The organism is Roseateles chitinivorans (assembly GCF_050632145.1).
GTDB lineage: Bacteria > Pseudomonadota > Gammaproteobacteria > Burkholderiales > Burkholderiaceae_C > Roseateles > Roseateles chitinivorans_B.
Window position 1 is genome coordinate 564,664 of sequence record NZ_CP192577.1, and the last position, 229,234, is coordinate 793,897.

General features: G+C 69.4%; 190 protein-coding genes and 5 pseudogenes (1 of these 195 cut by a window edge). 99 read left to right on the forward strand and 96 right to left on the reverse strand.

What is annotated here, in order from left to right; all coding sequences use genetic code 11:
• The 3 genes from ACQ86G_RS02620 to ACQ86G_RS02630 form a co-directional block, all read right to left on the reverse strand.
• Positions 1-938, reverse strand: partial view of a S41 family peptidase gene (locus tag ACQ86G_RS02620; RefSeq protein ID WP_431259184.1) — the 5' portion only. 727 nt of this gene lie to the left of the window's left edge; the window shows 938 of its 1,665 coding nt (coding positions 1-938); its start codon is at positions 936-938; the stop codon falls past the left edge of the window.
• A 138-nt stretch (positions 939-1,076) separates the two neighbouring features.
• On the reverse strand, positions 1,077-2,327 hold the full coding sequence (locus tag ACQ86G_RS02625; protein WP_431259185.1) for a prolyl oligopeptidase family serine peptidase: 1,251 nt from the start codon (positions 2,325-2,327) through the stop codon (positions 1,077-1,079).
• Complete coding sequence (locus ACQ86G_RS02630) at positions 2,327-3,757, reverse strand: hypothetical protein (protein ID WP_431259186.1); 1,431 nt, start codon at positions 3,755-3,757, stop codon at positions 2,327-2,329. The genes ACQ86G_RS02625 and ACQ86G_RS02630 overlap by 1 nt, the downstream gene beginning before the upstream one ends.
• 212 nt (positions 3,758-3,969) lie before the next feature.
• Between ACQ86G_RS02630 and ACQ86G_RS02635 the strand changes: the two genes are divergently transcribed.
• A complete protein-coding gene (locus ACQ86G_RS02635) occupies positions 3,970-4,599 on the forward strand; it encodes a hypothetical protein (RefSeq protein ID WP_431259187.1) in 630 nt (209 codons plus the stop codon).
• Between the two features lie 73 nt (positions 4,600-4,672).
• Positions 4,673-4,966: a hypothetical protein gene (locus ACQ86G_RS02640; protein ID WP_067277723.1), complete on the forward strand. Its 294-nt coding sequence runs from the start codon at positions 4,673-4,675 to the stop codon at positions 4,964-4,966.
• A 93-nt stretch (positions 4,967-5,059) separates the two neighbouring features.
• Here ACQ86G_RS02640 and uvrA read toward each other — a convergent pair whose 3' ends face one another.
• A complete protein-coding gene (gene uvrA, locus ACQ86G_RS02645; RefSeq protein WP_431259188.1) occupies positions 5,060-10,696 on the reverse strand; it encodes an excinuclease ABC subunit UvrA in 5,637 nt (1,878 codons plus the stop codon).
• A gap of 471 nt (positions 10,697-11,167) precedes the next feature.
• Here uvrA and ACQ86G_RS02650 point away from each other — a divergent pair, with 471 nt between their 5' ends.
• From ACQ86G_RS02650 to ACQ86G_RS02660, 3 genes are all read left to right on the forward strand, one after another.
• On the forward strand, positions 11,168-11,584 hold the full coding sequence (locus ACQ86G_RS02650) for a response regulator (RefSeq protein ID WP_431259189.1): 417 nt from the start codon (positions 11,168-11,170) through the stop codon (positions 11,582-11,584).
• A 186-nt stretch (positions 11,585-11,770) separates the two neighbouring features.
• Positions 11,771-11,983 carry a hypothetical protein gene (locus tag ACQ86G_RS02655; RefSeq protein WP_431259190.1) on the forward strand — a complete coding sequence of 71 codons (213 nt, stop codon included), beginning with the start codon at positions 11,771-11,773 and terminating at the stop codon, positions 11,981-11,983.
• The gene (locus tag ACQ86G_RS02660) at positions 11,973-12,233 is read left to right on the forward strand and encodes a hypothetical protein (protein ID WP_431259191.1); all 261 of its coding nucleotides are present in this window, start codon (positions 11,973-11,975) and stop codon (positions 12,231-12,233) included. Before ACQ86G_RS02655 ends, ACQ86G_RS02660 begins: the two co-directional genes overlap by 11 nt.
• Positions 12,234-12,252: 19 nt before the next feature.
• Here the strand turns inward: ACQ86G_RS02660 and ACQ86G_RS02665 are convergent, their stop codons facing one another.
• The 9 genes from ACQ86G_RS02665 to ACQ86G_RS02705 all read right to left on the reverse strand — a co-directional run bounded on the left by ACQ86G_RS02665 (position 12,253) and on the right by ACQ86G_RS02705 (position 22,798).
• A complete protein-coding gene (locus tag ACQ86G_RS02665; RefSeq protein ID WP_431259192.1) occupies positions 12,253-13,098 on the reverse strand; it encodes an alpha/beta fold hydrolase in 846 nt (281 codons plus the stop codon).
• Entirely contained in the window at positions 13,095-14,162 is a 1,068-nt protein-coding gene (locus ACQ86G_RS02670) for a branched-chain amino acid ABC transporter permease (protein WP_431261318.1), read from the reverse strand. The genes ACQ86G_RS02665 and ACQ86G_RS02670 overlap by 4 nt, the downstream gene beginning before the upstream one ends.
• A gap of 34 nt (positions 14,163-14,196) precedes the next feature.
• Complete coding sequence (locus tag ACQ86G_RS02675) at positions 14,197-15,207, reverse strand: branched-chain amino acid ABC transporter permease (RefSeq protein WP_431259193.1); 1,011 nt, start codon at positions 15,205-15,207, stop codon at positions 14,197-14,199.
• Positions 15,204-15,965 (reverse strand): ABC transporter ATP-binding protein, encoded by a 762-nt coding sequence (locus ACQ86G_RS02680; RefSeq protein WP_431259194.1) that lies wholly within the window; start codon positions 15,963-15,965, stop codon positions 15,204-15,206. The genes ACQ86G_RS02675 and ACQ86G_RS02680 overlap by 4 nt, the downstream gene beginning before the upstream one ends.
• Positions 15,962-16,717: an ABC transporter ATP-binding protein gene (locus ACQ86G_RS02685; protein ID WP_431259195.1), complete on the reverse strand. Its 756-nt coding sequence runs from the start codon at positions 16,715-16,717 to the stop codon at positions 15,962-15,964. Before ACQ86G_RS02685 ends, ACQ86G_RS02680 begins: the two co-directional genes overlap by 4 nt.
• Positions 16,717-17,988, reverse strand: coding sequence for an extracellular catalytic domain type 2 short-chain-length polyhydroxyalkanoate depolymerase (locus ACQ86G_RS02690; protein WP_431259196.1), 1,272 nt, complete (start codon positions 17,986-17,988; stop codon positions 16,717-16,719). The genes ACQ86G_RS02685 and ACQ86G_RS02690 overlap by 1 nt, the downstream gene beginning before the upstream one ends.
• A 70-nt stretch (positions 17,989-18,058) precedes the next feature.
• Entirely contained in the window at positions 18,059-19,261 is a 1,203-nt protein-coding gene (locus ACQ86G_RS02695; RefSeq protein WP_431259197.1) for a substrate-binding domain-containing protein, read from the reverse strand.
• Between the two features lie 187 nt (positions 19,262-19,448).
• Positions 19,449-20,960, reverse strand: a complete 1,512-nt coding sequence (locus tag ACQ86G_RS02700) for a methyl-accepting chemotaxis protein (protein ID WP_431259198.1) — start codon at positions 20,958-20,960, stop codon at positions 19,449-19,451.
• A gap of 296 nt (positions 20,961-21,256) precedes the next feature.
• Entirely contained in the window at positions 21,257-22,798 is a 1,542-nt protein-coding gene (locus tag ACQ86G_RS02705; RefSeq protein WP_431259199.1) for a sigma-54 interaction domain-containing protein, read from the reverse strand.
• A gap of 214 nt (positions 22,799-23,012) precedes the next feature.
• Here ACQ86G_RS02705 and ACQ86G_RS02710 point away from each other — a divergent pair, with 214 nt between their 5' ends.
• The 5 genes from ACQ86G_RS02710 (at position 23,013) to ACQ86G_RS02730 (ending at position 29,744) form a co-directional block, all read left to right on the forward strand.
• Positions 23,013-24,320 (forward strand): malonyl-CoA decarboxylase domain-containing protein, encoded by a 1,308-nt coding sequence (locus ACQ86G_RS02710; RefSeq protein ID WP_431259200.1) that lies wholly within the window; start codon positions 23,013-23,015, stop codon positions 24,318-24,320.
• 70 nt (positions 24,321-24,390) lie between these two features.
• Entirely contained in the window at positions 24,391-25,395 is a 1,005-nt protein-coding gene (locus ACQ86G_RS02715) for a Bug family tripartite tricarboxylate transporter substrate binding protein (protein ID WP_431259201.1), read from the forward strand.
• A 40-nt stretch (positions 25,396-25,435) separates the two neighbouring features.
• The gene (locus tag ACQ86G_RS02720) at positions 25,436-27,004 is read left to right on the forward strand and encodes a malonate--CoA ligase (protein WP_431259202.1); all 1,569 of its coding nucleotides are present in this window, start codon (positions 25,436-25,438) and stop codon (positions 27,002-27,004) included.
• 21 nt (positions 27,005-27,025) lie between these two features.
• On the forward strand, positions 27,026-27,310 hold the full coding sequence (locus ACQ86G_RS02725) for a cysteine-rich CWC family protein (protein ID WP_431259203.1): 285 nt from the start codon (positions 27,026-27,028) through the stop codon (positions 27,308-27,310).
• A gap of 31 nt (positions 27,311-27,341) precedes the next feature.
• Positions 27,342-29,744, forward strand: a complete 2,403-nt coding sequence (locus ACQ86G_RS02730; protein ID WP_431259204.1) for a diguanylate cyclase domain-containing protein — start codon at positions 27,342-27,344, stop codon at positions 29,742-29,744.
• 80 nt (positions 29,745-29,824) lie between these two features.
• Here the strand turns inward: ACQ86G_RS02730 and ACQ86G_RS02735 are convergent, their stop codons facing one another.
• The 4 genes from ACQ86G_RS02735 to ACQ86G_RS02750 all read right to left on the reverse strand — a co-directional run bounded on the left by ACQ86G_RS02735 (position 29,825) and on the right by ACQ86G_RS02750 (position 34,291).
• Entirely contained in the window at positions 29,825-30,403 is a 579-nt protein-coding gene (locus tag ACQ86G_RS02735) for a 3'-5' exonuclease (protein WP_431259205.1), read from the reverse strand.
• A 52-nt stretch (positions 30,404-30,455) separates the two neighbouring features.
• Entirely contained in the window at positions 30,456-31,499 is a 1,044-nt protein-coding gene (locus tag ACQ86G_RS02740; RefSeq protein WP_431259206.1) for a VTT domain-containing protein, read from the reverse strand.
• Positions 31,500-31,572: 73 nt separating this feature from the next.
• Complete coding sequence (locus ACQ86G_RS02745) at positions 31,573-32,259, reverse strand: class I SAM-dependent methyltransferase (protein ID WP_431259207.1); 687 nt, start codon at positions 32,257-32,259, stop codon at positions 31,573-31,575.
• Positions 32,260-32,386: 127 nt separating this feature from the next.
• Positions 32,387-34,291, reverse strand: coding sequence for a methyl-accepting chemotaxis protein (locus tag ACQ86G_RS02750; protein WP_431261319.1), 1,905 nt, complete (start codon positions 34,289-34,291; stop codon positions 32,387-32,389).
• A gap of 389 nt (positions 34,292-34,680) precedes the next feature.
• On the opposite strand from ACQ86G_RS02750, the gene ACQ86G_RS02755 reads away from it, so the two are divergent.
• Together ACQ86G_RS02755 and ACQ86G_RS02760 are read left to right on the forward strand one after the other, a co-directional pair.
• Positions 34,681-35,226 carry a hypothetical protein gene (locus ACQ86G_RS02755; protein ID WP_431259208.1) on the forward strand — a complete coding sequence of 182 codons (546 nt, stop codon included), beginning with the start codon at positions 34,681-34,683 and terminating at the stop codon, positions 35,224-35,226.
• The gene (locus ACQ86G_RS02760) at positions 35,163-36,734 is read left to right on the forward strand and encodes a PEP-CTERM sorting domain-containing protein (protein WP_431259209.1); all 1,572 of its coding nucleotides are present in this window, start codon (positions 35,163-35,165) and stop codon (positions 36,732-36,734) included. The genes ACQ86G_RS02755 and ACQ86G_RS02760 overlap by 64 nt, the downstream gene beginning before the upstream one ends.
• A 132-nt stretch (positions 36,735-36,866) precedes the next feature.
• Here the strand turns inward: ACQ86G_RS02760 and ACQ86G_RS02765 are convergent, their stop codons facing one another.
• Complete coding sequence (locus tag ACQ86G_RS02765) at positions 36,867-37,457, reverse strand: DUF3455 domain-containing protein (RefSeq protein ID WP_431259210.1); 591 nt, start codon at positions 37,455-37,457, stop codon at positions 36,867-36,869.
• Between the two features lie 529 nt (positions 37,458-37,986).
• Between ACQ86G_RS02765 and ACQ86G_RS02770 the strand changes: the two genes are divergently transcribed.
• Positions 37,987-38,175 (forward strand): hypothetical protein, encoded by a 189-nt coding sequence (locus ACQ86G_RS02770; protein WP_431261320.1) that lies wholly within the window; start codon positions 37,987-37,989, stop codon positions 38,173-38,175.
• 75 nt (positions 38,176-38,250) lie between these two features.
• On the opposite strand, the gene ACQ86G_RS02775 is transcribed toward ACQ86G_RS02770, so the two are convergent.
• Together ACQ86G_RS02775 and ACQ86G_RS02780 are read right to left on the reverse strand one after the other, a co-directional pair.
• A complete protein-coding gene (locus ACQ86G_RS02775) occupies positions 38,251-38,475 on the reverse strand; it encodes a hypothetical protein (RefSeq protein WP_431259211.1) in 225 nt (74 codons plus the stop codon).
• Positions 38,433-42,359, reverse strand: a complete 3,927-nt coding sequence (locus ACQ86G_RS02780) for an LAGLIDADG family homing endonuclease (protein ID WP_431259212.1) — start codon at positions 42,357-42,359, stop codon at positions 38,433-38,435. The genes ACQ86G_RS02775 and ACQ86G_RS02780 overlap by 43 nt, the downstream gene beginning before the upstream one ends.
• 294 nt (positions 42,360-42,653) lie before the next feature.
• On the opposite strand from ACQ86G_RS02780, the gene ACQ86G_RS02785 reads away from it, so the two are divergent.
• Positions 42,654-43,322 (forward strand): GGDEF domain-containing protein, encoded by a 669-nt coding sequence (locus ACQ86G_RS02785; protein ID WP_431259213.1) that lies wholly within the window; start codon positions 42,654-42,656, stop codon positions 43,320-43,322.
• Between the two features lie 72 nt (positions 43,323-43,394).
• On the opposite strand, the gene ACQ86G_RS02790 is transcribed toward ACQ86G_RS02785, so the two are convergent.
• Positions 43,395-44,045, reverse strand: coding sequence for a DUF1134 domain-containing protein (locus ACQ86G_RS02790; RefSeq protein WP_431259214.1), 651 nt, complete (start codon positions 44,043-44,045; stop codon positions 43,395-43,397).
• Between the two features lie 253 nt (positions 44,046-44,298).
• Here ACQ86G_RS02790 and ACQ86G_RS02795 point away from each other — a divergent pair, with 253 nt between their 5' ends.
• Both ACQ86G_RS02795 and ACQ86G_RS02800 read left to right on the forward strand, forming a co-directional pair.
• Positions 44,299-44,724: a hypothetical protein gene (locus tag ACQ86G_RS02795; protein ID WP_431259215.1), complete on the forward strand. Its 426-nt coding sequence runs from the start codon at positions 44,299-44,301 to the stop codon at positions 44,722-44,724.
• A gap of 25 nt (positions 44,725-44,749) precedes the next feature.
• A complete protein-coding gene (locus ACQ86G_RS02800; RefSeq protein ID WP_431259216.1) occupies positions 44,750-45,112 on the forward strand; it encodes a PilZ domain-containing protein in 363 nt (120 codons plus the stop codon).
• Between the two features lie 96 nt (positions 45,113-45,208).
• Here the strand turns inward: ACQ86G_RS02800 and ACQ86G_RS02805 are convergent, their stop codons facing one another.
• Positions 45,209-46,057, reverse strand: coding sequence for an alpha/beta fold hydrolase (locus tag ACQ86G_RS02805; RefSeq protein ID WP_431259217.1), 849 nt, complete (start codon positions 46,055-46,057; stop codon positions 45,209-45,211).
• Between the two features lie 133 nt (positions 46,058-46,190).
• On the opposite strand from ACQ86G_RS02805, the gene ACQ86G_RS02810 reads away from it, so the two are divergent.
• The 5 genes from ACQ86G_RS02810 (at position 46,191) to ACQ86G_RS02830 (ending at position 51,659) form a co-directional block, all read left to right on the forward strand.
• On the forward strand, positions 46,191-47,219 hold the full coding sequence (locus ACQ86G_RS02810; RefSeq protein WP_431259218.1) for a sensor histidine kinase: 1,029 nt from the start codon (positions 46,191-46,193) through the stop codon (positions 47,217-47,219).
• A gap of 171 nt (positions 47,220-47,390) precedes the next feature.
• Positions 47,391-48,500 carry a histidine kinase gene (locus tag ACQ86G_RS02815; protein WP_431259219.1) on the forward strand — a complete coding sequence of 370 codons (1,110 nt, stop codon included), beginning with the start codon at positions 47,391-47,393 and terminating at the stop codon, positions 48,498-48,500.
• Entirely contained in the window at positions 48,497-49,258 is a 762-nt protein-coding gene (locus ACQ86G_RS02820; protein ID WP_431259220.1) for a LytR/AlgR family response regulator transcription factor, read from the forward strand. Before ACQ86G_RS02815 ends, ACQ86G_RS02820 begins: the two co-directional genes overlap by 4 nt.
• A gap of 101 nt (positions 49,259-49,359) precedes the next feature.
• Complete coding sequence (locus ACQ86G_RS02825) at positions 49,360-49,836, forward strand: hypothetical protein (RefSeq protein ID WP_431259221.1); 477 nt, start codon at positions 49,360-49,362, stop codon at positions 49,834-49,836.
• Positions 49,809-51,659 carry a molybdopterin dinucleotide binding domain-containing protein gene (locus tag ACQ86G_RS02830; RefSeq protein ID WP_431259222.1) on the forward strand — a complete coding sequence of 617 codons (1,851 nt, stop codon included), beginning with the start codon at positions 49,809-49,811 and terminating at the stop codon, positions 51,657-51,659. The genes ACQ86G_RS02825 and ACQ86G_RS02830 overlap by 28 nt, the downstream gene beginning before the upstream one ends.
• A 111-nt stretch (positions 51,660-51,770) precedes the next feature.
• Here ACQ86G_RS02830 and ACQ86G_RS02835 read toward each other — a convergent pair.
• The 4 genes and pseudogenes from ACQ86G_RS02835 to ACQ86G_RS02850 form a co-directional block, all read right to left on the reverse strand.
• Positions 51,771-52,685: pseudogene (locus tag ACQ86G_RS02835) on the reverse strand (sce7725 family protein); the annotation flags it as partial.
• A 267-nt stretch (positions 52,686-52,952) separates the two neighbouring features.
• Entirely contained in the window at positions 52,953-53,600 is a 648-nt protein-coding gene (locus ACQ86G_RS02840) for a BON domain-containing protein (RefSeq protein ID WP_431259223.1), read from the reverse strand.
• Positions 53,601-53,724: 124 nt separating this feature from the next.
• Positions 53,725-54,294: an SIS domain-containing protein gene (locus ACQ86G_RS02845; RefSeq protein ID WP_431259224.1), complete on the reverse strand. Its 570-nt coding sequence runs from the start codon at positions 54,292-54,294 to the stop codon at positions 53,725-53,727.
• Positions 54,295-54,327: 33 nt separating this feature from the next.
• Positions 54,328-54,798: a YraN family protein gene (locus ACQ86G_RS02850; RefSeq protein WP_431259225.1), complete on the reverse strand. Its 471-nt coding sequence runs from the start codon at positions 54,796-54,798 to the stop codon at positions 54,328-54,330.
• Here ACQ86G_RS02850 and rsmI point away from each other — a divergent pair.
• On the forward strand, positions 54,797-55,756 hold the full coding sequence (rsmI, locus tag ACQ86G_RS02855) for a 16S rRNA (cytidine(1402)-2'-O)-methyltransferase (protein ID WP_431259226.1): 960 nt from the start codon (positions 54,797-54,799) through the stop codon (positions 55,754-55,756). The genes ACQ86G_RS02850 and rsmI overlap by 2 nt on opposite strands.
• A 93-nt stretch (positions 55,757-55,849) precedes the next feature.
• Here the strand turns inward: rsmI and ACQ86G_RS02860 are convergent, their stop codons facing one another.
• The gene (locus tag ACQ86G_RS02860; protein ID WP_431259227.1) at positions 55,850-56,191 is read right to left on the reverse strand and encodes a hypothetical protein; all 342 of its coding nucleotides are present in this window, start codon (positions 56,189-56,191) and stop codon (positions 55,850-55,852) included.
• Between the two features lie 227 nt (positions 56,192-56,418).
• Here ACQ86G_RS02860 and tldD point away from each other — a divergent pair, with 227 nt between their 5' ends.
• Positions 56,419-57,882, forward strand: coding sequence for a metalloprotease TldD (gene tldD, locus ACQ86G_RS02865; RefSeq protein ID WP_431259228.1), 1,464 nt, complete (start codon positions 56,419-56,421; stop codon positions 57,880-57,882).
• A gap of 383 nt (positions 57,883-58,265) precedes the next feature.
• Positions 58,266-59,417 carry a 3-deoxy-7-phosphoheptulonate synthase gene (locus ACQ86G_RS02870; RefSeq protein ID WP_431259229.1) on the forward strand — a complete coding sequence of 384 codons (1,152 nt, stop codon included), beginning with the start codon at positions 58,266-58,268 and terminating at the stop codon, positions 59,415-59,417.
• A 14-nt stretch (positions 59,418-59,431) separates the two neighbouring features.
• On the opposite strand, the gene ACQ86G_RS02875 is transcribed toward ACQ86G_RS02870, so the two are convergent.
• Positions 59,432-60,238: a lectin gene (locus ACQ86G_RS02875; protein ID WP_431259230.1), complete on the reverse strand. Its 807-nt coding sequence runs from the start codon at positions 60,236-60,238 to the stop codon at positions 59,432-59,434.
• Positions 60,239-60,363: 125 nt separating this feature from the next.
• Complete coding sequence (locus ACQ86G_RS02880; RefSeq protein WP_431259231.1) at positions 60,364-60,750, reverse strand: hypothetical protein; 387 nt, start codon at positions 60,748-60,750, stop codon at positions 60,364-60,366.
• Between the two features lie 335 nt (positions 60,751-61,085).
• Between ACQ86G_RS02880 and ACQ86G_RS02885 the strand changes: the two genes are divergently transcribed.
• Positions 61,086-61,904 (forward strand): zinc-dependent peptidase, encoded by an 819-nt coding sequence (locus ACQ86G_RS02885; protein WP_431259232.1) that lies wholly within the window; start codon positions 61,086-61,088, stop codon positions 61,902-61,904.
• A gap of 55 nt (positions 61,905-61,959) precedes the next feature.
• Here ACQ86G_RS02885 and ACQ86G_RS02890 read toward each other — a convergent pair whose 3' ends face one another.
• Positions 61,960-62,511 (reverse strand): protein phosphatase CheZ, encoded by a 552-nt coding sequence (locus ACQ86G_RS02890; RefSeq protein WP_431259233.1) that lies wholly within the window; start codon positions 62,509-62,511, stop codon positions 61,960-61,962.
• A gap of 285 nt (positions 62,512-62,796) precedes the next feature.
• Between ACQ86G_RS02890 and ACQ86G_RS02895 the strand changes: the two genes are divergently transcribed.
• Positions 62,797-63,249, forward strand: a complete 453-nt coding sequence (locus ACQ86G_RS02895; RefSeq protein WP_431259234.1) for a hypothetical protein — start codon at positions 62,797-62,799, stop codon at positions 63,247-63,249.
• Positions 63,250-63,276: 27 nt separating this feature from the next.
• On the opposite strand, the gene ACQ86G_RS02900 is transcribed toward ACQ86G_RS02895, so the two are convergent.
• Together ACQ86G_RS02900 and ACQ86G_RS02905 are read right to left on the reverse strand one after the other, a co-directional pair.
• Entirely contained in the window at positions 63,277-63,975 is a 699-nt protein-coding gene (locus ACQ86G_RS02900; protein WP_431050192.1) for a CBS domain-containing protein, read from the reverse strand.
• 60 nt (positions 63,976-64,035) lie between these two features.
• Entirely contained in the window at positions 64,036-64,506 is a 471-nt protein-coding gene (locus tag ACQ86G_RS02905) for an Lrp/AsnC family transcriptional regulator (RefSeq protein ID WP_088404959.1), read from the reverse strand.
• A gap of 162 nt (positions 64,507-64,668) precedes the next feature.
• Between ACQ86G_RS02905 and ACQ86G_RS02910 the strand changes: the two genes are divergently transcribed.
• From ACQ86G_RS02910 to ACQ86G_RS02945, 8 genes are all read left to right on the forward strand, one after another.
• Positions 64,669-68,256 carry an indolepyruvate ferredoxin oxidoreductase family protein gene (locus ACQ86G_RS02910; protein ID WP_431259235.1) on the forward strand — a complete coding sequence of 1,196 codons (3,588 nt, stop codon included), beginning with the start codon at positions 64,669-64,671 and terminating at the stop codon, positions 68,254-68,256.
• 99 nt (positions 68,257-68,355) lie between these two features.
• Positions 68,356-69,900, forward strand: a complete 1,545-nt coding sequence (locus ACQ86G_RS02915) for a DUF1800 domain-containing protein (protein ID WP_431259236.1) — start codon at positions 68,356-68,358, stop codon at positions 69,898-69,900.
• Between the two features lie 15 nt (positions 69,901-69,915).
• On the forward strand, positions 69,916-71,124 hold the full coding sequence (locus ACQ86G_RS02920) for a DUF1501 domain-containing protein (RefSeq protein ID WP_431259237.1): 1,209 nt from the start codon (positions 69,916-69,918) through the stop codon (positions 71,122-71,124).
• Between the two features lie 324 nt (positions 71,125-71,448).
• Positions 71,449-71,916 carry a hypothetical protein gene (locus ACQ86G_RS02925; protein WP_431259238.1) on the forward strand — a complete coding sequence of 156 codons (468 nt, stop codon included), beginning with the start codon at positions 71,449-71,451 and terminating at the stop codon, positions 71,914-71,916.
• Between the two features lie 19 nt (positions 71,917-71,935).
• Positions 71,936-73,345, forward strand: a complete 1,410-nt coding sequence (locus tag ACQ86G_RS02930) for a class II fumarate hydratase (RefSeq protein ID WP_431259239.1) — start codon at positions 71,936-71,938, stop codon at positions 73,343-73,345.
• Positions 73,332-74,258: a ZIP family metal transporter gene (locus tag ACQ86G_RS02935; RefSeq protein ID WP_431259240.1), complete on the forward strand. Its 927-nt coding sequence runs from the start codon at positions 73,332-73,334 to the stop codon at positions 74,256-74,258. Before ACQ86G_RS02930 ends, ACQ86G_RS02935 begins: the two co-directional genes overlap by 14 nt.
• Before the next feature lie 155 nt (positions 74,259-74,413).
• Entirely contained in the window at positions 74,414-75,118 is a 705-nt protein-coding gene (locus ACQ86G_RS02940; protein WP_431259241.1) for a hypothetical protein, read from the forward strand.
• A gap of 306 nt (positions 75,119-75,424) precedes the next feature.
• Positions 75,425-76,174 (forward strand): carbonic anhydrase, encoded by a 750-nt coding sequence (locus tag ACQ86G_RS02945; protein WP_431259242.1) that lies wholly within the window; start codon positions 75,425-75,427, stop codon positions 76,172-76,174.
• Between the two features lie 67 nt (positions 76,175-76,241).
• Here the strand turns inward: ACQ86G_RS02945 and ACQ86G_RS02950 are convergent, their stop codons facing one another.
• The 9 genes and pseudogenes from ACQ86G_RS02950 to ACQ86G_RS02990 all read right to left on the reverse strand — a co-directional run bounded on the left by ACQ86G_RS02950 (position 76,242) and on the right by ACQ86G_RS02990 (position 87,467).
• Complete coding sequence (locus tag ACQ86G_RS02950; protein WP_431259243.1) at positions 76,242-77,372, reverse strand: acyl-CoA dehydrogenase family protein; 1,131 nt, start codon at positions 77,370-77,372, stop codon at positions 76,242-76,244.
• Positions 77,373-77,630: 258 nt separating this feature from the next.
• Positions 77,631-78,794 (reverse strand): hypothetical protein, encoded by a 1,164-nt coding sequence (locus ACQ86G_RS02955; RefSeq protein ID WP_431259244.1) that lies wholly within the window; start codon positions 78,792-78,794, stop codon positions 77,631-77,633.
• A complete protein-coding gene (locus ACQ86G_RS02960; protein ID WP_431259245.1) occupies positions 78,794-79,462 on the reverse strand; it encodes an SDR family oxidoreductase in 669 nt (222 codons plus the stop codon). Before ACQ86G_RS02960 ends, ACQ86G_RS02955 begins: the two co-directional genes overlap by 1 nt.
• A gap of 11 nt (positions 79,463-79,473) precedes the next feature.
• On the reverse strand, positions 79,474-80,652 hold the full coding sequence (locus ACQ86G_RS02965; protein ID WP_431259246.1) for an acetyl-CoA C-acyltransferase: 1,179 nt from the start codon (positions 80,650-80,652) through the stop codon (positions 79,474-79,476).
• Positions 80,653-80,719: 67 nt separating this feature from the next.
• Positions 80,720-82,555: a bifunctional isocitrate dehydrogenase kinase/phosphatase gene (gene aceK / locus ACQ86G_RS02970; protein WP_431259247.1), complete on the reverse strand. Its 1,836-nt coding sequence runs from the start codon at positions 82,553-82,555 to the stop codon at positions 80,720-80,722.
• A gap of 58 nt (positions 82,556-82,613) precedes the next feature.
• Entirely contained in the window at positions 82,614-83,288 is a 675-nt protein-coding gene (can, locus tag ACQ86G_RS02975) for a carbonate dehydratase (RefSeq protein ID WP_088404943.1), read from the reverse strand.
• A gap of 56 nt (positions 83,289-83,344) precedes the next feature.
• Positions 83,345-84,522: pseudogene (locus tag ACQ86G_RS02980) on the reverse strand (isovaleryl-CoA dehydrogenase).
• A 152-nt stretch (positions 84,523-84,674) separates the two neighbouring features.
• Complete coding sequence (locus ACQ86G_RS02985; RefSeq protein ID WP_431259248.1) at positions 84,675-85,142, reverse strand: DUF1854 domain-containing protein; 468 nt, start codon at positions 85,140-85,142, stop codon at positions 84,675-84,677.
• An 18-nt stretch (positions 85,143-85,160) separates the two neighbouring features.
• Complete coding sequence (locus tag ACQ86G_RS02990; protein WP_431259249.1) at positions 85,161-87,467, reverse strand: ABC transporter ATP-binding protein; 2,307 nt, start codon at positions 87,465-87,467, stop codon at positions 85,161-85,163.
• A 193-nt stretch (positions 87,468-87,660) separates the two neighbouring features.
• Here ACQ86G_RS02990 and cphA (ACQ86G_RS02995) point away from each other — a divergent pair, with 193 nt between their 5' ends.
• From cphA (ACQ86G_RS02995) to ACQ86G_RS03005, 3 genes are all read left to right on the forward strand, one after another.
• Positions 87,661-89,838, forward strand: coding sequence for a cyanophycin synthetase (gene cphA / locus ACQ86G_RS02995; RefSeq protein WP_431259250.1), 2,178 nt, complete (start codon positions 87,661-87,663; stop codon positions 89,836-89,838).
• An 80-nt stretch (positions 89,839-89,918) separates the two neighbouring features.
• The gene (gene cphA, locus ACQ86G_RS03000) at positions 89,919-92,504 is read left to right on the forward strand and encodes a cyanophycin synthetase (protein WP_431259251.1); all 2,586 of its coding nucleotides are present in this window, start codon (positions 89,919-89,921) and stop codon (positions 92,502-92,504) included.
• Entirely contained in the window at positions 92,504-94,624 is a 2,121-nt protein-coding gene (locus ACQ86G_RS03005) for an FUSC family protein (protein ID WP_431259252.1), read from the forward strand. The genes cphA (ACQ86G_RS03000) and ACQ86G_RS03005 overlap by 1 nt, the downstream gene beginning before the upstream one ends.
• A 3-nt stretch (positions 94,625-94,627) precedes the next feature.
• On the opposite strand, the gene ACQ86G_RS03010 is transcribed toward ACQ86G_RS03005, so the two are convergent.
• The 5 genes from ACQ86G_RS03010 to ACQ86G_RS03030 form a co-directional block, all read right to left on the reverse strand.
• Positions 94,628-95,053 (reverse strand): Hsp20/alpha crystallin family protein, encoded by a 426-nt coding sequence (locus tag ACQ86G_RS03010; protein ID WP_431259253.1) that lies wholly within the window; start codon positions 95,051-95,053, stop codon positions 94,628-94,630.
• Between the two features lie 61 nt (positions 95,054-95,114).
• The gene (locus ACQ86G_RS03015; RefSeq protein ID WP_431259254.1) at positions 95,115-95,615 is read right to left on the reverse strand and encodes an Hsp20/alpha crystallin family protein; all 501 of its coding nucleotides are present in this window, start codon (positions 95,613-95,615) and stop codon (positions 95,115-95,117) included.
• Positions 95,616-95,807: 192 nt separating this feature from the next.
• On the reverse strand, positions 95,808-97,778 hold the full coding sequence (locus ACQ86G_RS03020; protein WP_431259255.1) for a c-type cytochrome: 1,971 nt from the start codon (positions 97,776-97,778) through the stop codon (positions 95,808-95,810).
• 35 nt (positions 97,779-97,813) lie between these two features.
• Positions 97,814-97,978, reverse strand: a complete 165-nt coding sequence (locus tag ACQ86G_RS03025; RefSeq protein WP_431259256.1) for a hypothetical protein — start codon at positions 97,976-97,978, stop codon at positions 97,814-97,816.
• A gap of 73 nt (positions 97,979-98,051) precedes the next feature.
• Positions 98,052-99,968: a diguanylate cyclase domain-containing protein gene (locus ACQ86G_RS03030; RefSeq protein WP_431259257.1), complete on the reverse strand. Its 1,917-nt coding sequence runs from the start codon at positions 99,966-99,968 to the stop codon at positions 98,052-98,054.
• Positions 99,969-100,193: 225 nt separating this feature from the next.
• On the opposite strand from ACQ86G_RS03030, the gene ACQ86G_RS03035 reads away from it, so the two are divergent.
• The 3 genes from ACQ86G_RS03035 (at position 100,194) to ACQ86G_RS03045 (ending at position 102,601) form a co-directional block, all read left to right on the forward strand.
• A complete protein-coding gene (locus tag ACQ86G_RS03035) occupies positions 100,194-101,414 on the forward strand; it encodes a low temperature requirement protein A (RefSeq protein WP_431259258.1) in 1,221 nt (406 codons plus the stop codon).
• The gene (locus ACQ86G_RS03040; RefSeq protein ID WP_431259259.1) at positions 101,411-102,388 is read left to right on the forward strand and encodes an alpha/beta fold hydrolase; all 978 of its coding nucleotides are present in this window, start codon (positions 101,411-101,413) and stop codon (positions 102,386-102,388) included. The genes ACQ86G_RS03035 and ACQ86G_RS03040 overlap by 4 nt, the downstream gene beginning before the upstream one ends.
• Before the next feature lie 66 nt (positions 102,389-102,454).
• Entirely contained in the window at positions 102,455-102,601 is a 147-nt protein-coding gene (locus ACQ86G_RS03045; protein WP_431259260.1) for a hypothetical protein, read from the forward strand.
• Positions 102,602-102,694: 93 nt separating this feature from the next.
• On the opposite strand, the gene ACQ86G_RS03050 is transcribed toward ACQ86G_RS03045, so the two are convergent.
• The 9 genes and pseudogenes from ACQ86G_RS03050 to ACQ86G_RS03090 form a co-directional block, all read right to left on the reverse strand.
• Positions 102,695-102,826: a hypothetical protein gene (locus ACQ86G_RS03050; protein WP_431259261.1), complete on the reverse strand. Its 132-nt coding sequence runs from the start codon at positions 102,824-102,826 to the stop codon at positions 102,695-102,697.
• Positions 102,826-103,617, reverse strand: coding sequence for a nucleotidyl transferase AbiEii/AbiGii toxin family protein (locus ACQ86G_RS03055; RefSeq protein WP_431259262.1), 792 nt, complete (start codon positions 103,615-103,617; stop codon positions 102,826-102,828). Before ACQ86G_RS03055 ends, ACQ86G_RS03050 begins: the two co-directional genes overlap by 1 nt.
• Entirely contained in the window at positions 103,614-104,351 is a 738-nt protein-coding gene (locus tag ACQ86G_RS03060; RefSeq protein WP_431259263.1) for a type IV toxin-antitoxin system AbiEi family antitoxin domain-containing protein, read from the reverse strand. The genes ACQ86G_RS03055 and ACQ86G_RS03060 overlap by 4 nt, the downstream gene beginning before the upstream one ends.
• A 250-nt stretch (positions 104,352-104,601) precedes the next feature.
• Positions 104,602-105,135: an NYN domain-containing protein gene (locus ACQ86G_RS03065; protein WP_431259264.1), complete on the reverse strand. Its 534-nt coding sequence runs from the start codon at positions 105,133-105,135 to the stop codon at positions 104,602-104,604.
• A 57-nt stretch (positions 105,136-105,192) separates the two neighbouring features.
• Positions 105,193-106,089, reverse strand: a complete 897-nt coding sequence (locus ACQ86G_RS03070; protein ID WP_431259265.1) for a hypothetical protein — start codon at positions 106,087-106,089, stop codon at positions 105,193-105,195.
• Between the two features lie 412 nt (positions 106,090-106,501).
• A complete protein-coding gene (locus ACQ86G_RS03075) occupies positions 106,502-107,917 on the reverse strand; it encodes an efflux transporter outer membrane subunit (RefSeq protein WP_431259266.1) in 1,416 nt (471 codons plus the stop codon).
• A 12-nt stretch (positions 107,918-107,929) separates the two neighbouring features.
• Positions 107,930-111,192, reverse strand: a pseudogene (locus ACQ86G_RS03080) (efflux RND transporter permease subunit).
• 122 nt (positions 111,193-111,314) lie between these two features.
• Positions 111,315-112,529, reverse strand: a complete 1,215-nt coding sequence (locus tag ACQ86G_RS03085; protein WP_431259267.1) for an efflux RND transporter periplasmic adaptor subunit — start codon at positions 112,527-112,529, stop codon at positions 111,315-111,317.
• A 57-nt stretch (positions 112,530-112,586) separates the two neighbouring features.
• Entirely contained in the window at positions 112,587-113,435 is an 849-nt protein-coding gene (locus ACQ86G_RS03090; protein ID WP_431259268.1) for an alpha/beta hydrolase fold domain-containing protein, read from the reverse strand.
• A 225-nt stretch (positions 113,436-113,660) separates the two neighbouring features.
• On the opposite strand from ACQ86G_RS03090, the gene ACQ86G_RS03095 reads away from it, so the two are divergent.
• From ACQ86G_RS03095 to ACQ86G_RS03110, 4 genes are all read left to right on the forward strand, one after another.
• A complete protein-coding gene (locus tag ACQ86G_RS03095) occupies positions 113,661-114,674 on the forward strand; it encodes a LysR family transcriptional regulator (protein ID WP_431259269.1) in 1,014 nt (337 codons plus the stop codon).
• A gap of 278 nt (positions 114,675-114,952) precedes the next feature.
• The gene (locus ACQ86G_RS03100; RefSeq protein WP_431259270.1) at positions 114,953-116,338 is read left to right on the forward strand and encodes a reverse transcriptase family protein; all 1,386 of its coding nucleotides are present in this window, start codon (positions 114,953-114,955) and stop codon (positions 116,336-116,338) included.
• A gap of 119 nt (positions 116,339-116,457) precedes the next feature.
• Positions 116,458-117,051, forward strand: a complete 594-nt coding sequence (locus ACQ86G_RS03105; protein WP_431259271.1) for a Panacea domain-containing protein — start codon at positions 116,458-116,460, stop codon at positions 117,049-117,051.
• A 110-nt stretch (positions 117,052-117,161) separates the two neighbouring features.
• Complete coding sequence (locus ACQ86G_RS03110; protein WP_431259272.1) at positions 117,162-117,518, forward strand: hypothetical protein; 357 nt, start codon at positions 117,162-117,164, stop codon at positions 117,516-117,518.
• Positions 117,519-117,634: 116 nt separating this feature from the next.
• Here ACQ86G_RS03110 and ACQ86G_RS03115 read toward each other — a convergent pair whose 3' ends face one another.
• The gene (locus ACQ86G_RS03115; protein ID WP_431259273.1) at positions 117,635-119,032 is read right to left on the reverse strand and encodes a sensor histidine kinase; all 1,398 of its coding nucleotides are present in this window, start codon (positions 119,030-119,032) and stop codon (positions 117,635-117,637) included.
• 7 nt (positions 119,033-119,039) lie between these two features.
• The gene (locus ACQ86G_RS03120) at positions 119,040-119,729 is read right to left on the reverse strand and encodes a response regulator (RefSeq protein WP_431259274.1); all 690 of its coding nucleotides are present in this window, start codon (positions 119,727-119,729) and stop codon (positions 119,040-119,042) included.
• A gap of 135 nt (positions 119,730-119,864) precedes the next feature.
• On the opposite strand from ACQ86G_RS03120, the gene ACQ86G_RS03125 reads away from it, so the two are divergent.
• The 3 genes from ACQ86G_RS03125 to ACQ86G_RS03135 are packed head-to-tail and all read left to right on the forward strand — an operon-like array spanning position 119,865 to position 122,279.
• Positions 119,865-120,779, forward strand: coding sequence for an alpha/beta hydrolase (locus ACQ86G_RS03125; RefSeq protein WP_431259275.1), 915 nt, complete (start codon positions 119,865-119,867; stop codon positions 120,777-120,779).
• A complete protein-coding gene (locus ACQ86G_RS03130) occupies positions 120,763-121,038 on the forward strand; it encodes an acyl carrier protein (RefSeq protein ID WP_431259276.1) in 276 nt (91 codons plus the stop codon). The genes ACQ86G_RS03125 and ACQ86G_RS03130 overlap by 17 nt, the downstream gene beginning before the upstream one ends.
• Positions 121,039-121,052: 14 nt before the next feature.
• Positions 121,053-122,279, forward strand: a complete 1,227-nt coding sequence (locus ACQ86G_RS03135; protein ID WP_431259277.1) for a beta-ketoacyl-[acyl-carrier-protein] synthase family protein — start codon at positions 121,053-121,055, stop codon at positions 122,277-122,279.
• A gap of 190 nt (positions 122,280-122,469) precedes the next feature.
• On the opposite strand, the gene ACQ86G_RS03140 is transcribed toward ACQ86G_RS03135, so the two are convergent.
• Together ACQ86G_RS03140 and ACQ86G_RS03145 are read right to left on the reverse strand one after the other, a co-directional pair.
• Positions 122,470-123,099, reverse strand: coding sequence for a response regulator transcription factor (locus ACQ86G_RS03140; RefSeq protein ID WP_431259278.1), 630 nt, complete (start codon positions 123,097-123,099; stop codon positions 122,470-122,472).
• Complete coding sequence (locus ACQ86G_RS03145; protein ID WP_431259279.1) at positions 123,096-125,105, reverse strand: sensor histidine kinase; 2,010 nt, start codon at positions 125,103-125,105, stop codon at positions 123,096-123,098. The genes ACQ86G_RS03140 and ACQ86G_RS03145 overlap by 4 nt, the downstream gene beginning before the upstream one ends.
• Positions 125,106-125,285: 180 nt before the next feature.
• Between ACQ86G_RS03145 and ACQ86G_RS03150 the strand changes: the two genes are divergently transcribed.
• The 6 genes from ACQ86G_RS03150 to ACQ86G_RS03175 all read left to right on the forward strand — a co-directional run bounded on the left by ACQ86G_RS03150 (position 125,286) and on the right by ACQ86G_RS03175 (position 132,816).
• Complete coding sequence (locus ACQ86G_RS03150; protein WP_431259280.1) at positions 125,286-126,308, forward strand: TRAP transporter substrate-binding protein; 1,023 nt, start codon at positions 125,286-125,288, stop codon at positions 126,306-126,308.
• 78 nt (positions 126,309-126,386) lie between these two features.
• Positions 126,387-127,028, forward strand: a complete 642-nt coding sequence (locus ACQ86G_RS03155) for a TRAP transporter small permease (protein ID WP_431261321.1) — start codon at positions 126,387-126,389, stop codon at positions 127,026-127,028.
• Positions 127,025-128,353, forward strand: a complete 1,329-nt coding sequence (locus ACQ86G_RS03160; RefSeq protein ID WP_431259281.1) for a TRAP transporter large permease — start codon at positions 127,025-127,027, stop codon at positions 128,351-128,353. Before ACQ86G_RS03155 ends, ACQ86G_RS03160 begins: the two co-directional genes overlap by 4 nt.
• 213 nt (positions 128,354-128,566) lie before the next feature.
• Entirely contained in the window at positions 128,567-129,331 is a 765-nt protein-coding gene (locus ACQ86G_RS03165; protein ID WP_431259282.1) for a hypothetical protein, read from the forward strand.
• On the forward strand, positions 129,328-129,477 hold the full coding sequence (locus tag ACQ86G_RS03170; RefSeq protein WP_431259283.1) for a hypothetical protein: 150 nt from the start codon (positions 129,328-129,330) through the stop codon (positions 129,475-129,477). The genes ACQ86G_RS03165 and ACQ86G_RS03170 overlap by 4 nt, the downstream gene beginning before the upstream one ends.
• A gap of 771 nt (positions 129,478-130,248) precedes the next feature.
• Complete coding sequence (locus ACQ86G_RS03175; protein WP_431259284.1) at positions 130,249-132,816, forward strand: hypothetical protein; 2,568 nt, start codon at positions 130,249-130,251, stop codon at positions 132,814-132,816.
• Here ACQ86G_RS03175 and ACQ86G_RS03180 read toward each other — a convergent pair.
• Positions 132,767-133,468, reverse strand: a complete 702-nt coding sequence (locus tag ACQ86G_RS03180; RefSeq protein ID WP_431259285.1) for an SDR family oxidoreductase — start codon at positions 133,466-133,468, stop codon at positions 132,767-132,769. The genes ACQ86G_RS03175 and ACQ86G_RS03180 overlap by 50 nt on opposite strands.
• 240 nt (positions 133,469-133,708) lie before the next feature.
• On the opposite strand from ACQ86G_RS03180, the gene ACQ86G_RS03185 reads away from it, so the two are divergent.
• The 4 genes from ACQ86G_RS03185 (at position 133,709) to ACQ86G_RS03200 (ending at position 137,483) form a co-directional block, all read left to right on the forward strand.
• Complete coding sequence (locus ACQ86G_RS03185; protein ID WP_431259286.1) at positions 133,709-134,761, forward strand: HlyD family secretion protein; 1,053 nt, start codon at positions 133,709-133,711, stop codon at positions 134,759-134,761.
• Positions 134,758-135,699, forward strand: a complete 942-nt coding sequence (locus ACQ86G_RS03190; protein WP_431259287.1) for an ABC transporter ATP-binding protein — start codon at positions 134,758-134,760, stop codon at positions 135,697-135,699. Before ACQ86G_RS03185 ends, ACQ86G_RS03190 begins: the two co-directional genes overlap by 4 nt.
• Positions 135,696-136,850, forward strand: coding sequence for an ABC transporter permease (locus ACQ86G_RS03195; protein ID WP_431259288.1), 1,155 nt, complete (start codon positions 135,696-135,698; stop codon positions 136,848-136,850). Before ACQ86G_RS03190 ends, ACQ86G_RS03195 begins: the two co-directional genes overlap by 4 nt.
• Before the next feature lie 141 nt (positions 136,851-136,991).
• Positions 136,992-137,483, forward strand: coding sequence for a hypothetical protein (locus tag ACQ86G_RS03200; RefSeq protein WP_431259289.1), 492 nt, complete (start codon positions 136,992-136,994; stop codon positions 137,481-137,483).
• Between the two features lie 161 nt (positions 137,484-137,644).
• On the opposite strand, the gene fdhD is transcribed toward ACQ86G_RS03200, so the two are convergent.
• From fdhD to ACQ86G_RS03220, 4 genes are all read right to left on the reverse strand, one after another.
• Positions 137,645-138,529 (reverse strand): formate dehydrogenase accessory sulfurtransferase FdhD, encoded by an 885-nt coding sequence (gene fdhD / locus ACQ86G_RS03205; RefSeq protein ID WP_431259290.1) that lies wholly within the window; start codon positions 138,527-138,529, stop codon positions 137,645-137,647.
• A gap of 20 nt (positions 138,530-138,549) precedes the next feature.
• Positions 138,550-138,906 (reverse strand): hypothetical protein, encoded by a 357-nt coding sequence (locus ACQ86G_RS03210; RefSeq protein ID WP_431259291.1) that lies wholly within the window; start codon positions 138,904-138,906, stop codon positions 138,550-138,552.
• Positions 138,907-138,916: 10 nt separating this feature from the next.
• Positions 138,917-141,274 carry an FdhF/YdeP family oxidoreductase gene (locus ACQ86G_RS03215; protein ID WP_431259292.1) on the reverse strand — a complete coding sequence of 786 codons (2,358 nt, stop codon included), beginning with the start codon at positions 141,272-141,274 and terminating at the stop codon, positions 138,917-138,919.
• A 156-nt stretch (positions 141,275-141,430) separates the two neighbouring features.
• Positions 141,431-143,101, reverse strand: coding sequence for an OFA family MFS transporter (locus ACQ86G_RS03220; RefSeq protein ID WP_431259293.1), 1,671 nt, complete (start codon positions 143,099-143,101; stop codon positions 141,431-141,433).
• Between the two features lie 719 nt (positions 143,102-143,820).
• On the opposite strand from ACQ86G_RS03220, the gene ACQ86G_RS03225 reads away from it, so the two are divergent.
• From ACQ86G_RS03225 to ACQ86G_RS03240, 4 genes are all read left to right on the forward strand, one after another.
• Positions 143,821-144,183, forward strand: coding sequence for a hypothetical protein (locus tag ACQ86G_RS03225; RefSeq protein WP_431259294.1), 363 nt, complete (start codon positions 143,821-143,823; stop codon positions 144,181-144,183).
• A 53-nt stretch (positions 144,184-144,236) separates the two neighbouring features.
• Entirely contained in the window at positions 144,237-145,097 is an 861-nt protein-coding gene (locus tag ACQ86G_RS03230; RefSeq protein ID WP_431259295.1) for a hypothetical protein, read from the forward strand.
• Positions 145,098-145,107: 10 nt separating this feature from the next.
• The gene (locus ACQ86G_RS03235; RefSeq protein ID WP_431259296.1) at positions 145,108-148,122 is read left to right on the forward strand and encodes a TonB-dependent receptor; all 3,015 of its coding nucleotides are present in this window, start codon (positions 145,108-145,110) and stop codon (positions 148,120-148,122) included.
• 143 nt (positions 148,123-148,265) lie between these two features.
• Positions 148,266-148,811 (forward strand): cysteine hydrolase family protein, encoded by a 546-nt coding sequence (locus tag ACQ86G_RS03240; RefSeq protein WP_431259297.1) that lies wholly within the window; start codon positions 148,266-148,268, stop codon positions 148,809-148,811.
• A gap of 15 nt (positions 148,812-148,826) precedes the next feature.
• Here the strand turns inward: ACQ86G_RS03240 and ACQ86G_RS03245 are convergent, their stop codons facing one another.
• From ACQ86G_RS03245 to dmeF, 8 genes are all read right to left on the reverse strand, one after another.
• Positions 148,827-149,597 carry a Crp/Fnr family transcriptional regulator gene (locus ACQ86G_RS03245; protein WP_431259298.1) on the reverse strand — a complete coding sequence of 257 codons (771 nt, stop codon included), beginning with the start codon at positions 149,595-149,597 and terminating at the stop codon, positions 148,827-148,829.
• A 178-nt stretch (positions 149,598-149,775) separates the two neighbouring features.
• On the reverse strand, positions 149,776-150,489 hold the full coding sequence (locus ACQ86G_RS03250; RefSeq protein WP_431259299.1) for a flagellar basal body L-ring protein FlgH: 714 nt from the start codon (positions 150,487-150,489) through the stop codon (positions 149,776-149,778).
• Positions 150,490-150,503: 14 nt separating this feature from the next.
• Positions 150,504-150,986, reverse strand: a complete 483-nt coding sequence (locus tag ACQ86G_RS03255; protein WP_431259300.1) for a cell division protein FtsI — start codon at positions 150,984-150,986, stop codon at positions 150,504-150,506.
• 112 nt (positions 150,987-151,098) lie between these two features.
• Positions 151,099-151,446 (reverse strand): hypothetical protein, encoded by a 348-nt coding sequence (locus ACQ86G_RS03260; RefSeq protein ID WP_431259301.1) that lies wholly within the window; start codon positions 151,444-151,446, stop codon positions 151,099-151,101.
• Between the two features lie 19 nt (positions 151,447-151,465).
• The gene (locus tag ACQ86G_RS03265) at positions 151,466-151,717 is read right to left on the reverse strand and encodes a hypothetical protein (protein ID WP_431259302.1); all 252 of its coding nucleotides are present in this window, start codon (positions 151,715-151,717) and stop codon (positions 151,466-151,468) included.
• 205 nt (positions 151,718-151,922) lie between these two features.
• A complete protein-coding gene (locus ACQ86G_RS03270; protein WP_431259303.1) occupies positions 151,923-152,147 on the reverse strand; it encodes a hypothetical protein in 225 nt (74 codons plus the stop codon).
• A 183-nt stretch (positions 152,148-152,330) separates the two neighbouring features.
• Positions 152,331-152,471 carry a hypothetical protein gene (locus ACQ86G_RS03275; protein ID WP_421037509.1) on the reverse strand — a complete coding sequence of 47 codons (141 nt, stop codon included), beginning with the start codon at positions 152,469-152,471 and terminating at the stop codon, positions 152,331-152,333.
• A gap of 55 nt (positions 152,472-152,526) precedes the next feature.
• Positions 152,527-153,552 carry a CDF family Co(II)/Ni(II) efflux transporter DmeF gene (dmeF, locus tag ACQ86G_RS03280; protein ID WP_431259304.1) on the reverse strand — a complete coding sequence of 342 codons (1,026 nt, stop codon included), beginning with the start codon at positions 153,550-153,552 and terminating at the stop codon, positions 152,527-152,529.
• 165 nt (positions 153,553-153,717) lie between these two features.
• Here dmeF and ACQ86G_RS03285 point away from each other — a divergent pair, with 165 nt between their 5' ends.
• Positions 153,718-157,428, forward strand: coding sequence for a CheR family methyltransferase (locus tag ACQ86G_RS03285; RefSeq protein ID WP_431259305.1), 3,711 nt, complete (start codon positions 153,718-153,720; stop codon positions 157,426-157,428).
• Positions 157,429-157,443: 15 nt separating this feature from the next.
• Here the strand turns inward: ACQ86G_RS03285 and ACQ86G_RS03290 are convergent, their stop codons facing one another.
• Positions 157,444-158,523: a GGDEF domain-containing protein gene (locus tag ACQ86G_RS03290; protein WP_431259306.1), complete on the reverse strand. Its 1,080-nt coding sequence runs from the start codon at positions 158,521-158,523 to the stop codon at positions 157,444-157,446.
• A 192-nt stretch (positions 158,524-158,715) separates the two neighbouring features.
• On the opposite strand from ACQ86G_RS03290, the gene ACQ86G_RS03295 reads away from it, so the two are divergent.
• Positions 158,716-159,084, forward strand: a complete 369-nt coding sequence (locus ACQ86G_RS03295; RefSeq protein ID WP_431259307.1) for a hypothetical protein — start codon at positions 158,716-158,718, stop codon at positions 159,082-159,084.
• A 140-nt stretch (positions 159,085-159,224) separates the two neighbouring features.
• On the opposite strand, the gene ACQ86G_RS03300 is transcribed toward ACQ86G_RS03295, so the two are convergent.
• The 5 genes from ACQ86G_RS03300 to rtcR all read right to left on the reverse strand — a co-directional run bounded on the left by ACQ86G_RS03300 (position 159,225) and on the right by rtcR (position 168,892).
• Complete coding sequence (locus ACQ86G_RS03300; RefSeq protein WP_431259308.1) at positions 159,225-161,891, reverse strand: 2-oxoglutarate dehydrogenase E1 component; 2,667 nt, start codon at positions 161,889-161,891, stop codon at positions 159,225-159,227.
• 64 nt (positions 161,892-161,955) lie between these two features.
• The gene (locus ACQ86G_RS03305) at positions 161,956-163,500 is read right to left on the reverse strand and encodes a methyl-accepting chemotaxis protein (protein WP_431259309.1); all 1,545 of its coding nucleotides are present in this window, start codon (positions 163,498-163,500) and stop codon (positions 161,956-161,958) included.
• Between the two features lie 113 nt (positions 163,501-163,613).
• A complete protein-coding gene (locus tag ACQ86G_RS03310; RefSeq protein WP_431259310.1) occupies positions 163,614-163,850 on the reverse strand; it encodes a hypothetical protein in 237 nt (78 codons plus the stop codon).
• Positions 163,851-163,990: 140 nt separating this feature from the next.
• A complete protein-coding gene (locus ACQ86G_RS03315; RefSeq protein ID WP_431259311.1) occupies positions 163,991-167,059 on the reverse strand; it encodes a two-component regulator propeller domain-containing protein in 3,069 nt (1,022 codons plus the stop codon).
• A 174-nt stretch (positions 167,060-167,233) separates the two neighbouring features.
• Positions 167,234-168,892: an RNA repair transcriptional activator RtcR gene (rtcR, locus tag ACQ86G_RS03320; RefSeq protein WP_431259312.1), complete on the reverse strand. Its 1,659-nt coding sequence runs from the start codon at positions 168,890-168,892 to the stop codon at positions 167,234-167,236.
• A gap of 289 nt (positions 168,893-169,181) precedes the next feature.
• On the opposite strand from rtcR, the gene ACQ86G_RS03325 reads away from it, so the two are divergent.
• The 6 genes and pseudogenes from ACQ86G_RS03325 to ACQ86G_RS03350 all read left to right on the forward strand — a co-directional run bounded on the left by ACQ86G_RS03325 (position 169,182) and on the right by ACQ86G_RS03350 (position 176,044).
• Positions 169,182-170,768 (forward strand): vWA domain-containing protein, encoded by a 1,587-nt coding sequence (locus ACQ86G_RS03325; RefSeq protein WP_431259313.1) that lies wholly within the window; start codon positions 169,182-169,184, stop codon positions 170,766-170,768.
• Between the two features lie 349 nt (positions 170,769-171,117).
• Positions 171,118-172,332 (forward strand): RtcB family protein, encoded by a 1,215-nt coding sequence (locus ACQ86G_RS03330; RefSeq protein WP_431259314.1) that lies wholly within the window; start codon positions 171,118-171,120, stop codon positions 172,330-172,332.
• 88 nt (positions 172,333-172,420) lie between these two features.
• Positions 172,421-173,635: a hypothetical protein gene (locus tag ACQ86G_RS03335; protein ID WP_431259315.1), complete on the forward strand. Its 1,215-nt coding sequence runs from the start codon at positions 172,421-172,423 to the stop codon at positions 173,633-173,635.
• The gene (locus tag ACQ86G_RS03340; RefSeq protein ID WP_431259316.1) at positions 173,632-173,784 is read left to right on the forward strand and encodes a hypothetical protein; all 153 of its coding nucleotides are present in this window, start codon (positions 173,632-173,634) and stop codon (positions 173,782-173,784) included. Before ACQ86G_RS03335 ends, ACQ86G_RS03340 begins: the two co-directional genes overlap by 4 nt.
• Positions 173,785-173,920: 136 nt before the next feature.
• Positions 173,921-174,972 (forward strand): annotated as a pseudogene (rtcA, locus tag ACQ86G_RS03345) (RNA 3'-terminal phosphate cyclase).
• Positions 174,973-175,066: 94 nt separating this feature from the next.
• Entirely contained in the window at positions 175,067-176,044 is a 978-nt protein-coding gene (locus ACQ86G_RS03350; RefSeq protein WP_431259317.1) for an aldo/keto reductase, read from the forward strand.
• Between the two features lie 124 nt (positions 176,045-176,168).
• Here ACQ86G_RS03350 and ACQ86G_RS03355 read toward each other — a convergent pair whose 3' ends face one another.
• Positions 176,169-177,224 (reverse strand): NAD(P)H-dependent flavin oxidoreductase, encoded by a 1,056-nt coding sequence (locus ACQ86G_RS03355; protein ID WP_431259318.1) that lies wholly within the window; start codon positions 177,222-177,224, stop codon positions 176,169-176,171.
• Positions 177,225-177,330: 106 nt separating this feature from the next.
• Positions 177,331-177,546, reverse strand: coding sequence for a hypothetical protein (locus tag ACQ86G_RS03360; protein WP_431259319.1), 216 nt, complete (start codon positions 177,544-177,546; stop codon positions 177,331-177,333).
• Between the two features lie 293 nt (positions 177,547-177,839).
• Here ACQ86G_RS03360 and ACQ86G_RS03365 point away from each other — a divergent pair, with 293 nt between their 5' ends.
• The 6 genes from ACQ86G_RS03365 to ACQ86G_RS03390 all read left to right on the forward strand — a co-directional run bounded on the left by ACQ86G_RS03365 (position 177,840) and on the right by ACQ86G_RS03390 (position 185,289).
• Positions 177,840-178,295: a hypothetical protein gene (locus tag ACQ86G_RS03365; protein ID WP_431259320.1), complete on the forward strand. Its 456-nt coding sequence runs from the start codon at positions 177,840-177,842 to the stop codon at positions 178,293-178,295.
• Positions 178,296-178,453: 158 nt separating this feature from the next.
• A complete protein-coding gene (locus ACQ86G_RS03370; RefSeq protein WP_431259321.1) occupies positions 178,454-181,060 on the forward strand; it encodes an ATP-binding protein in 2,607 nt (868 codons plus the stop codon).
• Between the two features lie 2 nt (positions 181,061-181,062).
• Positions 181,063-181,446 (forward strand): SMU1112c/YaeR family gloxylase I-like metalloprotein, encoded by a 384-nt coding sequence (gloA2, locus tag ACQ86G_RS03375; RefSeq protein ID WP_431259322.1) that lies wholly within the window; start codon positions 181,063-181,065, stop codon positions 181,444-181,446.
• 80 nt (positions 181,447-181,526) lie between these two features.
• Positions 181,527-181,880 (forward strand): DUF805 domain-containing protein, encoded by a 354-nt coding sequence (locus ACQ86G_RS03380; protein WP_431259323.1) that lies wholly within the window; start codon positions 181,527-181,529, stop codon positions 181,878-181,880.
• Positions 181,877-184,186: an FAD-binding protein gene (locus ACQ86G_RS03385; RefSeq protein ID WP_431259324.1), complete on the forward strand. Its 2,310-nt coding sequence runs from the start codon at positions 181,877-181,879 to the stop codon at positions 184,184-184,186. The genes ACQ86G_RS03380 and ACQ86G_RS03385 overlap by 4 nt, the downstream gene beginning before the upstream one ends.
• A 59-nt stretch (positions 184,187-184,245) precedes the next feature.
• Positions 184,246-185,289, forward strand: a complete 1,044-nt coding sequence (locus tag ACQ86G_RS03390) for a hypothetical protein (protein WP_431259325.1) — start codon at positions 184,246-184,248, stop codon at positions 185,287-185,289.
• A 96-nt stretch (positions 185,290-185,385) separates the two neighbouring features.
• Here the strand turns inward: ACQ86G_RS03390 and ACQ86G_RS03395 are convergent, their stop codons facing one another.
• Positions 185,386-186,414 (reverse strand): SphA family protein, encoded by a 1,029-nt coding sequence (locus ACQ86G_RS03395; RefSeq protein ID WP_431259326.1) that lies wholly within the window; start codon positions 186,412-186,414, stop codon positions 185,386-185,388.
• A 298-nt stretch (positions 186,415-186,712) separates the two neighbouring features.
• On the opposite strand from ACQ86G_RS03395, the gene ACQ86G_RS03400 reads away from it, so the two are divergent.
• A complete protein-coding gene (locus tag ACQ86G_RS03400) occupies positions 186,713-187,318 on the forward strand; it encodes a chalcone isomerase family protein (protein ID WP_431259327.1) in 606 nt (201 codons plus the stop codon).
• 76 nt (positions 187,319-187,394) lie between these two features.
• Here the strand turns inward: ACQ86G_RS03400 and ACQ86G_RS03405 are convergent, their stop codons facing one another.
• The 3 genes from ACQ86G_RS03405 to ACQ86G_RS03415 all read right to left on the reverse strand — a co-directional run bounded on the left by ACQ86G_RS03405 (position 187,395) and on the right by ACQ86G_RS03415 (position 189,203).
• Positions 187,395-188,015 carry a class I SAM-dependent methyltransferase gene (locus ACQ86G_RS03405; protein WP_431259328.1) on the reverse strand — a complete coding sequence of 207 codons (621 nt, stop codon included), beginning with the start codon at positions 188,013-188,015 and terminating at the stop codon, positions 187,395-187,397.
• Between the two features lie 62 nt (positions 188,016-188,077).
• Positions 188,078-188,812 (reverse strand): DUF899 family protein, encoded by a 735-nt coding sequence (locus tag ACQ86G_RS03410; protein WP_431259329.1) that lies wholly within the window; start codon positions 188,810-188,812, stop codon positions 188,078-188,080.
• Positions 188,813-188,960: 148 nt separating this feature from the next.
• Positions 188,961-189,203 (reverse strand): glutaredoxin domain-containing protein, encoded by a 243-nt coding sequence (locus ACQ86G_RS03415; protein WP_088404873.1) that lies wholly within the window; start codon positions 189,201-189,203, stop codon positions 188,961-188,963.
• 99 nt (positions 189,204-189,302) lie between these two features.
• Between ACQ86G_RS03415 and ACQ86G_RS03420 the strand changes: the two genes are divergently transcribed.
• Both ACQ86G_RS03420 and ACQ86G_RS03425 read left to right on the forward strand, forming a co-directional pair.
• The gene (locus ACQ86G_RS03420; protein WP_431259330.1) at positions 189,303-190,523 is read left to right on the forward strand and encodes a helix-turn-helix domain-containing protein; all 1,221 of its coding nucleotides are present in this window, start codon (positions 189,303-189,305) and stop codon (positions 190,521-190,523) included.
• Positions 190,524-190,615: 92 nt separating this feature from the next.
• Entirely contained in the window at positions 190,616-191,278 is a 663-nt protein-coding gene (locus ACQ86G_RS03425; protein WP_431261322.1) for a glutaminyl-peptide cyclotransferase, read from the forward strand.
• 112 nt (positions 191,279-191,390) lie between these two features.
• On the opposite strand, the gene ACQ86G_RS03430 is transcribed toward ACQ86G_RS03425, so the two are convergent.
• Together ACQ86G_RS03430 and katG are read right to left on the reverse strand one after the other, a co-directional pair.
• Positions 191,391-191,999 (reverse strand): CAP domain-containing protein, encoded by a 609-nt coding sequence (locus tag ACQ86G_RS03430; protein ID WP_431259331.1) that lies wholly within the window; start codon positions 191,997-191,999, stop codon positions 191,391-191,393.
• Positions 192,000-192,175: 176 nt separating this feature from the next.
• The gene (gene katG, locus ACQ86G_RS03435) at positions 192,176-194,377 is read right to left on the reverse strand and encodes a catalase/peroxidase HPI (RefSeq protein WP_431259332.1); all 2,202 of its coding nucleotides are present in this window, start codon (positions 194,375-194,377) and stop codon (positions 192,176-192,178) included.
• Between the two features lie 781 nt (positions 194,378-195,158).
• Here katG and ACQ86G_RS03440 point away from each other — a divergent pair.
• The 3 genes from ACQ86G_RS03440 (at position 195,159) to ACQ86G_RS03450 (ending at position 197,401) form a co-directional block, all read left to right on the forward strand.
• Positions 195,159-195,830 carry a hypothetical protein gene (locus tag ACQ86G_RS03440; protein ID WP_431259333.1) on the forward strand — a complete coding sequence of 224 codons (672 nt, stop codon included), beginning with the start codon at positions 195,159-195,161 and terminating at the stop codon, positions 195,828-195,830.
• A gap of 219 nt (positions 195,831-196,049) precedes the next feature.
• A complete protein-coding gene (locus tag ACQ86G_RS03445) occupies positions 196,050-196,709 on the forward strand; it encodes a peroxiredoxin (RefSeq protein WP_431259334.1) in 660 nt (219 codons plus the stop codon).
• Between the two features lie 203 nt (positions 196,710-196,912).
• Positions 196,913-197,401, forward strand: coding sequence for a hypothetical protein (locus tag ACQ86G_RS03450; RefSeq protein WP_431259335.1), 489 nt, complete (start codon positions 196,913-196,915; stop codon positions 197,399-197,401).
• Positions 197,402-197,446: 45 nt separating this feature from the next.
• On the opposite strand, the gene ACQ86G_RS03455 is transcribed toward ACQ86G_RS03450, so the two are convergent.
• Entirely contained in the window at positions 197,447-198,346 is a 900-nt protein-coding gene (locus ACQ86G_RS03455; RefSeq protein ID WP_431259336.1) for an SDR family oxidoreductase, read from the reverse strand.
• A 188-nt stretch (positions 198,347-198,534) separates the two neighbouring features.
• On the opposite strand from ACQ86G_RS03455, the gene ACQ86G_RS03460 reads away from it, so the two are divergent.
• Positions 198,535-199,338: a helix-turn-helix transcriptional regulator gene (locus ACQ86G_RS03460; protein ID WP_431261323.1), complete on the forward strand. Its 804-nt coding sequence runs from the start codon at positions 198,535-198,537 to the stop codon at positions 199,336-199,338.
• 116 nt (positions 199,339-199,454) lie between these two features.
• Here the strand turns inward: ACQ86G_RS03460 and ACQ86G_RS03465 are convergent, their stop codons facing one another.
• Positions 199,455-199,997 carry a hypothetical protein gene (locus ACQ86G_RS03465; protein WP_431259337.1) on the reverse strand — a complete coding sequence of 181 codons (543 nt, stop codon included), beginning with the start codon at positions 199,995-199,997 and terminating at the stop codon, positions 199,455-199,457.
• A gap of 166 nt (positions 199,998-200,163) precedes the next feature.
• Between ACQ86G_RS03465 and ACQ86G_RS03470 the strand changes: the two genes are divergently transcribed.
• From ACQ86G_RS03470 to ACQ86G_RS03485, 4 genes are all read left to right on the forward strand, one after another.
• Complete coding sequence (locus ACQ86G_RS03470; protein ID WP_431259338.1) at positions 200,164-203,040, forward strand: hypothetical protein; 2,877 nt, start codon at positions 200,164-200,166, stop codon at positions 203,038-203,040.
• Positions 202,965-203,522, forward strand: a complete 558-nt coding sequence (locus ACQ86G_RS03475; RefSeq protein WP_431259339.1) for a hypothetical protein — start codon at positions 202,965-202,967, stop codon at positions 203,520-203,522. The genes ACQ86G_RS03470 and ACQ86G_RS03475 overlap by 76 nt, the downstream gene beginning before the upstream one ends.
• A gap of 5 nt (positions 203,523-203,527) precedes the next feature.
• Positions 203,528-205,276 carry an SWIM zinc finger family protein gene (locus ACQ86G_RS03480; protein WP_431259340.1) on the forward strand — a complete coding sequence of 583 codons (1,749 nt, stop codon included), beginning with the start codon at positions 203,528-203,530 and terminating at the stop codon, positions 205,274-205,276.
• A gap of 373 nt (positions 205,277-205,649) precedes the next feature.
• Positions 205,650-207,461, forward strand: coding sequence for a reverse transcriptase family protein (locus tag ACQ86G_RS03485; protein WP_431259341.1), 1,812 nt, complete (start codon positions 205,650-205,652; stop codon positions 207,459-207,461).
• A 128-nt stretch (positions 207,462-207,589) separates the two neighbouring features.
• On the opposite strand, the gene ACQ86G_RS03490 is transcribed toward ACQ86G_RS03485, so the two are convergent.
• The 3 genes from ACQ86G_RS03490 to ACQ86G_RS03500 form a co-directional block, all read right to left on the reverse strand.
• On the reverse strand, positions 207,590-208,213 hold the full coding sequence (locus ACQ86G_RS03490; RefSeq protein WP_431261324.1) for a YitT family protein: 624 nt from the start codon (positions 208,211-208,213) through the stop codon (positions 207,590-207,592).
• Between the two features lie 176 nt (positions 208,214-208,389).
• The gene (locus ACQ86G_RS03495) at positions 208,390-209,418 is read right to left on the reverse strand and encodes an amidohydrolase family protein (protein WP_431259342.1); all 1,029 of its coding nucleotides are present in this window, start codon (positions 209,416-209,418) and stop codon (positions 208,390-208,392) included.
• 144 nt (positions 209,419-209,562) lie between these two features.
• Positions 209,563-210,468, reverse strand: coding sequence for a LysR family transcriptional regulator (locus ACQ86G_RS03500; RefSeq protein WP_431259343.1), 906 nt, complete (start codon positions 210,466-210,468; stop codon positions 209,563-209,565).
• A 119-nt stretch (positions 210,469-210,587) separates the two neighbouring features.
• Between ACQ86G_RS03500 and ACQ86G_RS03505 the strand changes: the two genes are divergently transcribed.
• The gene (locus tag ACQ86G_RS03505) at positions 210,588-211,736 is read left to right on the forward strand and encodes a porin (RefSeq protein WP_431259344.1); all 1,149 of its coding nucleotides are present in this window, start codon (positions 210,588-210,590) and stop codon (positions 211,734-211,736) included.
• Positions 211,737-211,745: 9 nt separating this feature from the next.
• Here ACQ86G_RS03505 and ACQ86G_RS03510 read toward each other — a convergent pair whose 3' ends face one another.
• Positions 211,746-213,140, reverse strand: a complete 1,395-nt coding sequence (locus ACQ86G_RS03510; protein WP_431259345.1) for an RtcB family protein — start codon at positions 213,138-213,140, stop codon at positions 211,746-211,748.
• Positions 213,141-213,408: 268 nt separating this feature from the next.
• Here ACQ86G_RS03510 and ACQ86G_RS03515 point away from each other — a divergent pair, with 268 nt between their 5' ends.
• The 4 genes from ACQ86G_RS03515 (at position 213,409) to ACQ86G_RS03530 (ending at position 218,119) form a co-directional block, all read left to right on the forward strand.
• Positions 213,409-214,587, forward strand: a complete 1,179-nt coding sequence (locus ACQ86G_RS03515; protein WP_431259346.1) for an NAD(P)/FAD-dependent oxidoreductase — start codon at positions 213,409-213,411, stop codon at positions 214,585-214,587.
• A 212-nt stretch (positions 214,588-214,799) separates the two neighbouring features.
• On the forward strand, positions 214,800-215,444 hold the full coding sequence (locus ACQ86G_RS03520; protein WP_431259347.1) for a hypothetical protein: 645 nt from the start codon (positions 214,800-214,802) through the stop codon (positions 215,442-215,444).
• A gap of 280 nt (positions 215,445-215,724) precedes the next feature.
• Complete coding sequence (locus ACQ86G_RS03525; RefSeq protein ID WP_431259348.1) at positions 215,725-216,159, forward strand: hypothetical protein; 435 nt, start codon at positions 215,725-215,727, stop codon at positions 216,157-216,159.
• 97 nt (positions 216,160-216,256) lie between these two features.
• A complete protein-coding gene (locus ACQ86G_RS03530; protein WP_431259349.1) occupies positions 216,257-218,119 on the forward strand; it encodes a DUF885 domain-containing protein in 1,863 nt (620 codons plus the stop codon).
• A gap of 4 nt (positions 218,120-218,123) precedes the next feature.
• Here the strand turns inward: ACQ86G_RS03530 and ACQ86G_RS03535 are convergent, their stop codons facing one another.
• Positions 218,124-219,047: a LysR substrate-binding domain-containing protein gene (locus ACQ86G_RS03535; RefSeq protein WP_431259350.1), complete on the reverse strand. Its 924-nt coding sequence runs from the start codon at positions 219,045-219,047 to the stop codon at positions 218,124-218,126.
• Between the two features lie 152 nt (positions 219,048-219,199).
• On the opposite strand from ACQ86G_RS03535, the gene ACQ86G_RS03540 reads away from it, so the two are divergent.
• Positions 219,200-219,607 carry an SRPBCC family protein gene (locus ACQ86G_RS03540; RefSeq protein WP_431259351.1) on the forward strand — a complete coding sequence of 136 codons (408 nt, stop codon included), beginning with the start codon at positions 219,200-219,202 and terminating at the stop codon, positions 219,605-219,607.
• Here ACQ86G_RS03540 and ACQ86G_RS03545 read toward each other — a convergent pair.
• Positions 219,576-220,721, reverse strand: a complete 1,146-nt coding sequence (locus ACQ86G_RS03545) for a type I restriction enzyme HsdR N-terminal domain-containing protein (RefSeq protein ID WP_431259352.1) — start codon at positions 220,719-220,721, stop codon at positions 219,576-219,578. The two genes, ACQ86G_RS03540 and ACQ86G_RS03545, sit on opposite strands and share 32 nt — an antisense overlap.
• A 170-nt stretch (positions 220,722-220,891) precedes the next feature.
• Here ACQ86G_RS03545 and ACQ86G_RS03550 point away from each other — a divergent pair, with 170 nt between their 5' ends.
• The 6 genes from ACQ86G_RS03550 (at position 220,892) to ACQ86G_RS03575 (ending at position 227,355) form a co-directional block, all read left to right on the forward strand.
• Entirely contained in the window at positions 220,892-221,287 is a 396-nt protein-coding gene (locus tag ACQ86G_RS03550) for a GFA family protein (protein ID WP_431259353.1), read from the forward strand.
• Positions 221,288-221,399: 112 nt separating this feature from the next.
• Positions 221,400-222,365: a hypothetical protein gene (locus ACQ86G_RS03555; RefSeq protein WP_431259354.1), complete on the forward strand. Its 966-nt coding sequence runs from the start codon at positions 221,400-221,402 to the stop codon at positions 222,363-222,365.
• 10 nt (positions 222,366-222,375) lie between these two features.
• Complete coding sequence (locus ACQ86G_RS03560) at positions 222,376-223,587, forward strand: chitosanase (protein WP_431259355.1); 1,212 nt, start codon at positions 222,376-222,378, stop codon at positions 223,585-223,587.
• Positions 223,588-223,736: 149 nt separating this feature from the next.
• Positions 223,737-224,648, forward strand: a complete 912-nt coding sequence (locus tag ACQ86G_RS03565; protein WP_431259356.1) for an extracellular catalytic domain type 1 short-chain-length polyhydroxyalkanoate depolymerase — start codon at positions 223,737-223,739, stop codon at positions 224,646-224,648.
• 104 nt (positions 224,649-224,752) lie between these two features.
• Positions 224,753-226,093, forward strand: coding sequence for an ATP-dependent RNA helicase DbpA (gene dbpA, locus ACQ86G_RS03570; RefSeq protein WP_431261325.1), 1,341 nt, complete (start codon positions 224,753-224,755; stop codon positions 226,091-226,093).
• A complete protein-coding gene (locus tag ACQ86G_RS03575) occupies positions 226,090-227,355 on the forward strand; it encodes a DEAD/DEAH box helicase (protein WP_431259357.1) in 1,266 nt (421 codons plus the stop codon). The genes dbpA and ACQ86G_RS03575 overlap by 4 nt, the downstream gene beginning before the upstream one ends.
• Before the next feature lie 24 nt (positions 227,356-227,379).
• On the opposite strand, the pseudogene ACQ86G_RS03580 reads toward ACQ86G_RS03575, so the two are convergent.
• Positions 227,380-227,732: pseudogene (locus ACQ86G_RS03580) on the reverse strand (DUF1428 domain-containing protein).
• A gap of 94 nt (positions 227,733-227,826) precedes the next feature.
• A complete protein-coding gene (locus ACQ86G_RS03585; RefSeq protein ID WP_431259358.1) occupies positions 227,827-228,267 on the reverse strand; it encodes a hypothetical protein in 441 nt (146 codons plus the stop codon).
• Between the two features lie 109 nt (positions 228,268-228,376).
• Between ACQ86G_RS03585 and ACQ86G_RS03590 the strand changes: the two genes are divergently transcribed.
• Positions 228,377-228,694: a toxin-antitoxin system YwqK family antitoxin gene (locus ACQ86G_RS03590; RefSeq protein ID WP_431259359.1), complete on the forward strand. Its 318-nt coding sequence runs from the start codon at positions 228,377-228,379 to the stop codon at positions 228,692-228,694.
• The last annotated feature ends 540 nt before the right edge of the window (positions 228,695-229,234 follow it).

The window sequence follows — 229,234 nt, forward strand, 5'->3', positions numbered from 1 at the left end:
AGCGTCGCCGACTGACCCACCGGTCGGCGGGTCAGAAGATCCAGCGTCAGCAGTTCGCGCGATGCCCACGTCAACGCGCTGACGAACGGGCGTTGTGACGCCATCGCTTCCACGACCGGCACGTCGTCGATCGTCAACACGACGTCGCCGACGCGCGCAGCAGGAGGGGCGTCATCGCCAGTGCCCACGACCTCGGCGACGACGATGCCCGGGCCGGCGCGGCGCAGGCGCACCGGCAGTTCGCCTGTCCCGATGCGGGCACGCATCCATCGTCCCATCAACCGGGCATGTCCGTCGTCGAGGGCCGTCAGCATGCGGCGCAGCACGTCGACGTAGCGATCCTTCGACGTCGCGGCCGGCATCGCGTCGATTGCCTCGTCGAACGCGACATCCCACCGCATCGCGGGGAACGACAACGGACGTGACACCGCCTTCAGCGAGGACCACAACTTGATCGCCGCCATCCACCGCCAGGCGAGCGGCGGCACCTCATCGAAACGAGGAGAGAACGGCTCCGTCACGAAGGGATTCAGCTGCCCCTGGGCACGCGCCTCCATGACGTCGAGCGGCAGCCGACGCAGCCAGACGTCGCCAGTCCCTGGCTGCGCGGCGACTTCCGGGAACGGAGCGAGCAGAACGCGCAAGGCGTCCTCGGCAAGCACCGGATCAGCAACGCAGAGATCATCGAGCGATTCGGCCATCCGGCGTTCCCAATCGATCTCCGGCGGCGTCGCGGTGAGCCCGCGCCAGCGCACCTGGTGCCAGACGTCGGCGAGCGCACGAAGTCGTTGCGGTGTGCAGGCCATCGCCTCGATCTCGGGCTCGCGCCCCGGCTCTGGCGTTGACCCGGCATGGCTGGACATCGGACAGACGGCAAGCCACGACATCAGTCCGGAGGCGGCGAGCGCCGCGGCATGTCGGAAAAGGGAGAAGCGCATCGAGGCCGCGATCAATCTTCGGAGGCGCCGGACTATAGGAGATCGCCAGGCATGAGAAAGGCCCGCTGCCGGGAGGCAAGCGGGCCTGTTCAGTGGCGCGCGGCGACGGCATCGTCGCGCCGGGGTGTCAACCGGCGATCACTTCTGCTGCGCCGGTCCCAGGTTGCGCAGCCAGAACTGCTCGTACTTCCGGTGCCAGCCCACGGCCTTCACCGCGCCGCCGAGCGCGTGTTCGCCGTCCGGGTCCAGGAAGAGCTCGACCAGCCCTTCCTTGCCCGACTCCAGCAGCGCGCGGTACACGTTGACGGTGTCCTGGTAGAGGACGTTGGGATCCTGCATGCCGTGCACCAGCAGCAGCGGCTTCCTGAGGTGCTTCGCCAGCGGCAGCAGCGAATACTTGCGCAGCACGGGCTTGGTCCGGTCGACCTTGCCGATGGTGCGTCCGCTGTACCAGCTGTTGTAGTTCTCCCATTCCGTCGGGCCCGCGCCCGCGATGCCGGCGGCGAACAGGTCGGGCTTGGTGTACATCGTGTACTGGGTCTGGAAGCCGCCGAAGCTCCAGCCGTTCAGGCCGATGCGCGCGCCGTCGACGCCGAGGTTCGCCTTCATGTAGGCGGCCAGGTCCTCGAGGTCCTCGGTCTGCGGCGCGCCCGGCTTCTCCCAGTTGGCGTCGGCGAACTTCTCGCCGTAGTTGGAGTGGCCGCGCGGGTCCACCGTCACCGTGACGTAGCCGTGCTTGGCCGCCATGTACATCGCGAAGACGTAGCCGGTTGGCTGGAAGCTGTCGGTCTCCACCGAGTGGCGGTCGTTGAGCGGTCCGCCGTAGGTATAGACGATGGCCGCGCGCTTGTCGGTCGGCGCCCAGCCCAGCGGCTTGAAGACGTAGGCGGGGATGATGTCGCCGTGGCGGTTCTTGAAGCTGAAGCGCTCCGGACGCAGCACGTCGACCTGCGCCCAGGCGGGATCGTGGCTCTGCGTCAGCAGCTTGCCCGCTTCCGCGCCGGCCGCGGGGGCCTGGCCCTTCAGCAGCTTGAGCTCGGGACGCTCGGCCCAGTTGCCGGCCACCGCCGCGGCCCACTGGCCGTTGCGGGCCACCACCGCGTTGCGGTGGTAGTCCGGCGAGCGGCCCAGCGCCGTCATGCGGCCATCCTTCAGGTCCACGCGCCAGACGTTCATCGCCGCGTAGTCGTCCTTATTGGCAACGACGAACATCGTCTTCGCGTCCGGCGTGAAGCCCAGCACCTGGAAGGCCTCGAACTCGCCCGTCAGCAGCGGCTTCACCGCGCGGTCCGCGCCGGCCGCCAGGCTCATCGCATACGGCTGGCGCCAGCCGTTGTCGGCCAGGATCAGCACCAGCTGCCTGGAGTCCGGCGTGAACGACGGCGTCATCACGTTGACCAGTTCGTGGTGGAGGGCGCGCGGCGCTCCAGCACCATCTCCGGCTTCGCCTCGCCCGGCTTGCCCAGGTAGACGCGGAACTGGTCCTTCTCCCGCTCGAAGGTCGTGAAGGCGTAGACGCTGCCGTCGCGGGCCCACACCACCGGAGAGATCTCAAACCAGCTGTCGCCGCCCGGATGCGTGAACACCGGCTGCGGCTGGCGTTCCGGCGCGGCGCCGGGCGTCGGCACCTTGCGGATGTAGATCGCCATCGACGGCACGCCGCGCTTGTCGTCGGAGACCTCGCGATCGACCTTCTTCGCGGTCGCCCAGCGGTCGTTGAAGTTCATGATCTCGACCTGCCGGCCCGGCTTTGGCAGCGGCTTGCCGTCGGCGCCGACCAGCGGCGCGTTGGCGACCAGCGCCATCCAGCGGCCGTCCTCGCTCACGGCCGTCTGGGCGATCTTGAACTTGCGGTCCTCGTCGTCCGGATTGAACAGCTCGCGGTTGATCACCTCGATGCCGGCCGTGGCCAGGCGCACGCGCAGCACGCGCGTCTCGTCCTGCACGATCAGGAACTGGTCGTCCGGCGCGTAGGCCACCGGCTTGAGCGTGCGGCCGGTGGCGAGCAGCGGCTCGGCGCGCTCGCTGCCCGCCTTCCAGCGCAGCAGCTGGCCGCGATAGGCCAGCACGAGTTCCTCGCCCTTGGACGCCCACACGAACTGCGACACGCCGGGGTACAGGTCCTCGGGCTTGAGCTTCTCGCGTTCGCGCTTCTTCTTCAGCTCGTCGCGCAGCTCCCACAGCGCCATGTCCTTGGGATCCTTGACGGGCTTCTTCGCCTCGGGCGCGGAGGCGCCGGAGGCCGGCGCGGAGGCCGCGACCGCGGCGTCGCCCCACGCGGCCTTCTCGGCGGCCTTGCGGGCGTCGTCACGGGCCTTGCGTTCGGCCAGCTCGACCTTCAGCGCCTCGATGGCCTTGCGCTCCCACTGTTCCAGGTCGACCGCCTCGCCACGCAGGTAGGCGGCCTGCGCCTCCTCCCGGGCCTGGCGCTCGGCCGTCTCGTCGCGCTTCTGCTGCAGCTTCTTCGCGTAGCGCTCCAGGTTCTCCGGCGTCTCGACCGCGGCCATCAGCGTCGGCGACGTCAGGCGCAGCGTCCTGCCCGTCTGCGTGTCATGCACGTAGAGGTCGCTGCCGGGCTCGCCGAACGGGTTCCACAGGTAGGCCACGTAACGTCCGCTCGCGCTGAACCTCGCGTCCTTGGCCGCCTCGCCGCGATAGGGCTCGGCGCGGAACAGCTGTTCCAGCGTCAGCGGCCGGTTGGTCACGGCCACGGGCGCGGCCACGACGGCGGTGCTTGTCTGCGCCAGCGAACCTTCGCTCACGCCCAGTCCCGTTGCCAGGGTCGCCAGCGCCAGGGAAGTCAGGATCCATTGCTTCAATCGTTGCTCCACGCCCCGCAGGGTCGGCGGGGACGCGGGATTCTAGGGACGCGCCCAACAACTGCTTACCGCTCGGATGTCCACCGCATCCGTCAAGCGCGCGTTAACTGTCCATACTTTCCCTAGGCAGGCCCGTTCCGGACGCCTCGCCCATGACCTCCGGCAGGGGAAAGGTCGCGAAGCGAACCGGAAGCACCAGAAAGAGGTATTCGATGAAGCACCTGATTCAACGCATCCTCGGCGCCGTGGCGCTGACGGCCGGCTCCCTGGGCGCGCCGGCGGCCTTCGCGGGCGACGTGGGCGTGTCCATCAGCGTCGGGCAGCCGGGCTTCTATGGCCGGATCGACGTGGGCAACGTCCGCCCGGACGTGATCTACGCCCAGCCGGTGGTGATCGAACGCGCCTATGCGCCGGCGCCGCCGCTGTACCTGCGGGTGCCCCCGGGGCATTACCGGTCCTGGGCCCGCCATTGCGGCTACTACGGGGCCTGCGGCAGACAGGTGTATTTCGTCCGCGAGGACTGGTACTCCCGGGCCTACGCCCCGGCGTACTACGGCCGCCCGCACGTGCATCCGATGCCGGTGTACGCGCCGCCTCCGCCGCGCTGGGATCCGCCGCGCCGCGATTGGGAAGGCCGCCGTGACTGGGATGGCCGCCGCGACTGGCACGACCATCGCGACGACCGTCGCGGCTGGGAAGGCCGTCGCTGGGACGAGCGCCGCGACGACCACCGGGGTGGTGATCGCGGGGGCTGGGATCGCGGCGGCGACCGGGGAGATCGGGGCGACCGCGGTGGCGATCGCGGCGACCACGGTCACGGCCACGGACGGCATCGCGACTGACAGACGGCCCGCGGGGCCTCGCGTATAGTGGTCGGCTTACACACCAGCAAGGTGTGATTCACAGCGCCGACGTATGTTCGCCAAAGTCCTCGCCGCTCTCGGTCTGCTGACCTGCGTGTTCCTCGCGATCGACATGGCCTTGCCGCGCCGGCATCAACTGGCCTGGCGTGGCTGGTTCAAGCGAACCGGGCTCCTCATCAGCGGGTTCAGCCTGCGTGGCCGCTTCAATTCCCGCGACCGCCGCCGTGCAGCGCACGATGCAGCGCGCGACGCGATCGCCCGGGCGAAGAACCGATCCGGCACCTGGGACGGCAACGTCTATCACGGCGACGACTTCGAGCAGCGGCAGCGGCGCAAGCCGCATTGACAGCGCCACCGCGACACCGCTCACGACACCGACGAAAACGGCCTCTGACGAGGCCGTTTTCCATGGTTTTCATGGCGTGGTGCGAACCTCCGGTCAGCGCCGCGCCAGCACGGGCGCCAGCGCCTTCCCGGTATGCGTGCCCTGCTCGACCAGCGTCTCCGGGCGTCCTTGCGCGACCACGAGGCCGCCCGCCGAGCCGCCTTCCGGTCCGAGATCCAGCACCCAGTCCGCTTCCGCGATCACGTCGAGGTCGTGCTCGATGACGACCACGCTGTGCCCGCCGTCCACCAGCCGGTGCAGCACGCGGATCAGCTTCTCGACGTCCGCCATGTGCAGCCCCACCGTCGGCTCGTCCAGCACGTACAGCGTGTGCGGCGCCTTCTGGCCGCGGCGCGTGACGTCGTCGCGCACCTTCACCAGCTCGGACACCAGCTTGATCCGCTGCGCCTCGCCGCCCGACAGCGTCGGGCTCGGCTGCCCCAGCGTCAGGTAGCCCAGCCCCACGTCCTGCAGCAGCTTCAGCGGATGCGAGATCGAGGTCATCGCGGCGAAGAACTCCACCGCCTCGTCGATCTCCATCTGCAGCACCTCGCCGATGCTCTTGCCGCGCCAGCTCACCGCCAGCGTCTCGGGATTGAAGCGCTGTCCGTGGCACTGGTCGCAGAGCACCTTCACGTCGGGCAGGAAGCTCATCGCGATCGTGCGCATGCCCTGGCCCTCGCAGCCCGGGCACCGGCCTTCGCCGGTGTTGAAGCTGAAGCGGGCCGGTGCATAACCCCGGGCCTTCGCTTCCAGCGTCTCGGCGAACAGCTTGCGGATCGCGTCCCAGAAGCCGATGTAGGTCGCCGGGCAGCTGCGCGGCGTCTTGCCGATCGGCGTCTGGTCGACCTCCAGCACGCGGTCCACCTGCGCATGGCCGACGACCGCGTCGCAGCCCACCCACTTCGACGGCGCGCGGCGCAGCGGCACCGCGGCGGCCATGTTGGCCAGCAGCACGTCGCGGGCCAGCGTGGACTTGCCGGACCCGGACACCCCCGTGATCGCCACCAGGCGGTGCAGCGGCACGTCCACCGTCACACCGCGCAGGTTGTGCAGCGAGGCGTTGAGCACCGTCAGCTTCGGCGCGTCCGCCTCCATCACGCGGCGCTCCTTCAGCGGGTGCACCAGCGGTTTCGACAGGAAACGACCCGTGAGCGAATCGGGGTTCTTCGCGATCTCCTCGGCTGTGCCCTCGGCGATCACGCGACCGCCGCGCTTGCCCGCGCTCGGACCGATGTCGATGATGTGGTCGGCGCGACGGATCGTATCCTCGTCGTGCTCGACGACCACCAGCGTGTTGCCCTTGTCGCCCAGCGTCGCCAGGGCCTTCAGCAGGATCTGGTTGTCGCGCGGATGCAGGCCGATGGTGGGCTCATCCAGCACATAGCAGACGCCCTGCAGGTTGCTGCCGAGCTGCGCCGCCAGACGGATGCGCTGCGCCTCGCCGCCCGACAGGGTCGGCGCCGCGCGGTCCAGCGTCAGGTAGCCGAGCCCCACTTCCTCCAGGAACTCCAGCCGGCCCTTGATCTCGACGACCACGTCGCGCGCGATCTCCGCGTCGCGGCCGGTCAGGGTCAGGGCCGCGATCCACTCGCGCGCTTCCTTCACGCTCCAGGACGCGACCGTCCCGATCGTCTCGTGCTCGAAGCTCACCGCGCGCGCCACCGGATTCAGCCGCGCGCCGTGGCAGTCGGGACACGGGGCGTCGCTCAGGTCCTCGATCTCCGCCTCTTCCGCCGGGAAGCTCTGCTCGCGGCCCCGGTTGTCCTTGTCCTGCTGCGTGTCGTCGAGCGCCTTGCGCTGCTCGCGCGTCAACGCCAGGCCCGTGCCGACGCAGGTCGTGCACCAGCCGTGCTTGGAGTTGTAGCTGAACAGCCGCGGATCGAGTTCCGGATAGCTGGTGCCGCATTGCGGGCAGGCGCGCTTCGTGGAGAACACGCGCAGTTCGCCGATGCCGCGCGTCGCCTTGCCGCTGCGCAGCGCCTCGTGCAGGCCGTCCAGCGGCGACAGCACATGCACCACGCCCTTGCCGTGATCCAGCGCCTTGGCGAGCAGTTCGCGCAGCTCCGCCTCGGTTTCCGGCGTGATCGTCATGTCGCCGACCGGGAGCTCGATGCTGTGCTCCTTGAAGCGATCCAGGCGCGGCCATGGGCTGGTCGGCAGGAACTCGCCGTCCACGCGCAGGTGCGTGTGGCCGCGCTGCTTCGCCCACTTCGCGAGGTCGGTGTAGACGCCCTTGCGGTTGACCACCAGCGGCGCCAGCAGCCCGATGTGCCTGCCCTTGTAGTCGCGCAGCAGCTGCGCGGCGATGGCTTCGACGCTCTGCGGCTTGACCGGCGTGCCGTCGTGCGCGCAGTGCTGGACGCCGAGCTTCACGTACAGCAGGCGCAGGAAGTGCCAGACCTCGGTCGTCGTCGCGACCGTGCTCTTGCGGCCGCCGCGCGACAGGCGCTGCTCGATGGCGACGGTGGGCGGAATGCCCCACACCGCGTCGACCTCGGGCCGGCCCGCCGGCTGCACGATCGAGCGCGCATAGGCGTTCAGCGATTCCAGGTAGCGGCGCTGGCCCTCGTTGAAGAGGATGTCGAAGGCGAGCGTGCTCTTGCCCGAACCCGACACCCCGGTCACGACGTTGAACTTGCCGCGCGGGATGCTGACGTCGACCGACTTCAGGTTGTGCTCGCGCGCGTTGACGATGCGGATCACCTCGTCTTCCTGGCGGCGACGGCGCAGCAGCGACTGCAGCGGCTGGCCTTCCGAGACCTTGACCGGCGCGCGGTCCATCTCCAGCGCGTACTCGCGCAGCGCCTTCGCGGTGTGCGAGGTGGGATGGTCCTTGAGGTGCTCCGGCGTGCCTGTCGCGACGACCAGGCCGCCGTCCTCGCCGCCCTCGGGCCCGAGGTCGATGACCCAGTCCGACGCGCGGATCACGTCGAGGTTGTGCTCGATCAGGATCAGCGAATGCCCCGCCGACAGCAGCTTGCGCATCGCGCGCATCAGCTTGGCGATGTCGTCGAAATGCAGGCCCGTCGTCGGCTCGTCGAACAGGAACAGCGTGCCCTTGGTCGCCGTCGCCTGGCGCGGCTTGGAGGCCGCCTCCGCCAGGTAGCCGGCGAGCTTGAGCCGCTGCGCTTCACCGCCCGACAGCGTCGGGACCGGCTGCCCCAGCGTCAGGTAGTCGAGCCCGACGTCCGACAGCGGCTGCAACTTGCTGAGCACCTCGCGGTCGACGCTGAAGACCTGCAGCGCCTCGGCCACCGTGAGCTCCAGCACGTCGGACACGCTGAGCTGCCGGCCGGCGCGCTCGAGCTTGACCTCGAGCAACTCGGCGCGGAAGCGCTTGCCGTCGCAATCGGGGCAGCGCAGGTAGACGTCGGACAGGAACTGCATCTCGACGTGCTCGAAGCCCGAGCCGCCGCAGGTCGGGCAGCGGCCGTCGCCGGCGTTGAAGCTGAACATGCCGGCGCCGTAGCTGCGCTCCTTGGCCATGGGCGTGTCGGCGAAGCGCTTGCGGATCTCGTCGAAGACGCCGACGTAGCTCGCCGGGTTCGAACGCGCCGTCTTGCCGATCGGCGACTGGTCGACGAAGACCGCGTCGGCCAGCCAGTCCGCGCCCAGCAGCCGGTCATGCTGGCCCGGCGTCTCGGTCGCCTGGCCGAACCAGCGCGCCAGCGCCGGATAGAGCACGTCCTGCATCAGCGTGCTCTTGCCCGAGCCGGACACGCCCGTCACCGCCACCATGCGCTGCAACGGGAACTCGACGCTGACGTTCTTGAGGTTGTGCTCGCGCGCGCCTTCGAGGATCAGGCGCGGCGTGTTCTCCTCGACGACGCGCTTGAGGCCCATGCCCACGTGCTTGCGCGCGCCGAGGTAGGAGCCGGTCAAGGTGTCGGCCGAACGGATCTGCGCGGGCGTGCCGTCGAAGACGATCTGTCCGCCCTGCTGGCCCGGTCCCGGGCCCATGTCGATCAGCCGGTCGGCCGCCAGCATCACGGCCGGGTCGTGCTCGACGACGACCAGCGTGTTGCCCGCGTCGCGCAGCCGTTGCATCGCCTCGACGATGCGGTTCATGTCGCGCGGATGCAGGCCGATGCTGGGCTCGTCCAGCACGAACAGCGTGTTGACCAGCGAGGTGCCCAGCGCCGTCGTCAGGTTGATGCGCTGCACCTCGCCGCCGGACAGCGTGCGGCTCTGCCGGTCCAGCGTCAGGTAGCCGATGCCGACGTCGACGAGGTACTTCAGCCGGTTGCGGATCTCGTCGAGCAGCAGCTTGAGCGCTTCATCGAGCAGCGTGCCCGGCAACTGCAGCTCGTCCATGAAGCGTCTCAGCCGGTGGATCGGCAATTGCATCAGGTCGTGCACCGACAGGCCCGGCAACGCTTCCAGCTGCTCGCGCGACCACGTGACGCCCTCGGGCATGAAACGCTTGTCCGCCGGCAAGGCCGCGTCAGCCAGGGCCTTCGAGCCGACGCGCCACAGCAGCGCCTCGGTCTTGAGCCGCGCGCCGCGGCAGGTCGGGCACTCGGTGTAGCTGCGGTATTTCGACAGCAGCACCCGGATGTGCATCTTGTAGGCCTTGCTCTCCAGGTACTCGAAGAAGCGGTTGACGCCGTACCACTGCTTGTTCCAGTTGCCGTTCCAGTTCGGGCTGCCGCCGATGACCCACTCGCGCTGGGCCGGCGTCATCTGGTTCCACGCCGTGTCGCGCGGGATGCCGGCATCGCCGGCGTACTTCAGCATGTCGTCCTGGCTCTCCTTCCAGGCCGGCGTCTGCATCGGCTTGATCGCGCCGCCGCGCAGCGTCTTGCGCTCGTCGGGGATCACCAGACCCAGGTCCACGCCGATCACCCGGCCGAAGCCGCGGCAGGTCTCGCACGCGCCCATCGCCGAGTTGAACGAGAACAGCGCCGGTTGCGGATCGGCGTAGCGGATGTCGCTCTCCGGACAGTGCAGGCCGGTGGAGTAGCGCCACAGCGTCGGCTCGACGCCCTCCTCCGCGCTGAGCACATGGACCATCAGCCGGCCGCTGCCGCGCTTGAGCGCCAGTTCGATCGCCTCCATCACCCGCGCCTGCTCCGCTCCCTGGATGCGGAAACGGTCGGCGACGACGTCCAGGATCTTGCGACCGCCCACGACGCGCTCCGACTGCACCCGGGTGAAGCCCGAGGCGGAGAGCCACTGCTCGACCTCGCCCGCGCTGACCGACTCGGGCAGCTCGACCGGGAAGGTGAGCACCAGGCGCGGATCGTCGGTCTTCGTGCGTTCGAGCAGTTCCGCGTAGATCGTCTGCGGCGTGTCGTGCCGGACGGGCAGCGCGGTCTCGCGATCGAACAGGGCCGCCCCGCGCGCGAACAGCAGCTTCAGGTGGTCGTTGAGCTCCGTCATCGTGCCCACGGTGGAGCGGCTGGTGCGGACGGGGTTGGTCTGGTCGATCGCGATGGCGGGCGGCACGCCCTCCACCTTGTCGACCGCCGGGCGGTCCATGCGGTCCAGGAACTGGCGTGCATAGGCGGAGAAGGTCTCCACGTAGCGGCGCTGGCCCTCGGCATACAGCGTGTCGAAGACGAGGCTGGACTTGCCCGACCCGCTGGGCCCGGTCACCACCGTCAACTCCCCTGTCCTGATGTCCAGGTCGAGGTTCTTGAGGTTGTGCTGGCGGGCGCCCCGGATGCGGATATCGGAATCGGACATGTGGTGTGGGCTCTGGAGCCTCGGGAAAGGCAGTGGGCGATGATTCTAGGGAGCGCCGGTGTCACGGCGTGGCAGCAGGGGCGGCAGGTGGCCCGGGTCGACCCGCATGGCCTCCACACGACATCCTGGGTGACACAGTGGTAAGCAAATGAAAACGGACGACCGCTCAGGAAGCCCTCGGCTACCTCTTGTCAAGGCCTCCGATCGATGACTTCCGCACACTTGCTAGTCTTCCGAGGGTGCGGCAACAATGGACCCCGTCGTCGCGGAGCAACATCGGCTCCCGGTCCAACCGGACGACGGACGACTTATCTAGGGAATACCCGCATCCCGATCGGATCGCGGACGACAAGCGACATGGACAGAAACGACGGTCATTCCACTTCGGAGATTTCCGAGACCCCGCTGGTCTTGATGACCTCGGACGCGTCCGCGAAGTCCACGCCCCCGTCGTCGATCGCTGACGCATCCGTGTCCGGCCAACGTCCGGCGCCCGGCGAGCCCTTCGTGCTGCTGGTCGAGGACAACCCGATCAACCAGGTCGTCGCGCTGGAATTCCTGGCGCTGATGGGCCTGAAGACCCAGCTCGCGCGCAACGGCCAGGAAGCGCTGGACCTGTGCGAGCGCGCGGCACCGAGCCTGGTGCTGATGGACATCCAGATGCCGGGCATGGACGGACTGGAATGCGCGCGTCGGCTGCGTGAGCAGCAGGCGCAGGGCCGGCTCCCGCGTTTCCCGATCCTGGCGCTGACGGCGCATGCGCTGGACAGCGACGTCGCCGACAGCCTGAAGGCCGGCATGGACGAGCACCTGACCAAGCCGCTCGACTTCCTGACACTGCGCCGCCGGCTGGCACGCTGGCTGGATCTGCCGCAGCTCAACGACTGACCCCCGAGGCCATCCCGACGAGGGATGAGGTGCCCCCACAACGGGTGGGCACTCGTTATTTCGAGGGTCATTGATCTCGCGCAAGGCGTCCTGGAATCCCCCATCGCGGAACTGGCGTTGAGCGGCGCGTGCGTGCTCCACTTTCGATCCGTGCCCGATGTCCGGGCACGTCACGAAGGAGTCACGATGACCGTGCGATTTCAACTGGACATGCCTGATGAGCAGCACTACGCGCTGGAGCGCATCTATACCGCCGACAGCCTCAGTTTTCCCGAGTTCCTTGCGCGGGCGGTTTCGCTCTTCTTGATGGCACGCAATGCCGCACGCAACGGCAACGCCGTCGGTTTCGTCAGCGCGGACCAGCGAGCAACTCTGAAGGAAGAGTTCAGTGGCCTCTGACGCACTGCACTCGCCGGGGGTGACCTTCTCCGGCACCTTCAGTTCTCCGGAGCCACCTGCGGACGCGCAAATCCGCCGGTTCAAGGATGTCGGCCTGTTCGTGGTCAGCAGCCTCATCCTGCTGACCCTGGTCGGGTTCAGCCTCTTCATGCTTCTCGCCACCTGCACGGCTGATGACAGCCACCAATGGGCACTCTCGACATTGACCACCGTCTTCGGCGGCGTGCTGGGCTGGCTCATCAAGCGATGAGTCCTCGCATGCGGCACGTTCACCCGCCTTCGAGAAACCGCTGCACGATCGCGAAGTGCGCGGGCACATTGAGCGCCGGCGCATGGCCGCAGCCCGGGATCGTCACCACCTCCGCCTTCGGCCCACGCACGCGCATCGCGTCGACCGTCTCCGGCAGCAGAAGGTCCGAGGCTTCCCCGCGCAGGCAGAGCACCGGCAGACTCAGCGAGTCCCACTCGGTCCAGCGCTTGTAGTCGTCCGGATGGACGAAGAACTGGCGCACCAGCGCCGGGTCGTAATGCGGCGTCACGCGCCCGTCGGGCAGCCGACGCACGGAGCTCTCCGTCAAGCGCCGCCATTGCGTGTCGCTCATCCAGCCGTAGGGTTGGTAGATCTGGCGGAAGTACTGTTCCAGTTCCGACACCGTGTCGAACGCCGACGGCGACCCCGCGTAGCCGCGGATGCGCTGGATCGCCGGCTCCGCGAGTTCCGGGCCGATGTCATTGAGCACCAGCCGCCGGATGCGGCCGCGCAGCGAGGTCGCCGCGGCCAGCAGTCCGATCGCGCCGCCCATCGACGTGCCCACCCAGTGGAATTCCCGCAACCCCAGTTGATCGATCAGCGCCACCGCCAGCTTCACGTAGAACGCGAGGCAGTACTCGTTGTCCGGCTCCGGACTCCACTGTGACAGCCCTCTTCCGAGGGTGTCCGGACACACCACGAAGTAGCGGCCCGTCCCCGCGAGGTGGGTGGCCAGTTCGTCCATGTCGCGCCCTGTGCGCGCCAGCCCATGCCAGGCGATCACCGGCTCGGCGCCCGGGTCGCCCCAGGCCTGGAAATGGATCTCGCGGCCTTCGCAGCGCAGGTAGTTCGACGTCGACTTCACGATCCCCTCCTCGCCTGCCTCAGGCGCCCGACCAACCCGTTCGGGAAGTGGTACACGGCCAGCACGAACAGCACGCCCAACCACAGCAGCCAGCGCTCCGGCGCGATCAGTTGCGAGAGCACCGGCACGCCCTCCACCGCCGCGGCGCCGACGCGCATCAGGTCCTGCAGGTAGCTCTGCGCCAGCACGAACAGGACGCTGCCGATCACCGCGCCGTAGATCGTGCCCATGCCGCCGATCACGACGATCAGCAGGATGTCCAGCATGATCTCGAACGACAGCGAGGTGTCCGGCCCGTTGTAGCGCAGCCAGATCGCGAGCAGCGCGCCGGCCAGCGTCGCGAACACCGCCGCCAGCAGCGTCGACAAGGTCCGGTAGGTCACCAGCCGGTAGCCGATCGCCTCGGCGCGGAAGTCGTTGTCGCGGATGGCCTGCAGCACGCGCCCGAACGGCGAGTTGACGATGCGCAGCAGCGCCAGCACCAGCGCCACGGTCACGACGAACAGCAGGTAGTAGCTCAGCAGCCGGCCATCGATGGAGATGCCGAGCACGGGCTCTTCCAGGAACTCGGTCGAAGGCGACAACAGCGCCGGCAGCCGGAAATTCAGGCCGTCCTCGCCGCCGGTGACATCGGACAGCTGCGAAGCCAGGCCCTGGAACGCCGCCGCGACGGCCAGCGTGATCATCGCGAAGAAGATCGCCTTCACGCGCAGCGAGAACAACCCGATGACGAGCGCCAGCAGCAAGGACAGCACCAGCGCGCCGCCGATGCCGACGGCGAGCGCCGTGAAGCCCGGATTCATCCGCGCACTCGCGATGGCGACGCCGTAGGCCCCGATGCCGAAGAACATCGTGTGCGCGAAGCTGACGATGCCGGTGTAGCCGAGCAGCAGGTCGTAGCTGCCCACGAGCACGATGAACACGAGGATCTTGGCCGCGACATTGAGCGCCTTGGTCCCGGGGAACACGAACGGCGCGAGCGCCAGCCCGACCACGGTGAGCAGCAGCAGCGCCGCCAGCACGCGGCTGCGAGGCAGGTCGTGTGAAAGCAGAGAACGGAGCAGGGATCGGAGGAGTCTCATGGGGAAGTGGCTCCGCTCAACGGTGTCCGACCGGATACAGGCCCTGCGGCCGCCACAGCAGCACGGCGACCATCAGCCCGATGTTGGAGAACAGCGCCACCTTGGGCGCGAGGAAGCCGCAGTAGTTGGCCATCAGGCCGACCAGCAGCGCCCCGACGAAGCAGCCCAGCGTCGAGCCCAGCCCGCCGATGATGATCACGATGAAGATCAGCGTGTTGACCTGCGCGCCGATCTGCGGGATCACGCTCTGCTGGTAGAGCCCCCACAGCACGCCGCCCAGTCCCGCCAGCCCGGAACCGGTGACGAACACCGCCACGAACAGGCGCCGGATGCGGTACCCGAGGCTCTCGACCATCTCGCGGTCCTGCACCCCGGCACGGATCAGCAGGCCGAGCTTGGTGCGGTTGAGCAGCCACAGCAGCCCGATGAACACCGCCAGGCCGACGACGACGGCCAGCAGGCGGAACTTCTCGACCGCCACGTCGCCGACCACGAGCGCGCCGCGCAGCGACTCCGGCGGCTGCAGCGGGATCATCTGCGCGCCCCAGACCAGCTTGATCAATTCCTCGCCGATGATCATCCCGCCCATCGTGATCAGGATCTGCTTCAGGTGCATGCCGTAGACGGGACGCACGAGCAGGCGCTCGAAGACGAGTCCCAGCGCCGCCGCGCTGACGATGCCTGCCAGTGCGGCGACGCCGACCGCGACGAGGTTCTGCGCCAGCGACGGACTGGCGGCCAGGCCGCCGGCCATGCTCATCGCGCCCATCACCGTCGTGGCGACGAAGGCACCCAGCGCGATGAACACGCCGTGCCCGAAGTTCAGCACGTCCATCAGGCCGAAGATCAGCGTCAGGCCCGAGGCGATGACAAAGACGATGAGCCCCATGGCGAGGCCGGCGATCGTCAGCGTCGCCCAACTCGACGGCGAGCCGATCAGCGGCAGCGCCGTCAGCGCCAGCGCGACGACCAGCAGCAGCGGGACCGCGTCGAAACGCGCCTTGGGAATGGGATCGGTCGGGTTCATTGGTGTGCCGCCAGCGAGAGTCCGAGCAGGCGCTGCTGCAACGCCTCGTCGGCGGCCAGATCGGCCATGCGGCCGGCATGCGAGACGCGGCCGTCGTCCATGACGGCGACGCCGTCGCCCAGCGCCCGGGCGACCATGAAGTTCTGCTCGACCAGCAACACCGTCGTGCGCGCGCCGTCGCGGCCGCGCTTGATCTCGCCGAGCGCCTCGATGAGGTTGCGGATGATCGCCGGCGCCAGCCCCTTGGTCGGTTCGTCGATCAACAGCAGCCGGCGCGGCTCGACCATCGCGCGCGCGATCGCCAGCATCTGCTTCTGCCCGCCGCTGAGCTTGCCGGCCGGATGCAGCCAGAACTTGCGCAGCGCGGGGAACAGTCCGAACAGCCAGTCCAGCCGCGCGGTGTCGAGGTCGTCCAGCGAGCGCGCCTTCCGAGCCGCCAGCAGCAGGTTCTCGCGCACCGTCAGATCGCCGAAGATGCCCATGTTCTCGGGCACGTAGGCGATGTCCAGGCGCGCGATCTCCGGTGTCGGGGCGGCCTGGATCTCGCGGCCGTCGAACAGCACGCGGCCCGCGCTCGCGCGCCACAGACCCATCACCGTGCGCAGCGTCGTGGTCTTGCCGGCGCCGTTGCGGCCCAGCAGCATCGTGACCTCGCCCTCGACGACGGCCAGATCGACGCCATGCAGGATGTGATACGCCCCGATGTGCGTGTGCACGCCGTCGAGGCGCAACAAGGTCTTGGGCGTCGATGCGCTCATGCGACCTCCGGCATGGCGAGTCCCAGATACGCGCTCTGCACGACCGGCGAGTCGATCACCGCCTCGGGCTCGCCGTCCGCGACCAACTGTCCGTTGTGCAGCACGACGATGCGATCGGCCAGTTCCCGCACCACATCCATCTTGTGCTCGACCAGCAGGATGGTGTGCGTGCCTTCCGCCTTCAGCGCGCGGATCAGGTCGAGGATCACCGGCACCTCGTCGACGCTCATGCCCGCCGTGGGTTCGTCGAACAGGTAGACCTTGGGCTTCAACGCCATCAGCATCGCGACCTCCAGCTTGCGCTGGTCGCCGTGCGGCAGGCTCGCCGCCGGCACGTCGACACGATGACCCAACCGGACGCGCCCGACGATCTCGCGCGCCTCGTCGAGCAGCTCGCGATGGTCGAGCCACACGGAGAGCATCCGCAGACCCTCCCCGCGCCGCGACTGCACGGCCAGGCGCACGTTCTCCAGCACGCTCAAGGTCGGGAACAGCTGCGTGAGCTGGAAGGCGCGTCCCAGACCGCGCCGCGTGCGCAGCGGCGCGGCCAGTCGCGTCAGGTCCTCGCCGTCGAGCAGCACCCGCCCCGCGCTCGCACCGAGCTGCCCGGAGATCAGGTTGAAGTAGGTCGTCTTGCCGGCCCCGTTGGGGCCGACGATGGCCGTCAGCGTGCCCGGATGGAAGGCGCAGCTGACGCGATCCACCGCCGTGTGGCCGCCGAACCGGATGGTGAGGTCGCGGGTCTCGAGCATCAGGGGCAGGTGCCGATCACGTAATAGTTGGGCGCGGTCTGCTTCAGCGTCGTGGTGACGAAGATGTTCCACAGCCCCATCGCCTGGTTGGAGCCGTTGGCGTAGGTGATGCCGTAGAGCGCGTAGGCCCGGCCGGAGATCGAGTGGGTGTAGTTGGATGCGGTGAAGCAGGTGGCGGGCGAGCCCGGATCGCCGGGATCGCCCGGGTTGCCGGTCGTGCCACCGGCCACCTTGTCCACCATCGCCTTGATCGCGCCGATCTGCGTGCCGGCCTTCTGCGCGAAGTTCGAGCCGTACCAGCCGACCCAGTCCCAGCAGCCGTTCGGATTGGGCAGCAGGCCGCTGGCGGCGGTCGAGCGCGAGATGCTGTCGACCCTGGTCTGCGGGAACAGCACGACGATGTGGTTGGTGTCGGCCCAGCGGGAGAAGCCGGTGTTCCTCACGAACTTGTCGCCGATGGTGGCGTAGTTCTGCTGGCAACCATGCAGCGCGACGTGCAGCTTGCAGACCTCGCCCGCCGCGCAGGTGGCCGGCACATACGCCCAGCCGGTCGCTGCCAGGCCGGGGTTGGTGCTGAACGCGGTCTGGTCGAACTCGATGTAGTTGGCCGCGGCGGGACTGTTGTTGCGCGCGCTCAAGCTGCCATAGAGCTTGGTGAGCACCGCCTTCGCGCCGTCGTAGCCGCAGTTGGCGATGTAGGGCGACGCGCTGCTGCCGCAGCTGTTGTTGCCGGCGGCGTCGAAGTCGGTCGGCAGCACGTGGGCGGTGCCGCTGCGCTGGACGTATTCCAGGTTGGCCGCCGTGACGCCGTTGTTGAGGTACTGCGTCTGCACCGCGTTCATCGGGTTGGGGCCAACGGTCGTGTCGCTGAGGCCGACGAACAGGAAGACCTTCTGCGAGGCGACGTTGCTCTTGGCGTCGATCGCCGTGCCGCTCCAGTTGTTGAGGTCTGCCTGCATCGTGTTCAGCGCGGACGACGGGATCGTCGCGTTGTACATGCAGGCGATGTAGTTGCTGTGGCCGGCGCAGTTGTAGGGGCCGGCGGCGAAGACGCCGATGCCCTTGAACGTCGATGAATGCGCGTAGCCGAGCTGGTTGGCCATGAAGCCGCCCGAGGACAGGCCCGACACGGTGATCTGGGTCCTGTCGATGTTGAGCGAGGGCAGCGGCACGGCGGCGTGGCCCAGACCCGCGGACAACACCGACGCTGCCGCCGCGGTGGCGGCGGCGAAACAACGGATCGCGGCACTTCTGACAACGGATGACTTCATCGGAAACCTCCTGGATGTCGGCGGACCTTCAACGGGTGGCGCGCAACGCCCAGCGCTCAGCGCTCAGCGCTCAGCGTTTGTTGCGGATGGGGATGGCCATTTCTTCCGGCTTGATCTCGCGCACCAGCTCGGGCACACCCCAGGCGAAAGCCGGATCCACCTTGATCTTGAAGTGGTACATCGACTGCATCGCCTGGTGGTCCTCGGGCCGGAAGGTCATGCGGCCCTTGGGCGTCTCGAAGCTCATGCCTTCCATGGCCTTGATGAGCTTGTTGGTGGCCGTGTCGCCGCCGGTCTTCTTGAGCGCCTCGACGACCGCGATCGCCGCGCTCATGCCGCCGGTGGTGAAGAAGTCGGGCGGGGTCTTGAACTGCTTGTAGTGGTTGGCCACCAGCCACTCGTTGACCGGGTTCTTCGGAATGCCGAAGTAGTAGTAGGTCGCGCCCTCCATGCCCGGCAGCGCCTTGTACGCCGCCATCGCCGGCAGGATGTTGCCGCCGGTGGCGATCTCGATGCCGTAGCGCTTGAGATCGAGGTCGGCGATCTTGAACGGGTTGCCCGCACCGGCCCAGATGATGAAGATCACCTTGCGACCGGGCTGGTCCTTGAGCCGGTCGATGAGCCGCTGCGCGCCGGCGGTGAAGTCGGTCGTCGTGGTGGGCAGGTATTCCTCATGGATCACCTTGGCCTTCTTGATCGCGTCCTTGAAGGCCTTCACGCCGTCACGTCCGAAGGCGTAGTCCTGCGCCAGCGTGGCGATCACCGTCCCGGGCTTGTCGAGCGCGACCGCGTTCGAGATCGCATCCTGCGAGCTGTTGCGGCCGGTCCGGAAGATGTACTTGTTCCACTTGTCGCCAGTGATCGAATCGGCGACGGCAGGCTCGACGAGCAGGATCTTCTTGTACTCCTCGGCCACCGGCAGCAACGCGAGCGCGACGCCCGAGGAGGACGGACCGACGGCGATATCCGCCTTGTCGTCCCCGTAAGCGGCGGCCAGCAGGCTCTTGCCGACGTCGGGCTTGCCCTGATCGTCCTTCTCGATGACGACGAGCTTGCGCCCCGCCACCGTCATCGTGCCGCCGGTCGCATAGTCCAGGCCCATCAGGAATCCGGTCTGCGTCTGCTTGCCGTAGGCCTCGAGCGGGCCGGTGCGGCTGTAGACATGGGCGATGCGGATGTCCTTGCCTTGCGCGAGCACCGCGGTGCCGCCGCCGAAAACGGCGGACAACGCCAGGACCGCGCCCGTCGCGGCGCGGATGAAGCCGTGGGTCATGGATCTTGTCTCCTGTGGGCGGACCGGTCGTGCGCCGGTCTCGAGGGTCCCACATCGCAAGGTCCGTGCCGACGTCGGCAGGCCAGAAACGACAACGCCGCTGTCCGGAATCCAGACAGCGGCGTATGGCGAGAAGCGCAAGGGTGTCTGGAATCCAGTCAATGTCCAGACATCGGACAGCGCGTCCTCAGGTGCGGAAGGTCGCGACGTGCTCGTTGAGCAGGCGGGCCTGCTGTTGCAGCGACTCGGCGGCGGCGGCGGTCTCCTCGACCAGCGCCGCATTCTGCTGCGTCATGTCGTCGAGGTGCTTCACGGCCTGGTTGATCTGCGCGAGGCCGTCGGACTGGCCCGCGCTCGATTGGCTGATCTCGGCCACCGTGCCGCTGACCTGCTGCACCGACTGCAGGATCTGACCCATCGCCTCGCCGGCGCGGCCCACCTGCGCGCCACCTGCGTCGACGCGCGTGACCGAGTCGTTGATCAAGGCCTTGATCTCCTTGGCGGCGTTGGCGCTGCGCTGGGCCAGCGCGCGCACCTCGGAGGCGACCACCGCGAACCCGCGTCCCTGCTCACCCGCACGGGCCGCCTCGACGGCCGCGTTCAGCGCCAGGATGTTGGTCTGGAAGGCCACGCCGTCGATGACGGAGATGATGTCGGCGATCTTGCGGCTGGCGCCGGCGATGCCGTCCATCGTCTGCACGACCTCGCCCATGACGTCGGCACCGAGCTTGGCACGATCGGCCGCGCCGATGGCCAGCTGATTGGTCTGGTGCGCGGCCTGCGCGGAATGGGTGACCTGCTGCGTCAGCTCATGCATCGACGCCGCCGTCTGCTGGAGGCTGGACGCCGCCTGTTCGCTGCGCTGCGAGAGATCCTGGCTGCCCATCGCGACCTCGCGCGAGGCATGCTGGATGGAATCGGTGGCGTCTCGGATCGCGCGCACCAGATCGCTGAGGCGCCCCTGCATCGCGCCGACCTGGGTCAGCACCTGGCCGATCTCGTCGCTGCCGGTGCCGTCCCTGCCGACCACCTGCGCGCGCAGGTCGCCGTTGGCGACGGCCTCGACCACCTCGCGCATCTGGTTCAGCCGACGCTTCAGGCCGCGCGCGAACCACTCGACCGCGATCAGCGCGGCGATGCCCACGGCGATCACCAGCACCAGCGCGACCGTCGCGTCGCGGCGGGCGATCCCGGCGACATCGTCGATGTAGACGCCCGAGCCGATCACCCAGCCCCACGGCTTGAAGCCGGTGACGTAGGAGCGCTTGGGCTCCGGATCCTTGGCGCCCGGCTTGGGCCACAGGTAGTCGACGAAGCCGCTGCCCTGCGCCTTGACCGTGTCGACGAAGGCGACGAACAGCTTCAGGCCGTTCGGGTCCTTGTTGCCGGACAGGTCCTTGTCGTTGAGTTCGGGCTTGATCGGGTGCATGACCATCTTGGGGGTCATGTCGTTGATCCAGATGTACTCGTTGCCGGAGTAGCGGATCTTGCCGATCTCGGCGGCAGCCGCCTTCTTCGCGTCGGCCTCGGTGAGGCCGCCGGCGCCGATGCGGTCGAAGTGGCGCTTGGCGATCTGCTCGGCGTTCTTGACCTGCTCGACCGTCGTGATCATCTTGACGTCCAGCAGGCTCATCGCGGAGCGGTGGCTCAGCCACATCACCAGCACGACGAAGCCGACCACCGCGGCCAGCACCGCCACGCGCAGCTTGGTGGCCAGCGTCCAGGCCCGGGGGCCGTCGCCTTCGAGGTCGTCCGGGCGCCGGAAGGCGCGTCGGCATGGAATCCGGTCGCGGTCGTGGTGAGCGTGTTCATGAGGTCTCCTGGGCGGGCCGGTCCATCCGGTCCTCGTCTTCTGCCCTGACCTCGAATATGCGCATGTCGCACACGGGGCGGCAAGCCCCCAGAACCCTCGAAGAAGCCCTTGAACACGGGCCAAACGTGACGATGTAGCGGCGGGCCGTCGCCAGTTCGGCCAGCCGCGCGCTGCCGTACGCGTCAGGCAGAGGCGAGCTCGGGGTATTTCGCCAGCTTCTCGTAGAGCGTCGCCCGTGAAATCGCCAGCAGCCGGGCGGCGGCGACGCGGTTGCCGTTGGTGCTCTTCAGCGCCTGGGCGATGGCGGCGCGTTCCAGCTCGGCCTTGCGGGCAGGCAAGGTCGCCGTCGTCGCACCGAGCCCACGTTGCGTAGGCCGGTGCCCCTCCTCGCTCCCACTCCTGCGCATGCTCGGAAGGTCGCTCGGAGGGGCACCGGCCTCCGCAACGTCCGCATCGCTCGTGGTGATCGCCGTGGTCGCCGTCGTCGCCATCTCGTGCAGCCCGAAATGCCTCGGCAGCAGTTGGTCATCGTCGCTCATCAGGAAGGCCTGCTCCAGCGCATTGCGCAGCTCCCGCACGTTGCCGGGCCAGGTCTTGCCTTCGAGGGCCTCGAGCGCCGCGACGCTCAAGGTCTTCCGGGGCAGGCCGCTGCGCCGCGCGATGTCTTCCAGCAGCACGTCGACCAGGGGCCCGATGTCCTCGCGCCGCTCGCGCAGCGCCGGCAGCCGGATCGGCAGGACGTTGAGGCGGTAGAACAGATCGGCGCGGAAGTCGCCGCGCCGCACCATCGCCGCCAGGTCCCGGCTGGTCGCCGCGATCACGCGGACGTCGACCTTGAGGACCTCGTTGCTGCCGAGCGGCTCGAGTTCCTGCTCCTGCAGGACCCGCAGCAGCTTGGCCTGCAATGCCGGCGGCATGTCGCCGATCTCGTCGAGGAAGAGCGTGCCGCCGTCGGCCAGCTTGAACTTCCCGTCGCGGCCCTTGCGATCGGCGCCGGTGTAGGCACCGGGCGCGACACCGAAGAACTCCGCCTCCAGCAGCGTTTCCGGCACGGCGGCGATGTTGACCGACACCAGCGGCCGGGCCGCGCGCCGGGAGGCCGCGTGGATCGCATGCGCGAGCAGTTCCTTGCCGGTGCCGGTCTCGCCGAGCAGCAGCACCGTCGCCTCGGTCTGCGCGACACGGCGCGCATGGCGCTTGACCTCGACCGCCGCGGGGCTCGATCCGACGAAGTCGACGATCCGGTGCTTGGCGCGACGATTTCGGGACTGCTCGGCGGCGAGCTGTCGTCGCGTGTCGTCGAGTTCCGCCTGCAGGCACGCGAACTTGTTCATCAGCGGCTGCATCGTCGTCTCGGGGTGGTCCAGCAGCACCATGCCCATCGCGCCGATGACGTCACCGCCCGGGCCGCGCAGCGGCAGCCGGCTGACGAGGAAGGTGCCCGCCTTGTTGGTCAGCAGGTCCACGAGGATGGGCTGGCCGGTGTCGATGACCTGGGCCATCAGGGTGTTGGGGACGACCTCCTCGACGCGACGGCCGACGAACTCGGATTCGTCGCGGAAGCCGAGCGCGGGCAGGAAGCGCTTGTAGCCCTCGCTGATCCAGACGACGCGGTGCTCACGGTTCACGACCATGGCGCCCTGCGCGGTGCTGGCCAGCACGTCGAACATCGACTGCGCCGCCAGCCGCAGCACCGCCTCGGCATCCTGGGGAATGTCGTTCATGACTTGTCTCCTGGACGTTCGTCCTGGGCCTCCCGCGGTGCGGCAGGGTGTCCGAGGTCGGCCTGCCGCCACGCGGCGGCGCCCCGGATCTGATGCGGGCCAATGTAGCAGCCGACTCCCGGTGCGAAGACCGTCCCGGGAGACGAACGCCCTGGGGAATCCCCGGGGCAGGCATCGAGCCGCGCGGGAGGCGATGCGGCTATAAACCGCCCTCATGGCCATCGTGGATTCCTGGACTTCGGCGCGTGCGGCACGGCAGGTGCTGTCGCTCGCGCACAAGCTGCTGTCGGAGCGCGGACAGGCGAACAGCCTGGGCCTTGCCCACGATCTGACCGGCCGGATGGGCGCGCTGCCGGCGGACGCCTGGCCGGCCGTGTTCGACAAGCTGGCCGCCGATTTCAATCCGGACCCCGCGGCCGTGCTGCGCGCCGCGCAGGCCTATGCCGAGGCCCCCGGCACCGAGACGCTGCGTCAGTTGACCGAAGTGAGCGAGCCACCGCGGCAGGAGCTGTTCCGCCGCCTGAACCGCGCGCCCGGCGGCACGGGCACGCTGGTGCGGATGCGACGCCGGTTGCTGGAAGGCCTGTCCTCGCACCCGGACTGGCGCATGGTCGACGCCGACCTGCTGCACCTGCTGTCCTCGTGGTTCAACCCCGGCTTCCTGGAGATGCGCCAGGTCGACTGGCACTCGCCCGCGCACCTGCTGGAGCAGATCATCCGGCACGAGGCGGTGCATGCGATCGACGGCTGGGACGACCTGCGGCGCCGGCTGTTGCCGGACCGGCGGCTGTTCGCCTTCTTCCATCCGCAGCTGCCGGACGAGCCGCTGATCTTCGTGGAGATCGCGCTGCTGCCCGACATGCCGGACGCGATCGCGCCGCTGATCGTCAAGCGCAGCGAAGCGATGCCGCCCAACAGCTTCAAGGCCGCCGTGTTCTATTCGATCAGCAACTGCGAGCCGGGCCTGCGCGGAGTATCGCTGGGCAACTTCCTGATCAAGCGCGTGGCCGAACATCTGCGGCAGGAGCTGCCGCGGCTGAAGCTCTTCTGCACGCTGTCGCCGATCCCCGGCTTCGCCGCGTGGCTGCAGGCGATGCGGGCGGCGGACGGCGCCGCCCCGGAACGCCCGGGCCTCTCGGATCTGCCCGGCCTGAAGCCGGCGCAGCGCACGCGCGCCGCCGAGGCGCTCGAGCGACTGGGACACCACACGCCGGCCGAGCTCGCCAGCCCCGGCGCGCTCGACGACGAGGCGCTGCAGGCCGACCTGCGCCGCCTGGCCGCCGTCTACCTGATCGGCCAGACGCCGCTCCCGGGCGGAGATCCGGTCGCGCGGTTCCATCTCGACAACGGCGCCCGGCTGGAGCGCCTCAATCCCGGCGGCGACCGCTCGGCCAAAGGAATGAAACAGTCGCACGGGATGATGGTCAATTACCTCTACGACCTCGACCGCATCGAGCAGCACCACGAAGCCTTCACCCAGGGGGAGATCGCGACGGCGCGCGCCGTCGGCGGTCTGCTCTGACTTCTTCGACCCTTCTCTGCAACCCTTGCCCACCGACACCGCGGCCCGCAGAGGCCCACAGGAGACACGCATGACCCAGAGTTCCACGACCCGCCGCCGCCTGCTGGGCGCCGCCGCCCTGGCTTCCCTGACCGCCGCGGGCGCCGGGATCGCGCCGTCGGCGTTCGCGCAGGCCGCCTGGCCGAGCCGGCCGGTGGTCATCGTCGTGCCCTTCCCGGCCGGCGGCGGCACCGACGCCTTCGCGCGGCCGCTGACGGCCGTGCTGACCAAGCAGACCGGCAAGCAGTTCATCATCGACAACAAGGGCGGCGCTGGCGGCACCGTGGGCGCGACCCTCGCGTCCAAGGCGCAGCCGGACGGCTACACCTTCTTCATGGGCGCGGTGCACCACACGATCGCGCCGGCCATGTACCCCAAGCTCGAGTACAAGCTCGAGGAGGACTTCATTCCCGTGGCCCTGGTCTCCAGCGTGCCGCAGGTCATCGTGATCAATCCGTCGAAGGTGCAGGCCACCGACGTGAAGGGCCTGCTGGACTTCCTGAAGAAGAACCCCGGCAAGCTGAACTACGGGTCGGCGGGCAACGGCACCTCGCACCACCTGGCGGGCGAACTCTTCAAGCTGCAGACGCAGACCTTCATCACCCACATCCCCTACCGCGGCGCCGGCCCGGCGCTGCAGGACCTGATGGCGGGCCAGGTGGACCTGATGTTCGACGGCCTGGGCTCGTCGGCCGCCCATATCCGCGGCGGCCGCATCAAGGCGCTGGCGGTGGCCTCCTCCAAGCGCGCGCCAGGCTTCCCGGACATCCCGAGCGCGGTGGAGGCTGGGATCCCGCAGTACCAGGTCTCGACCTGGTACGGTCTGTGGGCGCCGAAGGGAACGCCGAAGGAGGTGATCACCGCGATGCAGGCCGAACTGCGCAAGGCCTATGCGACCGAGGAGCTGAAGAACATCTGGACCGGCCTGGGTACCGAGATGCCCACCCTCTACGGCGATGCCTTCGGCAAGTTCGTGCACGGCGAGGTCGTGCGCTGGGCCGACGTGGTCAAGCGCAGCGGTGCGAAACTGGATTGATCCGACAGCGACCGCCTGAACTCCGGCCAGCGACCCCGACATGAACGCTCCCCAGAAAGCCACCGCGAACGCCAACCTGTTCGCCGCGCTGCGCGCGAATTTCTCCGACGACCTGGACGCCTGCGCGATCGAGCTGGCCGACGGTCCCGACGCCGGCCAGCGCTACAGCTGGCGCGACATCGACCGCGCCACGGCGATGATCGCCAACCTGCTGGACTCGCTGGAGCTGCCCGCGGGCAGCCGCGTGGCGGTGCAGACGGAGAAGAGCGTCGAGGCGCTGCTGCTCTACCTCGCGGTGCTGCGCGCCGGCTATGTCTACCTGCCGCTGAACACGGCCTACCAGGCCGCCGAGCTCGAGTACTTCATCGGCAACGCGGAACCGGCCGTGGTGGTCTGCGCGGGGAAGCACTTCGGCTGGATCAGCAAGCTGGCGTTCCAGGCCAAGGTGCCGTGGGTGTTCACGCTGAACGAGGACCGCAGCGGCACGCTGCTGGACCGCGCGGTGCAGATGCCCGACACGCACCAGGTGGCCGAGAAGGACGCCGATGAGCTGGCCGCGATCCTCTACACCAGCGGCACGACGGGTCGCAGCAAGGGCGCGATGCTGAGCCATGGCAACCTGCTCTCCAACGCGGAGGTGCTCAGGCACGCCTGGGGCTGGAAGGCGGACGACGTGCTGATCCATGCGCTGCCGATCTTCCACGTGCACGGGCTGTTCGTCGCGTCGCACGGGGCGCTGCTGGCCGGGGCGAAGATGCTGTGGTTCAACCGCTTCGACCCGCGCGGCGTGATCGCGCGGCTGCCGGACGCGACGCTGTTCATGGGCGTGCCGACGCTGTACGTGCGGTTGCTCGAGCAGGCCACGCTGACGAAGGACGCCTGCGCGCGCATGCGGCTGTTCATCAGCGGTTCCGCGCCGCTGCTGATCGAGACCTTCCACGAGTGGCAGCGCCGCACCGGGTTCACGATCCTGGAACGCTACGGCATGAGCGAGACCGTCATGCTGACCTCCAACCCCTACCGGGCCGAGGACGGCGAGCGCCGCGGCGGCACGGTCGGCCACCCGCTGCCGGGCGTGGGCCTGCGCGTCGTCGACGACGCGGGCACGCCCTGTCCGAGCACCGGCGACGGCGAGATCGGCCACATCCAGGTGAGCGGGCCCAACGTCTTCTCGGGGTACTGGCGCATGCCGGAGAAGACCAGGGAGGAGTTCACCGCCGACGGCTGGTTCAAGACCGGCGACGTGGGCCGCCGGGACGACCGCGGCTACGTGACGATCGTGGGCCGGAGCAAGGACCTGATCATCACCGGCGGCTACAACGTGTACCCGGCGGAGATCGAGGGCTGGCTCAACGAGCTGCCCGGTGTGGCCGAATCGGCCGTCGTCGGCGTCCCGCACCCGGACTTCGGCGAAGGCGTGATCGCCGTGGTGGTGCCGCGATCCGGCGCCGCGCTGGACGGCGCCACGCTGGTCGCGGCGCTGAAGGACCGCATCGCCGGCTTCAAGGTGCCCAAGCGGGTCTTCGTCGAGCGCGAACTGCCGCGCAACGCGATGGGCAAGGTGCAGAAGAACCTGCTGCGGGAACAGCATCGCGACCTGTTCGGCTGAGCATCGTCGACAATCGTCGCCATGAGCACGCCGACGCCGCTCCCCACCCGCACGGTCAAGACGGACAACGGTCTCGACACCGCCTGCCCGCGCTGCGGCGGCGGCTTTCATTGCGGCGTGAACGACGGCTGGTGCGCCTGCTTCGGCACGCGGCTGGGCGAAGGTCTCAAGCGCGAACTCGCCGAGCGCTGGCCCGACCGGTGCCTGTGCCTGCGCTGCCTGACCGAACTGGCCCGCGACGACCCGGACAGCCACGTGCCGGACGCCTCGAAAAACCCGCCCGGGCCCCCGTTGTTGGGCGTTTGAGGCCGTACGCGGCACGGCCACAATCCGACCGATGCCCGCCCCCTCGTTCAGCCAGTCCGTCGCGGAGCGCCTCCAGGTGAGACGCCTGGTGGTCTTCGGCCCGTTCCTGGCACTGGGGCTGGTGCTGGTCGTGCTGTGGGCGCTGGTGCTGTGGTTCGCGCTGCTCTATCCGAAATCGCTGGTCGAGGATTTGCAGGACGACCTGCACGGCATCGCGCTCAACGCGACCCAGGACACGGAACAGCTGCTGCGCGAGACCGAGGGCAGCCTGCGCACCCTCGACCTGCTGCTGCTCACCCGCAGGAGCGAGCGCCAGGACCTCGACGCCACCGTGTCCCTGCTGGCCGACTCGCTGCGCGACAACTCGCGCGGGATCACCGACGTGATGCTCGCCAGCGCCGACGGCCGCTTGTGGCGCATCCCGTCGGTCACCGGCGAACCCTATGTCGACCTCGGCCCGAAGAGCTTCCTGTCCGAGCTCGGCCGCCCCGGCGCGCCGAGCATCGTCCTCGGCGCGCCCCTCCGGTTGCGGCCGGGTGCCCACCTCGTGCTACCGATGGCCACGCGCCTGAGCGCGCCGACCGGCCCGTTCACCGCGACGGTCGGCTTCATCGACCTCGACGCGCTGCTGCGTCTGTACCGCACGCGGTCGATGCGCTCGGGCATGGCGGTGCTGCTGGAGCGCGACGACGGCGTCGCGATGGCGCGCTGGCCCGAAGTGCCCGGCCTCGTCGGCACCAACATGCGGCAGGTCCCCGGCGGCGAGGTGCTCCCGCCGAGCCCGCCGGCCAGCGGCCAGTTCATGGTGACGCAGAGCCCCGCCGACGGACGCGACCGCATCGTGTCCTACCGCGTGCTGCAGGACTACCCGCTGCGCCTGTTCGTGTCCTTCGAACGCGACCGCATCCTGGCCGGCTACCTGCAGCAGCGGCGCGCGGTGCTGGGGTTCTCGCTCCTGGTCACCGTGATCGCCGTCGGCCTGATGGCCTGGTTCACGCGGCTACAGCAGCGCGCCCGGCTGCGCGAGGCCGAACGCGAGGCCACCGCCGACGCCTCGCCGATGGGGCTCTTCCGCTGCGACCTCCAGGGCCGCACCGTGTATGCCAACGAGACCTACCTCCGCCTGCTGGAGGTCGACCGGCAGCACCTGGCCTGGGGCTGGCTGGACCGCCTGCCGGCATCGGAGCGAGAGTCGACCCGCGAGCAGTGGGCCGCGCTGGTCGCGGTCGGCGAGCCGGTGGACCGCGTGCGGCAGCTGACGCGCCGCGACGGCACGGAGATGCTGGTGCGGCTGCGCATGCGGCCGATGCGTCTGGGCGGGCGCATCGTCGCGCACGCCGGCACCATCGCCGACATCAGCGCCCAGCTCGCCGCCCGCCGTGAACGCGAACGCAACCAGGCCGTCATGAGCGCGATGGCGCAGAGCGTCAACGTCATGATGCTGGCGGTCGACACCGACGAACGCGTGCTGTTCTGCAACAAGGCCTTCGAGCGCCGCTTCGACATCCCGGAGAAGTCCTGGCTGGGCAGCCTCGCCGCCGATGTCTTCGGCGACCTGTACCCGGCCGTGCACCCACTGATCGAGCGCGCGTTCGCGGGCGAGACCAGCGTCGTCGAGATGCGCGACGACGACGGCACCAGCCGCCCGATGCCGCTGGACGGCGACGATCGCGGCGGGACGCGCTACGTCGAGCTGACCTACGCGCCGCTGGTCACCGACGACGGCACCATCATCGGCGCCTACGGCGTCGCGCGCGACGTCACCGACGTCAAGCAGGAACAGATGCGGCTGCTGAAGGCCTCCAACACGGACCCGCTCACCGAGCTGCTCAACCGCGCGGGGTTCGCGTCGCAGGTCAACGCCGCGCTCGGCCGCGCCACCGACCGCGACGAACTGGTCGCGCTGCTGTACCTCGACCTCGACCGCTTCAAACCCGTCAATGACGAGTACGGCCATCCCGTCGGCGATGCGCTGCTCAAGGCCGTCGCCGGCAGACTCCGGCATGCGCTGCGTCCCCAGGACCTGGTCGCGCGCATCGGCGGGGATGAGTTCGCCGTGTTCCTCACCCACGTCGCGAAACCGGTCGACGCGCAGGTCGTCGCAGACAAGCTGGTGCACGCACTGACCATGCCGTTCCGCATCGGTGCGCTCGAACTCCACATCGGCACCAGCGTCGGGTTCTGCGTCCAATGGGCCAGGCAGGCCGATATCGATGCGCTCGTCACTCAGGCGGATGAGCAGCTCTATCGCGCCAAACGCGCGGGGCGAGGCCGATCGAGCGGGAGCCTTTGTGCGGAACGGAAGTCTGCGCAGTCGCAGTCGCCGTCGCCATCGCAGTCGGACTCCGCATGGCCAGGCGCGGGCACTCCACGGGGCATGGGGGATCCCTCCAGGACCCCCAAGCCCCATTCCGGCCCCACCGAGATCGGTTGACGCCGTCAGGTCCGGGAGCGGCGGACTGCGTTGGGATGGGGGACGGCTGACTGCGTTGCCGGCGCGCGCGAGAGGCGCGGTCAGCCGCAGTTGCCGAAGTCGCCCGGACTGCGGCCGTCCAATGACGCGGTCGGCGTCAACGGGCCGTGCTTCAGGCGCATCAGCGTCATCTGCAGGACCTTGGCATCGGCACTCGCACGATGACGCCGCAGCTTCGCCTCCGCCCGGACCTCCTGCTGGACCGCATTCCAGCGCCCGGCCTCCTCTTCGCTGAGCAGGCGGCGCAGATCCTCGATCCGGAAACGCGGCAGGCGGCCGACACTGTCGAACAGCTTGCTCATCCACGGGTAATCGTGACCCCAGCTGTCCGAGTAGACCGTCTGGCCCGCCAGGCGCCTGTTGAGCTCATCGACGACCCATTCACGCGGGCGTCCATGACGCAGCAGGAGCTCGCGGGTGATGCCGTGCAGCGCTTCGGCCTGCTCGTCCCAGTGCTCCCACTCGGGCGCAGGCTGGATCAACGAGCAGAACGGCAGGCCGCCCGCCTCGACGAAACCGATCTCGATCGGGTAGCTGCCCCGCCCGAAACCGGACGCCTCCAGGTCGAGGATGGTCGGCGCGAGGACCGGCGAGGCGACGGGCAGGACGGCAACGCTCATGGCCGCGAGTATGCAAGCCCCGGGCCAGCTGCGGGAGCCGCCCCTCCTCAGATCAGGGGACGGCGGGCGTCGCCGAATGCAGGGCGGTGGACGCCGTGCCGGACGCGGTCGCCACCGGCTTGGGCGGCTGCCCGGCCGCATCGCCGTCGCCGCTGTCGCCCCGGTCCCGGCCCTGACGACGCTGCAGTTCGTGCCAGCCGTCCAGGCCGCCGTCCAGCGCCAGCACCCTCGGGTGACCGCGCTTGAGGAGTTCGTGTGCGCCCTGGATCGCGGAGACCTCGTTCGGGCAGTTGCAGTAGAGGACCAGCAGGCGGTCGTCGGGCAGTTGCGCCGCGTACTCCGGCAGGCGGGTCAGCGGGATGTTGAGCGCGCCCGGCAGCGTGCGCGGATCGGCGGCCCGGCCGGGATCGCTGCGCACATCGATGAAGAGCGGCGCCATGTCCTGCTCGCAGAGCGCGGCGGCGTCCTCGACGCTGATGCGCTCGACCTCGCCCTGCAGCTTCGCCATCTGGCGGCGGCGCCGCCAGCGGTTGCCGATCAGGAGCGCGAGCACCGCGACGATCGCGGCCACCGCGAAGATGCCGGCGTTGGAGAGGAAGTCCAGCACGTCCTGGATCTGGTCGCTGAAGATCAGTCCGAGGCCGAGGAAACACGCCGTCCAGACCAGGCCGGCGACGGCGTCGTAGGCGATGAAGCGCCGCCAGCCCATGCCGAGCGCACCGGCCATGGGCGCCGCGACGACCGAGATGCCGGGCAGGAACTTCGCCGCCAGCAGCGAGCTGCCGCCCCAGCGCGCGATGAGGCTTTCGCTCTGCCGGACGCAGACGTCGGGCGAGAGCGAGACGCGGCACAACAGGCGCAGCACCCGGTGGCCGTAGCTGCGGCCGGCGATGAACCAGATCGCGTCGCCCAGGACGTTGGCGAGCACCGCCGCCACGACCAGCGACAGCGACGACAGCCGCCCCGCGGCGGCCAGTCCGCCCGCCACCACCAGCAGCGGCGCGGCCGGCACGGGCGCACCGATGCGCGCGGCCAGCGTCACGAGGAAGACGAGCAGGAAGTCGTGTTGGATCAGCAGGTCGATCAGGGCGCGCATGCGACGCATTGTCGCGGCTGCGGAGGACACCCATCGGCGGTGGGGCGATTCATCCCACCGTCCAGGACCCCCGTCAGGACACCAGCCGGGGCGCCTTGGGCCGGGCGACGAAGGCGAACTGCACCCACTTCGTCTCCTCGAGCTGCCGCCCGAAGAGCCGGAAGGCCAGCCGGCGCTTGAGCGAGGAGGTGTACCACTGCTCGTTGATGCCCTGGACGCTGAGCACCTCGTAGCCGCACTCGTCGAACATGCGCAGCGCGCTGGTGCGGGTGAAGAAGCGCAGGTGCGTCCGGTCGCGGACGCCGCAGGGCTCGTAGCGGAAGTCCCGGTCGTGGACGAGCGGCCAGATCGTGTCCAGGTGCAGCAGGTTGGGCAGCGAGACCAGCACGACGCCGCCCGGGGCGAGCAGCGGCGCGGCATGGTTGAGCGCGGCCCACGGATCGGGCATGTGCTCGAGCACGTCGTTGAAGGAGATGACGTCGAAGTGGGACTCGGGCAGCGTCAGGGACGGGCCGAAGAACCCCTGCATGACCCGGTCCAGGTGCGCGGCGGCACGCTCCGCGGCGCCGGCATCGGGTTCGACGCCCCAGACCTCGGTCCCGGGATGGGCCAGCTTGACGGCCTCTCCGAAGGCCCCGGTGTTGCAGCCCACGTCCAGCAGCCGCCGGCACTCCTTCGGCAGGAAGGCCAGCATCTCGCGGCGCGCCGAGTGCGGATAGTCGAATCGGGCCAGGGGACTGGCGGTACGGAGAGCGGGCATGGATACCTCCTCGGCGCCCGCCACGAGCACCGCGACGGTGCGCGAAGCATAGTCAGGAGCGGTGCCCCTCGACATCCTTCTCTTTCGGGACAGGGAAGTCCCGACGGCACCGCCCCGGCAAGGACGCTCAGAAGGAGGTCCAGTCGTCGTCGCCGGCCAGCACCGGCTCGGCGACCGGACGGGCAGGCGCCGCGACCGGACGGACGACCTGCAGATCCGGCGTCGGTGCCGAGCGGCGCTTCGGGGCGGTCGTGGCCGCGACCACGCGAACGCTGGGTCGGGCGCCGCCGGCGCCGCCGGTCGCGGTGGTCGTCACCGTGGCCTGCGCCGGCACGGCCCGCGGCGACGTCGTCCTCGGCGGCGTCGCCGCCCGCGCGGCGACCTGGATGTCGGGCCGCGGGGCGGATCGCAGGGCGGGCGCGGCGGAAGCGGTTGAAGCGACCGGCACCGCACGCCGCTCGTCGCCACCGATGTGGAAGACCGCCACGGCGCCGACCATGTCGGCGGCCTGCCGCTTCATGCTGTCCGCCGCAGCGGCGCTCTCCTGGACCAGCGAGGCGTTCTGCTGCGTGGCGCGGTCCATCTGGGTGATGGCATCGCCGACCTGGCTGACGCCGGTGCTCTGCTCGACGCTGGCGGCGCTGATCTCGCCGACGATGTCGGAGACGCGGCGGATCGCGCCGACGACCTCGGTCATCGTCGCGCCGGCCTGGTCGACCAGACCGGTGCCCTGCTCGACGCGGGCGACGCTATCGCCGATGAGCTGCTTGATCTCCTTGGCCGCACCGGCGGAACGGCTGGCCAGGCTGCGCACCTCGGAGGCCACGACGGCGAAGCCGCGCCCCTGTTCGCCGGCACGTGCGGCTTCGACCGCCGCGTTCAGCGCCAGGATGTTGGTCTGGAACGCGATGCCGTCGATGACGCCGATGATGTCGGCGATACGGCGGCTGCTGTCGTTGATGCCGCGCATGGTCTCCACGACCTGCCCGACCACCTCCCCGCCGCGGACCGCGACCTCGCTGGCGTTGCGCGCGAGCTGGTTGGCCTGCTGGGCGTTGTCGGCGTTCTGGCGCACGGTCGCGCTGAGCTCTTCCATCGAGGCGGCGGTCTCTTCGATCGCGGCGGCCTGTTCCTCGGTGCGCGCCGACAGGTCGTTGTTGCCCTGGGCGATCTGGGCGCTGGCCATGGCGATCTGGTCGGCCGACCCGCGCACCTGGCCGATCAGCGTGACCAGCTGCGACTGCATCACGCCCATCGAAGCCAGCACGCTGTCGGCGGGCGCCGACGCGGCGCCTTCGACGGGACGCAGGTCACCGTCGGCGATGCGGTGGGCGGCGTCGGCGAGTTCCGCCGGTTCGGTGCCGAGCGCCGTCATCAGGCGACGGGTGATCAGCCAGCCGAGCGCGACAGCGATGCCGACGGCCGCCAGGCTGATCAGGGACATCCACCAGCGCTGCGCCTGGTACTGGGCGGTGGAGGCGGTGGCCACCTCGTCGCCGCCCTTGGCGGCGTACTCCATGTAGTCGCGCGCGGACTGGAGCAGGGCCGCCAGCAGCGGCCGGCAATCCTTGGTCATGGCGGCCATCGCCTCGTCGCGCTTGCCGGCGGCGGCGAGCTCGACGATGTGGGCGGCCACCGGCCCATATTTGCCTTCGACCTCGACGATGCGGGCGAGCAGTTCCCGCTCACGGGGCGTGGCGTCAGGCGCGGCAGCCACGGCCTCGCTCAGCTTCTTCAGGTGCTGGCCGATCGCGGCGTGCGCGTCGAGCGCCATCTTCTTCGACGCCTCGACGTCGGCGGCGTCCTGGACGATGACCATGTCGCGCACGCCGATGGCGCGGCGGTTGGCGTCGATGCGGACGTCGACGGCCATCGACTCCCGTTCATTGATGCCGTGGACGAAACCGCTGAAGCGGGCATCCGCGGCAGCCAGATCGCGCAGGGCGACGACGCTGACCAGCACCACCGCGGCGACCAGCGCGGCGAAGGCGAACATCAGCTGCTTCTTGACCGAAAGAGCATTCATGACCAGTCCCTGGAAAGCGTCGAAACGGCCGAAATGCTACTTTTGAAACTCGTGCCTCGAATGTGTCACTCCCCCGTGCCGTGACACAGTGCGGGATCGGTTTTCCTCCCCCGCATTCGCGGGGAGGACGACCGTGATGGGGGTCACGGGTCGCGTGCATCCCCTATGGCAGCGGGGGACTTCCCGCCTTCGCCGAACACCGGTCCGACCGCCGGATGACCGTTCCGATGGAACAACCGGGCCGGCTGAGCGGTCGGGTGGACGATGACTGCGCGCATCGATCGATGACAGGCGTGTGTCAAAGAGGCCGTCAGGGGCACCCTGCTCGGGCGGTGCCGCGCGGGGCCGGTGCCTCCTAGCATCGCGTGAATTTTTCACACGAGACACCCGTTGCCATGGCCCACCTCCTGTCCCGCCGTTCCGCTCCCGACCTGCGCCGCGCGCCGGTGTTCCGCCTGAGCGGACTGGCGCTTGCCGCGCTGCTGCTGCAGGCCGGCTCGGCCGGCGCCGCGTCCTTCGACCTCTGCGGCGCGTTCACGGCTGCGCAGACGCTGGGCAGCGGGAACGGCCAGACCGGCGCGCTGTGCGCGACCGGCACGCTCACGGTGGGCGGCTCGACGGTCGCGGTGACGGTCAGCGGCAACAACGCGACGCTCAACAACCTAGGCACCATCGTGCAGACAGGCACGGGCCGCGTGATCCGCGACAACACCGGCGTGCAGAACCTGATCATCGTCAACGGCAGCGCGACCAACAGCACCGCGCTGATGCGCGCGCAGGACGCGGACCTGATCCAGATGAACAAGTCGCCCGCGAGCGTCACGCTGACCAACTGGGGCAGCATGATCTCCACGAACGCCTCGGGGGCGGCAACCAGGTGGTCGACTTCAACGCGATCGCCTCGGGCAGCAACGTCGTCAACAACCAGGCCGGCGCGCTGATGCTGGCCTACGAGGCGGACGCGGTCCGTCCGGGCGCCAACGGCATCGTCAACAACGCCGGCACCATCCGATCGATCACGACGACAGGCTCCAGCAGCGACGGCGTCGACTTCCAGGGCAACAGCGGCATCACCTTCAACAACCTGTCGGGCGGCCTGCTCGAAGGCGGCCGCCACGGCGTGACCGGCGGCCCGGACACGGCGATCGCCTGGACCGGCGCCATCAACAACGCGGCCGGCGCGACGATCCGCGGCATGAACGGCTCGGGTCTGAACTTCGACGGCTTCAATTCGCTGCAGGTGATCACGGTCCGCAACGCGGGGCTGATCACCGGCAACGGCGTGACCGGCGACGGGGACGGCGTCGACGTGGACGGCCCGGTGGACCTGATCAACAGCGGCACGATCCGCTCGATCAACGCGTTCTCGCCGGTGGGCAGCGGGCTGGCGTTCAGCGAGGGCCTGTCGGTCGGCGGCGGCACGATCCGCAACACCGGTCTGATCGAAGGACTGGTCGCGGTCGGCAACACCAACGCGGTGGGTCGCGGGATCTCGCTGGTCGGCAACGACATCACCAGCGGCCCGAACGCCGGTCAGCGCGAGGCGCTCTATTCGAACGCGACGGTGATCAACGGCGCCGGCGGCGTGATCCGCGGCGACAGTGATTCGGCGATCTACATCGGCGGCCTGGGCGGCAGCGGCAAGCTGGTCCGCATCGACAACCAGGCCGGCGGCACCATCGTCGGCGGCGGGACGGCGGCGGCGATCCGCTCGGCCTCGGACTACGACACGACGGTGATCAACGCCGGCCGCATCGACGGCAGCGCGAGCGGCGTGGCGATCGACCTCGGCGCGGGCCGCAGCACGCTGGTGGTCAGCGGCGGCCAGGCGGTGATCCTGGGCGACGTGCGGGGCGCCAGCGCCGCGGGCTCGGCGACGGTCCGCTTCGAGGTCGGCAACGGCCACCAGTTCAGCTACGCGGGCGCGTTCAGCGACGTCAACCGGATGCAGGTCGAGAGCGGCCGCGTCGTGCTGACCGGCCAGAGCCAGCACATCGGCACCGTGACGCTGGACGGCGGCGTGCTCGAGTTGCAGGGCGACCAGCGCCTGGGCGCGGCCGGCGCGCTCGAGGTGAACGGCGGCACGCTGAAGGTGACCGGCGGCAACCAGAGCTTCGCGAGCCTGTCGCTGCTGGGCAGCGGCACGTTCGAACTCGACGGCGCGGGATTGAGCTTCACCTCGGTGGGCGGCGTGGTCGCGGGCAGCGTGCTCACGGTGACGCAACTCGGCGCCGGCTACGCGCTGCGCTTCGCCGGCGACCTGTCGCATGACGCGAGCTTCCTGAACCTCGTCGCCGCGACCAAGGTCAACGGCCTGGCGGCGACCTACAGCTTCAGCAACGGCTTCACGACGCTGAGCGCGGTCCCGGAACCGTCGACCTACGCGCTGCTGCTCGCTGGCATCGCGATGCTGGGATGGCGCCTGCGCAAGCGCGGCGCTGCCGTCTGACCGCACCGCGGTTCACTCGTCACGCTCGCGCCTCTTTCCCCTCTCCCGCTTGCGGGAGAGGGGGGTGAGGGCCAGCGGCGTAGGCAGGCAGCGGCTTCCTGCGCGCTGAGCCACGCCGGCAGTCGCGACCCGTCAGCGCATCGCCACCGGCGACCAGAAGATGTAGTCCGCCTGGTAGTCGACGACCTGCTTCTGCCCCACGCCTGCGGCGTCGCAAGCCGTCTGCGGCGCGACGCCGCCCTTGGTGGCCACGCGCTGGATGTGGCTGACGCCCTGCATGGCACCCATGCCGACGGCCGGATTGGCCTTCACCAGCTGCAGCGGGATGCTGCCGACCGCCGCAGGCGCCACCGCCACCTGTGTGCCGGTGACCTTGGAGCCGTCGCGGGCTTCCCAGGTCGCCGGCGGGCCGTAGTACTTGCCGACCAGGGTGCCGCGCCTGTCGTTCAAGGCCGCGTCCGGACCGACGAACACCCACTCGAACTGGCCCGCCATGTCCTTCTTCGCGCGGCATTCGTAGGTGATCTTGCCGACGCCGACGGTCTCCATCGACACCTTGTGGCCGTCCGGCACCTGCACGGCGGCGGGCAGAGCGGCCTGTGAGAACGCCGGGGCGGTCGACGACGGGCCTGTCATGGCGCAGGCGCCCAGCAACGCGACGGGCGCCAGCAGGGCGAGAGCGGACTTCGGAACGGACTTCGTGCGGGGGGACAAGGCGGTCATCGCAGCTCCTCGGGGGTTGGCGGCGAGGCCCAAGCGCCCCACCGATGACGCTGTACGCAAACGCCGTCTTAACGGATTCGTTTTCCGTGAAAAAAGCGGCGCGGAAGGTTCGCGGGCGGGTCTGCGCTACGATCAGCCGATAGACCGTGAGCCTGTCATCCCGAAGTCTTCGCTTCGCTCTCCTGTCGGAAGCCGTGCAAGTCCTCGCCTTGATTGCTTGGCGAATCTGTTCGCTCCGCATGTCGCGGGGCGGGATCGGAGGAGGAGCACCATGCCTGTCCCACAAACCCTCGACGAGCTCCGTGCTTCGTTGCGGCAGAGTGTCGATGCGCTCCAGCGGCGTCAGGCCAACGAGATTCCGGAAAAGCTGATCGACCGCCTGGTCGACCTGGACTGGCTGGAATGGCATGGCGGCGGCCTTCGATTGACCACCACCGGGACCAACGTCCACCGCCAGGAACTGGCCCGGATTCGCGCAATGGCGGAAACGTCAGGCTCATCGATCACCCCCAACCTATCGGAGGCCGATATCGCTACCCCCAACTACTCATACGAAAAACGCCAACGCGAGCTGGCCAAGAAAAAGAAGAAGGAAGAGAAGGCCTATCGCAAGGCCAGCGGCGCGGGCTCGGATGCCCCTGCGGATGAGCCGAATGCCCAAGGCGCACCGGCTGGCGGCGACGCCCCCGCGGAAGACAAGGCCCCGGGCCAGGCCTGACCTCGGGCCTGACCTCAGGCCTGACGCCGGGCATCAAGCCGGACATCACGCCGGGCATGGCGCCCGGCGGGGCGGTCACCCGCACTGCCCCACGAACCCGCACGCGGTGCAGAACTCGCACCCGTCGCGGTGGATGAGCGTGGCGTTGCCGCACTCGGGACACTTCTTGCCGGCCATCGCCACGATGCCGCCGGCTTCCGAGGCGGCGCGCGCCGACCCCGTGGCCGCTCCCGCAGCCTTCAGCGGCGCCTGCTGCATCAGCCCCATGTCGACGAGCGGATAACCGCTCTCGTCCAGCACCCCCAGCATCGCGTAGCGGTGGATGACCAGACGCGCGACATACGCGACCGTCGACGGCCACACCTGCTGCCGTCTTCCCCCGACAACGTCGGCACCGGCGCCATGAAGTGGCCCAGCGGCTCGCCGACGTTGAGCAGCTTGCGCAGCTTCATGCCGATCCAGCCCGGGTCGAGCACCCGCATGTCCAGCGACAGCAGGCGCGCCAGCCCGTCCAGCGCCTTCGGATAGTTGCCTGAGAAGCCCATCGCGCAGGGTCGCGTGACGCTGCCGCCGTCGGGCGTGGGCAGGCTGACTTCCTTGAGCGTCAGCGTGAACAGCTCGCCGGTGGCGGGGTTGTCGACGTCGACCGCCCACGCGAGCGTGCCGGCCGTGCCGGTGCGCGGCTCCTCGCGCGAGAACATCGCGTCGAGCACGGGTGTCGGGCCGCCTTCCTGCAACGCGCCGAGCTGCTCGCAACGCCAGCGGATCACCGCGGCGGTCGCCGCGACCACGCCCGGGAACAGCCGCGCCTCGCCGAGCGGCGGCATCGGCATTTCAAACGCGCGTTCCTCGGCGACGGTCGCGAGCGCGTCGAGCTTCAGCCGCAGCCAGGCCGCGTCGTTGGCGCGCAGGTCCATCGACAGCGTCTTGGCCATCGCGCCAAGACCGCGCGGCTGTTCCGCGCCGTTGACCCAGACCTCGAACGGCAGCGTGCGTCCGAACAGGCCCGCGTCCGGCCCCTCCGCCGGCAGCTCGCCGACGAAGAGCGCGAAGTCGCCATGCGGGTGGCGGATCATGGTCGACCATGCGGGATTGCCGCCGGGCATCTCGGGCCGACTCGGCCAGCGCAGGGAGGCGAGCACCGGCTTGGGCAGACGTTCGACGCGCAGGCGCTGGTTGGGGCCGATGTCGGCCTTCAGCGGCTCGGGCTTGGCGATCGGCTCCACGCTGAGCACCGCGCCGAGCACGCTGTTCGGGCGGTAGGTCGCCAGGCCCTTCAGCCCGCTCTTCCAGGCCAGCCGGTAGAGGTCCTGGAAGTCGCCATACGGATAGTCCGCCGGGACGTTGACGGTCTTGGAGATCGAGGTGTCGACGTAGGGCGCGACGGCCGCGACCATGGCCTCGTGGTCCGACGCCTGCAGCTCGAGCGCGGTGACGAAGGCCTCGGTCAGCGGCGCGTCGGCGCCGAACAGGTGGCGGTAGAGCCGCCAGGCGTGGTCCTCGACGGCGTACTCCTTGAAGGAGTTGTCGGGCATGCGCTTCCTGCGGGTGTAGCTCCACGAGAACGCGGGCTCGATGCCGTTGCTGGCGTTGTCGGCGAAGGCCAGCGAGATCGTGCCGGTCGGCGCGATCGACAGCAGGTGCGAGTTGCGCAGGCCCTGCGCGCGGATCTTGTCCTTCAGCCACGGCGGCAGCCGCGAGGCAAAGTTGCCGCCCGACAGGTAGAGATCGGCGTTGAAGAGCGGGAACGCGCCCCGCTCGACGGCGAGGTCGGCCGACGCCTCGTAGGCGGCGTCGCGCATGATCTCGCTGATGCGGCGCGCCATCGCGCGGGCAGGCTCGCCGTCGTAGCGCAGGCCGAGCATCACCAGCGTGTCGCCGAGGCCGGTGAAGCCCAGCCCCACGCGCCGCTTGTTGGCGGCCTCGCGCGCCTGCTGCGGCAGCGGCCACGGCGTCACGTCGAGCACGTTGTCGAGCATGCGGGTGGCGGTCCTGCAGATGTCGGCGAACTCCGCCTCGTCGAACGAGGCCTTCGCCACGAACGCGTCCTCGACGAAGACCGTCAGGTCGATCGAGCCGAGGCAGCAGCAGCCGTAGGAGGGGAGCGGCTGCTCGGCGCAGTTGTGGACCATCAGGCCGTTGGCATCAAACGCATGGACGTGCTCGACCGTCACGTCGTAGACGGGCTCAACGCCATCGGGCTCGACCGACGCCACGGTCGCTACGAAGCGCTCGCGATTGGGCTTGCGCTTCTGGGCGACCAAAAGCTGCGCCAACCGTTCCGCCTTCGCTGTGTCCGCAAATCCGATGCGATCCTCGAAAACCTGCAGGTTGTCGAGCGCAATCACCAGGTCATGCGCCGCCTGATGCGGGTATTCGCGGGACCCGCCTTTGCCGTCAGGCAGAACGCGCATCCCGGCACTCCGACGATTCATATAGATCGTGCTGACCACTCCGAAGCGCTGGAGCATTCGTTGCACTGCCTGGAGCACTGAGAGATCGACTTGAGTCAGTCGAACGCTGACGCCCTTCTCCTGATTGCCCTGTACAGAGCCGTCGGCGTCAAACAACCCGCTCAGGAATGCGGCCTGAAACGCTGATGACGCGCGCTCCATGGTCGGCGTGATCCGCTTGCCACCGGGCCCGCATCGCATGCCGAGTTCAAACGCCAGGTCGCGCAACGGCGCGGAGGCCAAACGCATCTGACCTTGCGCTGCGATGGGGCGTTGCCATCCCCGAAAGTCGGCCCGATGGGGCAAGCAAGCAATGGCCGCCGAGATGGCCGTGGCGATGCCCTCCGCCGAATGCTGGAGTGGTGCGCCGTTGACCGCCTGATGAAACTCCGGCGCCCATACAGACAGCACTGCCTTGGACTCCGTCAGCCAGCCGTCGCCAAGCAGCGCTCCGATGAGGTATCCCTGCTCTGCGGTGTAGTCGCCACCCCAACCTTCGAACAAACGATGCTCATGGAGGACCACCTCATCCCCTGGCTGCAGAGCTCCGGCGGCAACCCAATCGGTTTCGGTCACGTGGCGGGACCGCTTGAGGACTCTCCTCACGAGGTGGTTGTCGGTCAGTCGCAACGACTGCCCTTCCTTCATCTTCAGGCGCAACACGGGTTTCGTTCCCGTGGGGAAGAACCCGGCCGACTCCGTCCGGTAGGCCTTGCCGTCGACCATCGCCAGGAACGGCGTCCCGATCAGGTCGCCGACCTGTCGCGGGCCGTCCCCGGTCAACACCCAGGTGTCGGCCGTCACACACGGATTCGTCGCGCTGATCGACTCGCAGTAATGCAGGTTGTTGTCCGCGTTGATCCGGTCCAGGAACAGCACCCCCGGCTCCGCGTGGTCGTAGGTGGAGCGCATGACCTGGTCCCACAGCTTGCGCGCCCGCATCCGGCGGTAGACCCACTGTCCGTCCGCGCGCTGCGTCGCGCCGGCCGCGCGCTGCTTGTCGCCCGGCGCCGCCTTGTGCACGAGCTCGATGTCCGAGTCCGCCTCCACCGCCTCCATGAACGCGTCCGTCACGCCGACCGAGATGTTGAAGTTCTTCAGGTCGCCCTGGTCCTTGGCGTGGATGAACGCCTCGATGTCCGGATGGTCGCAGCGCAGCACGCCCATCTGCGCGCCACGACGCGAGCCGGCCGATTCCACCGTCTCGCAGCTGCGGTCGAAGACCCGCATGTAGCTCACCGGCCCCGATGCGCTCGACTGCGTCGACTTCACGTACGCGCCCTGGGGCCGGATCCGGGAGAAGTCGTAGCCGACCCCGCCGCCGCGACGCATCGTCTCGGCCGCCTCGGTCAGCGCCGTGTAGATGCCGGGATGGCCGTCCTCCTCCTCGGCGATCGCGTCGCCGACCGGTTGGACGAAGCAATTGATCAAGGTCGCCGACAGCCCCGTCCCCGCCGCCGACGCGATCCGCCCCGCCGGCACGAAACCGCGCCGCTGCGCTTCCAGGAACTTCGCTTCCCAGTGCGCGCGCTGCTCGGGCGACTCCGCCGCCGCCAGCGCCCGCGCCACCCGCGCCCTCACTTCCTCGAGGCTGCGCTCGCCGCCCTTGGCGTATTTCTCCAGCAGCACCTCGGCGCTGATGTCCTGGGGCGGCAGCGTGTCGGCGGTGGCCTGCAGCGGCCGCTGCGACGAGGCCGCAGGCGCGGACGGGGGAACGGTCTTCTGGGTCATGCGGGGATCTCCGTCAACGGGGCGCGGACCATCCTAGTCCCGCCCCTTCGCGACCCGTGTCCCCGATCCACGAAAGCGTCATGGCTTCGGCAGGAGGCCGTCATCCGATCCACCTGTCGCCCATCCCCCGGTCACCGTCGCCGAGCGCTCATCGGCTCGTCACCAACCTGGCGTCGGCGTGTCCACCGGTAAGCACGCACTTGCGGCCCACACACCATTTGATGCGAGTGCAACGGCGTTTCCCCGGGTTGGCCCCATAGATTGGTCGTATAGCGGACGCTATTCTTTTCAGTTATGACTCCCGATAAGGTCTTGCGCTCCAGCCCCAATACGTTGGGCGATCTGGAACAAGGCTGCGCCGAGGCCCGCCGTCTGATCCTGGACAGCCAACTCGATGCAGCCCGTTCCCGTCTGGACGAGCTGCGCAAGATCCACGGCGACAACCACGCGCCGATCCAGGAAACCTTCAGCGCCCTGGCCGAGGCGCACGGCGACTTCAGCGTCGCCCTCGCCCATTTCAAGCGATTCCATCTGCTGGCGATCGAGTCCGGCGCGTCCTCGCCGCTGGCCTCGCGCGATCAGTTGCTGGCCCGGCTCGTCGAGCGCCAGCAGCAGAACTCCCCGGACATGGCCTGGTGCCTGGTGGCGCTGGGCGCGGCGCGTGCGCCCGCCGGCGCGCTGCCCCACATGCTGCGTCAGCAGTGCCGCGCGCAGGACGTGCTCGCGCTCGGACAGGGCGAGGCGATGCTGATGCTGCTGCACGACGTGGACCTGCCCACCGGCCGCAAGGTCTGCGAGCGCTTCCGCGCGGTGTGGATGCAGCAGCAGCCGACCGCCGGTCCACTGAGCATGGGCCTCACGGCCTGGCGCGGTCCGGGCGACACCGGCAGCGGCCTGCTCGGCCGCGCCGAGCAGGCGCTCGCGCGCAGCCAGCGCGAAGGTGCGCCGCTGCGCACCGGCTGAGCAGGCTGAAGGGGCCGCAACCCGGCCGGCCCCGCGTGGACGCCGCCACTGGCGGCCTACCGTCCTGCGATCTCAGAACGGATTGATCGTCTTCTCGCGCCGGTAGTGGACGTAGCCGACGCTCGCTCCAGCGCGCAGACCCACGCCCAGCCGGATCGGCGCCAGCGTGACGCCGTCGGCGCGCTGGTAGTTCACGCCCGCGCCGCCGATGTAGTACAGGCTGCCGTCCACGCCGGGGAAGCGGCGGTAGATGTCGCTCGTCTTCGGGAGCTTGTAGACCAGCGTGAACACCTTCGAGGCATTGCCGCCGACGTCGAACCCGACCGACGGCCCCGCCCAGTAGACGTTGGCGCTGCCGCCGCGCTTCATGATCAGCTGGCCCTCGCCGTAGCGCAGGCCCACGGTCAGGGCGCCGCTGGCTTCCTGGCCCTTGATGTAGGCGTTCGGGCGCCCCTGGTCCTTGAAGGCCTTCTCGATCACCTTGGCCAGGCCTTCGGTCGTCTCGCCGAAGAACTCCGTCGCCGCATGCACGACCGAGTCCTGGTCGTAGGTGTCGTCCTCGCCGTCGGCCGCCAGCGCTGGCAGCACGGCCAGTCCGGGCGGCAGCACCAGCCCCGCGGCGGCATAGCGGCCCAGCCGCCCCAGCGCGTCGCGGCGCGCGCGCATCGTCGGCGCCTCGCTGAGATCGATCAGTCCCTCGGTCGGCATGTCATGACGGTTCATGTGAATCTCCGGGTAAGTCTGGATGGCGTGGGGTTCTGGCGTCGCCCGCGCCAGGCCAGGTCGGATGGCAAAAGAGTGCCCGCCCTGCGAACCGATGGATGCTACCCGTCGTCGTGACAAACGGTGTGCGCAGCGCGGCGGCGCGCCGATACACTCCTCTTTACGCCGCCGCGAGGGAACCGGTTTCCAGAACAAGACCGCGGCAATGCATGCAACAGCAGTCGTGACAAGAGTGCATCAAGGAGGACATGCGGTGAGTGATCTGCCCCGTCTGGCGCGAGCGCTGGAGTACCTGGACATGGCGTCGGCGCTTTACGTGGGCGGCGGCGCGGACCATTCCGCGCAGCTGCTGGCGGCCGCCGGTGAGCGCCTGCTGGGCGACCTCGCCCGCCTGATCCAGTCCCCCGAGCACGGCCATGAGGTCCAGCAGCTGCTGGGCCGGCTCACCCAGGCCCACGTGCCCTCGCAGGTGCCGGAGGTGGGCGGCCACCAGCAGTCGCGCCAGCTCCAGGCGATGCTCTCCCGCGCCGAGACGCCCGAGTCGACCGAGCTCCGCCAGGCCACCTCCGCGCTGCTGCGCGCCTCGTGGTACCTGCTGGAGACGATGGGCCTGGAACCGCTGGCGCCCTCGCGCCTGCACCAGGCGATCGAGAAGAGCACCATCTACGCCGAGCTCTGAGCGCCGGCCCACTCGCGAGCCCACCATGAGCGCCGAACGCCGTCACTTCTCCCGCATCGCCTTCGCCGGCCCGGCGCAGCTGGTGACGGTCGATCAACGCCTGCCGGTGCAGGTGCTGGACCTGTCGCTCAAGGGCGCGCTGCTGCTGCTGCCGCCCGGATCGGGCGTCGAGCCCGGCGCGCTGTGCCTGCTGGACCTGCCGCTGGCGCCGCATGACGGCCGCATCACGATGGCCGCGCAACTGGCGCACGTCGAGGGCGATCGCGCCGGCCTGCTCTGCCTGGGCATCGACATCGAGAGCATCACCCACCTGCGCCGCGTCATCGAGTTGAACCTCGGCGACGCCACGCTGGTCGAGCGCGACCTCAAGGCGCTCGTCGCGTCCTGACGCACGAAGCGATCAGCGGGACTTCGACGGCCGCTGGCCCTCACCCCCACCCTCTCCCGCAAGCGGGCGAGGGAGCACGACCGAGTCACCCGCCGATCATTCGGCGATGAACTTCCTCAGCACCGCGAAGGCCGCGACCGGATCGTCGCGCCACGCGCCATGCCCGACGCCCGGGAATCGCGCCAGCTGACGCCATGGCGGCGGCAGCGCGTCGTGGATCTCCAGCGCGTCCTCGAGCGGGCAGACCGGATCGTCCTCGCCGACCATCACCAGCACCGGACACTGCGCCTTCTCCAGCCCCTTGAGGAGGCCGAGGTCCTGCTTCTCGCCGCTGACGAAGTGCAGCAGGATGTCCAGGTTCACCAGCGTGCGACCGCCCGCCTCGGGATCGGCCGCCGGCTGCGTGTTGTAGAGGTGGCGGACGCCGGCCCAGTAGGCCTCGAAGGTCTCGCGCGTCGGGCGGCTCCAGAAGGCCTCGGCCAATGCACGGGCCTCGGGGCCGCCACGCCGCTCGAAGGCGTCGAGCTTGCGCGCCAGGCCCATGTGGTGCGACGTGCTCGACAGGATCACCTTCGAGGCGTGGCCCGGATGCCGCGCGATGTAGCGCTGCGCGACGAAGCCGCCGAAGGACTGGCCCAGCACGATCGGCTGCTCGATGCCCAGCGCGTCGCTGAGGCGGACGATGTCGTCGGCCCACATGTCCAGCGTCCACTCGGAAGACGGACGCGGATCGCTGCGGCCATGGCCGCGGTGGTCGTAGTAGACGATCTGCGCCAGGTCCGCGAGCTGGCTGAACGCCGGCTTAAACGCCGCGTGGTCGAAACCCGGCCCGCCATGCATGCAGATCAGCGTCGGCTTCTCCCGCATCCGCGCCCCGTCCGGCACCAGGCCGGGCCCCTCGACGTCCACGAACAGGCGGACGCCGTTTCCGATATGGATCTTCATGGGCGGCGAGTATGCCGCTTCCGTGCTGCGCCTGTGCCGCATCCGCCCCACGGATGCCGGACTCGTCCGACCCTGGACGGCTTCGTCGCACGCCCGCTGGCGGGTCGCGCGCCCGACGGCCAGAATGCCGCCCATGTCCGATGCGTTCCCTTCCCCGCCCGGCGACGCGCCCGAGCCGCGCCGTTCGGCGCGGGACGCCGCGCTGCAGCTCTTCAACCTGCGGATGGTCGCCGCGGCCTTCTACTTCTGCCTGGCCATGGCCGGCGCCCGGTCGCTGACCTGGCTGACGCAGGACGACAGCGTCTCCGGCTGGTTCATGGAATGGCTGCGCTTCACGCGGCAGACCCTGCTGACCGCGCTCAGCGTGCTGGCCGCGCTGGCCCTGGCCGAGGCCCTGCTCGTCCGCTGGCGGAGCCGGTGGCCGGTCGGCGTACGCGCCGTCGCGATCGCCACGGGGGCCACCCTCGGCACGCTGCTGCGCTACAAGGTCGCCAACCTGGGGGATCCCGACGCGCCGCTGCATTGGGACTGGCTGCTCTCCACGTCGTTGCTGTGGCTGGTGCTGGGCGGCTTCTTCGCCGCGCTGCTGCACGGCGTGCGCGAGGAACGCAGCGCCCAGGCCCGGCTCGCCGAACTGGCGCGCCAGCACGACCGGTTGCAGGCACAGCAGATGGAGGCCCAGTTCTCCGCGCTGAACGCGCAGATCGAGCCCCATTTCCTCTTCAACACGCTGGCCAATGTGAAGCGCCTGTACGAGACCGCGCCCGAACGCGGCCGCGACATGATGGGCAGCCTGATCGCCTACCTGCGCGCGGCGCTGCCGAGCATGCGCCAGGGCACCTCGACGCTGGGGCAGGAGCTGGAACTGGCGCGCAGCTACCTCACCATCCTGCAGATGCGCATGGGAGATCGGCTGCGTTTCGACATCGAGGCCGATGCCGCCCTGTTCGCCACGCCGCTGCCGCCCCTGGTGCTGCCGACGCTGGTGGAGAACGCCATCAAGCACGGCCTGTCCCCCTGCCTGAAGGCGGCCGCATCGACATCGCCGCACGCCGCGAGCCCGGCGGACAGGGACTGGTGCTGGAAGTGCGCGACACCGGCCAGGGCTTCGCCGCCAGCGGCGGCAGCGGTGTGGGACTCGCCAACACGCGGGCGCGCCTGACCGCGATGTTCGGTCGCGAGGCCTGCCTGGAGCTCGAGGCCGCGGCGCCCCGAGGCGTGGTCGCGCGGGTCCGCGTGCCGCTGGGCGGCGGGGGCGCGGCGATGCCGCCGGCCCGGCGGCCGCGGCGAATGCGGCGACCGCCTCGTCGGCAGCGACCGTCGGGCTCGCGCCATGAGCCTGCGCGAACCGTTCGCCCATGTCTGGCACTCGTGGCGCTCGCTGCGCCGCGAGGAGCTGTCCTGGTTCCTGCTGATCGGCGTCTTCTACGGGCTGGTGGACGCGTCGTCGATCTTCTACGTGATGGAGGACGCGCGCTGGCCGTCGGCGCTCGCCAACCAGATGCTGACGCCGCTGCTGGTGGCGCTGGTCATCCTGCTCACCTGGCTGCCGGCGTCGCGCAGCGCGCCGGAGAACCGCTGGCGGATCGCGCGCGTGGGCATGGCGGTGCTGATCGGCGCGGTGCTCGCCAAGCTGCTCTACGACCAGCTGATGCCGATGCTCCACCTGCCCTCGATCGCCGAGCTCGCGCGGGAGCGCAAGTGCGACGCCCCCTGCCTGCCGGTGGGCTGGGTCAACTTCATCGGCGAATGCCTGTCCATCTGCGTGACCGCCAGCCTGTCGGTGGCCTGGTACGAGATGGCCCTGCGCCGCCGCCGCACCCGGGCGAAGGTCGAGGCCCTGCTGCGCGAGCAGAGCGCGATGCAGCGCGACGCGGTCGCCGCACGGCTGGCCGCGCTGCAGGCGCAGGTGGAGCCGCAGTTCCTGTTCGACACGCTGGTCGACATCGAGCGCGCCTATGACCGCGCCGACCAGGAGGCGCCCGAGCAGATGGAACGACTGATCCGCCACCTGCGCGTGGCCCTGCCGCGGCTGCGCGAGCGCGGCGTGACGCTGGCCTCCGAGGCGGCACTGCTGGACAGCTACCTCGCCGTGGTGGCGGGTCGCCATCGCCGGCAGCTGCCCTTGTCGACCGACTGGTCCGCGTGGCTCGCCACGCGGCCGTTGCCGCCGATGCTGCTGCTCCCGCTGGCGCAGCTGATGCTGCGCGATGCCGCGCGGCTGCCGTCGCAGGCGCGGCTGGGCGCGCAGGAATCGCCCGGCGGCGGCCTGCGGCTGCGGTTGTCGTTCGACCGGGGCGGCCTGGGCGGTGAGGAAGCGGCGCTGCACGCGCTCGGCGAACGGCTGGAGCGCCTCGAACGCGCCCCCGGCACGCCGGCGCCGCGGCTGCAATGCCGCAGCAACGCCGAAGACACCGAATTCACGCTGGAGCTGCCCGCATGACCCTGCACCCGACCGCCGTCGTCGCCGAGGACGAGGCCACGCTGCGTCACGAACTGGTGGAGCGGCTCTCCCAGCTCTGGCCGGAACTGGACATCCTCGGCGAGGCCGCCGACGGCGTGCAGGCGCTGCGCCTGCTGCACGAGGTCAAGCCCGACGTGCTCTTCCTCGACATCGAGATGCCGGGCGCCACCGGCCTGGACGTGGCGCGCCAGGTGCAGGGCCGCTCGCATGTCGTGTTCGTCACCGCCTACGACCAGTACGCCGTCGCCGCCTTCGACGAGGGCGCGGTGGACTACCTGCTCAAGCCGCTGGAACCCGCGCGGCTGTTCACCGCGATCCAGCGCATCAAGCAGCGCCTGGCGGGGCCGCCCGCCGACCTCAGCGCGGTGCTGAGCCAGCTCGGCGCGCAGGCCGGCGGCACGACGAAACGGCAGTACCTGCGCTGGATCAACGCGTCGGTCGGGCAGACCCTCAAGCTGATCACCGTCGACGAGGTGCTGTACTTCCAGTCCGACAGCAAATACACCCGCGTCGCGACGCGCCAGGGCGAGGCGCTGATCCGCAAGCCGCTCAAGGAACTGGTCGAGGAACTCGATCCGCAGCAGTTCTGGCAGATCCACCGCTCCACGCTGGTCAACGCGGCGGCGGTCGCGGGCGTCTCGCGCGACTTCCGCGGGCGCATGCAGGTCAAGCTCAAGGAGAGCGAGGACGCGCTGATCGTCGCGGAGAGCTACACCCACCTGTTCCGGCAGATGTAGCCGGCCCGGCCGCAGGCCCGAGGCCCCGGCGCCTGTCGCGCACATGACCTCGCGGGCACCGGGGCGCTCCCACAATCGTCGCCAAACGACGGGAGACCGCCATGGCCATCGACGCCGCCGCCACCGACCACACGCACACCCGCATCTGCCCGCTCTGCGAAGCCTGCTGCGGGCTCGAGATCCGCACCCGCACGTCCGCCGAGGGCACGGCGATCGTGTCCATCCGCGGCAATGATGCCGACCCGTTCAGTCACGGCTACCTCTGCCCCAAGGGCGTCGCGCTGAAAGACCTGCACGAGGACCCCGACCGCCTGCGCCAGCCGATGCGCCGCCGCGCGGACCGATCGGGCTTCGACCCGGTCGGCTGGGACGAGGCCTTCGAGGAGATCGCCCGCCGCCTGCCGCCGTTGCGCGAGCAGTTCGGTGCCGACACGGTCGCGCTGACGATCGGCAATCCGGCCTCGCACAAGATCGGCCTGTTCAGCTACTTCCTCACCTCGCGCGCGCGCTGGGCACGCGCAACCTGTTCTCCGCCTCGACGCTGGACCAGATGCCCAAGCAACTCGCCTGCGGCCTGATGTACGGCCACTGGCTCAGCGTCCCCGTGCCGGACCTGCCGCGCACCGACCTGTTCCTCTGCCTCGGCGCCAATCCGATGGTCAGCAACGGGAGCCTGTGGACCAGCCCCGACTACCGCGGCAAGGCCAAGGCGATGCGCGCGCGCGGCGGCAGGATCATCGTGATCGATCCGCGCCGCACCGAGACCGCGCAAGCCGCCGACGAGCACCTCGCGATCCGCCCGGGCGGCGATGTGTTCCTGCTGCTGGGCCTGCTGCACACGGTCTTCGAGGAAGGGCTGGTGAATCTCGGCCGGATGGCCGATCACGTCGAGGGCCTGGACGCGCTGCGCGCCGCCGTCGCCGACTTCCCGCCCGAACGCGGCGCCGCGCACTGCGGCATCGCGGCGGACGCGCAACGGCGGCTCGCGCGCGAGTTCGCGACGACGCCGAAGGCGGTCCTCTACGGCCGCTTCGGCACCTGCACGCAGCGCTTCGGTTCGTTGAACAGCTGGCTGATCGACGCGCTGAACATCGTCACCGGCCACTTCGACACCGAGGGCGGCCTGATGTTCCCGAAGGCCGCGGCCTTCGCGGCCAACACGATGGGCCGACCGGGTCAGGGCAAGGGCGTTGCGACCGGCCGCCGCCAGAGCCGCGTCGGCAAGGCGCCCGAGGTCATGGGCGAGTTCCCCATCAGCTGCCTGGCCGAGGAGATCGAGACGCCCGGCGACGGGCAGGTCCACGCGCTGATCACCGTGGCCTGCAACCCGGTGCTGTCGTCGCCGAACGGCGCGCGTCTGGCGCGCGCCCTCGACGGCCTGGACTTCATGGTCAGCCTGGACCCCTACATCAACGAGACCAGCCGCCATGCCGACCTGGTCCTGCCGCCGCCGTCGCCGCTGGAGGACTGGCACTACGACATGGTGTTCGCGCAGCTGTCCTGGCGCAATCACGCGCGCTGGTCCGGCCCGGTGATGCCCACGGACCCTGACGCGAACGCCGACCCACGCGCGGGTGGGAGCCCGTCGTCCGAAGCGCCGCGTGCCGAATGGCAGACGCTGCTGCGACTGGCCGCCATCGTCGCCGGCCAACCGGCCGACGCCGACCTGCAGGCCTTCGACGACGCGGCGCTGCGTGCCGAACTCAAGCGCCAGACCGGCGACCACGCCGAGGCGATCTTCGCGATGCTGGACGGCGGTGCCGGCCCGGCGCGCTGGCTCGACCTGGGCCTGCGCTCGGGTCCGTACGGCGACGGCTTCGGCGCGAAGCCGGACGGCCTGACGCTGAAGCAGGTGCGCGCGGCGCCGAACGGCATCGACCTCGGCGAACTGCAGCCCCGCATCCCCGAGGTGCTGCGCACGGCGTCGGGCCGCATCGAGCTGGCGCCGCCCGCGCTGCTGGCGGACCTCGTCCACGCGGACGCCGCGCTGCGCCATCCCACCGGCGACGAGCTGCTGCTGATCGGCCGCCGCGAGACCCGCAGCAACAACAGCTGGATGCACAACCTGCCGGTGCTGGCGAAGGGCCGGGACCGCTGCACGCTGCTGGTCCATCCGGACGACGCCGCACGCGCCGGTCTGGCCGACGGCCAGGCCGCGCGCCTGAGCAACGCGCGCGGCAGCCTGATCGCACCGGTCGCGCTCAGTCCGGACATGCGGCCCGGCGTCGTGAGCCTGCCGCACGGCTGGGGCCACGACCTCACCGGCAGCCGGCTCTCCGTCGCCGCCCGGCACCCCGGCGTCAACATGAACCTGCTGCTGGACGACGAGGCCCGGGATCCGGTCTCGGGCACCTCGGTCCTCAGCGGAATTCCGGTGCGCCTGAGCGCGGCGACCTCGTGAGCAACCCGTCGGGCGCGACGCCCCCGGTTTCGGCGGGAAACGTCCCGCCAGCACACCGCTAACCAGTTCGAGGTGGTGCATCACCTCCCACTGCTTGCTCAGCGCCCGCGTCGGCACCGTGCCTGCGGCGAGGGCGTCGAGGTAACGCCGCACCGCCTCGGTGGGACCGAAGCAGACGTCGGTCCGCTCCAACGCCGCTTGCAGAGCCAGCAGCGCCTGGCGGAAGCGCGCATCGGCGCCGCCCTCGTCGGGACCGAAGCGCCCGCCCAGGAAGTGTTCGATCCAGAACTCGCCGGTGGCCGGCGCGGTGCGCAGGCAGCTGAGACGGAAAGCGGCGAGTCGCGACGGCAGCTCCGGCGCCTCCGGACGTGACGGCAGCGTCGTGTAGTCCGAGAATCCCGCGAATCCGTCGCTGTGGAAGGTCAGCGCGCGATCGGTGAACAGATGGCGTTCGCTGACGCGCAACTCGGGGTTCTCCGGCAGCCGCCGGTTCTCGACCCAGACGCATCCGGCGGGGCTGACCGCCGCGCGCGTCGCCTGCGTGGGCTCGATGTCCTTGAAGAAGACCGTCCGCACCTGCGCGCCGCCCAGCAGCGTCATCACCTCGTGCAGCGGCGGCGCGTCGGACCCGACGACGATCCCCAGCGGCCTGGAACCGAACAGCTGGACGAAACGCCGGATGAGGGGCGGCGTCAAGGACGGGCCGAGCATCAGGGTCGGGTGGATCCATTGCCGCCTGGGCAGGGAGGTGAACAGCTGACGGCCCCATTCCAGCGACTGCGCCGGCGGCAGCAGTTCGAAATCCTGGCGTGCCGGATTGACCACCAGCCAGACCTGGAGCCGGTGTGACTCGCAGGCCTCGAGCGTGTGCCGGACCGAGGTCGTCGCCTGACGCACCGGCTCCAGCAACGGCTGCAGCCGGCCTTCCGGACCGAGCACCGGCGCGAGGTGCCGCAAGGCCAGCACCTCCTTCTGTTTGCCATGGAGATAGGGAAAGTACATCGCCTCGTCCTCCGCTTTGCTCATTGAGGGAGGCGCGATGATGAAGAGCGCTGACCCATCCGTCAGCAGCGACTGCCTTCATGTGTGAGCCAAGTCAAAGGACTCGACAAAATGTCCGAAAGCGCCGGATCCACATCGCACCACCGGCGGGGGACTCGACACTGATGAGCCCCGTTTTTCCGGGGCCGACCTCGCGGCCAGGAAAAGGGACCGCATCGCGGTCCCTCGGAGGTGGTGGCGCGGCCGTCGGACGGCGCCGCCGGTCGCGTTCAACGTGTGTCCAGCGCCCGTTCAGGGCGCGGTCTTCGACTTGGACTGCGGCGCCTGGCCCATCGCGGCCAGCTCGGCCTCGCTGATGATCTCCATCGCGCGCACGACCTTCTGGACGCCGCGCACGCCGCGCGCGATGTCGGTCGCGCGATTGGCTTCGCGCTCGGTCACGCGACCCATGATGTACACGTTGCCGCGCTCGACGACCACGTAGAACGCGTTCGAGATCAGGTCCTTCGCATCGACCAGGCTGGCCTTCACCTTCGCCGCGATGGCGACGTCGTTGCCGCGGCTGGACAGCGAACTCAGCATGCCCACGCCGACTTCGTTGAGCACGCTGCTGACGTTCTCGACGCCCTGGGCGATGCGCTCGACGGCGGCCTTGTCCTCGTCGTTGCGGGTCTCGCCGGTCAGCAGCACCATGCGGTTGTAGCTGTTGACGCTGATGTGCACGCGGTCGCCGAGTTGCTCGCGGATGCGGTTGGAGGTCTTGAGCTCGATGCCCTGGTCCTCGAGTTGCGTGCCGGACGTGCGGCGGTCAGTCGCCACCAGGGCGCCGCTCACCGCGGCGCCGCCGACGATCAGCGGCACGCACGCGGTCTGCAGCAGGGCGCCACCCAGCGCGGCGGCGAGGATCAGGCGGCGGTTCCAACGGGTCTGGGTCGTCATGCGGAGGTCCTTGGAGGTCGGGGAAGGGGGATCGGCATCGCCGTCGGGGTCAGGAATCGGGGGCAGGAATCGGAGGGCTGAAGTCGGAGGGCTGAAGTCGGGAGCGGGCGCAGGGGGGCGACGCTCATTCCCCCGCGCCGAGCAGTTGCAGGTCGATCGCGTCGCTGAGGCAGTGCGACAGCAGCCGGTGTGCCTCCGCCACCCGCGCGAAGCGGCTGTGCGGCACGCGCAGCTGCACGTCGGTGTCGAGCAGCGTGCCCCGCCAGTCGTCGTCCTGCGTGCCGCTGAGCACGATCACGCTCATCTCCTGGCCGTGCGCCACTTGCAGCAGCGCCGCGGCCGCGCCGCTGGCCTGCGCCTCGAACAGCAGCAGCAGGTCGCCGGGATGGCCGAAGGTCTGGATCTGGCGCATCAGCGCCGAGGCCGGATCGGCGTAGCCCTGCGCCTGCGCATCGAGCGCGAGCGCGGCCAGGCCGGGACGCTCCTGTTCGAAGCGGCCCGACAGCAGCGAGGCCATGTAGGTCGCGTCCGCGGCCGAGATGCCCAGGCCCGCGCTCAGCACGCGGCCGCCGCCCGTCAGCGCGTCCACCATCATCTGCGCCGCGACCGCCAGCGGGCGCGACAGGCCCTCGGCGATCTGGTACAGCAGGTCGGCGCTTTCGAAGAATTGTTGTTGTATGCGTTGTTCCAACATAGGTGCGGGGATGATAAAGGCGGACGGGCCCCTTCAATCGGGCGTCCAGCCGTCCCGCGACCACGGCGACGCCGCGTCGAAGGCGCCGCGCAGCCACTCGATGCGGTCGCCGTCGATGGCCACGACGTCGAAACGGCACGGCGGCACGACCCGCTGCGTGCGCAGGAAACATTGCGCCGCGAAGATCACACGCCGTTGCTTGTGCCGCGTCACGCTGGCGGCCGCGCCGCCATGCGCGTCGTGCCCGCGGGCGCGGACCTCGACGAAGACCAGCGTCCCGTCGCGCTCGCGCAGGATCAGGTCGACCTCGCCGCCGCGCGCGGACGGTCCGCGGGCCACCCGATAATTGCGCGCCACGAGCCGCAACCCCCGCCGCGTCAGATGATCGAGGGCGCGCTGCTCGGCGTGCGCGCCGCGCGCCTGCGTGTCCACCGCGGCCGCCTCGGCCTCTGCGCCCGTGCTGCCCGTGGTGCCCGTGCTTCCCTTGGAGAATTTCTTGAACATGTCGACGTCCCCGTCCGCTTCGCTGATCGCCGCCGCCTCCGCCGCGGCCGGTCATCAGCAACATCCGGGCGGCACGCTCTACGTCGTCGCGACCCCGATCGGGAACCTCGCCGACCTCAGCCTGCGCGCGATCCACGTGCTGGGGCTGGTCGACGCGGTCGCCTGCGAGGACACGCGCGTCAGCGCTCAGTTGCTGCGCTGGCTCGGATTGCACAAGCCGCTGGTGGCCCTGCATCAGCACAACGAGCAGCAGGCGGCGGAAGGGCTGGTCGCGCGGCTGCTGGCCGGCGAGCGCATCGCGTATGTGAGCGACGCGGGCACGCCGGCGATCTCGGATCCGGGCGCGGTCCTGGTCGCCGCGGCCGCGAGGGCCGGGGTGCGCGTCATGCCGCTGCCCGGCGCCAGCAGCGCCGCGGCGGCGCTCAGCGTGGCCGGCGACGCGCGCGCGCAGGGCTTCCGTTTCGTCGGTTTCCTGCCCACCAAGGCGGCCGAGCGCCGCGGTGCGCTGCAGGCACTGACCGGCGCGCCGTACAGCCAGGTGCTGTTCGAGGCGCCCCACCGCATCCAGGAGCTGATCGCGCTGCTGGCCGAGCTCGCGCCCGAGCAGACGCTCACCGTCTGCCGCGAGGTGACGAAGCAGTTCGAGACCATCCACACCGCGCCCTGCGCGACGCTGCCCGCCTGGATGGCGGAGGACAAGCAGCGCGAGCGCGGCGAATTCGTGCTGGTGCTGCATGCGGCGCCGGCGGTTTCCGGTGATGACGGCCTGCCCGACGAAGCGCTGCGCACCTTGCGCGTGCTCGTGCGCGACCTGCCGCTGAAGCAGGCCGCCGCGCTCGCCGCCGAGCTCACGGGCGAGTCGCGCAAGGCGCTGTACCAGCAGGCGCTCGAGTGGAAGCAGGAGGCCGTGGGCGACGAGGACGAGGGCGCCGAGGTCGAGCCCGACGGGACGCGCTGAATCCGACGGCGCCGGGACGGTCTGTCCCACCAACGCCGAACGCCCCGGAGGGCGTTCGTGCTTTCAGACGATCAACCGGCGGTCACCCGGTGATCAGTTGCCCGCGGTCTTGCCGTTGTGCTTCGCGCGGCGGATGTCCGCGCTGGCGACGTCCTGCTTGCGCTGCAGCTGGCGGCGTTCCTTGGCGGTGACGACGCCGTCGGACTTGGCCTTCGCTTCGGCGTTGTCGACGCGGGCCTGCTGCTTCTCCAGATGCTGCGTTTCCTTGGCGGTCAGCTGACCGGACGCGGCGCCGTTGGCGATGCGCTGCTGCTGGTTCGCTTCGCGCTGGTCGACACGCGGCGTCGCGGTCGCGGCCGGCGCGGCGGTCTGGGCGAACGCCGAAGCGGCGATCAGGCTGGACACGAGGGCGATCGACAGGGACATGCGCTTCATCGAGGTTCTCCTTGGGAGGGTTGGTGGCGGTTTTCGTTGCCGCTGAGGAGACAACGAGACGCCCGTCGGAAACGGTGACCGGGTCGCCGTAAAGATCGGTGAAGCGATTGCTACGGATCGCTACCGCCCCTTCGCCGTGGAGGACCGGCGGCTGCCGGTCACCATCACCCCGGGAGGGTCGCCACTGCCCGCGAGCGGACGCCCCGGGCGATGCCTACAATCAGCCGATGATTTCGCGCGAACCCACCCTCGCCCGCCTGGTCACCGCCCGTGCCCAGCTGCTCGAACCCTTCGGCCTGACCGATGCGTCGCTCTCGCAGGCGCTGCGCCTGATCACCGAGCACCGCGTCGATGACGCCGACCTCTACTTCCAGACCACCCGCGCGGAGGGCTGGAGCCTGGAGGAAGGCATCGTCAAGAGCGGCAGCTTCTCGATCGACCAGGGCGTGGGCGTGCGCGCCGTCGCCGGCGAGAAGACGGCGTTCGCCTACTCCGACGACATCTCCGAAGCCGCGCTGCTCGACGCCGCCCGCACCGTGCGCGCGATCGCGTCGGCCGGCCAGAGCCGCCGCGTGAAGGTGCCGACCGAGCCGGTCATCTCCGGCAGCCGCTCGCTCTACGGCGACGCCGACCCGATCGCCAGCCTGGACAGCGCGCAGAAGGTCGCCCTGCTGGAGCGCACCGAGCGCCTGGCCCGCGCCAAGGACCCGCGCATCGCGCAGGTGATGGCCGGCCTGGCCGCCGAGCACGAGGTCGTCCTGATCGCCCGCGCCGACGGCACGCTGGCCGCCGACGTGCGGCCGCTGGTGCGCCTGTCCGTCACCGTCATCGCCGAGAGCAACGGCCGCCGCGAAGTGGGTTCCGGCGGCGGCGGCGGGCGTTTCGGCCTGGCCTATTTCACCGACGAGATGATCGCCTCCTACGTCGATCAGGCGGTGAGCGCGGCGCTGACCAACCTCGAATCGCGCCCGGCCCCGGCCGGCGAGATGACCGTCGTCCTCGGCCCGGGCTGGCCCGGCGTGCTGCTGCACGAGGCCGTCGGCCACGGCCTGGAAGGCGACTTCAACCGCAAGGGCTCGTCCACCTTCTCCGGCCGCATCGGCGAACGCGTCGCCGCCAAGGGCGTGACGGTGCTGGACGACGGCACCATCCCCGACCGCCGCGGCTCGCTCAACGTCGACGACGAGGGCTGCGCCTCGCAGCGCAACGTGCTGATCGAGGACGGCATCCTCAAGGGCTACATCCAGGACGCGATGAACGCGCGCCTGATGAAGGTCGCCCCCACCGGCAACGGCCGCCGCGAAAGCTACGCCCACATGCCGATGCCGCGCATGACCAACACCTACATGCTGGGCGGCGACAAGGATCCGAAGGAGATCATCGCCAGCATCGACAAGGGCCTGTACGCGACCAACTTCGGCGGCGGCCAGGTCGACATCACGTCGGGCAAGTTCGTGTTCTCCGCCAGCGAGGCCTTCTGGGTCGAGAACGGCAAGATCCAGTACCCGGTCAAGGGCGCGACCATCATCGGCAACGGCCCGGACGCGCTGACCCGCGTGAGCATGATCGGCAACGACATGCAGCTCGACACCGGCGTCGGCGTCTGCGGCAAGGAAGGCCAGAGCGTGCCGGTGGGCGTCGGCCAACCGACGCTGCGCATCGACGGGCTGACCGTCGGCGGCACGGCCTGACCCTGCGCGATCACCACGCGCCCTCGGGCGCGCCGCCCTGCTTCACCGACCCGGTGCCCACCTTGTGTGGCCACCGGGTTCGTACTTCTGCTGGCGTTTTGGCGAAGGATGACTTGTCCGATCTCGTCAAACGAATCGGGCGACTGTCACTCCGCGGCGCTTGACGTGCCGCAGTGAGCACAGGCACTATTGGCCCATGCGTTCCGCACCCAAGTTTTACTTTGCTTATTTTTGGTTCTCGCACCGCCCCGGCGGAGGAGAGGCGAACGCATAAGCAGAGCGCCAAAGAATCCTCGAAAACCGCCGGGCCCAAAGCCCGGCGGTTTTTTCGGCCGGGCCCCGAGCACCCAGCGTCAAGCAGCCCACCACTGAAAGCGTCACCCATGAATGCCAAGTCGACCAGTCCTTATCCCAGCGCCACGCAGGCGGAGCGCTGGTATTCGCCGCAGGACAAGACCTCCCAGACCGACGACGAACGCATCCTGGACATCACGCCCTTGCCGCCTCCTGAACACCTCATCCGCTTCTTCCCGATCCGTGGCACGGCCATGGAGCAGCTCGTCGTCGGCACGCGCCAGCGCATCCGCGACATCATGCAGCGCAAGGACGACCGCCTGCTGGTGATCATCGGGCCCTGCTCGATCCACGACCCGGCCGCGGCGCTCGAGTACGCCAAGCGCCTGGTGACGCTGCGCGAGCAGCACGCCGACACGCTGGAGATCGTGATGCGCGTCTACTTCGAGAAGCCGCGCACGACGGTGGGCTGGAAGGGCCTGATCAACGATCCGTACCTGGACGAGAGCTACCGCATCGACGAGGGCCTGCGCATCGCGCGCCAGCTGCTGCTGGAGATCAACCGGCTGGGCATGCCGGCGGGTTCGGAGTTCCTGGACGTGATCTCGCCGCAGTACATCGGCGACCTGATCAGCTGGGGTGCGATCGGCGCGCGCACCACCGAAAGCCAGGTGCACCGCGAACTGGCCTCGGGCCTGTCGGCGCCGATCGGCTTCAAGAACGGCACCGACGGCAACATCAAGATCGCGACCGACGCGATCCAGGCGGCCGCGCGGCCCCACCACTTCCTGTCCGTGCACAAGAACGGCCAGGTCGCGATCGTCGAGACCAAGGGCAACCGCGACTGCCACGTGATCCTGCGCGGCGGCAAGGCGCCGAACTACGACGCCGCCAGCGTCGCGGCAGCCTGCGCGGACCTGGCGACCTCCAAGCTCGACACGCGGCTGATGGTCGACTGCTCGCATGCGAACAGCAGCAAGAACCACGAACGCCAGCTGGACGTCGCGCGCGACATCGCCGTGCAGATCCGCGCCGGCGGCACCAGCATCTTCGGCGTGATGGTCGAAAGCCACCTGAAGGGCGGCGCGCAGAAGTTCAGCCCCGGCAAGGACGATCCGTCCAAGCTGGAATACGGCAAGAGCATCACCGACGCCTGCCTGGCCTGGGACGACTCGATCGAGGTGCTGGACGTGCTCAGCGAGGCGGTCCGCGCCGCGCGCACCGAGACCGTCGCGCGCTGATCACCCCGCGCGGGTCACCACGACCAGCGCTGGTTGTCCCCGCCGTTGCAGCGATACATGATGACGGCCGTGCCCGGGCGGGCGCGGCCGTTCTCGATGTCGAGGCACTTGCCGGAGTCCAGGCTGCGGATCTCGCCGCCGCGCGTGCGCCAGCGCTGGTTGGCGCCGCCGTTGCACTCGTAGGCCATGACGCGCGCGCCGTCCGAGTTGTTGCCGTTGGCGACGTCGAGGCACAGGCCCGAGACGCGCAGCTCGCCGTTGCGGTTCCACTCGAAGCGCTGGTTCCCGCCGCTGTTGCAGTCATAGACGATGAGGTTGCGACCGGGACGCGCGCCGCCCTCGATATCGAGACACAGGCCGCCCTTGCCGCGGATCTGGCGGCTGTTCCAGCCGGGGTCGCCCTGCCAGTCACCGTCGTTGTCGCGATCCTTGTCCTTGTTGCTGGCGATCAGCGCGATGCCGGCGATCACAGCCGCGGCGGCGATCGCCGCGCCGACGTTGCTCGAATTGTCCGAGTTGCCGGAGCTTGCGCTGTCGCCGGCGCCGCCCGTTCCGGCGGCCGCGGTGGTGATCCTGAAGCGGCCGCCGCAACCGCCGTCGACCCACATCTCCTTGCTGGTCAGGTCGAAGCCCCAGGTGCGTCCGAAGCGGCAGCCGCCGGCGGTCTGCTGCACGAGGTCCACATCGGTCGCGCCGTCCGGCAGCCGGTAGCTCTGATAACCGCCGCGCGAATTCAGCTCGATGGTCTGCTCCGCGGCCCGTGCCGGGGCACCGCCGAGCATGAGCCCCGCGGCGACCGGTGCCGCGATGACGCGGCGCATCCAGCGCGCGCGCCGATCCTGTGCCCCTTGCCGATCTTGTTGACCTGGTCGATCCATCGCGTCCTCCCGCCAGTCGCCCGATCCGCGCGCCAGTCGCACGAGTCTTCAGGCGATGCTAAGACGGGTCAGGCGGTGACGTCCAGCACGCGCGGCGTGCCGCCGGTGCGATCGACATGGCTGACGAGCATCGGGCCGAGTTCGACCTGCACGCGCAGGTCCGGGAAATTGGCGGCGGTGTAGGTGCCGTGCGAGTACGCCGGTGTCTCGACGCGGCTGACCGGGGGCACGGTCTGGCCGAGCGGATGACGTCCGTAGGTGACGTCGGCGCTGTTCTGCGCGTACATCTCCTTGAGCGGCCCTTCCGTTCCGATGAACGGGGACAGTCGCAGCACCACGGACGGCGGCGGGCCGTCCAGCATCTCCTGCTGGACCTTCGCGCGGTACTGCTGCAGCGGACTGACGTCGAACGGCGACGTCCTCAGCGACGTCGCCTGCACTTCCGAAAACTTCAAATCGCCTCGACGGCCACCGCACCTTCCAGCCGGTCGCCGCCCTCCCTCATGCTCGTCTGTTCGTAACAAGGCGACCGTCTGGTGGCGGCGCTTCAATCAGCGCTCAAGTCCGCGGTCGTCCAGGCCGAAATTGTCCGGGTCGCGGAGGACGGGGCCGGGCTTCCACGCCCTCGCACCGACCGTCAATCGCCCCGCGGGCCCGACTTCGTCGCGTCGGCGCCGCACGCCTGTTCGAACAACGATTGCAAGCGGCAACACCTGACCCGCCCTTGAAAAGCGATCGGCAGGCGCGCATCTTCAAAGTCCTGCAGCGAAGCGCCGATGCGCTCCCCGCCATGACCCTGCTGTTGCTCGCGCTGATCGCGGCGCTGATCTGCTTCTGGCTGATGAGCCACTCCTGGCGGCAGGCGCGTCGCCGCGCCCGGTTGCGCGCCAAGGCCTTCCCCGCCGCGTGGCGCACGATCCTGCGCCGCAACGTGCCGCAGGTCGCGCGGCTGCCGGCGGACCTGCAACTGAAGCTCAAGCGCCAGATGCAGGTCTTCCTCGCGGAGAAATCCTTCATCGGCTGTGCCGGCCAGGTCATCACCGACGAGGTCCGCGTGACCATCGCCGCGCTGGCGACGCTGCCGCTGCTGGGCCGCGCACGCGGCTACTACCCGAAGCTGCACACGGTGCTCGTGTACCCCGGCGCGTTCATCGTCGATCGCGTGCGGCACCAAGGCCCGTTGCAGATGCAGGACCGCCAGGTGCTGAGCGGCGAGTCCTGGGGCGAAGGCCAGGTCGTGCTCTCCTGGGACGACGTGCTGCGCGACGCCGCGCAGCCCGAGCGCGGCCACAACGTCGCGGTGCATGAATTCGCGCACCAGCTCGATCAGGTCAAGGGCATGGCCAACGGCGCCCCCTGGCTGGGCAGCCGGGCGAGGCAGGCGCGCTGGGCGGTGGTGATGCAGAACAGCTTCGACCTGCTGCGCGCCAGACTGGCCGCCGGCGAACCCGATCCGCTGGGCGACTACGCGGCCACCGAGCCGGCGGAGTTCTTCGCCGTCTCAAGCGAGCGTTTCTTCGGGCAGCCGTGGGCGCTGGCGCAGGCGCATCCCGCCTTGTATGCGGAACTGCGCCGCTACTACGAGGTGGATCCGATGCTCTGGTCCTGAACCGGGAGGGGGACGGGGCGTTCGTCGAACGCCTGCTGAAGGTCTGGCAGCGGGCTCAGAAGCCCATTTCGGCCAGCATCGCGTCGACGTCGTCCTGCTGCAGCGCCTTGTCCGGCGTCTGCACGCCGGCGAGCTGCTCTTCCTCGGCGGTGGCCGACGCGGCCTGTCCCTGCGCGGCGAGCAGCTGCTGCAGCGGCGCCTCCGCGGGGCGAAGCATGCCCAGCACCTTGTTGATCACCTGGCCGGACAGGTCCTGGAAGTCCTGCGCCATCATGATCTCGGTCTGCAGGCCCTTCACGCGGTCCGCGAAGCCGGCGGCGCCGGCGGCATAGGCGGCGCACAGACGCATCATCGCGCGGGCGCGCTCCACGCTCAGGTCCGGCGCGGCGGCCAGACGCTGCAACGATTCCGACAACTCGAGGCCCTGACGCGCCACGGCCTGCGCATCGTCCTGCGCCGATTCGACGATGCCCAGCACCTTGTTGGCGGCCTGGTCGGTCATGCGCTTGACGTAGTCCAGACGCTCGCAGGCATCCGGCAATTCGTGCGACAGCTTCTGCAGCGCCTGATGCGCAGCGGCCGTGAGAGGGGTATCGGCGTGAGACATGGTGGATCGAGCTCGCGAAGGTGGACGCAGGGTCGGCGTGTGGATTCGCGCGGTGTGCGCACTGCGCCACTTCGGGCGCTTGGAGCGCCCGGAAAGCGCTCTCTTGAGGTGCAGAAATCTTAGTTCTGCAACTGCTGTAACCAACGGAAAGGGGTGGGGTCACCCGTGCATTTTTGGTGGGGAGCCCCGCATTTAAGTAGTTGACGGGGCCGGTCGCCTGTAGCCTTCGTCTCGTCCGTCCTCGGTCCGCCCTGCTGGTGTCTTTTTGGCAAAGCGATCCGTCTCATGAACATGGCCACCACCCGTCCTTCGCCCGGCTTGTCTCGCGCCAACACGCGATCCGGTTCGACGTCCACGTCGCGCTCACCGTCGAGCGCCTCGCGGGACGACGGCCGCAGCTTCGCCGCCGCGCCTCGTGCGCAGGCGGCGGCGCCGACGCCACCGTCCGCCCTGCGCGACGTCAGCGACATCGTCGTCGGCGTGGCCTTGATGCTGGGCGTGCTGTTCGCGTTGCTGATGCTGACGCTGTACACGCGGGATTCGATGGTCATCGGCAAGGCGCTTCAGGACCAGGGCTCGGCGCGCGGCACGCTGATCTGCAAGGACGGGAAGGTCGCCCGCGGCGACGGCTCGCTGCCGGACCGCATCGTCGAGGACGGCGTCTTCGTGTGCACCGACTGGCGCACGCTGCAGGCGATCGAGCAGGAAGAGGCCGACCGCGGGATGCGCAAGTACTGACCTCGAGGGCTCGAGGGGCAGCGCGCTTCAGGACCAGAGGTCCAGCGGCGGTTCGTGCGTCATGCCGCGCAGCAGGTCGCTGCGCGAGAGAAAGCCGATCAACCGGCCGTTGTCGTCGCCGACCGGCAGACCGGGCAGGCCCAGGTCGAGCATCAGCTGGGCCGCTTCCCGCAGCGGCGTATCGGACTGGGCGACCGGCACCGGCGTCCACATCACGTCATCCACCGGCGCGGCCAGCCGCCGCGCAATGACCATGATCTCGGCCATCTCCTCGAGATCCTCCGCCAGACCGCGTGTGAGATCGCCCCGCGACACCAGCCCGCGCACCTCGCCCTGTTCCCCGAGCACCGGCGCCTGCGCGACGCCGACGCGAGACATCGTCCGCATCGCCTGCCGCAGCGACGAACCCGACATCACGCTGATCAGCTTGCGGCTCATCAGTTGATGCACCTGCGTGAGCGGCACGCGCGTGGTGTCGCCGGCATAGGCCGCGAGGGCCTCGTGCGCCATGTAGGCCGACGGGCCGAATCCCGGCCCGCCGCCGACACCGCCGCCGGCGCCCTGCCCCACGCCCGCGAGCACGACGGTCGACGGCGTCAGGTCCCCCTGACGCGCAATCGGCGCCACCGCGCGCGTGCGCGCCACCGCCTGCACCGGGGCGAGGTCGCGGACCTGCTCCAGGCCGCCGGTGAGGATCTTTCCGGAGGTGCCGTAAACGGAGAACATGGCGTCAGGATCTCACGTCGAAAACACGATGCCCATTGAGGAGAACGCGCAGGAACACCATCACGGCACCGGATAGGCGGTCTCGTACTTCACCTCGCGCAGCACCACGTTGCTGCGCACACTGGCCACGCCCGGGACGCGGAACACCTTGCTCTGCAGGAACTGGTCGTAGGCCTTCATGTCCGGCGCGACGATCTTGATGACGTAATCCGCCTCGCCGGTGATGGCCTGGCATTCGACGATCTCCGGACTGCCGGCCACCATCGCCTCGAAGGCATCGACCGCGCCCTCCGTGTGACGCACCAGGCTGACGTTCGCCAGGACGCAGATCGACAGGCCGAGTTGCTCCCGATCCACCAGCGCCACATGGCGCCGGATCACGCCACGCTCCTCCAGTTCCTTGACGCGGCGCCAGACCGGCGTGGCCGAGAGCCCCACCTTGTCCGCCAACTGCTGCGTGCTCTGGCGCGCGTCGGCCTGCAACGCCTCCAGGATCAAGCGGGTCGCCCGATCGAAACGTTCATTCTCCATTTCCGCGCCTTCTGAGTATGAATTGATCGATCCATGCCGCCGCACTAGTAAACGGAGCAAGAAAGTTCGCATTGTCTCGGAAAGAATCCCCTCATACATTCTTCTAGACATCCGAGCCGACCGGCGCTCCCCGGCCGGCTCGCCCCATTGGGGAGACAAGCCATGACCGAAGCCAGTCTTGCCGTCGCGCCGGCCCTGCGCCCCTACCAGCTGTCCGACAACCTGGCGGCCAGCGCCGGGCCGGTGTTCCTGACCGGCACCCAGGCGCTGGTGCGCCTGCTCCTGATGCAGAAGGCGCAGGACGAGCGCCAGGGCCTGAAGACCGCCGGCTTCGTCAGCGGCTACCGCGGCAGCCCGCTGGGCATGGTCGACCAGCAGCTGTGGAAGGCGAAGAAGTTCCTCGACAAGGCGGAAGTCAACTTCCTGCCCGCGATCAACGAGGACCTCGCCGCCACCGCCTGCCTGGGCGTGCAGCGCGTGGCGCTGGACCCGAAGCGCACCGTCGATGGCGTGTTCGCCATGTGGTACGGCAAGGGCCCGGGCGTGGACCGCTCCGGCGACGCGCTCAAGCACGGCAACGTGTACGGCACGGCGAAGCAGGGCGGCGTGCTCGTCGTCTGCGGCGACGACCACGGCTGCGTGTCCTCGTCGACGCCGCACCAGAGCGACCTCGCGCTGCAGGCCTGGTCCATGCCGCTGGTGCATCCGGGCAACGTCGCCGAGTACCTCGAGTTCGGCCTCTACGGCTGGGCGCTGTCGCGCTTCTCGGGCGCCTGGGTCGGCTTCAAGGCGATCTCGGAAGTCGTCGAGTCGGGCATGACGGTCGACCTCGACGCCGTGCCGATGGACTTCGAGCTGCCCGTCGACCACACGCCGCCAACCAACCTCCACATCCGTTCCGTCGACCTGCCGTCGCTCGAACTGGAGTCGCGCCTCGCGCACAAGATCGACGCGGTGCTGGCCTTCGCCCAGGTCAACTCGATCGACAAGCACATCGTCGTCAGCCCGCGCGCGTCGCTGGGCATCGTGACCGTCGGCAAGGCGCATTACGACTTCATGGAAGTGCTGCGCCGTCTGGACCTGGACCCCAACGCGCTGGCCGCCGCCGGCGTGCGCGTCTACAAGGTCGGCCTGGTGTACCCGCTGGAGCCGACGCGCATCCGCGAGTTCGCGCAGGGCCTGACCGACATGCTGGTCATCGAGGAGAAGGCGCCCGTCGTCGAGCGCCAGATCAAGGAACTGCTGTACCACCTGCCCGACGCGCAGCGTCCGCGCGTGGTCGGCAAGTCCGATGAACACGGGGCGGCCGTGCTGAGCGCGCTCGGCGAGCTGCGGCCGTCGCGCATCATGCCGACCGTCGCCGACTGGCTGGCACGCCTCAACCCGGCGCTGGACCGGCGACATCTGGTCGTCGATTTCCTGACGCCCTGCCTGCTGTCCAACAGCGCCGACGCGGTGCGTCGCCAGCCCTACTTCTGCTCGGGCTGCCCGCACAACACCTCGACCAAGCTCCCCGAAGGCTCGCGCGCGCTGGCCGGCATCGGCTGCCACTTCATGGCGAGCTGGATGGAACGCGGCACCTCGGGCCTGATCCAGATGGGCGCCGAAGGCGTCGACTGGGCGGCGCATTCGCGCTTCACGACCGAGAAGCATGTCTTCCAGAACCTGGGCGACGGCACCTACTACCACTCGGGCTACCTGGCGATCCGGCAGGCCATCGCGGCCAAGGCCAACATCACCTACAAGATCCTCTACAACGACGCGGTCGCGATGACCGGCGGGCAGCCGGTCGACGGCCAGACCTCGGTGCCGCAGATCGCGCGCCAGGTCGAGGCCGAAGGCGTGAAGCGCCTGGTGGTGGTCTCCGACGACATCGAGAAGTACGAAGGCCACCACGGCCTCTTCCCGACGGGCACGACCTTCCACGACCGAGCGGAACTCGACGCCGTGCAGCGCGAGCTGCGCGAGATCGCCGGCGTCACCGTGCTGATCTACGACCAGACCTGCGCCGCGGAGAAGCGCCGCCGCCGCAAGAAGGGCGAGTTCCCCGACCCCGACAAGCGCATCTTCATCAACGAGTCCGTCTGCGAGGGCTGCGGCGATTGCGGTCAGGCGAGCAACTGCCTGTCGGTCGTGCCGGTGGAGACCGACTTCGGCCGCAAGCGCGTGATCGAGCAGAGCAGCTGCAACAAGGACTTCAGCTGCGTGAACGGCTTCTGCCCGAGCTTCGTCTCGGTGCACGGCGCCAAGCTGAAGAAGCGCGCCGGCGCGGCCTTCGGTCCGGCGGACCTGGCGCGCGAGATCGCCGCGATCCTGCCGCCCGCGCCCTGGGCGTGGACGGGGCCCTTCGACATGCTGGTCACCGGCGTCGGCGGCACCGGTGTCGTGACGGTGGGCGCACTGGTCACGATGGCCGCGCACCTGGAAGGCAAGCAGAGCTCGGTGCTGGACTTCATGGGCTTCGCGCAGAAGGGCGGCGCGGTGCTGTCCTTCGTGCGCGTGGCGCCGACGCAGGACCTGCTCAACCAGGTCCGCATCGACACGCAGCAGGCCGACGTGCTGCTGGCCTGCGACATGGTCGTGGGCGCGAGCGCGGACGCGCTGGCCACGATCAAGGCCGGCCGCACGGTGATCCTGGCCAACACGCATGAGCTGCCGACGGCGGCCTTCGTCCGCAACCCGGACGCGAGCCTGCAGGCCGACGCGCTGATCGCCAAGATGCGCCACGCCGTCGGCGAGGGCAAGGACCTGCTCGCCAGCATCGACGCGCAGGACATCGCCAAGCGCCTGATGGGCGACACGATGCCCAGCAACATCATCATGCTGGGCGCGTGCTGGCAGCGCGGCCTGGTGCCGGTGTCCTTCGAGGCGCTGATGCGCGCGATCGAACTGAACGGCGTCGCCATCGAGAACAACAAGACCGCGTTCGCGCTGGGCCGCCTCGCGATCGCCGCGCCGGAAGCGCTGCGCCGTCTGGCCGGCGAGCAGCCCGGTTCCGCGGTGCAGTGGTTCAACTTCGACCAGCTCGACGACAAGGACGGCCAGCCCGGCCTGATCGCGCGCCGCAAGGCCTTCCTGACCGACTACCAGGACGCCGCCTACGCCTCGCGCTACGAGGCGCTGGTGCAGCGCGTGCGCGCCGCCGAATCTGCGCTCGGCGATGCCGGCAAGGGCCTGCGCCTGACGAAGGCCGTCGCGCGCTACTACGCCAAGCTGCTCGCGATCAAGGACGAGTACGAGGTCGCGCGCCTGTACACCGACGGCAAGTTCGAGGCGGCGCTGAAGGCGCAGTTCGAGGACTGGGACCACCTGAGCTTCCACATGGCCCCGCCGCTGCTGTCCAAGCCGGGCGCCGACGGCCGCGCGAAGAAGGTCGAGCTCGGCTCGTGGACCTTCAAGGCGCTGAAGACGCTGGCGAAGTTCAAGGGCCTGCGCGGTGGCGTGCTCGACATCTTCGGCAAGACCGAGGAGCGCCGCATCGAACGCCAGCTGGTTCGCGACTACGAGGCGCTGGTCGACGAGCTGCTGGCGCACCTGAGCGCGGACAAGCTCGACGTCGCCATCAAGCTCGCGCGCCTGCCCGAAGGCATCCGCGGCTACGGCCACGTCAAGCTGGCGAACGTCGTCACCGTGCGCGCGCAGTGGAAGGATCTGCTCGATCGTTTCCACGGCCGCGCGGTCGAGGCGCCCATCGCCGTCGTCCCGCTGACGAAGGCGCCCGAGCGGGTGAAGGGCGTTGCCGAGCTCTGAGGGCTGAGGTTCCGGCGCGGGGCGGCACGGGACGCTACAACTGTGAAGTAGCGCAAAGGCCACTGGACACGGTCGACACGGGGGCGGCATGCTTGTCGCATGTCACCTTCGACCACCGGACTCCAACGTCGTTCGATCGTGCTCGGCGCGACGGCATCCGCGGCGCTCGCAGCGTGCGGCGGGCTGCCTTCGGCGCCCGACATCCCGATGGATGCCCCGCAGCGCTTGCGCGCCGCCAACCGCATCGGCTGGGGCGCGACGCAAGCGCAGCTCGGCGAGATCGAGCGCCTCGGCTGGGGACGCTACGTCGAACGACAGTTGCGTGCGGATGCCGGCGCGAAGATGCCCGCGCCGGTCCAGGCCCGCATCGACGCGATGGGCATCAGCCAGGGCGACCTGCCCTCCCGCGTGTGGGCGGCGGAATCCTTCCGGCGCAACGGCGACAACAAGGTCGCGACCGAAGAGGAACGCGTCGCCGCGCGCAAGGCCTATCAGGACACGCAGGGACTCGCCGCGCGCGAGACCGGCGAACGCCAGCTGCTGCGCGAGCTCTATGCCGAGCAGCAACTGCTCGAACAGCTGTCGTGGTTCTGGTTCAACCATTTCAACGTGCACCAGGGCAAGCGCGACATCCGCCTGATGCTGGCCGACTACCAGGACCGCGCGCTGCGTCCGCATGCGTTGGGCTCGTTCCGCACGATGCTGGGCGCGGTCGCGCGGCATCCCGCGATGCTGCGCTACCTCGACAACGATCAGAACGCCGTCCGTGCGATCAACGAGAACTACGCGCGCGAACTGCTGGAGCTCCACACCTTGGGCGTCGACGGCGGCTACTCGCAGCGCGACGTGCAGGAGCTGGCGCGCGTGCTGACGGGCTTCGGCGTGCGTGTTGATCCCGATCCGGCGAAGGTCGCGCCGCGCTTCGAGGCGCTCTACAAGCGAGACGGCCTGTTCGAGTTCCACCCCGGCCGTCACGACTTCGGCGACAAGCAGCTGCTGGGCCGCACGATCAAGGGCCGCGGCGCGGAGGAACTCGACGAGGTGCTGGACCTGCTCGTCGCGCAGCCGGCGACCGCGCGTTTCGTGTGCGGCAAGCTGGCGGTGTTCTTCCTCGGCGAGCAGCCGCCGCGGGACGTGACCGACGCGATGACCGCCGCCTTCCTCAGAACGAAGGGCGACCTGCCCGCGACGCTGCGTCCGATGCTGTACGCGCCGCAGTTCGCTTCGGCGGACACGCCGAGGTTCAAGGACCCGCATGTCTACCTGCTCTCCAGCCTGCGCGCGGGCTTCGAGCAGCGTGAACTCCAGAATGCGCAACCGCTGCAGAACTGGTTGCGCCGGCTCGGGCAGGGTCTCTACGACAAGCAGACGCCGGACGGTTATCCGTTGACGGCCGACGCCTGGAACAGCCCGGGGCAGATGACCTTGAGATTCGAGGTGGCGCGCCAGATCGGCGGCGGCGCGGTGGCGCTGTACCGCCCCGAGGGCACGAACACGCCGGTGCCGCTGCCGGACCTGCAGCCGCTGCGTGCGCGCGTCGAGCCGACGCTCGCGCCGGCGACGCGCACAGCCCTGGCGCAGACCACGACGCCGCAGCAGTGGCTGACGCTGTGGCTCTCCAGTCCTGACTTCATGTATCGCTGACCGGAACCGCAGACCATGCAACGACGTCACCTCCTGCAAACGCTCGCCGCGGCACCGCTGGCGATGTCCGGCGCGCGACTGTTCGCCGCGGGCGCGGACAGGCCGCGATTCCTGCTGGTGTTCCTGCGCGGCGGCTACGACGCCACCAACCTGCTGATCCCCACGAGCAGCAGCTTCTACTACGAGCAGCGGCCCCGCATCGCCATCGCCAGACCGTCGCCGGCCGATGCGGCCTCGGCACTCGCGCTGAACGCCGACTGGGGCCTGCACCCTGCCCTGCGCAACAGCGTGTTCCCCCTGGCGCAGGCGGGCCAGGCGCGATTCCTCCCGTTCGCCGGCACGGAGGACCTCTCGCGCAGCCACTTCGAGACGCAGGACAGCATCGAGCTGGGTCAGCCGGTGGGCGGCTCCCGCGACTACAACTCCGGTTTCCTGAACCGCTTGGCGGCCGAGCTCGATGCGCAACAGGCCTTGTCCTTCACGGACCAGTTGCCGATCGCCTTCCGCGGCCCGGTGAGGATCGCCAACGCCGGCCTGCGCGAGACTGCGCGCCCCGCCGTCGACGCCAAGAACCGCGCGCTGATCGCGAGCATGTACCAGGGCCAGAGCCTGGGCGCTTCGGTGGAGGAAGGCCTCGCGCTCCGCGAGGAACTCGCGCGAGACCTGTCCCCCGACCGGATGAAGACGATGACCGACGCCGCCGGTCGCAACGCGATTCCCGCCAAGGGATTCGAGCTGGAGGCGCGCCGCATCGCCACCTTGATGCGCGGCCGCTTCAGCCTGGGTTTCATCGACGTCGGCGGCTGGGACACGCACGTCAACCAGGGCGGCGCGACCGGCCAGTTGGCCAACCGCTTCGAGGAAGTCGGCCGGGGCCTCGGTGCCATCGCGGACGAACTCGGCCCGGACCTCTGGCGCCAGACCACCGTGATGGTGATCAGCGAGTTCGGCCGCACCTTCCGCGAGAACGGCAACCGCGGCACGGACCACGGTCACGGCAGCGTGTACTGGCTGCTGGGCGGTGGCCTCGCCTCCGGCGGCCCGGTGGCCGGCGACCAGATCGCGCTGACGGCCACCTCGCTGTTCCAGAACCGCGACTATCCGGTGCTCAACGACTACCGCGCCGTCCTGGGCGGGCTGTGGCAGCGCCAGTTCGGACTCTCCAACGAGGCGCTGGCCCGCGTCTTCCCCGGCGTGCGACCCAAGGACCTTCGGCTGGTCTGACCGGGCTTCGCGCAAAGCCCCCAGGCATTGCAAGCGCTTGCGAGACTGGCTTGCAGATGAGATCAATTCTCATCTAGGATGATCCGCAAACGAGAAGACTCCTGCGGGTTCCGACCCCGCGCGACCAATGCAAATTGCAGAGGGGTTGCGCCGCGATTCGATCGGCATCGTTTCGCGGCTCGACCTCTCTTTTTCTTTTTGCCCGCGGGTCCCCTCAGGCGCGGTCCTTGCCGGATCGCCTTCCCGTTCCCACCACAGCAAGCATTCCTGCCAGCCCGTGTCCGCCGGTCCTTCCGGTTCACGCCTCGATCGTCAGGAGTCGCCATGCCCTTGCTGCCGTCCCGCCTGCCCGTCCCCCGGGGTCCGTCCGTGCCCGCCCTGGGTCTCCCTCGCGCGGGGGAGACGCGCGCCGCTCCGATGGCGGTCGACGGGGGATGTGCCGCCGCCGATCATCCGGGCGTCGAATGCCTGCGCTGGATGGCGCTGAAGATCACCTGCGGGCTCGTCCCCGACGAACCGGCGCTGCTGCGGCAGCATCAGCTGGCGCTGGAGCAGCTGGTGGACGCCGGCGTCCTCGCGGCGATCCCCGCTCACGAACAGGCCCTCCGGCTGCTGTACGGCGCCGCTCACAACACGCTGCTACCCTGGCATTGGCGATGTGCCTGCCTGGATCAGCTCAACCGTCCGCTGGCGGCGCTGCACCGGCTGGCCGACGCCCAGGGCGACGCCGCCCTCGTCGCGCGCCTGCAGCGCTTCCATTGGCGTCTGAGCCGCAGCCCCCTCCAGGAATGACCAGGAAAGAAGCATCCCCATGACCAAGGCTACCAAGGCCACCCGCATCGAACGCGACTCCATGGGCGAAGTCGCCGTCCCCGTCGACGCGCTGTACGGCGCGCAGACCCAGCGCGCGGTCGAGAACTTCGCCATCAGCCGCCAACCGATGCCCGAGCGCTTCGTGCGGGCGCTGGTGCTGCAGAAGGCCGCCGCGGCGCGCGCCAACATCGCGCTCGAACAGGTCCCCGCCGACATCGGCCACGCCATCGACCGCGCCGCCACGCAGCTGCTGCAGGACCCGGCGCTGATGAGCCACTTCCCGGTGGAGATCTTCCAGACCGGCTCGGGCACCAGCTCGAACATGAACGCCAACGAGGTGATCGCCACCGTCGCCACGCGGCTGATCGGCAGCGGCGCGGCGAATCCGGTCACGGTCAACGCCAACGACCACGTCAACGCCGGCCAGAGCAGCAACGACTCGATCCCGACGGTGCTGCACATCAGCGCGGCGCAGGCGCTGCAGGGCGAGCTGCTGCCGGCGCTGGACCTGCTGGTGCAGACGCTGCAGGACAAGATCCAGAGCGACGGCCACCACGTGAAGACCGGCCGCACCCACCTGATGGATGCGATGCCGCTGCGCCTGGGCCAGGAACTCGGCGGCTGGTGCGCGCAGATCGAGGCGCGACGCGCACAGCTGCGCGCGCTGCTGCCGTCGGTGTGCGAGCTCGCTCAGGGCGGTACGGCGGTCGGCACCGGCATCAACGCGCATCCGGACTTCGCGCAGCGTTTCGCCGAGGAACTCTCCAAGTTGACCGGCCTGAGCTTCCGCCCGGCGCCGGACTTCTTCGCCGCGCTGTCGGCGCAGGACACGGCGGTGGCGCTGTCGGGCGCGCTGAAGGGCCTGGCGGTCGCGCTGATGAAGATCGCCAACGACCTGCGCTGGATGAACTCCGGCCCGCTGGCGGGCCTGGCGGAGATCGAGCTGCATGCGCTGCAGCCGGGCTCGTCGATCATGCCGGGCAAGGTGAATCCGGTGATCCCGGAAGCGGTGACCATGGTCTGCGCGCAGGTCATCGGCCATGACACGGCCATCACGATCGCGGGCCAGTCGGGCAACTTCCAGCTCAACGTGATGCTGCCGCTGATCGCGACCAACCTGCTGGACAGCCTGGCGCTGCTGTCGGCCGCCACCAGGGCGCTGGCCGAGCAGGCGATCCGCGACTTCAAGGTCAACAAGGACGGACTGCAGCACGCGCTGGCGCGCAACCCGATCCTGGTCACCGCGCTGAACCGCGAGATCGGCTATCTGAAGGCCGCCGCGATCGCCAAGCGCGCCTATGCGGAGAAGCGTCCCATCCTCGACGTCGCCGAGGAGATGACCGACTTCGACCGCGCCACCCTCCAGCAGATGCTGGATCCCGCGAAGCTCACCGATGGCGGACTCTGACGCGATCACCCGCGACGACAGGACCCTGGTGCGCCGGCATCGGCTGCGCCAGGGCTTCGGCTTCGCGATCCTGCTGATCGGCGCGGTCCTGCTGCTGCAGCAGGGATGGACGTGGATCAGGCCGGCTGGCGGCGTCGGCCACGGCTCGGTGATCGCGATGGCGCTGCAGGCAGGCCTGCTCGCCGCGGCGGCGACGGCCTTCGGCACGCTGCCCGCGCTGGGCACCCGCAGCCTCTCGGCGCGCGCGCAGGACGCGCTGATGGGCTTCGGCGCTGGCGTGATGCTGGCAGCCTGCTCGTTCTCGCTGATCATTCCCGGCCTGGAGGCCGCGCGCGCCCACTCGACGCCGACCGGCGCCGCGACGCAGGTCGCGCTGGCGGTGCTGCTCGGCGCGTGGGCGCTGATGGCGCTCGACCGCTGGCTGCCCCACGAGCACTTCATCAAGGGCCGCGAGGGCATGGACCCGACGCGCTTGCGGCGCACGACGCTGTTCGTGATCGCGGTCACGCTGCACAACCTGCCGGAGGGCCTGGCGATCGGCGTCGCCTTCGCGGCCAACGATCCGGTCGCGGCGGCCAGCCTGAGCCTGGCCATCGCGATCCAGGATCTCCCGGAGGGTTTCGTCATCGCCGTCGCGCTGATGGCAGTGGGCTACTCGCGGCGCAAGGCACTGCTGCTGGGCGCGGCGTCCGGGCTGGTCGAGCCGGTCGGCGCGGTGCTGGGCGCATGGGTCGTGTCCGCATGGCCGCTGCTGCTGCCCTGGGGCCTCGGTTTCGCGGCCGGCGCGATGCTGTTCGTCATCAGCCACGAGATCATTCCCGAGTCGCACCGCAAGGGCCATGAGCGTTGGGCGACGCAGGGACTGATGCTCGGCTTCGCGCTGATGATGGTGCTGGACACGGCACTGGGCTGAGCGCCCCGCGCACGACCTCGGCTTTACAACTCGCCGCGATCAAGCGGCAGCCTTTCACGCGCTCCCGGCCCACGCGCGGAACCGGGCGCCCACAAGCGCCGCACGGCCCTTCACCATCGGTGTTCTGCTTTCTTGCCCGCAGGACCCGAGCCGTGATGAAGAAGTTGTTCGCCGCGCTTGCCGCGCTCGCCGCCGCCCTCCCCGTCGTGTCGACGACCGCCCATGCCGCCGGCCTGACGCCGCTGGAACAGCGCTGGATCGCGGGCATGTCGCCGGTGCTGCAACACGCGAAGACTGCGGGCATGCCGGTCGACGTCGTCGTCCAACCGCAGGACGCGCCCGAGGCGGCACCGTTGGCGCTGGGCTTCAAGGACGGCCGCTGCAAGCTGGTGCTGAGCCTGCGCGGCAATCCCGAAAGCGAAGCGACGATGCGGCGCCTGCCGGCGGGGCTGGAGGACAGCGCGCTCGAGCTGATGGCGGCGCATGAACTGGGTCACTGCCGCCGCTATCTGGACGGCGCCTGGTTCAACCTGCCAGCGGGTTTCTCGTCCACCCCGGCGCCCGAAGGACTGAGCCCGGAGCTGCTGCGCGCCTACCTGTCGATGAAGTCCGCGCGCCGCGAGGAAGGCTACGGCGACCTCGTCGGACTGGGCTGGACCGCACAGCGGCACCCCGACCAGTACGCCGCGCTGCACGCGTGGCTGATGCAGGAACGCAGTCGCGACCTGCTGCCGGGCAGCCACCACGACACGCTCGCCTGGCTCAAGCTGGCCCGCGATGCGAAGGCGCTGGGCAGCGCGCCGTCGATGTTCGAGGCGGCCGCGCCGCTCTGGGCGCAGGCCCTCGACAGCGACGAGTGATCCACCGCCCCCGCCGGGCAACGCAAACACCACCGCCACCAGCAGCGGCAGCAGCGCCGGAGCGCAGACGCCCGCGCAGACGCGAGTTGCAAGGATCCTGGTCTTCATGGGCGCCGCGCCTCCGAACGGGCGCGAGTCCACGCGGCGACCCACCGCGTCTTCGGCCTCCCGGCATTGCCTTCGCTTCGTCGCCGGACGCCTCAACGAGTTCTTAACGCCACGTCCATCCTGCGAACGCTACGCTGCGGCCGGGACCGTCATTCCACGGCCCCTTCTCCTTGCCCAACGTCCTGTCCGAGTCCTCTCATGAGCTTCCACCCACGTGCCCTGTCCACCGTCCTCCTCGCCGGTCTCCTGACGTCCGCCTCGCCGACCTTCGCGGCTGCGCACTGGGAGTACACCGGCGAGAAAGGCGCCGCGCACTGGAGCGAGATCGATCCCTCGTTCGCCGAATGCGCATCGGGTCATCAGCAGAGCCCGATCAACATCGTCAAGACGGTGAAGGCGACCCTGCCCGCCCTCGCCTTCCATTACGGCAGCACCGCGCCGACGATCTGGAACAACGGCCACACGGTGCAGGTGAACCTGCCCGCCGGCAACACGCTGGAAGTCGGCGGCCAGACCTACGAGCTGCTGCAGTTCCATTTCCACACGCCGAGCGAGGAGCACATCCAGGGCAAGTCGCTGCCGATGGTGGCGCACTTCGTCCACAAGAATGCGGCGGGCGAGCTCGGCGTGGTGGCGGTGCTGATCCGCGCGGGACGCTCGAATGCGGCGTGGGAATCGGTGTTCCAGCACCTGCCGCGCGTCGGCGAGAAGATCACCGTCGACGAGCTGCAGCTGGACCTGGCCTCGTTGCTGCCGAAGTCGTTGGGTTACTACGACTTCGCCGGCTCGCTGACCACGCCGCCGTGCTCGGAAGGCGTGCACTGGATGGTGCTGAAGGAGCCGGTGTCGCTGTCGTCGCGGCAGATCGACGCGTTCCGCAAGCTGGTCGGCAGGAACGCGCGACCGGTGCAGGCGCTGAACGATCGCGTGGTCCAGGAAAGCGAGTGATCCGAAGCGACTGACCCGAAGCGAGTGATCCGCCGCGCGGCCGATCCGCGCGGATCGGCCGCCCTTCTCAGACCAGGGCGCGTCCGATCAGGATCTTCTGCACTTCGGACGTGCCTTCGTAGATCTGCGTCACGCGGACGTCGCGGTAGATCCGCTCGACCGGGAAATCGCTGACGTAGCCGTAGCCGCCGTGGATCTGGATCGCGGCGGAACACACGCGCTCCGCCATCTCGCTGGCGAAGAGCTTGGCCATCGCCGCCTCCTTCAGGCAGGGCTGGCCGGCGTCCTTCAGCGCGGCGGCGTGCCAGATCAACTGGCGCGCGGCCTCGATCTGCGTGGCCATGTCGGCGAGCTTGTGCTGCATGGCCTGGTGCTCGAAGATCGGCACGCCGAAGGCGACGCGCTCCTTGCTGTAGCGCAACGCCGCCTCGAAGGCCGCGCGGGCCATGCCCACCGACTGCGACGCGATGCCGATGCGGCCGCCTTCCAGTCCAGACAGCGCGATCTTCAGGCCCTGCCCCTCCTCGCCGATCCGGTTGGCGACGGGCACGCGGCAGTGCTCGAACAGGATCTGCGCCGTGTCGCTGGCGTGCTGGCCCATCTTGTCCTCGATGCGCGCCACGACGTAGCCGGGCGTGTTCGTCGGGACGAGGAAGGCCGAGATGCCCTTCTTGCCCGCGGCCTTGTCGGTCACCGCCATGACGATGGCGACGTCGCCGTTCTTGCCGCTGGTGATGAACTGCTTGACGCCGTTGAGGACGTAGGCGTCGCCGTCGAGGACGGCCGTCGTCTTCAGGCCGCCGGCCTCGGAGCCGACGTGCGGCTCGGTCAGGCAGAACGCGCCCAGCATGTCGCCGCGCGCCAGCGGCTTGAGGAAGCGCTGCTTCTGGTCCTCGTTGCCGAAGGCCATCAGGATGCTGCACACCGGGCAGTTGTTGACGCTCACCACCGTGGAGGTCGCGCCGTCGCCGGCGCCGATCTCCTCCAGGATGATCGCCAGCGCCAGGTAGTCCAGGCCCGCGCCGTCGTACGCCGTCGGCACGGCCACGCCGTAGCAGCCGAGCGCGGCCAGGCCTTTGAGCTCCTCGGCGGGGAACTGGTGGGACTTGTCCCACGCGGCCGCCTTCGGCGCGATCTGGTCCTGCACGTAGGCGCGGACGGCGTCCTGCACAGCGCGGTGGTCTTCGGAAAGGATCATGGTCAGCTCTTGATCGGGGAGGGATCCGGGTGGGATCCCATGACGGTGGCGGCGCTCGTGGCGCCGGGGGAATGCGGTAGCGGAGCGTGTGCTGGCCGGAGACGGGCTCCCAGACACGGGCGACGACGTGGTCGCCGTCGACGGCGAGACGCTCGCGGATGCGCGCGTCCATGGGCTGTCCGGACAGCCACGCGGCGCGCTTCGCGGGCTCGACCTCACCGGCGGCCAGCGCGAGGCGCGCGGCTTCGTTCAGCAGCATCAGGGACGCCTGCTTGCGCACATAGGTCGGAAAACCGGGCGCGGCGACCGCGACCAGCGTTCCTCCGATCGAGTTGCGCCAGGGAAGCCGAGCACCCCGGTCGACGCCGGATCCGGCTGCCATTCGAGCATGTTCAACGCGCCCCCACCGGACTTGGCCTGGGCCTGCAGCCAGTACTCGTCCAGCAGATGCTGCGTCGCGTTGGGCATGGCCCAGAAGCGCGGCTCGCAATGGAACGGGTGGTCTGCGGGCATCGGCGAGACATCGGCGCCCAGATCCATGCAGGCGTATTCGCGCACGGCTTCCCGACCGAAGCTCGCCTCGGTCCGGATCCAGCGAGACGTCTCCGCCGCCTGCGTCGACATCGGGCGCAGCAGTGCGCGAAGTTCGGGCGCAGCCGCGGGATACCGGGCGGCCAGCTCGGTCACGACACGCCAATGTCGTCGCGCCATCGCCCCTGCCACGTTGACGCCGATCAAGGTGTTGGTGCCATCCAGCATCGCCCCGGTCAGCGCGTCAGCCTGCTTGACGAAGGTCAGCATGGCCGTCCGGTCGCCCGACTGAGCCGCCAGCGCCGATCGCACCTGCAGCCAGCGCAGACAGTTCACCGTCGTCTGCCAGGGCAGGAGCGTCGCGCGCCGGATGTAGAGCTCGCCGGCCGTCTTGGGCTCGGTGGACGGCGTGATCAGCGGCTCATCGATGGCCATGCCCGGTCGGGCAACGGCTTCGCAGCGACGGCCGATGTCGGCATGCGTCTCGATCAGTGCGCGCAGGGCATCGGCCTCGCGCGTCCAGACGGCGACGCAATCGGTCGTCTGTGCGTCGCAGTGCCAGACCTGGCTCGCCGGGTGGCGGGCGTCGCTCGGCGGCCATGTTCGGGGCGAGGCCGGCAGGGAGGCGATCAAGCCGGCATCCATCGCCGCCCATCGACGCAGACCTGCCGCGTGCGGATCGTCCCCCGCCTCGGCCAGTCCCAGCAGCGCAAAGACTGCATTCTGCTCCGCCGGCAGTGTCGGTGGCGGCACGCGCAGCGCTTCGGGCACCGGACGCGGCGCGTCGTCGACCCAGCGGTTGTTGAACGCCGCCCAGGCCGCCGCGAGCGTGACCACGCCCAGCAGCAGACCGCCCAGGATCTTCAGCGCCACGCGAGCCCACCGCTTCATCACCAGGGCAGCGGGCTGCCGTCGTAGTTGAAGAAGCCGCCGTTGTCGGCCGGCTTCAATCCGTCGAGCACCGCGCGCAGGCTGGAGGCGCTGGTGGCGACGTCGATGTCGGCCTCCTGGCCGCCCATGTCGGTCTTGACCCAGCCCGGGTGCAGGCTGACGCAGATCGCGCGGCCGTCGAGCGTCAGCGACAGGTCCTTCATGACCGAGTTCACCGCCGCCTTCGACGCGCGGTAGACCCAGCCCGCCGAGTTCGCGCGCAGCGTCATCGATCCCATCCGCGAGGACAGGATGCCGATGCGCGCGTCCGGCGCCAGCGCGTCCAGCAACTGCGGCAGCACCCGCATCGGGCCCAGCACGTTGGTGTGCATGACGGCGTCGAAGTCGGCCGCGCTCGGCGGCTGCAGGCCGATGGTCTTCGGGCCGTAGACGCCGGCGACGTACAGCACGCGGTTGAACTGGTAACCGTCCAGCTGCCAGGCGAGGCCGGCGATGCTGACCACGTCGGACACCTCGAGCTTGATCGCCGTCGCGCCCAGCGCCTTCAGTTTCTCGAGGCTGGCGTCGTCGCGCGCCGTGGCGACGACGGTGTCGCCGCGATCACGGTGCTGCTTCACGAGCTCGAGGCCGATGCCTCGCGAGGCGCCGATGATGAGAACTTGCGTCATCCGGTCCGTCCTCAGATCAGCTCGACGCCGACGGCAGTGGCTTCGCCGCCGCCGATGCACAGCGCCGCGACGCCGCGCTTCAGGTGGCGATGCTTCAGCGCGCCCAGCAGCGTCACGAGGATGCGGGCGCCCGACGCGCCGATCGGGTGACCCAGCGCCACGGCGCCGCCGTTGACGTTGACGATCTCGTGCGGCAGCTTGAACTCGGCCATCGCGGCCATGGTCACCGCGGCGAAGGCCTCGTTGACTTCCCACAGGTCGACGCTCTTCGCGTCCCAGTTGTTCTTGGCCAGCAGCTTCTGGATCGCCCCGACCGGGGCGGTCGTGAACCACTCCGGCGCGTTGGCGTGCACGGCGGTACCGACGATGCGCGCGACCGGCTTCACGCCCAGCTTGTTGGCGGTGGACTCGCGCATCAGCACCATCGCGGCGGCGCCGTCGGAGATGGACGACGAGGTCGCGGCCGTGATCGAGCCGTCCTTCTTGAACGCCGGCTTCAGCGTCGGGATCTTGTCGAGCTTGGCCTTGAAGGGCTGCTCGTCGCGCGAGATCACCGTGTCGCCGCCCCGGCCGGCGATCGTCACCGGCGCGATCTCCCAGTCGAAGCTGCCGTCCTCGTTGGCGCGCTTGGCGCGCTCCGTCGACGAGATCGCGAACTGGTCCTGCGCCTCGCGCGTGAAGGCGTACTTGTCGACGCACTGCTCGGCGAAGACGCCCATGGCCTTGCCGCGCTCGTACGCGTCTTCCAGGCCGTCCAGCGCCATGTGGTCGTACATCTGCGCGGCGCCGTACTTCACGCCCTTGCGCGCGAACATCAGGTGCGGCGCGTTGGTCATGGACTCCATGCCGCCAGCGATCAGGATGTCGGCGCTTTCAGCCTTCAGCGTGTCATGCGCGAACATCGTCGCGCGCATGCCGGCGCCGCACATCTTGGACAGCGTCACCGCGCCCACCGATTGCGGCAGGCCGGCCTTCAGCACGGCCTGCCGCGCCGGGGCCTGGCCCTGGCCGGCCATCAGGCAGTTGCCGAGGAAGGCTTCCTCGATCGAGTCGGTCGGGATGCCGGCGCGCTCGACGGCCGCCTTGATGGCGACGGCGCCCAGCTCCCACGCGGCCAGGCCGGCGAAGTCGCCCAGCAGGCCGCCGATCGGCGTGCGGGCGGCGGAAACGATGACGATGGAATCGGACATGAAGGTCTCCTTCTAAGAAATCAGGGAATGCGTCGAACGCAATGGATGCGGTGAATGCGGTCGGTGATCAGTGGATGGGGAGCTCGCGGTCCTGCGGCTCCGGCACGCGGAGTGCCGGCGCGACGTCGCGGACGTGGAAGCGCTTGTGCGGGTCGTACGGGAACACGTCCTCGACGTGCCCCGCCAGGATGCGTTCCTTGTGGGTCTGCCAGAACGCGGGATCCAGCAGGTCGGCGTGATGCGCCATGAAGACGTCGCGCACGCCCGGATGTCCGAGCAGGAAGGGCCCGAAGGTCTCGGGGAACACGTCGTGCTTGTTCACCGTGTACCAGACCTCGCCCGACATCTCGTCTTCCTCGTTGCGGGCCTCGGGGACCTTGCGGAAGTTGCAGTCGGTCAGGTACTCGATCTCGTCGTAGTCGTAGAACACGACCTTGCCGTGGCGCGTCACGCCGAAGTTCTTCCACAGCATGTCGCCGGGGAAGATGTTGGCCGCCACCAGGTCCTTGATCGCGTTGCCGTACTCCACCACCGCATGCGCCAGCTGCGCCGGCGACGCTTCCTGCAGGTAGATGTTGAGCGGCACCATGCGGCGCTCGATGTAGAGGTGCTTGATGACCAGGTCGTCGCCGGTCTCCTCCAGCAGCGAGGGGCAGAAATGCTTCAGCTCGGCCACCAGCTCGTCTTCGAAGCGGTGGCGCGGGAAGGCGACCCGCGTGTACTCCAGCGTGTCGGCCATGCGCCCGACGCGGTCGTGCTGCTTCACCAGCAGGTACTTGGACTGGATCTGCTCGCGCGTCGTGTCCTTCTGCGGCGGGTAGAAGTCCTTGATGACCTTGAACACGAACGGATAGGACGGCAGGTCGAAGACCAGCATCACCATGCCCTTGATGCCGGGCGCGATGCGGAACTTGTCACTGCTGTGGCGCAGGTGGTTGAGGAAGTCCCGGTAGAAGAGGTTCTTGCCCTGCTTCTGCAGCCCCAGCGTCGCGTAGATCTCCGAGCGCGGCTTGCGCGGCATCAGCGAACGCAGGAACTGCACGTAGGCGCTCGGGACTTCCATGTCGACGAGGAAGTAGGCCCGCGCGAAGCTGAACAGCATCTGCAGTTCGTCCTCGCCGAAGAGCGCGGCGTCGATGTAGAGCTGGCGTTCCGCCGTCCGATCGATCCCGCCGTCGCCCGTTTCCTTGTGCAGGATCGGCAGCGCGAACGGCGTCTCGGTGAAGCCGTTGATGATCTTGCCGACGATGTACGCGCCCTTGTTGCGGAAGAACAGCGAGGACAGCACCTGCACCTGGAAATTCGTCCGCCAGCGGAAGGCGCCGAGCTGCTCGCCGACGGCTTTCAGCACGAGATCGACGTCGCGGCCGAGGTCCTCGAACTCCAGCGCCAGCTGGAAGTTCCAGACGATGCGCATGAAGGTGTCGCGCAGCGTGTCCTGCGAGGGGTAGTAGCAGCGGTAGGTCGGCTGCGCGGCGGGTTCCTCGTTCTCGATGAACTCGGTGGAGATCGCCGGGCGGACGAAGATGAACTCGTTGTGGAAGTAGCTGTGGTGGAGGATGCGCGTCGTGACCGAGTTGAAGAAGGTCTCGGCAAGCTCCGGCCGCAGATGCTTGGTCAGCAGCCCGATGTAGTGCAGCTTGACCTGCTGCCAGACCTCGCTGGGCAGCGCGCTGGTCTTGAAGCGCTCTTCCAGCTCGAGGACGGCCTCGTCCACGCGCAGGTCGTAGAACTCGATGCGCTCGCGCTGCGCGAACTGCTGGCCGTGCCAGTCGGCCTGCTCGAAGCGCTGCTTCGCGGTCGCGGACGCCGCGCGGAACAGGCGGTAGTGCTTGTCGAAGCCTTCGAGCATCGCCTGGGCGATCTCGAAGGCCCGCGGATCGTTGAGCTCGTGAGGGAACATCGGTGGCTTGCTCCGTCCCGGTCGTGATCGCTGGGTTCCGCTCGGTGGCCGTGCGGGCTCAGCGCCCCATCGCCGCCTCGTAGCGGCGGTGCAGCGCCTCGAGCGCGCTGCGGTAGGCGGGGCCGACGTCCTCGGCCTTGCCGACGGTGATGCTCAGGTCCTTCAGCAGACCGTTGTGCAGGCCGTAGACCCAGCCGTGCACGGCGACTTCCTGGCCGCGCGCCCAGGCGTCCTGGACCACGGTCGTCTGGCAGGCGTTGCGGGCCTGCTCCAGCACGTTCAGCTCGCACAGCGCATTGGCGCGCTGGTCGGGGACGACCTGGTCCAGCCATTCCTGATGGTGGTTGCGCACGTCCTGGACGTGGCGCAGCCAGTTGTCCACCAGGCCGACGCGCAGGTCCTCCAGCGCGGCGCGCACGCCGCCGCAGTTGCTGTGGCCGACGATGATGATGTGCTGGACCTTCAGCTGGTCCACGGCGAACTGCATGACCGACAGGCAGTTCAGGTCCGAATGGACCACGACGTTCGCCACGTTGCGGTGGACGAAGAGCTCGCCCGGCAGCAGGTCCACCAGCTCATTGGCGGGGACGCGGCTGTCGGCGCAGCCGATCCACAGGTATTGCGGCGTCTGCTGCTTCAGCAAGCGCGAGAAGAAGCCGGGCGACTGTTCCTCAGTTGCCGTGGCCCAGCGCTTGTTGTTGTCCAGCAGGTCTTGAAGTTCGTTCGTGCTCATGAGGACGGATTGTCGCGGTTACGGACCGACACGCGCCTGTCGCAACCGCGAAGGCCTCACATCGTTTCGGCGAACAGTTCCCGGCCGATCAGCATGCGCCGGATCTCGGACGTGCCCGCGCCGATTTCGTAGAGCTTCGCGTCACGCCAGAGGCGGCCCAGCGGGTACTCGTTGATGTAGCCGTTGCCGCCGAAGATCTGGATGCCTTCGCCGGCCATCCAGGTGGCCTTCTCGGCGCACCAGAGGATGACGGAGGCGCAGTCCTTGCGCACCTGGCGGACGTGGGCGCCGTCGAGGGCGTCGAGGTTCTTGCCCACCGTGTAGCAGAACGCGCGGGCGGCCTGCAGCACCGTGTACATGTCGGCGACCTTGCCCTGGATCAGCTGGAACTCGCCGATCGACTGGCCGAACTGCTTGCGGTCGTGGATGTAGGGGACGACGTTGTCCATCACCGCCTGCATGATGCCGATCGGACCGGCGGCCAGCACGGCGCGCTCGTAATCCAGGCCCGACATCAGCACCTTGGTGCCGCCGCCGACCTGGCCCAGCACGTTCTCGGCCGGGACCTCGACGTCCTGGAACACCAGCTCGCCGGTGTGGCTGCCGCGCATGCCGAGCTTGTCCAGCTTCTGCGCGATCGAGAAGCCCTTCATGCCCTTCTCGATCAGGAAGGCGGTCATGCCGCGGGCGCCGAGTTCCGGCTCGGTCTTGGCGTAGACGACCAGCGTGTCCGCGTCGGGACCGTTGGTGATCCACATCTTGTTGCCGTTGAGGACGTAGTAGCCGCCCTTGTCCTCGGCGCGCAGCTTCATCGACACGACGTCGGAGCCGGCGCCGGGTTCGCTCATCGCCAGCGCGCCGACGTGCTCGCCGGAGATCAGCTTGGGCAGGTACTTCTGCTTCTGCGCATCGGTGCCGTTGCGCTTGATCTGGTTGATGCACAGGTTGGAGTGGGCGCCGTAGCTCAGGCCCACCGAGGCGCTGGCGCGGCTGATCTCCTCCATGGCCACCATGTGGGCCAGGTAGCCCATCGCGGCGCCGCCGTATTCCTCGGGCACGGTGATGCCCAGGACGCCGACGTCGCCCATCTTGCGCCACAGGTCCATCGGGAACTGGTCGCTGCGATCGATCTCCGCGGCGCGGGGGCGATCTCGGCTTGGGCGAACTCGCGCACCGCGTCGCGCAGCGCGTCGATGTCCTCGCCGAGATGGAAGTTCAGACCGGGCAGGCTCATGGGTTTGTCTCCTCGACCACCTCCGCGGTCGCCTCTCCGGGCGACCGCTGGATGATTCGTCTTACGTTTACGTAAACGTCAATTGTAGGGCAGCTTGAACCTCGGAAGGTCCATGGCAGAAATGCGTAAGGGTGGGCCCGAGGGCCCGGGGATTACAGGAAGCGTTCGAGCAGCTTGCGCGAATGCCGATCCAGCGCGAAGCGGTCCGACACCAGGAAGTGCAGCCCGTGGGAGCTGGTGATCAGCAGACGCCCTTCCCCGATGCGGCGGATCTCTTCCTCGCTCTTGAGGATGAAGCCGGTGGTGCCGCGGTCGGTCTCGACGGTCCACTGGGACGGCGTCGAGAAGGTGGAGACGTCCAGCAGCTTCAGCACCGTCGGCGTCATCTCGCGATGGGAGAGCTCGTCCTGGAGCAGCTCCCGCTGCGCCTGCGGCAGGTCGGCGAGCCGGTCGATCCAGGCGATCTCATGCCCGTCGGTGCCGACCAGCGAAAGGCCCTCGTCCGGCGCGCTCAGCGGGTGCGCCCGCACCGGGGTGACGTTGTCGTGGGTCTGGCCGGCGTCGTCGACCAGGCTCAGCCGGCCGAAGGCATTGCGCGCCAGGTTCTGGATGTTGTTCATGAAGAAACCTCGGCGCGATCAGGCCTGCGTGGCCGTATGGACGTTGACATTGGGGGCAACGACAACGACGTTGTCCTGCTCCTCCGCGTCGACACGGCGGGCCTGCGCCTCCCACAGGCGCCAGTAGGCGCCCTGCTTGGCGATCAGCTCGTCGTGCGGCCCGACCTCGACGATCTCGCCGCGGTCCATCACCACCAGCCGGTCGGCCTTGCGCAGCGTCGACAGCCGGTGGGCGATGGCGATCGTCGTGCGGCCCCGCACCAGGTTGTCCAGCGCCTTCTGGATTTCCTTCTCCGTCTCCGTGTCCACGGCCGAGGTGGCCTCGTCCATGATCAGGATGCGCGGATCGATCAGCAGCGCGCGGGCGATCGAGATCCGCTGGCGTTCGCCGCCGGACAAGCCCTGACCCCGCTCGCCGACCAGCGAGTCGTACCCCTGCGGCAGCCGCAGGATGAATTCATGCGCATGCGCGGCGCGGGCCGCGGCGACGATCTCCTCGCGCGTCGCGTCCGGCTTGCCGTAGGCGATGTTCTCCGCGATCGTGCCGAAGAACAGGAAGGGCTCCTGCAGCACCAGCCCGATGTGACGGCGGAAGTCCGACAGCTTGAAGCGCCGCAGGTCGACGCCGTCGAGCTTGATCGCGCCCTCGGTCACGTCGTAGAAGCGGCAGATCAGGTTGACCATCGTGCTCTTGCCCGAGCCGCTGTGCCCGACCAGCCCGATCATCTCGCCCGGCTTGATCACCAGGTTGAGGTCGCGGATCACCGTCCGGTTGCCGTAGCGGAAGCCGATGTCCTGCAGCGACAGCTCGCCCGCCACCTTGTCCAGCACCACCGGCTGCGCCGGTTCCGGCACGTTGGACTGGTGGTCGAGGATGTCGAAGATCCGCTTCGCGCCCGAGGCCGCCTTCTGCGTCACCGACACGATCCGGCTCATCGAGTCCAGCCGCGAATAGAAGCGGCCGATGTAGGCCAGGAAGGCCGTCAGCGTCCCGACCGTGATCTGCGAATGCGCGATCAGCCAGATGCCGAAGGCCCAGACGACCAGCAGGCCCATCTCGGTCAGCAGCGAGACGCTGGGTGTGAACAGGCTCCAGGTCTTGTTCAGCCGGTCGTTGACGACCAGGTTGTGCTTGTTGGCGGCGCGGAAGCGCTCGGCCTCGCGGCGCTCCTGCGCGAAGGCCTTGACCACGCGGATGCCGGGGATGGTGTCGGCCAGCACCGAGGTCACCTCGCCCCAGACCCGGTCGATCTTCTCGAAGCCGGTGCGCAGCTTGTCCCGCACCAGGTGGATCAGCCACGCGATGAAGGGCAGCGGCACCAGCGTGGCCAGCGCCAGCCACGGGTTGGTGTGGAACAGGATCGCCGTGATCATCGCCAGCATCAGGCAGTCGGTGATGAAGTCCAGCGCGTGCAGCGACAGGAACACGCTGATCCGGTCCGTCTCCGAGCCGATGCGGCTCATCAGGTCGCCGGTGCGCTTGGAGCCGAAATACTCCAGCGACAGCCCCAGCAGATGGTCGAAGGTCGCCGTGCGCAGGTCGGCGGCGATGCGCTCCGACACCAGCGCCAGGATGTAGGTCTTGGCCCAGCCCAGGATCCAGGACACGATCGCCGCCCCGAACAGCCCGCCCAGGTACATCGCCACCAGGCTGGTGTCGATCTGCTTGCCCTGCTGGAACGGGATCAGGACATCGTCCATCAGCGGCATCGTCAGATACGGCGCCACCAGCGTCGCGCCGGTCGCGCCCAGCATCAGCAGGAAGCCCAGCAACAACTGACCCCGGTACGGACCGGCGAAGCGCCACAACCGCAGCAGCACCCAGGTCGACGGCGGCGTGTGCAGTTCGCGGGCGCAGGAGGGGCACTCCTCGCTGTCCTCGGGCAGCACGGCCTGGCAGCTCGGGCAGAGTTCGGGCTCCTCGTCCAGGCGGGCCTCGACCTCGTCGCGGCGGTTGAAGGCGTCCTGGAAGCGCTGGGCCTGCAGGTTGGCCTTCATCGTGAAGCGCCACTGCGCCAGCCGGCCGTCGGCATCCACCAGCTCCAGCGCACCCAGCCCGGCGTGGTCGGACAGCACCAGCTTCAGGTCGGGCGTCAGCGGCCATTCCCGGAAGACCGGGGCGCCGCCCGGGTCCCCCGAGGCCTCCAGCGACAGCAGCCGTTGATCCGTGAGTCGCAGACCGCCCGCCGAGAAGCGCAGACGGCCGTCCAGGTCAACCTCGAGCGCGGCCCGGACGTTCTCGCCACGCCGCAGGCGTGTTTCGAAGGCCTGGCCGGCCGGAACGCCGCCGGCACCGGCCAACGCGACAGGATGTGAATGCTGCATTTTTGATTCTTCTGGCGATCTGCGAAACGTTGAGTTTCTTCGAGACTTTTCTGCCGTTGCCCCCCAACGGGGCAAGACCCGGTCCAGCCGGTTCGTGGCATGTTTCGCACAATTTTCGCTTAAGCGCACAATTGTGCTTCGCATCATTGTCCGGTGGTCCGCCGGGCGACCCTCTTCCACGTTTCCACCCCTCATGAGCCGACACGACGACATCAAGCTCCTGCGCATCAACTACCTGCGCGGCCCCAACATGTGGACCTACCGTCCGGTGCTGGAAACCTGGCTGGACCTGGGTGGCCTGGAAGAACACCCCTCCCACCTGATCCCAGGTTTCACCGGACGGCTGTGCGCGCGCCTGCCGGCGCTGGAAGAGCACCACTGCGGCGTCGGCGAGCGCGGCGGCTTCCTGCAGCGCCTGAACGAAGGCACCTGGATGGGACATGTGCTGGAGCACATCGTCATCGAGCTGCTCAACCTGGCCGGCATGCCGACCGGGTTCGGCCAGACGCGCTCCACCTCCCGCCACGGCGTCTACCGCATGGTCTTCCGTGCCCGCGACGAGCAGGTCGCCCGCTGCGCGCTGGAGCAGGGCCACGCGCTGCTGATGGCGACGATCAACGGCGACGATTTCAAGGTCGACGCCGCCGTCGAGGCGATCCGCGACAAGCTCGACGACTGCTACCTCGGCCCCTCGACCGCCGCCATCGTGGCCGCGGCGACGGACCGCCGCATCCCCCACATCCGCCTGAACGACGGCAACCTGGTGCAGCTCGGTTACGGCGCGCGCCAGCGCCGCATCTGGACGGCCGAGACCGACATGACCAGCGCGATCGCCGAAGGCATCGCGCGCGACAAGGACCTGACCAAGGAACTGCTGAAGTCGGTCGGCGTGCCGGTCCCGGCCGGCCAGGCGGTCAAGACCGCCGCCGAGGCCTGGGACGTCGCCCAGGACCTGGGCCTGCCGGTCGTCGTGAAGCCGTCCGACGGCAACCACGGCCGCGGCGTCACGCTGGACCTGCGCCTGGAGTCCGACGTCGAGGCCGCCTTCCACGTCGCCGACAAGGAAGGCTCGGAAGTGCTGGTCGAGCGCTACATCCCCGGGATGGAGCACCGGCTGCTGGTCGTGGGCGGCCAGGTGGTCGCCGCCGCCCGCGGCGAGGAGGCCTGGGTCACCGGCGACGGCACCCACACCGTCGTCCAGCTGATCGACCTGCAGATCAACACCGACCCGCGCCGCGGCACGACCGAGGACTTCCCGCTCAACCGCATCGACATCACCGGCGACCCGGTCGTGCTGCTGGACCTGCAGCGCCAGGGCCTGACCGGCGACGGCGTGCCCGAAGCCGGCCAGCGCGTGCTGATCCAGCGCAACGGCAACGTCGCGATCGACTGCACCGCGCAGATCCATCCGGACGTGGCGCACGCGGTCTCGCTGGCGGTGCGCACCGTCGGCCTGGACATCGCCGGCGTCGACCTGGTCTGCAGCGACATCTCCAAGCCGCTGGCCGAGACCGGCGGCGCCATCGTCGAGGTCAACGCCGGCCCCGGCCTGCTGATGCACCTGAAGCCCGCCGAGGGCATGCCCCAGCCGGTGGGCCAGGCCATCATCGACCACCTGTTCGCCGAGGACGAGAGCGGCCGCATCCCCATCGTGGGCGTGACCGGTTCGCGCGGCACCGCGCAGATCGCGCGCCTGGTCGGCTGGCTGCTGCACCTGAACGGCCGCCACGTCGGCCTGGCCTGCGGCGCGGGCCTCTTCCTGGGTACCCGCCGCGTCGAGCGCAAGCCCAGCGCGACCTGGGCCGCCAGCCACCGCCTGCTGATGAACCGCGCCGTCGACGCCATCGTGGTCGAGAACGGCGCCGGCACCATCCTCGGTGACGGCCTGGCCTACGACCGCTGCCAGGTGGGCGTCGTCACGGACCTCGGCCGCGTGCCCGAGCTCGACAACCACGACATCCAGACCGAGGACCAGCTCTTCAAGGTGCTGCGCACGCAGGTCGACGTCGTGCTGTCCGACGGCGTCGCCGTGCTGAACGCCGACGAGCCCAAGGTGGCCGAGATGGCCGAGCTGTCCGACGGCGAAGTGATCCTCTACGCGCTGGACGCCGGCAATGCCGCGCTGACGGAACACCGCGGCAAGGAAGGCCGCGGCGTGTTCCTGCGCGGCGGCGCCGCGATGCTGGCGCAGGGCACGTCGGAGACCTCCGGCGCCAACGTCGAATCGCTGCAGGCCCGCTTCCGCGCGGTCGGCCAGGAGATCGCGACCGACGCGGTGCTGGCCGCCGTCGCCACCGGCTGGGCCATGGGCATCTCGCCCGAGCTGATCTCGGCCGGGCTGGACACCTTCGTGCCGGACCTGCCGCAGTAAGCTCAACCGAAGCGCCAGACGCCGCACGCACCGCACACGGCAAGCCCCTTCAAAGAACAGTCGAACCCGAAAGACGACAGATGGAAGTCTCCCGCACACGCGCCCTCCGCGGTCCCAACATGTGGAGCCGCCACACCGCCATCGAGGCGGTCGTGCACTGCAGCGACACGGAACGCACGATCGCGGACATGGCCGGCTTCGAGGCCCGCCTGCGCGAACGCTTCCCCGGCATCGGTCCGCTGCGGCCGGCCAGCAGCGCCAAGACGCCGATCACGCTGGCCCACGTGCTGGAGCAGGCCGCGCTGGCGCTGCAGGCGCAGGCCGGCTGCCCGGTGACCTACAGCCATACGCACACCACCTCGGAAGCCGGCACCTACCAGGTCGTCGTCGAGTACAGCGAGGAAGACGTCGGCCGCGCCGCCTTCGAGAAGGCCGTCGAGCTGATCAACGCCGCGCAGTCGGGCGCCGCCTTCGACGCCGACGCCGCCGTCAAGGCGCTGCGCGAGACGGACGAGGACATCCGCCTCGGCCCCTCGACCGGTTCCATCGTCGACGCCGCCTGCAAGCGCGGCATCCCGTTCCGCCGCCTGACGCAGGGCTCGCTGGTGCAGCTGGGCTGGGGCGTGAAGCAGCGCCGCATCTGGGCCGCCGAAGTGGACGCGACCAGCGCCGTCTCCGAATCGATCGCGCAGGACAAGGACCTGTCCAAGCGCCTGCTGCAGTCGGCCGGCGTGCCGGTGCCCATCGGCGCGCCGGTGGAGACCGTCGACCAGGCCTGGGAGCTGGCGCTGGAGATCGGCCTGCCGGTCGTGGTCAAGCCGCTGGACGGCAACCAGGGCAAGGGCGTGACGGTCAACGTCGCCTCGCGCGAGCACATGGAGATCGCCTACAAGGCCGCGGACGAGATCGGCACGGTGATGGTCGAGAAGTTCCTGCCCGGCAGCGACTACCGGCTGCTGGTCGTCGGCGACAAGCTGGTGGCCGCGGCACGCCGCGATCCGCCGAACGTCATCGGCGACGGCGTGCACACGGTGCGCCAGCTGGTCGACAAGGTCAACGAGGACCCGCGCCGCGGTGACGGCCACGCGACCTCGCTGACCAAGATCCGCCTGGACGACATCGCGATCGCGCGCCTGGACCTGCAAGGCCTGAAGCCCGAGTCGGTGCCCGACAAGGGCCAGCGCGTGATCCTGCGCAACAACGCGAACCTGTCCACCGGCGGCACCGCGACCGACGTGACGGACGACGTGCATCCCGAGGTCGCCGCCCGCGCGATCGCAGCGGCGACGGTCGTCGGCCTGCACGTCTGCGGCGTCGACGTCGTGGCCGAGAGCGTGCTCAAGCCGCTCGAGGAACAGAGCGGCGGCATCGTCGAGGTCAACGCCGCGCCCGGCCTGCGCATGCACCTGAGCCCCTCCTACGGCAAGGGCCGCGACGTCGGCGAAGCCATCATCTCCAGCATCTACGGCGGCAACCGCGGCGCCGCGAGCGAGGACGGCCGCATCCCCATCGTGGCGGTGACCGGCACCAACGGCAAGACGACGACCTCGCGCCTGGTGGCGCACATGTTCGCGACGCAGGGCCTGCGCGTGGGCATGACCAACACCGACGGCGTCTACGTCGACGGCCGCCAGACCGACAGCGGCGACTGCTCCGGCCCGAAGAGCGCCCGCAACGTGCTGATGCATCCGGACGTCGAGGCGGCGGTCTTCGAGACCGCGCGCGGCGGCGTGCTGCGCGAGGGCCTGGGCTTCGACCGCTGCCAGGTGGCGGTGGTGACCAACCTCGGCGAGGGTGACCACCTCGGCATGAACTTCCTCAACACCGTCGAGGAACTGGCGCTGGTCAAGCGCGTGATCGTGCAGAACGTGGCGCCCAACGGTTACGCGGTGCTGAACGCCGCCGACCCGGTCGTGGCGAAGATGGCCGAGGTCTGCCCGGGCCAGGTGATCTTCTTCGCGAGCGACCGCCACCATCCGCTGATGGCGACGCACCGCGCGCAGGGCAAGCGTTGCGTCTACATTGACGGCGACGCGCTGGTCGCGGCGCAGGGCGTGTGGCGCGAATCGATCCCGCTGCGCGACATCCCCTTCACCCGCGGCGGCGCGATCCCGTTCCAGAACGAGAACGCGATGGCCTCGGTCGCGGCGGCCTGGGGCGTGGGCCTGGACTGGGACACGATCCGGCGCGGGCTGGCGAGCTTCATGAGCGATCCGGACAGCGTGCCGGGCCGCTTCAACGTGATGGACTATCGCGGTGCGACCGTCATCGCCGACTACGGCCACAACGGCGACGCGATGCGCGCGCTGGTGCAGGCGGTGCAGGCGCTGCCGGCCAACAAGCGCTCGGTGGTGATCTCCGGCGCCGGCGACCGCCGCGACGAGGACATCCGCATCCAGACGCAGATCCTGGGCGAGGCCTTCGACGAGGCCATCCTGTTCCAGGACGCCTGCCAGCGCGGCCGCGAGGACGGTGAAGTCCTGGCGCTGCTGCAGCAGGGGCTGAAGGGAGCGACGCGGACCAAGCACATCGAGGAGATCCGCGGCGAGTTCGTCGCGATCGACCGCGCGCTGGAGCGTCTGCAGCCGGGCGACCTCTGCCTGGTGCTGGTCGACCAGGTCGAAGAGGCCCTGGCCCATCTGAACCAGCGCGTCCGGGAAGCCTGATGGCGGCCGGTCGCTGGCGTCACTGGCCGGCGCACTGGTGGAACGGCCTCAGCGTCGCCCTCGGGGTGATGCTGGTGCAGGTGATCGTGTCGCACGCGGCTCCGGCCGAGCTGTCGCACATCGCCTCGCAGCTGGCGATGGCCTGCGCCATCTGCGCCAGCCTGGCCGACCTGCCGGGCAGCGTGCGGCGCAACCGCAACCGCGTGCTCACCGCCGGCGGCATGACGCTGCTGGCCGTGGGACTCGTGGCGGTCCTGCATCCGTATCACGCCGCGATGGGTGCGCTGGTGGCGGTGCTCGCCTTCGGCAGCGCGATGCTGCTGAGCTGGGGCCCGCGCGCGGGCCCCGTGTCCTTCGCGCCCATCCTGGCGATGGTGTTCGCGCTCGCGTGGCCGCCACAGCCGCTGCACATCGTGCTGGCGAGCGGCGCGGCCGGCATCGCGCTCTACCTCGTGTGGAGCGTGATCTCCAGCGCGGTGCTGCACCGGCGCTTCCACCGGCTCGCGCTGGCGGAAGCGCTGCATGGCCTCGCTCAGCTGATGAGCGCGCGGGCCGAGCTGCTCGGCAGCGGCGGCGCGGCGCATGCGATGCGCGACTGGCTGGGCAACGAGGCCCAGCTGGCGGAACTGCTGCAGACGGCGCGCGACCAGGTCTTCCCGCGCGCCAAGACCGATCCGCGCAGCGCGGCGGTGCTGCTGCACGTCGTCGAACTGCGCGACCTGATGCTGGCGAGCCGCCTGGATCTGGAGCTGCTCGGCGAGGACCCCGTCGGCCAGCACATGCGCACGGCGCTGGTCGGCCGACTGCGGGCACTGGCCGTGCTGCTCGACGAATACCGCGACGCGCTGCTCGACGAGCGCGCGCCGGCGATGAACACCGTGCGACCGACGCAATGGCCGGACCTGCCGCCGCAGGATCCGCGCACGCGGCTGCAGCTGGTGCTGCAGGACCGGCTGTCGCATCTCGACGGCGAGGTGCTGGCGATGGGCCGCGCGCTCGACGCTTCCCTGCCCTTGCCGCCGCTGGCGCTGGACGCCGGCGAACTGCGGAACTTCGTGACGCCGGTCGGCTGGCCGATCGGTCTGCTGAAGGCGCAAGTCCACCTCGACTCGCCGGTGCTGCGCCACGCATTGCGCAGCGCGCTGGCGCTGTCGGCGGCCTACTTCATCGCGCTCGCGCTGCCCTGGGCCTCGCACCCGCACTGGCTGGTGCTGTCGGTCGCGGTGGTGCTGCGCGGCAGCCTCGACCAGACGCTGGAGCGCCGCAACATGCGGGTGCTCGGCACGGCGATCGGCTGCGGGCTGATGCTGGCGCTGTCGCTGATCCCGAACCAGACGCTGTGGATCGTCGTGCTGCAGATCGCCGTCGGCATCGCGCATGCGTTCGTCACCCGCCGCTACCTGATCACCGCGATCGCGGCGACGGTGATGGCGCTGCTGCAGTCGCACCTGGCGGATCCGTCGCATGGGATCGCGATCTCGGAGCGTCTGGCGGACACGGTGCTCGGTGCGGTCCTGGCCTGGGCCTTCAGCTACGTGCTGCCGGCCTGGGAGCGTCGCAACCTGCCGCGCGCGCTCAAGCGGGCGCGTGCCGCGCTGCAGCAGTACGCGATGCAGGCGATGACGGCCGCGATGACACCGGCCGGCGCGCTCACGCAGCGCATGGCGCGGCGCCAGGCCTACGACGCGCTGGCCGCGCTGTCTGCGGCCCTGACCCGCAGCGCCGCCGAACCGCGTCGGGTGCGCCCGCCGCTGCAGGAACTCAACACGGTGCTCGACCATGGCTACCGGCTGATGGCGCATCTCTCGATGATGCGCCAGAGCCTGATGCGCCGCGCGAAGGACCTCGACGCCGACTTCCTGGCCGAGCTGCCCGAGTCGGCCAAACGCCTGCAACGGGCGCTTGTCGGTCAGGAGCCGGTACCGCACGCCGTGCAGGCGCTGCAGGACTGGAGCCTGCTGCCCGACGTCGGTCCGCTGGAAGACCTGCGGCCGTGGATGCGCCGCCGGCTGCAGGTCAGCCTGGACGACGCGGCTCGCGCAGGCGAGTCGGCCGATGCAGCCTTCGCCGCGATGGCCGCTCCGCCCGAACCGGACGTGACGCTGTCGCGCCTGCAGTGACGATCAGCCCAGCTTGATCTCGATCTTGCGCGGCTGCGCATGCGCGGCCTTGGGGATGCGCACGCGCAGCACGCCGTTGGTCAGCTCTGCGGCGATCTGATCGGCGTCCAGTTCCTTGCTCAGCGTGAACGCGCGGCGGTAGAACTGGCGCGACACCTCCACGTGGCCGGCCTTCAGGCCGTCGGGCAGATCGAGCTGCATCTCGGCCTCGATGATCAGGCGGTCCTTGTCGACGCGCAGCTGGAGCTGCTCGCGCGGCACGCCGGGCAGGTCGGCGAACAGCGTCAGGCCTTGCGCGTCCTCGAGGACGTCGACGGCGGGCTGGATCGCATAGTCATCGCGACGACGCGCGGCTTGCGCGGTGGTGGAGGCGCTGGTCTTCACTTGCTCGGCCGCATCGGCGGCGGGGGTGTGCACGGCAGTGGTCATGGTGTTCTTTCGAATCGGGTTCGGTTCGTGTCTGGGATCGGTGGACGGCGGGGTCCGCGACTCAATGGATGTCGATGCGGCGCGGCTGCGGTGCCGGGCGGCGCTTGACGCTGACGCGCAGCACGCCGTCCTTGTAGGAGGCCGAGACCTGTTCCGGATCGATGTCGTCGGGCAGGCTGACCACGCGGCGGAACTTGCCGGCGAAGCGCTCGCGCTGATGGACGACGGTCTTGTCGGCGGCCTTCGCGGCGGGCGCGGCGGTCTCGCCTTCAGCGGCAGCAGCCGTGGCTGCGTCGCTCCTGGCCCCTTCGGACAGCGAGGATGCGCGTTCGCCCGACAGGCTCAGCACGCCGCGATCCAGGTCGACACCGATGGTGGCGGGATCCAGGCCCGGCGCGAAGGCGTAGACCTCCACCGCTTCCGGCGACAGGCCGACATTCAGGGCCGGATAGCCGCCACGCGGGGTGGCGCGGCTGGCGGTGGATTCGAACAGGCCGCTCATCTCGCGCTGGAAGCGGTCGAGGTCGTTGAACAGCTCACGGGCAAACAGTTGACGGTACATGCGGGGCTCCTTGGCATCCTGCGGGTGGGTCGCGGCGGAACGTCGTCCGCCATGCATCCCAACCTAGGTGCGAGAAGCCGGGCTTCAAGATCTTGAAATCGTGGGGAGCCCGTCCCCATATGCCGCGCCCGTTGCGTGAACCTGGGCCGCTTTTTGTGCGTTTTCGTGCGCTTTTTGCGCTTCGCCACCCCCTCACTTCAGGCGCAGCACTTCCTGCTCCGTCACCGCCGACGCCCTGTTCCCCCAGCTCTGCCGGATCAGCGTCGCGACGGCGGCCATCTCGGCCTCGGTGAGCACTTGCCTCAGCGGCGGCATGCCGTACGGACGCGGATGTCCCGGCGTCGTCGGCGCGTAGCCGCCGTCGGCGAGCATCTGCAGCACGTTCTGCGGCGCGTCCAGCCTCACCGTGCGGTTGCCCGCCAGCGGCGGATAGGCCGGCTGGCCGTCGATCTGACGCCCCTGCCCCTGATCGCCATGGCAGTCGGCGCAGTGCTTGGCGTACACCTGACGGCCGAGATCCATCTGCCCCGACGTGGCCGGCTTGAACTCCGCCGCGGTCGATCCCTCGCGCGGCAGACCGCGCAGGTACACGGCCATCGCCTGCGCGTCGGCATCGGTCAGATGCTGGAGGCTCTCCGCGACGACGTCCGCCATCGGGCCGAGCGCCGAGCCCTGGGTCGACCAGCCGGTCCGCAGCCAGGCGCGCACGTCCGCCTCGGACCAGTCCTGCACGCCCGCCGCGTGCGGATCCGCCAGCGAAGGCGCGATCCAGCCCTGTACGCCGACCCAGCCGCCGCGCAGTCCCGCGGCATCCCGCAGCGCGCCGAGCCGGTTGCGCGGCGCATGGCATTCCGCGCAATGGCCGACGGCCTGGACGAGATAACGGCCTCGCGCCAATGCCGCCTGACCGGCGACATCCTGCGCCGCGCCGCCGCCCTGATCGGCGAGACGGCCGCCGCCCGGCTCGTCGTGCGACGGCGCATCGCCCGGCGTGAAGTACATCAACCGCCAGACCGCCAGCGCGGACTGCCACCGGTACGGCCAGCCGAGCTGATGCCCCGGCGCCGTCTGCGTCACCGCCGGCTGCTGCCGCAGCCACGCGAAGATCGCATCGGCGTCCTCGCGCGACATCGCCGTGTAGCTGGTGTAAGGGAAGGCGGGATAGAGCAGCCGCCCGTCGCGGCTGCGGCCGTGATGCATCGCGCGCCAGAAGTCGTCGGAGGTCCAGCGGCCGAGTCCGGTCTCGGGATCGGGCGTCAGGTTGCTGCTGAACAGCGTCCCGAACGGCGTGCCGAGCGGCATCCCGCCGGCCAGCGGCGCGCCCCCGCGCGGACTGTGGCAGCCCGCGCAGTTGGCGATGCGGGCCAGATAGGCGCCACGGGCGATCAAGGCGGGATTCGTTCCCTCGGCGCCGGAGGGCACGGGCCGGCCCGACAGCCAGAGCTCCCGCCCCCACGCGCCGGCGAGCAGCAGCAGCGCCATCACCGGCACCGCGATCGCGATGCCGATCAGCAGCCGGACGAAGGCCCTCATCGGCGCGGCGCCGGATTCCGCGGGGGCACTCGGGGGAAGGTCGGGGTCCCGCTCATGGCGCGAGCCCCCGCACGCGATCGGCAACGGCGTCGTCGACGGCGGCTCCGGATGCGCGCCCGCCGGCTTCGCGGCGAGCCAGCTCGCGACGACGGCGATGTCGTCGATCGACAGCGCCTTCGCCACGTCGGCCATGCAGTCCGGCGCATGCGCGCGCCGCAGACCGCTGCGCCACGCGCCGAGCTGTCCGACGAGGTAGTCGCGCGGCAGTCCCAGCAGCCCGGGGATCGCGGGTTCACGCCCCGCCATCGAGGGCCCGTGGCACGCCGTGCAGGCGGGCACCTTGCGCGCCGGGTCGCCCTGCAGGATCAGCCGCTCCGCGCGCGCCTGCTGCGCCGCGTCCAGTCCCGACGGTCCCGGCGCCGGATACGGCACGTCGAGCGCGGCGAAATAGCCGGCGATCTCGTGCAGGTAGTCGTCGCTCATGTTGCGCAGCAGACCGGCCATCAGCGCGTGATGACGACGCCCGTCGCGAAAGCTCTGCAGCTGGTTGTAGAGATAGCCCGACGGCTTGCCCGCAAGACGCGGGAAGTAGCCCTGCGTCGTCGCCCGGCCTTGCGCACCGTGGCACAAGGTGCAGGCCTGGACGCGCTCGGCGATGTCGTTGGTCAGTGGCCGCAGCGATGGCGCCGCGGGATCGGCGGCAGGTGGTGGCGCGAGGGGCGCGGGGGCGCGGACGCCGCGGTCACGGCGGAGACGGTGGCGACGGCGGAGAGTCCCAGGCCCAGCACAGCGGCGATGAGGACACCCGGAAGGGATCGGGAGATCTTCATCCGGCCATCATCGCCGATCGCCGCGAGGCCTGTGGCCGAGGGCCCGGCGGCGGGCGCGGCCGTGGCGGTGGCGTCAGTGCCGCTGGTCCGGACCGGGCCATCCCAGGGCCACCCAGCCGTCGCGGCCCTGGTGCTTGGCCTGGTACAGCGCCCGGTCGGCGAGCGCGATCAGGTCCGCCGCCGGCACGTCGCCGTCGGCGACGCTGGCGATGCCGATGCTGGCGGTGATCGCCACGCCCGCCGGCCGCGCCGCCCGCACCGCCTCGACGATCTTGGCGGCGACCTGCTCCGCTTCCTCGGGCCGGTTCAGCCCCTCGATCACCGCGACGAACTCGTCGCCCGCGATGCGCGCGACGTGGTCGCTGCCGCGCACTGCGCGCCGCAGCACGGTCGCGAAGTCGCGCAGCACCGTGTCGCCGACGCCGTGGCCATGGGTGTCGTTGATCGACTTGAAGCGGTCGACATCCAGGAACAGCAGCGCCAGCACCCGGCCCTCGCGCATGTGGCGCCGCTGCCGCGCCAGCGCGCCTTCCAGCGCCTGGTCGAACTCGCGCCGGTTCGGCAGTCCCGTGAGCGCGTCCGAACTGGCCAGCCGCGCGAGCTGCGCCTCCGCCTGCTTCATGACGGTGATGTCGATGGACAGCGTGAAGATGCCCAGCACCCGTCCGTCCGGCCCCGCGTCGGGCACGTAGATCGAGCGCAGGTGCCGCTGCTTGCCGAGCATCGTCGAGGTCACCTCGAACTCGACACGCTCGCCGCCCAGCGCCAGCGCCAGCTGCGCGCTGCGCTGGCCGGTGCTGGCGGTGCCGAAGACGTCGTCGATGTGCAGCCCCAGGGCCGCCTGCGGATCGAGGCCGAACCAGCTCCGCAGCGTCTCGTTGGTGTAGCGCAGCTTGCGCTCCGCGTCGATGTAGGTGATGAAGACCGGCAGGTTGTCGGTGATGGCCTTCATGCGGCGCTCGCTGGCGGCGATCACGGCCTCGGCGCGCTTGCGCTCGGTGATGTCCATCGAGCAGGCGTAGAAGCCCTCGACGCGGCCGCCTGCCAGTTCGGGCACGAAGCTCTGGTGGAAGTGCAGCGTCTCGCCGCGGATGATCTGCTCGACGTCGAAGGCCACGGCCTCGCCCTTCATCACGCGCTCGACGAAGGGGCGCATCTGCGCGGCGCTCTCCGCGCCGCGCAGCTCGTCCAGCGTCTTGCCGACCAGACCGCCGGGATCGGTGTGGAAGACGCGTCCGACCTCCGCATTGGCGAAGCGCAACCGGCCCTTCGCGTCGTAATGGCTGATCAGCGCCGGCACGTTGTCGGCGATGCCCCGCAGCCGCTTCTGCGTGCGCAGCAGCTCGCGCGAGCGCAGCAGCACCTGCGAGGTCGCCATCACCGCGAACAGCGCGAGCATCGCCAGCCCGGCCAGCATCAGCAGTTCGGTGAGGCCGGCTTCGCGGGACAGCCGCTCGCTGATCGCCGCCCGCTCGGCGCGCAGCGAGGAGGTGAGCTCGCCCAGCAGGTCGCGCAGCTCGTCCATGTGGTGCATGCCCTGGTCGCCGAGCACCAGTTCCAGCGCCTCCTCATGACGTCCCGAGTCGTTCAGGCGGATCGTCTGGTTCATCTCGGTCATCTTGAGCTGGACCAGTTCCCGGATGCGGTCGAGCCGGGCCGCGTGGGCAGGGTCTTCGTCGCGGGCCAGCACTTCCTCCACCCGGCGGTCCAGATTGCGCACCGCATCGCGGTAGGGCTGCAGGTAGCCGGCGCGTTGCGTCAGCAGATAACCGCGTTGTCCGGTCTCCGCATTCAGGAGGTCCTCCGTCAACAGCACCATGGCCGACAGGACGATGTTGATGCGGTCGGCGCGGCGCAGGTCGTCGAGCGTCGTGCGGGCGCGCACGGCCAGCAGCGTCACGATCACGGCCATCGCGAGCAGCGCCGCCATCAGCAGTCCCACGCCGCGACCGAGGCTGGTGCGGTGGATCGGCTCGGCGGAGGAACGCATGCGACGGCGGGGGCGGGTCGGTCTCGAAGACGGGAAGCATGGCGCGAAGGCCAGGCGCGGCACGCGAGGACGCGCGAAAGCGCGCGATCAAACGCGAACTCGACCGGCGGTGGCGGCGGCTGGGCCGGCGGGCAATGGCGGCGATTATGGGGATGGCCGTGCGATTGCCGTCAAGCCGGCATCGGCCCCGGGGGTCCGGTGGCGCCCGCATGCGACAGTCCGGGGATGCCTTCGATCCCGCTCCTGCGCCGACCCGACCCGCACGGCCATGCCAAGGTCAGCTTCGTCGAGCTGTTCTTCGACCTCGTCTTCGTCTTCGCCGTCACGCAGTTGTCGCACACGCTGATCGGCCACTTCGCGCATGACGGCGTCACGCTGACCGGCGCCCTGCAGACCGGCTTCCTGATGGCGGCGGTCTGGTGGGTGTGGATCTTCACCTCCTGGGTCACCAACTGGCTGGACCCGGAGCGGCTGCCGGTGCGGATCTGCCTGTTCGCGATGATGCTGGCGGGGCTGCTGATGTCGGTCTCGCTGCCGCAGGCCTTCGGCGAGCGGGCACTGATGTTCGCCGCCTCGTTCACGGCGATCCAGGTCGGGCGGACGCTGTTCTTCCTCTGGGCGGCGCGCGGTGCGGAGGCCGGTCTGGTGCGCAACTTCCAGCGCATCGGGGCGTGGCTGATCGTGTCGGCGGTGCTGTGGATCGCCGGCGCGCTGCACCCGGCGCTGCGGGTGCCGCTGTGGGTCGCGGCGCTGGCGATCGAGGTCGTCGGGCCGTCGGCCGGTTTCTTCGTGCCGGGGCTGGGCCGCTCGACGACGGCGGACTGGACGATCTCCGGCGGTCACCTGGCCGAGCGCTGCGCGCTGTTCGTGATCATCGCGCTGGGCGAGTCGCTGCTGGTGACCGGCGCCACCTTCGCGGAGGAACCTCTGACGTCGATGAGCCTGCTGGCCTTCCTGGTGTCGTTCGCCGGGAGCATCGCGCTGTGGTGGCTGTACTTCGACACGACCAACGACTTCGCCACGGGGCGCATCACCCACAGCGACGATCCGGGGCGGCTGGCCCGACTGGCCTACACCTACATCCACCTGCCGATCGTGGCGGGGATCATCGTCAACGCGGCGGCGGACGAGTTCGTGCTGGCGCATCCGGACGGCCACACCGACCTGAAGACGGCGCTGTGCCTGCTCGGCGGCGTGGCGATCTATGCGATCGGCGTGGGGCTGTTCAAGCGCTCGGTCGTCGGCCGCTGGCCGTGGTCGCACGGCGTGGCGGTGCTGGTGCTCGCGGCGGCCGGGCCGTTCGTGCACGACTGGCGGCCGGTCGCGACCAGCGCCTTCGCCTGCGCGGTGCTGGTGGCGCTCGCCGCGTGGGAGCGGCGCTCACGGGCGATGTGTCTCGTTCCCGACAGCGGGAACGAGGACGACGCGCCTAGCATCGGCGCATGAGCGCGCCCTCCTCCCCTGCCGCCTCCGTCGGCTCCTCCGCCTTGGCGGCGGACTTCACCGTCGAGCCGCATCCGGCCGATGCCCTGTTCCCCGCATCGACGCGACGGCTGTCCGTGGAGACCGCGCCCGGCGTGCGCATCCATGCGCGCGTGTGCGGCGAAGGTCCGCCGCTGCTGCTGATCCACGGGCATCCGCAGACGCTGGCGATCTGGCACCGCGTGCTGCCGGCGCTGGCGGCGCGCTTCACCGTCGTGATGCCGGACCTGCGCGGGTACGGCGATTCCTCGAAGCCCACGGGCGACGAGGATCACGGCAACTACAGCAAGCGGCGCATGGCGCTGGACCTGATCGCCGTGATGGGTGCGTTGGGCCATGTGCGCTTCCGCGTGCTGGCGCACGACCGCGGCGCGCGCGTCGCACACCGGATGGCGGCGGATCACCCGAATGCGGTCGAGCGCCTCGCGCTGCTGGACATCGCGCCGACGCTGGCGATGTATGAACAGACCACCGAGGCCTTCGCGCGGGCGTACTGGCACTGGTTCTTCCTGATCCAACCGGCGCCGATGCCGGAGCGGCTCATCGAGGCCGACCCGGCGGCATACGCGCTGGACGTGATGGGCCGGCGGCACGCGGGCCTGTCGGCCTTCGACCCGCGTGCGTTCGCCGAGTATCAACGCGCGCTGGCACTACCTGGCACCGCGCACGGCATGTGCGAGGACTACCGCGCGGCGGCGGGCATCGACCTCGAGCACGACCGCGCGGACCGCGAGGCCGGCGCGAGGCTGGCGATGCCGCTGCGCGTGTACTGGGGCGCGCAGGGCGTGGTGGCGAAGTGCTTCGACCCGCTGAGGGAATGGCAACGCGTCGCGGTGGACGTCGACGGCGGGCCGCTGCCCTGCGGTCACTACATCCCGGAGGAGGCGCCGGACGCGCTGCTGGCGGCGGTGATGCCGTTCCTCACCGAGGGGCTTTGAGCGAAGCAGCCGCGAGGCCCGTTAGGCTGCACGCATTGCAGTGTCCGACGTGGACGGAGTGACGGGATGAACAAGCTGGTGGCGCTCGGACAGTTCCTGGGCGGAGCGGTCCTGTGGATCGCGGCGGTGGTGGCGGGCTACAACGCGCTCAAGCCGCTGATCGGCGCCGCGGAAGGCGCTGGCGCGCCGGCGGAGCCGGCGGGGCGTTCGTGATCGTGCTGCTGCTGGCGGGTATCGGGACGTGGCTCATGCGCGCGGGATGGCGCCGGTTGAGGGCGCGGGCGGGTGGGCATTGCTGAGAGCGAATCATCGCGCCAGCCCCTCCATCAATTTCTGATGCTGCTCCTCGAACTTCAGGGCTTGTTTCCGGCGAAGCACCGCGAGGTTGTCGAGTTTCCACCGCACGGCAGGCAGGTGCCGCAAGTGCTCGAAAGGCATCAAGGACCAATCCGGCTCCCCCGCACCAGCGAAGCCAGGAACTCACGATGTGCGTTGGTGAGTTGCTGAGGCAATTCGGCGAGCAATTGCCGCTGAACGGATTCGAGTTCTGACTGGGATACAGACGTGCGCGTCATGCCGCGAAACTCGTTGCCGTAGCTCAGTTGCAGAGATCGTGGCGCGGCGAAGAGCACCTCATGCACTGGACGGTTGTGTCCGACAAGGTATCCGACGAAGCAGTCGATGACACGGACGTTCCATCCGAGCTGCCGCCACATGCCGATCACGTCGAACAGATCGCGCGGATGTTGTCGGTCCATCGCAGCGACGAGCTTGCTCCCGTACAGCTCCTCGACGGCGAGCGCCGGGACGGCCAGATCTCGGTCAAAGACCTCGGCGGCCGTTGCCGTCAGCGGCAGGATTCGAATGGGTAGCAGCGTGCCCCGAAACACGGCATTCGCCTCCACCTTCACTCGCGTCGTCCTCCGTGCAGCGAGGAGCCTCACCTCCTCGCCATCGACGCGTTTCGACCACTGCACGTGCAATCCCTGCCTGCCAAGCTCTACTGCCATTCGGCTCAACTCACCCGTGATCCCTGCGAGGTCGGCCTCGCGGTCTGGCGTCGGGTCGACCCAGACCAGGTCAATATCGACGGAGAGTCGGGGCATGTCCTGTACGAACAGGTTGATCGCCGTACCTCCTTTCATCGCGAACCGTCCCGAGGCAAACACCTTCGGGAGGATGTCCAGCAGCAGTCGCACCGTATCGACGTACCGCGCATTGAATGTCATCGAAAGTCCAGTCTCTCCCCAGCTTTGGACACGGCGATCCAGCGCGAGCCGCCGAGGCGGTCGCTGTGCGTGCGCGCCACGGCCGCCCAAGGCAGGTCGAGGTCCGCAGCCAGGTATGCGGCCGCGCGGACGACCTTGATCCGATCCGTCCGCGCCAGCAGTTGATCGAGCACCTTCGTCCGCAAGCCGCCAAGCCCTTCCATGAGGCGGCGGGCGTCCGCAAGGCTTTGCGTCTTGCCCAGGTCGCTCAGCATCTCCAGCATGGCCCGCTCCGGCGAGGAGACAAGCACGCGAGGATCGCCGGCGGGCAAGGCCTTCAGCCCCGATGAGGCGTGAGCCTCCTCGTCCAGGATCCGCGTGGTCTGGTACCGGACGGGAAACCGCTCGGCGATCCATGCCGGTATCGCCTTGGATCGATCACCCCACAGGCTGAGCACCTCATCGAACGCGATGTCGTGCTCCAGGCCATGCCAAGCCAGCGCCGTTTTTCCGCCCACGTGAAATCCTGACACCTGACGCGCCAGGAAAGCCAGAGCGCCATCGCGCGACAGCTCATCACCTGCGATGGCATAGACGCCTCGACCCAGATGGTCGAGCCAACCGCTGCGTGCCCAGGCGGAGGCACGGAAGGCGGAGATGCCTTCGCGTTGCAGGACGCCCATGTCCACGGGCTCGCCCCTCGGGTGGTCGCGGAGGAGCGATTTGAATGATCCTTGGTCGATAGTTGTCGCCATTCATCAACTTTACGCCTCATTTCATTCCCTGCATCCTTGTAGATCAGCGACGAACGTTAGGCGGCAGAGGCGCGACAAGCCATGACTTTCACTCGTGGAAAAGCCGCCTGGGCCTACGGCAACAGGCCAGGTCGTGACTGGAATCCGTGTGGGCGACAAAGAACGTGCATGCATCCCTGCACGCAAGAAGGGGGATGGGAAAACGTCCCTAGCGAGCACTCAGTTCAGGCGCACGCGCCGCCGTCACGCCTCACCTGGCGATCGTCGGATAGAGATCGTCCATCCACACCACCTCGTCCGCGTAGGACTGCAGGTCGGTCGACAGATTGGCCTGCAGGCCACTGACCCAGACCTCCTTCTTGAGATCCGACTTGACGTAGGAGATCGCCTCCTCGAAATCGCCGTCGCCCGCCGACAGGATCAATCGGTCGTAGACGTTCTGCACCGCGAGCTTGATCAGCAGCGTCGCGATCGCGACGTCCACGCCCTTCTGCACTTCGCGGTCGAACTGGACTCCGCAGTCCGGGCATTGAAGATGGAGGTTCTTCATCTCGTACAGCTGGACGCGGATCTTCGGCCCACGCGGCGGCGCTGCCTTGAGCCACGTGTGAAACGCGTTCTGCTGGTCCGTCGCCAAGTCGCGGGTGGAGTTCAGGTAGTAGCTCTCGTAGATCGGACCACCGTTGCGCTCTACCAGCTCGTTCTTGAGCTTGAGGTAATCGAACGGACGGCCGCGACCCACATTGAACAGGTAGGCGCCGTCGATGATCCAGACCGTTTTCATGCTTCCTTTCGGTTGCGGGGATTCTAGGCAACAGCCCGCAACGCGCGCATCACCAAGCTAGACCGGGATGAAGATCCCCTCGCCTCCACGGTCGCGCAGCCTCACCGGTCGATTCCGCTGCATCACCGAAGCCAGTTGCTGGCGCAACGCGTTGGCGCTCATAGCCTGCGGCTCGACCACATGACGACCTTCTTTGTAGCGCTGCACGCCGCGAGGCGAGAGCAGAAAGTCCAGCCGCGCGCGCCAACTCGATGCAACGAGACTGGCCTGAAGCGCGGGAGACAGCGCATGCACTGTTCGATCCAACAAGGCCAGAAGTCGAGCAAATCGCGCAAAGGTGGAGGATTCGTCGACGGAACGCGAGCAGATCAGGATGGCCGGAGCCGGAGCTGCCGGCGAGGTGTCGACGATGTCGGAAAACTTCCAAAGCGGTTCGTGGTGCGCCATCCGGTTGCGTGTATCAATGAATTCGAGAAACTCCAGGCAGGCCGCGTGACGGGCCTTTCGGTCGAACCAGTTTGGCGACGCGCCGTGCCGACTCAGCGGATGGTCTGGAAGGATCCTGAACAGAAGCGTAGGGAACTGCTTCGAGACCCAGGTAAGGATCTTGGGCCAGAACCCGAAGGTCAACCGGGACACGATTTCATCCGGAGACAGCAGCGCCTGAGGCGCATTGTCGCGAACACGCTTGATCTGACTCTTCGCTTCGGCTTTCAGCGAGCCCGCGTGGATGTCCCACCAATGGCAACTTGAACTCGCGCCCTGGCTGGCATTCCGACTGAGCTCGCAATGGATGCTGTTGCGCAGGGCAATCTCAAGGTAAGAAAGAAGCTTGGACAGCTCGCCGCAGACCTCCCCATTCCACATGTAGAGACCGATGGCCGTATCAGCGTCGACCTTCCAGTAGCCCCGGTAGCTGTCGAGGCGAGGTTTGGAGATGACCCTTTCGAACAACTGACTCTGAGGATGCACCTAGGCTTGCCCCCGCGCATTTGTTGGAGTAAATTTCCGCCCTGACGCGCCGGTTAGACAACCCGAAAGGGCGCGACCCGGTGAAAAGAGTGTGAAGGCCTCCGCAAGGAGGCTATCCGCTTTCTGGAGCAGGAACGGTGCAGTCCTTAGCCACCGTCGGCACGCCCTGCGTGCGCTCCAAGATCTTTCTGGGTGACACCAACGTTAGCGTCGCGCCTGGCAAGAACAATGACCTCCACTCGTGGAGAAGGCGCGGTTGCCTACGACAACGCGTGAGCGCACCCACTGCAATCAGTGAACGACGAAAAAAGGGCGTGCATCCCTGCACGCCCAAAGGGGCACCGGTAAAGGTCCGGTCGCATTTGAAAGGGGCCGGGTCTTGCCCGGCCGGGGCTCAGGCTGGCGTGGTCCAGCCGCCGCCCAAGGCGCGGACGAGTTCGACCGTCGCCTGGTACTGCGCGGCCTGCACCTGCAGCGCCGCGCGGCGGTTGCGCAGCTCGCTGCGGCGCGCGTCGAGCAGGTCGAGCTGGCTGACCAGCCCGTTGCGGTAGCGCGAATCCGACAACGCCGTCGCACGCGTCGACGACTGCACCGCCTGCCCTTGCACTTCGGCCTGCGCCGACAAGGTCTGCAGACCGACCAGCGAATCCTCGACCTCGCGCAGCGCCTGCAGCAGTTGCTGGCGATAGCTCGCCATCGCAAGGTCCAGGCCCGCCTTCGCCGACTCCACGCCCGCCTTGCGGCGGCCGCCGTCGAAGATCGGCAGCGACAGCAGCGCATCGACCGACCACGCGCGCGCCGACCAGCGGAACACGTCGCTCAGCTCCGGCGAGGCGTAGCCGCCGTTGGCCGTCAGCGTCAGGCTGGGGAACCACGCGGCCTGCGCCACGCCCACCCGCGACTGCGCCGCCAGCAGGCTGCGCTGCGACGCGGCCACGTCCGGACGACGCGCCAGCACCGTGCTCGGTAGACCCGACGGAATCGAAGGCAGCGGCGCGAGCGCCGTGTCTTCCGCCACCTTGAAGCCCGAGGCGGGCTCGCCCAGCAGTACCGACAGCGCGTTCTCCAGCTCGGCCCGGCGGCGGTCCAGGCTGATCGCCTCGGCTTCCGTCGAAGCGACTTCCGTCTGCACGCGCGCCAGGTCCAGCTCCGCGACGTCGCCCGCCTGGTAGCGGCGCTGCGTCAGCGCCAGCGTCTCGCGGTAGGCCGCGACGGTGTCACGCACCAGTCGACGCTCCTGATCCGCGAAGCGCAGCGCCAGGTAGGTCTGCGCCACATCCGCCTGCACGATCAGGCGCGTGGACTGCAGCAGCGCCTCACGCGACTGCGCATCCAGCGAAGCCGCCCGCGTCGCTTCCGACAAGCGACCGGAGAGGTCGACTTCCCAGCTCGCGCCCAGGCCGGCGTTGTAGACCGTCGTGGCGGCCGGGCCCTGGCCCGCGACCGTTCCGCGCGTGGCACCGGCACTCGCGCCGACCTGCGGCAGGCGATCGGCATTCGTGCTGCGCAGCAAGGCGCGCGCTTGCGCCAGTCGCGCCGCAGCGCCTTGCAGGTCGTTGTTGTTGACCAGCGAGCGGCGGATCAGATCGTTCAGCGTGGCATCACCGAACGCCAGCCACCAGTCGCCGCGCGGCTCGGCATCGGCCGGCGGGGCCACCGCCCAGCGGGCCTCGCCCACCGTCGCAGTCGCCTGCGACTTGAAGGCCGTCGGCGTGACCGGCACGCGCGACTGGTCGATCGGCGGCGGTGTCGCGCAACCGGCCAGCACCAGGGCCGCCAGCAGCGCCGTCATCATCAGTTTCGTTTTCATGGCTCGAATCCTTTATTCGTGCTCGTGGCGCGGTGCGGCCGGATGCGGACGGGCGTTGCCGCCCGGGCCGAAGTCGTGGCCTTCGCCTTGCGCGGGCTGCACGAACGCCTCGACGTCATGCGGCACCTCGCCGTGCTGCTTGAGCGGCTTGTTGCCCGTCAGGCGACGCACCACCACGTAGAACACCGGCGTCAGGAACAGGCCGAAGGCCGTCACTCCGATCATCCCGGCGAACACCGCCACGCCCATCGCGTTGCGCATCTCGGCGCCCGCGCCCGTGGCCAGCACCAGCGGCAGCACCCCCATCACGAAGGCCATCGACGTCATCAGGATCGGACGCAGACGCAGCCGGCTCGCCTCGATGGCCGCCTGCAGCGGCGTCCTGCCGGCGAATTCCAGCTCCCGCGCGAACTCCACGATCAGGATCGCGTTCTTCGCCGACAGCCCCACCAGCACGATCAACCCGATCTGCGTGAAGACGTTGTTGTCCCCATGGCTGAGGAACACGCCGGTCATCGCCGCCAGCAGGCCCATCGGCACGATCAGGATGATCGCCACCGGCAGCGCCAAGCTTTCGTACTGCGCGGCCAGCACCAGGAACACCAGCAGGATGGCCAGCGGGAAGACCCACACGCCCGAATTGCCGGCCAGGATTTCCTGGTAGGTCAGCTCGGTCCACTCGTAGCTGATGCCCGGGGGCAGCGTCTCAGCAGCAATGCGCTCGACCGCGTCCTGCGCCTGGCCGGTCGAATAACCCGGTGCGGCGCCGCCGTTGATGTCGGCCGACAGGAAGCCGTTGTAGCGCATCGCGCGTTCCGGACCGAAGCTCGGCTGGACCTTCATCAGCGCCGACAGCGGCACCATCTCGCCCGAGGCCGAACGCACCTTCAGCAGACCGACGTCCTCGGCACGGGCGCGGTAGGCGGCATCCGCCTGCACGCGGACCGTGTAGGTGCGGCCGAACTTGTTGAAGTCGTTGACGTACAGCGAGCCCAGGTAGATCTGCATCGTGTCGAACACGTCCGTCACCGCCACGCCCAGCTGGCGCGCCTTGGTGCGGTCGAGGTCGGCGTACAGCTGCGGCACGTTGACCTGGTAGCTGCTGAACAGACCGGCCAGTTCCGGCGCCTTCTGGGCCTTGGCCATGAAGGCCTTGACCGCCGCGTCGAGCGCCTCGTAGCCGAGGCCGCCGCGGTCTTCCAGCTGGAACTTGAAGCCGCCGGTCGTGCCCAGGCCCTGCACCGGCGGGGGCGGGAACATCACGACGAAGGCGTCCTGGATCTGCGCGAACTGCGCATTCAGGTTGCCCGCGATCTCACCGGCGGACAGGCCCTTGCCGGTGCGTTCGTCGAAAGGCTTCAGCGGCGTGAAGACGATGCCCGAGTTCGAGCTGTTGGTGAAACCGTTGATCGACAGACCCGGGAAGGACACGGCGTGGTCGACGCCGGGGTCTTCATCGCGATCTCGCTCATGCGGCGGATCACGTCTTCCGTGCGGTCCAGCGTGGCGCCGTCCGGCAGCTGCGCGAAGCCGATCAGGTACTGCTTGTCCTGCGCCGGCACGAAGCCGCTCGGCACCGCCTTGAACAGGCCCACCGTCAGGGCCAGCAGGCCGCCGTAGACGATCAGCATGATCACCTTGCGGGAGATCGCCTTCGTCACGCCGCCGCTGTAGGCCTTGGCGCCGCGGTTGAACAGCTTGTTGAAGCCGCCGAAGAAGCGGCCCAGCACCTTGTCCATCGCGCGGGTCAGCCAGTCCTTGGGCGCGTCGTGGCCCTTGAGCAGCATCGCGGCCAGCGCGGGCGACAGCGTCAGCGAGTTGACCGCCGAGATCACCGTCGACATCGCGATCGTCAGCGCGAACTGCTTGTAGAACTGACCCGTGAGGCCGGTGATGAAGGCCAGCGGCACGAACACCGCGACCAGCACCAGCGCGATCGCGATGATGGGGCCGGACACTTCGCGCATCGCGCGGTAGGTCGCCTCACGCGGACTCAGGCCCGCCTCGATGTTGCGCTCGACGTTCTCGACGACCACGATCGCGTCGTCCACCACGATGCCGATCGCCAGCACGAGGCCGAACAGCGACAGCGCGTTGATCGAGAAGCCGAAGAGATGCATCACCGCGAACGTGCCGATGATGGACACCGGCACCGCCAGCAGCGGGATGATGGACGCACGCCAGGTCTGCAGGAACAGGATCACGACCAGCACGACCAGCGCCACCGCTTCCAGCAGCGTGTGGACGACGGACTCGATGGACGCCCGCACGAACTGCGTCGGGTCGTAGACGATGGAGTAGTCCACGCCTTCGGGCATGGCCTTCTTCAGCTCGGCCATCGTGGCGCGCACGTTGTTCGAGATCTCGATCGCGTTCGAACCCGGGGCCTGGAAGATCGGGATCGCCACCGCGGACTTGTTGTCCAGCAGCGAGCGCAGCGCGTATTCCGCGGCACCCAGCTCGATGCGGCCCAGGTCGCGCAGACGCGTCACCTGGCCGTTGGCGCCGGACTTGACGATGATGTCGCCGAACTCCTGCTCGCTGTTCAGGCGGCCTTGCGCGTTGATCGGCAGCTGCAGGTCGATGCCCTGCAGGCCGGGCGAGGCGCCGACGACACCGGCGGCCGCCTGCACGTTCTGCTCGCGGATCGCCTGGACGACGTCGCTGGCCGACAGGCCGTGCTCCGCCACCTTCTGCGGGTCCAGCCAGATGCGCATCGAGTAGTCACCCGAGCCGAACAGCTGCACCTGACCCACGCCCTGGATACGCGCCAGGCGGTCCTTGACGTTCAGCACCGCGTAGTTGCGGAGGTAGGTCATGTCGTAGCGGTCGTTGGGCGACAGCAAGTGCACGACCATGGTCAGGTCGGGGCTGCTCTTGACCGTCGTCAGACCGAGTCGGCGGACCTCCTCGGGCAGGCGCGGCTCGGCCTGCGAGACGCGGTTCTGCACCAGCTGCTGGGCCTTGTCCGGGTCGGTGCCCAGCTTGAAGGTGACCGTCAGCGTCATCAGGCCGTCGGTGGTCGCCTGGCTGCCCATGTAGAGCATGCCTTCGACGCCGTTGATCGATTCCTCGAGCGGCGTGGCCACCGCTTCGGCGATGACCTTGGGGTTGGCGCCGGGGTACTGCGCGCGGACGACCACCTGCGGCGGCACGACTTCAGGGTATTCGGAGATCGGCAGCACGCGCACGGCGAGCAGCCCGGAAACGAAGATCAGCACCGACAGCACGCCCGCGAAGATCGGGCGGTCGATGAAGAATTTGGAGAGATTCATGTCAGTCTTTCAAGTCGACTGGAGAAAACGGCAAAGGTCCCCCCGCGGGGCGGCGTCGCGCCGCCCCGAAGGCTGTCCGGAGCCCCAGGGGGACGGGTCTTGCCCGTCCCTTCGGGATCAGGTCAGGACTTGTCGGCCTTGGGGGCGCCGTCCTTGGCTTGGATTTCTGCCTTGGCGTTCATCGGGACGAGGGTCGGAGCGACCAGCGCCCCGGGGCGCACACGCTGCAGGCCGTTGACGACCACGCGTTCGTTGGCCTTCAGGCCCGACGTGACGACGCGCAGGCCGTCGACGTTGGCGCCCAGCAGGACCTCGCGGTAGCTCAGCGTGTTGTCCGCGCCGACCACCATGACGAAACGCTTGCTCTGGTCGGTGCCGACCGCACGCTCGTTGACGAGCACCGCGGCGCGCGTCTTCGACTGGCCCAGGCGGATGCGGGCGAACTGGCCCGGGATCAGCGCGCCGTCCTTGTTGTCCAGCACCGCGCGCACGCGCACCGTGCCGCTGCGGGCGTCGACCTGGTTGTCGATCAGCTGCAGCTTGCCGTTGAACGGCGTGTCGGCGGTGGCCGCAGTGCCGATCTGGACCGGGATGCTCGACAGATCGCCCGAGACGGCGCCCTTGCCGCTGCCGTGCAGCTCGTTCAGCGCGCGGGCGACGGTGCCTTCATCGGCATCGAAGCTGGCGTAGATCGGGCTGACCGAGACCAGCGTCGTCAGCACCGGCGCGCCCGGGCCGGCGGCCACGAGGTTGCCCTGCGTGACTTCCAGCTTGCCGACGCGACCCGCGACCGGCGCCTTCACCTGGGTGTAGCCGAGGTTCAGCCTGGCCGACTGCAGCGCGGCCTGCGCGGCGCGCAGGTTGGCGTTGGCTTCATTCGACGCGTTGCTGCGTTCGTCGAGCTCGCGCTGCGCGATGGCGCGCTCGCTCCACAGGCGGGTGGACCGCTCCAGCTCGCTCTTCGAATACGTGACGCGGGCCTGTGCGGCCAGCACCTGCGCCTCGGCGCGGTCGACCTCGGCCTGGTACGGCGCGGGATCGATCGTGATCAGCAGCTCGCCGGCCTTGACCAGCGCCCCTTCACGGAAATGCACCGACTGCACGGCGCCCGACACGCGGGCCCGGACATCGACGCGCTCGACCGCTTCCAGGCGGCCCGAGAACTCGTCCCACGCGGCCACTTCCTGGCTCGCGACGGTGGCGACGGAGACGGGGATCGCCTGCGGCGCGCCCGACGGTTGATTGGCGACCGCCTGCTGGCTGTGCAGACCGACGACGAGGGCCCCGACGACCGCGGCGACGGCGGTGAGCGAGGTGGCAAAGATCTTCTTGTTCATGGTGAGGTGCTCCGGTGACGGGGGTAGACGTTGGGAGTTCTTGGAGGGCTCTTGGGGTCAGGCGGGTTGCAGGCGGCTCTTGCCGGCCGGTGGGATCAGGGACAGGAAATCGGCCAGCTTCTGGCGCAGGGCGCTCGCCCAGGGCAGCTGGAGGGCGGACAGCGAGGGCAGCTTCATCAGGCTGCAGGGCCAGCCGCTCGGGCCGGCGATCAGCGCCTGCTGCACGTCGACGCCGGCGCGCTTCATCGCGCGGGCATAGGCGAGCGCCTCGTCGCGCATCGGGTCGTCGTCGGCGCTGACGACCAGCGCCGGCACCAGGCCCGACAGGCGGCCGGTGGCGGCGGGCGCGGCGTAGGGGTGGTCGCCGTCCTCGCACTCGCCGAGGTAGGCGCGCCAGCCGTGCATCCAGCGGCACTCGCCGTAGCCGGCATCGGCCTGGCGCAGCGAGGCGGTGCCCATGCAGGGATTGAGCATCGGTCCGATCAGGATCTGGCCGGACAGCTTGCGGTGACCCTGGTCGCGCGCCATCAGCGCCAGCGCGGCGGCCAGGTTGCCGCCGGCCTCTTCACCGGCGACGATCAGCGGCGCGCCCTTGCCCGAGAGCTTGGCCCGCGCCTTGTGCACGCCGGCCAGCAGCGCGTCCAGCGTCTTCAGCGCGGTGGGGAACACGGTCGCCTCGCCGGTCGGGTAGTCGACGTCGACGACGACCGCGCCCGCGTCCGCCAGCAGCCGCGAGACCAGCTCGCCGCTGTCCAGGTCGCCGCTCGTGAAGGCGCCGCCGTGCAGGTGCATCACGACCGGCGCGTCCTTGCGACGGGCGGCGCTCTTGTACACGCGCACCGGCACCACGCCGTCGCCGGCGGGCAGGAGGTCGTCGTGGCAGGAGGTCAGCGGCAGCGCGTCCATGGCAGGGCCAAAGGCCTGCTCCCCGTGGGGGCAGACCGGTCATGTTGCAATGCAGCGAAATTTAGACAACGGACGCCGTCCGATAAATAGCCCGGGACGCGCTTCAGCGTTTCATCGACGAAACAATCGATCGGGCAGGATGGCGACCTCGCGCGCGCGCAGACGCGCCGTTGTGCTGGAGCAGTCGCGGCAAGCCCGCAGCAGTCAGGGTCAAGGGGTTCAAGGATGGACAAGCTCAATGCCATGCAGGCTTTCGCGCGCGTCGTGGAAGCGGGAACGTTCACGCGGGCGGCGGAATCGCTGGACCTGCCCAAGACCGCGGTGACGCGGCTGATCCAGTCGCTGGAGGACCACCTCAAGGTCAAGCTGCTGAACCGCACGACGCGGCGCGTGAGCGTGACGCCCGATGGCGCCGCGTATTACGAGCGCGTGACGCGGCTGCTGTCGGACATCGAGGAACTCGAAGGCTCCGTCTCGCATGCACGCGCGGCGCCGAAGGGGCGCATCCGCGTCGACGTGGCCTCCTCTGTGGCGCGCCTGCTGCTGATCCCCGCACTTCCGGAGTTTTATGCAAGGCATCCGGACATCCAGATCGACCTCGGCGTGTCGGACCGGCCGGTGGACCTGATCGGCGACAACGTCGACTGCGTCGTGCGCGGCGGCGAGATCACCGACCAGTCGCTGGTCGCGCGCCGCATCGGCGACTGGGGCTACGGCTGCTGCGCGTCGCCGGCCTACATCCAGCAGCACGGTCTGCCGCAGCATCCGCTGGACCTGGAATCGGACCAGCATCACGTGGTGAGCTATTTCTCGACGCGCACCGGCAAGCGTTTCCCGTTCGACTACAGCAAGAACGGCCAGCGCTACGAGATCTACGGCCACTACAAGGTGTCGGTGAACGACGGCAACGCGTACATGACGGCGGGACTGACGGGGCTGGGCGTGATCCAGGCGCCCTACTTCATGATCAAGCCGCACATCGACGCAGGCGAACTGGTGCCCTTCCTCTGCGACTGGGAGTCGGATCCGCTGCCGCTGTACGTGGTGTACCCGCCGAACCGGCACCTGAGCACCAAGCTGCGCGTGTTCGTCGACTGGATCGCGGAGCTGTTCGAGCGTCATTCGGTGTGGCAGAAGCAGCTGGTCGCGAGCTGCGAGGCCAAGCGCAACGAGTCGGACGAGGCGTACATCCCGCTGGAACCGAATGCGGCGAAGCAGGCGGTACTGAGCGCGGCGTGAACCTTCACGCCCTGACGACGCCGCTTGAGCGACGTCGCGGCCCGCACCCATAATCGCCGCCGACCTCCGGTCGCCGCCAAGCCTTCGGAAGCGTTCGCGCCTCCGGCCGCGGGGTATCCCCGCGGCGCTCTTCTTCGTTATCCATCCGGCGCCGATACCCCACCACGCTGCCGCGCGGATCTGTATCGGTCGAGACCGGCCAGTTGGCGGCGCGTCCGGGGGTCACCTCTTGCCCCCGTCGCCGCCCTCGCGGCGGCGACAAGGACCGCCCGCCGCCGATGACCGTTGCCGCGCCGTTGACCTATCCCCGCTGGATCGCGCTGGCGCTCGCCCGCGCGCTGCAGACGGACGATGCGTCGCCGCGCGCCCGCGAGGCCGATGCGCTGCAGGCGCGTGCCGAGCAATGCCTTGGCGTCGACGCGCGCCCCTGGTTGAAGCCGCTGTGCCTGGCGCTCGCGCGATGGACGACACCGGTGTGGCGTGCGCACTCGATCGCGAGCCTCGCCGAGGCGCTGCTGGAGATCGATGCCTTCCACGAGGGCTTCGACCTCGAGCGTTTCCCTCGACCGACCGTGCGCCGCCTGCTGCTGCGGCCATCGCGGATGCGGCCGTTGCCCTTCGCGCTGGAACACCTGGTGCTGCCGGACTGGCCGACAGAGGCCGCCCTGGCCGCGTGGCTCGGCCTGAGCTTGGGCGCGCTCGATCACTTCGCCGGTCCCGCGCGCCAATATCGGGAGGCCACCGCCACGCCCCTTCGCCCGCATGTCGTGCCGACGCCCCACTACCGCTGCGTGCTCGTGCCGAAGCGTCGCGGCGGAATGCGTCTGATCGAGGCGCCGCTGCCGCGACTGAAGGCGATTCAGCGCCAGTTGCTGGACGGCCTGCTGAATACGCTGCCCTGCCACGAGGCGGTCCATGGTTTCGTGCCCGGTCGCAACGTCGCGACGAACGCTGCGGTGCACGTGGGCCAGGACTTCGTCATCCGCTTCGACCTGCGCGACTTCTTTCCCGGCATCGGACGCGCGCGGATCGCGGCGACCTTCCGGACGCTGGGGTATTCCGACGCGGTCGTCGAGCGGCTGACGACGCTCTGCACCGCGCGCACGCCGGCACCGATCCGTGAGCGACTGCGGGAAGACGGCTCGATCGATGCCGAAGGTGCCAGGCGGCTCGCCTCGCCGCACCTGCCGCAGGGCGCGCCGACCTCGCCGGCGCTGGCCAATCTCTGCGCGTTCCCGCTCGATCTGCGGCTGGACGGACTCGCCCATCGCTTCGGTGGGCGTTACACGCGGTATGCGGATGACCTCGTGTTCTCCGGCCCGGCAACGCTGCGCCGCGATCAGCGCGAGTTCCGCGCCTGGGTGCAGGCGATCGTCGAAGACGAGGGCTTCCGACTGCGCCACGACAAGACGCACGCGATGCCCGCCGGCGGAAGGCAGCAGGTGACCGGCGTCGTCGTCAACGCGAAGCCGAATCTGGCGCGTGAGGACTTCGATCGGTTGAAGGCCGAGCTGCATCGGCTCGGTACTTTGACGAACGTCGATCCCGCGCTGCGATCGGCGGTGCTGGGGCGACTCGCGTGGGCCAGGCAATTCCTGGCACCGATGCGGGTGGAGAAGTTACAGCGGATGTTTGACGCGATCGGCTTCGACTCGCTTCGCTGACCTCAGTCGCCGCGGAGGACAGCGTCGCGGCCTTTCGCCATCGGCCACGGGCCGGGTAACAGCGGCGGCTTCCAGAAGGCTTTGACCCGACAATGACTCGGCGGGATAATCTTTGGCCTATGCCGGTTCTCACCCAAAGCGAACGACAGCGCCTGCTGCAAGCGGTGGTGTTCTTCGCGTCCCATACGCAGCACTGCGGCAAGATCAAGCTCTTCAAGCTGTTGTACCTGCTGGACTTCGAACACTTCCGACAAACCGGCAAGAGCGCTACCGGCCTGGACTATCAGGCCTGGAAGTTCGGCCCAGTGCCCATCGAACTGATGGAAGAGTGGGAGGACCTTGGCCCTGATCTGGCCGACCTCGTGCACATCGTCGAAGAGAAGGTCATCGATTTCGAGCGTCAAGCTGTGAAAGTCAACGACGGCGTTGGGTTTGACGCCGAACCGTTCAGCCCACGGCAGCTGCGCATCATGAAGGCCTTGGCCGAGCAGTACCGCAACACGTACTCCCCGAAGATGATCGACGTCACCCACGCGCAAAACGGCGCTTGGGACCGTGTGTGGCAGAACGGCCAGGGTGCGCGCCGCGCCATTCCTTACGAACTGGCCATCGGCGAGGCCGACCCGCATTCCGACGTGGTGCGCGAACTGGCGCAGGAACAGGCCCAGTACCGAGCAGCCCTGATGGCCGTTCGCCACGCCGAAGCCGGTTGATACCGAATATGGTGACGGCTGCAGTAGTCGCCCGGCCAGGGCAGATTTGGCGTGACGACTGCTACTACCTGGACCGCACAACGGGCGAATGCCAACGCAAGTACTTGCTAGTGCTTGCCGTAGACCTGCGCAGTGACGATGTGGTTACGGTTGTGTTCACCAGCAAACCCAATGGATTGGCGGAGCAGCCCGCCTGCAATCAGGGGCCGCCTCGTGCGGGCTACTTCGTGGGTACCCCGGGCGGGGTTCTCACATTGCCCAGCTGGGTAGACTTCAACAGCCTGCAGGACCTGGACGTCGACGACATGACGAAGCTGCAGCGTACCGGCCGCATGAGCTTGCAGCAGCAGTCGCTGCCTACGCCGTTGCTGTGCGCCGTACTGCGATGCTTGCTGCAATATGACGACCTGACAGGCCGACAGGCTCGGCTGATAGGCGATGTGGTGGCAGCGTTGCGTTGCCCCTAGGCTTCGAAGGCCTGCCGCCTAACTTTGTTCCAAAGGTCAAGCGTCGATAGCCTGAGACATCGAGATCATCAGGCTCGAAACGGACCTTGGAGAACGGTCGCCCGCAACCAGATCGATCAAGCCGCGATCTGCTGCCTCGGCACGCTCAACCGCACCCGCAAGCCCTGACCCTGGGTCGCATCGAGCAGCTCCAGCTTCCCGCGGTGCCGCTGCGCGATGTCCAGCGCGATCGCCAGGCCCAGGCCGCTGCCCGTTCCCTTGGATTCGCTGCCGCGCTCGAAGCGGCGCAGCGCGCGTTCGCGGTCCTGCGGCGGGATGCCGGGGCCGTTGTCCTCGACTTCCATGCGCGACCAGTCGCCCTCGCTGCCGGTGCGCACCGTGATGCGCGGATTCGGGCCGGCGTAGTTCAGGCTGTTGTGCAGCACGTTGGACAGCAGCTCGCGCAACAGGAAACTCTGACCCAGCATCGGCGCACTCTCCAGCTCGAACTCGATGTCCGCGCCGGCCTGCAGCGCGCGCGGCACCCAGTCCTCCGCCACCTGCGCGGCGATGTCCCGCAGGTCCACCGGCTGTTCGCGCCCGCCGGGCTCGGCCTCGGCGCGCGCGATCGACAGCATCTGCGTCGCCAGCCGCGCGCTGCGATCCACCGATCCCTGCAGACGCTTGAGCACCGGCTCCATCTGGGGATCGTGCGGCTCCAGCAGCGCGAGGTCGATCTCGGTCCGCAGCGAGGTCAGCGGCGTGCGCAGCTGATGCGCCGCATTGGCCAGGAAGTCCTGCTGCGCCGAGGACGCCCGGCGCAGCCGTTCGAACAGCCGGTTGAACGCCGCGATCAACGGCCGCAACTCCCCCGGCACGTCGGGCTGCAGCGGCTCCAGGCGCGCGAGGTCGCGTTCCTCGAGCGCCGCGCTCAGCTGCGACAACGGTCGAAGGCCGCGGTACGTCGCCCACCAGCCCGCGGCAGTCAGCAGCACGGCCATGCCGCCGATCAGCAGGCCGACGACGACGACCAGCTGCTGCTGCAGCGCGTCGCGCTTGTTCAAGGTCTCGGCCACGAGGATCTGGCAGACATGCCGGGCGCCGCAGGTGGCGCCGAGCGCCGCGGCCCGCAGCGATTCGCCGTCCAGCGTCGCCAGCGTGAAGAACCATTCGTTGGGCTTGCGCTTGGGCAGCTTCAGCCGCGCGAGCTGCGCGTCGCCGAGCAGCACCTCGCCCGCCGGATCCAGCACCAGGTAATAGACGCGGTCGGTGCGGTCGAAACGCAGCGCGCGGTCGGTCGGTCCCGACACGTCGACGACGACCTGGCCGTCGCGCTCGCGCAGCAGGCTCGCCACCGCGAGCGCGGTATCCCCGAGCGCCTGATCCAGCCACGAGATCGCCGTGTCGTGCATGACGCGGTACAGCACGATCCCGGCCGCGGGCACCGCCACCAGGACCGGCACCATCAGCCAGATCAGCAGCCGCTGCTTGAGGCTGAAGGTCCGGCGGCCGCCGCCAGGGAACGACCCGGTCATGCCCCGGTCAGGCCTTGGCCGCCGGCGCGGACGGCATCTCTTCCAGCAGGTAGCCCAGGCCGCGCACGGTGCGCAGCTGCAGGCCGGCAGGCTCGATCTTGGCGCGCAGGCGCGAGACGCAGACCTCGATCGCGTTGTCGCTGACGCCCTGCTCCCAGCCGTTGCTGGCCGAGGCGATCTGCTCCTTGGCGACCACCTTGCCGGCACGCGCCAGCAGGAAACCCAGCACATCCCATTCACGGGCCGAGAGCGCCAGCGGCTCCTCGGCGATGTAGGCGCGGCGCGCCTCCATGTCCATCCGCAGCGACGAGAGTCTCAATTCATTGCCCGTGCGGGCTTGGCTGCGACGCACCAGCGCGCGCGCCCGGGCGATCAGCTCGCTCAGCGCGAAGGGCTTGACCAGGTAGTCGTCGGCGCCGCCTTCCAGGCCGCGCACGCGGTCCTCGACGGCGTCCCGCGCCGTCAGCAGCAGCACCGGCGTCGTGCTGCCCTGCGCGCGCACGCGCCGCAGCGTCTCGAAGCCGTCGATGCCGGCCAGCCCGATGTCCAGGATGAGCAGGTCGTAACGGTCCTCGCGCAAGGACAGCGGCACGGGCTCGCCGCGGGCGCTGACGTCCACGACCCAGGACTGCGAGCGCAGCGCCCGGGCGGTGGACTCCGCCAGGAACTCATCGTCTTCGACCAGGAGGATTCGCATGGAGCGTCAGCATAAGCCTAGACCCTTGCAGGGGCCAATCCGTCACCTGTCAGAAACCTGAGGGCAACGGCGTTGACAGGTTCCGGACAGGTTGTTGTCAAGTCCGCAACAGCGAGCTTGGACAGACTGCCGTCCATGCCGAACACCGCCCACCTCGACCTTCCCTCACAGCCGTTCCGCAAGGATCCGCGCCCCGCCGTGCTGCTCCTGCACGGCCTGTGCGCCAACCCGCTGGAGATGATGCCGCTGGCCCGCGCCCTGCGCGACGCCGGCTATGTCGTGGAGGCGCCCGCGCTGGACGGCTACGGCGTGGTGCCTCCTGCCGCCGGCGCGCCGGTCGCCGACAAGCCCCGCCGCCCGCCGGTCCCGCCGTTCGAGCAGTGGGTCGAGATGGCCGCCGCGCACTTCGACGCACTCGCCGCGAAGCACGCCCGCGTGGCCGTCGGCGGCCTGTCGATGGGCTCGGTCCTGGCGCTGGCCCTCGCGCTGAAGCGCCCGGCGGCGGCCTTGATGCTGCTGTCCACCAGCCTGCACTTCGACGGCTGGAATGTTTCCCCGTGGCGCCGGCTGCTGCCGCTGGCCTACGTGCCGCCGCTGCGCCAGTGGCTCGCCTTCCGCGAGACGCCGCCTTACGGCATCAAGAACGAACGGCTGCGCGAATGGGTCGCGCAGGCGATGAATTCGAGCCACGTGTCCGCGGCCGGCGCGGACCGGCTGCCCGCCGCCTCGCTGTACCAGGCATCGCGAATGATCCGCCTCGTGCGCCGCCGGCTGCATGAGATCGACGCCCCCGCCGTCGTCCTGCATGCGAGCGAGGACGACGTCAGCGGTCCGCGCTCCGTGCTGGACCTGCAGCGCCACCTGGCCACGACGCCGGAGGTGCACTGGTTCCACCACAGCTATCACATGCTGACCCTGGACAACGAGCGCGGCGCCGTCACGCAGGCGGCGCGCCAGTTCCTGGAGCGGCTGGTGCCCGTCGAGACACCCGACCGTTCCGTTTCCCCTTTGACCACGACCGAGGACCTCCGCCATGAGCAACACGCTTGACCAACTCCGTCAACTCGCCTGCCACGAGCTGGGCATGACCGACGACGAACTGAAGAACGACGTCACCTTCGCCGAACTGGGGCTGGACTCGCTGATGCTGGTCGACTTCATGTTCGCGGTGGAGGACAAGTTCCACATCGAGATCGACCACGACACCGCGATGAAGCAGCCGACCATCGTCGGCCTGGCCGCGATCGTGGATTCGCAGCTGGCTGCCAAGGCCGACGCCGGCGGCACGCCCGCGGCCGTCGCCGCCTGAGCGCCGGTGCCGGCATGAGCCCGGAAGCGGTATGGATCACCGGCATCGGCGCGTGCAGCGCGCTCGGCCCGGACGCGGACTCGCTGGCGGAGGCGCTGGCGCAGGGGCGGTCGGGGATCACGCTGCAGCCGGGGGAACCGACACGCGGCGTGGTGCCGTTCGCGGCGGCGGCGGTGACGCTGCCGCTGGGACAGGACATGCCGCCGGCCCAGCGCAACCTGCACGACCGTCACAGCCTGATGGCGCTGCACGCGGCGCGCGAGGCCTGGACGCAGTCCGGCCTGCCGGCGACGTCCGCGACGCCGGAGCGCTCGGCGGTGGCCTGGGGCACGGGGCTGGGCGGCTCGAACGCGCTGCAGCAGTCCTACGGCGAGCACCTGACGAAGGAGACGCCGCGCATCCATCCGTACACGGTGGTGCGGGTGATGAGCAACTCGGCCGCATCGCACCTGGCGATGAAGTACGGGCTGAAGGCGGCGATGCTGACGATCTCGAACGCCTGCGCCTCGTCGGCGCAGGCGATCGGCGAGGCGCTGATGCTGCTGCGCCAGGGCCGCGCGGACGTGGCGCTGGTCGGGGGCTCGGAGGCGATGCTGAACCCGGGCTCGGTGGCCGCGTGGCAGGCGATGGGCGTGATGGCACCAGCGGATCCGGAAGATCCGTCGCGCAGCTGCCGGCCGTTCGACGATGCGCGCAAGGGCCTGGTGCTGGGCGAGGGCGCGGCGGCGCTGGTGCTGGAGACGGAGAGCCACGCCCGCGCACGCGGCGCGTCGGCGCTTGCCGTGCTGGCCGGTTATGGACATAGCGTCGACGCGGTGCACCTGTCGCGGCCCGACGCCGACGGCCAGGAGCGCGCGCTGCGCGCCGCGCTGGCCGACGCGGGCATCGAGGCCTCGCAGGTCGGCTACGTGAATGCGCACGGCACGGCGACGGACGTCGGCGACACGGTCGAGGCCGAATCGCTGTCTCGCGTCTTCGGTGTGCGCGGCGTGCCGGTCAGCGCGACCAAGGCGCTGCACGGTCACCTGATCGGTGCCGGCGGCGCGCTGGAGCTGGTCGCCTGCGTCCAGGCGATGCGTCGCGGGGAACTCCCGCCGAGCGCGCACATCGGCAAGAGCGAACTCGAGGAAATCGCCGACGTGATCCGCGAGCCGCGAGCGTTTGACTCATCCAAGTGGATGGTCAGCAATTCCTTTGCATTCGGCGGAAGCAACGTATCGCTTGTGATCAGTGCGGCTTGAAGACATGCGGCCTAAGCTGGCCGCATGTCCGAATTCCTACTGACCTACGACGTCGTCGAGCGCCTCAGCAACGAGGCAGCAATTCAGTCGATTCTTCTGGACGCCGAGTCAACCGGCGACTCCGGATACCTTGCTCATGTTCAGGGCCTTGTCGCCGAAGCCCGTCGACGCTACGCCCTTGATTCGCATATCAAGGACTCCGCTTCACCTCAAACCGCTCCAGCATCGTCGCCAGCTCCGCCGCGGAGCGCAGACCCAGCTTCGTGAACGCCCTCGCGCGGTGGACCTCCACCGTGCGGATCGCGATGCCGAGTTCGTCGGCGACCTGCTTGTTGAGCTTGCCGGCCGCGACCAGCACCGCGACCTCGTGTTCGCGGTCGGTCAGGCTGGCGAGCTTGCCGGCGACGTCCGCGTGGGCGCGCGACTCGCGCCAGCGGTGGATGTCCGTCGCGATCGCGCGCTGCACCTTGTTGACCAGCGCCTGGTCGTTGAACGGCTTTTCAACGAAGTCCAGCGCCCCCTTCTGCATCGCGTCCACCGCCATCGGGATGTCGCCGTGGCCGCTCAGGAAGATCACCGGCAGCGGCACGCCGCGAGCGATCAGCTCGTCATGCACCTGCAGCCCGGACAACGGTTCCATCCGCACATCCAGCACGATGCAACCGTGCGGCTCGATCGCGCGGTCCAGCGCCTCGAACAGCGCCGGGCCGCTCGCATGCGGTTCCACCCGCAGCCCGTGCGTGCGCATCAGGAAGGCCAGCGCATCGCGCACCGCCGCCTCGTCGTCCACCAGGTGGACCGTCGCCTGTGGGTCGCTCATCGCGCGCCCTCCTTGTGTTGTCCGATGCCGCTACCGCTACCGCTGCTGCCGCCGTTGCCAATGCCGATACCGATACCGATACCGGCACTCGTTCCCGGCTCGCTGCCGTCGCACGCGCCCTGCCCCGGGCACAGCGGCAGCGTGAAGCTGATCCTCGCGCCGCCGAGCGCACTCGCGCCGGCTTCCATGCCGCCATGGTGCGCCTCGATCACGGAGCGGCAGATCGCCAGTCCCATGCCCATGCCTTCCGACTTCGTCGAGTAGAACGCCGTCGTCAGCTGATCGATGCCGCGTCCTTGCAGGCCGGGGCCGTTGTCATCCACATCCACGCGCACGAAACGCTCGCCGACACGTTGGGCGGCGATGCGCACCTGCGATCCCGGCTTGCCGTGCAATTCGTCGAGCGCGTTGCGGACCAGGTTGATCAGCACCTGCTCGATGAGCACCGCATCGGCCTGCACATCCGGCAGGCCCGGAGGCATCGTCACCTCGACGAGCACGCCGCGCAGGTCGCGCTTGAGCAGCGCCAGCACCCGCGCCGCCAGTTCCGGCACCACGCAGCGTTCCGGCTGCGGCGCGCGGCGCGTCAGGAACGCGCGGATGCGCTGCACGATGCGCCCGGCCTCCTGCGCCTGCTCGCCCAGACGGCGCAGCGCCTCCATCACGATCTCGTCGGTCTGTCCGGCGCGCTCCAGCGAGCGCAGCGCCCCCGCGTTGTAGCCGGCGATCGCCGCCAGCGGCTGGTTCAACTGATGCGCCAGCGCCGACGCCACCTCGCCCAGCGTGCTCAGCCGCGCCTGGTGCGCCAGCGCTTCCGTGCGGCGACGGTCGCGCTCCTCGTTCTGCTTGCGCGCGCTGATGTCGACGATCGAGCCCATCCAGCCGATCTGCACGCCGTTCGCGTCCACCAGCGGCGCCTCGAAGATCATCACGTCCAGCTCGTGGCCGTCGCGATGCATCCAGCGCGCCTCGTAACCCTCGCGCGGCGCGCCGCCGGCCATGTTGCGCTGGTGGCGGCGCAGGCTGTCCTCCATCTCGTCCGGCAGCCAGTACGGCATCGGCGGCAACTGGCCGAGCAGTTCCTCGGCGCTGTAGCCCACCAGGTCGCAGAACGCGCGGTTCACATGCGTCAGCCGGCCGTCGAGGTCGCGGCCGCGCAGGCCCACCGTCAGCGAGTCCTCGACCGCACGGCGCCAGGCCGCTTCGGTGCGCGCCTCGCCTTCGGCGCGCCGCACCTCGCGCATCTGCCGGCGCAGCATTCCGCTGGCCAATGCCGACAGCAGCAGGAACACGCCCATCAGCCCCGCCGCCAGCGTGTACCACCACGGGCGGTGCGGCACGCGCGTGTTGAGTTCCAGCCAGGTCTCGCGCATCGCCGGATCGACGCTGACGCGGTAGCTCTGCGTGTCGGGCAGCGCGAGCGCGTCACCGGTCTGCGCGAGCCGCTGCCCCAGTCCGTCGACCAGCCGCACGTCGTACTTCTGAGAGAGCCACCACGGCAGCGTCTGCCGCAGCAGCGCGCTCGGCGCGAAGCGCACGACCAGCCGGCCGCCCTGCGGCCGTGGCGAACTCCAGTGCGCGGTCAGCCCGCCTTCGTCGAGGCTCACGCCGCTGCGTTCCCGCGACGGCGCCAGCGCCTGCGGCGTCTGCTGCGGCACATGCGCGATCACGCGGTTGTTGGCGTCGAGCACGGTCACGCTGACCCACAGGCGCCGCAGCCCTTCGGCCACCGCGCGATGGTTCAGCAGCATCTGGTCGTCGACGTTCCCCGGCAGCTGCTGCGCGAGCCGGTCCACCGCCGCATGCTCCGCATTGAGCCAGTCCGAGATGCGCGCCTCCAGCGACAGCGAGTCGGCGATCAGCGTCAGCCGTTCCTCCTCCAGGTCGCGCATGTCGCTCAAGCGCAGCCACACGCCCACCGACGCGGCAAAGGCCAGCGCGAGCACCACAGGCAGGGCCCAGCTCGCGCGCTTGAGCAGGTGGAGGAGACGTCGGGACGCGGCCATGGCGGCAGTCTAGGTGCTGCGCTGCGCAGAGCGCACGACGGGCCTCCCGGGATACGTGTTTCCCCAATGTGGAAGTCCACAACTGGCGGCGCGGGAACCGGATTTCCACAATCCGCCACATTCCGCGACAGCTCGTCACTGCGTCTGATCGGCGGATTCCGAAGAACACCAGGAGACCGCATGTCCGCCAAATTCCCCCGCCGCCTGCTGCTGTCGGCCGCCCTCGCCATCGCCGGTTTGGGCGCCGCCGCCACCGCGTTGGCCCAGGCGCCGATCGTCATCAAGCTGAGCCACGTCGTCGCCCCCGACACCCCCAAGGGCAAGGGCGCGCAGCGCTTCAAGGAGCTCGTCGAAGAGCGCAGCAAGGGCAAGCTGAAGGTCGAGGTCTACCCGAACAGCCAGCTCTACAAGGACAAGGAAGAGCTCGAGGCGCTGCAGCTCGGCTCGGTCCAGATGCTGGCCCCGTCGCTGGCCAAGTTCGGTCCGCTGGGCGTCAAGGAATTCGAGGTCTTCGACCTGCCCTTCCTGTTCAAGGACGACGCGTCGTTCCGCAACACGACCAACACGCTGGGCATGGAGCTGTTCAAGAAGCTCGAGCCCAAGGGCATCAAGGGCCTGGCCTTCTGGGACAACGGCTTCCACATCATGAGCGCCAACAAGCCGCTGCACCACGTGGCGGACTTCAAGGGCCTGAAGATGCGGATCCAGTCCTCCAAGGTGCTGGACGCGCAGATGCGCGCGCTGGGCGCGATCCCGCAGGTGATGGCCTTCTCCGAGCTGTACCAGGCGCTGCAGTCCGGCGTGGTCGACGGCACCGAGGGCGTGCCGTCCAACTTCTACACGCAGAAGACCTACGAGGTGCAGAAGCACACGACGATCAGCAACCACGGCCACCTGGCCTACGCGCTGATCATCAACAAGAAGTTCTACGACGGCCTGCCGGCCGATCTGAAGGCCGTGGTCGACAGCAGCGTCAAGGACGCGACGACCTACGCCAACGCGATCGCGCAGACCGAGAACCAGCAGGCCTTCGAGAAGATCAAGGCCAGCGGCAAGACGACCATCTACACGCTGACGCCGGCGGAAGTGAACGAGTGGAAGCTGGCGCTGATGCCGGTCCACAAGGAGATGGAGTCGCGCGTGGGCAAGGGCACGGTTGAGGCCGCTTACAAGGCCGCCGGCTTCGTGCCTCCGACGAAGTAAGCCGCTCACCGCCCTTCCTCAGCCGCGCCCTGCTTCGGCGGCGCGGCTTTTCTTTGCCTGAAGGAGACCGCCATGTCATTGAAGTGGCTGGACCGACTCGAGGAAACGCTGATCGCGTTCCTCATGGGCGCCGCGACGCTGGTGATCGCGATGGCCGTGCTGCACCGCTTCCTGGCCGGCGTGCCGGCGGTGCAGGACTACGTCATCCGCATCGACGTGAGCTGGGCGCAGGAGCTGTGCATCTACATGTTCGTGTGGATGGCCAAGTTCGGCGCCGCCTACGGCGTGCGCGCCGGGACCCACGTCGGGGTCGACGTGGTCGTGCGCAAGCTCAAGCCCGAGCACGCGAAGTACCTGGTGATCTTCAGCCTGCTGGCCGGCGCGGTCTTCACCGCCACGGTGGGCACGCTGGGCGCGACCTTCGTGTGGGAGAACGGCGCGCACTACGCGTTCACGCATGCCTTCGGCATCGAGAACCCCGACCTGTTCGAAGGTCCGACCTCGCCGGACCTGGAGATCCCGACCTGGATCGCCTACTCCTGCGTGCCGCTGGGCTCCTACCTGATGTGCTTCCGCTTCCTGCAGGTGTGCTGGACCTTCATCCGCACCGGTGAAGCGCCGCACGCGGACCACGGTCATGTCGAAGGCATCGAGGACGACGTCGCCGCGGTGGGCTCGGTGAAGACCGCCGAGGAAGCTTCGAAGGGAGACCGCGCATGAACACGCTGATCATCTTCTCGCTGCTGGTGGTGCTGATGCTCACCGGCATGCCGATCTCGATCTCGCTGGGCCTGACGGTCCTGACCTACCTCTTCACGATGACGAACGTGCCGATCGAATCGGTCGCGCTCAAGCTGTTCACCGGCATCGAGAAGTTCGAGATCATGGCCGTCCCGTTCTTCATCCTGGCGGGCAACTTCCTGACGCATGGCGGGGTGGCGAGGCGGATCATCCACTTCGCCACGACCATGATCGGCCACTGGTACGGCGGCCTCGGCCTGGCCGGCGTGCTGGCCTGCGCGATGTTCGCGGCGATCTCGGGCTCGTCGGTGGCGACGGTGGTCGCGGTCGGCTCCATCATCCTGCCGGCGATGACCAAGCAGGGGTATCCGAAGCAGTTCGGGGCCGGGGTGATCACGACATCCGGCGCGCTGGGCATCCTGTTCCCGCCGTCGATCAACCTGGTGATGTTCTCCATCGCCACGGCCGGCATGTCGGCGACGGGCCCGCACGGCGAGGTCGTCGGCACCGCCTCCGTCGGCCAGCTGTTCATGGCCGGCGTCGTGCCGGGCGTGTGCCTGTCGGTGCTGCTGGGCATCACGACCTGGTACCGCGCCAAGAAGTACGACTACCCGCGCATGGTCAAGGCCACCTGGGGCGAACGCTTCAAGGCCTTCCGCGACAGCTTCTGGGGCCTGATGCTGATCGTCGTCGTCATCGGCGGCATCTACAGCGGCAAGTTCACGCCCACCGAAGCGGCCGCCGTGGCGGCGGTGTACGCCTTCATCATCTCGGTCTTCGTCTACAAGGACATGGGCCTGAAGGACGTGCCCAAGGTCCTGCTGAAGGCCGCGGCGATGAGCTCGATGCTGCTGTACATCATCACCAACGCGGTGCTGTTCAGCTTCCTGATGGCCTCGGAACAGATCCCGCAGACGATGGCCGCGTGGATGTCGGCGCAGGGCTTCGGACTGTTCGTCTTCCTGCTGCTGGTCAACCTGATCCTGCTGGGCGCGGGCAACTTCATGGACCCCGCCGCGATCGTTCTGATCATGGCGCCCATCCTGTTCCCGGTGGCGGCCAAGCTCGGCGTCGATCCGGTGCACCTGGGCATCCTGATGGCGGTGAACATGGAGGTGGGCCTCTGCCATCCGCCGGTGGGCTTGAACCTCTACGTCGCGTCGGGGATCACGAAGATGGGGATCACCGAGCTCACCGTCGCCGTGTGGCCGTGGCTGCTCACGATGCTGGGCTTCCTGATGGTCGTCACCTACTGGCCGACGCTGTCGCTGGCGTTGCCGAGGGCCTTGGGCCTGGTCGGCTGACGACAAGCCCGCACGCCTCTCGAAGCCCCGCTGGCGCATTCGCGCCGCGGGGCTTTTTTCATTCCAAGGCTCACTGCATCTCAATTGACATTCGCCACACGCGGGATGCCAATACCATGACCAAAAGAGTTCGGGAGCAGAGGGGGAAGACCGCACTTGATGGCGACGCCCCTTGTCGAACGGCCCAAGTCCAACGCAATCGGAATGCGCGCCATGCGTATCACATCGCCCCTTCTGATCCCGTGCCTGATGCTGGCCGCCCTGCTGCACGCATCTCAAACGCGAGCACAGACATCGGCCCCGGCCGCCGCGTCCGATGCGGCCTCCGCGTCGAACACCATCCCAGATTTCTACCGGGCGGGCGCGGTGCGCGTTGCCGAAGGTCGGATGGTGATCCAGGGCACCCTGCTCTCGGGACGCACGGTCGACGAGGCGCTTCTGGCGCTGGCCGCGCACCCGGAGGTCAGCCAGTTGTGGCTGATCGACATTCCGGGCGGGACCCATGGCCCCGAGCGCCGTTTCTCAGCGCACCTCGGTTCCCTGGACGTTTTCGCGGCCGGGGTCTGCTTCTCCGCCTGCGCCATGGCAGCGCTGTCCGGCAGAAGCTTGACGCTGGTCCCGACGCCCGGAAAGACGCCCACCGTGCTGGCATTGCACGGGACGTTCGACCCCGTCACAGGGTCCTGGGCGCCCGATGGACTGCGCATGGTCGACATCCTTCATGCTCGCCTGCCGGCCATCGACAAGGCGGTCATCATCGAAGCGCTGTCCTTCAGGCAGCCCAATGCTGCCGGGTTGTTCATCTTCGCTGACGCAAGCACACCGCTCGCGGGCGGGCATCTGGTGAACCTGTGCGCACGCGCACCGACGGACTGTCGCGCCCTTCCCATCGATTCGCTGACCACGCTGGGCATCCGGCGCAGCGACATGGATCTCCCGGCTCCCGCGGTCCCGCGCCCCCAAAAGGCCACGCCATGATGTCCGACCCGTTCCCGGATCACGCAGTGACGACGACGGCGGCTCGCGACCATTGCGATCAGCTGCCGGCGACCGTGCCCGAGGCGCTGGCGCGAACCAACGCGCGGCGCCTCTCCGATTGCATCGCGGAAATCTCCGGCGGCTGACGCTCTCGGGAAAATTCGTCGCTGGCGTGCTCGACTGCAGGCCGCACAACCGCCCTCGGCCACCGCTACCTGCTCGCGGCGGGCTCCGCCTCCCTCACAAGAGGTAGGCCCGTGGTGCGTCGTTGGCCGAATTCCGCAACACGGGTAACGGTCGATTTCAGAGGCGCCGGATCGATTGACGCGACCAGTAGCGGACCACTTTAATCCGCTGCCTTGACGCGCGACCTGCGCGTCGGTCTCGATCACGCCGGCCGCAGCGCCGAGAGGAATCCGCATGGCGCTCGCTCCCCGTCCCACCACCGCCGACCGGCTCCGTCGAGCCGCCATCGCCTCGAGCCGGGCGGCGCTTGCCGCAGCCCTGCTCGCAGCGCTGAGCGCCTGCGGCGGTGGCAACAGCGACGACGCCAAGCCGGCAGCCAACCCACCGGTCGCCACGACGCCGGGATCCGGCGGCGGCACGGGCACCGGATCGGGTGGCACGGGCACGGGCACGGGCACGGACGGCGATCCGACCACCGAAGTCCCGCCGCCACCGTCCACGCCGATGCTGCCGACAGCGCCGGCCGATCCCGAGCCAGCGCCCCCGCACCGCCTCCGACCAGCACACCGGCCGCGCCCTCGCCTGCTCCCGCACCGGCGCCGGCGCCAACTCCGGCTCCGGCACCAGCACCAGCACCAGCACCAGCACCAGCACCAGCACCAGCACCAGCACCAGCACCGGCACCGGCACCGGTCCCACCCCAATCGAGCGGCCCGACCGCCTCGACGGCATTGCAACTGCCGCTGGAAGTGCTGGGCGCCGGCCTGCCGAGCGCCCCGACGATCGCCACGGCGAACCTGACGCTCGACGCCAACGGCACCAGCGCGGCCACCGAGCTGTGGCTGCGCTGCCATCGTTGCAGCTTCTTCGGTCCTCCTGAACACGAGGCGACCAGCGAGGCGCCCGCGGCCGTCAAGGCGAGCCTGCGCATCCTCGGCGGCACGTCGGCCGCCAACGCCGGCGCCATCCCCTGGGTCGACATCACCGACGCCACGATGGTCCTGGCCGATGCCGAACGCGTGCAGGGCGGCCTGAAGCGCGGCGGCGGCCTCTACACCGCCCGCATGACGCTGACGCTGGACGCGGCCACCCGCGCGCGGCTGGTCAGCGGCGTGAACCTCGTGCAGTTCCGCTTCAACGGCAGCGATGGCGAGTCCAACGGCTACCGCGTCATCGACCTGCAGTTGCGCAACGCGCAAGGCCGGAGCCTGGCGACCAATGCGGTGCAACGCACCGACATCAACGCCGAGAAGGTGGCCGGCCGCACGCTGACCGCCGCCGTCGCCGCCGGCGAGAAGCTGTGGAAGGCCGAGAACACGCTGCTGAAGTCGACGCTGGTGAAGCGCCAGATCCGCGCGGCCTGCGCGTCCTGCCACGCCTCGGACGGCCGCGACCTGCAGTACTTCAACTACTCCAACAACTCGATCGTGCAGCGCTCGCGCTTCCACGGCCTGACCGACACCCAAGGCGGACAGATCGCCGCCTACCTGCGCTATGCGCTGCGCGACATGGCGCACGTCGCGCAGGCCGCGCCGTGGAATCCGCCGTACCAGCCGGGCGCCGGGCTCGACAGCAAGCCGGTGACCGAATGGGCCGCCGGCGCCGGCCTGGACGCCGTCCTCGATTCGCCGAGCGACGCGGTCAAGGCCCTGTTCGGCAAGCCGCTCGACGGCTCGGCGCTCGCGCTGACGCAGGCCGACGTCGACAAGGTGATGGACGCCAACGCGACCCTCAACACCCGCGAGGTCCCGCTGCCGATCCAGTTCCCGGACTGGAACTCTTACCTGCCGGCGATGCATCCGCTGGACATCTGGCCCACGGGCGCCGACGCGGCCGGCTCGTTCGAGAAGGGCGCGACCTTCACCGCGGACAACCGGCGCCTCGACCCGCTGGCCACGTCCAGGAAGATCACCGCCTGGCTGGAGTCGCACCGCTCCGCCACCTTCGGCGACTGGAGCCATCTGACCCCGCAGCAGCGCAACGAGATCCAGAGCCTGCTCAAGCCGTCCGGCTTCGAGCTGTATGCCTTCCTCGGCGGCGGCCGCGGCAACCACCTGGCCAAGACCGGCCTCTACGGCTCACAGGTCGGCGCCGCGCAGCTGCAGAAGCTCGCCTCGCCGACGCGCATCGCCACGGAGCCCGCCGCCTTCACGACCAACGCCTTCATCGAACGCGTCGTCGGCAGCACGCTGCAATGGAACCTCGTCCAGCAGTGGGAATGGGCGCAGCGCTACGGCATGGAAGGCGACCAGCGCTGGTTCATCGGCGACTACGACGCCACGGCCAAGACCTGGGCCGGACGCGGCGAGAAGCGCGGCTGGCCGTTCAACACGGTCAGCGCCTTCTTCCTGGCGCCGCACATGGTGTACCAGTCCGACACCGACGCGACGGGCAAGATCACCCGCGAGTGGCTGCTCGCCTGGGAGACCGGCAACAAGCTCGGCTCCTACACGCGCACCAATGCCTGGTACCAGATGCAGGTCACGCTCAACCCGGGCGCGCAGAGCGACTGGGTGAACTACTCGGTGGACTGGCCCTATCTGACCGGCTTCGACTCGCTGCTGTCGCAGACGCTGGGCGACGCCACGCCGGCCCAGTCCACCGCCGCGCTGATGAGCGACATCCGCCTGCTGCAGGCGCGCATCAAGTCGGCGCAGTTCGTCAACAACAACATCCCGCTGTGGGTGCCGACGGACACGCGCTCGATCATCAACAACCGCGGACGCTTCAGCAAGGCGGCGGTGGTCAAGCACCTGAACCCGATCAACTTCATGGAGGCCGTCTCCACGCAGGCGACGCAGTCCTCGCCGTTCCGCCGCCTCGACAAGCTGCAGGCCGGGCTGACGCTGAAGTTGCTCAACGGCGCGTTCAAGCAGTTCAACCAGCTCTACACGGTCACCGATCCCGCCATCTGGCGCCGGTGCGATCCGAACAACATGGACCTCGGCGAAGCCGAAGCCCACCGCCGGCTTCTCGTTCTGCCTCGACGTGGCCAAGCAGCCGCTGACGCTCAAGTCACCCGGCGTCTACATCATGGCGTCCACGGACTACCGCAGCACGGCGGAGCAGAAGCTGCAGTACGCGGTGTGGAAGGCGGGCACGCTCGGCGCCGATCCGGACCGCGTCAAGACACTGAACGACTGGCTGCTGCGCGCCTGGCCGTGATGGCCGTGATGGCCACGAAGGTCCGCAGGCCTTCATGCCCGTCAAGGCTGCGATGGGTCAACGCCGGCAGCAGCCGGCCGGACCTCAGACGCCGCCTCGGTAACTGCCCTGCTCAGCCGACAGGCCGGCCTTGACGCTGCGCGTCAGCTCGTCGGCGTAGACCTCGTCGCGACCGGCGGCGAGCGCGTCCAGCACCTGCTGCGCGACGGCCAACGGATCGGCCTTCGGCGCGTCCAGGCCGGCGGTCATGTCCGTGTCCATGAAGCCCACGTGCAGGCCGAGCACCGCGGTGCCCTGCCCCTTCAGCTCCTGCCGCAGGCCGTTGGTCACGGACCAGGTGGCCGCCTTCGACACGCTGTAGGTGGCCGCGCCCGTCAGGTTGAGCCAGCTCAACACCGACAGCACGTTCACCACCGCGCCGCCGCCCTGTGCCTTCAGCACCGGCGCGAAGGCGCGCGTGAGCTCGAGCGGGCCGACGACGTTGGTCTCGAACTCGTCGCGCAAGGCCGCCAGTGCCTTGTCGCCCAGCAGCGGCGAACCGCGCGTGATGCCCGCGTTGTTGATCAGCAGCGTGACGTCACCGGCGGCGCGCACGGCCGCCTCGATCTGCTCCGGCTTCGTCACGTCCAACGTCACCGGCACGACGCCAGGCAGGTCGATCGTCGACGGGTCGCGGGCGGCGGCGTAGATCTTCTTCACGCCGGCAGCCTGCAGCGCCTTGACGAAACTCTTGCCCAGGCCGCGGTTGGCGCCGGTGACGAAAGCGACGGTGTTCTTGAAATCCATGGTGGTGTCCTTGAATGCGGTGGAGAAGGATCGGAAGGGGAAGGGAAGTTTTTAAATGTCGATCGACATCAATAATGTAATGTCGACCGTCATCAAAACGCTGCGGGGCACCGGTCTTGCCCCTGGTGGCGGAGGGGCTGTCGCCACGCGCCCGCCGCCGGCACGTCGACCGCGCTACTCGGGGGCGAGGGCGGGCCCGGGGCAATAATCCTTCTCACCCCGTCGCCGGAGATCGCGTCGATGCCGAAGATGCCGCGTTGCCTGTGTCAGCTCGCCCTGATCCCCGTCGCGCTGCTGAGCGCCTGCGGTGACCCGCCCCCACCGGCCTGGTCCGGCTACGCCGAGGGCGATCCGGTCTACGTGGCGGCGCCGGTCGCGGGACAGCTCGTCGAACTCCAGGTCCAGCGCGGCGACACCGTGAACGCGGGCGTTGCGCTCTTCAGCATCGACGGCACGCCGGTGAGCGCCGCGCGCGCCGAGGCCGGCGCGCGGCTGGCGGCGGCAAAGGCCGAGCAGGCGGACATCGCCAAGGGTCGCCGCCCCGACGAGATCGCGATGAGCCGCGCACAGCTGGCGCAGGCCCGTTCGCAATCGGCACTGGCGGAGGCCGATCTCGCGCGGCAGCAGCAATTGATCGGACAGGGCTTCATCTCCGCATCCCGGTTGGACGACGCGCGCGCAGCGGCGGCGCAAGCGCGCCAACGGGTGCGTGAGCTGGAGTCCTCCCTGCGCGTGGCGGAACTGCCGGCTCGCAACGACCAGCAGGCCGCCGCGCGCGCCAACACAGAAGCGGCGTCGGCGGCGCTCGCCCAGCAGCAGTGGCGCGAGTCGCAGACGCGCCAGAGCGCGCCGGCGGCCGGCCTCGTCGACGACACCTTCTACCGCGTCGGCGAATACGTGAACGCCGGGCAGCCGGTGGTGTCGCTGCTGCCGCCGGCGCAGCGCAAGGCGCGCTTCTACGTGCCGGAGCCGGAACTCGCCTCGCTGCGCCCGGGGCAGAACGTCCAGCTCAGTTGCGACGGTTGCGGCGCACCGATCGCGGCGCGCATCAGCTACATCTCGCCGCAGCCGGAGTACACGCCGCCGGTGATCTATTCCAACAGCCAGCGCTCACGGCTGGTGTTCCTTGTCGAAGCGCGGCCCGATCCGGCGCAGGCGCTCCGGCTGCATCCCGGCCAGCCGCTGGAGGTCCGGCCCGTGGCGGTCGCCTCTTCCACCTCTTCCACCTCTTCCACCTCATCCGCCCCACGCGCCCCCGTCCCCTCAACCACCTCGTCGTCGGGACGTCCATGAGCGAACTCGCCATCGACGTCCGCGGCCTCACCAAGCGCTACGGCCAGCGGATCGTCGTCGACCACGTCGACCTGCGACTCGGACGCGGCCGCATCTGCGGCTTCCTCGGCCCGAACGGCAGCGGCAAGACGACGACGATCCGGATGCTCTGCGGCCTGCTGACACCCGACGAGGGCGAAGGCACCTGCCTCGGCCTCGACATGCGCCAGCACGCTGGGGAGATCAAGCGCCAGGTCGGCTACATGACGCAACGCTTCGGCCTGTACGAGGACCTCTCGATCCGGCAGAACCTCGACTTCATCGCGCGACTCTTCGAGCTCGACAACCGTCCGCGCCGCGTCGACGAAGCGCTGGACCGGCTCGGGCTGAAAACGCGGGCGGCGCAACTGGCCGGCGCGCTGTCCGGCGGATGGAAACAGCGGCTGGCGCTGGCCGCCTGCCTGCTGCACGACCCGAAGCTGCTGCTGCTCGACGAACCCACCGCGGGCGTCGATCCGAAAGCGCGACGCGACTTCTGGGACGAGATCCACCGCCTGGCGGCGGACGGCATCACCGTGCTGGTCTCGACGCACTACATGGACGAGGCCGAGCGCTGCCATGAACTCGCCTACATCGCCTATGGCAAGCTGCTCGCGCGCGGCACGCAGCGCGAGATCATCGATCAGGCCGGGCTCACCGTCTGGGCCTTGCATGCGGACGACCCGAAGCGTCTGGCCGAACTCTCGTCCTCGCTCAACGGCGCGGACGGCGTGCTCAACGTCGCCGCGTTCGGCAACAGCCTGCACGTCGCCGGCCAGGACGAGGCCGCGCTGGAACGGACCATCGCGCCGCATCGCGCCGGTGACGGCCTGCGGTGGGCGCGCGCCGAAGCCAACCTCGAGGATGTCTTCATCAGCCTGATCAGCAAGACGCCCGACAACTTCGAGGCCGCACGATGAGTTCGGGACGCCCCCGCCGCTTCAGCCTCGCGCGGGTGCTGGCGATCTTCATCAAGGAGGTCCAGCAGATGCTGCGCGACCGGCCGACCTTCGCGATGGCGGTGGGCGTGCCGATCCTGCAGCTGCTGCTTTTCGGCTATGCGATCAACACCGATCCGAAGGGACTGCCGACGGCGGTCGTCACGCAGGACCGCGGACCGATGGCGCGCAGTCTCGTCGCGGCGCTCGAGCAGAGCGGCTATTTCCGCGTCCAGGCCCGGCCCGCGTCCGAGCACGACGGCGACCGGCTGGTCGAGGATGGCGAGGTGCAGTTCCTGATCGTGATCCCGCCCGACTTCAGCCGCCGCGTCGTCCGCGGCGAGCAGCCGGCGGTGCTGGTGAGCGTCGATGCGACGGACCCCTCGGCATCGAGCAACGCGCTGGCGGCGCTCGCGCAACTCGGCGCGCAGGCGCTGCGACGCGACCTCGTCGGCGCGGCACGTCCGGACGGCGGCGCGGCGCCGACCTCGCCCTTCGAATGGCGCGTCCATCGCCGCTACAACCCCGAGGGGCTGTCCCGCTACAACATCGTGCCGGGTCTCATCGGCACCATCCTGACGATGACGATGGTGATGCTGACCGGCCTGGCGATGACCCGCGAACGCGAGCGCGGCACGATGGAGAACCTGCTCGCGACGCCGGTGCGCCCGCTGGAGGTGATGATCGGCAAGATCCTGCCCTACATCGTGCTGGGCTACGTGCAGCTGGGCGTGATCCTGCTGGCGGCGGCGCTGCTGTTCCAGATCCCGATGGCGGGCAGCTTCCTGCTGCTGATGGCCATGATCGGCGTGTTCATGCTGGCGAACCTGGCGGTCGGCTTCACCTTCTCCACCCTGGCGAAGAACCAGTTGCAGGCACTGCAGGCGACGTTCTTCTTCTTCCTGCCGTCGATGCTGCTGTCGGGGTTCATGTTCCCGTTCCGCGGCATGCCGCGCTGGGCGCAGCTCATCGGCGAGGCGCTGCCGCTGACGCACTTCCTGCGCATCGTGCGCGGGATCATGCTCAAGGGGAATTCGTTCCCGCAGGTCCTGCCCGAACTCTGGCCGATGGTGGTCTTCCTGCTGATCGCAGGAACGATCGCGCTGCTCAGATACAGGCAGACGCTGGACTGATCCCCCATGCCCACGGGGAAAGTCCTGATCCTGGCTTCAGCCGCGCTTCAGCACCCGCGCGCACCGTGAGCGCTCGCGGGTTGGAGTTCGGAGGACCACATGGGACACCCCTCAAGGAGGAGTTGGCGAAGGATCGTCGGCGTGGCCGCGACGTTCGGGATCGCGGGCGTTGCCGCGGCGGCGCCGTCGGCCGCGGATCCGGCACCTCCGGCATCGGCGCCGGCGGTGACGCCAGCGATGACGCTGGAAGCGGTCGCGCCGGCCGAGTCCAACGAACCGGCCCGACGGCCGCTGGCGCTGCAGGCGTCGCTCGCCGCGTTGCGGGCGCGACTCCAGACGTCGCCGGCGGCCGGTGTCGACGGCGCGCGATCCAACGTGATGCTGAGCCGCGGTCTCGACATCCAGGTCGTCGAGCTTCCGCGCGAGGGCGCGCCCATCGGTCCGCCGCCCAGGCGTGCGCACCATGCGGTGAGCATCGGCATGTCGGGGCCGAAGCAGATGCTGCGCGGTCTCGGCCTCGATGCCACGGAATGTGCCGCGCGATTCCGCATGCCGTCGAAGCTCAGTCGCAAGGGGGACGGCTCGTCGCAGATCGACATCACCGCGCAGCTCGGCATGGGCTGCAAGTTCTGAAGTCCGTGACCGCAAGCCCCGAGGTCCTCGGTCGCAAAACCTGGGGAGTACGACGGCGGTGGTGGACGGCATTGCTGGGGGTTCAGGCGCTTGCCGCCTGTGGCCCCCTGCAATGGCGGCCAGCGCCCTGAACGACGCAGGTGGGCGGTCGTCCGGATGCTTCAGGCGTAGAGCGTCGCTCGGCCGTCGCGGACGAATCCTGCGAGCCTCAGTCCGCATGACTGCGCCGTGCGGATCGCCAGGTGCGTGGGCGCACTCACGGCGGCGAGCATCGGCATGCCAGCGATGGCGGCTTTCTGGACCATCTCGAAGCTCGCCCGGCTGGTGACGGCGGCGAAGCCTTGCGAGGCGTCGATGCCGGCCTTGGCCATGGCGCCGATCAGCTTGTCGAGTGCGTTGTGGCGGCCGACGTCCTCGCGCGCAAGGACCACTTCGCCGTCCGGGCGACACCAGGCGGCTGCGTGGATGCCACCGGTGCGTTGTTGCAGCGGCTGCGCTGCGGCGAGCTCGCGCATCGCGCGCGACAGCGCCGGCACGAGGGTGGCAGCGTCGGCGAGCCCTGCGGGCAACGGCGGCACCGGTCGACCCGGCACGCGGAAGACCTGATCGAGGTTGTCCGTGCCGCAGAGGCCGCAGCCGGTGCGGCCCGCCATGCTGCGGCGACGCTCCTTCAGCAGCGATTCACAACGCGCCGTGACGCGCAACTGCAGCGCGACGCCATTGGGCCGCGCGCGCACTTCCACGTCGAGCAGATCGGCCGGCGACCCCAGCAGTCCTTCGGTCAGCGAGAAGCCGAGCGCGAAATCCTCCAGGTCCAGCGGCGTCGCCAGCATCACGGCGTGCGAGAGCCCGTTGTATTCGAGCGCGATCGGCACCTCCTCGGCGACGAACTCCTCGTCCGCCGCGCGCGTGGCGCCGAGCCGCTCCGGCCGCACCGCGACCAGCGCGGAAGGCAGCGGCGCGTCGTCATCGTCGGGCAATGCGCACGCGTCGCCCACAGCGTCGCTGTCGGCGCCGTTGATGGTGTGACCCAGGGAAGCGCTCATGGACGTGCTCGGGATGCCGCTCATGTCGTGGTCTGTGCCGGCCCGTCGTCGGCGCTGTCGCCGCGACCCGCCGGCGTGATGCGCGCGATCCAGCGGCCATCTTCATCCACGTGCAGGCGCACCCACCCGGGTCCCTGCGCGTCTCCGACGCGCGCGTCGCTCATCAGCGTGTAGAGCCGCAGCAGCACGCTGACGCGCAGGCCGGTGCGCTTGGCCAGCCGCGGCAGCGAGACGCCGTTGCCGCCGTCCAGCTCCGCCAGCGTCTCCAGGGCGAAACGCGCCTGCGCGGCCATGTCGCCGTCGTCCTCGACTGCCTCCCCGACCCCACGGTCAGGCGCGTCGCGGACGTCGGCGGCAGGCGCGTCGGCGCGGTTCATCCGGCGTGCCTCAGGCGGCCACCCCGGCCACCGAGCGGGCCTGGTCCTGCGGCAGCGGCGCGTCCTGCTCGCGCAGCGTCAGCACCACGGGAATGGACTTGGACGTCGGCGTCCCCGCGCCGATGGACACGCTGCTCAACGGCACCAGCGAATTGGTCTCCGGGAAGTAGCTTGCCAGGCAGCCGCGCGGGATGTCGTACTCGATCAGCACGAACTTCTCGGCGCGACGCGTGTCGCCGTCGCTGTAGACGCTGGTGATGTCGACCCACTGGCCGGCCTTCATGCCGATCTCGCGCAGGTCGTCCTTGTGGATGAACACCACGCGGCGATGGCCCCAGACGCCGCGGTAGCGGTCGTCCATGCCGTAGATCGTCGTGTTGTACTGGTCGTGCGATCGCACCGTCGCCAGGTTGAACACCACCGTCTTCTGGTCGCGCATCCGCGCGCGCGCCTGATGCAGCGGCGTGTCCGTCGGCAGCTGGTAGGTGATGAAGTTGGCCTTGCCGGTCGGCGTGTTCCAGACACGCTCCGACGCGGTGTTGCGCAGCCGGAAGCCGCCCGGGGTCTTGATCTTCTCGTTGAAGCCCGCGAAGTCGTCGAAGACCTCCTCGATCTTGTCGCGGATGCGCGAGTAGTCCTCCACCAGCCACAGCCACGGCGTCTTCGAGCGGCCCTTCAAGGTCGCGGCCGCGAGGCGCGCCACGATCATCGGCTCGGACAGCAGGTGCTCCGACGCCGGCGCGTTCATGCCGCTGGAGATGTGCACCATGCTCATCGAGTCCTCGACGGTCACGCCCTGCGGGCCGGCGGCCTGCATGTCGATCTCGGTGCGGCCCAGGCACGGCAGCACCAGCGCCTCCTTGCCGTGGATGGTGTGGCTGCGGTTGAACTTGGTCGTCACGTGGACGGTCAGGTCGGTGTTGCGCAGCGCCTTCCAGGTCGCGATGGTGTCGGGCGTCGCCGAGGCGAAGTTGCCGCCCAGTGCGAAGAACACCTTGCCCTTGCCGTCGAGCATCGCCTGGATGGCCTCGACGGTGCCGTAGCCGTTCTCGCGCGGCGGCTCGAAGCCGAACACCTGGCCCAAGCGGTCCAGCAGAGACTTGGGCGGCTTCTCGTAGATGCCCATCGTGCGGTCGCCCTGCACGTTGGAGTGGCCGCGCACCGGGCAGGCGCCCGCGCCTTCGCGGCCCAGGTTGCCGCGCAGCATCAGCAGCGCGGCGATGTGCTGGATCGTCGCGACCGAGTGCTGGTGCTGGGTGATGCCCATGCCCCAGCAGATGATCACGCGCTTGGCCTGCGCGTACAGGTCGCCGGCAGCGCACAGCTGCTCCTGCGACAGGCCGGATTCGGCCTCCAGCGCTTCCCAGGTCTCGGCGCGGATGCTGGCTTCGAAGTCCTCGAAGCCGTTGGTGTGCTCGGCGATGAAGCCCAGGTCCAGCACGCGCTCGCCGCCGGCGGCGACCGCCGCGTCGTCCAGCTCGAAGACGCGCTTGCACAGCGCCTTCATGACGGCCATGTCGCCGCCGATGCGCAGCTGGAAGTAGTTGGTCGAGATGGGCGTGCTGCCCAGCGTCGCCATCTCCATCTTGTCCTGCGGGTCGGCGAAGCGCTCCAGGCCGCGCTCGCGCAGCGGGTTGAAGCTGACGATCTTGCAGCCGCGCTTGGAGGCTTCGCGCAGCTCGCCCAGCATGCGCGGGTGGTTGGTGCCCGGGTTCTGGCCGAAGATGAAAATTGCGTCCGCCTTCTCGAAGTCGTGCAGCGTCACCGTGCCCTTGCCGATGCCGATGGTCGGCTTCAGGCCCTGGCCGCTGGGCTCGTGACACATGTTCGAGCAGTCGGGGAAGTTGTTGGTGCCGAACTCGCGCACGAACAGCTGGTACAGGAACGCGGCCTCGTTGCTGGCGCGGCCCGAGGTGTAGAACATCGCCTCGTTGGGATCCTTCAGCGCGTTCAAGCGCGCGGCGATCAGCTCGAAGGCGTCGTCCCAGGCGATCGGCGTGTAGCGGTCCGTGGCGCGGTCGTAGACCAGCGGCTCGGTGATGCGCCCCATGTTCTCGAGGTCGAAGTCGGACCACTCGGCCAGCTCGCTGACGGTGTGTCCGCCCAGCACGCTGGCCGTGGCGCGGTGCGCGGTCGCCTCGGCGGCGATCGCCTTGGCGCCGTTCTCGCAGAACTCGAAGGTCGAGCGGTGATCCCGGTCGGGCCAGGCGCAGCCGGGGCAGTCGAAGCCGTCCGGCTGGTTGGCCGACAGCAGCGTCTTGGCCCCCTTCACCGCGACGCCCTGCGCCTGCAGGTGCTTGGCAACGCTCTTCAGTGCGCCCCAACCGCCCGCCGGGCCCTTGTAGAAGTGGATCTTCTGCTCGCTCATCGAGTCCTCCAAAAATCGTTGTGCCCTGTCCGCCCCTCGCCCAACGCGAGGTCTTGAAACAGAGTCGCCCCGTGGTCGTCGTGGACGGCCGCCGGGGCGAGGGTCATGCTAGCCGGTCAGACGCTTGCGCGCTGCCGGCGGGTCTTGCGCGCAAGCTCAGCTGAAGAACTTCGACGCGCTCAGCAACGTGCGGTAGATGCCCCAGGCCAGCGGGATGCCCACGGCCAGCCAGGCCAGCGCGACCAGGAAGGTCGGCGTGGCGCGGCCGGCGCCCGGGCCGCTGCCCACTTCGGCGGCGGCGGCCTTCTCATGGGCCAGCTTCTTCTCGACGGCCAGTTCGGCGTCGGTCATGAAGTGCTTGTCGGCGACCGGACGGATGACCAGGTTGGCGATCAGGCCGATGACCAGCATGCCCACCAGGATGTACATCGTCTGGTTGTAGACCTGCTCGCGCGGGATGCCCAGGCCCAGCTGGTAGTCGCGCATGCCGTTCACGATGAACGGGCCCAGGATGCCGGCGGTGGCCCAGGCGGTCAGCAGGCGGCCGTGGATGGCGCCGACGAACTGGGTGCCGAACAGGTCGCCCAGGTAGGCCGGCACGGTGGCGAAGCCGCCGCCGTACATCGACAGGATCACGCACACCGCCGCCACGAAGGCCAGCTTGTGGCCCGCCGCGGCGCTGCTCGGCAGGCTGGCGTACAGCAGGCCGCCCAGCACGAAGAACACCGTGTAGGTCAGCTTGCGACCGAGCTTGTCGGACAGCGAGGCCCAGACGAAACGTCCACCGATGTTGAACAGGCTCAGCAGCGCGGTGAAGCCGCCGGCGATGCCGGCGATCGCGGCCAGCTGGGTCTTGTCCAGCTCGGCGAACTTGGCTTCGACGCCGATCAGCGAGCCGCCGAAGATCTCCTGCAGCATCGGGCTGGCCATGCCGATCACGCCGATGCCGGCGGTCACGTTCATGCACAGCACGATCCACACCAGCCAGAACTGCGGGATGCCCCAGACCTTCTTCACGTGCACGTGGCGCTGCGTGATCATGGTGTTGCTGGCCTGGACGGCCGGCGGGGTCCAGCCTTCCGGCTTCCAGCCGGTCGGCGGTACGCGGTAGCCCAGCGCTCCGGCGACCATGAACACGAAGTACACCACCGCCATCACGACGAAGGTCTGCATCACGCCGGCGTCGGTCGGGGTGGCGAAGTGCTTCATCAGCTCGACGGCCAGCGGCGAACCGATCATCGCGCCGCCGCCGAAGCCCATGATGGCCATGCCGGTGGCCATGCCGCGACGGTCAGGGAACCACTTGATCAGCGTCGACACGGGCGAGATGTAGCCCAGGCCCAGGCCGATGCCGCCGATGACGCCGGAGCCCAGCACCATCAGCCAGAACTGGTGGGTGTGGATGCCGAAGGCGGAGATCAGCATGCCGCCGCACCAGCACACGGCCGAGACCAGACCGGCCTTGCGGGGACCGGCGCGTTCCAGCCAACCGCCCCAGATGGCCGCGGAGCAGCCCAGGAACAGGAAGAACAGCATGTAGATGGTGCCCAGCGTCAGCACCGTCCAGTCGCAGCCGGTGGTGAACAGCTGAGCCAGGAAGCCCACGTCCTTGCCGCATGCGGCGCCGGTGCCGGCGGTCTGCAGCATCTTGGACAGCGGCAGCCAGAACACCGAGAAGCCGTAGGCCATCCCGATGCACAGGTGGATGGCGAGCGCGCTCGGCGGCACCAGCCAGCGGTTGAAACCGGGAGCGGCGATGGTGCGCTCCTTGTCCAGCCAGCTCGAGCCGGCGGATCCGCCGCCCTGATCGGTCAGCACAGTAGACATGGGTCCTCCTCAAACACAAAAGAAAGGCGGCCGCGACGCGGCCCGCTGATGACGAACGGCAACGAACCCTCAAACGGCACCGTTCGGCCGCGTCCCGTGTTCCGACGTCCCCGTCCCTTTCGGCATCAAGAACCCGTTACGAAAACAGTTTCTGGTGACGGGCTGAAAAAGTTGGGGCAGAACGCTCGCGGCGGCGCGATCTTGACGCAAGTCATTGACATCCATTGACAACCACACATAGCGAGCGGACATCTATCGCACGAAACCGACAGCCGGCGTCTATGCAAGGCCTAGCGGTAACCGAATGTGGCGTGGATCATTTGGGCGATGAGCGCACAACACCCCTGACGCAGGTGACACCGCCAGGAAGTACGGGGAGGCGCGGGCACCAGGGACGATTGTTGAGGCCCCCACAACGGTGCGTTGCGCGGCGCAGCATTTATGCGATCGGGGTGAATGCCTATTGTTCGGAGGTTTCCTGTCTCCGAAGGCGTCCATCAGCGCCTTCTTCACCGGACCGCCCCCAGGGCCGTCCGGTTTTTCTTGGGCGAGGGATCGCCGTTTGCCCCGATGAACACGTGGATGTATCGGGTTGAAACCTGCCGTTTGTCCTACAAACCCTCGCGACCTCAACCCACGTTCGACTCCCCGTCCACGGTCCAAAGTTGGTCCTAACCGATCTCCACCGATCGGCCCCTCAAGCCCAAAGGAGAGACCTAATGAACGCGACCAAATCCCTCGTGACCGGTGCCGTTGCCCTGACCGCCTTCGCCAGCGTGCTGGGTCTGGCGTATGCGCAGGTCGAAAACTCGACCGAGTCGACCCAGACGCAGGCGACCCAGGAACAGTACCCCGCCACCCAGACTGAACAGCAGGCGCCCGCCGACCAGAGCATGACGCCGGCCGACCAGTCGAACCAGGCCACCACGCAGCAGGAACAGACCACGCCTGAAGCGCAGTCGCAGCAGACCCAGCCCTCGTCCACCGACCAGTGGCAGAACCAGCAGCCGGCCACGCAAGACCCGCTGCCGGCCGAACCGACCAGCGCCGGCACGCCGGCTCCCCGCGCCGACCGCAACTGATCGGTGATGCCGCACCGCCACGCCCGGCCCTAGCCTCTCCCTGAAAGCCCACCATGCTGCGCGCCTCCAGCGGGTACTTCTTCAGTGATCCGCCGCCACCGAAGCCGCCCTCGTGGTCGGTTCCGGGACGGATCCCTGAGCACCTGCGGGAACGCGCAGGATGGGCGGCGCAGGGACTGGCGCTGGGTCTGGCCGGCGCGCTGCTGGCCTGGCCGGCGGCGACCTTCCTGATGAAGCACCTGCGACCGGCTCCGCCCGTCGTGGCCCGACACACCCCTTCCGCACCGGTCCAGCCGGTCGTCCACGCCCCCGCGCCAGTGTTGCGGACCGGCACGGCCGACTTCGGCAAGACCAAGGTTTCCAAGCAGGCCCGCCAGCTCGCCCAATGGGTGATGGCGGGCTGGGATCACAACGGTCGCCCGTTCGCGATCCTCGACAAGCGCCAGGCCCAGGTGCTGGTCTTCAGCCCCGAAGGCAAGCTCCAGGCGACCACGCCGGTGCTGCTGGGTTATGCCGCCGGCGACGACAGCGTCGCGGGCATCGGCCTGCGGCCGATCGCCGAGGTGAAGCCGTCCGAGCGCACGACGCCGGCTGGCCGCTTCGTCGCGCAGCCCGGCAAGAACGCCGGGCACGAGGACGTGCTCTGGGTCGACTACGACGCCGCCGTGTCCATGCACCGCGTGCGCCCGACCAACCCCGCGGAGCGTCGACTGGAGCGGCTCGCCTCGCCGACGCCCAAGGACAACCGCATCAGCTTCGGCTGCATCAACATGCCGGTGAAATTCTTCGAGCAGACGCTCTGGCCGACCTTCGGCAAGCGCGGTGGCATCGTGTACGTGCTGCCTGAAAAGAAGGCGATGGAACAGGTCTTCGCGGAGCAGATGCGCCGCGCCAAGGCCGGCCCGTCCACCTGACGCGCGGTCGATGACTGCCCTGCGTCCGCGGCTGACGACCGCCTCCTCCCGTCACCCCACCTTCCCCTCCTCCACCCGGTCCGCGCTCGCGCTGGCGGTCGCCGTCGCGCTTGCCGCGGGCGTTGCCACGTCCGCCCAGGCCCAGGTGAGCCGGGCGACCGTGCGCGGTCTCGTCACGGCGCCGGCCGGCGTCCAGCCGGGCGGACTGTCCATCACCGCCACCAACAGCGCCAACGGCGCCCGCTACCGCACAAGTACCCGCGCCGACGGACGCTACGCGCTGATCGGCCTGGCGCCGGGCGAGTACGTCGTGAGCGTCGCCGCGGCCGACGGCAAACCGATCAGGACCGAACGCATCACGCTGTCCGTCGGCGAGAGCGCCGCGCTCGACCTGGGCGCCGCACCCGTGGCGGAGACACCGGATGCCATCCAGCTCGGCACCGTGACCGTCGAAGGCAACGCGAGCCGGCAAGGCGTCAAGGACTCGCAGCTCGGCACGGTCGTGTCGCAGCGCATGATCGAAGCGCTGCCGCAGAACACGCGCAATTTCCTCAGCGCGGCGGACCTCGCCCCCGGTGTCGCGTTCTCGACCGATTCGAGCGGCCTGAGCCGCGTGCAGTCGGGCGGACAGGACTTCGACCACCTGAACGTCTTCATCGACGGCGTGGGCCAGAAGAACAACATCCTGCGCGGGGGCGTCAGCGGCCAGTCGGACACGCGCGGCAACCCGTTCCCGCAGTCGGCGATCTCCGAATACAAGGTGCTGACGCAGAACTACAAGGCCGAGTTCGACCAGGTCAGCAGCGCCGCGATCACGGCGGTGACGAAGTCCGGCACCAACGAGTTCCACGGCGAGCTCTACGGCGACCGCACGGGCACCAACTGGCGGGCCATGAACTCGCTCGAGAAGGACCGCGAGGCGCAGGGCATCCCGCGCCCATCGTCCGAGAAGTACGAATACGGCGGCAGCGTCGGCGGTCCGATCGTCAAGGACAAGCTGCACTTCTTCGTCGCGTACGACGCGAAGCGCATCGAGGACTCCCGCCAGATCGCCGGCCAGAACTTCGAGAAGCTGCCCAACGCCGGCATCGTGCCGGAGCTGCTGGCGCGGCGCGGCAGCCAGGTCGATCCGTTCCACGAGGACCTGTTCTTCGGCAAGCTCGACGCGCAGCTCAACGACGAGCATCGCCTGACCCTCAGCGCGCGGCTGCGGCGCGAGACCGACCGCATCGCCGAGGACCGTAACCTCTCGCTGCCCGGCAACGACAAGGAGCGCCGCAACGACGAGACACGCATCGACCTGAAGCACGAATGGTCGCGCGACGACTGGCTCAGCGAGGCCCGCATCGGCTACGAGGACTACCTCTGGAATCCGAAGTCGGCGTCGGACACGCCGCTGGTCCGCTACAAGGTGTCGACAGCGTCGCCGCAGGTGCTCACGTCCTCGCAGGACGTGATCCTGGACGGCGGCTCGCCGGATGCGCAGCGGCGCAAGCAGCGCGGCACCTTCCTGTCGGAAGAGCTGACCTACACCGGCTTCGACGGTCACGTGATCAAGGGCGGCGTCAAGTTCAAGGACATGCGCTACGACCTCAGCGGCACGGCCAACTCGGTCGACGCGGTCGAGGTGCTGATCGACAACGTCACCGGCCTGCCCTACTGGGACGGCAGCAACTGCCTGGGCACCAACGTCTCCAACAACGGCAGCACCAGCGCGCAGTGCAACATCCGGCGCGCGGCGGCGGCTTCGGGTGCCAGCTTCAAGAACAAGCAGTGGGGGCTGTACCTCCAGGATGACTGGAGCGTCACGAACAAGTTCGAGCTCAACCTCGGCGTCCGATGGGACTACGAGGACAACATGCTCAACAACGCGTACGCCACGCCGGCCGACCGCATCGCGGCGCTGCTGGCGCCGGACGTCGAGCGCTACGGCATCACGCCGCCGGCGGGCCAGACCTATGCGCAGTCGCTGGCCAAGGGCGGCATCGACGTGTCGCAGTACATCAGCAGCGGCAACTCCCGCAAGGCGTTCAAGAACGCGATCGCACCGCGCGTCGGGTTCTCCTACGACGTCTTCGGCAACCGGAACACGGTGGTCTTCGGCGGCTACGGCCGCAGCTACGACCGCACGATGGCCAACCACGCGCTCGACGAGGCGCAGAAGAACCAGTCGCCCGGCGGCGAGATCTGGCTGGTCCGCAACGATCTGAAGATGCCTTACGCGGACCAGTTCAGCATCGGGCTGCGTCAGGCGCTCACGAAGACATGGAACGGCGAGATCGCGCTCAGCCGCGTCGAGGCGAAGAACCAGTTCGTCTGGTTCAGCGGCAACCGCGACGCCAACGGCGGCTTCGCGCAGCAGTCATCCATCGACCCGCTGTGGGGCGGTCCGAACGGCTTCGGGCAGGTGGTGCTGGGCGATTCGATCGGCCGCACGCGGACGGACTCCGTGTTCGTGAAGGCGGAGAAGCCGTACACCGAATCCTCGGGCTGGACGGCGACGCTGGCCTACACCTACAGCGACGCGAAGACGACCAACCTCCAGTGGAGCAACGACACCTTCGACTGGACCTACGGCCGCGCGGGTCGCGGCTGGAATCCGAGCACGCTGGTGGACCGGCACCGGCTGGTCGGCGCGTTCATGACGGACAAGCTGCTGCCGTGGGGGCTGACCTTCTCGGCCAAGGGCACGTATGCGAGCGGCTTCCCGAGGCGCCTGACGAACTGCATCGGCGGCACGCCGCAGTGTTTCCTGGTCGAGGGCGACTCGCCGAGCTTCCGGCAGGTCGACATCAGCATCGGCAAGGCCTTCAAGTACGGCATCCACCAGGTGGCGTTGCGACTGGACGTGCTGAACGTGCTCGGCGCCGACAACTACGGCGGCTTCGACGACTGGATCGGCAACGCGCCGCAGTCCGGGGCGACGCCCAACCGGCTGGGCGGCGACAACCTCAACCTGGACAAGCCCAACAACATCCGCGGCGACAACCGCGCGATGCGGGTGGTGTTGAACTACAAGTTCTGAGGCGTCGCCTGCGCAGGCCCGGGCTCGCCAAGGCGGACCGGCACCGCAAAGCGGGGACAAGGTCGGAGGACATGACGATCGGCGTGGACGGTGGCCTGCCGGCTATGCTGGCCGGCATTGTTCATCGCCAACGGCCGGATGCCATGACCACTGCCCTGCTCATCATCGATCTGCAACGCGCGCTCTGCGTGGGCGAGTACGCCTGCCACGAGGTCGACGCCGTGATCGGCCGCCTCAACGGCCTGATCGCCCAGGCGCGGGACACCGGCACGCCCGTGGTCTTCGTCCAGCACGAGGAGGACGGCTACGAGCCGCTTCGTCACGGCAGCGAGGGCTGGCAGATCGACGACCGCCTGCACGTCCGGCCGGACGACCGGCGCGTGTTCAAGACCTCGCCGGACTCCTTCCACAAGACCGACCTGGACGCGGTGCTGAAGGGGGTCGGCGTGACGCACCTGGTCATCTGCGGCGCGCAGAGCGACTTCTGCGTCGACACGTCGACGCGCCGCGCGCTGAGCTCGGGCTACGACGTCACGCTGGTCGAGGACGGCCACACGACGATCGCCTACGGCGACCTCACGGCGCCGCAGATCATCGACCACCACACGCTGATCCTGCGCAACCTCAACAGCTTCGGGCCGAAGATGGAGGCGAAGAAGGCGGCGGAGATCAGCTTCGGAAAGAACTGACCCCCGGCTTGGTGATCACTTCAGCGACGTCCTTGCGCTGGCGAGTTGCGACAAGGTCATGTCGCACTGATCCACCGTCCCGATGCAGTCGAGCCCGCGCGATTCGACCTCGTGCATCAGGCTCAGCCAGGCGTTCAGGCCCTCGAGCGTGACCTTGGTGCGCGAGGTGCGGCTCCAGCCGCGTTCGGCCAACTGCCCCAGGTAGATCCACGTCTGCCGGCGCGACAGCCCCGAGAGCTGCCCGATGCAGGCCTGCGACACCGGCAGCGCCAGGCTGTTGCCCACCATGCCGGCGCGCTGCGAGCTGCTCAGCGCGGCCGCCAAGGTCGCCAGCACGCTGATGAGCCGCTGGAAGCCGTTGCCCGCCAGCCGCATCGTGATCTGGTCCTGCAGCCGCGACGCGGTCGCCGCGTACAGCTCGCCCGTCGCCGCGTCGCGCTCCGGCGCCTTCGTGTCCTTCATCCGCGGCATCGGGATGTGGATCGTCGTGACGTCGACCAGCGCCGTCACGTCGTAGCGCGCCGCCAGCTTGCCCAGCGGCGAGTCCGCCCCGATCACGTCGCCCAGCCACAGCGCCGCCACGGCCACCCGCGTGTCCGCCGCGACCTTGGCCGCGAGGAAGGCCGCCCCGCCGCTGATCGCGATCCATTCGGCCAGCGGCGTGCCGGCCTCGATGATCTTCTGGCCACGCCGGTACGTCCGGATCTGGCCGTCGGCCAGCCAGTCGTCGCTCGTCGTGTCCGGTGCGCCGTCGTGCGTCGGCGTCCGCGTCCCTCTCGTGCTCATGGTGTGTTCTGCATGAAGTCCGCCGGACAAGGCTCCGCCCTCCGCCCCTGATGCGGACCTGTCGCGAAAGCCATTGCGGCGAATCGTGGGTTATAGAAGCGGACCGCCGACCTCGATCGGTCGATAAGGCCCGTGGCGTCGGCCCGCTTTGCGGGTTGACCGTGCGGCGATCAGCGCGTCACCAGATGGACAGGCTCCTTGCCAGCACGCGCTGCAGCCAGCTGCGCGACGACGCCTCCGACACGTCGCCCTGCGCCACGCTCTCCAGGCTGGCGTTCACGACGTCGCGCGACGAGACCAGGTTGCCCGGGCGGATGTCGCGCGGATTCACGATCCCCGAGAAGCGCAGCGTGTTCACGCCCTTGTTCAGGCCGACGTTGCGTTCGCCCGCCACCAGCAGGTTGCCGTTGGGCAGCACGTTGATGACGCTCACCGCCACCGTGGTGGTGAAGCTGTTGTCCGTTTCCGTCGTGCCCGAGCCCTTGAAGGAATCGCTGCCCGCGGCCGTCGCGTCGATGTTGAGCAGCCGCTCCACCGCGCCGATCTTGCTCTGGCCGCCGGGCCCGTGGACCGCGAGCTTGTTGTCTCGGGTCGTGTCCGTCGTCTGCTTCTGGCTGGCCTTCAGCGTCTCCTGGATGTCCACCTTCAGGGTGTCGCCGATGGCGCTCGGACGCTTCTCGCTCGAGAACAGCGAGGTCGGCGACATGCTCGGCTGGTAGATCGCGCCGTTGCTCGGCCGCTCGATGTACATCGGCGCCTGCGGCGGCGTGACCATCATCGGACCGGCCACCGTCGGCGGCGTGCCGGCGCATCCGCCGAACATCCCCAGCACGACGGCCGCGAGCGGCAACGTGGACGCGCCGATCGCACCACGGGACTTGTTCTTCGACATCACATCCCTCCCCCTCAACTCTGGAAACCGGTGATCAGCGCCTTCACGACCGGCGCGATCTTGTTGCGCGTCCCGGCCCAGCGGGCCAGGCCGAAGTTCTCCTCGGCGACGTAGCTGCTGGTCGACAGCAGCGTCCCGTCGGACCGGTGCAGGCTCAGCGACGCGGCGCTGAGGTTGGCGCGGTAGCCGCTGGCCATCGGCGGCACGCCCCATTCGATCGTCGCGACGTAGCGCAGCCACACGCCGCATTGCTGCAGGCCCGTGCCGGGCTCGTAGACGCGGCTGTCCACGCCCTGCCCCTTCAGCTCCGCCTGCATCGCCGGGACCAGGTCCTCCAGCGGCGCGTTGCGGTTGAACTCGATGCACAGCGTGCGCACCGGCGCGTCGCCGTGATGGACGGTGTTGCTGGCCTTGGCCGGCGCGGCGGTCGCGAGCGCGGTCGAGGTCGCCGTGCCGGCGCCCTTGACCATCTCCCACGCGGGAAGCGGGCTCAGCACGGCACAGCCGACTAGCCCCATCGTCCCGATCAGGCCGAGCCACCCGAGCCCTCCGAGCAACCCGACGGGAACGCGCAGCGCGGGGGCCGGTCGAATGCGCATGGCCTGACCCTCACGCCAGTTCGTCGAGCACCGCGCCGCCGCCCAGCGCGGCCATCACGCCGTAGCCGACGACATTGCCGAGCACGTTGCCGACGCCGCCGGCGACATCGCCGACCGTGCCGGTGACGACGTCGGCGACCGTCTCGACGGCATCGACCGCGTCGCTCGCCAGCGCCTGCAGGCCCTTGGCGCTGATGGTGGCCGTCACGCCGAGCACGGGCCCGAGCGTCAGGCTGGGACCGCTGCCCCGCGAGGATCCCGAGGACCCGCCCGACGAGGCGGCTCGGCCGCCCTCGTGCGCGCCGTCGGAGGACGTCGCCAGGGCGACCAGGCTGGACAGGAGGGGCACGCTGCTCAAGGGGAACTCCCGGCGACGATCAGCCGCGCGCGGCCAGCGAGGCCGTGTCGAGCGACAGCGTGGCGGGCGTGGGGCTGGATGCCCCGACGGCGGCGGCCGGCGCGGCGGCCATCGGCGCCGTCGCCGCGGAGGCCGGTGCGCCGGCCTTCGCGTCGTTCAGCATCCGGGTGAAATCGGGCGCGCCGTTCTTGGCGGCCTTGGCCGGGCCTGCGGAGGCCGGGGCACCGACGTGCGCCGTCGGCGACGAAGAAGCGTTGGACTTGACGTGCATGGCGAAGCGCTCTCGTTCGTTGGGGTGAACGGATTCTTCGCCGCGACCGGTGTCCGCCATGCCGCGATGAGCGCGACGAACGCGGCGGTCGTCGCGGACTCGGTGAACTGCGTCACCGAGGGATCAGGACTGGTGGAGGTCTCCGCCGCTTTGCCGGCTCAAGTTCGCGCGGGCGCGGCACCGGCCCGGGCGATCAACGCGCGAGTCACGCGCCCCGGCTCTGGAGCGCCATCGCTTCGGTCCATTCGTCCCAGGTGGACTCGGTAACCTCGAGGCCCTCCAGCGCGGGCGGGTCCTCGATGGGCCAGCCCGACGGGCTGAACGGGATACGCCGCTGCAGCAACACCTCCGTCTGCCGCAGGATGCGCTGCATGGCCGAACTGAAGGGGTTGCCGGGTTCTCCGGCGGATGGCGCGAATCGTTGTCGCATGGTCCTCTCCTGACGAGTTCCCACTATCAGCGGGGGTCGGCCCAAGTGCCATCCCACCATAGGGTGAACTAGGGGGATGTCGGAGGGGTGTGACGGAAGGCCGCGTCGGACAGTCAGGCGGTCGGCGACGCAAGACTGCGTGGCTCCCTCATCAGATCGATCATTTCGATCTGATGGAACTGATCAGATCACCTGACGCAGCAAGGCATACAGCGCGATCGCGCCAGAGACCACCGCGCAGGCGGTCTTCATCGAACGGTTGGCCACGAAGGCGCCGATCAGGCTGCTGACCAGGATGGCGGCAAAGAGGTAGTTGGTTTTCATGGGCCGCGATTGTGGCGGCGCGCCGCAGGGCCTCCGCCGAGGTCCGCGGCGCGGATCAGACAGTCGCCCGGTCGGGGCGGTTGATCTCGACGGTGACGTGAACAAGTTCCTCGTGGATGGAGAGCATCCGCCGCACCTCGTCCGGTCGGGCCTCGGGGCTGTCGGTGACCAGCGAGACGATGCAGGCGTACTGCGCGCGTCCGACGCGCCACACATGCAGGTCGGCGATCGCCGCGGGCCACGGCGCGGCGGTGATGACCTCGCGGATCTCCTCGACGACCGGCGCGTCCATCTCCGCGTCCAGCAGCACGCGGCCGGTGTCGCGCAGCAGCCCGCGCGCCCACGCGGCCACCAGCACCGCGCCAGCGATCCCCATCACGGGGTCGAGCCAGTCCGCGCCCCACAGCCGGCCGCCCAGCAGCGCCACGATCGCCAGCACCGAGGTCGCCGCATCGGCCAGCACATGCAGGTAGGCGGCGCGGAGGTTCAGGTCGTCGTGACCATGACCGTCATGTCCATGCCCGCCGTCGCGATCGTGCGAATGTCCGTGACCGTGGTCGTGTCCGGTCCCATGGCCGTGGCCGTGGCCGTGGCCGTGGCCGTGGTCATGCCCCTGATGGTGGTGCTCGCCGCGCAGCAGCCATGCGCAGGCGAGGTTCACCAGAAGGCCGACCGCCGCGACCGCGATCGCCTCGTCATAGTGGATCGGCGTCGGCGCGACCAGGCGCTCGACCGACTGCCACAGCATCAGCCCCGCGACACCGATCAGCAGCAGCGCGCTGCTGTAGCCGCCGAGGATCTCGATCTTCCAGGTGCCGAAGGCGAAGCGCCCGTCCTTCGCCCAGCGCCGCGCGGCGCCATAGGCCAGCAGGGACACGCCCAGCGCCACCGCGTGCGAGCTCATGTGCCAGCCGTCGGCCAGCAGCGCCATCGAGTTGAAGACGTAGCCGCCGGCGATCTCCGCCACCATCATCAACGCCGTCAGCAGCACGGCCCAGCGCGTGTTGCGGGCGGCAAGCGGATTGCCCTCGTCGAAGACGTGCGTGTGTTGCCAGGGCGTGGTGGACGTCGACGGAGACATGGCGGCGGCTGCGAAGTGGAAGCGGAAGTGGTGGCGTGGCGGCAAGCGCGCCGCAGTATCCCTTCGACCGCCCGCCGCGCGGCGAGAGTCCTTGCGCGCGACCGGCCATGCGACAAGGGTAGACTGCGCCGCAGTTTTCCAATCAATGCGACGGGATCCCGGGTGGTGGACGACACAGAGGAGCGACAACCCTTGCGGGTGGTGGTGCTCGGCGGATCGGCGGGCAGCATCGATGCGCTCGGCACCGTGCTCGGTGCGCTACCGAACGAACCGGGCTTCGCGGTCCTGGTCATCACCCATCTCGACCCGAACGAGGTCACCCGCCTGCCGGAGGTCCTCCAGGACCGCACCGCGCTGCCGGTCGAGCGCCTCGAGCACCTCACCAAGGTCCATCACGGCCGCGTCTACGTACTGCCGGAGAACTGCGGCGTGATGGCGCTGGACGGCCACTTCCGCCTCACGCGCCGCACGCCCGGCCTGCACCTGCCGATCGACGCCTTCCTCGCCTCCCAGGCGCAGGACCCGGACCAGGACGGCGCGGTGGTCATCCTGTCCGGCACCGGACAGGACGGCGCGGCCGGCATCCTCGACCTGAAGGCCACCGGCGGCTTCGTGATCGCGCAGGCGCCCAATACCGCCGCGCACGACGGCATGCCCGTCGCCGCGATCAACACCGGCCTGGTCGACGAGGTCCTGCCGCCGGCCGACATCGCCGCCGCGCTGCTGCGCCGTTTCGGCCAACCGCACCACGAGGGCGACCTCCCCGGCTCCACCGGCGTGGCGCAGGACGTCGACGCGCTGGAGACCGCGCTGGCGATCGTCCAGCAGAAGGCCGGCGTCAACCTCGGCTACGTCAAGGACGTCAACCTGCGCCGCCGCTTCCTGCGCCGCGTGCTGCTGCAGAAGGACCGCGACGTCGGCGCCTACCTGCAGTTCCTGCGCACCGATCCCTACGAGGCGGCCGCGCTGCGCGACGACGTGCTGATCGGCGTCACCGCGTTCTTCCGCGACGCGGAGTTCGTCAACGTGCTGCGCCAGGTCGTGCTGCCCAAGCTGCTGGCGCTGCGCCACGATCCGATCCGCATCTGGGTGCCGGCCTGCTCCAGCGGCGAGGAGGTCTACACGATCGCGATGCTGCTCAAGGAGGCGATAAACGCCGAGGGCATCAACCGCCGCGTGCAGATCTTCGGCACCGACCTGAACGAGGCCTCGATCGAGACCGCCCGCGCCGGCCGCTACAGCGCCGCCGCGCTGGAGAACGTGCCGCAACCCTTCCGCGACACCGCCTTCGTGCCGACATCCGGCGGCTACCTCGTGGCCAAGGACCTGCGCGAGATGTGCGTCTTCGCGCGGCACAACCTGCTCACGCATGCGCCGTTCTCGGGCATGGGTCTGATCAGCTGCCGCAACATGCTGATCTACCTCCGCAAGGAAGCGCAGCAGCATGTCTTCGAGGTGCTGCACTACGCCTGCCGCAACGACGGCTTCATGCTGCTGGGGCGCGCCGAGGCGGCGTCCGTCGCCGACGGCTTCGAGCACGCCGGCGCGCCGCACCTGTACCGCAAGCTGCCGAACTCGCGCCGCCACCGGCCGCTGTTCCCCATCGACGCGCTGCGCCCCTGGGTCAGCGACGGCGACGCGCCGCGCGTGCCGCAGGCGCCGCCGCCGGACCTGGTCAGCGAGGCCGCCAACCGCGTCGCGCTCGCGCGCTACGTGCCGCCCGGATTCGTCGTCAGCCAGGGCGGCGACGTGGTGCAGTTCCGCGGCGACGTCTCCGCCTTCATCGCGCCAGCCAGCGGCGAGGCCACGCTCGCGCTGCCGCGCCTGCTGAACGCGGCGCTCAACGTGCCCGTGCGCACCGCGCTGGTCGAGGCCAAGCGCACCGGGCAACCAGTGCGCCGCGAACGCGTCGCCTTCAACGACCGGCGCTACGTGCTCGAAGTCCTGCCGCTGGAAGCCGGCGAGGCGCTGCAGCATTTCCTCGTCACCCTCGCGCCGCAGCCCGACGAACCGGTCGCCGAAGCGACGTCGGCGCTGTCCACGCCGCCGTTCTCGCCCAGCGGCGCCCGCGCCCGCGTCGACGAGCTCGAACGCACCGTCACAACCCTGTCCGACGAGCTGGAAGCGACCCAGGCGCAGCTGCGCACGCTGGTCGTCGAGTTCGAATCGGCCAACGAGGAGCTGCGCACCGCCAACGAGGAGATGCTCAGCACCAACGAGGAACTGCAGAGCGCCAACGAGGAGCTGCAGAGCGCGAAGCAGGAGCTCGAATCGGCCAACCAGGAGCTGCTGTCGCTGAACGAGGAGCTCAAGTCGCGCAACGACGAGCTGGACCTGGCCAACGACGACCTCAGCAACCTGGTCGAGGGCATCCCGCTGCCGGTGGTGGTGCTGGATCGTCAGCTGCGGCTGCGGCATGCGTCGCCGCAGGTGGCGCAGCTCTTCGGCCTCGATCCCGCGGCGCTGGGCCAGGCGATCGGGCAGCCGGTGGTGAACGTCACCTCGCGCTTCGCCGTCGGCCAGCTGGAACAGCTGGTGCAGGCCGCCGTGCAAGGCCTGGCACCGGTGGAGCACGAGCATCAGGACACCGAAGGCCGCTGGTGGCTGATCAACGTGCGGGCGTACCGCACGGCGGACGAACGCATCGATGGCGCGGTGATCGCCTTCCAGGACATCCACGAGCTGCGCTGCGCGCTGGAATCGGCGCAGCATGCGCGCGACGACGCGGAGCGCGCCAACACCGCCAAGGACGACTTCCTCGGCATGGTCTCGCACGAGCTGCGCGCGCCGCTGAACGTGATCTCGGGCTGGGCCTCGGTGCTGAAGCAGTCGCAGGAACGCGGCACGCTCGGCGAGGCGACCGCGACGCGGGCCATCGCCACCATCCTCAAGCACTGCCAGGCGCAGGCGCAGCTGATCGACGACCTGCTGGACGTGTCGCGGATCGCGTCCGGCCACCTGACGCTGGAGATGCGCCCGCTCGACCTCTCGGCCTGCGTGCGCACCGTCCTCGACAGCCTGCAGCCGGCGGCCGAGGCCAAGGGCCTGACGCTGAGCAGCACCGGCCTGCAGCAGCCGCACCGCATCCAGGGCGACCAGCGCCGGATGCAGCAGATCGTGGCCAACCTCGTCGGCAACGCGCTGAAGTTCACCCCGAGCGACGGACGGATCACGGTATCGCTGAGCCGCATCGGGCCGACGGTGGAACTGGCCGTCGTGGACAACGGCATCGGCGTCGCGGTGGAACTGCTGCCGCGCCTGTTCGACCGTTTCACGCAGGCCGACATCAGCCGCACCCGCGAGTACGGCGGTCTCGGACTGGGCCTGTCGATCGTGCGCCACCTGGTGCTGGCGCACGGCGGCACGGTCACGGCGCACAGCGACGGCGAAGGCCGCGGCACGCGCCTGACGGTGCGCTTCCCGGCGGTCGAGTTGGTCTCGGACACGCCCGAGACGGCGCCGCGCCACGGCGCCGACGCCAACCTCGGCGGCCTGCGCGTGCTGCTGGTCGACGACGACCCGCACGCGCTGGACGCGCTGCGGCACCTGCTGGAACTGGCCGGCGCCGAAGTGCGCGCCGCGGCCTCGGTCGAGCAGGGCTGGGAGCAGGTCGCGGCAGCGTCCGAGCATCCGCCGCAGGCGCTGGTCAGCGACGTGGCGATGCCCGGCGCCGATGGTTATTCGCTGGTGCGGCGGCTGCGCGCGCGGGAACGCGCGCTCGGCACCGCGACCCCGCTGTATGCCGTGGCGCTGACGGGGCTGGCCACGCTGCAGGACCGGGACGCGGCGATCACCGCCGGGTTCGACGAACACCTGGCCAAGCCGGTGGACGTCGACCTGCTGATCGAGAAACTCCTGCTCGCGCGCCCGCGCTGAGCAGGCGCCGCCGGATCAGTCGGCGGCCTGGGCCAGCATCGCCGGCATGAGGACGGTGCGGCGACGCGCGCGCTTGACCTCGTACATGCGCTGGTCGGCCAGATGCAGCGCCTGCTCGACGCTGAGCCCGGCCGGATCGAGCGCCACCACCCCGACGCTCGCGCCCGCGTATTGCAGCGCATGACCGTCCAGGTCGAAGCGGCCGACGCTCGCGAGCGCGGCGCGCTGTTCGAGCGTGCGCGCGGCCTGCGCCGGCTCGTCGCGTTCCACCAGCGGTCCCCGCGAGCGCGGCAGGCCGGCCAGGGTCACGCCCGGACCGACGACGACGAACTCGTCGCCGCCCACGCGCGCCAGCATGTCGGAGCCTCGCAGTTCCAGCGACAGGCGTTGCGCGATCTCGCGCAGGAACAGGTCGCCGCGATGGTGGCCCAGTTGATCGTTGACCGACTTGAAGCCGTCGAGATCGATGCAACCCAGCAGCACGCAGGTGCCGTCGCGTGCGGCGCGCTGCAGTTCGCGCTGGAGTTCGTCGAACAGCGCGCGGCGGTTCGGCAAGCCGGTCAATGCATCGGTCAGCGCATAGGTCGCCAGCTGCTCGTTGGCCGCGCGCAGGTCGGCCACCAGCCGCTCGCGCTGCAGGAACTGGCTCACCAGCGTCGAGAACAGCCGCAGCAGCGACTGCGCCTCGGGACTGATCGAGCGGCGCTCCGCGCTGGCCGCGCACAGCGTGCCCAGCAGCTCGCCGCCGTCGTCGCGCACCGGGGCGCTGACGTAGGTCTGGATGCCCAGCTGACGCGCGGCGTCGGAGTCGCCCCAGCACGACGCCACGTCGCTCGTGGCCATGCGGCCGGCATCGAGCGCCCGCTTGCACAGCGTGTCCGACCAGGCGACCGTCAGGCCTTCGGGGATGGTCATCGTGCCGGCATTCCGGGCCAGCAGCACGTGCTGCTCCCCGGCGCGCAGGTCGATGGTGGTGAGGTAGGTCGACTCCAGGCCGGTGACCGTGCCCAGCATGTCCAGCAGCGGGCGGGTCAGCTGTTCCAGGTTGCGGGCGACGGGGACGGTCGACGTCAGGCGGGCGAGCAGGGCATCCAAGATCGGCAGTCGAAATCAGGGCTGAAGGCGTGGATGTTGTCACAACTGGAAAGCCGAGTCGGACACCGTCCGTCATGACACCGGTGCCGTCCGCCGGATCGCGCGCGCGTCCTTCATCGGCGCGACATAGTGCCGCCCCGCCGGGCGTGGGAATTGCCGCTTTCGCAACACCGCAGACCAGGGAGAACCCGCATGCAACGCGATGGACAGTACCGCGGCGTGAGCTACCGCGTCGAATCGATGCCCGCCCCCGGCGGCGCCTTCACCGGCAGCTACCAGCTGCTCGATGCCGGAAGGCGTCGCAGCGATGCGGCGGACCACGGCCTCGTGCCGGCCACCCACGCCGCCAACGACGCCTTCGGGGACGAGTTGGCGCCGGCCCAGGGCCTGGACGTCGTCCACCCGATCTCGGAGTCGGCCTGGGCGACGGAGAACGAAGCGCTCTCCTACGCCACCGAGGCGGCCTGTCACGCGATCGAGATCCTCCAGCTCGGACGGCCCCAGGCGCAAGGACGGGGGAGCGCCTCGAGCAGGCGGCGGACGGATTCCCTGGGGCAGTAAGGGAGACCGCCCAACCCCGTCAGGCCTGACGCGGGCACTCCACGCCGCAGGGGGCATCCCTCCGGGAACCCCCAGCGGCATTCCGGCCCCACCAGCACTCGCTGTCCTCGGGCCTTGGGACCTTCTGACTGCGGGAGGGGTCAGGCCTCGCCGAGCGCCCGGGCCACCAGTTCCACCTGCTCCAGTTGATGGATGGCGTGGGAAGAGGTGGCGCCGGACCCGTTCGCACGGCGCGCCACGCAACGCAGTTGCACATGCTGCGGCAAGACCGCGTCCATCTGCTCCCGGACGAAGGTCCAGGCACCCTGCTGACGGTGCTCCTCCTGCACCCAGGTGATCTCGACGAGACCCGGGTACCGCGCGAAGAGCGCCGTCAGTTCCTCCGCCGGGAAGGGATAGAACTGCTCGAGGCGGGCGAGCGCCAGATCCGCGCGCGCCACCGACCGCCGTCCGCGTTCAAGGTCATGATGCACCTTGCCGCTGCACAGCAGCAGGCGCTCGATCTGCGCCGGGCGCTCGACAGCGGCGTCGTCGATGACCGTCTGGAAGCGGCCGTCGGTCAGGTCCGCGATGTCGGCGTGCGAAGCCTTCTCGTGATACAGCGTGCCCTTGGGCGACATCACGACCAGCGGCTTGCGCAAGGTGTCGAAAGCCTGCCGGCGCAGCAGGTGGAACCACTGCGCCGCCGTCGACGGGCAGGCCACGCGCAGGTTGTCCTCGCCGCACAACTGCAGGAACCGGCTCAGGTAGCCGCTCGAATGATCGGGGCCGATGCCCTCGTTGCCATGCGGCAGCAGCATCACCAGCGAGGAGGTGTCGCCCCACTTCTCCTCGCCCGAACTGATGTACTGGTCGACGAAGACCTGCGCGCCGTTGACGAAGTCGCCGAACTGCGCCTCCCACACCGTCAGCGTGCGCTGCGCGCCGACGCTGTAGCCGTACTCGAATCCGAGCACGGCCTCCTCGGACAGCGGCGAGTTGAAGATGTCGAAGCGCCCGTGGCAGCCACCGATCTGTCGCAGCGGCACGAACTCCGTCGGACCGCCGTCGCCCACCGATCCGGTCTTCTGGGCTGTCTGCGAGGTCGGTTGCGAGGTCGGTTGCGAAGTCGTCTGCGAGGTCGCCTGCGAGGTCCACACCGCCTGCCGGTGGAGGAAGGTGCCCCGCCTCACATCCATGCCGGAGATGCGCACGTTGAGCCCGCCTCGCAGGATCGTCGCGTAGGCGAGGTTCTCGGCGAAGCACCAGTCGGCGCGCAGCGGCGGATCGGCCAGGGCCGCCATCCGCCGCCAGTGGTCGGTGAGCGTGCGCACCATGACGTGCGGCTCGAAGCCGTCCGGCAGCCGCGTCATCGGATCGACGAGGGCCTGGAGTCCGGCGAGGTCCAGGACCGGCACCTCGCCCGGCCGGCGCAGCGGCGACGGCGCCTCGTCCGTCTCGGGGATCGCCGGATCGGAGAACGACTGGTGTGCGCGCACGCGGCTGTGCGTGACGTGCGAGGCCATGTCGGTGCCCGGTGGCAGGACGCGGTCGGCGCGCAGCGCGTCGGCATAGCGGTCGACGATCGTCGGATGCGTCTGCATCAGCGCGTGGATGCGCGGCCGCGTGAGCGCGGGGACGTCGCTCTCGGAATGGCCGAGGCGGCGGTAGCCGATCAGGTCGATGACGATGTCGGAGCCGAAGCGCGCGCGCCAGTCGAGCGCGATCGCCGCGGCGCGCAGCGCCTGTTCGGGTTCGTCGGCGTTCACGCGCAGGACCGGGGCGTCGACCATGCGCGTGACGTCGGTGCAGTACTGCGCCGGCCAGGCGCTCATCGGGTTCGGCTCGGTGAAGCCGACCTGGTTGTTGATGATCACGTGCACCGTGCCGCCGACGGTGTAGCCGGGCTTGCCGCCAAGCATCAGCGTCTCCATCACGACGCCCTGTCCGGCGAAGGCCGCGTCGCCGTGCAGCATCAGCGGCAGCACGAGCCGGCGCCCGTCCTGGTCCGCCCGCTCGCGGCCGAGCGCGTCCTGGCAGGCGCGCGCCAGGCCGGTGAGCACGGGGTGCACGCTCTGCAGGTGCGACGGGTTGTGCGCCAGCGTCAACGTCAGGCGCCCCCGCGGCGTGTCGAGCTCGTGCTCGCCGCCGAGGTGGTAGATGAGGTCGGTGTGCAGCTCGGGATGCGGCGACTTCGGATCGAAGAAGTCCAGCACGCGCGCGGGCGGGAAGCCCATCAGGTTGACCAGCACGTTGACGCGGCCGCGGTGCGGCATGCCGAGGAAGACGCGCCGCACGCCGTGGCCTGCGGCCTCCTCGCAGAGCGCGTCCAGCAGCGGGATCAGGGTCTCGTTGCCTTCGAGCGAGAAGCGCTTCGCATGCGGGAAGGCCTGGGCGACGTGCTCCTCCCAGCCCTGCGCGCGGATCAGCCGGTCGAGCAGCGCGAGGCGCTCGGCGGCGCCGCCCGCCCCGGGCGGTGCGGACTCCATCGCGTGATGGAGCCAGTCCCGCCGCGACGCGTCGCGCACCGCGCTGGCATCGAGCGCCAGACCGCCGCAGTAGATCGCCTTCAGCGCGCGGTCGAGATCGCCGACGGTGCGGGCGCTCCACAGTGGCGTGCCCCGCGGCGACAGCCAGTCGCCGGGGTTCAGCCCGAAGCGCTGCGGATCGAGCAGCGTCGGATCGGCCGGGCGTGACAGGCCCAGCGGATCCAGCCGCGCGCTGCGATGACCGTCGCGGCGATGCGCCTCGATGAAGGCGAGCACTTCGGGCCGCCAGCGCGTGGATGACTCACCCGCAGGCGCGCCGTCGTGAATCCGGTCGTTCATCTGAAACTCCCTGGTGAGTTGCGAAGACCCCGGCGGGAGAGGTGGGGGTGGGGGCCAGCGACCGTCAAAGTACGAAGGCTCGCACCGCGTTGTTCAGATGCGCCGCCTCGTCCTGCAGCGCCTTGGCGGACGCGGTACTCTGCTCGACCATCGCGGCGTTCTTCTGTGTGGTGTCGTCCATCTGGATGATGGCCGCATTGACCTGCTCGATGCCCATGCTCTGCTCGCGGCTGGAGGCGCTGATCTCGGCGACGACGCCGCTGACGCGCTGGATGCCGGAGACGACCTGCGACATCGTCGCGCCCGCCTGCTCGACCAGCCGACCGCCGGCGTCGACCTGTTCGGTCGACTGGACGATCAACGACTTGATCTCCTTGGCCGCGCCGGCCGACCGCTGCGCCAGCGCCCGGACCTCCGAGGCCACCACGGCGAAACCGCGTCCGTGCTCGCCGGCGCGCGCGGCCTCGACCGCCGCGTTCAACGCCAGGATGTTGGTCTGGAACGCGATGCCGTCGATCGTGCCGATGATCTCGCCGATGCGCTGCGAGGACGCGGAGATGGCGCTCATCGTGGCGACAACCTCGCCCACGGCCTTGCCGCCGGCACCGGCGACCTCGGACGCCGAGGCGGCGCTGGCGTTCGCCTGATCCGCGTTGTCGGCGCTCATGCGGACGGCCGCGGTCAGCTGTTCCATCGCGGAGGCGGTCTGCTGCAGCGCGCTGGCCTGCGCCTCGGTGCGCGCCGAGAGATCGGCGTTGCCCTGCGCGACCTCCTTCGCCGCGGCGGAGATGGTGTCCGCGCCCTGCCGGACCTCGGAGACGATGCGATGCAGGCTGCGCACCATGTGCTGCAACGCGCCGATGAGCCGGCCGATCTCGTCGGTGCTCTGCGGCAGCGGGCGCAGCGTGAGGTCGCCCTTGGCGACGTCCTCGGCCAGCCGGATCGCGCCGTGGATGCGCTGCGTGATCGAGCGCGTGATGCTGATGGCGGTCACGACGCCCAGCACCACGGCGATCGCGGCCACCAGCGTCATCCACAGCTTGGACCGCCGCGCGTCCTCCTTGGCACTGACGACGTCGTTCGCCATGGCCTTGGCCTGGTAGTCGACCATCTTGTCGATCAGCGCGTAGTAGCGGACCTGAGACTGCGCCATGTCGCCCTGGTAGACGCTCATCGCCTGCTCGCGCTGGCCGGCGGCGACCAGGTCGAAGAGCTTGCGCACTGCGGCGCCGTAGACCTTGCGGGCCTCCGACTGCTCGGCAAAGATCGCCTTCGCCTCGTCGGTGTTGAGCATCTTCTCGAACTTCGCGAAGTTCTCGGTGTTGGCGGCGCGGACGGCGGCGTAGTCGTCCATGTAGCGTTTGGCCTGCGCGGGATCGGTGGCCATCAGCAGGCGGCCGATCACGATCACGCCCTGGTCGCCGACATTCTTGATGTCGTCGCTGACGGCGATCTGCGCATAACGGTCTTCCACCACCCGGTCCATCGTGCCGCTGGTGCGGTTCAGCACCGAGACGGCCACGGCCAGCACGAGCAGCAGCAAGGCGATGACGACGGCAAAGGCGGCGGCCAGCCGCGTGCCGATATTGAAGTTGGACAACGTTGGCATGTTTTTCTCCCTGAGGCCGAACGGTCGGACCTCGGCGGGGCAAAAAACGGGCCGGCAGGCTTTACTGAAGCCAGTTCAGGCGTAGCCGTCCAGCCTGTTCTTCAGCCTGACTTTCATGCCTGCTCAGCGAACGTGGCGATGTATTGGCAGGCCACACGGTCGGCGTAAGCCACAGCCTCGTCGGCGGAAGGGAATTCATCGTCCAGCTCGTGCCAGGCGGTGACGCCGGGACGGCCGTCCTCCTCGCCCTTGACGACGAATCGCCCTCGCCACGGTCCGGCGCCCGGCCCGTGGGTATCGAGGACGTAGGTGCGGCCCCTGTGCTGGCGGACGGTCTGCGAGGTCGTCATGGTCGGCAACGGTCGGACGGACGCTGGAATGCCGGGTCGACGGGCGCGAAGGGGGCGCGCACGGACACGGGTGACGCGGAGCCTCCGTTGTACACCCGCATCCGTCCTCAGGGAATGAAATCCCTGTGAAGGCGCGGGCGTCAGCGCACCTGGTTGCGCCCTTCGCGCTTGGCGGCGTAGAGCGCCTCATCCGCCTGCGCGATGAGGTTCTCCAGCGTGCAGGTGTCGCTGGGCACGCAGGCAGCGACGCCGAGGCTGATGGTCACGACCGGCCCGGCCGGCGAGGTCGGGTGCGGCATGGCGAGCGATTCGATGCCCGAACGGACGGACTCGGCGACCTTGAGCGCGGCATCGCGGTCGGCGCCAGGCAGCAGCACGACGAACTCCTCGCCGCCGTAGCGCGCCGCCAGGTCGCCGGCCCGGCCGATCGACGCGCCGAGCACCGCGCCCACGGCGCCCAGGCACTCGTCGCCCTTCAGGTGGCCCATCTGGTCGTTGTAGCGCTTGAACGCGTCGACGTCGGCGAGCACCAGCGCGAGCGAGGTGCCGGTGCGGCGCGCGCGGCGCCATTCCTCGTCGGCCGCCTCGTTGAAGCGGCGGCGGTTGGGCAGGCCGGTGACCGCATCGAGGAAGGAGAGCTGCTTCAGATGCTCGTTGGCCTGACGGAGCTCCTCGGTGCGCTGCGCCACCAGGCGCTCCATCTCGATGTGGCGTTCGCGCAGCTGGCGCATCCGGAACATCACCGCGCCGGCAAAGAACCCGATCGCGCCGACCGCGACGAGGAAATGGAACCAGCCGGTCTCATGGAAACGCGGCTGCACGGTGACCGGCAGCGGGGTGTCCGATTCGCGCCAGCGCTGGCCGTCGCCGGACACCGCCAGGCGCAGCTTGTACTGGCCGTGGGAGAGCGCGGGGAAGGTCAGCTCGCGGTCGTTGCCGACATCGGTCCAGCCGCGGGACAGCCCTTCCATCCAGAAGCGGAAGCGCACGCGGTCGGCCTCGCGCAGCGTCGACGCCGCAAGGCTCACCGACAGCGCCACCGGTCCCGGCGGCAGGACCAGCGGCTGGCCGTCGAGCGCGAGGGGCTCGCCGTCGACCTTGATCTGCTCGATGCGCACGGCCGGCGGTTCGCCGCCACCGGGCAGGCGCTCGGGATCGACCACCACCAGGCCCGCCGACGACGGCAGCCAGACGCGCCCGCGGGCATCGACCGCGCCGGCGGCCTGCAGGTTGCCGGCGAAGCTGGTCGCGCGCAGCGTGTCGCCGGGCCCGAAACCGACCGACCGCACCTGCTTGAGCCCGCCGTCGAGGAACGCGTCGAGGTCGTCGCGCGCGACGCGATAGAAGCCGCGGTCGCAGGTCATCCAGAAGTGCCCGGACCGGTCCTCCAGGAAGACCTGCGACAACCCGTCCCACAGCCCGTCCGCCGGCTTGATCGCGCCGATGCGGCCCTCCTTGATCCGGTTGATGCCTTCGCCGTTCGTGCCGATCCAGAGTTCGCCGCGGGCGTCTTCCTTCAGTGCGATGACCCAGTCGGACACCAGGCCGTCGGCCGTCGTGAACTGCCGGGCCTTGCCGTCTCGCCAGCGCACCAGGCCCTGTCCGGTGGTGCCGAACCAGAGGGCGCCCGCGCGGTCCTGCAGGATCGCCGCGACGCCTTCTCCGGGCAGGCCGGGCGCCTTCACGACGTCGAAGCCCTGGCCGTTGAATCGCGCCAGCGCCGAGCGCGTGCCGACCCACACCGTGCCGGCGCGGTCTTCGTAGATGGCGCGGATCTCGACGCCGGGCAGGCCGCTGTCGGCGCCGAAGGTGTCGATGTGGCCGTCGGGTCTCCGGCGCGCGACGCCGGCCGTGTAGGTGCCGATCCAGAGCGTGCCGTCACGCGCCTCGTGCAGCGTCGAGACCTCGTCGGTCGGCAGGCCGTCGGCCTGGCGCAGCGTCGTGATGCGGCCGTCCTTCAGCCGGTTGATCCCGCCGCCGGATGTCGCGGCCCAGATCGCGCCGTCGCGCCCGGCGACGACCGAGCGGACGTTGTCATGGCTGAGGCCCTCGGGCGTGCCGAGCACGGTGAAGGCACGGTTGCGCAGCCGGTTCAGGCCGTCGACCCAGGTGCCGACCCAGACGCTGCCTTCGCGGTCGGCCATCAGGGACCAGATCTGGTTGCCGGCCAGACCGGTGCCCGGACCGTTGCCGGTGGAGATCGTGCTGAAGCGTCCCTCGCGGAAGCGGCTGACGCCGGCGCCCCAGCTGCCGATCCAGAGGTCCCCGCGGGCATCGCGGGTGAGCGCGGTCAGGTGGTCGCTGGGCAGACCGTCGGCCGTCGTGTAGACCCGCATCTCCGGCTGGTCCACGCCCCGCATGCGGACCAGCCCGCCACCCGCCGTCGCGGCCCAGACGCCGCCGGCCGGGTCGGCCATCACGAAGCGGACCTGCGCATGCGGAAAGCCGGACGCGGGATCGAAGACCTTGAACTTGCCGTCCGGCGTCATCGCGAGCAGGCCGGCGCCGGTGGTGCCGATCCAGAGCGTGCCGGCGGTATCGAAGGCGGCGCTGCGGAGCCGCGTCGCGGGCAGGCCGTCCGCGGCGCCGAAGACCTTGACCGCCCCGTCCTTCCATCGGACCAGGCCGCCATCTCCCGCGGCCCAGATCGCGCCGGCCTTGTCCTCGACGAGGGACCAGATCCTGCGGCGGCTCACCTGCGCCTTGGTGATGGCCGTCGAGAAGCGCCCATGATCGTAGACGGTGACGCCGTTGGGATGGCCGATCCACAGCCGGCCCTGGCGATCCTCGAGCAGCGCGAACACCGGCTGCGAGGCGACGTCCGGCGCCCGCGCGGCGTCGAAGGTCACGAAACGCTTGCCGTCGAAGCGGGCCAGTCCGCCGGCAGTGCCGATCCACAGGCCGCCGTCGCGGGACTGGAGCAGCGCCTGGACCGTATTGAGCGGCAACCCCTGTTCGGTCTGCCAGAGATCGATCTTGTACTGGCTGACCGCGCGGATCGGGTCGGAGAGATCACCGATGGCGCCGAGGTCGGTGGCCGGCGCCGATACGGAGGCAGATGCCGATGCCGATGCCGATGCCGATGCCGAAATGGTCTTCGCCGCCGCCTGGGGCGCGGACGCTGCGGTGGCCGCCATGGCGCCCGGTGCCGAGACCGCCATGCAGAACGCGGCGATCAGCCACGCCGACACGCGACGATGCGTCGGCATCGCAGGTTCGGGAGAGGCACAGGCGCTGGAGGAGGACCGGTCGAAAGTCATAGGCGGCGGAGACGGCGATTGTGACCGGTCCTGAAGAAGCATCCGGGCTGCCGTACGGGGGACGGGTGCGGATCGCGTGAAGGCAGGAAGCGTGGGGGCGTGGCGATGCGTGGGGACCGCCGCTCACCGCACGGCGGCGATGCGGTCCCAGGACAGCCCGAACTTCAGCAGGTACTTGCGCAGGCGGTCGGCGTCGTTGACCACGCTGCGCGCCTGCCGGCTCGCGTGGAAGAGCTGCCGCCCCGCCTCCGACAGCGACGAGGCCGCCGCGCACACGCGCAGCACGGCGGCGAGTTGCAGGCGGTCGAAGAGGTCCATCGCCGCCAGCACCGGCGGATCGAAGAGCGCGTCCAGCAACGCGTCGCCGCTCGCCTCGCCGTCGCCGACACCATCGCCCGCGCCACCGGCCCGGCCCGGACGGCCGGACCCGGCCGTGTCGCGCTCCCACAGCCATTCGAGCCGCGCGATCTCCGCCTCGACCAGCGGCGTGCCGATGCGCCCGCCCTCGGCCAGCGTCACCAGCCGCGTCACCGACGCCGACAGGTCGCGGAAGTTGCCGCTCCACGGCGCGCGCGGCGACTGCGCGAAACCCAGGTACCGCGTCTTCGCCTCGGCGTTGAAGCGCACCGCGCGGCCGCTCTCGCGACCGACCTGCTGCACCAGATGGTCGACGTTGGGCTCGATGTCCTCGGGCCGGTCGCGCAGCCCCGGCAGGCTGTAGGTCCACAGGTTGATCCGCGCGAACAGGTCGTCGCGGAAGCGCCCCGCGGCGACCTCCGCGCGCAGGTCGCGATTGGTGCCGGCGATGAGCTGGAAGTCGCTGGTCACCTCGCGGTCCGCGCCGACGGGCAGGAAGCGCTTCTCCTCGATGGCCTTCAGCAGCATGGCCTGCTCGTCCAGGCCCAGCTCGCCGATCTCGTCCAGGAACAGCAGGCCGCCGTCCGCCGTGCGCAGCAGGCCGGCCCGGTCCGCCATCGCGCCGGTGAACGAGCCCTTCTTGTGCCCGAACAGCGTCGACGCCGCGCCGTCGCCGCGCAGCGTGGCGCAGTTGACCTCGACGAAAGCGCCCTCCAGCTGATGTCGCGTCTGCTTCAGCTCGTACATCCGGCGCGCCAGGAAGGACTTGCCCGCGCCCGTCGGCCCGGCCAGCAGGATGGGTGCGCGCGAATGCACGGCCACGCGCTCGATCTCCTCGATCAGCGCGTTGAAGCGGCGGTTGCGCGTCGCGATGCCGCTCTTCAGGAAGGCGACGGCGTCGTGCTGCTCCGCCTCGAAGCGCTGCGCGATGCGGTCGTAGCGCGACAGGTCCAGGTCGATCAGCGTCATCGAGCCCGGTTCGCCCTCGCGCTGCTTGCGCGGCGGCGAGGTCTGCAGCAGCACGCCCGGGATGAAGCGGGCCTCCACCATCAGGAACATGCAGATCTGCGCGACGTGCGTGCCGGTGGTGATGTGGGCCCAGTACTGCTCGTGCGCGGGATCGAAGCGGTAGCCGCGCACCCAGTCGTAGAGCGTCGCGTAGACCTCGCCGAAGTCCCACGGGTCCTCGTGGGGCATCGGGATGAGGTGGACCTCGGTCTCCGGCGAGATCTTGGCGATGTCGTTCCGCAGCACCTCCGCGAGGGCCAGGTGTTGCGGCGCGTGGAACAGCTCCAGCCGGTGCACGACCACGTCCGGCTGCGACACCAGCGAGATCGTCGGCCGCCACTTCTCCCACCGGCCGGCACCCTGGCCGCTATCCAGTTGCGACCCCAGGTAGCCGATCACCACATGCTTCTTCGCCATGGGCCGCAGTTTATCCGCGCGGCTCACTCGATCTATCTTTTTCGCTAGTCATTTAGCCAATCATCCAGTCATGGAGGAGCTCGTGGATGAATGGAGGACTGCAATCTCTGGCAGCCCTCTCTGCGACGGGAAAACTTTTCCCTTGCGAATCAATGACTTGACGAGTATCCGGGCAAGACCTGGCCCGGCTTGGCAAGACCTGGCACGGGCGTTGCAATGAAGAAGGCAAGAACAACACGGCGGCGCTGCAAGACAGCAACGCCGACCGACACCCGACAGGGAGGACAACATGGTCAACACGCAACTCTTCAAGACGACGCCCGGCAAGCTGCCGCCCGCCGCGGACGCGGTGAACCAGTCCGGCGCCCGGGCCTACGGCTACAAGACCCGGCACCGCCTGGCGCAACTGGCGGCGACCGGCTGCATGACGTCGACGTTCTACGCCGGCGCTCAATCCCAGCTGGAAGATGCGCTGGCCCTGGCTCAGGATGTCGACACCGCCTTCCTGGCCAAGACCGCGGTCTACGCCCGCCAGTCCGGCCACATGAAGGACATGCCGGCGCTGCTGGCCGCCGTGCTGGCGCAACGCGACATCGCGCTGCTGCAGCCCGTGTTCGGCCGCGTCATCGACAACGGCAAGATGCTGCGCAACTTCGTGCAGATCCTGCGATCGGATCAGACCGGCCGCAAGTCGCTGGGATCGCGTCCGAAGAAGCTGGTCCAGCAATGGCTGACGAACGCGAGCGAGCAGCGTCTGCTGCAGGCCGCCATCGGCACCGAGCCGACGCTGGCCGACGTGGTCCGCATGGTCCACCCGAAGCCGGCGGAAGCCTGGCGCGCGGCATGGTTCGCGTGGCTGATCGACCGCCCGTACGACGAAGCGGCCCTGCCGCCCGCGACGCTGGCCTACGAGCGCTTCAAGCGGGCGCTGCTGTCCGGCAAGACGGAAGGCGCGACGGCGGACGACCTGCCGCCGGTGCCCTTCCAGATGCTGACGGCGCTGCCGCTGAACGATTCGCACTGGGCGCGCATCGCGGCGCAGGGCTCGTGGCAGATGGTGCGTCAGAACCTGAACGCTTTCGCTCGCCATGGCGTGTTCGAGCGTCCGGGGATGACCGCGCAACTGGCCGCGCTGCTGCGTGATCCGAAAGCCGTGGCTTCGGCCCGCGTGCTGCCGTACCAGTTGATGACGGCGTTCAACGCGGCGTCTGACGTGCCGTCGCAGATCCGCGAGGCGCTGCAGGACGCGATGGAGGCCGCGCTGGTCAACGTGCCGGCGGTCGAGGGCCATGTCGTGGTCTGCCCGGACGTGTCGGGGTCGATGTCGTCGGCGGTGACCGGCGGGCGCGGCTCGGCGACCTCGGTGGTGCGATGCATCGACGTGGCCGCCCTGGTGGCCGCGGCGCTGGTCCGCAAGAACCCGGACTGCCGCGTGATGCCATTCGAATGCGACGTCGTGTCGGTGAAGCTGAATCCCCGCGATTCGGTGATGACCAACGCGGCGAAGCTGGCGGCGGTCGGCGGAGGTGGGACGTCGGTCAGCGCGCCGCTGCGCCAGCTCAACAAGGAGCAGGCGATGGTGGATCTGGTCGTGATCGTGTCCGACAACGAGTCGTGGATCGACGCACGCCGTCATGGCGCGACCGAGACCATGACACAGTGGGAGGCGATCAAGGCGCGGTGCCCGACGGCGAAGCTGGTGTGCATCGACATCCAGCCCGGCGCCTCGACGCAGGCGGTGGAGCGCCAGGACGTGATGAACGTCGGCGGCTTCTCGGATGCGGTGTTCCGCATGGTCGGCGATTTCGCCGCCGGTGCGACCGAGGCGGGTCACTGGGTCCGCGAGATCGAACGCGTGTCGATCGACCCGCAGTGAATGAACGCATGAAGTGAATGCTGTCGCGTGGCGAATGCCGACGAGGACTACATCTGAACCCGATGTCCTCGCAACCGTTAGTCGCCACGCGGGGGCTGTGAATGGACAACGAGAAAGAATCGACAGAGTGAAGGCTGTCGGCGGACCGGATGCGGTCCCCGCGGCGAGCGATGAATGCAGGTGGAACTACAGCACTCTTAATGCCCTGGTCGCGGGTTCGAATCCCGCCGGGGTCCTCCGGGACACCGTAGCTCAGTCTGGTAGAGCAGGAACACGTTTCACCATCCCTTGTCATCGCTCACCGCGGGGACTGGCCGAGGCCACAGCCCCTGTTTGAATGGAACGGATCATGAAGAACTACAACGAGATGGAAGTCGCCGGCGGCGTGCCGGTGAAGATGTGGACGCAGGGCGTGCCCGTCGAGGACGAGGCGCGCAAGCAGCTGATGAACGCGGCGAAGCTGCCGGTGGTGTTCAAGCACATCGCGGCGATGCCCGACGTGCACCTGGGCATCGGCGCGACGGTGGGGTCGGTGATCCCGACGCTGAAGGCGATCATCCCGGCCGCGGTCGGCGTCGACATCGGCTGCGGGATGATGGCCTGCAAGACCACGCTGCGCGCCGAGGACCTGCCGGACAACCTGGGTCCGCTGCGTTCGGCGATCGAGGCCGCCGTGCCGCACGGCCGCACGCCCAAGGGCCGCGACGTCGGCGCGTGGGAGAACCCGCCCGAGATGGTCGACGCGGCCTGGGCGGAGCTGCAGCCCGACTTCGCCGAGATCTGCCGCGACTACCCGAAGCTGAAGAACACCAACAACCACAAGCACCTGGGCACGCTCGGGACGGGCAACCACTTCATCGAGGTCTGCCTGGATGAAGTCGGCTTCGTGTGGTTCATGCTGCATTCGGGTTCGCGCGGCGTCGGGAACGCGATCGGCACCATGTTCATCGAGCTGGCGAAGAAGGACGCGATGCAGCACCAGGCCAACCTGCCGGATGCGAACCTCGCGTACTTCGAGGAAGGCGCGAAGTACTTCGGCGACTACGTCCGCGCGGTGGGCTGGGCGCAGAAGTTCGCGGAGACCAACCGCGAGGTGATGATGCGCCGCGTGATCGCTGCCGCGAAGAAGGTGATCGGGAAGAAGTTCGAGAGCCACATCGAGGCGGTCAACTGCCACCACAACTACGTGCAGAAGGAGACCCACTTCGGCCAGGACGTGTTCGTGACGCGCAAGGGCGCGGTGAGCGCGAAGCAGGGCCAGATGGGGATCATTCCCGGCAGCATGGGCGCGCGCAGCTACATCGTCCGCGGCAAGGGCAACCCGGAGAGCTTCGAGAGCTGCTCGCACGGGGCCGGCCGCACGATGAGCCGCACGGAAGCCAAGCGCCGCTTCACGCTGAAGGACCAGCGCGCCGCCACCGAAGGCGTCGAGTGCCGCAAGGACGCCGACGTCATCGACGAGATCCCGATGGCCTACAAGGACATCGACGCGGTCATGGCGGCCCAGCAGGACCTGGTGGAGGTGGTGCACACGCTCAAGCAGGTGGTGTGCGTGAAGGGGTGAGGAACCAGAGACCGGCCTGACGGCCGGCGACGAGCGGACGACGCGCGCGAACTTCGGTGGCGCGCGTCGTCCCGTCAGGGAGAAGAAGATGAACTGGAAGGATTGGTTCTCCGGCGACAGGCCGTCGGCGTCGACAGCGGAGGCCTGGTTGCCGATGCTGGACGCGCGCAGCGGTCACTCGCGGCAGGAAGCCGTGGAGGCGCTGGGCAAGCTGCGGGCGCCCGCGGGCCTGCCGGGTCTGCTGGCCCGCGTGAACGACTGGGTCCCGCAGGTGCGGCGGGCCGCCGGCATCGCCGTGCGGGGATTCCTCGCCGACGACCGCATCGACGCCTGGCCGGCGGCCTTGCCGGCACTGGCCGACGTGCTGCGCGGTCAGCGCGCCGACCACGGACCGTTGCTGGCGACGATCGCGACCTTCCTCGTCGCGCCGGGTCGGCTGGACCGTCTGGCCGACATGCGCGGCGCGCTGCCGCCTGTGGTCGGACGCTGGCTCGACACCGTCGAATGGCGCGCGGCGTCGCCGGCCGAACGGCCCGCGCTGCTGTCGAGCCGGCTGCGCGGCGCCGACATCGTCGCGGCACGGTGGGCCCTCGAACGCATCGAGGAACTGCCCGGCGGACCGGCGCGGTCGGCGCTCTGGCTCGCCGCCTGCGACAGCCCGACCGGTCCGGTCCGTGCCCACGCGTTGCGCCGCCTGTGCGACACGACGCCAGAACTCGGCGCCGCGACGGCGCAGCGGCTCGCGTTGGATCCGCGCGGCGGTGTGCGCGACGTCGCACTCGCGTTCCTGCGACGAAGCGGGGGAACGGACCCGGTCCGCGTCCTCGCCGAATCGCAGCTGCAGATGGTCGGCAACGTGCCGCACGGCGGTGCGCCGGCCTTCGCCTTCCTGGCGGCGGTCGACCCCGCGTCGACCACCGCCCGGGCCGAGCGACTGCTGTCGATGACCGGCGACGTCCAGCCGGCAGCGCCCCTGCGCGCCGTCGCGCTCGATCACCTGATCCGCGCGAGCGTCGACGCCCGGCAGCAGCATTGGCTGCGCCGCGCCCTGGGCGACACATCGCCGCGCGTTCAGCGCGTCGCGGCGGACGCCGTGGGACGAGGCGTCCCCGGGCTGTCGCCCGTCGAGCTGTGGCCGCTGGTGATGGCGCAGGGCAGCGCGGTCGCACTGCGCCGCGGGCTCAGGATGTCGCAATCCTGGGGTCTGTGGACGCAGTTCGGCGAGCTGCTCGACCTTGCCCGCCAGCCTTTGGCCGAGGGGGTGTCGATGCGCTGCTCCAGGCGTTCGACCGCTGGGAAGTGAGCACCCGGCGGGGCGTGTCGGCGCCCGGCGAGCCGCAAGCCGCGCGACTGCGCGACCAGTGGCGGGACTCGTCGCCCGTGTTGCCGCCGGCGCTGCGAGCCCGTCTGTCGTTCGCGCTGTCGACCTGCGGCCTGCTGACAGCGCGTTGAGCGTGCTTTGAAACCGCATTGAAACCGGACTGAGGCCGGATTCGAAGAAGATAAAACAGAAGACCGAGAGAGAAAGGCGCGGACCCGCGGCGCATCGCCGCGGGTCCCGCGAGAAGCAATGAAGATCAGGGAGAACATGGTTGAACTGGACGGCTCGCACGGCGAAGGCGGCGGACAGATCCTGCGCACGGCGCTCGCGCTGGCTATGTGCACCGGCACCCCGCTGCGCATCGAGCGCATCCGCGCGAAGCGCCCCAAGCCGGGTCTGATGCGTCAGCACCTGACCTGCGTGCTCGCCGCGCAGGAGGTCTGCGGCGCGACGGTGGTGGGCGCGGAGCTGGGCTCGCAGACGCTCGAGTTCCGGCCCGGCCAGGTGCATGCCGGCGACTACCGCTTCGCGGTCGGCACCGCGGGCAGCTGCACGCTGGTGCTGCAGACGGTGCTGCCGCCGCTGATGCTGGCCGACGGCCCCAGCCGCCTGCAGCTGTCCGGCGGGACACACAACCCGATGGCGCCGCCGTTCCACTTCCTGCAGCGCACCTTCGCGCCGCTGATCCGCCGTGCGGGGGCCAAACTGGACCTGACGCTGCGCCGTCACGGCTTCTACCCCGCCGGCGGCGGTGAGATCGACGCCGTCATCACACCGGCCGACGGGGGCTGCGCCCGTTCGACCTGCTCGAGCGCGGCGAGCCGCTGGACGCCTTCGCCGAGGTGCTGGCGCCCGCGCTGCCGCGCGGCGTCGCGGAACGCGAGCTCGAGGCCCTCCAACGCCTGACGGGCTGGGATCAGCATCAACTGCGCGTCGGCGCGGCGCGACAGAACGAAGGGCCTGGCAACGCGCTGATGACGACGCTGGTGCACGAACACTTGACCGAGGTCTTCATCGCCTTCGGCGAACGCGGCCTGTCGGCGGAAGAGGTCGCACAGACCGTCTTCAAGGAGTTGCGCGCGTATGAACTCTCCGCCGGCGCGGTCGGCCCGCACCTGGCGGACCAGCTGGCGCTGCCGCTCGCGCTGGCGGTCGCGGGTTCCGGTCGTCCGGCGGCCTATACCTGCACGGAACTGACCGAGCACAGCCGCACCAACTTCGGCGTCATCGAGCGATTCCTGGACGTGCGCTTCGACTCGCGGCTGGAGGTCTCGCGCGCCGGCAACGCCTGGCGCGTCGACGTCCTGCCGGCGACGTAACCACGATGAAACGCGGCGCCCGCGCGCCGCGTCACAATCCCGCACCGCGCGCCCACCCGGGCGCGTTCCCCATTCCAGAACGCGCAAGCCCACCATGAGCCACGCCCTTCCGCTGCAGCAGCACTTCCCGACCGTCAGCCCGCTCGCCTACGGCTGCATGGGCCTGGGCGGCCACTGGGACGACTCCCCGTTCACCGCCGCCCACGTCGACCATGCGCAGGCCGCCGCCGAGGCCGCGCTGGAGATCGGCGTGACGTTGTTCGACCACGCCGACATCTACACCCGCGGCAAGGCCGAGTCGGTGTTCGGCGAGCTGTTCCGCCGCCAGCCGTCGCTGCGCGATCGCATCGTGCTGCAGAGCAAGTGCGGCATCCGCTTCGCCGACGAGGAAGGCCCCGGTCGCTACGACTTGTCCGGCGGCTACATCGTCCAGGCCGTGGAGGCCAGCCTCAAGCGCCTGGGCACCGAGCGCCTGGACATCCTGCTGCTGCATCGCCCGGATCCGCTGATGCAGCCGGAGGAAATCGCCGAAGCCTTCCAGCGCCTGCGCGCGGCGGGCAAGGTGAGCCACTTCGGCGTGTCCAACATGAACGTCGGCCAGATGGCCTGGCTCGGCCGCGCGCTGGATCAGCCGCTGGTCGTGAACCAGCTGGAACTCGGGCTCGGCCATCTCGAGCCGCTGGATGCCGGCACCTGCTTCAACGACCGCCAGGCCGCGGCACGCCCCGGCGCGCTGGCCTGGACCGGCACGCTCGAACACTGCCAGCAGCACGGCATCCAGCTGCAGGCCTGGGCCGCGCTGGCCCGCGGCCGCTTCAGCGGCGAGACCGCCCAGGACCCGGCCGACGAAGCCGCCCGCGTGCTGGTCCAGAAGCTGGCGCAGGAACACGGCGTCAGCACCGAAGGCATCCTGCTGGCGTGGCTGATGAAGCATCCGGCACGCATCCAGCCGGTCATCGGCTCGGCCAACCCGGATCGCATCCGCGCCTGCGGTGATGCGCTGAAGGTTCAGCTCAGTCGCAACGAGTGGTACGCGTTGTATGTGGCAGCGCGTGGGGCGCCGTTGCCTTGACTGCGTAGTCCGGGCGTTGGCCGCGAGAGCGCAGGGCCCCGGCCGCAAGGGCCGAAACCCCGAGCCCTCCCGTCCCTGACCAGCACCGCCCTTCGACGGTTTTGCCACCGAGGACTTTGAGAGATCAGAACGCCGCGCTGAGCTCGGTCACGAGTGCAGCCGCGGCGATCTCACGCACCGCGGCGAAGTTCTGACCCGACCACAGCGGCGAGAAATCGCCGCTGCCCTGCGCTTCGGCCTTGGCACGCAACGGCGCGATGCTGGAGGTCGCCAACGGGAACTCCGGCGCCGCCTCGTTCAACGGACCGACCTCGCGCATGTAGCGGTTCACGATGCCCCGCGCCGGACGACCGGTGAAGAGATTCGTCACCGCCGTGTGGTGATTGGCCGGGTCGCGCAGCGCCGCCCGGTGCGGAGCGCTCGTCGTCGCTTCCTCGCACAGCAGGAAGGCCGTGCCCAGTTGCACCGCCGACGCGCCCAGCGCCAGCGCCGCGCGGATGCCACGCACATCGGCGATGCCTCCCGCCGCGATCACCGGCACCTTCACCGCGCGCACGATCTGCGGCAGCAGCGCCATCGTGCCGGGTTGCCGCGTCAGGTCGTCACTGAGGAAGTGGCCACGATGACCGCCGGCTTCCCAGCCTTGCGCGATGACACCGTCGGCGCCGTGCGCCTCCAGCCATCGGGCCTCGTCGACCGTGGTCGCGCTGCCCAGCACCAGGCTGCCCCAGCCTTTCACACGCGCGATCAGTTCTGCCGACGGCAAGCCGAAATGGAAACTCACCACCGGCGGCTTGAACGGCTCGACCAGGTCGGCGATCTCCGCGGTGAACGGCGCCCGTCCGGGGCCGGCCTTGATCTGCGTCGGATCGATGCCGAACTCGGCGTAGTACGGACCGAGGCGATCGCGCCAGCTGGCCTCGCGTGCGTCGTCCGGCGTCGGCGGGGTGTGGGCGAAGAAGTTGACGTTGAACGGCTTGTCGGTGCCGTCGCGCAAGGCCTGCAACTCCTTCTGGAGCACCTCGGGCGTCAGCATCGCCGCAGGCAGCGAACCCAGCCCGCCCGCGTTGCTCACCGCGAGCGCCAGCCGCGCGTCCTGCACGCCGGCCATCGGTGCCTGCACCAGCGGCAACCGGGTGCCGAGGAAGAACGGGGAGAAAGGCGCGCTGGAGGTGGGCATGGCGGCGGATCCTGGACTCGACAAGACGGGTCCTGATGATCGCGCAAGGCCGATGCCCCTACCGCGTCACGCCCCTCTCGCGGGGCGGACTACGGCCTCCGACCTGTCACTTGCAGGTGAAGCTCTTCGAGTTCACTTCCTTGACATTGCCCGCGCCGCAGGTGGCAGTGGCCTGCTCGCTCATCTTGCGGACGTCTTCCATGCGCTGCGTGTTGGCCTCGCTGGTGTTGGGGGCGATCACGCAACCGGTCGACAGGACGGCGGCGGCGCCGGCCAGCAGCAAGGCCATCGGACGGGCGGCGGGAATGGAACGGATGGTCATGGAACGGGTCCCTCGAAAGTTGATGTCGAGGCGCAGTCTAGGCAAGCGCGCCCGCGCCGGCGGCTCCTCCGACCAACCGACCGCCGGAACGGACGAACTGCAGGAGGCCGCGATGCACCGTCGATGCCCGCCCCGAGGGAACTGCCCGACGGCTCGACATCGCCAGGGGCGCTGTCCCAAGGATCAGGGGCCGGGCGCATGTCGCCCAGAAACCCCATTCACACGCGCTTGACGAAGCCCCGGTAGGCTTCGCCCCTCGTCCTGCGGTCCAGCGGGACGGTCCAGGAGTTGCCGTGACTGACCTTCACTCGATCCAGCGCCCTGCGACCGCAGTCCGTGCTGCGGTCGCGGTGGCGGTTCTGTGCGCGCTGCTGAGCGCCTGCGGCTCGGGCTCGTCCGGCCGCAAGCCGGAAATGACCGCTTACGAAACCACCCAGCACGACCGCTGCGTCGCGCTGCTGCGCCCGCTGCTGCACGGCCAGCCGGTGCGCTCGACGTCCGTCGAGCACGGCGCGCAGGGGCTGGACTACGTCTGGGTGAACGCCGAGGTCCACGACGACGACGACGACCTCGACCGCCGCCTGGCCAAGGGCACGAGTGTCGGCGGCCACTGCCAGTTCGAGGCCGGCGGCGCGGGCGTGCATCTGCATGTCTATGCGCTGGACGACGAGGCTTCGCCGATGCCGGCCTCAGGCTACCGCTTCGTGGCGGGCCCGCGCGACGTGCTCGTGAGCGCCGGCGCCCACTGACGGGTCGACGGCCGCCCGGCCGACAGGACGGTCCGGCGGTTCGGCGGATACTTCCGCATCCCCCGACTCACGGGAGCGCAATTGGCTGCCCCCTCCGCCCCTCCCGTCCCCCCGGATCCCCCGGTCGCAGCGATCCCCTGGATCGCGCCGATCCGCGCGTGCTGCCGCCGTTCCTGTCCGGCGGCGGCGCGATCGCGCCGCTGATCGCGGCCTTCGACTGGGGAGCGACCGCGCTCGGTCCCCTGGACCTGTGGCCCGACCACGTCCGCCACGCGACGGCCCTGATGCTGCGCGCGCGCACGCCGATCGTGATGCTCTGGGGCGAGCCCGGCGTGATGATCTACAACGACGCGTATGGGCTGTTCGCCGGCGCGCGGCATCCGCAGCTGCTCGGCAGCAACGTGCGCGAGGGCTGGCCCGAGGTCGCCGAATTCAACGACAACGTCATGCGCGTCGGCCTGGCCGGCGGCACGCTGCATTACCAGGACCAGGCACTCGTCCTGCACCGTCACGGCCGCGCCGAGGACGTCTGGATGAACCTCGACTACTCGCCGCTGCTGGACGACGAGGGGACACCCGCCGGCGTGATGGCCATCGTCGTCGAGACCACCGGCAAGGTGATGGCCGAGCGCCGCGTCCGCGGCGAGCGCGAGCGGCTGACGCAGCTCTTCGAGCAGGCGCCGAGCTTCATGGCCGTGCTGGCCGGCCCGGAGCACCGCTTCGAGAGCGTCAATCCGGCCTACCGGCGGCTGATCGGCGGCCGCGACGTGGTCGGCCGCACGGTCGCGGAGGCGCTGCCCGACGCGGCCGCGCAGGGCTATGTGGCGCTGCTGGACGAGGTCTACGCGACCGGGCGCGCCTACACGGCGCAGGCGGCGCCGTTCACCGCCGACACGCCCGACGGCTCGTCGGAGGAACACTTCCTGGACTTCGTCTACCAGCCGATCCGCGACGACCGGGGCGCGGTCACGCACCTGTTCGTCGAGGGTGTCGACGTGACGGCGCGGGTGCGCGGCGAGCAGCGCGGCGCGGCGCTCGCCGGGCTCAGCGAACGGCTGAGGGACGTCGGCGCTCCGGCCGACATCGGCTTCGCCTCCGCGCAGATGCTGGGGATGATGCTGGCCGCGACGCGGGCCGGCTACTGCACCGTCGACCACGAGGCGGAGACCGTGCGCATCGAACGCGACTGGCGGCTCGGCGGCCTGGACAGCCTGGCGGGGATGCGCCGCTTCCGCGACTACGGCAGCTTCGTGGAGCAGCTCAAGCGCGACGAGGTCGTCGAGATCGCCGATGTCCGCGAGGATCCGCGCACGCGCGACCATCGCGACTCCTTCGACAGGATGCGGGTGCGGTCGATCGTGAACGTGCCGGTGCTGGAACAGGGCCGCCTCGTGGCGCTGCTGTTCGTGCACGACGAGTCGCCGCGCGCCTGGAGCGTGGACGACGTGTCGCTGATCCGGGAGACGGCGCATCGCACGCGCGTCGCGGTCGAGCGCGCGCGCAACCAGGCCATCGCGCAGGACCGCGAGGAGCGGCTGCTGCGCTCGGACCGGCGCAAGGACGAGTTCCTCGCGACGCTGGCGCATGAGCTGCGCAATCCGCTGGCGCCGATCCGCAATGCCGTTCACCTGCTGGCCGCCGCCGACCGCGAGGACCGGTTCACCGGCATCCGCGAGCTGCTGGAGCGCCAGGTCAACCACATGGTGCGGCTGGTCGACGACCTGCTGGAGGTCTCGCGCATCAGCCGCGGACTGATCATGCTGCAGCATGCGCCGGTGAGCCTAGTCGCGGTCGTCGACGCGGCGGTGGAAAGCAGCCGTCCGTTGATCGACCGCGAGGGGCATCGCCTGACGCTGCGCTTCGACGGCGCGGCGCCCTGGGTCCAGGGCGACCTGGTGCGGCTCACGCAACTGCTCGTGAACCTGCTGAACAACGCGGCGCGCTACACCGACGCGGGCGGACGCATCGACGTGCACGTCACGCGCGAGTCGGGCGAGGCGGTGCTGACCGTGACGGACAACGGCATCGGCATCGCCGCCGGACAGCTGCCGCAGCTGTTCGAGCTGTTCTCGCAGCTGGACCGCTCGCACAGCCGGTCGCAGGGCGGGCTCGGCATCGGGCTGAGCCTGTCGCAGACGCTGGCGCGACTGCATGGGGGCCTGTTGAGCGCCACCAGCGACGGTCCGGGACTGGGCAGCAGCTTCCAGCTGCGGCTGCCGGAGATCCCCGCGCCGCACACGGGCGCGGAGACCGCCGCCCCGGCGCGGGAGGAGGCGCCGCTGGCCGCGCGGCTGCTGCTGGTCGACGACAACCGTGACGCCGCCGACACGACCGCGGAACTGCTGCGCCTGATGGGCGCGGAAGTGGCCGTCGCCTACGACGGCCCGTCGGCGCTGGGAGCGGTCCGCCAGCTGCGGCCCGATGCGGTCCTGCTGGACATCGGGATGCCCGGGATGGACGGCCACGAGGTGGCGCGCCGGCTGCGCGCGATGGGCGACGACATCGGCCATCCGCGCCTGATCGCGCTGACCGGCTGGGGGCAGGAACAGGACCGCGAGAAGACGCGGGAGGCGGGATTCGACGACCACATGGTCAAGCCCGTCGACGTCGACGAACTGCGGACCGCCCTGATGACCGGGCGGCGGCCGACGGCAAGCCGCCGGGAACGGCCGGACCGGGTCGGCCAACGGGACCGCCAGGACCACCACGGGCACAACGACGGGTACAACGACCGACACGACGACCGACACGACGGACCGGACTGACCATGCTGCTGCGCATCCATCACACCGCGATCATCTGCGCCGACTACGCGCGCTCGCGGCGCTTCTACACCGAGGTCCTGGGCCTGCGCGTGATCGCCGAGACCTACCGCGAGGCGCGGCGCTCGTACAAGCTGGACCTGGCGCTGCCGGACGGCTCGCAGATCGAGCTGTTCAGCTTCCCCGACGCGCCGCCTCGGCCCTCGTACCCGGAGGCCCAGGGGCTGCGCCACCTGGCCTTCGAGGTCGACGACGTCGAGTCGGGCAAGCGCGCGCTGGAGGCCCGGGGGATCGCCGTCGAGCCGGTGCGCGTCGACGACCTCACCGGCAAGCGCTTCACCTTCTTCGCCGATCCGGACGGGCTGCCGCTGGAGCTCTACGAGCGCTGAGGCCCCCTCACCCGGGCGGGGTTCCCCGGGCCGGAGCCACGCCCACCCTGCGGCATGATGCGCGCCTGGGAGGAATGGCCATGCCATCGACACACGCGGCCGCGAGGGAGTTCTCGACGGCCGGCACGCTCACGCGACGCGGATTCTGGCTGCGCCACGGCACGCTGGTGCCCCTCGCGCTGTGGATCGCGATCGCGGTCGCGGACACCCCGCTGGGATGGGCCGCCGCGCTGGTCGCGACCCTCCTGCTGATCTCGATCTGGGGCCGCCGACTGCACGACCGCGGACGCTCCGCCTGGTGGCTGCTGCTCGCGGCGCTGCCGGTGCTGGGCCCGCTGGCGCTGTGCATCGAATGCGGCCTGCGCCGCTCCGTCCCCGAGGGCCGCCGCTTCGATGCGCAGCAGCCCGCCGACTACCTCACCGTCGCCCCATGAGCATGTCCTCCCATCACATCGTCAACGACGTGACCGGCCTGAATCCGGTGCGCGTCATGGCCATCGTCGCGCCGGAATCGGTCGAGGAGGTCCAGGAGGCGCTGCGGCGCACCACGGGTCCCGTGTCCGTCGGCGGCGGGCGCTTCAGCATGGGCGGCCAGACGGCCAGCCCGGGCAGCCTGCACATCGACATGCGGGCGATGAACCGCGTGATCGCGTTCTCGCCGACGGCACGCACGATCCGCGTCCAGGCCGGCACGCGCTGGTGCGACATCCAGCGCTTCATCGACCCGCACGGACTGTCGGTGAAGATCATGCAGACCTACGCCAACTTCACCGTCGGCGGCGCACTGAGCGTCAACTGCCATGGCCGCTACGTCGGCCTCGGTCCGCTGGTGCTGTCGGTGCGCGCGATCCGCGTGGCGCTGCACGACGGCAGCGTCGTCGAGGCCACGCGCGAGTCCCATGCCGAGATCTTCCGCGGCGCCATCGGCGGCTACGGGGCGCTGGGCGTGATCGTCGAGGTCGAACTCGACCTCGACACCAACCAGAAGGTGGAGCGCCACGACGCGGTCATGGCGCTGGAGGACTACTGGACCTACTTCAAGGACCAGGTGCGCGGCAACCCGGCCGCGGTCTTCCACAACGCGGACCTCTACGGCCCCCACTACCGCACGCTGCGCGCGGTCACCTGGAAGGAGACCGACAAGCCGGCCACCGTCCCGGACCGGCTGCAGCCGCTGCGCGGGTCGTATCCGCTGCATCGCTACTTCCTGTGGTCGATGTCGGAGACCCCGTTCGGCAAGGAGCGCCGCGAGAAGCTGATCGATCCGCTGCTCTACCTGCGCGGCAAGGTGCACTGGCGCAACTACGAGGCCGGCTACGACGTGGCCGAGCTGGAGCCGCCGACCCGGATGCACCGCACCTACGTGCTGCAGGAGTACTTCGTGCCGGTGGAGCGGCTGACGGACTTCGTGCCGAAGATGGCGGAGATCCTGCGGCGCCATCGCGTGAACGCGCTCAACATCTCGATCCGCCATGCGATGCCGGATCCGGACACGCTGCTGGCCTGGGCGCCGACCGAGACCTTCGCCTTCGTCCTGTATCACAAGCAGCGCACCCGCGAGAACGCGCGACGCCGCGTCGCGGTATGGACACGCGAGCTGATCGACGCGGTGCTGTCGGTCGGCGGGGCCTACTACCTGCCCTACCAGCCGCACGCGACGCACGAGCAGTTCCACCGCGCCTATCCGGGCGCGCGCGAGCTCTTCGCGCTGAAGCGGCGGCTGGACCCGCGGCACCGCTTCACCAACGCGCTGTGGGACAAGTACTGTCCGGAGCCGGCCTGCGCCCCGGATGCCGCGCAGACCGGGGATGCCGCGGCAGAGGCCGTCGCGGCGACGCAGGCGGGCGTCGCCACCGTCACCGCCTCCTCCGTCCCTGCCGCCGCCGGCACGGAGTTCCACCGCGTGTTCGGCGACACGCGCCTGTCGGACGCCTTCTACCTGTTCCTCCAGAACGTCTTCCACACCGCGCCGGAGGATCGCTTCCATCATCTGATCGCCGACGCCGTCGCGCGCCATCGCGACGAGGAAAGCATCTACCGCGACATCCAGCGCCGCCTGCCGTCGATCAAGCCGGCCGCGGCGGAGCTGCGCTACGCGCTCCCCGCGCTGTTCAAGCAGAAGGCGGAGATGACGCGGCAGACGCTGACCGTGCTGGCCGAGCGCGAGTTCGACGGCTATCTGGAGATCGGCTCCAAGGCGCGTTATCACGGCGGACTGGCGAAGGCGCTGCGGCTGCGCGGCGAGCTGGTGTTCGTCGAGGAGAAGCCGCAAGGCAACTCGCCGGTCGACATCGTCGAGCGCGGTCGGATCGCGCGGCCCGGCCGGCACTTCACGCTGGACGACTACGCGCCGCTGCCCGACGCCATCGCCTCCGGCAGCATCGGCCTGGTGACCTGCTACATCGGGCTGCATCACATGACGCCGGAGACGCTGGGCCCCTTCCTGCGTTCGGTCCATCGCGTGATGCGCCCCGGCGGCGCCTTCATCGTGCGGGACCACGACGTGCGTGATCCCGAGCTCGGTGCGCTGGTGTCGCTGGCGCACACGGTCTTCAACGCCGGACTCGGCGAGACCTGGGAGAGCAACGTCGCGGAGCGGCGCCACTTCGCCTCGGGACAGGACTGGGTCGATCGCCTGCGCGACGCCGGCTTCGAGGACAGCGGCCATCGCGTGCTGCAGGCCAACGATCCGACGATGAACACGCTGTTCTGCTTCATCAAGCCGGCGGAGGTCGCATGAACGGACGCTCCCCATCACGGTCGCAGGGTTGGATCGCCAGGGCTCGGACCCTCGCATCGATGCTGGCCATCGGGGTCACGGTGGCCTTCGGTGGCGCCGGCGTCGTCGGCGCCGCTGAGCCTGAGACGCCGGTCGAGGATCGCCGCACGCCCGACCAGACCTTCCTCACCTTCCCCGAGTGGTACCTGGTGCACAGCCCGGCGGAGTACGCCGCATGGCTGGGCCACGGCGACGCGCCGAGCCGCTTCCCGCTGTTCTCGCACATCGGGCAGTTCTGGCAGTCGTACGGCGCGATCAACCGCGAGATCGAGCGCTACCCGTTCAACGGCGGCTACCACCTGATGGTGATGGTCATCGGCGTCAGCACGACGGTGGAGTACGCGCTCAAGGGCGTCTACGAACGCACGGTCGGTCGCGTCGCCGAGGGCCTGCGCGGCACGGACGGGCCGGTGGACGAGGAGCGTTTCGCGGCGCGGTACGCGCAGGACTACGTCGACTTCATCCGCGTCGACCCCTGGTACAAGTTCGACTTCGCGTCCCGGTTGAAAGCCCTGTGGCGCGACGTGCCGATGACCGGTCCGGGCATGGCGCGCAAGTGGGAGCGCCGCTACCTGCTGACGACGGAACTGCTCGTCAAGGAAGGCTACGCGCGGCTGATCAAGCTGGGCACCCAGACGATCTACGACGCGCCGAAACCGGTCACCGCCGTGTGGCTGAGCCGGGCACCGGACGATGCGTCCGAGCGCGCCGCGCATCCGGACTTCATCGTCCCGCCGACGGCGCCGCCGTCGTCCTCATCGACGCGAGGCCCGGTCTTCGCGACGATTCCCCGCTACGAGGGGTTCACGAGCTACAGCCGCTGGCTCGCGCGACAGGACGTGGACTTCCTCAGCGTCGCCGGCAACACCGGCGAGATCGTGGTCAGCGAGCTGGTCCCGCAGGCCTGGCAGCCGACCGGGGCGCGGTTGCTGTTCGAGCAACCGATCCTCACGCGGCCGGGCACCAAACGCGCGGTCATCGCGCTGCCGATCGCGCGTCTGGGCGACGAGCTCAGGCGCGCCGAACGGGCCGGCGATCACATCGAGCACATCTACGACTTCTGACGCCTGAGGCCCTGAACGACGAAGCGCGCCGGCATCACGCGGGCGCGCTTCGTTGAACGACGCCCCGCGATCGGGACGTCCTCCGTCGTCCGGCGATCAGTTCAGACGGTAGTTCAGGCGCAGCCAGGTGATCGTGCCCTCGGGGCGGTTGCGCACCGAGAACTCCTTCATCACCTTGAAGTCGACGCCCCACTCGCCGCTCTCCGCCAGGTAGGCGATCAGCGGACCGGCGGACAGCGCCTGGACCTTGTTGGCGCCGGCATCGCCGCCGCGATCGGCGGTGAACTGCTTGAGCACGTAGCCCTGCACGCCGACCTTCCACTGGTCGTTGACGTTGTAGGTGCCGGACCAGTCCGCATGCAGGTACTGGCCGGAACGCACGCCGGTGTCGTCGTTGCGCGTGTTGATCGAGTACGTGGCGCGCAGGCCGACGGCGAAGCCGTTCTCCCACACCCGCGACGCCACCAGCAGCGGCTTGAAGGTCCAGTACTTGCCGGCGCCCGGATTCACCGCGCGGCTCGCGTCGTACGAGCCCATCGGGGGATTGAACGCGACGCCGACGGCGACGCGCGACTCGTCCTGCTGCCAGTCGACGTAGGCGGCGAGTTCCGGATCGGCCATGCCGCTGCGCTGGCCCGACAGCGCGCGGCCGGTGGCGGCCAGCTGCTGGTTGATCTGCGTCACGGCGGCGGACGGCAGGCCGGCGGGCAGCACCGTGCTCAGCGTGAAGTCGTTGGTCTGCTTGACCAGCGGGAACGCGGCGGAGAAGCCCAGCCGGCCGTCCATCACGATCTTGTCGGTCACCCAGGTGATGCGCGGCACGAAGACGTCGGCCTTGATCGAGCCGTTGACCGTCAGCGGCAGCGTGCCGACGCCGGGCAGGGTCAGCGAGCGCGTCGGCGTGTTGCCGTCGGCATCGCGCAGCTTGTCGGCCTCGTAGTGCTGGTACCAGGTCTGCAGATAGACGCCGGGGAACTGCGGCGTCGAGATCTCATAGGACGGCGCGCCGAGCAGCGCGCGCACCTGGCTGTTCTCGGTGGCGTGCGCGGTGCCGGCGACGGCGACCAGCGTGAGGAAGGCGGCGGTGAGCGCGGACGGGCGCGCGCGGAGAAGGTCGATGGACACGGGGATCCCTCCGGGGAGTTCTGGATTTTCGAATCGGAGCGCATCGTGCCAGCGGAAGGGGCCGGGGCTTGTGCCATTCGTCACATCGCGCCTCGGATTAGAGGCACGGCCCCAGTTTGCGGGGCTGACGCGCCACACCTCGCCGCGCTTTAATCCGCTCCGCAACGCGCCACGCGATCGCCGTCACCATCGGCCCGAACTCGCGACGCCACGAGCCACGCCACTTTTTCGCCACCGCGTCCGGTCGGCCCGCGGCTCAATCCCACAACACGACGCGTCACTGCGAGGAGACTTCCCCATGCAACGTTCCACCTTCACCCGCTCCGTCCGGAATGCCCTGTTCATCGGCCTCGCCGCGATGTCCTCGTTCGCCTTCGCGGCGGAGGTGGAAGTCGAGGGCTTCAAGTTCCAGGACACGGCGCTGCTGCACAACCAGACGCTGCAGCTGAACGGCGCGGCGACATCGAGCATCCTGTCGACGCGCTCGACCGCGGTGGCCTTCTACCTGCCGAAGAAGCAGACGACGATGGAAGCCGCCGTCGCCGAGAAGGGCGCGAAGCGCATCACCTTCTACATGATGCGCGACGTGTCCTCGCGCGACCTGGCCAACGCGATGCTGGACCGCATCCGCCAGAACGCGGCCGACGAGTTCGCGAAGAACATCATCCAGACCGCGCAGCTGGGCGTCGTCTTCGGCAACCGCGCGAAGCTGCTCAAGGGCGACCTGGTCACGATCGACTACGACCCCGCGAAGCAGACGACCGAGTTCAGCGTCAACGGCGCGAAGGTCGGCGACACCATCCAGGGCGAGAGCTTCTTCCCGATGATGATGAAGGTCTGGATCGGCCCCAAGGTGCGCGGCAGCACGCGCGACGGGCTGCTGGGCCTCGCACCGGCGAAGTGATCGCCGGACGCTGATCGAAGGCCGCCGATCGCGCAGCGCGCGCCGGGAAGGCGCGCGTGCGGGACCGCCCGGCCGCTCAGCGTTCGACCGACGCGGCGTACAGCATCAGGCCGCGCTTGAGCAGCAGCGGCTCGACGCGCGCGAAGCCGGCCTCGGCCAGCGCGACGCGCTGCTCCTCGATGCTCATGTAGAGCTGGTCGTTCTTCATGCCGCCGTCGCCCGCGAAATGGTCGCAGACCAGGTAGCGGCCGCCCGGCGCGAGCAGTCCCCGCACCTGCTCATGCAGCGCGCGCGTGTGGCGCTTGTGGCGCAGCTCATGCACGGCCTGGTTGGTCACGACGTGATCGAACGGGCCCAGGCCCTCGACCCAGTCCGGCTCGCGGAAACTCCGCTCGACGAAACGCACGCGACGCGCGGCGGCGCCGATGCGCTCAGCAGCGAGCTGGTGCATGGCCGGCGAGAAGTCGAGCGCCACGTAGTCGATGGCCGGCAAGGCCTCGAGCAGGTACTGCGCGAGGAAGCCCGGTCCCGATCCCAGCTCCAGCACGCGATGCGCATGACCGGCCTCGAGCGCCTCGGCGAACGCCGCGAAGAACTCCGTCCGCCAGGGCCGTTTGACCATCGCCTCGTCAGCCCATTGGCGGGCGTCGGACATCTCGCGGAGGTCGATCGGGCTGGGAACGTCGAGCAGGGACATGGCGCTTTCGCAGTCGTTGGAAGAAGCCGCCGACTTTAGCGTTTCCCCCCAACGCAGCCCCTTCAGTAGTCCAGCTTCGGATACCAATTCGACCCGCGCCCGCCCGGGGTCAGGTCGAGTACGTTCCACAGCGGCGCGATCTCCGGCGCGCCGTGCGCGTCCTGGCCGGGGTCCTCGGTGCCGCCGCTTTCGGCGCTCCAGAAGTGGAAGACCTTGTCGCCGCGTCGTACCCAGACAGTCAGCGCGGGGTACTCGAAGCCCTGGTCGTCGACCAGCTTGAAGGTCGTCGTGAACTGATCGCCGACGAGCTGGAAGAAGCGCAGGTGACGCCAGCCCCGCTCGCGCGCGAAGGCGAGCTGGCGGGAGACCGGCGAACGCCCCAGCACCGCGACGGCCACGCGCTGCTCGAGGTCGCGCAGCGGGATGTCCAGCGAACCCAGGAAGGACGTGCACATCGGGCACGGACGCTCGCGCTGCGGGCCGTACATCCAGAAGTAGGTGACGAGCGTGTCGTGCGGGCCGAAGAGATCGGCGAGGCCGACTTCCTTGCCGTTTTCGTCGAGGAAGCGGTACGGCTCGGCCTCGCCGCCGAGCGGCAGCGCGCGACGCTGTTCCGCGACGCGCCAGAGGTGACGGCGGAGCTCCACCTCCTCGGCGAGCAGCGCCTCGCGCGCGGCGCGGTACTCGGGGCTGTCGCCCGGATAGGGCTTCGCGTTGGCCTGGGCGAGGGATTTGGCGTCCTTCAACGCGGGCGTGGCGGACGATGCCTGCGGGGAGGCGGGGGACGACGACGCCATGACGGGACTCCCATGCCGACGGAGATCGGCGGAACAGGAGGTCAGTCTGGGACGCGCGGCGTCGCGCGCCTGTAGGCGTCGAGGCGTTCGACACGTAGGACGCCGCGAGGCGCCCGGCGATCAGTGTCCGGCGCTCAGTGTCCGGCGCTCAGCGGCCCAGCTGCTTCAGCGCCGCCTGCAGGCCGGTGACGCCGCCGACGCGCTGGTCGTTGATGAAGACCTGCGGCATCTGGCGCACGGACGGGCCGCACTTCTCGTAGAAGGCCAGGCGCTCGGCCTCGTCGTCGATCAGGATCTCCTGATAGTCCATCCCGCGGGACTTGAGCAGACTCTTCGCCGTGTCGCATTGCGGGCAGGCGGACTTCGAATAGACGACGATCTTCAGTTCCATGGGCAGGAGTGTATTCGGGGCCCTCCGGGCATGCCGACCCGGGGTCTCCCTGAGCCTCGGGGGATCGGGGCCGACCTCCCCGGCGCTTAAGCTCCGCCCATGGACGCCCTGATCACCGCCGCCGCCCGCTGCCTCGCCGCCGGCGACGCGCTGGGCGCGCTGCAGCGCGTGGCCTTGCGCGACGATCCATCGGCGCTTGCACTGCGCGGCATCGCGATGGCACAGCTCGGCGAACATCCACGCGCCCGCGAGCTCTTGCGGCGGGCCGCCGGGGCCTTCGGACCGAAGGAGGCCGTGGCCCGCGCGCGCTGCGTCGTGGCCGAGGCCGAGGTCGCCCTCGCGATGCGTGATCTCGGCGAGCCGACACGGCCGCTGTTGCAGGCCGCGTCGACGCTGGAGGCCCACGACGACCGTTTGAACGCCTTGCAGGCGCGGCTCATCGCCGCGCGTCGCCTGATCCTGCTCGGGCGCCTCGACGAGGCGGCGCAGGCGCTGCCCCCGGCGGAGGTCGTCGGCCTGCCGCCCCTGCTCGACGCGATGGCCGGACTGGCCTCGGCGGAACTGGCGATGCGGGCGCTGCGAAGCGGCGACGCGTCGATGGCCGTCGAGCGCGCATCCGCCGCCGCACAGCGCGCCGGCGTGGCGGCGTTGGTGACGGAGGCGAGCGATCTGCGCGCATCGCTCGATCACCCCGCCGCGCGTCGCGTCGATGGCGGGCAGATGCGGTCCTTGCGTCTCGCGGAAGTGGAGGCCTTGCTCGCGTCGCCGATCCTGGTCGTGGATGCCTGCCGGCACGCGATCCGTGGCGCGGGGCTGACCATCGACCTCGCGCGCCGGCCCGTGCTGTTCGCGCTCGCCCGCGTGCTCGCCGAGTCCTGGCCGGGCGACGCGGACCGGGCGACGCTCATCCTCCGCGCCTTCCGGACCCGGCACCCCGACGAGACCCATCGCGCGCGATTGCGCGTCGAGCTGGGCCGCCTCCGCGCGTTGATCGACCCCGTCGCACGTATCGAGGCGACGCACAAGGGCTTCGCGTTGAGGGTGACCGACGAGCGCGCGGTGACGCTGCTCGTGCCGCCGATGGCGGGCGAGACCGCCTCGCTGCAGGCCCTGCTGGCCGACGGCGCGGCCTGGTCGACCTCGGCGCTGGCGTTGGCACTCGGCGCCAGCCAGCGGACGGTGCAGCGCGCGCTCGCGGCGCTCGAGACCGAGGGGCGGGTCCGCGCGATCGGTCAGGCGCGCGCCAAGCGCTGGCTCGCGCCGCCGATGACGGGAATCGCGACGATCTTGTTACTCCCTGCCCTGCCGCCCGCTGGATAGATTGAGGTCCATGCGGCGACGGTTTCGCCGTACAGGAGATGACGATGACTGCTTCCAATCCCGCCGCCTGCGATCCCCATGCCGAGGCACGGATGGCCTCCAATGCGGCACTGCCCGCGGCCCGCGCGGCCGAGGTCGTCCGCGAGTTCGGCCCCTACCCCGGCGCACCGGCCGTCCACGGCGTGAGCCACGACGGCGATCGCGTCTGGGCGGCCACCGCGCTCGGCCTGCTGGCGATCGATCCCGCCAGCGGCGAGGTCCAGCGCACGCTGCCCTGCGTCGCGGATGCCGGCACGGCCTTCGACGGCCGCCACCTTTACCAGATCGGCGACTCGCAGATCCGGAAGATCGACCCGCAGAGCGGACGCGTCGTCGGCACGATCCCGGCGCCGTCGGGTCAGGGCAGCGATTCCGGACTCACCTGGGCCGAAGGCAGCCTGTGGGTCGGCCAGTACCGCGACCGCAAGATCGTCCAGATCGATCCGGAGACCGGCGCGGTGCGACGCACGATCGAGTCCAACCGCTTCGTCACCGGCGTCACCTGGGTGGATGGGCAACTCTGGCACGGCACCTGGGAAGGTGATGAAAGCGAGTTGCGCCGCGTGGATCCGGCGGACGGCGCTGTGATCCAGCGCCTGGCCATGCCGGCGAATGTCGGCGTCAGCGGCCTGGAGTCGGATGGCGCGGATTTGTTCTACTGCGGCGGCGGCGCCAGCGGCAAGCTGCGCGCGGTGCGTCGCCCGCAAGGTACCTGATCGGTCTTGCGAGGTTCCGATTTGGGATGCCGCGCTAGGCGCAAACCGGAGCCATAGCAGCGCTATGGCGAGGATTTGCAACGACGCGCGGCGCCCAAATCGGAAGCTCGCCTCAACGCGCTGCCTTGCCGAGATCCATCACCCAGTACTTGCTGTAGGTGTTGGACGCCGAGGCGGCGGGCCGGCAGGCCACGCCGACGTCGACGAAGTTGGCCGACATCAGGTTGGCGCAATGGCCGGGGCTGTTGCGCCAGGAGCTCATGACCGACTCGACGGTCGTCTGTCCGGCGGCGATGTTCTCGCCGGCGGCGGCCCAGGTGTAGCCCGCGTTGGTGATGCGAGTCGAGAAACTGCGGCCGTCCTGGCTGTCGTGGCTGAAGTAGTTCTTCGCCGCCATGTCCTGCGCGTGCCCGTCGGCCGCCGCGGTCAGCTTGTCGTTCCAGACCACCGCCGGCACGGCGGGGAAGTTGCCGGAGCTCCCGCAGCTCGCGCCCGACGCGCGCAGCGCATTGATGCGATCCAGCAACTCCTGCTTGAAATTGGGCAGGTCGCAGGTACCGGCAACGAGGGGCGGATTGGTCGGGTTCGGCGTGCCCGGGTCGGCCGCCGGGGCATCGCTGCCTCCGCCGCCGCACGCACCCAGACCCAACGCCAGCAGGGCGGCAGCGATCATCGAAGTGGGGAACTGCCGGTGGGCCGGCTTGTTGGCATGGACGTCCATCCCTCCATCTTAGGAAACGATTGGAAAGATTTCTGGAACCAAACGTAGCGGAGGGCCAGCAGGCGGGGTCGCCCCCTCGGGCGGTGTCGCCAATTTGCCTACAACGTAGCCAGATTGCCTGCACCCGAGATCGTTCAGGGGCCGCCGACCCTCCCGGGTGGCGGCCCCGCATCCGCTCAGATCAGGTCGTAGCGGTCCAGGTTCATGACCCGGGTCCAGGCCTTGACGAAGTCGTTGACGAACACCTTCTCGCCGTCCTTGGACGCGTACACCTCGGACAGGGCCCGCAGCTGCGAGTTGGATCCGAACACCAGGTCCGCCGTCGTGGCGGTCCACTTCGTGGCACCCGATGTGCGGTCGCGGCCCTCGAGCACGCCGTCGTCGCTCGTCGACTTCTGCCACTTCGTCCGCATGTCCAGCAGGTTGACGAAGAAGTCGTTGCTCAGCGTCTGCGGACGCGCCGTGAGGACGCCGTGCTTCGTGTGGCCTACGTTGGTGTCGAGCACCCGCAGGCCGCCGACCAGCGCGGTCAGCTCCGGCGCGCTCAGCGACAGCAGCTGGGCCTTGTCGATCAGCAGCTCCGCCGTGTGCTTGACCAGGTCCTTGCGCACGTAGTTCCGGAAACCGTCGGCCGCAGGCTCCAGGTAGCCCATCGATTCGACATCGGTCTGGTCCTGCGACGCGTCGGTGCGTCCCGCGGTGAACGGCACGACGACCTGATGTCCGCCCTGCTTCGCCGCGGCCTCGATGCCCGCCGAGCCGCCCAGCACGATCAGGTCGGCCAGCGAGATCTGCTTGCCGCCCGCGGCCGAGCCGTTGAACGCCTTGCGCACCGTCTCCAGCTTGCTCAGCACCTTCTCGAGCTCGCTGGGCTGGTTCACCGGCCATTCCTTCTGCGGCGCGAGGCGGATCCGCGCGCCGTTGGCGCCGCCGCGCTTGTCGCCGCTGCGGAAGGTCGAGGCCGAGGCCCAGGCCGTCGACACGAGCTGCGAGACGCTCAGGCCGCTGGCAAGCAGCTTGGCCTTCAGCGCGGTCACGTCCTGGTCGTCGACCAGCGGATGATCGACCTTCGGTACCGGGTCTTGCCAGATCAACTCTTCCTGGGGCACCAGCTTGCCGAGGTAGCGCGACTGCGGACCCATGTCGCGGTGCGTCAGCTTGTACCAGGCGCGCGCGAACGCGTCGGCCAGTTCCGCCGGGTTGTCCTTGTAGCGGCGCGAGATCTTCTCGTAGGCCGGGTCGACGCGCAGCGCGAGGTCGGCCGTCGTCATCATCGGCGCGTGCTTGCGGCTCTTGTCGTGCGCGTCGGGCACCGTGCCCGCGCCCGCGCCGCCCTTGGGCGTCCACTGGTGGGCGCCGGCGGGGCTCTTGGTCAGTTCCCACTCGTAGCCGAACAGCGTCTCGAAGAAGCTGTTGTCCCACTTCGTCGGCGTCGGCGTCCAGGCGCCCTCGATGCCGCTGGTGATCGTGTAGACGCCCATGCCTTCGCCGAACTTGTTCTTCCAGCCGAGACCCTGGTCCTCGATGTCCCCGCCCTCGGGCATCGCGCCGACGTGATGGGCCTCGCCCGCGCCGTGTGCCTTGCCGAAGGTGTGTCCGCCGGCGACCAGCGCGACCGTCTCCTCGTCGTTCATCGCCATGCGCTTGAAGGTCTCGCGGATGTCGCGTGCCGACTTGGCGGGATCGGGGTTGCCGTTCGGCCCTTCCGGATTCACGTAGATCAGGCCCATCTGCACGGCGGCCAGAGGGTTCGCCAGGTCGCGATCACCGGCGTAGCGCTCGTCGCCGAGCCAGGTGGTCTCCGGGCCCCAGAAGACGTCGGTCTCGGGTTCCCACACGTCGGTGCGGCCGCCCGCGAACCCGAAGGTCTTGAAACCCATCGACTCCAGCGCGACGTTGCCGGCCAGGATCATCAGGTCGGCCCAGGAGAGCTTGCGGCCGTACTTCTGCTTGATCGGCCAGAGCAGTCGGCGGGCCTTGTCGAGGTTGCCGTTGTCGGGCCAGCTGTTGAGCGGCGCGAAACGTTGCGCGCCGGTGCCGGCGCCGCCGCGGCCGTCCTGCACGCGGTAGGTGCCGGCCGAGTGCCAGGCCATGCGGATGAAGAACGGGCCGTAGTGGCCGTAGTCGGCGGGCCACCAGTCCTGGGAGTCCGTCATCAGCGCGTTCAGGTCCTTGACGACGGCATCGAGGTCCAGGGTCTGGAACTCGTGCGCGTACTTGAAATCCTCGCCCATCGGGTTCGTCTTGGACGAGTGGAGGGAGAGGATGGAGAGGTTGAGCTGTTCGGGCCACCAATCCCGGTTGCCCTTGGTGCCGGCCACCGCGTGGTGGTGGGTTCCGCCCGAGAACGGGCACTTCGCTTCCGATTCGCCTGACATGTCTTCCTCCTGAGTTGAGCCTGGGGGTTCAGTCCACTGGTCCGCCTTGCAGCGTGCGAGCGCGGACGAGTCTAGGACCGGGCCAGTCGCGACAGCAACAGTCGGGGTTTATCGGGGCGATAGTTTTTTCGACCGGAGAGAGCCGTTCGGATCAGACCACCATCTCCATGACCTCCTCTGGGAATCTCGCCGGGTCATCGTCGGCACGCTCACGGCGACGCGCAGTGGAGCGAAGTCCATCAACGTGCGTGGTCCGGTTGCAGCGCACGAAAACGCTTCACGAAGAATGCACCGTCGATGAGGATGGCCGTTGACATCGGGATCTCCCAACTTCTGGAGAAATGTCGCCCCAGGGGCACAGCCCATCCACGATCTACTAGGACGGGGGGCAGCCTGGGGCGAAGGAACGAAGTCTATCGATGGGCGATCAATGGTCGGATGCTTTTCATGTGAACCGAGGCCCATTCGACACAGTCCTCAGGGAGGTTGATCTGGGTCATTGACCGGTGCCACAATCCGCGCCTTTCCCCCATTGGAGCCCTTCGTGGACAGTGCCCCCAGTCTCATCGCGACGCGAGCCGGAACGGCCGCCGCACGACTGACGCGCTGACCGGCTCCGGTCGCGCGCAGCACCGCGCCGGCCTTCTTCTCCTGTCGCATCGATCGCCTTTCCGAGCCCGCCGTCGCCCCTGCGCGACGGCTCACCCGAACCGATCCCCGTGAACCGCGCCGTCATCACGCCTCAACGGACGTGCCCGACAGTGCGCGCAGGAGTCCTTTCATGCGCTTTTTCCTGCCGGCCCTGCTGACCGGTCTGCTGCTGCCGGTCCATGCCATCGCCGCCGGCGGCCATCACGCCGTCGACGACGCGGCCATCGTCGACCCCGGTCAATGCAACCTCGAACTCTGGGCCGAACGCTCGACCCTCGACCGACGCCAGCTCCAGCACGCAGGCGTCGGCTGCCACCTGTTCGGCGTCGAGGCCGGCATCAACGTCGACCGCAACACCGCGCAGGCAGTCCCCTCGCTCCACATGCGGGGCATGCAGCTCAAATGGGCCACCGCCTTGCAACCGGAACTGGCGGTCGGCCTGGTCGCCGCGCTGGGGTGGCAAGACCAGACCCCGCGATCGCAGCAGTCGCTGCTGTTGCCGGTCACCTGGACCCCGCGCGAGGACCTGGCCTTCCATCTGAACCTGGGTCGTTCCTGGCTGAAGGGGGCCGACGATCGCCCCCAGCGCGGCATCGCCGCCGAGTGGCAGATGACGCCGGACTGGCAGGGACTGGCCGAGTATTTCCACGACGGCCAACGACCGCTGAAACGACTCGGTCTGCGCCGCATGCTGGGCACCTCGCTCACGCTGGACCTGAGCTTCGCGCGGGCGACCGCCACCGCCCACGCGCCGAAGGAAGGCTGGTGGACGATCGGCGCGAACTGGACCTTCGGCCAGTGAGCGGGGCGCAGCGCCCGTGCACGGCATTCGCGCCCCGCATGAGTAAAGTCGCTGCCCGAGTAAGGCCATTGGGCAGACTCTGCCCGTCATCAATCCGGAGGACAAGAATGTGCCTCCCCTCTGCCGTCCCTCCCCGGCAGCAGGATTGACGACGAGAATCGCCCGGCCTGTCCGATCGCCCATCCGGGGGCGACGACACTTTCAACCTTGGAGCCCACCATGTCTCTGCGCATCAACGACATCGCCCCGAACTTCAACGCCAAGACCACGCAGGGGGAGATCGACTTCCACAACTGGATCGGCGACAGCTGGGCCATCCTGTTCTCGCACCCGAAGGACTTCACCCCGGTGTGCACGACCGAGCTGGGCTACATGGCCAAGATCGAGCCCGAGTTCACCAAGCGCAACGCCAAGCTGATCGGCCTGTCGATCGACCCGGTCGAGAACCACGCCAAGTGGGCCGCGGACATCGAGGAGACGCAGGGCTCGGCGGTGAACTACCCGATGATCGGCGACACCGACCTGAACGTGGCCAAGCTCTACAACATGCTGCCGGCCGAGGAGCCGGGCACGTCGGACGGCCGCACGGCGGCGACGAATGCGACCGTGCGTTCCGTGTTCATCGTCGGTCCGGACAAGAAGATCAAGCTGACGCTGACCTACCCGATGACCACGGGCCGCAACTTCGACGAGATCCTGCGCGTGCTGGACTCCATCCAGCTGACCGCCAAGCACCGCGTCGCGACGCCGGTGAACTGGAAGCACGGCGACGACGTGATCATCGCGGGCTCGGTCTCCGACGACGAAGCCAAGACGATCTATCCGGAAGGCTGGAAGGCCCCGAAGCCCTACCTGCGCATCGTCAAGCAGCCGAAGTGATCGAGGACGTCATGCGCGCCCGCGTCGCGCGCTGACACCTCTCATCGAAGCACCGCAAGGCCGCGCTCCCTCTGATGGGGGAGCCGGCCTTTCTCCTTCCTGCGTCCGTCGCCGGATGGCTCAAGGCTGCGCCAGAATCCCGCCCTCGACAAAAACCGATCCAGGGAGGATCCATAACCGACAAGAGAGCCGTCCGCCGGCTGATGGACACGATGCTCGCCGAGGGCACGGGCAAGACAGAGGTCTTCCGGCAGCTGTCCGGACAGGGCGTCAAGGATCGCCTGCTCGCCACCTGGCTGGCCAACAAGCCGGACCTGCAGGCCTTTGCCGAGATGCGTCTGCACGTCAACATCCTCACCGGACTGATGGTCCTGCAGGCGCTGATCATCCTCGGGATCACGGCCTCGGTGTCGGTCTTCCTCGGGCTGGCGCTGATGCTCATCCCGCTGCTCTTCGCGTGGGGCTTCCGTCAGCCGAGGGCAGGCGCGTACAACGCCTATGTGTTCCTCTCGATCATCACGCTGGGCCGCAACGCCACCCACATGTTCCCGCTGACGGCCGGCAGCATCGTCGGCTTCGCGATCTCGCTCGGCATGATCGGGTACGTGTTCTGGGTCCAGCGGCGCCTCTTCCCCGACACGAGTTTCGTCGGCCCGAATCGCAAGGGCAGGCAGTTCGTGTTCACGACCTGAGGCGGCGACGCGCCGCCAAGGCGCGTGCCACCCGCCACCGGGCTGTCAGGCCTTCACGTCGAAGTAGCCGGCGTCGTCCAGGTCCTGCGTCAGCGTCGGATGCTTCGGCGTCCAGCCGAGCGCCTCCCGCGTGACGGTGCTCGTCGCCGCGAGGTCCAACCCGGCGAACTTCGTGAACCAGCCGAAGTGCGCCTGCGCCTCGTCCTGCGACAGGCTCACCACCGGCAGGCCCAGTCGCTCGCCGATCGCCGTGGCGATGTCCTTGAAGGCGATCCGCTCCTCCGCGATCGCATGCCAGCGCGCGCCGGCCTTCGGCGATTCGATCGCGCGACGGAACACCACCGCCGCATCGCGCCGGTGCACCGCGCTCCATGCGTTCTGGCCCTCGCCGATGTAGGCCGCACGACCCGTGCGCCGCGCGAGATCGATGAGGATGGGCACGAACCCATGATCGCCCGCGCCGTGCACCGTCGGCGAGAGGCGCACGGTGGCCGCGTTGATGCCGCGCGCGGCGAGCGTCAGCGCGGTCGGTTCGGAGGCGCGCGGATAGCCGTCGGACACGGGAAGGCAGGGATCGCCTTCGTGACCCAGCCGGCCCGACACCATCATCGCCAACCCCGAGGTGACCAGCAACGGCCGCTGCGATCCGGCCAGCGCCTCGCCCAGCGCCTCGATGGCGACGCCGTCGCGCCGGCAGTTCTCGGCGAAGCGGGAGAAGTCGTGGTCGAACGCCGTGTGGATGACGGCATCGCTCGACGCCGCGCCCGAACGCAGGCGGTCCAGATCATCGATCGTGCCGCGATGCACCTCGGCGCCGGCCCGGACCAGCGCGTCCGCGGACGCGTCCGACCGCGCCAGGCCGAGCACCTGGTGGCCGGCCTCGATCAACTCGTCGACCACCGCCGACCCGACGAAGCCCGTGGCTCCAGTGACGAAAACTCGCATGAGAGAAACCCTCGAAAGTGGATGCGATGCATCGTCGACGCAGAATCCATCCCGGTGTAGTAGTGACCTTATCCAGGTATGGCGGCTAACAGGATGAACAACGTCTTCCCCTCCCCTCTCCGCCGCCGGCTTCCGAGCTTCCGGCAGCGGCCGCCCAGGCGCCGAAGGACAACCCGGTCGGCGCCTACCTGCGCGACCGCCGCGAACGGCTCGATCCGGCCGCCTTCGGCCTGCCGATGACGCGCCGGCGTACGCCCGGCCTGCGTCGCGAGGAAGTCGCGCAGCGCGCGCATGTGAGCCCGACCTGGTACACGTGGCTGGAGCAAGGACGTGGCGGTGCGCCGTCGGAGGTCGTGCTCGAACGCATCGCCGGCGCGCTGCTGCTGACGGATGTCGAGCGCGAGCATCTCTTCCTGCTCGCCTTCGGTCGGGCGCCCGAACTCCGCGCGCCAGAGACCGACGGCATCACGCCGCGGCTGCAACGCGTGCTGGACGCGCTCACGCTGAGCCCGGCGATCGTGAAGACGCCGCTGTGGGACGTGGTCGGATGGAATCGCGCGGCCGCCGCCGTCCTCACCGACTACAGCGCGCTGCCGCTCGAGCAGCGCAACATCGTGAAGCTGATCTTCTGCCACCCGCGGGTGCGGGCGGCGCAGGACGATTGGGAGAGCGTCGCGCGTTTCGTGGTGGCCGCGTTCCGCGCGGATTCGGCGCGAGTCGGCGACACGGCCAAGGTCGAGGCGCTGGTGCGCGAGGTCAGCGCGCAGAGCCCGGAGTTCGAGCGGTACTGGCGCGAGCACGACGTGAAGGCCTTCGGCGAAGGCGTGAAGCGGCTGCGGCACCCGACCGTCGGCCTCATCGCCTTCGAGTACTCGGCGTTCTCCGTCGATCAGCGGCCGGACCTGGGCCTGGTGGTCTACCAGCCCGCGACGCACGATGACGAGGACAAGGTGAGCCGGCTGTTGGATCTCCAGGCGTCCGGCTCGGTCTGAGGGTGACTGGGGCGTCGGCGGCCTGCCGACGACGGAATTCCGCCGCCGGCAGGCCGGGACGCCGGGCTAGGGAGGCCCTGGAGACCGGTTCCCTTCACGGAGGCGATCGGGCGGTGTCATCCGCCCTTGATCCGCACCGTGAACGTGAGCTTGTAACTGCCGCCGTCCCCGCCGTAGTTCAGCGGCGAGAGGGCGGTCTCGGTGGTCACCGTCGGCACGACGAAGCTGTGCCAGCCGAGGTACTCGTCGTTGGACAGCGAGCTCTGCACGAAGGTCGAGAGTTTCGGCCCCACGACCGAGCGCAACTGCGCCGCGGTCAGGTTGGCCCAGCCGCTCTGCCCGTACTGGTTCCAGACCGTCTGCATCAGCACCTGCAGGAAGCCGCCGCTGCCCAGGTCCGGATCCCAGTCCTCCTCGAGCAGCCAGGCGAAGACGAAGGCGCCGCCGGCCTCCGCCTCGTCGACGATCTGCCGCGTGTTGACGACCCGGCCCTTCAGGAAGTGGTTGTCCCAGTCGGGATCGCGCACGCGGATCAGCTTGCCGCCCGGCACGTTGCGATGGGCCATGAACACCAGCACGTAAGGCGAGTCGCCGCCGTCGCCCTCGCTCGTGTCGTCCAGGCACTTGATCTGCGTCACCATCAGCTGACGTGTGGGCATGGCACCCCTCCTGCGAATCCGCATCGCGGCCACCGCCCGAGGTCGAGCCGTGAAGAAGCCGTGAGCCAGACTAGGCAGTCCCCGGGAAGGGGCACATCCCTAGGTCGGAGCCCTCCCCTAGGTCGACACCACCCCCTAGAATCGGTCGGCCCAGGGGGAGAAGCACTTGAGGAAGATCGCATCCGCGACGCTGGCACGCGTCCATCCGCGCGAGCGCCGCTGCACGGTGGAACTGGTCGAGCTGGACCTGCCCGCGGGCCGCGACGGCGGCACGCGTTACGTCGTCACCGTCCGCCAGGACAGCGGCGAGTCGTCGCTGACCGCCACGCCCTGCGCGCTCGCCGAGGCCGAGCGTCGCGCGCTGGACTTCATCCGCCGCCGCCTGGCCGCCGGCGAGACGCTGATCCGCCGCGACGGTTTCGACGCACTGGCTGGTGGCAGCGCGACCGGACCCGCCGCGGGTGGCCCGACCGGCCTGGTGGCAACGCCTGACCCTCAACGCCTGAGCTCGTCGGCGCCGCCCGCCGGCCCCGTGCCTCCCGACATCGCCGCGCTGGTCGCGCGCTTCGCCCCGGCGCGCTGGAAACTCGAATCCGTCGACCGGCAGGCCCGCTCCGCGTGGCGCGTCGCCGAATGCAGCGACCGCACGGCGGCGGACCCCGCCGCGCAACGCGCGCTGCGCGGCCTGGTGCCACGCCTGGTCGAGCTGCTCGAGAGCGGCAGCGACCTGCTGGACCTGTGCCTGGCCGCCGCCATCGGCCGCCTTGGCGATCCCGGCGCGGCCGAAGCCATGCGGATCCTGGCGGAGCGCGGCCGCAGCCCCGCGACGAAACGATTCGCCCACCAGGCGCGGCTGATGCTGCTGTCGCCGGAGGACCTCGCCGCGCACGCCGAATTGCTGGCCAGCCAGTGGTCGGCGGAACTCGCGCTGGAACTCGACGGCCCCGAGCTGGTCGTCGCCCTGCTGGAGCCGCTCGACGCCCGCCGTCTCGACTGGCCCGAGCTGATGCAGGACTGGTACGACATCGCGCTCGCCCGCCCCGCGGTGCGCGAGCGGGTGCTGGCGCTGCTGCGCGCGCTGCCGGTGCAGGCCGAAGCCTTCCAGGCGATGCGCTACGTCTACAAGGCCGCCGAACTGCGCCGCGACGCGGAGGTCGTCGGTGTGCTGCATGCGCGGTTCGAGAACACGCGTCCCGCGCAGGGCGGTCTGACGACGCGCCAGTATCGCGACCCGTCGAATGGCGAGATCATCGTCCGCAGCGGCGGCGGCAAGCGCAAGCCCGCGCGCGCGTACGGCCGCCTGACGCGCGAGTACCTCCGGCTGCGCGGCCTGCGCAGCGTGCGCCGGCTCGCCGCGATCGGACATCCGCAGGCGTCCGAACTCGCGGTCGAGCTGCTGCTGGGCCTGCGCGACGATGAAGTCCCCGCCGCCGCCATCGAGCATCGCTCCGAATACGTCGATCGCCGATGGGTGACGATCGCGCGTCACTACCCCGCCGGTGCGAACTGGCTGCTGGTCACGCGGCTGCTGCTGGCGCGGGCGCCGAACCGGGGCGACCGTGACAAGCCGCGCGACGTCGTCCATGGCGCCGGCCAGAGCGATCGAGGACGCACCAAGCGGGTCTGGACCCGCGAGCCCATCGACGTCACGCGCGCGCTGCCCGAGCGCGCCGAAGGCCTGCGCGAGATGTGGGACGCCCATCCCGAAGCGCTGCTGCGCCTGGCGATGGAGAGCCGCAGCGCGCTGGTCCACGCCGTGGTCGCCCGCGCGCTGCAGGACCACGCCGACTTCATGGGGCGACAGCCCCTGGCCGTGCTCGAACGGTTGCTGCGCAGCCCGTACGCGCCGACGGCCGAAACCGGCTTCCGCGTCGCCCGCGCCCACGTCGAGCGCGGCTCGCCGGCCGAGCAGATCCAGTGGCTCAAGCTGATGGCTTCGAGCGCCCATCCCGCCGCGCGCGACTTCGCGCTGCTGCACATCGCCGGCGATCCGGGCGCCTTCGCCGGTTTCCCGGACCTGATCGTGGCGCTGCTGCTCAGCGGCCAGGAGCGCGCGCGCAAGCAGGGCCACGGCCTGGCGCTGCTGGCGACGCCGCAGGCGCTGCTCGACGAACTGCCGCCCGCGCTGCTGGCCGCCGACGCGGCCGATCCCGGGCTGGCCGAAGGCGCCGCGCTGATCGGGCAACTGCTGACCGGCCCGCTCGCCGCGCCGGCCGGCGAGGCCGTGCTGCGACAGCTCGGCGCGCTGCTGCCGCTGCTGGACCATCCGGCGGTGCCGGTCGTGCAGCTCGGCGTCACCTGGCTGCTGCTGCATCCGGCCGGCGTCACGCTGCTGCCGCCGCCGCTGATGAAGCAGCTGATCGGCGCCGACGACCCCGACCGCCGCGCCTGCGGCGTGCGTCTGCTCGCCGCGCTGCCCGACGAGGTGCTGCGCGGCCAGGTCGAATTGATCGGCGATCTCGCCACCCATGCGCACGCCGGCATCCGCAGCGCGGTGGGACCCGCGCTGCTGCGCGTCGCGCGAGGCGATGCTGAATTCACTCGCCTGATCGCCGACCGCCTGCACCGCGCCCTGTTCCAGACGGAGTCAGGCGATGGCGCCCACACCGATGCGCTGCGCTGGTTGACGCAAGACCTGGCCCCCGCCGCGCCCGCGCGCGATCCGTCCGGGGCCTGGCGCGCGCTGCAGGCGCGCAGCGCGGGCGCACAGCGTTACGGCGCCTGGGCGCTGATGTCGCTGACGCCGGCGGAATTCTCGCTGCGGCAGCTCGCCACGCTGGCGCGCCACCCCGACACGACGGTGCGCCTCTGGTCGATGCGCGCACTCGATCTCACGTTGCCGCCGGTGCCGACGCCCGAGCAGGCCGAGCAACTGCTCCCCTCGCCGAGGCCGACTTCGACGACGCCGTCGACTACACCCGCACGCTCTTCGGCGAGCGGCTGCCGGACGAATCGCTCGCGATCGAGTTGCTCATCGCCTGGGTCGACCATCCGAAGGCCTGGGTGCAGGCGCTGGGCCGCGCCCGCCTCGTGCGCCGGATGAGCGCGGCCGACGCCTCGCTCTGCCTCACGCGACTGAGCCAGCACCCGGGCACGCAGGTGCAGCTCTTCGTCACGCAATGGCTGCTGGAACTGCCGACCGAGGACAAGCCGCAGCTCGCGCAGCGGCTGCGTGCGCTCACGCCCTACTTCCTGACGGTGTTGAGCCAGGTCCATCGCGGTCGCGCCGCCAAGTCGCGCATCACTGCCTTCCTGCGCGCGCAGACGGACGACGCCGGCACGGCCGCGGTCGTCGCCGAGATCTTCGCCCGCCAGGTCGTCACCGCCAGCCTGACCGACAAGCCGCAGTACATCGCCGGCCTGCGCGACATCGCCGCGAAGCACCCCGGCATCGCCCTGCCCTTCCTGAACTGGAAACCGCCGTCGGGACCGCCAGGGTCCTTGCCCGCCGCACCGACCATGCCGACGTTTCCGGATCCCTCGGGGTCCTCGGGCCCCTCGACTTCTCCGGCCTCCGCCGCCTGACGACGATGCAGTTCCGCTACAAGTACTACGGCAGCACCACCGTCGACGACACCGCGACGTCGCAGGCCTTCAGCTTCGCGCCGGACACGCTGCGTCCGCCGGTCGCCTTCGACGGGATGCTGCGGCGCGATTCGCATGCGCACCTGGCCTTCCGCGAGGCGCTGTCCGCGCTGCACTCGGTCGTCGTCAGCGACCTGCGCTACCGTGGCCGCGACAAGTCCGCCTACCGCGCCTGGCTGGCCGAGAACGAGCAGTCCATGCTCGCGCGCTTCATGGCGCAGGCGGTCGACCTGAAGCAGCGGTCGGACGGGATCAACACCGAACTGCGCTCGCTGCGCCAGCGCAAGATCAAGCTGCTGGAGCCCTTCTACAAGGCGCAGTCGGCCTACTTCAGCTGGCTGTTCTGGAACAACCGCGACGCCTGGTTCGTCCTCGACCCGGTAATCACGGTGCATCCGGAACGGGTGCTGTTCGAAGCCTTCAGCCAGGACGAATCGACCTACTGCGCCGTCAGCGTGCGTCACGACGTCTTCGACCGCACCGGCGACATGGCCTGCGGCACGACCAACATCGACTACTCGGCCAGCCTCTACGACGAGTTCCAGAAGATCCGCGACTACAAGGCCACGCGACTCCAGGTCGATCCGGCCGGCTTCACCGTCGCCACCGGCGACGACCCGGCCTTCCGCGAGGAGAAGATCGACCTGCCCGACAGCTGGGTGCGCGGCTTCCTGCAGGTGTCCAGCGCGATGACGCTGCCGGCGACCGTCGTCGAGCTGCATCCGATGGACCTGCACAACCTCTGCGCCGTGCTGCGGCAGCGCAAGGAACGCGCCGGTCCGCGCTCGTTGCGCTTCGAGCTGGCGCCCGACGGGCCGGCACGGATGGTGCTGGAGCCGTGGAACATCGAACTCACCGCGCGCCGCAGCGCGATCGTCGGCGCGCCGCTGACCGAGACCAAGACCATCCGCGTCTGGGGCCGCCGCCGGCTGCTGACGCTGGAGCGGCTGATCGCGCTCGCGTCGCGCGTGCGCGTCCACCTGCTGGGCAGCGGCATGCCGAGCTTCTGGGTCGTGGACATCGGCGACATCACGGTCACGCTGGGCCTCTCCGGCTGGACCGCCAACGACTGGTCCGATGCCGGCCGCTTCGACCTGCTGCAGCCGCGGCACGAGGTCAGCGACGCGACGAAGCTGTCCGTCGCCGGCGCGCTCCAGAGCGACTGGATCGCCTCGTCCGCCGAGTTGGCCACGCGCACCGGCCTGCCGAAGGCGGACGTCGACGCGGCGCTCAGCCTCTGGGTGCAGGCCGGCCGCGCGGTCTTCGACCTGCCCACGAACCGCTACGCCTGGCGCGAGCTCGCTCGCGAGCCGCTGCCGATGGAGACGCTGCGTTTCGCCAGCCCCGAGGAGGCGGACGCGCTCGCGCTGATCCACGAGCGACGCGCCAAGCTGGGGGACATCGTGGCGCACGGCGCGCGCATCGTGGTCGACGGTGAGGTCAAGCTCAAGGACCAGGTGCTGACGCCGCGGTTGATCCTCAATGCGGACCAGCAGCTTGTCGACGGCAGCTGCCAGTGCAATTTCTTCCGCCAGAACCGGCTGCGCCGCGGTCCCTGCGCCCACATGCTGGCGCTGCGCCAGCTGGCGCAGCCGCGGCTGGCCGCGTTGCCGCCGCCGATCGCGTCGCCTTCGGCAGCCGCCTCGGCGACGGCTGCGGCCGCAACACCTGGCACCAACACGGAGGCCGCATGACGACCGCCGCGGTTAAACTGTTCTCGAGTGCAGCGCGCAGGCTCTTGCAACCCGGGCGGTGTTTCGCCGTCCTTGCCACCTGCCGTTCCATGCGTCACGGGCGCCGTCTTCACTGTGCCGCGCAGCCTACCCGTCGCAGATTCCGATTGGGCTTCCCTGAAGCGAATCGTGCGACGGGTAGGCGCGCGGCGTCGAGTGGACAGCGCCCGTCCCTCAAGCCTTCCAGGCTCTTCGACGAGAAGCGCGCTGCACTCCTTCTCTTCCCGGGCACCCCTGCCGGAGCCCCGCCGCGGGCTGGATCCGAGCCCCGCCTTCTTCTTCCCTCTGCCCCGCTGACGCGATCCGCCTCGGCGCTTCTCTCCGGAGGCGCCGCATGAGCGACCGTGTACTGACCCGCGCCGAGATCATCGAGCGCATCCGCGCGTCCTCCAAGGACGCCGTCGTGCTCGAAGAGATGCAGCGCCTGGGCTTCTGGCCCGCCGGCGACGGCAAGCCCAGCATCGAATCCGCATTGATCGAGCGCGAGATCGAACTCACGCGCGCGCTCGACGAGGTGCAGGCCACCCTGCGCACCCACAGCGATCCCGAAGCCGCGATGAAGGCCATGCGCGAGCAGCGCATGGCGGAGTCGCGCGCACGCCGCGAGGCGACCGCGCAAGCCCGCGAGCAGCGCCGCCATGAGCGTGCGCTGCGCTGGCACGCCGCACGCAAGACGGACGCCGGCTATCTGGGGGCCGGCGTTTCCGGTGGTCTGCAGGCGCCATCGGCGGGTGCGCCCGCCGTCTCCCCTGCGACCGGCGGCGCCCACGGGTCCGCACGTCCGCTGCTCGACGGCCTGCCCGCACTCGCGACGCCGCTGGACCTCGCCGGCGCGATGGGCCTGACGCTGCCCGAGCTGAAGTTCCTCTGCTTCCACCGCGAGGTCGCCCGCACCACCCACTACCGCCGCTTCCTGCTGCCGAAGAAGACCGGCGGCCAGCGCACCATCTCCGCGCCGATGCCGCGACTCAAACGCGCGCAGTACTGGGTGCTGGACCAGCTGCTGGCGAAGGTGCCCTGCCACGCGGCGGCGCACGGCTTCCTGCCGGGACGCGGGATCGTCTCCAACGCCGCGCCGCACACCGGCCGCGATGTGGTGATCAACCTCGACATCCAGGACTTCTTCCCGACCATCACCTTCCCGCGCATCAAGGGCGTGTTCCGCGGCCTGGGCTACGACGAGCGCGTCGCGACCATGCTCGCGCTGCTCTGCAGCGAGAACCCCTGCGACGAGCTGGAAGTCGACGGCGAGCGCTTCTTCGTCGGCGGCAAGGGCCGCGATCGCGTGCTGCCGCAGGGCGCGCCGACCAGCCCGATGCTGACCAACGTGCTGTGCCGCAAGATGGACCGGCGGCTGCAGGGGCTGGCGGACAAGCTGGGCTTCACCTACACGCGGTATGCGGACGACCTGACCTTCTCCGCCTCCGGCGAGGGCGCGGCCAAGGTCGGCACGCTGCTGCGCCAGGCGCGCCATGTGCTGCTGGACGAAGGCTTCACGCCGCATCCCGACAAGCAGCGCGTGATGCGCGCGGGCTCGCGCCAGGAGGTCACGGGCGTCGTCGTCAACGAGAAACCATCGGTGTCCCGCGAGGAACGCCGCAAGCTGCGCGCCGCGCTGCACAAGGCGACGCGCGACGGCCTCGAGGCGGCGACGTGGCACGGCCATCCGGCGACGCGCGAGGTGCTGGTCGGCTACGGACGTTTCGTCGCGATGGTGGACCGGCAGCAAGGCGCACCGCTGCTGAAGCAGGCGCTGGCCTTGCCGGGGGCTCGGCGAAGAAGCGCTCGGCCTTTGGTGCGCTGTTCCGCAAGAAGGCGGGAGAGGGCGAGGCACCGACGCTCGCGCGCGGCGGCTGGTGGCAGCCGGCGGACCGGCCCGAACCGGTGCTGCAGCAGACCGCCGGCCAGATCAAGGCGGCGCGCCAGGAGCGCATCAACGCGGCCCGCACCGAACGGCGCGAGGGCGCGGCGCCCAAGCCGGACCAGTACCAGCAGCGCCGCCAGGAACAGTCGAATCGCTCGGCGGAGAACGCCGCACGGCGCTCGGCAGCCACGTCGGCGCGGCCGTCGACGCCCGCCACCGCCCCGCTCAACTGGGGGCTCTATGCGCGGCAGTTCGGCGTCATGGCGCTGGCCGCGCTCATGATCGCGTCATGGCTGGTGTTCTTCGGCGGCCTGGCCCACCTGGCGCTGCGCATCAAGACGCGCAGCACCGGCTGGGGGAGTTCTGGATCGGCCTGATCCTGCTGATCGCCGTGGCGGTGAAGTTCTTCCTCACAGCACCGCGTAGCGGCCGGGCTTGTGGTTGACGGCGATGAAGAGATTCATCACGACGGCCGCGAGCACGGAGTACGCGACCCGTTCCACGTCCACGACGGTGAGGGCGAGCAGCACGATCGCGCAATCCATGGCCATCTGCACCTTGCCGGCGCGCCAGCCCTTGGCCTTCTGCAGGTAGAGCGAGACGATGGTCGCGCCGCCGAGGCTGGCGCGATGCCGCGCCAGGAACAGGCAGCCCGAGCCCAGCAGCGCCCCGCCGAGGACCGCGGCGTAGGCCGGGTGGATGCGGTCGATGGCGAAGAGCTGGGGCGAGAACTCGGTCAGCACCGACAGCAGCGCGATCGAGACGAAGGTCTTGATCGTGAACTCGCGACCCATGCGCGTCCAGGCGAACCAGTAGAACGGCAGGTTGATGACGAAGAACAGCTTGCCCAGGCTGATGCCGGTCGCGTAGTGCAGGACGAAGGCCGCGCCGGCCGTGCCGCCGGTCAGCAGCCCGACCTGGGCGAACAGGATCAGCGCCAGTGACACGAACAGCGTCCCGGTGAAGATCGCCTGCGCGTCCTCGAAGGCCGTGTGGGAGCGGATCGCCAGGTCGGCGAGCGGCTCGGCAACCATCGGGGAAGCGGGCGGTGTGGGGTCGTCAGGTGTGGCGCTCATCCCGGGCACGAAGCAGAAAGCGTGCCCAGGAGTGTCGCAGTACGAGAGCTCGGCGTCACCGCGAATCCCGATGCAAGGCCTGATCGACAGTCGCTGCGGCAACGGCGGCTTCGCGCCGCCGCACGCCTCGACGCTCAGCGGCCCTGCGCTTTCAGTCGTGCGTCCAGTCTCGGGAACACGCGCCGCGCATTGCCTTCGTAGACCAGGTGGCGTTCCTCGTCGTCGAGGTGGGGCGTGGCGGCGATGTAGCGCCTGGTGTCGTCGAAGTAGTGCCCGGTCTCGGGATCGATGCCGCGCACCGCGCCGATCATCTCGGACGCGAACAGCACGTTCTTCACCGGGATCACCTTCGTCAGCAGGTCGATGCCGGGCTGGTGATAGACGCAGGTGTCGAAGAAGAGGTTGTTCAGCAGGTGCTCATCCAGCAGCGGCTTCTTGAGCTCCTGCGCGAGACCGCGGAAGCGGCCCCAGTGGTAGGGCACCGCACCGCCGCCGTGCGGGATCAGGAACTTCAGCGTCGGGAAGTCCTTGAACAGGTCGCCGGTCAGGCACTGCATGAAGGCGGTGGTGTCCGCGTTCAGGTAATGCGCGCCGGTCGTGTGGAAACACGCGTTGCAGCTGGTGCTGACATGGATCATCGCGGGGATGTCCAGCTCGACCATCTTCTCGTAGAGCCCGTACCAGTGGCGGTCGGTCAACGGCGGGCTGGTCCAATGCCCGCCGGACGGATCGGGGTTGAGGTTGATGCCGACGAAGCCGTACTCGTTGACGCACTTCTCGAGCTCCGGGATGCAGCTCGCGGGATCGACGCCCGGGCTCTGCGGGAGCATCGCCGCGCCGACGAAGTGTTCGGGGAAGAGCTCGGCGACGCGTGCGCAGAGTTCGTTGCAGATCGCGGCCCAGGTCGCCGAGGTCTGGAAGTCGCCGATGTGATGCGCCATGAAGCTGGCACGCGGGCTGAAGATCGTCAGGTCGGAGCCGCGCTCCTTCATCTTCTTCAGCTGGTTGGTCTCGATCGACTCGCGCAGCTCGTCGTCGGGGATCTTCAGGTCGCTGGCCCTCGGCGCCCGCGACGGGTCCTTCAGGCCGGCGATCTGCAGGTCGCGCCAGGCGCCGAGCGCGGCGGGAGCGGTGGTGTAGTGGCCGTGGACGTCGATGATCATGAGGCTCTCTGGTTCGCTGGGAACGACTGCGGCATGGCGCTGCCCTGCCCGGGTCGACTCCGGCGGATTGTGGAGAGACACGGCTCGTCGTCCAAGTTATGGCCTGGACTAGCTGCTATTCAGATCCGGCATGGCGGGAGCGCATCAAGCGCGGCCGTGCGTGATGACATAGGCCGCACGGTGCAGGTGCGCCATGAAGTGCCGCACCGCCGGCTTCACGGCCGCATCGTTGCGCGCCATCGCACCGAGCGTCAGGCGCAGCGGCGCTTCCTTCACGGGCACCACCTGCAGGAACTGCGCGGCGAAGGGATGCGCGGCGATCTGCCGGGGCAGCAGGCCGACGCAGTTGCCACTCGCGATCACGGAGAGCAGGCCCAGCGTCGAGTTCACGACGGCACCGGCGGGCGGCGCAGGCAGCCCGTTCGTCTCGAACAGCGTGCGCGCCAGCCCCGTCGCCTCGGTCGCGCCGGTGTAGACCCAGCGCGCCTCGGCCAGCTCCGCGAGCTGCTTCGAGCGCGCCAGCGCATTGCCCTTGCGCACCACGACCACCATGTCGATCGGCATCAGCGACTCGACGGTGCATTCCCCGCGCGGCAGGTGATCGGGCAAGGGACCGAGCGCGATGTCGACCTCGCCCTTGCGCACACGCGTGAGCTGCGCGATGTAGAGCTCCTCGACGATGCGCAGCTGGATGTCGGGGAACTCGGCGCCGAAGGTGCGCAATGCCTCGGGCACCAGCAGCATCACCGCCAGCGGCACCGCGCCGATCGTCAGCGAGCCTGTCATGCGGCCGCTCAACTGCTGGATCTGCTCGCGGGCGTGGGAGAGCTCGCGGTCCGCGGCCAGGGCGCGCTCATACAGCACCATGCCCTGCGCCGTCGCCAGCACGCCGGTCGTCGAGCGCAGCAGCAGCGTCGTGGCGAGCTCGCGTTCGAGCTCACGGACCATCTTCGTCAGCGCCGGCTGCGACACCCCGACGCGACGCGCCGCCGATCGCAGGCTGCCTTCCTCCACCGCGGCGACGAGCGCCCGCAAGTTCGTGAGCTTCATGCGGGCGGATGATAACGAGCGGTTATCGCGCCTCGCTCCATGCCATCTATCGGTGGCGCGGGTCGCTGCCTAGAGTCGCGCCGTTTTCCGGACAACACCCACAACGAGGAGACGACGCGATGACAAGACGAGGGATTCCCGAGACCACCACGGTTGCCATGGTTGCCGCCGGCGCGCTCTGCGGGCTGGCGCACGCGCCGGTCCACGCGCAGACGCAGAGCTCGACCAACGTGCAGATCTACGGGCTGCTCGACGTGCCAGTCGAGTATCTGAACAAGGTCGGCGCCGCCGGCGCGAGCCTCACACGGATGCCGGGCCTGAGCGGCGGCTATGCCCCATCGCGGCTGGGCTTCCGCGGCACCGAAGATCTTGGCGACGGGCTCAAGGCGGTGTTCACGCTGGAGATGGGCATCGGCGCCGACAGCGGCACGCTGAACCAGGGCGGCCGCGCCTGGGGCCGGCAGGCCTACGTGGGCCTGCAGGGTGGCTGGGGCACGATCAGTCTCGGGCGGCAGTACTCGATGCTGTTCTGGTCGCAGACGGACGCGGACATCCTCGGCCCCGCGATGTTCGGATCGGGCTCGCTGGACAGCTACCTGCCGAATGCGCGCGTGGACAACGCGATCGCCTATCGCGGCCAGTTCAGCGGCGTCACCGTCGGCGCGACGTGGAGCCCTGGCCGCGACGCGGTCAACGCAGGCCCGAGTCCATCGGGCACCAACTGCGCGGGTGAGAACGCGGCCGACAAGAACGCCTGCCGCCAGTGGTCGGCGATGGTCAAGTACGACACGCCGGTGTGGGGCCTTGCGGCGGCGGTCGACGAGATCCGCGGCGGCGCCGGCGCCTTCGCGGGTCTGACCAGCAGCGCGATGAAGGACCGCCGCGGCACGGTGGCGGGCTGGTTCAGGACCGGCGACTGGAAGCTGGCGGCGGGGCTGATCGCGCGCCGCAACGATGCCAGCGTCGCGACGCCCAAGAGCAACCTCTGGTACGCCGGCGCGACCTGGTCGCTGACGCCGAGCTGGGGCTTCGACGCGCAGGTGTTCAAGCTCGACTACAAGAACAGCGCCAACGAGGCGACCCTGTGGGCCGTGCGCGGCACCTACTTCCTGTCCAAGCGCACGTCGGTCTACGCGACCGCAGGCCGCATCGACAACGACGGCACGCTCGCGCTCGGCGTCAGCAACGCGGCCGCGGCGGCCGGCAGCACGCCGGCGGCCGGTGGCTCGCAGACGGGGCTGGGGGCGGGGATCCGGCACGCGTTCTGACGAGCGGCCTCAGGCCTTGAACGTCACCCACGGCCGCAGCTTCGCGACGCCTTCGATCAGGCCGGCGCTCGTCTGCGCATCGATGACGGGCCCGATCGGCTTGTAGGCCTCGGGCGCTTCCTCGATGCGGCGCTCCTCGCGCAAGGTCACGCATTTCCAGTCCGCATCACTGCGGTCGACGGTCTGCAGGCGCCGCGTCTCCTGGCGGCGCATCCTTCGACCCGCGCCGTGGCTGCAGGACCAGAGCCAATCGGGGTGACCGAGTCCGCGAGCGACGTACGAGCCGTCCCCCATGGAGCCCGGGATCAGCGCGAGCTGCCCCTCGTGCGCCGGCGTCGAGCCCTTGCGATGGATGTTGAGGCCGTGTTCGCTGAGCACGACGTTGTGCGGCACATCCACGACCAGCTTCGAGCTGTCCGTGCCGAACAGGTCCGCCAGTTCCCTCCGCACCATCTCCGCCAGCACGACGCGGTTGGCCCACGCATAGCGGGCGGCGACGCCCATGGCTTCGAGGTACTCGCCGGCCAGCGGACCATCGAGCGCGTAGAGCTTGCTCTCCGGATGACGCACACCGGCGGGCCACGCGTCGCGGGCGCGGTCCATCCAGCGGGCGCCGACGTGGAAGCCCATGTCGCGCGATCCGCTGTGGATCATGACGACGACATCGCCGGCGCGCAGCCCGTGCTCATAGGCGGCGTGCCGATCAAGGATGCGATCGACGACCTGGAGTTCGACGAAGTGGTTGCCGCCGCCCGGCGTGCCGAGGCACGGATCGCGGAAGCGCTCGCGGCCGTCGACGAAGGCATGCGGCGCGTGGAGCGAATGACCACCGAGCCGGTCCAGCCCGACGCAACGGTCGACCTCCGCCGCGAGCCGGTCGCGGTCGACGCCGGCCCACAGGCCTTCGGGCGCGAGGCGGTCGAGGAAGGCCAGCGGCCCGTCGTCGAACAGCGCCTTGAAGGCCTGCGTCGGCGTGGGAACGTTGCGGGCGTTCTCAAGCAGCACCGCTTTCAACCGCGCGATCAGCGCGGACTGGTGCGGCGCCGCCTGTGCCAGCGAGAGCCCGGTCGTCACCAGCCGCATGCCGCAGTTGATGTCGGTGCCGATGGCGGCCGGGATGACGACATCTGCCGGCGTCGCGACGACGGCGCCGACCGGCGCGATCGAGCCCGGATGGAAATCGGGCGTCGCGCACGCGGCGCAGACGGCGGCGCCGCCGCCGGGTGTCTTCACCGAGGCGAAGGCGAGCAGCTGCTTGACGGCTTTCTCCTCCAGCGGCAACGAGGCTGGCAGCAGGATGGTGGCTTGGGCGCTGTCATTGCGGACGGTGTAGACGCCGTCCTCGACACGCAGGTCGATGTGCGAGCGCGCAAAGGCGCGCTGGAGTCGCAGGGAGTGGGACATGATGCTGTGCTCTCCGGGGCCGGAAGGCGCCCGAGGCCTGGGTAGCCCAGGCGAAAAGGGACAACCGCCGGCGCGAAGCCGCGGCTGAGGACCTTTTCTGCAGCAGCAGTCAGAAAAGAGGGCGCGAGTCTAGCCGCCGGCGCCAAGGCCCGCAAGACCCGGCACGAGCGCATGCGTTAAAGTCCCGCGCCCATCGCCCGCAGCGCTCCGCTCGACGCGAAGCGGGTTCAAGCAGGCCTCGAAGGGTCGAAGGGAAGCAGTTGTGGACGTGCAGGACACCGATGTCGTGATCATTGGCGCGGGCGCCGCGGGGCTGATGTGCGCCGCGCTCGCCGGCAAGCGCGGCCGCCGCGTGCTGCTCGTGGATCACGCCAACAAGGCCGGCAAGAAGATCCTGATGTCCGGCGGCGGCAACTGCAACTTCACCAACCTCTACACCGAGCCGGCCAACTTCCTCTCGGAGAACAAGCACTTCTGCAAGTCGGCGCTCGCGCGCTACACGCAGTGGGACTTCATCGCGCTGGTCAACAAGCATCAGATCCCGCACCACGAGAAGAAGCTCGGCCAGCTGTTCTGCGACAACAAGTCCATCGACATCCTGCGCATGCTGCTCACCGAGTGCGCCGAAGTCGGCGTGACGCCGATGCTGGACACCACCGTCGAGACGATCGAGAAGACCGAATCGGGCTACACGCTCACGACCACCGCGGGACCGATGCGCTGCGAGTCGCTGGTGATCGCCACCGGCGGCCTGTCGATCCCGACGATGGGCGCGACCGGCTTCGGTTACCAGGTCGCGAAGCAGTTCGGCCACACGCTGCTGCCGACGCGCGCCGGGCTGGTGCCGTTCACGATCACGGACCAGCTCAAGGATTTGTGCAACGAGCTCAGCGGAACCTCGGTCGACTGCCTCGTGAGCTGCAACGGCAAGAGCTTCCGCGAGAACATCCTTTTCACGCACCGCGGCCTGAGCGGGCCGGCGATCCTGCAGATCTCGTCGTACTGGCTGCCCGGCCAGGCGGTGGAGATCAACCTGCTGCCTGACCTCGACGTGCCGGGCTGGCTCGCGCAGCAGCGCAACGACCGGCCCAATGCGGAGCTCAAGACACTGCTGGCGGAGCTGTTCACGAAGAAGATGGCGACGCTGATCGGCGAGCAGTGGTTTGTGTCCAAGCCGATCAAGCAGTACACGCATGCGGAGCTGGAGCAGATCGCCGGACGCCTGTCCGCGTGGCAGGTCGTGCCCGCGGGCACCGAGGGCTACCGCACGGCGGAGGTCACGCTGGGCGGCGTCGACACCAAGGAGGTGTCGTCCAAGACGATGGAGTCGCTGAAGTCGCCGGGGCTGTACTTCATCGGCGAGGTGCTCGATGTCACCGGCCACCTGGGGGGCTTCAACTTCCAATGGGCGTGGGCGTCGGCGAACGCGGCGGCGCAGTTCGTGTGATCGCCTGATCCGTCGTTCGAACTCTGCTGCGGTCAGTCTCTCAATCACATCCTTCAGTCAGCTTTGGCGATCGATTCACACATAGAGGGTCGCGAACTCACGACGAACGCCGCACGTTCTGCTTGACCTGCGGAACCCTTGATCCAGCGCAAGATCGCGGGCGTCCTTCATCGGAAACATGACCGGCCCGTCGTCACAAGGGCCGCCAAGTCATGTGCAGTTCACCGCTGGAGGGCGAGCCACGCCCTGTTCGAGAAGATTCCTCCGTCACCGAAGTACCGATTGCCGATCACCTGGATGCCCTTCGTGCTCACCACCGGTTCAAGAATATCGTTCGAGGTGGAAAAGCTTGGGACCTGTCGCACCTCGACCCCTTCGCATTCCGGGTCGACCCGGGACTCGGCTTCGAGATCATCGTTGTCGTGGTCTTCTCGTCTCACTGCTTCACACGGTCGCTGGTGCGCGACGGTCGCGCGAGGCACGAGATTCCCTTTGACGAGTTGTTCGACGATGGCCGCGAAGTGCGCGTGCTCTGCGAGGAGCGACTCAAACTCTCTCGACTTCGTCTTCCGGCGCTGGTCCGGAAATTGCGGAGTTGCGCTATCCAAGTCGCAGGGGAAGATCCCTTGAACTTCATGACGTCGGAACGGATCGACGAGGGTGACGTCCGCCATCCGCGTCACTATGTCGTCTTCTTCCAAGTGCTTCGGGACCTCAAACGCAGGCGCCGCCTGCTTCTCAACGTGCAGTCCGCGTATGCGAAGGAGTCGATTCGTCAACGCCAGCGCGAGCGACGCCGAGTGTCCCTCTTCAAGATCCTGAAGACGACCAGTCTGGGACAACGGGTCAAGGCCTGACGCCGAACGCGATGGCCAGAAAGACAGACGGCCCCCGAGGGGGCCGTCGCATTGCGAGGTTCTCTATCGCGAAAACCGCGAACTCCCATTCCAGCTGGGACCCGATGACTCGGGCGGCACTACCTGTCTCACCCCGCGCTCAATGTAGATCTTGAGCTTCGCAGTTTATCGACGTCGATACCCCGCCGCAAGATTGCCGCATGACAACGATCAAGGTTCGCGTGTTGCCTTGTCACACAGCGTCGCGAAGATGGTCCGCTTTCACGCACCGAGGCTCAACATGCGAACGTTCGCCCTGCTGCTCGCCATCTGCGCCGTCTCGGCGAGCGTCGCCACCTCTGCGCAGGCCCAAGCGCCCGCCACCGCAACACCCGGCACCTCGCTCAAGGCCGTCTGCGTCGAGACCGACCGCATGATGGACTGGCGCGAGATCACCTGCACCGTCCCCGCGGGCGCGACGCCCAGGCGCTTCAGCTTCCGCGCGATGTTCACCGGCGGGCACGACGACACCTCGGCCAGCATCGCGCCGGAGCTCGACGGCCAGCCGTTCGCCTGTGGCGAGGGCAGCAAGCTCAGCCTGTTCGGCGAGGATGGCAACGTCAGCGTGTTCTGCCAGTTCGAGCGGTCGGCGCTGCCCGCGGTCGGCGCCAGGCTCAAGGTGCTGATCAAGTGGAGCCACGCCGAGTTCGCCGACTACGAGTTCAGCGGCGAGTGACGCCGTCCCGCCCCTCCTCCCGCTCGTCCGGGAGTGACGAATAGCCGGGTACCCTCCCTCCCGTTCCAATCGACGCCACGTCGACCCGGGAGAGCACATGACGACAACGAACCGAACCCGCCGCGCGCCGCCCCTGCGGCGCCGGACCCTGCTGGCTGCCGGCGTGGCCGGCTGGATGAGCACGGCGCCTGTCCTGAACGTCGCCGTCGCGGCGACCGCGAAAACCCCGTTCCGGGCGGCCGACTTCGACGCCTGGGCCGAGCGCGTCGCCGCCGAGCGCATGAGGAGCCAGCCCGAGCATGCGACCAGCATGCAGTACTTCGAAGGCCCCTTGCAGGACCGGCTCGACGGCCAATGGGACGACCTCTCGCGGGCCACGGCGCTGGCCGAGCTCGCCCGCGACCGTCAGGCGCTGGCTGAGCTCGACCGGTTCCCGCGCGAGGCGCTGACGCCGACGCAGCGCACCTCCGCCGCGCTCATCGCGTGGGCGCTGCAGCAGGACGTGGCCGAGGCGGCCTTCCTCGATCACCACTACGTCTTCGAACACATGGGCGGCGCCCATGTCGGCCCGATCACCTTCCTCGTCCAGGAGCACCCGATGCGCCATGCGCGCGACGTGCGCAGCTACCTGACGCGGATGGCCGGGCTGCCCGCCCTGATGGACCAGGGCATCGTGCGGGCCCGCGCTGCGCAGGCCAAGGGCGTGCTGATGCCACGCTTCATCACCGAGACGGCCATCGGCCAGATCGAGACGCTCGTGGCCGCACCGCCGGCGGCGAACCCGCTGGTGATCTCGCTGACCGAGCGCATGGCCGGTCTGTCCGACATGAGCGACGCCGCCCGCCGGCGCGCTCGCACGCAGGCCGAAGCCATCGTCGCGAAATCGATCGTGCCGGCGTGGAAACGTGGCCTCGCGCTGCTGCGCGCGCAACTGCCGCTGACGACCGACGACGCCGGCGTCTGGCGCCTGCCCGACGGGGACAGGTTCTACGCCGCGCGACTGCGCGCCAACACCACGACCGAGCTGACGCCGGCCGAGATCCACGCCATCGGGCTGAAGCAGGTCGCCCGCATCGAAGGCGAGATGGACGGTCTGCTGCGGCAGCTCGGCTATGCGGACGGCACGATCGAGCAGCGTTTCCGCAAGATGGACGCGGACCGCCAGCCCACCGATGCCGCGCCGCAGGTCCAGCTGCTGGACCGCTACACCGCCTACCTGCGCGATGCCGAGGCCCGCGCCCGCCTGATCTTCGACGTGATGCCGAAGGCGCCGGTCGAGGTCCGCCGCGAACCCGCGCTGACCGAACCCACCGCCTCCGCGCACTACACGACGCCGGCACCGGACGGCTCGCAGCCGGGGGTGTTCTGGGCGCCGCTGGCGGGGCCGACCTACGAGATCGCCGACATGCGGACGCTGGTCCACCACGAGGCGATCCCGGGCCACCACTTCCAGCTCGCGATCCAGATGGAGGCGACGGACCTCCCCTACTTCCGCCGCCGCCAGGCATTCGCTGCCGGCTCGGCCTATGTGGAGGGCTGGGCGCTCTATGCGGAGCAGCTCGCCGTGGAGAACGGCTGGTACGACGGCGATCCGGTGGGACACCTCGGCCAGCTGTACGGCGCGCTGTTCCGCGCACGCCGCCTGGTCGTCGACACCGGCCTGCACGCGATGAAGTGGACGCGCCAGCAGGCGATCGACTACGGCATCACGCCGCAGGAGGTCGACCGCTACGTCACCTGGCCGGGCCAGGCCTGCGCCTACATGCTGGGCCGGTTGCGCATCGAGGCGCTGCGCGAGAAGGCGCGCAAGGAGCTGGGCGAACGCTTCGAGATCAAGCAGTTCCACAACGTCGTGCTGCTGACCGGCGACGTGCCGTTGACGGTGCTGGAGCAGGTCGTCGACGTGTGGATCGAGAGCCGCCGGGGCGCGGGCTCGGGATCGGCCACCGCCGCGCCCTGATCGCTCACGCCCGCCGCGACGCCATCGGCGCGTGGCGGGCCATCAGTTCCTCGATCCAGTCCATGAACACACGCAGTTTCGCGCTGACGTGCCGGTTGGGCGGATACGCGAGGTACATCGGCATCGGGTCCATCTCCCAGTCGGTGAACAGCGGCACCAGCTCGCCGCGCGCCGCGTGTGGGTCGGCCATGTAGCGCGGCAGCCAGAGCACGCCCATGCCGGCGAGCCCGGCCGCCAGATAGGCGTTGCCGTCGTCGGCCGCGACGACGTAACGCCCGCGCGCCTCGATGACCTCGTCGCCCCGGCGCATCTCGATGGACATGACCGTGCCCTTGCTGGCGCGCAGGAAACCGACGATGCGGTGATGAGGATCCTCGATCTCGCGCGGATGCGCAGGGGTCCCCGCTGCCGCCAGATAGCCGGGCGAGGCGAACACGCCGAGCTGCAGATCGCCGACCCGCCGCGCGATCAGCGACGGCACGGTGACCTCGCCGCCGCGCAGCACCGCATCGACGTTGTCGCCGATCACGTCGACGATGCGGTCGCTGACGCCCATGTCGAGCTGGATCTCCGGATGCCGTGCATGGAAGTCCGGCAGCGCCGGCATCAGCACCATGCGCGCGAACGGGCTGGGCACGTCGACACGAAGCCGTCCGCGCGGCGTGCTCGTCGCATCCGACAGCGCCGTGTCCGCGTCATCGAGCTCGGCGAGCACGCGCACGACACGCTCGTAGTACGCGGCACCGTCCGGCGTCACGCGGACCTGCCGCGTCGTCCGATGCAGCAGCTTGACGCGCAGCCGTGCCTCCAGCTGCTGTACGAGCTGCGTCACGGTGGTCTTGCTCATGTGCAGCGTCTGCGCCGCCTTGGTGAAACTGCCCGCCTCCACCACCCGGGCAAAGGCCTGCAGCGCGTCGAATCGATCCATGTCGCCGGATTGTTTGGAGATGCCAAACAGTCATTGTGCGGCTTGACTGCACCGGGCGTGGGGGTGGCACTTGCCTTGCTCCCTTCCAAGGGCAACCATGGACCGTTGTCCGCCCCGCCACCGTCCCACCTCGCCCTCGACAGGAGATTGCCATGACCACCCATCCCGCCCGCGTGATCTCCGAGACGATCGAGGTCGACGCCGACGCGGTCTATGACTTCGCCTGCGCGCCGGATCGGTTGCCGCTGTGGGCCTCGGGGCTTGCCACCGGCATCCAGCAGGAGGCCGACGGCTGGTTCGCCGAATCGCCGATGGGCCGGATCCGCGTCGAGCTGGCGCCGCGCAATGCGTTCCGCGTGCTCGACCACGACGTGACGCTGCCCGATGGCCAACGCTTCCACAACGCGATGCGCGTCACGCCGTCGGGCGACGGCTGCGTCGTGGCCTTCGTGCTGCTGCGCATGCCCGACGTGACCGACGAGGCCTTCGAGAGCGACGCGGCGCACGTGGCGCGTGATCTGACGACGCTCAAGGCGTTGGTGGAGAAACAGAAGCGCTGAGACGTGACGAGCCCTCCGGGCACTGTTCGTCGAGGACCCCTTCCAGGTATCGACCGTAGTTCGCTTGAAGGTGATCCAGCGATGCCCCCTTGTCGACCTGGTATGCGAGTTTTTCCTGGAAGAACTGAAGGCGTGCCCGGTTCTCATCGATCATCTGCGCCCACGTCTTCAGGAATACCGAGACGTTGTCGTTCCGCATGATCTCGCCATCGTCGCGGGCAAGGCGAAACCTTGCGAAGGTACCGAGTTCGTCGCCGATCGCCCAGAACTGCCACTGCACGTCCACGTTGCGGAAGCGCTCATCGGCCATGACGGAAGCGGCATAGCGCTCGATCTGGGAGACCTCGTCGGCATCCAGCTTCACGCGGGGCGCCTTCAGTTCAACGACCAGGTGGGACAGGCTGTTAGCCCTGTGGCGCCGCGAGGCCTTCGACAGCATGAGGTCCACGATCCCTCGCTCCTGCGAGACGTGCCGGACGGGTGTGTCGATCACGATGTCCTCGTCGAGAAGTTTCTTGTGCTTGCGCAACACCTCCGTCAGCGATTGATCATCGACGGACAACGTGAACTGATCGCCGAACAGCCACGTGTTATGAGCCACCAGGCGATGGAGTTGACTGCGCTCTTTCAATCGCTTGCGAGGCTCGGCATCGAACAGGATCGCCTCAAGTCCCTTGAGGAACAGCAGCCGATCCGCGACGACCCGAGCGGAGCTGATGATGGCGGACAGGGACACATCGCGCAGCAGCCCCGCCAACTCGTCTTGCGTGTGCTTCGGCAGCCCGATCACCTCGGACAGGATGCGTTGCAGCTCGTCGGGGCTCTTCTCGACGGCGTGTCGCAACATGCGGAGCTGGAAGGCCTTGCTCGCTGCGTTTGCGTGGTCGAAGTCCGGCAGATAGCGGGCGACATTCGCCGCCACGATGTCGAACACCTGCCGCTCGACGAGCTCCACAGGGTTGCGCGGTTCCTCCTTGAATGGATAGACATGCGCCGCCTTCCATCCATCGACGTAGCTTCGCGCGTTGTCCGCTGCGCGACGGCGCGACGGGTGTCCGGAGAAATTGCTGTGGATGTCGGCGTGGAGTCCGAAGGGGTACTGCTGTTTCGCCAAGGTCATCACCTCGCCAGGACGCTGGATTGACGACCAGTCTAGGAGCGTCCAGGCCCCCTCGAAGTCAGGGAAGATCGAACGGGTTGCGCGGGTGCCACGGCAAGTTTTTGCGTAACCGTTGAGCGCTCTTGAATTCAGTGGCCCGAGTCCGGGCGCAAGGAGTCATTCCCATGGACCGATTCACCGGCGGCTGCCTGTGCGGCGACCTCCGCCTCGTCGCGACCGGCCGTCCCTACCGGGTCGGCCTCTGTCACTGCCTCGACTGCCGCAAGCATCACGGCGCGCTCTTCCATGCGTCCGCGATCTTTCCGCAGGATGCGGTCACTGTCCACGGCGACAGCCGCGAGTTCCGCGGCCGTCACTTCTGTCCCCGCTGCGGATCGTCCGTGTTCTCCCGCACCGGCGACGAGGTCGAGGTCCATCTCGGCGCGCTGGACGCGCCCGACCAGCTGACGCCGACCTACGAGCTCTGGACCATCCGCCGCGAGGCGTGGTTGCCGCCGTTCCCGTTCAGCCGGCGTTATGACCGGGACCGCGATCCCGGAAGCCGCGCCGAGGACCCTTGAACAGGGCTCACGCGGCCCGCCCTCCTCCAGATGGAGGATGAAACCCGCCGACGACCGCCCTACAACCCTTGCAGCAGGCACAACGCCTGTACAGGGATGGAAGGGGATCGTGATGACTCCAGCATTGAAGTCACGCGCCACCGCATGGCTCCTCGTCGTGCTGAGCGCCTTGCCCGGTTGTGCCGCGTATGACCGGAGCGGCCTGGCCGCCAACGGCCCCGGATCGGACCTGCCCGCCGCGGACGCCACCACCTTCCGCGAGGCGCAGGACGCGCTCATCGTCCAGCTCGTCAAGGCGGCAAAGCCGCCCGCCGCGAGCGAGATCGTCAAGCCGACCGGAGCGGAAGACCTGAAGTTCACCGTCGCCGCCGACGTGAGCTGGGACATGGTCATCCGCGCGGGCATGGACTACGCCGACGTGCGCTGCGAGTCCTACCTGCATGCGCTGTACCGGCTGGACCGCGACCGCAAGACCGCCGTGACGCAGACCGGGCTGCTCGGCGGCGCCACCGCCGGCGTCCAGGCGGCGCTGGGCAAGGCGGCCAAGGAGGTCGCGATCGTGGCCATCCTCTTCGGTCTCGCGGGCTCGACCATCGACAACGTCGCCAGCAACCTGCTCTATGAACTGGAGCCGTCCTCCGTGCGCACGCTGGTGAAAGCCCAGCAGGCGCACTATCGGGACAACCTCCGCATGGGCTACCAGGACCGCCCCGCCGCGATGACCGCGCTGCGCGGCTACGCGCTGCTCTGCGTGCCCGCCAGCATCGAGTCCGAAGTCAACCTCGCGGTGCGGAGCACGCAACCCAAGGCCAAGCCCGGCAACCCCGAAACCGGTCAACCGCCCGTGGTCACGAACTCGCTGATCGCCGTGACCACCGCGACCTTCGCGCCGGACGACTCGTCCGAGAAGCTGGATGCGTTCGTCAATCCGGGTGGCGTCTTGAACCGCGACAACGACCAGAGGCTGTTGGCGTTCATGGCCGACCACCGCGTGACCGGCATCTCCACGCCGATCTTCATCAACGACCCGAAGTACGCCGACCTGCGCAAGCTCGCGGTCAAGGCCTTCAATCTCTGAGGAGTCCCCGATGGCACACGTTGAGCGCATCACCGACGTTCCCGAGTCCGCGGTCCCGAGGGTCAAGGCCGCATTCGAGCAGCGCGGCGCCACGGTCACGGTGAAGCCGCAGGGCGGCCAACTCTTCACGCTCGAGGCGACCTATCCCGACAACACCGACGCCATCCTCGGCCTCGGCACGATGGGCCTGCTGGCGGCCGGCCTCGGCGGCAACGCGCCCCCTCCGGCGGGCGGAGCGCCGGACACCGGTGCAGGCGCGGCGACATCCGGCTCGCCGGTGCTGACCGCCACGCAGGCCCAGACGGCCAAGGCCATCGTCAACATCTTCGAGACCAGCGCCGTGCTCGGCCGCTACGACCAGGTCACGCTGATCCCCGGCGACAGCGGACACCTGACCTACGGCCGCTCGCAGACCACGCTCGGATCCGGGCTGCTGCACGACCTGCTCGCCCTGTACGCGACCAACCCCGGCGCGCGGTTCGCGAAACGCCTCGCCCCCTACCTGGCGCGCACGGCCGCGCTGGATCTCTCCCTCGACACGGACGCGCGTTTCGCCAACGTGCTGCGCGCCTGCGGCGACGACCTGGTCATGCGCGAGACGCAGGACGTGTTCTTCGACACCCGCTTCTGGACGCCGGCCGTCGACGCGGCCCACAGGTTGGGCCTGACCTTGCCGCTGTCGTTCGCGGTCGTCTACGACAGCCGCGTGCACGGATCCTGGGACCGGCTGCGGGACGAGACGACCGAGGAGGACGGCAGCCTCCAGAAGCTGGGCGAACGCGGCTGGATCCAGGCCTACGTCAAGCGTCGTCTGAACTGGCTGGCCAATAGCTCGCGCGACGATCTGCGGGCCACCGTCTATCGCATGGACGCCTTCCAGCGCCTGATCGACCAGGACCGCTGGGGCCTTGCGCTGCCGCTGGTCGTGCGCGGGCTGGAGATCTCCACCGCGACGCTGTCCGAGCCGCCACCCGGTTGCTACGCCGGACCGACGCCCGGCTCGCGGTCCGTGGCGGTCACCTCGCCGTTGACGCGCGGTCTCGACGTGCGCCTGTTGCAGCTGGCGCTCTCCGACGCCGGGGAGCCGGTGAAGGCTGATGGCGTGTTCGGCGACCAGTCCTCGAAATCGCTGGCGCGGGTCCAGTCGGCCCGCGGCATGCCGGCCAGCGGCGTCGCCGATCCGGCGCAGGTTGTGGCGCTGGTGCAACCGGTCTTCGGCTGAGCGTCGGAGGCGTCAGAGGCGTCAGAGGCATCCGACGGGGCGAAGGGACGGAGGGCAGAGGGGTCTCGCAAACATTCATGAAGCCGATCCGGGATCCGTGCTTCAATCGATGCACTGACATACGCGTCCTCGGCGCCATCGGCCTTCGAATGCTCATCGACCTCCCGCTCGACACACAGGGCGGCACGCTCGCAGACCCGTTCCTCCGCAGCACTTCCGTGCAAGGCCGCGCTTCCATCGACTATCAGCTCTACGTCCCGCCGGGCGACAGCGACGAACCCCGTCCGCTGCTGGTGATGCTGCATGGCTGCGGACAGACGCCCGACGACTTCGCCGTCGGCACCCGCATGAACGAGATGGCGCATCGCAACGGCTGGCTGGTGCTCTACCCGGCCCAGTCGACGCAGGCCAATCCGCAAGGCTGCTGGAACTGGTTCAAGACGAATCACCAGGAGCGCGGCCGCGGCGAACCCGCGCTGATCGCCGGCCTGACGCGCGAGATCATGGCCGCCCACCGCGTCGATGCGCGCCGCGTCTACATCGCGGGCCTGTCGGCCGGCGGCGCGATGGCGGTCATCCTCGGGCGTGCCTATCCCGAACTCTTCGCCGCCGTCGGCGTGCATTCCGGCCTGCCGCATGGCGCCGTCGAGGATGCGAACGGCGCGATGGCGATGATGCGCAGCGGACAGCCCACGCGGCTGCCCGCGGACGGCACGGCCGGCAACGCCGACCGCCCCACGCCGACCATCGTCTTCCACGGCACGCGCGACATGACGGTCCACCCGCTCAACGGCGAGCAGGTCTATGCCGACGCCACGTCCGGCGTCGCCGGTGTCCAGCGCATCGAGAACGGCCGCGAAGGCACGCGGGCCTACACCCGCCGCACGCACGTGACCCCGAAGGGCCGCGTGCACGCCGAACTCTGGCTGATCGAGGGCGGCGGACACGGCTGGTCCGGCGGCGACCAGAGCGGCTCCTACACCGACTGGCTGGGCCCCGATGCCAGCGACCAGATGCTGTGTTTCTTCATGGCACACCCGCTGGGCGACAATCGTGCATGACCCGCACCGATCCCACCGGCGCCGCTGCCGCGGCCCCCGCTGCCTCGCAGCCGCCGGCGGCGCCTAGCGCCACCTCCTTCGACACCCTGCCCCTGCCGCCCGCGATGCGGGCGAACCTGCAGCAGCTGGGCTACCTCTCGATGACGCCGATCCAGGCCGCCAGCCTGCCGCTCGCGCTGGCCGGCAAGGACCTGATCGCGCAGGCGAAGACGGGCAGCGGCAAGACCGCCGCGTTCTCGCTGCCGCTGCTGACCAACCTGAATCCGCGCCGCTTCGCCGTGCAGGCGCTGGTCCTGTGCCCGACGCGCGAGCTCGCCGAACAGGTCACGCAGGAGATCCGCCGACTGGCCCGCGCCGAGGACAACATCAAGATCCTGACGCTGTGCGGCGGCGCGCCGATCCGCAACCAGCTGGCGAGCCTGTCCCATGGCGCGCACATCGTCGTCGGCACGCCGGGCCGCATCCTCGACCACCTGCAGCGCGAGACGCTGACGCTGGAGGCGCTGAACACGCTGGTGCTGGACGAAGCCGACCGCATGCTGGACATGGGCTTCGCCGAGGACATCGCGCAGGTGATCGCCAGCTGCCCGAAGACGCGCCAGACGCTGCTGTTCTCGGCCACCTACCCGGACGGCGTGAAGTCGATCGCGACGCGTTTCATGCGCGCACCGCAGGAGGTGACGCTCAAGGAGAAGCACGCGGCCGGCAAGATCCGCCAGCGCTTCTACGAGGTCAAGGAGAACGAGCGCCTGCATGCCGTCGGCCTGCTGCTCAACCATTTCCGCCCGGCCAGCACGCTGGCGTTCTGCAACACCAAGCAGCAGTGCCGCGACCTCGTCGCCGTGCTGCAGGCCGCAGGCATCGTCGCGCTGGAACTGCACGGCGACCTCGACCAGCGCGACCGTGACCAGGTGCTGGTGCAATTCGCCAACCGCAGCTGCAGCGTGCTGGTGGCGACCGACGTGGCGGCGCGCGGACTCGACATCGCGCAGCTGGAGGCGGTCATCAACGTCGACATCACGCCCGACGCCGAAGTGCACGTGCACCGCGTCGGACGCACCGGGCGCGCGGACGAGGAAGGCTGGGCCTTCAGCCTCGCCAGCCTCGACGAGATGGGCCGCGTCGGCCGCATCGACCAGATGCAGGGCAGCGTCACGCCCTGGCACCCGCTGACCGAGCTCACCACCGAGCCGGGCGCCGAGCCGCTGCATCCGCCGATGGTCACGCTGCAGATCCTCGGCGGCCGCAAGGAGAAGATCCGCCCGGGCGACGTGCTGGGCGCGCTGACCAAGGACCTCGGCTTCGACGGGGCGCAGATCGGCAAGATCAACGTCAACGAGTTCTCGACCTACGTCGCCGTCGAGCGCGGCATCGCCGACCAGGCGCTGCGCAAGCTCAACGCCGGCAAGGTCAAGGGCAAGTCGGTGAAGGTGCGTCTGCTGTGAGCGCCGACGAGCGCTCCGTCCCGGACAGCTTCGCCGCGCTGGGTCTGTCACCGCGCCTCGTGCGCGCGGCCGACGAGCTCGGCTTCGAAGTGCCGACGCCGATCCAGGCGGCCGCGATGCCGCCGATCATCGAAGGCCGCGACCTGCTGGGCTCCGCGGCGACCGGCTCCGGCAAGACGGCGGCCTTCGTCTTCCCGATGCTGCATCGCATCGACGCCCGCGTGCGCCCCGCCCTGCGCCGGACGCAGGCGCTGGTGCTGGTGCCCACGCGCGAGCTCGCCGCCCAGGTCGGCGAGACGGTGATCCAGGCCGGACGGTTCCTCGACGAACCGTTGAAGGTCTCGGTGCTGTACGGCGGCGTGTCGATCAACCCGCAGATGATGGCGCTGCGCGGCGGTGCGGACGTCGTCGTCGCGACGCCGGGCCGGCTGCTGGACATCGTCGAGAAGAACGCGCTCAAGCTCGCCGACGTCGAGTGCCTGGTGCTGGACGAGGCCGACCGGCTGCTCGATGCCGGCTTCGCCGACGAACTGGCGCGGGTGCTCGCGCTGCTGCCGAAGCGCCGGCAGAACCTGCTGTTCTCCGCCACCTTCCCGGCGGCGGTGCAGGCGCTGGCGGACCAGCTGCTGAGCGACCCGGTGCGGATCGAGGTCACCGGCGAGCCGGCGACCGAAGGCCAGATCGAGGAACACGCGGTCGAGGTCGACGCGGCGAAGCGCACGCCGCTGCTGCGCCACATGATCGAGCAGGGCGAGTGGTCGCGCGTGCTGGTCTTCGTCGCGACGCGGTATGCCTGCGACCACGTGGCCGACAAGCTGCGCCGCAACGGCCTCGAGGCCGCGGCCTTCCACGGCGACGCGAGCCAGGGCGCGCGCACGCGCACGCTGGCCGACTTCAAGGCCGGCCGGATCCGCGTGCTGGTCGCCACCGACCTGGGCGCGCGCGGCATCGACATCGCGCGGCTGCCGGTGGTGGTGAACTACGACCTGCCGCGCGCCGCGGACGACTACACGCACCGCATCGGCCGCACGGCGCGCGCCGGCGCGAGCGGCCTGGCGGTGAGTTTCATCAGCGCGGCGACGGAATCGCATTTCCGCCTGATCGAGAAGCGCCAGGGCCGCCGCGTCGAACGCGAGCGGATCGCGGGATTCGAGCCGACCGAGGTCGCCACGCCGGAGGCCGCCACCGGCGGCATCAAGGGCAGGCGGCCGAGCAAGAAGGACAAGCTGCGCGCCGCCGCGGCCGCGGCGTCCGGCAAATGACGGGTGCGCCGCCCGGAGGCGCGCTCAGGCCTCGACGATGACCTGGAAGCCGCCGAAGATCATGCGCTGACCATCGAAGGGCATGTTCTTCGGATCGTGGTCCATGCGGGGTCTTCCATCGACTTCTTCATCCCTTCGTCGCGCACCTGGCGCGAGGGCCAGACGATCCACGAGAAGACCACCGTCTCGTCCGGCTTGCGCTGCACGGCCATCGGGAACGACGTCACCTTGCCCTCCGGCACGTCGTCGCCCCAGCACTCGACGACGCTGAGCGCGCCATGGTCCTTGAACACCGCCGAGACGTCCTGCGCCAGCTGGCGATAGGCCTCGCGCTTGGCGGTCGGCACGGCGATCACATATCCATCCACGTAGTTCATTGCGGTTCTCCGGTTGTGGGCGCGGCTCGTGGCCGCACGTGACACGACGAATGGCGATGGGCGAGATCGACAGGATAGGGAAAAGCAGGCCTCATCAAGCGGATGGCGGCCCAGATGGAAGCCCGTCGCGGACCTCGCGCCACACGCCTGCCATGAACGACGAGATGTCGAACCAACTCTCGATGTCTTCGCCATCCAAGACAGGCTCAGCCCAGTAGTAGATCGTGGAGGCGCGAAGGGCCGGCTCGATGATCAACAGGTGCCGCAGGTCCTCCAGGATCATGGGGCCTGCTCCATCGATCAACGCCGCGGCGACACATGCCACTGCCAGAGTCATCAGGGAGGAACGCTCGAGGTCCGAACGATCTCCGCGCCGGAGCAACTCGAACAACCGGGGCACCAGTGCAGCGTGCCCCACTTCGATCGCCCAATCCTGCATACCTGACGTCCAAGGCAAGCTCAGATCATCGGACAGCCGTTGCTCCGTCGCCGGCAAGCTGTATCGCTGAAGATGAGAGAACGGGGCCGGCAGCATCGGGGGAACTCCAAAGAGGTGCGCACAGGCCTAAGCTCGGAGCCGTGTAATTCCCCGGAGGCCGGGCGCTCATCGGCCAACGACTGCAATTCCTGCAAAGATAACAAGCATGCCCAACGAATCCCACCTCGACATCGCCGAGATTCCACACGAGTCGGGCAGCATCCGATACCGCTATTCGCGGGTCATGGCGCCTGACAAGACTCGATGGATCCGCCATGGTCTCTTCGTTGCGTACCACGAGGATGGCGCGATCGCATCAGAAGGACGGTATGTCGATGGCGAGGAAGACGGCGTATGGCGCGACTTCCATTCGAACGGGCAGCGTGCCTCCGAGGGCCAGTATCGCGCGGGTCGTGAAGTCGGACTCTGGCGGTTTTGGGCACCCGACGGAAGCGAAGAGCCGAGTACAGACTACGGAAGCTGATGCCCGGCGTCGACATGGACCCGAGGCAACTCGTGCTCTTCCTCGAGCTCCCATATGAAGCATTCGAGGCCTCTCAAGCGGTGACGACCTATGCGAGGTTTGCCGCGACGCTCGTCACGCCGGCGGATGTACTTCTGGCAGGCTTGACATGGCCCACCGAGCATTGGGCGGACCTTGCAGTGTCCTGGATTGAGCAAGGCGCGCCGGTCAATGAGGCGGTGGCCAGGGCCCTGGAGGAAGTCAGCCGGAAGCCGTTCTCCCAGCGTCTACGACACCGCAGCTTCGCCCTCGCAGTTCGATGGCGGAGGGCCAACAAGGGATCGGACGACAGGCCAGATAGACAGCTCACAGACTGAGGGCGCAAGTGGCACGCAGAGAGGGACTGCGCCCACTCCCACAGCCATTGAATCCCGCCCGCTCGTCCCGAGAGATTCCCAACCCGGCAAGGCGCCCCGTGTCCCTCCTACGACCGACTCGGCATCCCCACCGCCGTGTCCCGTTCCGGCCCGAGATCTCGTTCAACGAAGAGCAACCAGGAGA

Bases quoted from the DNA above. Each gene is read 5' to 3' on its own strand.
- ACQ86G_RS02625 (WP_431259185.1), bottom strand. From the start codon at position 2,327: ATGACGCCGTCGTTCACGCCGGACTCCAGGCAGCTGGTGCTGATCCTG.
- ACQ86G_RS02635 (WP_431259187.1), top strand. From the start codon at position 3,970: ATGAAGCACCTGATTCAACGCATCCTCGGCGCCGTGGCGCTGACGGCC.
- ACQ86G_RS02640 (WP_067277723.1), top strand. From the start codon at position 4,673: ATGTTCGCCAAAGTCCTCGCCGCTCTCGGTCTGCTGACCTGCGTGTTC.
- uvrA (WP_431259188.1), bottom strand. From the start codon at position 10,696: ATGTCCGATTCCGATATCCGCATCCGGGGCGCCCGCCAGCACAACCTC.
- ACQ86G_RS02655 (WP_431259190.1), top strand. From the start codon at position 11,771: ATGACCGTGCGATTTCAACTGGACATGCCTGATGAGCAGCACTACGCG.
- ACQ86G_RS02675 (WP_431259193.1), bottom strand. From the start codon at position 15,207: ATGAACCCGACCGATCCCATTCCCAAGGCGCGTTTCGACGCGGTCCCG.
- ACQ86G_RS02680 (WP_431259194.1), bottom strand. From the start codon at position 15,965: ATGAGCGCATCGACGCCCAAGACCTTGTTGCGCCTCGACGGCGTGCAC.
- ACQ86G_RS02685 (WP_431259195.1), bottom strand. From the start codon at position 16,717: ATGCTCGAGACCCGCGACCTCACCATCCGGTTCGGCGGCCACACGGCG.
- ACQ86G_RS02690 (WP_431259196.1), bottom strand. From the start codon at position 17,988: ATGAAGTCATCCGTTGTCAGAAGTGCCGCGATCCGTTGTTTCGCCGCC.
- ACQ86G_RS02695 (WP_431259197.1), bottom strand. From the start codon at position 19,261: ATGACCCACGGCTTCATCCGCGCCGCGACGGGCGCGGTCCTGGCGTTG.
- ACQ86G_RS02705 (WP_431259199.1), bottom strand. From the start codon at position 22,798: ATGAACGACATTCCCCAGGATGCCGAGGCGGTGCTGCGGCTGGCGGCG.
- ACQ86G_RS02710 (WP_431259200.1), top strand. From the start codon at position 23,013: ATGGCCATCGTGGATTCCTGGACTTCGGCGCGTGCGGCACGGCAGGTG.
- ACQ86G_RS02715 (WP_431259201.1), top strand. From the start codon at position 24,391: ATGACCCAGAGTTCCACGACCCGCCGCCGCCTGCTGGGCGCCGCCGCC.
- ACQ86G_RS02720 (WP_431259202.1), top strand. From the start codon at position 25,436: ATGAACGCTCCCCAGAAAGCCACCGCGAACGCCAACCTGTTCGCCGCG.
- ACQ86G_RS02725 (WP_431259203.1), top strand. From the start codon at position 27,026: ATGAGCACGCCGACGCCGCTCCCCACCCGCACGGTCAAGACGGACAAC.
- ACQ86G_RS02730 (WP_431259204.1), top strand. From the start codon at position 27,342: ATGCCCGCCCCCTCGTTCAGCCAGTCCGTCGCGGAGCGCCTCCAGGTG.
- ACQ86G_RS02735 (WP_431259205.1), bottom strand. From the start codon at position 30,403: ATGAGCGTTGCCGTCCTGCCCGTCGCCTCGCCGGTCCTCGCGCCGACC.
- ACQ86G_RS02740 (WP_431259206.1), bottom strand. From the start codon at position 31,499: ATGCGCGCCCTGATCGACCTGCTGATCCAACACGACTTCCTGCTCGTC.
- ACQ86G_RS02745 (WP_431259207.1), bottom strand. From the start codon at position 32,259: ATGCCCGCTCTCCGTACCGCCAGTCCCCTGGCCCGATTCGACTATCCG.
- ACQ86G_RS02755 (WP_431259208.1), top strand. From the start codon at position 34,681: ATGGCCCACCTCCTGTCCCGCCGTTCCGCTCCCGACCTGCGCCGCGCG.
- ACQ86G_RS02765 (WP_431259210.1), bottom strand. From the start codon at position 37,457: ATGACCGCCTTGTCCCCCCGCACGAAGTCCGTTCCGAAGTCCGCTCTC.
- ACQ86G_RS02780 (WP_431259212.1), bottom strand. From the start codon at position 42,359: ATGACCCAGAAGACCGTTCCCCCGTCCGCGCCTGCGGCCTCGTCGCAG.
- ACQ86G_RS02785 (WP_431259213.1), top strand. From the start codon at position 42,654: ATGACTCCCGATAAGGTCTTGCGCTCCAGCCCCAATACGTTGGGCGAT.
- ACQ86G_RS02790 (WP_431259214.1), bottom strand. From the start codon at position 44,045: ATGAACCGTCATGACATGCCGACCGAGGGACTGATCGATCTCAGCGAG.
- ACQ86G_RS02800 (WP_431259216.1), top strand. From the start codon at position 44,750: ATGAGCGCCGAACGCCGTCACTTCTCCCGCATCGCCTTCGCCGGCCCG.
- ACQ86G_RS02805 (WP_431259217.1), bottom strand. From the start codon at position 46,057: ATGAAGATCCATATCGGAAACGGCGTCCGCCTGTTCGTGGACGTCGAG.
- ACQ86G_RS02810 (WP_431259218.1), top strand. From the start codon at position 46,191: ATGTCCGATGCGTTCCCTTCCCCGCCCGGCGACGCGCCCGAGCCGCGC.
- ACQ86G_RS02815 (WP_431259219.1), top strand. From the start codon at position 47,391: ATGAGCCTGCGCGAACCGTTCGCCCATGTCTGGCACTCGTGGCGCTCG.
- ACQ86G_RS02820 (WP_431259220.1), top strand. From the start codon at position 48,497: ATGACCCTGCACCCGACCGCCGTCGTCGCCGAGGACGAGGCCACGCTG.
- ACQ86G_RS02825 (WP_431259221.1), top strand. From the start codon at position 49,360: ATGGCCATCGACGCCGCCGCCACCGACCACACGCACACCCGCATCTGC.
- ACQ86G_RS02830 (WP_431259222.1), top strand. From the start codon at position 49,809: ATGCCCAAGCAACTCGCCTGCGGCCTGATGTACGGCCACTGGCTCAGC.
- ACQ86G_RS02840 (WP_431259223.1), bottom strand. From the start codon at position 53,600: ATGACGACCCAGACCCGTTGGAACCGCCGCCTGATCCTCGCCGCCGCG.
- ACQ86G_RS02845 (WP_431259224.1), bottom strand. From the start codon at position 54,294: ATGTTGGAACAACGCATACAACAACAATTCTTCGAAAGCGCCGACCTG.
- rsmI (WP_431259226.1), top strand. From the start codon at position 54,797: ATGTCGACGTCCCCGTCCGCTTCGCTGATCGCCGCCGCCTCCGCCGCG.
- ACQ86G_RS02850 (WP_431259225.1), bottom strand. From the start codon at position 54,798: ATGTTCAAGAAATTCTCCAAGGGAAGCACGGGCACCACGGGCAGCACG.
- ACQ86G_RS02860 (WP_431259227.1), bottom strand. From the start codon at position 56,191: ATGAAGCGCATGTCCCTGTCGATCGCCCTCGTGTCCAGCCTGATCGCC.
- tldD (WP_431259228.1), top strand. From the start codon at position 56,419: ATGATTTCGCGCGAACCCACCCTCGCCCGCCTGGTCACCGCCCGTGCC.
- ACQ86G_RS02870 (WP_431259229.1), top strand. From the start codon at position 58,266: ATGAATGCCAAGTCGACCAGTCCTTATCCCAGCGCCACGCAGGCGGAG.
- ACQ86G_RS02875 (WP_431259230.1), bottom strand. From the start codon at position 60,238: ATGCGCCGCGTCATCGCGGCACCGGTCGCCGCGGGGCTCATGCTCGGC.
- ACQ86G_RS02885 (WP_431259232.1), top strand. From the start codon at position 61,086: ATGACCCTGCTGTTGCTCGCGCTGATCGCGGCGCTGATCTGCTTCTGG.
- ACQ86G_RS02890 (WP_431259233.1), bottom strand. From the start codon at position 62,511: ATGTCTCACGCCGATACCCCTCTCACGGCCGCTGCGCATCAGGCGCTG.
- ACQ86G_RS02895 (WP_431259234.1), top strand. From the start codon at position 62,797: ATGAACATGGCCACCACCCGTCCTTCGCCCGGCTTGTCTCGCGCCAAC.
- ACQ86G_RS02900 (WP_431050192.1), bottom strand. From the start codon at position 63,975: ATGTTCTCCGTTTACGGCACCTCCGGAAAGATCCTCACCGGCGGCCTG.
- ACQ86G_RS02905 (WP_088404959.1), bottom strand. From the start codon at position 64,506: ATGGAGAATGAACGTTTCGATCGGGCGACCCGCTTGATCCTGGAGGCG.
- ACQ86G_RS02910 (WP_431259235.1), top strand. From the start codon at position 64,669: ATGACCGAAGCCAGTCTTGCCGTCGCGCCGGCCCTGCGCCCCTACCAG.
- ACQ86G_RS02915 (WP_431259236.1), top strand. From the start codon at position 68,356: ATGTCACCTTCGACCACCGGACTCCAACGTCGTTCGATCGTGCTCGGC.
- ACQ86G_RS02920 (WP_431259237.1), top strand. From the start codon at position 69,916: ATGCAACGACGTCACCTCCTGCAAACGCTCGCCGCGGCACCGCTGGCG.
- ACQ86G_RS02925 (WP_431259238.1), top strand. From the start codon at position 71,449: ATGCCCTTGCTGCCGTCCCGCCTGCCCGTCCCCCGGGGTCCGTCCGTG.
- ACQ86G_RS02930 (WP_431259239.1), top strand. From the start codon at position 71,936: ATGACCAAGGCTACCAAGGCCACCCGCATCGAACGCGACTCCATGGGC.
- ACQ86G_RS02935 (WP_431259240.1), top strand. From the start codon at position 73,332: ATGGCGGACTCTGACGCGATCACCCGCGACGACAGGACCCTGGTGCGC.
- ACQ86G_RS02940 (WP_431259241.1), top strand. From the start codon at position 74,414: ATGAAGAAGTTGTTCGCCGCGCTTGCCGCGCTCGCCGCCGCCCTCCCC.
- ACQ86G_RS02945 (WP_431259242.1), top strand. From the start codon at position 75,425: ATGAGCTTCCACCCACGTGCCCTGTCCACCGTCCTCCTCGCCGGTCTC.
- ACQ86G_RS02950 (WP_431259243.1), bottom strand. From the start codon at position 77,372: ATGATCCTTTCCGAAGACCACCGCGCTGTGCAGGACGCCGTCCGCGCC.
- ACQ86G_RS02955 (WP_431259244.1), bottom strand. From the start codon at position 78,794: ATGAAGCGGTGGGCTCGCGTGGCGCTGAAGATCCTGGGCGGTCTGCTG.
- ACQ86G_RS02960 (WP_431259245.1), bottom strand. From the start codon at position 79,462: ATGACGCAAGTTCTCATCATCGGCGCCTCGCGAGGCATCGGCCTCGAG.
- ACQ86G_RS02965 (WP_431259246.1), bottom strand. From the start codon at position 80,652: ATGTCCGATTCCATCGTCATCGTTTCCGCCGCCCGCACGCCGATCGGC.
- aceK (WP_431259247.1), bottom strand. From the start codon at position 82,555: ATGTTCCCTCACGAGCTCAACGATCCGCGGGCCTTCGAGATCGCCCAG.
- can (WP_088404943.1), bottom strand. From the start codon at position 83,288: ATGAGCACGAACGAACTTCAAGACCTGCTGGACAACAACAAGCGCTGG.
- ACQ86G_RS02985 (WP_431259248.1), bottom strand. From the start codon at position 85,142: ATGAACAACATCCAGAACCTGGCGCGCAATGCCTTCGGCCGGCTGAGC.
- ACQ86G_RS02990 (WP_431259249.1), bottom strand. From the start codon at position 87,467: ATGCAGCATTCACATCCTGTCGCGTTGGCCGGTGCCGGCGGCGTTCCG.
- cphA (WP_431259250.1), top strand. From the start codon at position 87,661: ATGAGCCGACACGACGACATCAAGCTCCTGCGCATCAACTACCTGCGC.
- cphA (WP_431259251.1), top strand. From the start codon at position 89,919: ATGGAAGTCTCCCGCACACGCGCCCTCCGCGGTCCCAACATGTGGAGC.
- ACQ86G_RS03005 (WP_431259252.1), top strand. From the start codon at position 92,504: ATGGCGGCCGGTCGCTGGCGTCACTGGCCGGCGCACTGGTGGAACGGC.
- ACQ86G_RS03010 (WP_431259253.1), bottom strand. From the start codon at position 95,053: ATGACCACTGCCGTGCACACCCCCGCCGCCGATGCGGCCGAGCAAGTG.
- ACQ86G_RS03015 (WP_431259254.1), bottom strand. From the start codon at position 95,615: ATGTACCGTCAACTGTTTGCCCGTGAGCTGTTCAACGACCTCGACCGC.
- ACQ86G_RS03025 (WP_431259256.1), bottom strand. From the start codon at position 97,978: ATGAAGATCTCCCGATCCCTTCCGGGTGTCCTCATCGCCGCTGTGCTG.
- ACQ86G_RS03030 (WP_431259257.1), bottom strand. From the start codon at position 99,968: ATGCGTTCCTCCGCCGAGCCGATCCACCGCACCAGCCTCGGTCGCGGC.
- ACQ86G_RS03035 (WP_431259258.1), top strand. From the start codon at position 100,194: ATGCCTTCGATCCCGCTCCTGCGCCGACCCGACCCGCACGGCCATGCC.
- ACQ86G_RS03040 (WP_431259259.1), top strand. From the start codon at position 101,411: ATGAGCGCGCCCTCCTCCCCTGCCGCCTCCGTCGGCTCCTCCGCCTTG.
- ACQ86G_RS03045 (WP_431259260.1), top strand. From the start codon at position 102,455: ATGAACAAGCTGGTGGCGCTCGGACAGTTCCTGGGCGGAGCGGTCCTG.
- ACQ86G_RS03050 (WP_431259261.1), bottom strand. From the start codon at position 102,826: ATGCCTTTCGAGCACTTGCGGCACCTGCCTGCCGTGCGGTGGAAACTC.
- ACQ86G_RS03055 (WP_431259262.1), bottom strand. From the start codon at position 103,617: ATGACATTCAATGCGCGGTACGTCGATACGGTGCGACTGCTGCTGGAC.
- ACQ86G_RS03060 (WP_431259263.1), bottom strand. From the start codon at position 104,351: ATGGCGACAACTATCGACCAAGGATCATTCAAATCGCTCCTCCGCGAC.
- ACQ86G_RS03065 (WP_431259264.1), bottom strand. From the start codon at position 105,135: ATGAAAACGGTCTGGATCATCGACGGCGCCTACCTGTTCAATGTGGGT.
- ACQ86G_RS03075 (WP_431259266.1), bottom strand. From the start codon at position 107,917: ATGAAAACGAAACTGATGATGACGGCGCTGCTGGCGGCCCTGGTGCTG.
- ACQ86G_RS03085 (WP_431259267.1), bottom strand. From the start codon at position 112,529: ATGAACAAGAAGATCTTTGCCACCTCGCTCACCGCCGTCGCCGCGGTC.
- ACQ86G_RS03090 (WP_431259268.1), bottom strand. From the start codon at position 113,435: ATGGACGCGCTGCCGCTGACCTCCTGCCACGACGACCTCCTGCCCGCC.
- ACQ86G_RS03095 (WP_431259269.1), top strand. From the start codon at position 113,661: ATGGACAAGCTCAATGCCATGCAGGCTTTCGCGCGCGTCGTGGAAGCG.
- ACQ86G_RS03100 (WP_431259270.1), top strand. From the start codon at position 114,953: ATGACCGTTGCCGCGCCGTTGACCTATCCCCGCTGGATCGCGCTGGCG.
- ACQ86G_RS03105 (WP_431259271.1), top strand. From the start codon at position 116,458: ATGCCGGTTCTCACCCAAAGCGAACGACAGCGCCTGCTGCAAGCGGTG.
- ACQ86G_RS03115 (WP_431259273.1), bottom strand. From the start codon at position 119,032: ATGACCGGGTCGTTCCCTGGCGGCGGCCGCCGGACCTTCAGCCTCAAG.
- ACQ86G_RS03120 (WP_431259274.1), bottom strand. From the start codon at position 119,729: ATGCGAATCCTCCTGGTCGAAGACGATGAGTTCCTGGCGGAGTCCACC.
- ACQ86G_RS03125 (WP_431259275.1), top strand. From the start codon at position 119,865: ATGCCGAACACCGCCCACCTCGACCTTCCCTCACAGCCGTTCCGCAAG.
- ACQ86G_RS03130 (WP_431259276.1), top strand. From the start codon at position 120,763: ATGAGCAACACGCTTGACCAACTCCGTCAACTCGCCTGCCACGAGCTG.
- ACQ86G_RS03135 (WP_431259277.1), top strand. From the start codon at position 121,053: ATGAGCCCGGAAGCGGTATGGATCACCGGCATCGGCGCGTGCAGCGCG.
- ACQ86G_RS03140 (WP_431259278.1), bottom strand. From the start codon at position 123,099: ATGAGCGACCCACAGGCGACGGTCCACCTGGTGGACGACGAGGCGGCG.
- ACQ86G_RS03145 (WP_431259279.1), bottom strand. From the start codon at position 125,105: ATGGCCGCGTCCCGACGTCTCCTCCACCTGCTCAAGCGCGCGAGCTGG.
- ACQ86G_RS03150 (WP_431259280.1), top strand. From the start codon at position 125,286: ATGTCCGCCAAATTCCCCCGCCGCCTGCTGCTGTCGGCCGCCCTCGCC.
- ACQ86G_RS03160 (WP_431259281.1), top strand. From the start codon at position 127,025: ATGAACACGCTGATCATCTTCTCGCTGCTGGTGGTGCTGATGCTCACC.
- ACQ86G_RS03165 (WP_431259282.1), top strand. From the start codon at position 128,567: ATGCGTATCACATCGCCCCTTCTGATCCCGTGCCTGATGCTGGCCGCC.
- ACQ86G_RS03170 (WP_431259283.1), top strand. From the start codon at position 129,328: ATGATGTCCGACCCGTTCCCGGATCACGCAGTGACGACGACGGCGGCT.
- ACQ86G_RS03180 (WP_431259285.1), bottom strand. From the start codon at position 133,468: ATGGATTTCAAGAACACCGTCGCTTTCGTCACCGGCGCCAACCGCGGC.
- ACQ86G_RS03185 (WP_431259286.1), top strand. From the start codon at position 133,709: ATGCCGAAGATGCCGCGTTGCCTGTGTCAGCTCGCCCTGATCCCCGTC.
- ACQ86G_RS03190 (WP_431259287.1), top strand. From the start codon at position 134,758: ATGAGCGAACTCGCCATCGACGTCCGCGGCCTCACCAAGCGCTACGGC.
- ACQ86G_RS03195 (WP_431259288.1), top strand. From the start codon at position 135,696: ATGAGTTCGGGACGCCCCCGCCGCTTCAGCCTCGCGCGGGTGCTGGCG.
- fdhD (WP_431259290.1), bottom strand. From the start codon at position 138,529: ATGAGCGCTTCCCTGGGTCACACCATCAACGGCGCCGACAGCGACGCT.
- ACQ86G_RS03210 (WP_431259291.1), bottom strand. From the start codon at position 138,906: ATGAACCGCGCCGACGCGCCTGCCGCCGACGTCCGCGACGCGCCTGAC.
- ACQ86G_RS03215 (WP_431259292.1), bottom strand. From the start codon at position 141,274: ATGAGCGAGCAGAAGATCCACTTCTACAAGGGCCCGGCGGGCGGTTGG.
- ACQ86G_RS03220 (WP_431259293.1), bottom strand. From the start codon at position 143,101: ATGTCTACTGTGCTGACCGATCAGGGCGGCGGATCCGCCGGCTCGAGC.
- ACQ86G_RS03225 (WP_431259294.1), top strand. From the start codon at position 143,821: ATGAACGCGACCAAATCCCTCGTGACCGGTGCCGTTGCCCTGACCGCC.
- ACQ86G_RS03230 (WP_431259295.1), top strand. From the start codon at position 144,237: ATGCTGCGCGCCTCCAGCGGGTACTTCTTCAGTGATCCGCCGCCACCG.
- ACQ86G_RS03235 (WP_431259296.1), top strand. From the start codon at position 145,108: ATGACTGCCCTGCGTCCGCGGCTGACGACCGCCTCCTCCCGTCACCCC.
- ACQ86G_RS03240 (WP_431259297.1), top strand. From the start codon at position 148,266: ATGACCACTGCCCTGCTCATCATCGATCTGCAACGCGCGCTCTGCGTG.
- ACQ86G_RS03245 (WP_431259298.1), bottom strand. From the start codon at position 149,597: ATGAGCACGAGAGGGACGCGGACGCCGACGCACGACGGCGCACCGGAC.
- ACQ86G_RS03250 (WP_431259299.1), bottom strand. From the start codon at position 150,489: ATGTCGAAGAACAAGTCCCGTGGTGCGATCGGCGCGTCCACGTTGCCG.
- ACQ86G_RS03265 (WP_431259302.1), bottom strand. From the start codon at position 151,717: ATGCACGTCAAGTCCAACGCTTCTTCGTCGCCGACGGCGCACGTCGGT.
- ACQ86G_RS03270 (WP_431259303.1), bottom strand. From the start codon at position 152,147: ATGCGACAACGATTCGCGCCATCCGCCGGAGAACCCGGCAACCCCTTC.
- ACQ86G_RS03275 (WP_421037509.1), bottom strand. From the start codon at position 152,471: ATGAAAACCAACTACCTCTTTGCCGCCATCCTGGTCAGCAGCCTGATC.
- dmeF (WP_431259304.1), bottom strand. From the start codon at position 153,552: ATGTCTCCGTCGACGTCCACCACGCCCTGGCAACACACGCACGTCTTC.
- ACQ86G_RS03295 (WP_431259307.1), top strand. From the start codon at position 158,716: ATGCAACGCGATGGACAGTACCGCGGCGTGAGCTACCGCGTCGAATCG.
- ACQ86G_RS03300 (WP_431259308.1), bottom strand. From the start codon at position 161,891: ATGAACGACCGGATTCACGACGGCGCGCCTGCGGGTGAGTCATCCACG.
- ACQ86G_RS03305 (WP_431259309.1), bottom strand. From the start codon at position 163,500: ATGCCAACGTTGTCCAACTTCAATATCGGCACGCGGCTGGCCGCCGCC.
- ACQ86G_RS03310 (WP_431259310.1), bottom strand. From the start codon at position 163,850: ATGACGACCTCGCAGACCGTCCGCCAGCACAGGGGCCGCACCTACGTC.
- ACQ86G_RS03315 (WP_431259311.1), bottom strand. From the start codon at position 167,059: ATGCCGACGCATCGTCGCGTGTCGGCGTGGCTGATCGCCGCGTTCTGC.
- rtcR (WP_431259312.1), bottom strand. From the start codon at position 168,892: ATGGCGAAGAAGCATGTGGTGATCGGCTACCTGGGGTCGCAACTGGAT.
- ACQ86G_RS03325 (WP_431259313.1), top strand. From the start codon at position 169,182: ATGGTCAACACGCAACTCTTCAAGACGACGCCCGGCAAGCTGCCGCCC.
- ACQ86G_RS03330 (WP_431259314.1), top strand. From the start codon at position 171,118: ATGAAGAACTACAACGAGATGGAAGTCGCCGGCGGCGTGCCGGTGAAG.
- ACQ86G_RS03335 (WP_431259315.1), top strand. From the start codon at position 172,421: ATGAACTGGAAGGATTGGTTCTCCGGCGACAGGCCGTCGGCGTCGACA.
- ACQ86G_RS03350 (WP_431259317.1), top strand. From the start codon at position 175,067: ATGAGCCACGCCCTTCCGCTGCAGCAGCACTTCCCGACCGTCAGCCCG.
- ACQ86G_RS03355 (WP_431259318.1), bottom strand. From the start codon at position 177,224: ATGCCCACCTCCAGCGCGCCTTTCTCCCCGTTCTTCCTCGGCACCCGG.
- ACQ86G_RS03360 (WP_431259319.1), bottom strand. From the start codon at position 177,546: ATGACCATCCGTTCCATTCCCGCCGCCCGTCCGATGGCCTTGCTGCTG.
- gloA2 (WP_431259322.1), top strand. From the start codon at position 181,063: ATGCTGCTGCGCATCCATCACACCGCGATCATCTGCGCCGACTACGCG.
- ACQ86G_RS03380 (WP_431259323.1), top strand. From the start codon at position 181,527: ATGCCATCGACACACGCGGCCGCGAGGGAGTTCTCGACGGCCGGCACG.
- ACQ86G_RS03385 (WP_431259324.1), top strand. From the start codon at position 181,877: ATGAGCATGTCCTCCCATCACATCGTCAACGACGTGACCGGCCTGAAT.
- ACQ86G_RS03390 (WP_431259325.1), top strand. From the start codon at position 184,246: ATGCTGGCCATCGGGGTCACGGTGGCCTTCGGTGGCGCCGGCGTCGTC.
- ACQ86G_RS03400 (WP_431259327.1), top strand. From the start codon at position 186,713: ATGCAACGTTCCACCTTCACCCGCTCCGTCCGGAATGCCCTGTTCATC.
- ACQ86G_RS03405 (WP_431259328.1), bottom strand. From the start codon at position 188,015: ATGTCCCTGCTCGACGTTCCCAGCCCGATCGACCTCCGCGAGATGTCC.
- ACQ86G_RS03410 (WP_431259329.1), bottom strand. From the start codon at position 188,812: ATGGCGTCGTCGTCCCCCGCCTCCCCGCAGGCATCGTCCGCCACGCCC.
- ACQ86G_RS03415 (WP_088404873.1), bottom strand. From the start codon at position 189,203: ATGGAACTGAAGATCGTCGTCTATTCGAAGTCCGCCTGCCCGCAATGC.
- ACQ86G_RS03420 (WP_431259330.1), top strand. From the start codon at position 189,303: ATGGACGCCCTGATCACCGCCGCCGCCCGCTGCCTCGCCGCCGGCGAC.
- ACQ86G_RS03425 (WP_431261322.1), top strand. From the start codon at position 190,616: ATGGCCTCCAATGCGGCACTGCCCGCGGCCCGCGCGGCCGAGGTCGTC.
- ACQ86G_RS03430 (WP_431259331.1), bottom strand. From the start codon at position 191,999: ATGGACGTCCATGCCAACAAGCCGGCCCACCGGCAGTTCCCCACTTCG.
- katG (WP_431259332.1), bottom strand. From the start codon at position 194,377: ATGTCAGGCGAATCGGAAGCGAAGTGCCCGTTCTCGGGCGGAACCCAC.
- ACQ86G_RS03440 (WP_431259333.1), top strand. From the start codon at position 195,159: ATGCGCTTTTTCCTGCCGGCCCTGCTGACCGGTCTGCTGCTGCCGGTC.
- ACQ86G_RS03445 (WP_431259334.1), top strand. From the start codon at position 196,050: ATGTCTCTGCGCATCAACGACATCGCCCCGAACTTCAACGCCAAGACC.
- ACQ86G_RS03450 (WP_431259335.1), top strand. From the start codon at position 196,913: ATGGACACGATGCTCGCCGAGGGCACGGGCAAGACAGAGGTCTTCCGG.
- ACQ86G_RS03455 (WP_431259336.1), bottom strand. From the start codon at position 198,346: ATGCGAGTTTTCGTCACTGGAGCCACGGGCTTCGTCGGGTCGGCGGTG.
- ACQ86G_RS03465 (WP_431259337.1), bottom strand. From the start codon at position 199,997: ATGCCCACACGTCAGCTGATGGTGACGCAGATCAAGTGCCTGGACGAC.
- ACQ86G_RS03480 (WP_431259340.1), top strand. From the start codon at position 203,528: ATGCAGTTCCGCTACAAGTACTACGGCAGCACCACCGTCGACGACACC.
- ACQ86G_RS03485 (WP_431259341.1), top strand. From the start codon at position 205,650: ATGAGCGACCGTGTACTGACCCGCGCCGAGATCATCGAGCGCATCCGC.
- ACQ86G_RS03490 (WP_431261324.1), bottom strand. From the start codon at position 208,213: ATGGTTGCCGAGCCGCTCGCCGACCTGGCGATCCGCTCCCACACGGCC.
- ACQ86G_RS03495 (WP_431259342.1), bottom strand. From the start codon at position 209,418: ATGATCATCGACGTCCACGGCCACTACACCACCGCTCCCGCCGCGCTC.
- ACQ86G_RS03500 (WP_431259343.1), bottom strand. From the start codon at position 210,468: ATGAAGCTCACGAACTTGCGGGCGCTCGTCGCCGCGGTGGAGGAAGGC.
- ACQ86G_RS03505 (WP_431259344.1), top strand. From the start codon at position 210,588: ATGACAAGACGAGGGATTCCCGAGACCACCACGGTTGCCATGGTTGCC.
- ACQ86G_RS03510 (WP_431259345.1), bottom strand. From the start codon at position 213,140: ATGTCCCACTCCCTGCGACTCCAGCGCGCCTTTGCGCGCTCGCACATC.
- ACQ86G_RS03520 (WP_431259347.1), top strand. From the start codon at position 214,800: ATGTGCAGTTCACCGCTGGAGGGCGAGCCACGCCCTGTTCGAGAAGAT.
- ACQ86G_RS03525 (WP_431259348.1), top strand. From the start codon at position 215,725: ATGCGAACGTTCGCCCTGCTGCTCGCCATCTGCGCCGTCTCGGCGAGC.
- ACQ86G_RS03530 (WP_431259349.1), top strand. From the start codon at position 216,257: ATGACGACAACGAACCGAACCCGCCGCGCGCCGCCCCTGCGGCGCCGG.
- ACQ86G_RS03535 (WP_431259350.1), bottom strand. From the start codon at position 219,047: ATGGATCGATTCGACGCGCTGCAGGCCTTTGCCCGGGTGGTGGAGGCG.
- ACQ86G_RS03540 (WP_431259351.1), top strand. From the start codon at position 219,200: ATGACCACCCATCCCGCCCGCGTGATCTCCGAGACGATCGAGGTCGAC.
- ACQ86G_RS03550 (WP_431259353.1), top strand. From the start codon at position 220,892: ATGGACCGATTCACCGGCGGCTGCCTGTGCGGCGACCTCCGCCTCGTC.
- ACQ86G_RS03555 (WP_431259354.1), top strand. From the start codon at position 221,400: ATGACTCCAGCATTGAAGTCACGCGCCACCGCATGGCTCCTCGTCGTG.
- ACQ86G_RS03560 (WP_431259355.1), top strand. From the start codon at position 222,376: ATGGCACACGTTGAGCGCATCACCGACGTTCCCGAGTCCGCGGTCCCG.
- ACQ86G_RS03565 (WP_431259356.1), top strand. From the start codon at position 223,737: ATGCTCATCGACCTCCCGCTCGACACACAGGGCGGCACGCTCGCAGAC.
- dbpA (WP_431261325.1), top strand. From the start codon at position 224,753: ATGCGGGCGAACCTGCAGCAGCTGGGCTACCTCTCGATGACGCCGATC.
- ACQ86G_RS03585 (WP_431259358.1), bottom strand. From the start codon at position 228,267: ATGCTGCCGGCCCCGTTCTCTCATCTTCAGCGATACAGCTTGCCGGCG.
- ACQ86G_RS03590 (WP_431259359.1), top strand. From the start codon at position 228,377: ATGCCCAACGAATCCCACCTCGACATCGCCGAGATTCCACACGAGTCG.